The sequence below is a fragment of the Allobosea sp. NPDC055332 genome, from assembly GCF_053645455.1.
Genome location: NZ_JBSHMO010000002.1, coordinates 1 through 212,548 on the forward strand (window position 1 = coordinate 1; position 212,548 = coordinate 212,548).

General features: G+C 64.6%; 250 protein-coding genes and 3 tRNA genes (1 of these 253 cut by a window edge). 99 read left to right on the forward strand and 154 right to left on the reverse strand.

Annotation, left to right across the window (positions count from 1 at the left end; genetic code table 11):
• The 3 genes from ACWIGM_RS08365 to ACWIGM_RS08375 all read right to left on the reverse strand — a co-directional run.
• Positions 1-1,056: hypothetical protein (locus ACWIGM_RS08365; protein WP_454025475.1), on the reverse strand; the 1,056-nt coding region annotated here is incomplete at its 3' end.
• 129 nt (positions 1,057-1,185) lie between these two features.
• Positions 1,186-1,812, reverse strand: a complete 627-nt coding sequence (locus tag ACWIGM_RS08370; protein ID WP_454025476.1) for a transglutaminase-like cysteine peptidase — start codon at positions 1,810-1,812, stop codon at positions 1,186-1,188.
• 282 nt (positions 1,813-2,094) lie between these two features.
• Positions 2,095-2,559: an MgtC/SapB family protein gene (locus ACWIGM_RS08375; protein WP_454025477.1), complete on the reverse strand. Its 465-nt coding sequence runs from the start codon at positions 2,557-2,559 to the stop codon at positions 2,095-2,097.
• A gap of 111 nt (positions 2,560-2,670) precedes the next feature.
• On the opposite strand from ACWIGM_RS08375, the gene ACWIGM_RS08380 reads away from it, so the two are divergent.
• On the forward strand, positions 2,671-2,955 hold the full coding sequence (locus tag ACWIGM_RS08380; protein ID WP_454025478.1) for a hypothetical protein: 285 nt from the start codon (positions 2,671-2,673) through the stop codon (positions 2,953-2,955).
• 1,236 nt (positions 2,956-4,191) lie between these two features.
• Here ACWIGM_RS08380 and ACWIGM_RS08385 read toward each other — a convergent pair.
• From ACWIGM_RS08385 to ACWIGM_RS08405, 5 genes are all read right to left on the reverse strand, one after another.
• Positions 4,192-4,267 (reverse strand) — tRNA-Phe (locus ACWIGM_RS08385).
• Positions 4,268-4,830: 563 nt separating this feature from the next.
• On the reverse strand, positions 4,831-5,040 hold the full coding sequence (yacG, locus tag ACWIGM_RS08390; RefSeq protein WP_454025479.1) for a DNA gyrase inhibitor YacG: 210 nt from the start codon (positions 5,038-5,040) through the stop codon (positions 4,831-4,833).
• Positions 5,030-5,854, reverse strand: coding sequence for an SDR family NAD(P)-dependent oxidoreductase (locus ACWIGM_RS08395; protein WP_454025480.1), 825 nt, complete (start codon positions 5,852-5,854; stop codon positions 5,030-5,032). Before ACWIGM_RS08395 ends, yacG begins: the two co-directional genes overlap by 11 nt.
• A gap of 128 nt (positions 5,855-5,982) precedes the next feature.
• Positions 5,983-7,410 (reverse strand): L-lactate permease, encoded by a 1,428-nt coding sequence (locus ACWIGM_RS08400; protein WP_454025481.1) that lies wholly within the window; start codon positions 7,408-7,410, stop codon positions 5,983-5,985.
• A 21-nt stretch (positions 7,411-7,431) separates the two neighbouring features.
• The gene (locus ACWIGM_RS08405) at positions 7,432-8,082 is read right to left on the reverse strand and encodes a Maf-like protein (protein WP_454025482.1); all 651 of its coding nucleotides are present in this window, start codon (positions 8,080-8,082) and stop codon (positions 7,432-7,434) included.
• 280 nt (positions 8,083-8,362) lie between these two features.
• On the opposite strand from ACWIGM_RS08405, the gene ACWIGM_RS08410 reads away from it, so the two are divergent.
• Positions 8,363-8,740, forward strand: a complete 378-nt coding sequence (locus ACWIGM_RS08410) for a hypothetical protein (protein WP_454025483.1) — start codon at positions 8,363-8,365, stop codon at positions 8,738-8,740.
• Here ACWIGM_RS08410 and ACWIGM_RS08415 read toward each other — a convergent pair.
• From ACWIGM_RS08415 to ACWIGM_RS08430, 4 genes are all read right to left on the reverse strand, one after another.
• The gene (locus tag ACWIGM_RS08415) at positions 8,737-9,594 is read right to left on the reverse strand and encodes a CDP-alcohol phosphatidyltransferase family protein (protein ID WP_454025484.1); all 858 of its coding nucleotides are present in this window, start codon (positions 9,592-9,594) and stop codon (positions 8,737-8,739) included. The genes ACWIGM_RS08410 and ACWIGM_RS08415 overlap by 4 nt on opposite strands.
• A gap of 62 nt (positions 9,595-9,656) precedes the next feature.
• The gene (locus tag ACWIGM_RS08420; protein WP_454025485.1) at positions 9,657-10,076 is read right to left on the reverse strand and encodes a DUF4279 domain-containing protein; all 420 of its coding nucleotides are present in this window, start codon (positions 10,074-10,076) and stop codon (positions 9,657-9,659) included.
• Between the two features lie 9 nt (positions 10,077-10,085).
• Positions 10,086-10,832 (reverse strand): phosphatidylserine decarboxylase, encoded by a 747-nt coding sequence (locus ACWIGM_RS08425; RefSeq protein ID WP_454026962.1) that lies wholly within the window; start codon positions 10,830-10,832, stop codon positions 10,086-10,088.
• A gap of 918 nt (positions 10,833-11,750) precedes the next feature.
• Positions 11,751-13,406: an FAD-binding dehydrogenase gene (locus tag ACWIGM_RS08430; RefSeq protein ID WP_454025486.1), complete on the reverse strand. Its 1,656-nt coding sequence runs from the start codon at positions 13,404-13,406 to the stop codon at positions 11,751-11,753.
• Between the two features lie 247 nt (positions 13,407-13,653).
• Here ACWIGM_RS08430 and ACWIGM_RS08435 point away from each other — a divergent pair, with 247 nt between their 5' ends.
• Positions 13,654-14,046 (forward strand): hypothetical protein, encoded by a 393-nt coding sequence (locus tag ACWIGM_RS08435; protein WP_454025487.1) that lies wholly within the window; start codon positions 13,654-13,656, stop codon positions 14,044-14,046.
• 58 nt (positions 14,047-14,104) lie between these two features.
• Here ACWIGM_RS08435 and ACWIGM_RS08440 read toward each other — a convergent pair whose 3' ends face one another.
• From ACWIGM_RS08440 to ACWIGM_RS08465, 6 genes are all read right to left on the reverse strand, one after another.
• Positions 14,105-14,608, reverse strand: coding sequence for a hypothetical protein (locus ACWIGM_RS08440; protein ID WP_454025488.1), 504 nt, complete (start codon positions 14,606-14,608; stop codon positions 14,105-14,107).
• Between the two features lie 81 nt (positions 14,609-14,689).
• A complete protein-coding gene (locus ACWIGM_RS08445) occupies positions 14,690-15,580 on the reverse strand; it encodes a DMT family transporter (protein WP_454025489.1) in 891 nt (296 codons plus the stop codon).
• Entirely contained in the window at positions 15,577-16,230 is a 654-nt protein-coding gene (locus ACWIGM_RS08450; protein ID WP_454025490.1) for a class I SAM-dependent methyltransferase, read from the reverse strand. Before ACWIGM_RS08450 ends, ACWIGM_RS08445 begins: the two co-directional genes overlap by 4 nt.
• Positions 16,227-17,075, reverse strand: coding sequence for an AraC family transcriptional regulator (locus tag ACWIGM_RS08455; RefSeq protein ID WP_454025491.1), 849 nt, complete (start codon positions 17,073-17,075; stop codon positions 16,227-16,229). The genes ACWIGM_RS08450 and ACWIGM_RS08455 overlap by 4 nt, the downstream gene beginning before the upstream one ends.
• Before the next feature lie 93 nt (positions 17,076-17,168).
• Positions 17,169-19,079 carry an ABCB family ABC transporter ATP-binding protein/permease gene (locus ACWIGM_RS08460; protein ID WP_454025492.1) on the reverse strand — a complete coding sequence of 637 codons (1,911 nt, stop codon included), beginning with the start codon at positions 19,077-19,079 and terminating at the stop codon, positions 17,169-17,171.
• Between the two features lie 91 nt (positions 19,080-19,170).
• The gene (locus ACWIGM_RS08465; RefSeq protein ID WP_454025493.1) at positions 19,171-19,797 is read right to left on the reverse strand and encodes a nucleoside triphosphate hydrolase; all 627 of its coding nucleotides are present in this window, start codon (positions 19,795-19,797) and stop codon (positions 19,171-19,173) included.
• 171 nt (positions 19,798-19,968) lie between these two features.
• Between ACWIGM_RS08465 and ACWIGM_RS08470 the strand changes: the two genes are divergently transcribed.
• Positions 19,969-20,301, forward strand: coding sequence for a hypothetical protein (locus ACWIGM_RS08470; RefSeq protein WP_454025494.1), 333 nt, complete (start codon positions 19,969-19,971; stop codon positions 20,299-20,301).
• A gap of 131 nt (positions 20,302-20,432) precedes the next feature.
• Here ACWIGM_RS08470 and cimA read toward each other — a convergent pair whose 3' ends face one another.
• Both cimA and cysS read right to left on the reverse strand, forming a co-directional pair.
• On the reverse strand, positions 20,433-22,088 hold the full coding sequence (gene cimA / locus ACWIGM_RS08475) for a citramalate synthase (protein ID WP_454025495.1): 1,656 nt from the start codon (positions 22,086-22,088) through the stop codon (positions 20,433-20,435).
• Positions 22,089-22,285: 197 nt separating this feature from the next.
• Positions 22,286-23,755 carry a cysteine--tRNA ligase gene (gene cysS, locus ACWIGM_RS08480; RefSeq protein WP_454025496.1) on the reverse strand — a complete coding sequence of 490 codons (1,470 nt, stop codon included), beginning with the start codon at positions 23,753-23,755 and terminating at the stop codon, positions 22,286-22,288.
• A gap of 381 nt (positions 23,756-24,136) precedes the next feature.
• On the opposite strand from cysS, the gene ACWIGM_RS08485 reads away from it, so the two are divergent.
• Both ACWIGM_RS08485 and ACWIGM_RS08490 read left to right on the forward strand, forming a co-directional pair.
• Positions 24,137-24,466: a hypothetical protein gene (locus ACWIGM_RS08485; protein ID WP_454025497.1), complete on the forward strand. Its 330-nt coding sequence runs from the start codon at positions 24,137-24,139 to the stop codon at positions 24,464-24,466.
• A gap of 90 nt (positions 24,467-24,556) precedes the next feature.
• A complete protein-coding gene (locus ACWIGM_RS08490) occupies positions 24,557-24,904 on the forward strand; it encodes a hypothetical protein (protein WP_454025498.1) in 348 nt (115 codons plus the stop codon).
• 19 nt (positions 24,905-24,923) lie between these two features.
• On the opposite strand, the gene ACWIGM_RS08495 is transcribed toward ACWIGM_RS08490, so the two are convergent.
• Complete coding sequence (locus ACWIGM_RS08495) at positions 24,924-25,439, reverse strand: CreA family protein (protein WP_454025499.1); 516 nt, start codon at positions 25,437-25,439, stop codon at positions 24,924-24,926.
• Between the two features lie 47 nt (positions 25,440-25,486).
• Here ACWIGM_RS08495 and ACWIGM_RS08500 point away from each other — a divergent pair, with 47 nt between their 5' ends.
• Positions 25,487-26,119 carry a GNAT family N-acetyltransferase gene (locus ACWIGM_RS08500; protein ID WP_454025500.1) on the forward strand — a complete coding sequence of 211 codons (633 nt, stop codon included), beginning with the start codon at positions 25,487-25,489 and terminating at the stop codon, positions 26,117-26,119.
• On the opposite strand, the gene ACWIGM_RS08505 is transcribed toward ACWIGM_RS08500, so the two are convergent.
• The 5 genes from ACWIGM_RS08505 to ACWIGM_RS08525 all read right to left on the reverse strand — a co-directional run bounded on the left by ACWIGM_RS08505 (position 26,089) and on the right by ACWIGM_RS08525 (position 30,585).
• Positions 26,089-26,622 carry a hypothetical protein gene (locus ACWIGM_RS08505; RefSeq protein ID WP_454025501.1) on the reverse strand — a complete coding sequence of 178 codons (534 nt, stop codon included), beginning with the start codon at positions 26,620-26,622 and terminating at the stop codon, positions 26,089-26,091. The two genes, ACWIGM_RS08500 and ACWIGM_RS08505, sit on opposite strands and share 31 nt — an antisense overlap.
• Positions 26,623-26,773: 151 nt before the next feature.
• Positions 26,774-26,995: a DUF2783 domain-containing protein gene (locus ACWIGM_RS08510; RefSeq protein WP_454025502.1), complete on the reverse strand. Its 222-nt coding sequence runs from the start codon at positions 26,993-26,995 to the stop codon at positions 26,774-26,776.
• Positions 26,992-28,560: an FAD-dependent oxidoreductase gene (locus ACWIGM_RS08515; protein ID WP_454025503.1), complete on the reverse strand. Its 1,569-nt coding sequence runs from the start codon at positions 28,558-28,560 to the stop codon at positions 26,992-26,994. The genes ACWIGM_RS08510 and ACWIGM_RS08515 overlap by 4 nt, the downstream gene beginning before the upstream one ends.
• 12 nt (positions 28,561-28,572) lie before the next feature.
• Positions 28,573-29,529: an MBL fold metallo-hydrolase gene (locus ACWIGM_RS08520; RefSeq protein WP_454025504.1), complete on the reverse strand. Its 957-nt coding sequence runs from the start codon at positions 29,527-29,529 to the stop codon at positions 28,573-28,575.
• Positions 29,530-29,571: 42 nt separating this feature from the next.
• A complete protein-coding gene (locus tag ACWIGM_RS08525) occupies positions 29,572-30,585 on the reverse strand; it encodes a fumarylacetoacetate hydrolase family protein (RefSeq protein WP_454025505.1) in 1,014 nt (337 codons plus the stop codon).
• A gap of 62 nt (positions 30,586-30,647) precedes the next feature.
• On the opposite strand from ACWIGM_RS08525, the gene ACWIGM_RS08530 reads away from it, so the two are divergent.
• Positions 30,648-31,733, forward strand: coding sequence for a TRAP transporter substrate-binding protein (locus ACWIGM_RS08530; protein WP_454025506.1), 1,086 nt, complete (start codon positions 30,648-30,650; stop codon positions 31,731-31,733).
• Positions 31,734-31,912: 179 nt separating this feature from the next.
• On the opposite strand, the gene hmgA is transcribed toward ACWIGM_RS08530, so the two are convergent.
• Positions 31,913-33,271 (reverse strand): homogentisate 1,2-dioxygenase, encoded by a 1,359-nt coding sequence (gene hmgA / locus ACWIGM_RS08535; RefSeq protein ID WP_454025507.1) that lies wholly within the window; start codon positions 33,269-33,271, stop codon positions 31,913-31,915.
• 123 nt (positions 33,272-33,394) lie between these two features.
• Here hmgA and ACWIGM_RS08540 point away from each other — a divergent pair, with 123 nt between their 5' ends.
• Together ACWIGM_RS08540 and ACWIGM_RS08545 are read left to right on the forward strand one after the other, a co-directional pair.
• Entirely contained in the window at positions 33,395-33,883 is a 489-nt protein-coding gene (locus ACWIGM_RS08540; RefSeq protein ID WP_454025508.1) for a MarR family winged helix-turn-helix transcriptional regulator, read from the forward strand.
• 206 nt (positions 33,884-34,089) lie between these two features.
• Positions 34,090-35,286 (forward strand): DUF2865 domain-containing protein, encoded by a 1,197-nt coding sequence (locus ACWIGM_RS08545; protein ID WP_454025509.1) that lies wholly within the window; start codon positions 34,090-34,092, stop codon positions 35,284-35,286.
• A 95-nt stretch (positions 35,287-35,381) separates the two neighbouring features.
• Here ACWIGM_RS08545 and ACWIGM_RS08550 read toward each other — a convergent pair whose 3' ends face one another.
• On the reverse strand, positions 35,382-36,011 hold the full coding sequence (locus tag ACWIGM_RS08550; protein ID WP_454025510.1) for an HAD-IA family hydrolase: 630 nt from the start codon (positions 36,009-36,011) through the stop codon (positions 35,382-35,384).
• A 281-nt stretch (positions 36,012-36,292) separates the two neighbouring features.
• On the opposite strand from ACWIGM_RS08550, the gene ACWIGM_RS08555 reads away from it, so the two are divergent.
• The 4 genes from ACWIGM_RS08555 (at position 36,293) to ACWIGM_RS08570 (ending at position 41,557) form a co-directional block, all read left to right on the forward strand.
• Positions 36,293-37,618 carry an MFS transporter gene (locus ACWIGM_RS08555; RefSeq protein ID WP_454025511.1) on the forward strand — a complete coding sequence of 442 codons (1,326 nt, stop codon included), beginning with the start codon at positions 36,293-36,295 and terminating at the stop codon, positions 37,616-37,618.
• Positions 37,619-37,810: 192 nt separating this feature from the next.
• Entirely contained in the window at positions 37,811-38,659 is an 849-nt protein-coding gene (locus ACWIGM_RS08560) for a DUF3313 domain-containing protein (protein WP_454025512.1), read from the forward strand.
• 57 nt (positions 38,660-38,716) lie between these two features.
• Positions 38,717-39,943 (forward strand): sensor domain-containing diguanylate cyclase, encoded by a 1,227-nt coding sequence (locus tag ACWIGM_RS08565; protein ID WP_454025513.1) that lies wholly within the window; start codon positions 38,717-38,719, stop codon positions 39,941-39,943.
• 180 nt (positions 39,944-40,123) lie between these two features.
• On the forward strand, positions 40,124-41,557 hold the full coding sequence (locus tag ACWIGM_RS08570) for an aldehyde dehydrogenase family protein (protein ID WP_454025514.1): 1,434 nt from the start codon (positions 40,124-40,126) through the stop codon (positions 41,555-41,557).
• A gap of 102 nt (positions 41,558-41,659) precedes the next feature.
• Here the strand turns inward: ACWIGM_RS08570 and ACWIGM_RS08575 are convergent, their stop codons facing one another.
• Positions 41,660-42,523 carry a LysR family transcriptional regulator gene (locus ACWIGM_RS08575; protein WP_454025515.1) on the reverse strand — a complete coding sequence of 288 codons (864 nt, stop codon included), beginning with the start codon at positions 42,521-42,523 and terminating at the stop codon, positions 41,660-41,662.
• Positions 42,524-42,642: 119 nt separating this feature from the next.
• Here ACWIGM_RS08575 and ACWIGM_RS08580 point away from each other — a divergent pair, with 119 nt between their 5' ends.
• Positions 42,643-43,005 carry an EthD domain-containing protein gene (locus ACWIGM_RS08580; protein ID WP_454025516.1) on the forward strand — a complete coding sequence of 121 codons (363 nt, stop codon included), beginning with the start codon at positions 42,643-42,645 and terminating at the stop codon, positions 43,003-43,005.
• A 236-nt stretch (positions 43,006-43,241) separates the two neighbouring features.
• Here ACWIGM_RS08580 and ACWIGM_RS08585 read toward each other — a convergent pair whose 3' ends face one another.
• Entirely contained in the window at positions 43,242-43,577 is a 336-nt protein-coding gene (locus ACWIGM_RS08585) for a hypothetical protein (protein WP_454025517.1), read from the reverse strand.
• A gap of 69 nt (positions 43,578-43,646) precedes the next feature.
• Entirely contained in the window at positions 43,647-44,987 is a 1,341-nt protein-coding gene (locus ACWIGM_RS08590; protein WP_454025518.1) for a glutamate--tRNA ligase, read from the reverse strand.
• A gap of 137 nt (positions 44,988-45,124) precedes the next feature.
• Here ACWIGM_RS08590 and ACWIGM_RS08595 point away from each other — a divergent pair, with 137 nt between their 5' ends.
• Positions 45,125-45,904, forward strand: a complete 780-nt coding sequence (locus ACWIGM_RS08595) for a hypothetical protein (protein WP_454025519.1) — start codon at positions 45,125-45,127, stop codon at positions 45,902-45,904.
• Here the strand turns inward: ACWIGM_RS08595 and ACWIGM_RS08600 are convergent.
• On the reverse strand, positions 45,901-47,640 hold the full coding sequence (locus ACWIGM_RS08600; protein WP_454025520.1) for an NAD+ synthase: 1,740 nt from the start codon (positions 47,638-47,640) through the stop codon (positions 45,901-45,903). The two genes, ACWIGM_RS08595 and ACWIGM_RS08600, sit on opposite strands and share 4 nt — an antisense overlap.
• Positions 47,641-47,717: 77 nt before the next feature.
• The gene (locus ACWIGM_RS08605; RefSeq protein ID WP_454025521.1) at positions 47,718-48,011 is read right to left on the reverse strand and encodes a Dabb family protein; all 294 of its coding nucleotides are present in this window, start codon (positions 48,009-48,011) and stop codon (positions 47,718-47,720) included.
• Between the two features lie 166 nt (positions 48,012-48,177).
• Here ACWIGM_RS08605 and ACWIGM_RS08610 point away from each other — a divergent pair, with 166 nt between their 5' ends.
• Positions 48,178-49,050: an outer membrane protein gene (locus tag ACWIGM_RS08610; RefSeq protein WP_454025522.1), complete on the forward strand. Its 873-nt coding sequence runs from the start codon at positions 48,178-48,180 to the stop codon at positions 49,048-49,050.
• Positions 49,051-49,065: 15 nt separating this feature from the next.
• On the opposite strand, the gene ACWIGM_RS08615 is transcribed toward ACWIGM_RS08610, so the two are convergent.
• Positions 49,066-49,902 carry a cycloisomerase gene (locus ACWIGM_RS08615; protein ID WP_454025523.1) on the reverse strand — a complete coding sequence of 279 codons (837 nt, stop codon included), beginning with the start codon at positions 49,900-49,902 and terminating at the stop codon, positions 49,066-49,068.
• Positions 49,903-50,014: 112 nt separating this feature from the next.
• Positions 50,015-51,400, reverse strand: a complete 1,386-nt coding sequence (locus ACWIGM_RS08620; protein WP_454025524.1) for a class II 3-deoxy-7-phosphoheptulonate synthase — start codon at positions 51,398-51,400, stop codon at positions 50,015-50,017.
• A 257-nt stretch (positions 51,401-51,657) separates the two neighbouring features.
• Between ACWIGM_RS08620 and ACWIGM_RS08625 the strand changes: the two genes are divergently transcribed.
• Both ACWIGM_RS08625 and ACWIGM_RS08630 read left to right on the forward strand, forming a co-directional pair.
• Positions 51,658-52,047 carry a RidA family protein gene (locus ACWIGM_RS08625; RefSeq protein ID WP_454025525.1) on the forward strand — a complete coding sequence of 130 codons (390 nt, stop codon included), beginning with the start codon at positions 51,658-51,660 and terminating at the stop codon, positions 52,045-52,047.
• A gap of 147 nt (positions 52,048-52,194) precedes the next feature.
• On the forward strand, positions 52,195-53,232 hold the full coding sequence (locus ACWIGM_RS08630; protein WP_454025526.1) for an alpha/beta hydrolase: 1,038 nt from the start codon (positions 52,195-52,197) through the stop codon (positions 53,230-53,232).
• On the opposite strand, the gene ACWIGM_RS08635 is transcribed toward ACWIGM_RS08630, so the two are convergent.
• On the reverse strand, positions 53,156-54,127 hold the full coding sequence (locus ACWIGM_RS08635; RefSeq protein ID WP_454025527.1) for a LysR family transcriptional regulator: 972 nt from the start codon (positions 54,125-54,127) through the stop codon (positions 53,156-53,158). The genes ACWIGM_RS08630 and ACWIGM_RS08635 overlap by 77 nt on opposite strands.
• 95 nt (positions 54,128-54,222) lie before the next feature.
• On the opposite strand from ACWIGM_RS08635, the gene ACWIGM_RS08640 reads away from it, so the two are divergent.
• A complete protein-coding gene (locus tag ACWIGM_RS08640) occupies positions 54,223-54,438 on the forward strand; it encodes a hypothetical protein (protein ID WP_454025528.1) in 216 nt (71 codons plus the stop codon).
• A 58-nt stretch (positions 54,439-54,496) separates the two neighbouring features.
• Here ACWIGM_RS08640 and ACWIGM_RS08645 read toward each other — a convergent pair whose 3' ends face one another.
• The 3 genes from ACWIGM_RS08645 to ACWIGM_RS08655 all read right to left on the reverse strand — a co-directional run bounded on the left by ACWIGM_RS08645 (position 54,497) and on the right by ACWIGM_RS08655 (position 58,244).
• Entirely contained in the window at positions 54,497-55,558 is a 1,062-nt protein-coding gene (locus ACWIGM_RS08645) for a methyltransferase (RefSeq protein WP_454025529.1), read from the reverse strand.
• Between the two features lie 144 nt (positions 55,559-55,702).
• Positions 55,703-57,076 (reverse strand): glutathione-disulfide reductase, encoded by a 1,374-nt coding sequence (gene gor / locus ACWIGM_RS08650; RefSeq protein ID WP_454025530.1) that lies wholly within the window; start codon positions 57,074-57,076, stop codon positions 55,703-55,705.
• A complete protein-coding gene (locus tag ACWIGM_RS08655; RefSeq protein WP_454025531.1) occupies positions 57,069-58,244 on the reverse strand; it encodes an O-antigen ligase family protein in 1,176 nt (391 codons plus the stop codon). The genes gor and ACWIGM_RS08655 overlap by 8 nt, the downstream gene beginning before the upstream one ends.
• A gap of 391 nt (positions 58,245-58,635) precedes the next feature.
• Between ACWIGM_RS08655 and ACWIGM_RS08660 the strand changes: the two genes are divergently transcribed.
• The 6 genes from ACWIGM_RS08660 to ACWIGM_RS08685 all read left to right on the forward strand — a co-directional run bounded on the left by ACWIGM_RS08660 (position 58,636) and on the right by ACWIGM_RS08685 (position 64,310).
• Complete coding sequence (locus tag ACWIGM_RS08660) at positions 58,636-59,598, forward strand: Bug family tripartite tricarboxylate transporter substrate binding protein (protein ID WP_454025532.1); 963 nt, start codon at positions 58,636-58,638, stop codon at positions 59,596-59,598.
• Positions 59,599-59,684: 86 nt separating this feature from the next.
• Positions 59,685-60,149 carry a tripartite tricarboxylate transporter TctB family protein gene (locus tag ACWIGM_RS08665; protein WP_454025533.1) on the forward strand — a complete coding sequence of 155 codons (465 nt, stop codon included), beginning with the start codon at positions 59,685-59,687 and terminating at the stop codon, positions 60,147-60,149.
• Between the two features lie 12 nt (positions 60,150-60,161).
• Complete coding sequence (locus ACWIGM_RS08670; RefSeq protein ID WP_454025534.1) at positions 60,162-61,661, forward strand: tripartite tricarboxylate transporter permease; 1,500 nt, start codon at positions 60,162-60,164, stop codon at positions 61,659-61,661.
• Between the two features lie 33 nt (positions 61,662-61,694).
• The gene (locus tag ACWIGM_RS08675; protein WP_454025535.1) at positions 61,695-61,832 is read left to right on the forward strand and encodes a hypothetical protein; all 138 of its coding nucleotides are present in this window, start codon (positions 61,695-61,697) and stop codon (positions 61,830-61,832) included.
• A complete protein-coding gene (locus ACWIGM_RS08680; protein ID WP_454025536.1) occupies positions 61,829-62,668 on the forward strand; it encodes an alpha/beta fold hydrolase in 840 nt (279 codons plus the stop codon). Before ACWIGM_RS08675 ends, ACWIGM_RS08680 begins: the two co-directional genes overlap by 4 nt.
• Before the next feature lie 214 nt (positions 62,669-62,882).
• Positions 62,883-64,310: an APC family permease gene (locus ACWIGM_RS08685; RefSeq protein ID WP_454025537.1), complete on the forward strand. Its 1,428-nt coding sequence runs from the start codon at positions 62,883-62,885 to the stop codon at positions 64,308-64,310.
• A 66-nt stretch (positions 64,311-64,376) separates the two neighbouring features.
• Here the strand turns inward: ACWIGM_RS08685 and ACWIGM_RS08690 are convergent, their stop codons facing one another.
• From ACWIGM_RS08690 to ACWIGM_RS08705, 4 genes are all read right to left on the reverse strand, one after another.
• Positions 64,377-64,871: a DUF2059 domain-containing protein gene (locus tag ACWIGM_RS08690; protein WP_454025538.1), complete on the reverse strand. Its 495-nt coding sequence runs from the start codon at positions 64,869-64,871 to the stop codon at positions 64,377-64,379.
• 155 nt (positions 64,872-65,026) lie between these two features.
• Positions 65,027-65,737, reverse strand: a complete 711-nt coding sequence (gene rpiA, locus ACWIGM_RS08695; RefSeq protein ID WP_454025539.1) for a ribose-5-phosphate isomerase RpiA — start codon at positions 65,735-65,737, stop codon at positions 65,027-65,029.
• Complete coding sequence (locus ACWIGM_RS08700) at positions 65,734-67,185, reverse strand: NAD-dependent succinate-semialdehyde dehydrogenase (RefSeq protein ID WP_454025540.1); 1,452 nt, start codon at positions 67,183-67,185, stop codon at positions 65,734-65,736. Before ACWIGM_RS08700 ends, rpiA begins: the two co-directional genes overlap by 4 nt.
• A gap of 133 nt (positions 67,186-67,318) precedes the next feature.
• Complete coding sequence (locus ACWIGM_RS08705; protein WP_454026963.1) at positions 67,319-67,663, reverse strand: hypothetical protein; 345 nt, start codon at positions 67,661-67,663, stop codon at positions 67,319-67,321.
• 209 nt (positions 67,664-67,872) lie between these two features.
• On the opposite strand from ACWIGM_RS08705, the gene ACWIGM_RS08710 reads away from it, so the two are divergent.
• Entirely contained in the window at positions 67,873-68,571 is a 699-nt protein-coding gene (locus ACWIGM_RS08710) for an HAD family hydrolase (protein ID WP_454025541.1), read from the forward strand.
• A gap of 36 nt (positions 68,572-68,607) precedes the next feature.
• Positions 68,608-68,682, forward strand: a tRNA-Val gene (locus tag ACWIGM_RS08715).
• A 318-nt stretch (positions 68,683-69,000) separates the two neighbouring features.
• Here the strand turns inward: ACWIGM_RS08715 and ACWIGM_RS08720 are convergent.
• From ACWIGM_RS08720 to ACWIGM_RS08970, 51 genes are all read right to left on the reverse strand, one after another.
• Complete coding sequence (locus ACWIGM_RS08720; RefSeq protein WP_454025542.1) at positions 69,001-69,330, reverse strand: hypothetical protein; 330 nt, start codon at positions 69,328-69,330, stop codon at positions 69,001-69,003.
• On the reverse strand, positions 69,327-69,587 hold the full coding sequence (locus ACWIGM_RS08725) for a hypothetical protein (RefSeq protein WP_454025543.1): 261 nt from the start codon (positions 69,585-69,587) through the stop codon (positions 69,327-69,329). The genes ACWIGM_RS08720 and ACWIGM_RS08725 overlap by 4 nt, the downstream gene beginning before the upstream one ends.
• Before the next feature lie 4 nt (positions 69,588-69,591).
• Positions 69,592-69,807, reverse strand: a complete 216-nt coding sequence (locus ACWIGM_RS08730) for a hypothetical protein (protein WP_454025544.1) — start codon at positions 69,805-69,807, stop codon at positions 69,592-69,594.
• 235 nt (positions 69,808-70,042) lie between these two features.
• Complete coding sequence (locus tag ACWIGM_RS08735; protein ID WP_454025545.1) at positions 70,043-70,474, reverse strand: hypothetical protein; 432 nt, start codon at positions 70,472-70,474, stop codon at positions 70,043-70,045.
• Complete coding sequence (locus tag ACWIGM_RS08740) at positions 70,462-70,737, reverse strand: hypothetical protein (RefSeq protein ID WP_454025546.1); 276 nt, start codon at positions 70,735-70,737, stop codon at positions 70,462-70,464. The genes ACWIGM_RS08735 and ACWIGM_RS08740 overlap by 13 nt, the downstream gene beginning before the upstream one ends.
• Positions 70,734-71,237 (reverse strand): hypothetical protein, encoded by a 504-nt coding sequence (locus ACWIGM_RS08745; protein WP_454025547.1) that lies wholly within the window; start codon positions 71,235-71,237, stop codon positions 70,734-70,736. The genes ACWIGM_RS08740 and ACWIGM_RS08745 overlap by 4 nt, the downstream gene beginning before the upstream one ends.
• Positions 71,238-71,287: 50 nt before the next feature.
• Positions 71,288-71,512 (reverse strand): hypothetical protein, encoded by a 225-nt coding sequence (locus tag ACWIGM_RS08750; protein ID WP_454025548.1) that lies wholly within the window; start codon positions 71,510-71,512, stop codon positions 71,288-71,290.
• A complete protein-coding gene (locus tag ACWIGM_RS08755; RefSeq protein ID WP_454025549.1) occupies positions 71,509-71,778 on the reverse strand; it encodes a hypothetical protein in 270 nt (89 codons plus the stop codon). The genes ACWIGM_RS08750 and ACWIGM_RS08755 overlap by 4 nt, the downstream gene beginning before the upstream one ends.
• Entirely contained in the window at positions 71,775-72,035 is a 261-nt protein-coding gene (locus ACWIGM_RS08760; RefSeq protein ID WP_454025550.1) for a hypothetical protein, read from the reverse strand. Before ACWIGM_RS08760 ends, ACWIGM_RS08755 begins: the two co-directional genes overlap by 4 nt.
• 136 nt (positions 72,036-72,171) lie before the next feature.
• Positions 72,172-72,513, reverse strand: a complete 342-nt coding sequence (locus ACWIGM_RS08765) for a hypothetical protein (protein ID WP_454025551.1) — start codon at positions 72,511-72,513, stop codon at positions 72,172-72,174.
• 115 nt (positions 72,514-72,628) lie between these two features.
• On the reverse strand, positions 72,629-73,057 hold the full coding sequence (locus ACWIGM_RS08770; protein ID WP_454025552.1) for a hypothetical protein: 429 nt from the start codon (positions 73,055-73,057) through the stop codon (positions 72,629-72,631).
• A complete protein-coding gene (locus ACWIGM_RS08775) occupies positions 73,054-73,590 on the reverse strand; it encodes an HD domain-containing protein (protein ID WP_454025553.1) in 537 nt (178 codons plus the stop codon). The genes ACWIGM_RS08770 and ACWIGM_RS08775 overlap by 4 nt, the downstream gene beginning before the upstream one ends.
• Positions 73,591-73,600: 10 nt before the next feature.
• Positions 73,601-73,822: a hypothetical protein gene (locus tag ACWIGM_RS08780; RefSeq protein ID WP_454025554.1), complete on the reverse strand. Its 222-nt coding sequence runs from the start codon at positions 73,820-73,822 to the stop codon at positions 73,601-73,603.
• 88 nt (positions 73,823-73,910) lie between these two features.
• Complete coding sequence (locus ACWIGM_RS08785; protein ID WP_454025555.1) at positions 73,911-74,291, reverse strand: hypothetical protein; 381 nt, start codon at positions 74,289-74,291, stop codon at positions 73,911-73,913.
• Positions 74,257-75,504 (reverse strand): hypothetical protein, encoded by a 1,248-nt coding sequence (locus ACWIGM_RS08790; protein ID WP_454025556.1) that lies wholly within the window; start codon positions 75,502-75,504, stop codon positions 74,257-74,259. The genes ACWIGM_RS08785 and ACWIGM_RS08790 overlap by 35 nt, the downstream gene beginning before the upstream one ends.
• Positions 75,501-75,764, reverse strand: a complete 264-nt coding sequence (locus ACWIGM_RS08795) for a hypothetical protein (protein WP_454025557.1) — start codon at positions 75,762-75,764, stop codon at positions 75,501-75,503. Before ACWIGM_RS08795 ends, ACWIGM_RS08790 begins: the two co-directional genes overlap by 4 nt.
• Positions 75,761-75,994 carry a hypothetical protein gene (locus tag ACWIGM_RS08800; RefSeq protein WP_454025558.1) on the reverse strand — a complete coding sequence of 78 codons (234 nt, stop codon included), beginning with the start codon at positions 75,992-75,994 and terminating at the stop codon, positions 75,761-75,763. Before ACWIGM_RS08800 ends, ACWIGM_RS08795 begins: the two co-directional genes overlap by 4 nt.
• Positions 75,994-76,380, reverse strand: a complete 387-nt coding sequence (locus tag ACWIGM_RS08805; RefSeq protein WP_454025559.1) for a hypothetical protein — start codon at positions 76,378-76,380, stop codon at positions 75,994-75,996. Before ACWIGM_RS08805 ends, ACWIGM_RS08800 begins: the two co-directional genes overlap by 1 nt.
• Positions 76,381-76,429: 49 nt before the next feature.
• On the reverse strand, positions 76,430-76,789 hold the full coding sequence (locus ACWIGM_RS08810) for a hypothetical protein (protein ID WP_454025560.1): 360 nt from the start codon (positions 76,787-76,789) through the stop codon (positions 76,430-76,432).
• Between the two features lie 66 nt (positions 76,790-76,855).
• A complete protein-coding gene (locus ACWIGM_RS08815) occupies positions 76,856-77,164 on the reverse strand; it encodes a hypothetical protein (RefSeq protein ID WP_454025561.1) in 309 nt (102 codons plus the stop codon).
• A gap of 201 nt (positions 77,165-77,365) precedes the next feature.
• On the reverse strand, positions 77,366-77,734 hold the full coding sequence (locus ACWIGM_RS08820) for a hypothetical protein (RefSeq protein ID WP_454025562.1): 369 nt from the start codon (positions 77,732-77,734) through the stop codon (positions 77,366-77,368).
• The gene (locus tag ACWIGM_RS08825; protein WP_454025563.1) at positions 77,734-78,237 is read right to left on the reverse strand and encodes a lysozyme; all 504 of its coding nucleotides are present in this window, start codon (positions 78,235-78,237) and stop codon (positions 77,734-77,736) included. The genes ACWIGM_RS08820 and ACWIGM_RS08825 overlap by 1 nt, the downstream gene beginning before the upstream one ends.
• A gap of 1 nt (position 78,238) precedes the next feature.
• The gene (locus ACWIGM_RS08830; protein WP_454025564.1) at positions 78,239-78,457 is read right to left on the reverse strand and encodes a DUF7940 domain-containing protein; all 219 of its coding nucleotides are present in this window, start codon (positions 78,455-78,457) and stop codon (positions 78,239-78,241) included.
• Positions 78,458-78,518: 61 nt separating this feature from the next.
• Complete coding sequence (locus ACWIGM_RS08835) at positions 78,519-80,822, reverse strand: fused MFS/spermidine synthase (protein ID WP_454025565.1); 2,304 nt, start codon at positions 80,820-80,822, stop codon at positions 78,519-78,521.
• 48 nt (positions 80,823-80,870) lie between these two features.
• On the reverse strand, positions 80,871-81,320 hold the full coding sequence (locus ACWIGM_RS08840; RefSeq protein ID WP_454025566.1) for a hypothetical protein: 450 nt from the start codon (positions 81,318-81,320) through the stop codon (positions 80,871-80,873).
• A 3-nt stretch (positions 81,321-81,323) separates the two neighbouring features.
• The gene (locus ACWIGM_RS08845; protein ID WP_454025567.1) at positions 81,324-82,877 is read right to left on the reverse strand and encodes a hypothetical protein; all 1,554 of its coding nucleotides are present in this window, start codon (positions 82,875-82,877) and stop codon (positions 81,324-81,326) included.
• A 21-nt stretch (positions 82,878-82,898) separates the two neighbouring features.
• Positions 82,899-83,561 carry a hypothetical protein gene (locus ACWIGM_RS08850; protein WP_454025568.1) on the reverse strand — a complete coding sequence of 221 codons (663 nt, stop codon included), beginning with the start codon at positions 83,559-83,561 and terminating at the stop codon, positions 82,899-82,901.
• 294 nt (positions 83,562-83,855) lie between these two features.
• On the reverse strand, positions 83,856-87,056 hold the full coding sequence (locus tag ACWIGM_RS08855) for a host specificity factor TipJ family phage tail protein (RefSeq protein ID WP_454025569.1): 3,201 nt from the start codon (positions 87,054-87,056) through the stop codon (positions 83,856-83,858).
• On the reverse strand, positions 87,057-87,317 hold the full coding sequence (locus ACWIGM_RS08860; protein ID WP_454025570.1) for a hypothetical protein: 261 nt from the start codon (positions 87,315-87,317) through the stop codon (positions 87,057-87,059).
• A 382-nt stretch (positions 87,318-87,699) separates the two neighbouring features.
• The gene (locus ACWIGM_RS08865; RefSeq protein ID WP_454025571.1) at positions 87,700-88,212 is read right to left on the reverse strand and encodes a DUF1833 family protein; all 513 of its coding nucleotides are present in this window, start codon (positions 88,210-88,212) and stop codon (positions 87,700-87,702) included.
• Positions 88,213-88,594: 382 nt separating this feature from the next.
• Positions 88,595-91,393 (reverse strand): tape measure protein, encoded by a 2,799-nt coding sequence (locus ACWIGM_RS08870; RefSeq protein ID WP_454025572.1) that lies wholly within the window; start codon positions 91,391-91,393, stop codon positions 88,595-88,597.
• Positions 91,394-91,815: 422 nt separating this feature from the next.
• On the reverse strand, positions 91,816-92,250 hold the full coding sequence (locus ACWIGM_RS08875; protein ID WP_454025573.1) for a gene transfer agent family protein: 435 nt from the start codon (positions 92,248-92,250) through the stop codon (positions 91,816-91,818).
• Positions 92,251-92,252: 2 nt separating this feature from the next.
• The gene (locus tag ACWIGM_RS08880) at positions 92,253-92,693 is read right to left on the reverse strand and encodes a phage tail tube protein (RefSeq protein ID WP_454025574.1); all 441 of its coding nucleotides are present in this window, start codon (positions 92,691-92,693) and stop codon (positions 92,253-92,255) included.
• Positions 92,694-92,705: 12 nt separating this feature from the next.
• Positions 92,706-93,113, reverse strand: a complete 408-nt coding sequence (locus tag ACWIGM_RS08885; RefSeq protein WP_454025575.1) for a DUF3168 domain-containing protein — start codon at positions 93,111-93,113, stop codon at positions 92,706-92,708.
• Between the two features lie 5 nt (positions 93,114-93,118).
• Positions 93,119-93,886: a hypothetical protein gene (locus ACWIGM_RS08890; RefSeq protein WP_454025576.1), complete on the reverse strand. Its 768-nt coding sequence runs from the start codon at positions 93,884-93,886 to the stop codon at positions 93,119-93,121.
• Entirely contained in the window at positions 93,883-94,386 is a 504-nt protein-coding gene (locus ACWIGM_RS08895; RefSeq protein WP_454025577.1) for an HK97 gp10 family phage protein, read from the reverse strand. Before ACWIGM_RS08895 ends, ACWIGM_RS08890 begins: the two co-directional genes overlap by 4 nt.
• 338 nt (positions 94,387-94,724) lie before the next feature.
• On the reverse strand, positions 94,725-95,078 hold the full coding sequence (locus ACWIGM_RS08900; RefSeq protein ID WP_454025578.1) for a head-tail adaptor protein: 354 nt from the start codon (positions 95,076-95,078) through the stop codon (positions 94,725-94,727).
• Positions 95,078-95,488: a hypothetical protein gene (locus tag ACWIGM_RS08905; protein WP_454025579.1), complete on the reverse strand. Its 411-nt coding sequence runs from the start codon at positions 95,486-95,488 to the stop codon at positions 95,078-95,080. Before ACWIGM_RS08905 ends, ACWIGM_RS08900 begins: the two co-directional genes overlap by 1 nt.
• Complete coding sequence (locus ACWIGM_RS08910; protein ID WP_454025580.1) at positions 95,488-96,030, reverse strand: head-tail connector protein; 543 nt, start codon at positions 96,028-96,030, stop codon at positions 95,488-95,490. The genes ACWIGM_RS08905 and ACWIGM_RS08910 overlap by 1 nt, the downstream gene beginning before the upstream one ends.
• Complete coding sequence (locus tag ACWIGM_RS08915; protein ID WP_454025581.1) at positions 95,990-96,235, reverse strand: hypothetical protein; 246 nt, start codon at positions 96,233-96,235, stop codon at positions 95,990-95,992. Before ACWIGM_RS08915 ends, ACWIGM_RS08910 begins: the two co-directional genes overlap by 41 nt.
• Positions 96,235-96,438 (reverse strand): hypothetical protein, encoded by a 204-nt coding sequence (locus ACWIGM_RS08920; protein WP_454025582.1) that lies wholly within the window; start codon positions 96,436-96,438, stop codon positions 96,235-96,237. Before ACWIGM_RS08920 ends, ACWIGM_RS08915 begins: the two co-directional genes overlap by 1 nt.
• Positions 96,439-96,484: 46 nt before the next feature.
• A complete protein-coding gene (locus tag ACWIGM_RS08925; RefSeq protein WP_454025583.1) occupies positions 96,485-97,762 on the reverse strand; it encodes a phage major capsid protein in 1,278 nt (425 codons plus the stop codon).
• An 83-nt stretch (positions 97,763-97,845) separates the two neighbouring features.
• Positions 97,846-98,475 carry an HK97 family phage prohead protease gene (locus tag ACWIGM_RS08930; RefSeq protein ID WP_454025584.1) on the reverse strand — a complete coding sequence of 210 codons (630 nt, stop codon included), beginning with the start codon at positions 98,473-98,475 and terminating at the stop codon, positions 97,846-97,848.
• Positions 98,472-99,656, reverse strand: a complete 1,185-nt coding sequence (locus ACWIGM_RS08935) for a phage portal protein (protein ID WP_454025585.1) — start codon at positions 99,654-99,656, stop codon at positions 98,472-98,474. Before ACWIGM_RS08935 ends, ACWIGM_RS08930 begins: the two co-directional genes overlap by 4 nt.
• 101 nt (positions 99,657-99,757) lie before the next feature.
• Positions 99,758-101,689: a terminase large subunit gene (locus ACWIGM_RS08940; protein WP_454025586.1), complete on the reverse strand. Its 1,932-nt coding sequence runs from the start codon at positions 101,687-101,689 to the stop codon at positions 99,758-99,760.
• Complete coding sequence (locus tag ACWIGM_RS08945; protein WP_454025587.1) at positions 101,649-102,038, reverse strand: hypothetical protein; 390 nt, start codon at positions 102,036-102,038, stop codon at positions 101,649-101,651. Before ACWIGM_RS08945 ends, ACWIGM_RS08940 begins: the two co-directional genes overlap by 41 nt.
• 162 nt (positions 102,039-102,200) lie before the next feature.
• Positions 102,201-102,494, reverse strand: coding sequence for an HNH endonuclease (locus ACWIGM_RS08950; RefSeq protein WP_454025588.1), 294 nt, complete (start codon positions 102,492-102,494; stop codon positions 102,201-102,203).
• The gene (locus tag ACWIGM_RS08955) at positions 102,487-102,648 is read right to left on the reverse strand and encodes a hypothetical protein (protein WP_454025589.1); all 162 of its coding nucleotides are present in this window, start codon (positions 102,646-102,648) and stop codon (positions 102,487-102,489) included. Before ACWIGM_RS08955 ends, ACWIGM_RS08950 begins: the two co-directional genes overlap by 8 nt.
• Positions 102,649-102,829: 181 nt before the next feature.
• A tRNA-Thr gene (locus ACWIGM_RS08960) sits at positions 102,830-102,905 on the reverse strand.
• Between the two features lie 877 nt (positions 102,906-103,782).
• Positions 103,783-104,724, reverse strand: a complete 942-nt coding sequence (locus tag ACWIGM_RS08965) for a DUF6456 domain-containing protein (protein ID WP_454025590.1) — start codon at positions 104,722-104,724, stop codon at positions 103,783-103,785.
• Between the two features lie 109 nt (positions 104,725-104,833).
• On the reverse strand, positions 104,834-105,274 hold the full coding sequence (locus tag ACWIGM_RS08970; RefSeq protein ID WP_454025591.1) for a VRR-NUC domain-containing protein: 441 nt from the start codon (positions 105,272-105,274) through the stop codon (positions 104,834-104,836).
• A 378-nt stretch (positions 105,275-105,652) separates the two neighbouring features.
• Here ACWIGM_RS08970 and ACWIGM_RS08975 point away from each other — a divergent pair, with 378 nt between their 5' ends.
• Entirely contained in the window at positions 105,653-105,856 is a 204-nt protein-coding gene (locus ACWIGM_RS08975) for a hypothetical protein (RefSeq protein WP_454025592.1), read from the forward strand.
• A 1-nt stretch (position 105,857) separates the two neighbouring features.
• On the opposite strand, the gene ACWIGM_RS08980 is transcribed toward ACWIGM_RS08975, so the two are convergent.
• From ACWIGM_RS08980 to ACWIGM_RS09025, 10 genes are all read right to left on the reverse strand, one after another.
• Positions 105,858-106,130, reverse strand: coding sequence for a hypothetical protein (locus tag ACWIGM_RS08980; protein ID WP_454025593.1), 273 nt, complete (start codon positions 106,128-106,130; stop codon positions 105,858-105,860).
• An 11-nt stretch (positions 106,131-106,141) separates the two neighbouring features.
• Positions 106,142-106,630: an RNA polymerase sigma factor gene (locus ACWIGM_RS08985; RefSeq protein WP_454025594.1), complete on the reverse strand. Its 489-nt coding sequence runs from the start codon at positions 106,628-106,630 to the stop codon at positions 106,142-106,144.
• Positions 106,631-106,805: 175 nt separating this feature from the next.
• Positions 106,806-107,933, reverse strand: a complete 1,128-nt coding sequence (locus tag ACWIGM_RS08990) for an RNA ligase (protein ID WP_454025595.1) — start codon at positions 107,931-107,933, stop codon at positions 106,806-106,808.
• Positions 107,930-108,883 carry a phosphatase domain-containing protein gene (locus ACWIGM_RS08995; RefSeq protein WP_454025596.1) on the reverse strand — a complete coding sequence of 318 codons (954 nt, stop codon included), beginning with the start codon at positions 108,881-108,883 and terminating at the stop codon, positions 107,930-107,932. Before ACWIGM_RS08995 ends, ACWIGM_RS08990 begins: the two co-directional genes overlap by 4 nt.
• Before the next feature lie 39 nt (positions 108,884-108,922).
• Positions 108,923-109,396 carry an RNA methyltransferase gene (locus ACWIGM_RS09000; RefSeq protein ID WP_454025597.1) on the reverse strand — a complete coding sequence of 158 codons (474 nt, stop codon included), beginning with the start codon at positions 109,394-109,396 and terminating at the stop codon, positions 108,923-108,925.
• A complete protein-coding gene (locus ACWIGM_RS09005; RefSeq protein ID WP_454025598.1) occupies positions 109,393-109,605 on the reverse strand; it encodes a hypothetical protein in 213 nt (70 codons plus the stop codon). Before ACWIGM_RS09005 ends, ACWIGM_RS09000 begins: the two co-directional genes overlap by 4 nt.
• Positions 109,605-109,769, reverse strand: coding sequence for a hypothetical protein (locus ACWIGM_RS09010; protein WP_454025599.1), 165 nt, complete (start codon positions 109,767-109,769; stop codon positions 109,605-109,607). Before ACWIGM_RS09010 ends, ACWIGM_RS09005 begins: the two co-directional genes overlap by 1 nt.
• Entirely contained in the window at positions 109,762-110,031 is a 270-nt protein-coding gene (locus ACWIGM_RS09015) for a hypothetical protein (protein ID WP_454025600.1), read from the reverse strand. Before ACWIGM_RS09015 ends, ACWIGM_RS09010 begins: the two co-directional genes overlap by 8 nt.
• Entirely contained in the window at positions 110,031-110,201 is a 171-nt protein-coding gene (locus ACWIGM_RS09020; protein ID WP_454025601.1) for a hypothetical protein, read from the reverse strand. The genes ACWIGM_RS09015 and ACWIGM_RS09020 overlap by 1 nt, the downstream gene beginning before the upstream one ends.
• Before the next feature lie 93 nt (positions 110,202-110,294).
• Positions 110,295-110,951 carry a LexA family transcriptional regulator gene (locus ACWIGM_RS09025; protein WP_454025602.1) on the reverse strand — a complete coding sequence of 219 codons (657 nt, stop codon included), beginning with the start codon at positions 110,949-110,951 and terminating at the stop codon, positions 110,295-110,297.
• A gap of 175 nt (positions 110,952-111,126) precedes the next feature.
• Here ACWIGM_RS09025 and ACWIGM_RS31620 point away from each other — a divergent pair, with 175 nt between their 5' ends.
• From ACWIGM_RS31620 to ACWIGM_RS09090, 14 genes are all read left to right on the forward strand, one after another.
• Entirely contained in the window at positions 111,127-111,342 is a 216-nt protein-coding gene (locus ACWIGM_RS31620) for a hypothetical protein (RefSeq protein ID WP_465247629.1), read from the forward strand.
• A gap of 447 nt (positions 111,343-111,789) precedes the next feature.
• Positions 111,790-112,017: a hypothetical protein gene (locus tag ACWIGM_RS09030; protein ID WP_454025603.1), complete on the forward strand. Its 228-nt coding sequence runs from the start codon at positions 111,790-111,792 to the stop codon at positions 112,015-112,017.
• 11 nt (positions 112,018-112,028) lie between these two features.
• Positions 112,029-112,889 carry a hypothetical protein gene (locus ACWIGM_RS09035; protein WP_454025604.1) on the forward strand — a complete coding sequence of 287 codons (861 nt, stop codon included), beginning with the start codon at positions 112,029-112,031 and terminating at the stop codon, positions 112,887-112,889.
• A 63-nt stretch (positions 112,890-112,952) separates the two neighbouring features.
• Entirely contained in the window at positions 112,953-113,735 is a 783-nt protein-coding gene (locus ACWIGM_RS09040) for an ATP-binding protein (protein WP_454025605.1), read from the forward strand.
• 263 nt (positions 113,736-113,998) lie between these two features.
• Entirely contained in the window at positions 113,999-114,490 is a 492-nt protein-coding gene (locus ACWIGM_RS09045; protein WP_454025606.1) for a DUF669 domain-containing protein, read from the forward strand.
• A gap of 81 nt (positions 114,491-114,571) precedes the next feature.
• Complete coding sequence (locus ACWIGM_RS09050) at positions 114,572-115,345, forward strand: hypothetical protein (protein ID WP_454025607.1); 774 nt, start codon at positions 114,572-114,574, stop codon at positions 115,343-115,345.
• Between the two features lie 2 nt (positions 115,346-115,347).
• Positions 115,348-115,779: a hypothetical protein gene (locus ACWIGM_RS09055; RefSeq protein WP_454025608.1), complete on the forward strand. Its 432-nt coding sequence runs from the start codon at positions 115,348-115,350 to the stop codon at positions 115,777-115,779.
• The gene (locus ACWIGM_RS09060) at positions 115,779-116,168 is read left to right on the forward strand and encodes a hypothetical protein (protein WP_454025609.1); all 390 of its coding nucleotides are present in this window, start codon (positions 115,779-115,781) and stop codon (positions 116,166-116,168) included. The genes ACWIGM_RS09055 and ACWIGM_RS09060 overlap by 1 nt, the downstream gene beginning before the upstream one ends.
• A 46-nt stretch (positions 116,169-116,214) precedes the next feature.
• Positions 116,215-117,294: a DNA polymerase III subunit beta gene (gene dnaN, locus ACWIGM_RS09065; RefSeq protein WP_454025610.1), complete on the forward strand. Its 1,080-nt coding sequence runs from the start codon at positions 116,215-116,217 to the stop codon at positions 117,292-117,294.
• The gene (locus ACWIGM_RS09070) at positions 117,294-117,539 is read left to right on the forward strand and encodes a hypothetical protein (RefSeq protein ID WP_454025611.1); all 246 of its coding nucleotides are present in this window, start codon (positions 117,294-117,296) and stop codon (positions 117,537-117,539) included. The genes dnaN and ACWIGM_RS09070 overlap by 1 nt, the downstream gene beginning before the upstream one ends.
• Positions 117,536-117,892 (forward strand): hypothetical protein, encoded by a 357-nt coding sequence (locus ACWIGM_RS09075; RefSeq protein ID WP_454025612.1) that lies wholly within the window; start codon positions 117,536-117,538, stop codon positions 117,890-117,892. The genes ACWIGM_RS09070 and ACWIGM_RS09075 overlap by 4 nt, the downstream gene beginning before the upstream one ends.
• Positions 117,893-118,149: 257 nt before the next feature.
• The gene (locus tag ACWIGM_RS09080) at positions 118,150-118,485 is read left to right on the forward strand and encodes a hypothetical protein (RefSeq protein WP_454025613.1); all 336 of its coding nucleotides are present in this window, start codon (positions 118,150-118,152) and stop codon (positions 118,483-118,485) included.
• 53 nt (positions 118,486-118,538) lie between these two features.
• A complete protein-coding gene (locus ACWIGM_RS09085; protein WP_454025614.1) occupies positions 118,539-119,480 on the forward strand; it encodes an oxidoreductase in 942 nt (313 codons plus the stop codon).
• Positions 119,477-119,740 (forward strand): hypothetical protein, encoded by a 264-nt coding sequence (locus tag ACWIGM_RS09090; protein ID WP_454025615.1) that lies wholly within the window; start codon positions 119,477-119,479, stop codon positions 119,738-119,740. Before ACWIGM_RS09085 ends, ACWIGM_RS09090 begins: the two co-directional genes overlap by 4 nt.
• 178 nt (positions 119,741-119,918) lie before the next feature.
• Here ACWIGM_RS09090 and ACWIGM_RS09095 read toward each other — a convergent pair whose 3' ends face one another.
• Both ACWIGM_RS09095 and ACWIGM_RS09100 read right to left on the reverse strand, forming a co-directional pair.
• Positions 119,919-120,113: a hypothetical protein gene (locus ACWIGM_RS09095; RefSeq protein WP_454025616.1), complete on the reverse strand. Its 195-nt coding sequence runs from the start codon at positions 120,111-120,113 to the stop codon at positions 119,919-119,921.
• 12 nt (positions 120,114-120,125) lie between these two features.
• Positions 120,126-120,341: a hypothetical protein gene (locus ACWIGM_RS09100; protein ID WP_454025617.1), complete on the reverse strand. Its 216-nt coding sequence runs from the start codon at positions 120,339-120,341 to the stop codon at positions 120,126-120,128.
• Positions 120,342-120,411: 70 nt separating this feature from the next.
• Here ACWIGM_RS09100 and ACWIGM_RS09105 point away from each other — a divergent pair, with 70 nt between their 5' ends.
• The 9 genes from ACWIGM_RS09105 to ACWIGM_RS09145 all read left to right on the forward strand — a co-directional run bounded on the left by ACWIGM_RS09105 (position 120,412) and on the right by ACWIGM_RS09145 (position 127,690).
• Positions 120,412-122,127 carry a DEAD/DEAH box helicase gene (locus ACWIGM_RS09105; RefSeq protein ID WP_454025618.1) on the forward strand — a complete coding sequence of 572 codons (1,716 nt, stop codon included), beginning with the start codon at positions 120,412-120,414 and terminating at the stop codon, positions 122,125-122,127.
• Between the two features lie 35 nt (positions 122,128-122,162).
• Positions 122,163-122,306, forward strand: a complete 144-nt coding sequence (locus ACWIGM_RS09110) for a hypothetical protein (RefSeq protein WP_454025619.1) — start codon at positions 122,163-122,165, stop codon at positions 122,304-122,306.
• The gene (locus tag ACWIGM_RS09115) at positions 122,296-122,865 is read left to right on the forward strand and encodes an MT-A70 family methyltransferase (RefSeq protein ID WP_454025620.1); all 570 of its coding nucleotides are present in this window, start codon (positions 122,296-122,298) and stop codon (positions 122,863-122,865) included. The genes ACWIGM_RS09110 and ACWIGM_RS09115 overlap by 11 nt, the downstream gene beginning before the upstream one ends.
• A complete protein-coding gene (locus ACWIGM_RS09120; RefSeq protein WP_454025621.1) occupies positions 122,855-123,193 on the forward strand; it encodes a TSCPD domain-containing protein in 339 nt (112 codons plus the stop codon). The genes ACWIGM_RS09115 and ACWIGM_RS09120 overlap by 11 nt, the downstream gene beginning before the upstream one ends.
• Positions 123,162-123,524, forward strand: coding sequence for a DUF6511 domain-containing protein (locus ACWIGM_RS09125; protein ID WP_454025622.1), 363 nt, complete (start codon positions 123,162-123,164; stop codon positions 123,522-123,524). The genes ACWIGM_RS09120 and ACWIGM_RS09125 overlap by 32 nt, the downstream gene beginning before the upstream one ends.
• Positions 123,524-123,913, forward strand: coding sequence for a DUF2493 domain-containing protein (locus ACWIGM_RS09130; RefSeq protein WP_454025623.1), 390 nt, complete (start codon positions 123,524-123,526; stop codon positions 123,911-123,913). The genes ACWIGM_RS09125 and ACWIGM_RS09130 overlap by 1 nt, the downstream gene beginning before the upstream one ends.
• Positions 123,903-126,191: a bifunctional DNA primase/polymerase gene (locus ACWIGM_RS09135; protein ID WP_454025624.1), complete on the forward strand. Its 2,289-nt coding sequence runs from the start codon at positions 123,903-123,905 to the stop codon at positions 126,189-126,191. Before ACWIGM_RS09130 ends, ACWIGM_RS09135 begins: the two co-directional genes overlap by 11 nt.
• A gap of 56 nt (positions 126,192-126,247) precedes the next feature.
• Positions 126,248-127,069, forward strand: a complete 822-nt coding sequence (locus ACWIGM_RS09140) for an HNH endonuclease (protein WP_454025625.1) — start codon at positions 126,248-126,250, stop codon at positions 127,067-127,069.
• A gap of 162 nt (positions 127,070-127,231) precedes the next feature.
• Positions 127,232-127,690 (forward strand): hypothetical protein, encoded by a 459-nt coding sequence (locus ACWIGM_RS09145; RefSeq protein WP_454025626.1) that lies wholly within the window; start codon positions 127,232-127,234, stop codon positions 127,688-127,690.
• Here ACWIGM_RS09145 and ACWIGM_RS09150 read toward each other — a convergent pair whose 3' ends face one another.
• Entirely contained in the window at positions 127,691-127,897 is a 207-nt protein-coding gene (locus ACWIGM_RS09150; protein ID WP_454025627.1) for a YlcI/YnfO family protein, read from the reverse strand.
• Positions 127,898-127,968: 71 nt separating this feature from the next.
• Between ACWIGM_RS09150 and ACWIGM_RS09155 the strand changes: the two genes are divergently transcribed.
• The 3 genes from ACWIGM_RS09155 to ACWIGM_RS09165 are packed head-to-tail and all read left to right on the forward strand — an operon-like array spanning position 127,969 to position 129,195.
• Positions 127,969-128,208, forward strand: coding sequence for a hypothetical protein (locus ACWIGM_RS09155; RefSeq protein ID WP_454025628.1), 240 nt, complete (start codon positions 127,969-127,971; stop codon positions 128,206-128,208).
• Positions 128,208-128,576 carry a hypothetical protein gene (locus ACWIGM_RS09160; protein WP_454025629.1) on the forward strand — a complete coding sequence of 123 codons (369 nt, stop codon included), beginning with the start codon at positions 128,208-128,210 and terminating at the stop codon, positions 128,574-128,576. Before ACWIGM_RS09155 ends, ACWIGM_RS09160 begins: the two co-directional genes overlap by 1 nt.
• Positions 128,569-129,195, forward strand: a complete 627-nt coding sequence (locus ACWIGM_RS09165) for a hypothetical protein (protein WP_454025630.1) — start codon at positions 128,569-128,571, stop codon at positions 129,193-129,195. The genes ACWIGM_RS09160 and ACWIGM_RS09165 overlap by 8 nt, the downstream gene beginning before the upstream one ends.
• Here the strand turns inward: ACWIGM_RS09165 and ACWIGM_RS09170 are convergent.
• Entirely contained in the window at positions 129,192-129,395 is a 204-nt protein-coding gene (locus tag ACWIGM_RS09170; protein WP_454025631.1) for a hypothetical protein, read from the reverse strand. The two genes, ACWIGM_RS09165 and ACWIGM_RS09170, sit on opposite strands and share 4 nt — an antisense overlap.
• An 83-nt stretch (positions 129,396-129,478) precedes the next feature.
• Here ACWIGM_RS09170 and ACWIGM_RS09175 point away from each other — a divergent pair, with 83 nt between their 5' ends.
• From ACWIGM_RS09175 to ACWIGM_RS09190, 4 genes are all read left to right on the forward strand, one after another.
• The gene (locus ACWIGM_RS09175) at positions 129,479-129,799 is read left to right on the forward strand and encodes a hypothetical protein (RefSeq protein WP_454025632.1); all 321 of its coding nucleotides are present in this window, start codon (positions 129,479-129,481) and stop codon (positions 129,797-129,799) included.
• A complete protein-coding gene (locus tag ACWIGM_RS09180; RefSeq protein ID WP_454025633.1) occupies positions 129,796-130,377 on the forward strand; it encodes a hypothetical protein in 582 nt (193 codons plus the stop codon). The genes ACWIGM_RS09175 and ACWIGM_RS09180 overlap by 4 nt, the downstream gene beginning before the upstream one ends.
• A gap of 180 nt (positions 130,378-130,557) precedes the next feature.
• Positions 130,558-130,698: a hypothetical protein gene (locus tag ACWIGM_RS09185; RefSeq protein ID WP_454025634.1), complete on the forward strand. Its 141-nt coding sequence runs from the start codon at positions 130,558-130,560 to the stop codon at positions 130,696-130,698.
• A 195-nt stretch (positions 130,699-130,893) separates the two neighbouring features.
• Positions 130,894-132,054, forward strand: coding sequence for a tyrosine-type recombinase/integrase (locus ACWIGM_RS09190; RefSeq protein WP_454025635.1), 1,161 nt, complete (start codon positions 130,894-130,896; stop codon positions 132,052-132,054).
• A 468-nt stretch (positions 132,055-132,522) separates the two neighbouring features.
• Here the strand turns inward: ACWIGM_RS09190 and ACWIGM_RS09195 are convergent, their stop codons facing one another.
• Complete coding sequence (locus ACWIGM_RS09195) at positions 132,523-133,575, reverse strand: ABC transporter substrate-binding protein (protein WP_454025636.1); 1,053 nt, start codon at positions 133,573-133,575, stop codon at positions 132,523-132,525.
• Positions 133,576-134,038: 463 nt separating this feature from the next.
• Here ACWIGM_RS09195 and ACWIGM_RS09200 point away from each other — a divergent pair, with 463 nt between their 5' ends.
• The 3 genes from ACWIGM_RS09200 to ACWIGM_RS09210 all read left to right on the forward strand — a co-directional run bounded on the left by ACWIGM_RS09200 (position 134,039) and on the right by ACWIGM_RS09210 (position 137,089).
• The gene (locus ACWIGM_RS09200) at positions 134,039-135,436 is read left to right on the forward strand and encodes a patatin-like phospholipase family protein (protein WP_454025637.1); all 1,398 of its coding nucleotides are present in this window, start codon (positions 134,039-134,041) and stop codon (positions 135,434-135,436) included.
• A gap of 135 nt (positions 135,437-135,571) precedes the next feature.
• Positions 135,572-136,321 carry an alpha/beta hydrolase gene (locus tag ACWIGM_RS09205; RefSeq protein WP_454025638.1) on the forward strand — a complete coding sequence of 250 codons (750 nt, stop codon included), beginning with the start codon at positions 135,572-135,574 and terminating at the stop codon, positions 136,319-136,321.
• Between the two features lie 81 nt (positions 136,322-136,402).
• Complete coding sequence (locus ACWIGM_RS09210; protein ID WP_454025639.1) at positions 136,403-137,089, forward strand: lysophospholipid acyltransferase family protein; 687 nt, start codon at positions 136,403-136,405, stop codon at positions 137,087-137,089.
• A 28-nt stretch (positions 137,090-137,117) separates the two neighbouring features.
• Here ACWIGM_RS09210 and ACWIGM_RS09215 read toward each other — a convergent pair whose 3' ends face one another.
• Positions 137,118-137,786 (reverse strand): EipA family protein, encoded by a 669-nt coding sequence (locus tag ACWIGM_RS09215; RefSeq protein WP_454025640.1) that lies wholly within the window; start codon positions 137,784-137,786, stop codon positions 137,118-137,120.
• A gap of 213 nt (positions 137,787-137,999) precedes the next feature.
• On the opposite strand from ACWIGM_RS09215, the gene ACWIGM_RS09220 reads away from it, so the two are divergent.
• The gene (locus ACWIGM_RS09220) at positions 138,000-139,340 is read left to right on the forward strand and encodes a sensor histidine kinase (RefSeq protein WP_454025641.1); all 1,341 of its coding nucleotides are present in this window, start codon (positions 138,000-138,002) and stop codon (positions 139,338-139,340) included.
• 7 nt (positions 139,341-139,347) lie between these two features.
• Here ACWIGM_RS09220 and ACWIGM_RS09225 read toward each other — a convergent pair whose 3' ends face one another.
• The 3 genes from ACWIGM_RS09225 to ACWIGM_RS09235 form a co-directional block, all read right to left on the reverse strand.
• A complete protein-coding gene (locus tag ACWIGM_RS09225) occupies positions 139,348-140,031 on the reverse strand; it encodes a response regulator transcription factor (RefSeq protein WP_454025642.1) in 684 nt (227 codons plus the stop codon).
• 148 nt (positions 140,032-140,179) lie between these two features.
• Positions 140,180-140,815 carry an outer membrane protein gene (locus ACWIGM_RS09230; protein ID WP_454025643.1) on the reverse strand — a complete coding sequence of 212 codons (636 nt, stop codon included), beginning with the start codon at positions 140,813-140,815 and terminating at the stop codon, positions 140,180-140,182.
• 199 nt (positions 140,816-141,014) lie between these two features.
• The gene (locus tag ACWIGM_RS09235; protein ID WP_454025644.1) at positions 141,015-141,293 is read right to left on the reverse strand and encodes a hypothetical protein; all 279 of its coding nucleotides are present in this window, start codon (positions 141,291-141,293) and stop codon (positions 141,015-141,017) included.
• A 460-nt stretch (positions 141,294-141,753) separates the two neighbouring features.
• Here ACWIGM_RS09235 and ACWIGM_RS09240 point away from each other — a divergent pair, with 460 nt between their 5' ends.
• Positions 141,754-142,332, forward strand: a complete 579-nt coding sequence (locus tag ACWIGM_RS09240) for a L,D-transpeptidase (RefSeq protein WP_454025645.1) — start codon at positions 141,754-141,756, stop codon at positions 142,330-142,332.
• A 367-nt stretch (positions 142,333-142,699) separates the two neighbouring features.
• Here the strand turns inward: ACWIGM_RS09240 and ACWIGM_RS09245 are convergent, their stop codons facing one another.
• The gene (locus ACWIGM_RS09245; protein ID WP_454025646.1) at positions 142,700-143,620 is read right to left on the reverse strand and encodes a dihydrodipicolinate synthase family protein; all 921 of its coding nucleotides are present in this window, start codon (positions 143,618-143,620) and stop codon (positions 142,700-142,702) included.
• A gap of 497 nt (positions 143,621-144,117) precedes the next feature.
• Here ACWIGM_RS09245 and ACWIGM_RS09250 point away from each other — a divergent pair, with 497 nt between their 5' ends.
• The gene (locus ACWIGM_RS09250) at positions 144,118-145,965 is read left to right on the forward strand and encodes an ABC transporter ATP-binding protein (RefSeq protein ID WP_454025647.1); all 1,848 of its coding nucleotides are present in this window, start codon (positions 144,118-144,120) and stop codon (positions 145,963-145,965) included.
• Positions 145,966-146,036: 71 nt separating this feature from the next.
• Here ACWIGM_RS09250 and ACWIGM_RS09255 read toward each other — a convergent pair whose 3' ends face one another.
• Positions 146,037-146,405, reverse strand: a complete 369-nt coding sequence (locus tag ACWIGM_RS09255) for a gamma-butyrobetaine hydroxylase family protein (RefSeq protein ID WP_454025648.1) — start codon at positions 146,403-146,405, stop codon at positions 146,037-146,039.
• Positions 146,406-146,573: 168 nt separating this feature from the next.
• Here ACWIGM_RS09255 and moaA point away from each other — a divergent pair, with 168 nt between their 5' ends.
• A complete protein-coding gene (moaA, locus tag ACWIGM_RS09260; RefSeq protein ID WP_454025649.1) occupies positions 146,574-147,575 on the forward strand; it encodes a GTP 3',8-cyclase MoaA in 1,002 nt (333 codons plus the stop codon).
• Here the strand turns inward: moaA and ACWIGM_RS09265 are convergent.
• From ACWIGM_RS09265 to ACWIGM_RS09285, 5 genes are all read right to left on the reverse strand, one after another.
• Positions 147,572-148,519 (reverse strand): tetratricopeptide repeat protein, encoded by a 948-nt coding sequence (locus ACWIGM_RS09265; protein WP_454025650.1) that lies wholly within the window; start codon positions 148,517-148,519, stop codon positions 147,572-147,574. The genes moaA and ACWIGM_RS09265 overlap by 4 nt on opposite strands.
• Positions 148,520-148,632: 113 nt before the next feature.
• Entirely contained in the window at positions 148,633-149,274 is a 642-nt protein-coding gene (locus ACWIGM_RS09270) for a CDP-alcohol phosphatidyltransferase family protein (RefSeq protein WP_454025651.1), read from the reverse strand.
• The gene (locus ACWIGM_RS09275) at positions 149,261-149,644 is read right to left on the reverse strand and encodes a hypothetical protein (protein ID WP_454026964.1); all 384 of its coding nucleotides are present in this window, start codon (positions 149,642-149,644) and stop codon (positions 149,261-149,263) included. Before ACWIGM_RS09275 ends, ACWIGM_RS09270 begins: the two co-directional genes overlap by 14 nt.
• Before the next feature lie 20 nt (positions 149,645-149,664).
• Positions 149,665-150,615, reverse strand: a complete 951-nt coding sequence (locus ACWIGM_RS09280) for a phosphatidate cytidylyltransferase (protein ID WP_454025652.1) — start codon at positions 150,613-150,615, stop codon at positions 149,665-149,667.
• Positions 150,612-151,250 (reverse strand): lysophospholipid acyltransferase family protein, encoded by a 639-nt coding sequence (locus tag ACWIGM_RS09285; RefSeq protein WP_454025653.1) that lies wholly within the window; start codon positions 151,248-151,250, stop codon positions 150,612-150,614. The genes ACWIGM_RS09280 and ACWIGM_RS09285 overlap by 4 nt, the downstream gene beginning before the upstream one ends.
• Before the next feature lie 308 nt (positions 151,251-151,558).
• Here ACWIGM_RS09285 and ACWIGM_RS09290 point away from each other — a divergent pair, with 308 nt between their 5' ends.
• A complete protein-coding gene (locus tag ACWIGM_RS09290; RefSeq protein WP_454025654.1) occupies positions 151,559-151,879 on the forward strand; it encodes a Crp/Fnr family transcriptional regulator in 321 nt (106 codons plus the stop codon).
• 9 nt (positions 151,880-151,888) lie between these two features.
• Here ACWIGM_RS09290 and ACWIGM_RS09295 read toward each other — a convergent pair whose 3' ends face one another.
• Complete coding sequence (locus ACWIGM_RS09295; RefSeq protein WP_454025655.1) at positions 151,889-155,551, reverse strand: autotransporter domain-containing protein; 3,663 nt, start codon at positions 155,549-155,551, stop codon at positions 151,889-151,891.
• A 281-nt stretch (positions 155,552-155,832) separates the two neighbouring features.
• Between ACWIGM_RS09295 and ACWIGM_RS09300 the strand changes: the two genes are divergently transcribed.
• The 3 genes from ACWIGM_RS09300 to ACWIGM_RS09310 are packed head-to-tail and all read left to right on the forward strand — an operon-like array spanning position 155,833 to position 159,039.
• Positions 155,833-157,014: an ABC transporter substrate-binding protein gene (locus ACWIGM_RS09300; protein ID WP_454025656.1), complete on the forward strand. Its 1,182-nt coding sequence runs from the start codon at positions 155,833-155,835 to the stop codon at positions 157,012-157,014.
• Position 157,015: 1 nt separating this feature from the next.
• Positions 157,016-158,038 (forward strand): Gfo/Idh/MocA family protein, encoded by a 1,023-nt coding sequence (locus ACWIGM_RS09305; RefSeq protein WP_454025657.1) that lies wholly within the window; start codon positions 157,016-157,018, stop codon positions 158,036-158,038.
• Positions 158,035-159,039 (forward strand): Gfo/Idh/MocA family protein, encoded by a 1,005-nt coding sequence (locus ACWIGM_RS09310; RefSeq protein WP_454025658.1) that lies wholly within the window; start codon positions 158,035-158,037, stop codon positions 159,037-159,039. The genes ACWIGM_RS09305 and ACWIGM_RS09310 overlap by 4 nt, the downstream gene beginning before the upstream one ends.
• On the opposite strand, the gene ACWIGM_RS09315 is transcribed toward ACWIGM_RS09310, so the two are convergent.
• A complete protein-coding gene (locus tag ACWIGM_RS09315; protein WP_454025659.1) occupies positions 159,040-160,803 on the reverse strand; it encodes a methyl-accepting chemotaxis protein in 1,764 nt (587 codons plus the stop codon).
• Between the two features lie 228 nt (positions 160,804-161,031).
• Here ACWIGM_RS09315 and solA point away from each other — a divergent pair, with 228 nt between their 5' ends.
• The 5 genes from solA (at position 161,032) to ACWIGM_RS09340 (ending at position 166,850) form a co-directional block, all read left to right on the forward strand.
• Entirely contained in the window at positions 161,032-162,171 is a 1,140-nt protein-coding gene (gene solA, locus ACWIGM_RS09320; RefSeq protein ID WP_454025660.1) for an N-methyl-L-tryptophan oxidase, read from the forward strand.
• A gap of 81 nt (positions 162,172-162,252) precedes the next feature.
• A complete protein-coding gene (locus tag ACWIGM_RS09325; protein ID WP_454025661.1) occupies positions 162,253-163,155 on the forward strand; it encodes a DMT family transporter in 903 nt (300 codons plus the stop codon).
• Positions 163,152-164,327, forward strand: a complete 1,176-nt coding sequence (locus ACWIGM_RS09330) for a multidrug effflux MFS transporter (RefSeq protein ID WP_454025662.1) — start codon at positions 163,152-163,154, stop codon at positions 164,325-164,327. Before ACWIGM_RS09325 ends, ACWIGM_RS09330 begins: the two co-directional genes overlap by 4 nt.
• A 109-nt stretch (positions 164,328-164,436) precedes the next feature.
• The gene (locus ACWIGM_RS09335) at positions 164,437-165,036 is read left to right on the forward strand and encodes a TRAP transporter small permease subunit (RefSeq protein WP_454025663.1); all 600 of its coding nucleotides are present in this window, start codon (positions 164,437-164,439) and stop codon (positions 165,034-165,036) included.
• A 149-nt stretch (positions 165,037-165,185) separates the two neighbouring features.
• Positions 165,186-166,850 (forward strand): TRAP transporter large permease, encoded by a 1,665-nt coding sequence (locus ACWIGM_RS09340; RefSeq protein WP_454026965.1) that lies wholly within the window; start codon positions 165,186-165,188, stop codon positions 166,848-166,850.
• 76 nt (positions 166,851-166,926) lie between these two features.
• Here the strand turns inward: ACWIGM_RS09340 and ACWIGM_RS09345 are convergent, their stop codons facing one another.
• Together ACWIGM_RS09345 and ACWIGM_RS09350 are read right to left on the reverse strand one after the other, a co-directional pair.
• Positions 166,927-167,316, reverse strand: a complete 390-nt coding sequence (locus ACWIGM_RS09345) for a hypothetical protein (protein WP_454025664.1) — start codon at positions 167,314-167,316, stop codon at positions 166,927-166,929.
• Positions 167,317-167,381: 65 nt separating this feature from the next.
• Complete coding sequence (locus ACWIGM_RS09350; RefSeq protein WP_454025665.1) at positions 167,382-167,828, reverse strand: Lrp/AsnC family transcriptional regulator; 447 nt, start codon at positions 167,826-167,828, stop codon at positions 167,382-167,384.
• Between the two features lie 114 nt (positions 167,829-167,942).
• Between ACWIGM_RS09350 and ACWIGM_RS09355 the strand changes: the two genes are divergently transcribed.
• Positions 167,943-168,254 carry a cupin domain-containing protein gene (locus ACWIGM_RS09355; protein WP_454025666.1) on the forward strand — a complete coding sequence of 104 codons (312 nt, stop codon included), beginning with the start codon at positions 167,943-167,945 and terminating at the stop codon, positions 168,252-168,254.
• Positions 168,255-168,323: 69 nt separating this feature from the next.
• Here the strand turns inward: ACWIGM_RS09355 and ACWIGM_RS09360 are convergent, their stop codons facing one another.
• Entirely contained in the window at positions 168,324-169,418 is a 1,095-nt protein-coding gene (locus tag ACWIGM_RS09360; RefSeq protein ID WP_454025667.1) for a TRAP transporter substrate-binding protein, read from the reverse strand.
• A gap of 247 nt (positions 169,419-169,665) precedes the next feature.
• On the reverse strand, positions 169,666-170,754 hold the full coding sequence (locus ACWIGM_RS09365) for a TRAP transporter substrate-binding protein (protein WP_454025668.1): 1,089 nt from the start codon (positions 170,752-170,754) through the stop codon (positions 169,666-169,668).
• A gap of 312 nt (positions 170,755-171,066) precedes the next feature.
• Here ACWIGM_RS09365 and ACWIGM_RS09370 point away from each other — a divergent pair, with 312 nt between their 5' ends.
• From ACWIGM_RS09370 to ACWIGM_RS09385, 4 genes are read left to right on the forward strand one after another with little or no spacing between them, the layout of a single operon-like run.
• The gene (locus tag ACWIGM_RS09370) at positions 171,067-171,486 is read left to right on the forward strand and encodes a thiol-disulfide oxidoreductase DCC family protein (protein ID WP_454025669.1); all 420 of its coding nucleotides are present in this window, start codon (positions 171,067-171,069) and stop codon (positions 171,484-171,486) included.
• The gene (locus tag ACWIGM_RS09375; RefSeq protein WP_454025670.1) at positions 171,483-173,165 is read left to right on the forward strand and encodes a DUF4166 domain-containing protein; all 1,683 of its coding nucleotides are present in this window, start codon (positions 171,483-171,485) and stop codon (positions 173,163-173,165) included. Before ACWIGM_RS09370 ends, ACWIGM_RS09375 begins: the two co-directional genes overlap by 4 nt.
• Positions 173,152-174,204 carry an agmatinase gene (gene speB / locus ACWIGM_RS09380; RefSeq protein WP_454025671.1) on the forward strand — a complete coding sequence of 351 codons (1,053 nt, stop codon included), beginning with the start codon at positions 173,152-173,154 and terminating at the stop codon, positions 174,202-174,204. The genes ACWIGM_RS09375 and speB overlap by 14 nt, the downstream gene beginning before the upstream one ends.
• Positions 174,201-174,686: an Lrp/AsnC family transcriptional regulator gene (locus ACWIGM_RS09385; RefSeq protein WP_454025672.1), complete on the forward strand. Its 486-nt coding sequence runs from the start codon at positions 174,201-174,203 to the stop codon at positions 174,684-174,686. The genes speB and ACWIGM_RS09385 overlap by 4 nt, the downstream gene beginning before the upstream one ends.
• A 15-nt stretch (positions 174,687-174,701) precedes the next feature.
• Here ACWIGM_RS09385 and ACWIGM_RS09390 read toward each other — a convergent pair whose 3' ends face one another.
• Complete coding sequence (locus ACWIGM_RS09390) at positions 174,702-175,325, reverse strand: TetR/AcrR family transcriptional regulator (protein WP_454025673.1); 624 nt, start codon at positions 175,323-175,325, stop codon at positions 174,702-174,704.
• Positions 175,326-175,400: 75 nt separating this feature from the next.
• On the opposite strand from ACWIGM_RS09390, the gene ACWIGM_RS09395 reads away from it, so the two are divergent.
• The gene (locus ACWIGM_RS09395; protein WP_454025674.1) at positions 175,401-175,985 is read left to right on the forward strand and encodes an isochorismatase family protein; all 585 of its coding nucleotides are present in this window, start codon (positions 175,401-175,403) and stop codon (positions 175,983-175,985) included.
• A gap of 16 nt (positions 175,986-176,001) precedes the next feature.
• Here the strand turns inward: ACWIGM_RS09395 and ACWIGM_RS09400 are convergent, their stop codons facing one another.
• Positions 176,002-176,463, reverse strand: coding sequence for an Lrp/AsnC family transcriptional regulator (locus tag ACWIGM_RS09400; RefSeq protein ID WP_454025675.1), 462 nt, complete (start codon positions 176,461-176,463; stop codon positions 176,002-176,004).
• Between the two features lie 141 nt (positions 176,464-176,604).
• Between ACWIGM_RS09400 and ACWIGM_RS09405 the strand changes: the two genes are divergently transcribed.
• Positions 176,605-177,597, forward strand: coding sequence for an ornithine cyclodeaminase family protein (locus ACWIGM_RS09405; RefSeq protein ID WP_454025676.1), 993 nt, complete (start codon positions 176,605-176,607; stop codon positions 177,595-177,597).
• Positions 177,598-177,762: 165 nt separating this feature from the next.
• On the forward strand, positions 177,763-178,992 hold the full coding sequence (locus ACWIGM_RS09410) for an MFS transporter (protein WP_454025677.1): 1,230 nt from the start codon (positions 177,763-177,765) through the stop codon (positions 178,990-178,992).
• Between the two features lie 2 nt (positions 178,993-178,994).
• Here the strand turns inward: ACWIGM_RS09410 and ACWIGM_RS09415 are convergent, their stop codons facing one another.
• On the reverse strand, positions 178,995-179,588 hold the full coding sequence (locus ACWIGM_RS09415) for a TetR/AcrR family transcriptional regulator (protein WP_454025678.1): 594 nt from the start codon (positions 179,586-179,588) through the stop codon (positions 178,995-178,997).
• 158 nt (positions 179,589-179,746) lie between these two features.
• Between ACWIGM_RS09415 and ACWIGM_RS09420 the strand changes: the two genes are divergently transcribed.
• The 6 genes from ACWIGM_RS09420 (at position 179,747) to ACWIGM_RS09445 (ending at position 184,556) form a co-directional block, all read left to right on the forward strand.
• The gene (locus ACWIGM_RS09420) at positions 179,747-180,007 is read left to right on the forward strand and encodes a hypothetical protein (protein WP_454025679.1); all 261 of its coding nucleotides are present in this window, start codon (positions 179,747-179,749) and stop codon (positions 180,005-180,007) included.
• Positions 180,007-180,708: a hypothetical protein gene (locus ACWIGM_RS09425; RefSeq protein WP_454025680.1), complete on the forward strand. Its 702-nt coding sequence runs from the start codon at positions 180,007-180,009 to the stop codon at positions 180,706-180,708. The genes ACWIGM_RS09420 and ACWIGM_RS09425 overlap by 1 nt, the downstream gene beginning before the upstream one ends.
• A 141-nt stretch (positions 180,709-180,849) precedes the next feature.
• On the forward strand, positions 180,850-182,049 hold the full coding sequence (gene rocD, locus ACWIGM_RS09430; protein ID WP_454025681.1) for an ornithine--oxo-acid transaminase: 1,200 nt from the start codon (positions 180,850-180,852) through the stop codon (positions 182,047-182,049).
• Positions 182,050-182,283: 234 nt separating this feature from the next.
• Entirely contained in the window at positions 182,284-183,057 is a 774-nt protein-coding gene (locus ACWIGM_RS09435) for a transporter substrate-binding domain-containing protein (RefSeq protein WP_454025682.1), read from the forward strand.
• A gap of 75 nt (positions 183,058-183,132) precedes the next feature.
• Complete coding sequence (locus ACWIGM_RS09440; protein ID WP_454025683.1) at positions 183,133-183,843, forward strand: ABC transporter permease; 711 nt, start codon at positions 183,133-183,135, stop codon at positions 183,841-183,843.
• Positions 183,840-184,556 (forward strand): ABC transporter permease, encoded by a 717-nt coding sequence (locus ACWIGM_RS09445; RefSeq protein ID WP_454025684.1) that lies wholly within the window; start codon positions 183,840-183,842, stop codon positions 184,554-184,556. Before ACWIGM_RS09440 ends, ACWIGM_RS09445 begins: the two co-directional genes overlap by 4 nt.
• Positions 184,557-184,568: 12 nt before the next feature.
• On the opposite strand, the gene map is transcribed toward ACWIGM_RS09445, so the two are convergent.
• Positions 184,569-185,321, reverse strand: a complete 753-nt coding sequence (gene map / locus ACWIGM_RS09450) for a type I methionyl aminopeptidase (protein WP_454025685.1) — start codon at positions 185,319-185,321, stop codon at positions 184,569-184,571.
• Between the two features lie 168 nt (positions 185,322-185,489).
• Here map and ACWIGM_RS09455 point away from each other — a divergent pair, with 168 nt between their 5' ends.
• Positions 185,490-186,356 carry an NAD(P)-dependent oxidoreductase gene (locus tag ACWIGM_RS09455; protein ID WP_454025686.1) on the forward strand — a complete coding sequence of 289 codons (867 nt, stop codon included), beginning with the start codon at positions 185,490-185,492 and terminating at the stop codon, positions 186,354-186,356.
• A 4-nt stretch (positions 186,357-186,360) separates the two neighbouring features.
• On the opposite strand, the gene ACWIGM_RS09460 is transcribed toward ACWIGM_RS09455, so the two are convergent.
• From ACWIGM_RS09460 to ACWIGM_RS09480, 5 genes are read right to left on the reverse strand one after another with little or no spacing between them, the layout of a single operon-like run.
• The gene (locus ACWIGM_RS09460) at positions 186,361-187,002 is read right to left on the reverse strand and encodes a uracil-DNA glycosylase family protein (protein ID WP_454025687.1); all 642 of its coding nucleotides are present in this window, start codon (positions 187,000-187,002) and stop codon (positions 186,361-186,363) included.
• Positions 186,999-187,466: a hypothetical protein gene (locus ACWIGM_RS09465; RefSeq protein ID WP_454025688.1), complete on the reverse strand. Its 468-nt coding sequence runs from the start codon at positions 187,464-187,466 to the stop codon at positions 186,999-187,001. Before ACWIGM_RS09465 ends, ACWIGM_RS09460 begins: the two co-directional genes overlap by 4 nt.
• Positions 187,463-187,918, reverse strand: a complete 456-nt coding sequence (locus ACWIGM_RS09470; protein ID WP_454025689.1) for a hypothetical protein — start codon at positions 187,916-187,918, stop codon at positions 187,463-187,465. The genes ACWIGM_RS09465 and ACWIGM_RS09470 overlap by 4 nt, the downstream gene beginning before the upstream one ends.
• A gap of 14 nt (positions 187,919-187,932) precedes the next feature.
• Complete coding sequence (locus tag ACWIGM_RS09475) at positions 187,933-188,394, reverse strand: hypothetical protein (protein WP_454025690.1); 462 nt, start codon at positions 188,392-188,394, stop codon at positions 187,933-187,935.
• Positions 188,395-188,396: 2 nt separating this feature from the next.
• Positions 188,397-189,008, reverse strand: coding sequence for a glutathione S-transferase family protein (locus ACWIGM_RS09480; RefSeq protein WP_454025691.1), 612 nt, complete (start codon positions 189,006-189,008; stop codon positions 188,397-188,399).
• A 163-nt stretch (positions 189,009-189,171) separates the two neighbouring features.
• Between ACWIGM_RS09480 and ACWIGM_RS09485 the strand changes: the two genes are divergently transcribed.
• On the forward strand, positions 189,172-189,339 hold the full coding sequence (locus tag ACWIGM_RS09485; RefSeq protein WP_454025692.1) for a hypothetical protein: 168 nt from the start codon (positions 189,172-189,174) through the stop codon (positions 189,337-189,339).
• Positions 189,340-189,343: 4 nt separating this feature from the next.
• Here the strand turns inward: ACWIGM_RS09485 and ACWIGM_RS09490 are convergent, their stop codons facing one another.
• Positions 189,344-190,264 carry an AEC family transporter gene (locus ACWIGM_RS09490; RefSeq protein WP_454025693.1) on the reverse strand — a complete coding sequence of 307 codons (921 nt, stop codon included), beginning with the start codon at positions 190,262-190,264 and terminating at the stop codon, positions 189,344-189,346.
• Positions 190,265-190,424: 160 nt separating this feature from the next.
• Positions 190,425-190,976: a thermonuclease family protein gene (locus ACWIGM_RS09495; RefSeq protein ID WP_454025694.1), complete on the reverse strand. Its 552-nt coding sequence runs from the start codon at positions 190,974-190,976 to the stop codon at positions 190,425-190,427.
• A gap of 85 nt (positions 190,977-191,061) precedes the next feature.
• Here ACWIGM_RS09495 and ACWIGM_RS09500 point away from each other — a divergent pair, with 85 nt between their 5' ends.
• The gene (locus tag ACWIGM_RS09500; RefSeq protein WP_454025695.1) at positions 191,062-192,582 is read left to right on the forward strand and encodes a sensor histidine kinase; all 1,521 of its coding nucleotides are present in this window, start codon (positions 191,062-191,064) and stop codon (positions 192,580-192,582) included.
• A 3-nt stretch (positions 192,583-192,585) separates the two neighbouring features.
• Here the strand turns inward: ACWIGM_RS09500 and ACWIGM_RS09505 are convergent, their stop codons facing one another.
• Entirely contained in the window at positions 192,586-193,050 is a 465-nt protein-coding gene (locus tag ACWIGM_RS09505; protein ID WP_454025696.1) for a GNAT family N-acetyltransferase, read from the reverse strand.
• A gap of 34 nt (positions 193,051-193,084) precedes the next feature.
• Positions 193,085-193,432 carry a winged helix-turn-helix transcriptional regulator gene (locus tag ACWIGM_RS09510; RefSeq protein WP_454025697.1) on the reverse strand — a complete coding sequence of 116 codons (348 nt, stop codon included), beginning with the start codon at positions 193,430-193,432 and terminating at the stop codon, positions 193,085-193,087.
• 107 nt (positions 193,433-193,539) lie between these two features.
• Between ACWIGM_RS09510 and ACWIGM_RS09515 the strand changes: the two genes are divergently transcribed.
• The 3 genes from ACWIGM_RS09515 to ACWIGM_RS09525 all read left to right on the forward strand — a co-directional run bounded on the left by ACWIGM_RS09515 (position 193,540) and on the right by ACWIGM_RS09525 (position 194,985).
• Complete coding sequence (locus tag ACWIGM_RS09515) at positions 193,540-194,244, forward strand: glutathione S-transferase family protein (RefSeq protein ID WP_454025698.1); 705 nt, start codon at positions 193,540-193,542, stop codon at positions 194,242-194,244.
• Between the two features lie 103 nt (positions 194,245-194,347).
• Entirely contained in the window at positions 194,348-194,584 is a 237-nt protein-coding gene (locus ACWIGM_RS09520) for an AbrB/MazE/SpoVT family DNA-binding domain-containing protein (protein WP_454025699.1), read from the forward strand.
• Complete coding sequence (locus tag ACWIGM_RS09525; protein WP_454025700.1) at positions 194,581-194,985, forward strand: PIN domain-containing protein; 405 nt, start codon at positions 194,581-194,583, stop codon at positions 194,983-194,985. Before ACWIGM_RS09520 ends, ACWIGM_RS09525 begins: the two co-directional genes overlap by 4 nt.
• A 7-nt stretch (positions 194,986-194,992) precedes the next feature.
• On the opposite strand, the gene cobT is transcribed toward ACWIGM_RS09525, so the two are convergent.
• Complete coding sequence (gene cobT / locus ACWIGM_RS09530; protein ID WP_454025701.1) at positions 194,993-196,024, reverse strand: nicotinate-nucleotide--dimethylbenzimidazole phosphoribosyltransferase; 1,032 nt, start codon at positions 196,022-196,024, stop codon at positions 194,993-194,995.
• A 107-nt stretch (positions 196,025-196,131) separates the two neighbouring features.
• Between cobT and ACWIGM_RS09535 the strand changes: the two genes are divergently transcribed.
• Entirely contained in the window at positions 196,132-196,980 is an 849-nt protein-coding gene (locus ACWIGM_RS09535) for an adenosylcobinamide-GDP ribazoletransferase (RefSeq protein ID WP_454025702.1), read from the forward strand.
• A complete protein-coding gene (locus ACWIGM_RS09540; RefSeq protein WP_454025703.1) occupies positions 196,977-197,177 on the forward strand; it encodes a DUF1289 domain-containing protein in 201 nt (66 codons plus the stop codon). The genes ACWIGM_RS09535 and ACWIGM_RS09540 overlap by 4 nt, the downstream gene beginning before the upstream one ends.
• Here ACWIGM_RS09540 and ACWIGM_RS09545 read toward each other — a convergent pair.
• From ACWIGM_RS09545 to dusA, 8 genes are all read right to left on the reverse strand, one after another.
• Positions 197,134-197,601, reverse strand: a complete 468-nt coding sequence (locus tag ACWIGM_RS09545) for a GNAT family N-acetyltransferase (protein WP_454025704.1) — start codon at positions 197,599-197,601, stop codon at positions 197,134-197,136. The genes ACWIGM_RS09540 and ACWIGM_RS09545 overlap by 44 nt on opposite strands.
• A gap of 10 nt (positions 197,602-197,611) precedes the next feature.
• Positions 197,612-198,445, reverse strand: a complete 834-nt coding sequence (locus ACWIGM_RS09550; protein WP_427364032.1) for a sulfite exporter TauE/SafE family protein — start codon at positions 198,443-198,445, stop codon at positions 197,612-197,614.
• 166 nt (positions 198,446-198,611) lie between these two features.
• Complete coding sequence (locus ACWIGM_RS09555; protein ID WP_454025705.1) at positions 198,612-199,118, reverse strand: DsrE family protein; 507 nt, start codon at positions 199,116-199,118, stop codon at positions 198,612-198,614.
• A 24-nt stretch (positions 199,119-199,142) separates the two neighbouring features.
• Entirely contained in the window at positions 199,143-199,760 is a 618-nt protein-coding gene (locus tag ACWIGM_RS09560; RefSeq protein ID WP_454025706.1) for a hypothetical protein, read from the reverse strand.
• A gap of 8 nt (positions 199,761-199,768) precedes the next feature.
• A complete protein-coding gene (locus tag ACWIGM_RS09565) occupies positions 199,769-200,803 on the reverse strand; it encodes a TAXI family TRAP transporter solute-binding subunit (RefSeq protein ID WP_454025707.1) in 1,035 nt (344 codons plus the stop codon).
• Between the two features lie 59 nt (positions 200,804-200,862).
• Complete coding sequence (locus tag ACWIGM_RS09570) at positions 200,863-202,773, reverse strand: coiled-coil domain-containing protein (protein ID WP_454025708.1); 1,911 nt, start codon at positions 202,771-202,773, stop codon at positions 200,863-200,865.
• Between the two features lie 230 nt (positions 202,774-203,003).
• On the reverse strand, positions 203,004-203,447 hold the full coding sequence (locus ACWIGM_RS09575; protein WP_454025709.1) for a PaaI family thioesterase: 444 nt from the start codon (positions 203,445-203,447) through the stop codon (positions 203,004-203,006).
• A 15-nt stretch (positions 203,448-203,462) separates the two neighbouring features.
• The gene (dusA, locus tag ACWIGM_RS09580) at positions 203,463-204,464 is read right to left on the reverse strand and encodes a tRNA dihydrouridine(20/20a) synthase DusA (RefSeq protein WP_454025710.1); all 1,002 of its coding nucleotides are present in this window, start codon (positions 204,462-204,464) and stop codon (positions 203,463-203,465) included.
• 113 nt (positions 204,465-204,577) lie between these two features.
• On the opposite strand from dusA, the gene ACWIGM_RS09585 reads away from it, so the two are divergent.
• A complete protein-coding gene (locus ACWIGM_RS09585; RefSeq protein WP_454025711.1) occupies positions 204,578-205,639 on the forward strand; it encodes a site-specific integrase in 1,062 nt (353 codons plus the stop codon).
• A gap of 375 nt (positions 205,640-206,014) precedes the next feature.
• Positions 206,015-206,782: a helix-turn-helix domain-containing protein gene (locus ACWIGM_RS09590; RefSeq protein ID WP_454025712.1), complete on the forward strand. Its 768-nt coding sequence runs from the start codon at positions 206,015-206,017 to the stop codon at positions 206,780-206,782.
• 33 nt (positions 206,783-206,815) lie between these two features.
• Here the strand turns inward: ACWIGM_RS09590 and ACWIGM_RS09595 are convergent, their stop codons facing one another.
• From ACWIGM_RS09595 to ACWIGM_RS09620, 6 genes are all read right to left on the reverse strand, one after another.
• The gene (locus ACWIGM_RS09595) at positions 206,816-208,612 is read right to left on the reverse strand and encodes an ABC-three component system protein (RefSeq protein ID WP_454025713.1); all 1,797 of its coding nucleotides are present in this window, start codon (positions 208,610-208,612) and stop codon (positions 206,816-206,818) included.
• Entirely contained in the window at positions 208,609-208,857 is a 249-nt protein-coding gene (locus ACWIGM_RS09600) for an ABC-three component system middle component 6 (RefSeq protein ID WP_441513497.1), read from the reverse strand. Before ACWIGM_RS09600 ends, ACWIGM_RS09595 begins: the two co-directional genes overlap by 4 nt.
• Positions 208,854-209,795 (reverse strand): hypothetical protein, encoded by a 942-nt coding sequence (locus ACWIGM_RS09605; protein WP_454025714.1) that lies wholly within the window; start codon positions 209,793-209,795, stop codon positions 208,854-208,856. Before ACWIGM_RS09605 ends, ACWIGM_RS09600 begins: the two co-directional genes overlap by 4 nt.
• 212 nt (positions 209,796-210,007) lie before the next feature.
• Positions 210,008-210,721, reverse strand: coding sequence for a DUF2971 domain-containing protein (locus ACWIGM_RS09610; protein ID WP_454025715.1), 714 nt, complete (start codon positions 210,719-210,721; stop codon positions 210,008-210,010).
• Between the two features lie 221 nt (positions 210,722-210,942).
• Positions 210,943-212,181 carry a class I SAM-dependent methyltransferase gene (locus tag ACWIGM_RS09615; protein ID WP_454025716.1) on the reverse strand — a complete coding sequence of 413 codons (1,239 nt, stop codon included), beginning with the start codon at positions 212,179-212,181 and terminating at the stop codon, positions 210,943-210,945.
• Positions 212,178-212,548 carry the final stretch of a DUF1365 domain-containing protein gene (locus ACWIGM_RS09620; protein WP_454025717.1) on the reverse strand. 433 nt of this gene lie beyond the right edge of the window, so 371 of the gene's 804 nt are visible here — the last part of the coding sequence; its start codon lies off the right edge, out of view; the stop codon is at positions 212,178-212,180. Before ACWIGM_RS09620 ends, ACWIGM_RS09615 begins: the two co-directional genes overlap by 4 nt.

Here is a 212,548-nt window from a genome sequence, read left to right on the forward strand (position 1 = left end):
GGCGGTAGCGGCGGCGGCGGCGGTGGCAGTGGCGGCGGCAGCGGCGGCAGCGGCGGCGGCAGCGGCGGCAGCGGCGGCGGCAGTGGCGGTAGCGGCGGCGGCAGCGGTGGTAGCGGCGGCGGCAGTGGCGGTAGCGGCGGCGGCAGCGGTGGTAGCGGCGGCGGCAGCGGTGGCAGCGGCGGCGGCAGTGGCGGCGGCAGTGGCGGTAGCGGCGGCGGCAGCGGTGGCAGCGGCGGTGGCAGTGGCGGTAGCGGTGGCAGTGGCGGCGGCGGCAGCGGCGGCGGTAGTGGCGGTAGCGGCGGCGGCGGCAGCGGTGGCGGCGGCAGCGGCGGCGGTGGCCACGGTGGTGGTGGCGGTCATGGCGGCGGCGGTAACGGTGGCGGCCACGGTGGTGGCGGTCATGGCGGCGGCGGTAACGGCGGCGGTCATGGCGGCGGTGGCGGCCATGGTGGTGGCGGTGGCCACGGCGGTGGTGGCGGTCATGGCGGCGGCGGTGGCCATGGCGGCGGTGGCGGTCATGGCGGCGGCGGTGGCCATGGCGGCGGTGGCGGCCATGGTGGTGGCGGCGGTCACGGCGGTGGTGGCGGTCATGGCGGCGGCGGCAACGGTGGTGGCCATGGCGGCGGCGGTGGCCATGGGGGCGGCGGTCATGGTGGCGGTGGCGGCCATGGCGGTGGCGGCCATGGTGGTGGCGGCGGTCACGGGGGCGGTAACGGCTCCAATGGCGGCGGCGGCGGCGGAGGTAACGGCGGCGGCGGCCATGGTGGTGGCGGTGGCCACGGTGGCGGTGGCCACGGTGGCGGCGGCGGCGGCGGCGGTGGCCACGGTGGCGGCGGTCACGGCGGCGGCGGGGGCGGTAACGGCTCCAATGGCGGCGGTGGCGGCGGAGGTAACGGCGGCGGCGGTCATGGCGGTGGCGGCGGCGGAGGCAATGGCGGCGGCGGCCACGGCGGCGGTGGTGGTGGTGGCGGCAATGGCGGCGGCGGTGGCGGCAATGGCGGTGGAGGCCACGGCGGCGGCGGTGGTGGTGGCGGCAATGGCGGCGGCAATGGCCACGGCCGTTGAGGCAACGACGCTATCCGGCCAGGCTGCGCGTCAGCCTGGCCGGATCACGCGCGTTTCAAGGTGGACGGGTCCTCCGATGCCCCGGCTTCGCGGACGAGGCCTTCCCGGCGACCGGGCCGCTCAGCGCCGATCCGGACGCCGGGTCGCGGCGGTCACGACGACGGTGCCGCCATCGATCGCTTCCCAGGCGCGTGGATTGGCCTGCGACATGCGGGTGAAGAACAGGTACCCGGTTTGCGTCCAGGGCAGGAGGCGGGAGGTCTTGTTGTCGAGGACGAGATCGCCTTCCGAGGTCGCGGCCATCAGCACCGCATGCCCCTCGCCGGCGGGCGTGCCGACCACCGCGATCAGCAGGGCCGAGGACGGCCAGCCGCGCTCGATCAATTGCTTGCGCTTCAGCAGCGCGAAATCCTCGCAATCGCCCTGGCCGTCGGTCGGGATGCTCCAGACATCCTCGCGGCCATGATGCGCCTGGTCGGAAATCTCGGAGATGGCGGAGTTCACCCGCGCATTGACCTCCTGCAGGTCGCGCTGGCGCTCCGGGGTCAGGACGACCTGCCGCGTCAGGGCGCCGGAGCGGCGGCACTCCGCCGGGTTCTTGGCGCAGAAACTCAGGAATGCCGGCGGCGGCGAGGCCGATCCGCGGGTTCTGGCGGCGAGCTGCTCGGCCTGGGCGGAGCCCGGCAGAGCTCCGGACAGCAGCGCGATACCGAGCGCCCGAATGGCGATGGAGGCAGGCCTCGTCATGGTCGAAACCACATCGTCATGGTCCGCCTTGCAGGGGGAGATCGCGGGAACGGCCGGTCGAAGGATGGGCGCCTTTGCTTAAGAAAGAAGGCAATTCTGTGATGAGAAATGACGGGAGATTCGGGCGGCCGAGGCAAGGCTGAAAGCGCCCCGTCAACAGGATCCGCAGGGTGCGCCATCGCGCGCCAGGTGAGATTTTTGCCTCAATGCACTGGTTTCACCCGAGAAAGCGGCCGCTCCTCAGACCAGGATTCAACCAGCGGCGCGGCGAATTTCGGCGGGTCAAGCGGTTCCGTCGCTGCCATCCTGCGGTCGCTCCGGCCTGCCGGCCCAGCGCTCGATCGAGTGATCGACGGCGAGCAGCGCCATGGCGAGCACGGTCGCCGACAGCACGATCGCATGGTCGCCGAGCCCGGCGGCGCAGCCGAGCGCCGCGGTGACCCAGATCGCCGCCGCCGTGGTCAGGCCTTGCGGCGTCGCATGGCCCTTGCGCAGCACGATGACGCCGGCGCCGAGAAAGCCGATGCCGGTGACCAGCCCCTGCACGACGCGGCTGGCGGCGTCGATCTCATGCGGCTCGCTGAAGATGGTCGCGGCGGCGGCGGTGCCGAGGCCGACGAGTCCGAAGGTGCGGATGCCGGCGGCGCGCTGCCTATGGGTGCGCTCCCAGCCGACGACGATCCCGGCGGCCATCCCCGCCAGCAGCCGCAGCAGCAGATCGATCTCGCCCCAGACATCGAAGTTCATCTCGCCCTCCCCGCCGCGATTGCCCGTGGGGCGTGAACGCGCGAGGAGGCGAGGTGTTGCCGTGCGTGGTCGCGGCGATCCAGATTGCCGGTTCAAAGCAAGGTTCGACAGATGCCCTATACCGACCCGCTCGAGCCGCTGCTCCAACGCGAGGAAGAGCTGCGCCATGAGATCGCCAGGCGCCTCGTCGAGGAAGCCGGCGCCCCGCCGCCACCCGCTCTCTCAGCCGAAGACCTCGCCGCCGCCGACGCGGCGATCGCCAACTGGGAAGAGCAGGGCGAGGAAGAGCAGGACCAGCGCGCGTTCCGGGCCATGGGGCCGCTGCAGGCGTTGCTGGCCGAGCATCAGGGGATCATGGAGCGGATTGTTGATGAGCGGGATCGGCGACTCTCCTAACGGCGAGCGAGCCGGTGCCAGCGAGGTCACCAACGGGATACCGCGTGCTCTAGCCTGCCCACCAACGCACCGCTATCGCGTAATCATGGTCGCCTTGCTGACGTTGAACAGCCAAATTCGATGGCCGCTCTAAAAACAGAGCTGATAATCGCTTTTGCACGAAGCACGATCGATTCAAAACGCAGTGTCAGTACCTTCTGGCCCGCCACGCCATTGGCTATGCGTCGAAATCGACGGGGCGTAACCTTTCCGGCGGACGGAGATCTCTGAATTGGGAACGCAATGCGTGCTGAAGAAGCCTCCTTAGTGATTCCAACCTTTTTCTCCAGTTGTTATTCGCGTTATATCTGACGTTTGTACAATGTTTAATCGATCCCCAACCCTAAATACGGCATGATGAGAAAGCATCATGATTATCTGCGCATCTTTGTAAATTACTTCCGTTTCATTTTTTGATTTAATTGCTATTTCGCCAAAAGGTCCTTTATCAGTTCTAACACTCAATCCCTTCCATACGCCTAGAATTGAACTCAATAATAAAAATGAAAAAGCTACAGGTATTGCCAACTTTGGTGGGAAGAACCCGATTTCCTTTTTAATAGAAATAAGCCTTGAGACACCAAAAAGGCTAACTACAAACGCAACGGCACAGGTTAATAATGTAATTTGTTTTATAATTATAATTTCATCTCCGAGATTATGTCATGATAATTTTTAATAATATAATAAGTAACGAACAACGACATCAAAATAGATACTATAAATATAGATCTAAGGTTCTTTCTGAAAAATAATTCCAATATCTCTCCCGCAATAGGAAGAATAAATCCCAAAACTGCAATAATAACTGCAGACCCGATTATAGAAAATTTCAACAAATCAGCATACTCTACTATCCAAATAAGGCCAGGACTGAAAGCTGATAGATATCCAGCTAAAAATGCTACAGATACTGCTGTGCCAAATATTGTTACAGAGGCAGAAATTGTTAAAAAATGTTTAGTAATGTATTCCATTATTGCGCTCCCTTCAAAATACATGAAGAAAAACTTCGATTACATCTCCTCCCCCATCTGTCGGCCGGCGAGAGGTAGCGTGGCCAACAAATGCGTTGGCTGTCAATGAAAGTATTTGGAACTAGAAGACTCAAAAAGCGAATAGAGGTCCATTCTTGGCAATCTAAACTGCCAAACCCGAGCAACGCGAAGAGGCTTATAGAAGCACTTGAAAAGAGAATGGTGCCCAGGGCTGGAATCGAACCAGCGACACTGCGATTTTCAGTCGCATGCTCTACCAACTGAGCTACCTGGGCATCCCCGCGAAGCGCGCTGCGCTCCGGTTGGTGCGAGGCGATATAGAGGCATGGGCGCGGGCTGTCCAGCCGACAAACGATCCTGCCGGTGGGAAAATTTCGGTCCTGCCCGCCAAGGCTCGAAAACCGCGCTCGGCACGGCCCTTTCGCCGCGCCCGGCGCAAATGCAGCGCCGGCCCGACACCGACATGCCGCGAGCGCGGCTCGCAGCGCAGATGCTGACACGTCCTGGAACCAAAGCGCGGTAGTCGGGTTGATGCGGCGGCGCCAGCGATGGCGCCGTGCCTGCCGCCGATCTGGAGCAAGCCGCGGATGTACCGGCAGTTCGATCGCGCGGGAGGCGGAATTCGGGCGATGCGCCCTCCGGATAGTCCTGACCCGTCGCGCGGCCGGTCAGCGAACGGCCCGGCGTCCTTCCCGAGAGGGAAACGCCGGGCCTTTCCATGTCTAGGCTCCCATCGTCATTGCGAGCGTAAGCGAAGCAATCCAGGGGCGGCAGAGCTCTACGTCCCCCTGGATTGCTTCGTCGCTTTGCTCCTCGCAATGACGGTTCTTGATCGGCCTCAGACGTCCTCGTCGCGCCGCATCGGCGCTTCCTCGGTCTCCTCCAGCGGCTCGCCCGGAATCACGTAATTGCCCTTGAGCCAGCGGCCGAGGTCGATGTCGGCGCAGCGGGACGAGCAGAACGGCTTGAAGCGCTGCACGGCCGGCTTGCCGCAGATCGGACAGGGCCGCGCAGGCGGGGCAGGATTCTCGGGTTGCTCAGGCGCCATATTGCAAGGTCACTCCGCCATCGACTGGAAGCTCGATGCCGGTGACATAGCGCGCCTCGTCGCTCGCAAGGAAGAGCGCCGCCCAGGCGACGTCCCAAGCCTCGCCCATATGCCCCATCGGCACCTGCGAGTCACGCTTGGCCCACATCGCCGCGACGTCGCCCTTGCCATAGGTCTGGGCCAGCCCGGCCGAATGCTCGACCATCGGCGTCTTCATCAGCCCGGGCAGCACGGCGTTCACGCGGATCTTCTGCGGGGCGTATTGCGCCGCCGTGGTGCGGGTGAGCTGGTTCATCGCCGCCTTGCTGGCGCCATAGCTGGCATAGGGCACGCCGGTGTGGCGGATCGAGGCGATCGAGGAGATGTTGATGATCGAGCCGCCCTGCCCGCTCTCGGCGAACTGGCGCTGCATCACCGGGATGACGTGCTTCATCGCCAGGAAGCAGCCGGTGAGGTTGACCCTGAAGACGCGCTCCCAGGTCTCCAGCGGCAGGTCGACGACGCTGCCGACCTCGGCGATGCCGACATTGTTGTCGAGCACGTCGATGCGGCCGTAAGCCTTGAGCGTCGCCTCGACGAGCGCGCGCAAATCGTCTTCGCTGGTGACGTCGGTGCGGATCGCGAAGGCCTCGCCGCCCTCGCTGGCGATGATGTTCGCGGTCTCCTGCGCGGCCTCGAGATTGCGGTCGGCGCAGACGACTTTGGCGCCTTCGCGGGCGAACACGGTCGCGGTCGCCTTGCCATTGCCCCAGCCCGGGCCGATCGAGCCCGCGCCCGCGACGATCGCGACCTTGCCTTCCAGACGTCCCGCCATTCCGATGTTCCCTGCCCTGCGCGCCATCTGGTGTCGGCGCTCTCGTGATGGCGCCAGCATCGGCACTCGCGGCGCCCTGGGCAAGCGCATGGCATGCAAGCCGGCATGCGCGGCCGGGCCCGGCCTTCTCAGGCGAGCTGAGCGGCGGCGAGAGCAATCGCGGTGGTGAGGCCGACGACCAGCGCGAACCAGGGCCAGAGCGCGCGCAATGCCTGCCCGGTCTCGGCGGTCGTCGCCTTGATCAGCACCTGGCCCATGGTGACGCGGACCGGGCTGACCGCGGTCAGCAGGCTGCCGGCGACGACCGCCGCGGCGATGACCAGAAGCCGCGCCTCACCGGCCGGAACCAGAGCCGTGGCAAGCGGCATCGAGACGGCGCCGGCGCCGGTGTTCGAGCCGGTGAGATAGCCGCCGAGCGCACCGGCGACCGGCACGATCCCGGCCGACCAGGAGCCGAGCACGCCGCTGACGCTAAGACCGATGCCGCCGGCCAGGCCCGAACCGACCATGATCCAGGCCATGCCGACGAGCAGGAAGGTCAGGAGCGCCGCGCGCCCGGCGCGCTGCAGCGTCAGCTTCATCAGGGCCGTGGTCTGCCTGGCCCCGCCCCGGCGGATAGCGACGACGAGCGCGATCACGATCAGCGGCAGCGCCGGCGAGAGCAGCGGCGCGAAGGCCGAAGCGTCGGCGAAGGGCTTGAAGGACGGATGCTCCAGCCGGTCATGGATCGAAGGCACCAGCCGCATCAGCGCCAGCGCGATGACCAGCGCGATATAGGGCGCAAGCCGCGCCAGCAGCGTCCGGTCGAGCCCCGCAAAGCCCTTCACCCGCAGGAAGCGCAGCAGCATCACCGGCGCCAGCGCCGCGATCGCGGCAAGCTCCAGCGGCAGCGTAAGGTTGGCGGCGACGAGCAGGGCCATCAGCAGCGCGATCAGGCCGGCCCATTCGAGGCGGTCGGCGAGCGCGGGCGCTAGCCCGGCCTGCCGCGACAGGCGCCAGAATAAAGGCAGCAGCACAGCGCCGAGCAGCGCCGTCACCAGCGCGACCCGCCAGATCAGCGCCGCGAGCGAGACGCCGGCGATGTCGGCGCTGATCCTGGTGCCGATGCCGAGCGCGCCCCAGGGCACCAGGATCTGGCTGAAGGTGGCGAGCGCCAGCGCCGGCGCCTTGTCGACGCCGAGCCGGCGGGCGCCGGAGACGGCGACGACATAGCCGACGCCGAAGCCGGTCGAGGTTTCGAGAAAGGGGCCGCGCAACAGGCAGGCCTCGGCGAGCGAGCCATGCTCCGGCTTGCCTGTGTCGGCTTCGTCTTTCGCCCGCTCCAGGCTGAGCGAGAAGGCGAGTCCGGCGACGATGACCAGCACCGCCGGCAGGCCGATCCAGGCGCCGGCGGCGAAATGCCTGATGATCGCAGCGGCGTCCGGATGCGCCGGCCCGGCGAACCAGGCGACGAATGCCGCGCAGATCGTGCCCACCAGACCGGCGGTGAGCGCCGAGCGGCCCGACAGGATCAGCCCGAGGAAGAGGATCAGAGGCGAGAGCCAGATCAGGATCATGGCTGTCCAGCGCCGCTCGACTCAGCCGACATTCAGCCAGCCGAGGCGGACCGGGAAGCCCTCGCCGCCGAGCAGGTTGACCGTCTCGTAGAGCGGCAGGCCGACCACGCCGGTATAGGAACCGACGAGCTTGACCACGAAGGAGCCGGCGATGCCCTGGATGGCATAGGCACCGGCCTTGCCGCGCCATTCGCCCGAGGCGAGGTAGTTCTCGAGGTCCTCGCCGGAGAGCCGCTTGAAGCGCAGGCGCGTCTCGACGATGCGCTCGCGGATCGTGCCTGAGGGCGTCGCCAGGGCGACGCCGGTATAGACGCGGTGCGCCCGGCCGGAGAGCAGGCGCAGGCAGGCGGCGGCCTCGTCGACGATCTCGGCCTTGGGCAGGATGCGCCGGCCGACGGCGACGACCGTGTCGGCAGCGAGGATATAGGCGCCTTCGAGATCGGGCCGCCCTTTAAGCCCGGCCAGGCCCGCCTCGGCCTTGGCGCGGGCGAGCCGGCGGGCGAGATCGCGCGGGCGCTCGCCCTTGAGCGGGCTCTCGTCGAGATCGGAGGGCAGCAGCGCGTCGGGCTTGAGGCCGGCCTGTTCGAGCAGGGCAAGTCGCCGCGGCGAGGCCGAGGCCAGGACCAGCTTGGGCCGCCAGCCGGGCGGCTTCTGGGAGCTGAAGAGATTCAAGTGTCGGCTCGCTGCGCGTCCGGGACGATTTCCCGCAAGGCTTTAGAGCCTGTTGGGGAATATCCCAAGCCCTCTCCTGAGATCGGGCCGTGCCGCGCGCCCTCCCCGCATGGCATGGTTCCTCGCATCTCCTGTGCAAGGCCCAGAATTTGGGCACCGCCATGCATGGTTCCGGATTGCACTAAGCCGTTTAGCTTGCCACATCGGACAGGCGGGCGTGGCGGCGACCCGCAAGGCTTGGCCCATGCGGCCCCCTTCTCGTCACCGGAGAGCTTTCGCCATGGCGTCACGGACTGGATCTGCCTCGACTGTCGCATTGGCGGCGGATGCGCAAAGCGTTCTCGCCGAGATGGTCGCGATGCAGGTCGATGCCGGCCTCACCATCGCCATGCGACTGCCGATCCTGGCCAAGGGCGCGCTCGGCGATGCCAGGGGCCAGCGCGAGGCCAGCAAGGCCGTGGTCGAGAAGGCCGCCGCGATGGCAGAGAGCAGCTTCGCCATCGGCCATGCCGCAACGCTGTTCTGGTGGAGCCTAGCGTTCAACCCGCTGACCCCGAACGGGTTCGGCGAAGCGACGGCCAAGGCGGTCCACAGCACGCTGGAGCCATTCTCGCGGCGCACCCGCGCCAATGCCAGCCGGCTGGCGAAGCGGCGCTAGGCTTTCGGTTCGGAACCCGACTCGATCACGGGTTCGGCGACGGTCGGCAATGCAGCCGCCGCCGCATGCTCGCGCTCCAGCTTGCGATAGCGCGCGACGCTGACCGGAATCAGCGCGAGATAGGCCACGACGATCAGCGCCAGCATCTCGAAGGGATAGGCGAAGAGCAGGCCTGCCGCGACGACGACAGCGACGAAGATCGGCAGCACCTGGTCGCGCGGGATGCGGGTGCCGAGGGTCTTGCCGGCATAGCAGGGGATGCGCGAGATCGTCAGGAAGGCGATGAACAGGATGTAGAGGCCGACGAAGGGCGCGCCATAGTCCTGCACGGGAACGCCGATGAAGTGCAGATAGAGCGGCAGCATCGCGGTGATCGCGCCGGCCGGGGCCGGCATCCCGACGAAGAAGTTCTTCTGCCATTCCGGCCGGTCGGGATCGTCGATCATCACGTTGAAGCGCGCGAGTCGCAGCGCCATGGCGCAGGCCAGCGTCAGCACGATGATCCAGCCGAAAGACCTGAGGTCGTGCAGGACGAAAACCCAGAGCACATAGCCGGTGGCGACGCCGAAATTGACGAAATCCGAGAGCGAATCGAGCTCGGCGCCGAAACGCGAGGTGCCCTTGAGCAGGCGCGCGAGACGGCCGTCGACGCCGTCCAGCCCCGCCGCCACCAGGATGCAGATCGTCGCGGTCTCGAGCTTGCCCTCGACGACGAGGCGCATCGCGGTCAGCCCGAGGCAGAGCGCCAATAGCGTGATGACGTTGGGCGCGATCAGCCGGAACGGGATCGGCTTGAAGCGCGCGCGCTTGGTTTCGACGCGCTCGGGCTCGAAAGGCGGAAAGAGGTCGCTCATATCAGCGGGAATACGCGGTTTTAAGATGGGAGGCTAGCGGGAGAGGCCGATGAGCGTCTCGCTCAATCCCCGTCGTCCATTATCCCATAGAGATCCATGTCGAGCCCCAGACCACGCGAACCAAGAGCGAGCATCGTCTGAGGCTGCAATCCAATCCCCTCGTTTGCACTCTCAAGGAACAACCCGGAGAAGATCACCCCGCCGAAGCGGCGAGAAAGATCATTCCAGACCGCAAGATCTTGGCTGAGCGGAGCCAGTAACTCAGCGACCTGCCTATCGAGGTTGCCCGGCCGAACCCGCTCAGCACTGAGCATCCAGAGACCGCTACCGCAGAGAATTTCTTGCCCGTCTGGCCGCAACCGACGCTCTCCTTTGCGGTAGCAGAGTGTCGGAACAGCGCCCAGCAGGCGCGAGATTTCGGTAGGGTCGAGATCGTCTCCACCGAAACGCAGTGATGCAGCGGTCTCGGAGAGTTCGGCCATCTCGCCTGATTAAATCCCGCGGAACACCCGGGCCGTATCGTTGCCCGAGAAATCTGCCAGCACGGTCTCGCCGGCGATCGCGGTCTGGCCTTCGCCGACCAGCGGGGTGACGCCCTGCGGCAGGTAGACGTCGACACGCGAGCCGAAGCGGATCAGGCCGAAGCGCTCGCCCTGCCCGAGCGGATCGCCCTCCTTGACGAAGGGCACGATGCGGCGCGCGATCAGTCCGGCGATCTGGACGACCGCGATGGTGCCGGCCGGTGTCTCGATCGCCAGAGCATTGCGCTCATTGTCCTCGCTCGCCTTGTCGAGCTCGGCATTGAGGAAGAGGCCCGGCGTATAGGCCATCTTGGTGAGGCGCCCGGCGACCGGGCTGCGGTTCACATGGCAGTCGAAGACGTTCATGAACACCGAGATGCGCGTCATCGGCTCGGCCGGCAGCTCGAGCTCCGGCGGCGGCACGGCAGTGGCGATCTGGCTGATGCGGCCGTCGGCAGGCGAGATCACCAGCCCCTCGCGCTGCGGCACGATGCGGACGGGATCGCGGAAGAAATAGCAGATCCACAGCGTGATCAGCGTGCCGATCCAGCCGAAGGGTCCCCAGAGCTGGCCGAGCACCAGCGTCGCCACCACGCCGATGGCGATGAAGACATAGCCTTCCTTGTGGATCGGCACGATCGTCCGGCGGACGGAATCGACGAGAGACATGGGCGTTAGTCCTGTTGCTCTTGTTGGCGCGGCGCGCGCATCTGGCAGTGCCTTCGCGGCGGGGTTGAGGCCGCAAGACGGCCAAGCTGTTTAGAGGCTGCTAGTGGCCTTGGGCAAGGCTTGGGTGAGGTCAAACCGTCCGAATGCCAGGAGCATTGCGCCGCCGATACTGCGGTATCGGCAAGCGATGCGACGCCGCAGTCGGCCGGTTTCACCTCACCGCGTAAGCGGCGTGGCGCTTTTGCCCGATTGCGGCGTCGCTCGCCACGGCCAAGCCGCAAGGCTTGGCCGCACCAAGCTCCTGGCACTCGGACAAAATCGCCGACGCCCAAGCCCTGCCAAAGGCCACTAGCAGCCTCTAAGCTTTTGCGGGCTTTTGCGAAAGAGGCGCGGGGATGGCGCGACAATCAATCCCCGCGGATCAGAACCGTTGTATTCTCACCCCGTCCCGTCCGACCAAGGGGGCTGTCGCGAGGCATCGTGCGGCCGGGCGGGAGAGCGGTGTCCGCTTTGAACAGCCGTCGCGGGCTGGAATGGCGGAGGGGCTTCGTCGTCCGGGCCTGAGCCCGGTCCTGCCGGACCTGAAAGCACGGCGAGGCACCTTGAAGAAAACCGCGCGCGGGGTTCGGGAGCGGCAAGCATCGCTGCTTCGACATCTCGACATCGACATTCGACACAGCGGCGGAACGCTGCCGCATCCGGACCCCGCGCACCCCTTGGGCTGGCGGTATACTTCAAACCCTCGCGGCGAGAGCCGGCGGGGCTTTTGGCGCAGGCTCTTCCTTCTCCCACCCATCTCGGGCCTGCCCGAGATGGGCAACTCAAAGTACCAATGTCGGCAACAGCCGACATTGGTGGGGAGAAGGTGGCAGCGCGAAGCGCTGACGGATGAGGGAGGAACGGTCACCCAGTCAAAGCGCTCTCATCCCCCTGCCGGGACCTTCTCCCCCGAGGGGAGAAGGAGGCCTACCCCACCGCCTTTGCCGTCGCCCTGCCCGCGACCCGCCCCGAGAAGATGCAGCCGCCGAGGAAGGTGCCCTCCAGCGCGCGATAGCCGTGCAGGCCGCCGCCGCCGAAGCCGGCTGCCTCGCCGACTGCGTAGAGCCCCGGCACCGGCTCGCCGTCCGAGCCCAGCACGCGCGCCGAAAGATCGGTCATCAGCCCGCCGAGCGACTTGCGCGTCAGGATGTTGAGCTTGACCGCGACCAGCGGGCCATGGACCGGGTCGAGGATGCGATGCGGCTTCGCGGTGCGGATCAGCCTGTCGCCGAGATAGGCGCGCGCGCCGCGCAGCGCCGTGACCTGCAGATCCTTGCCATAGGGATTGTCGGCGTCGCGGTCGCGCGCCTCGATCTGCCCGCGCAAATGCGCCTCGTCGATCAGCCCGGCACCGCCGAGCGCGTTCATCCGGGAGACCAGCCGCGAAAAATCGGTCTCGACAATGAAATCCTCGCCTTTGTCGAGGAAGGCCTGGACCGGCGCCGGCATGCCGGCCCGGGCGCGCTGGATCACCTGGCGCCAGCTCTTGCCGGTGAGGTCGGGGTTCTGCTCCGAGCCCGAGAGCGCGAACTCCTTGGCGACGATGCTGCGGCTGGTGACGAACCAGGAATGGTCGAAACCGGTCCTGCGCAGATGCTCCAGCGTGCCGAGCGTGTCGAAGCCCGGAAAGAGCGGCACCGGCAGGCGGTTGCCGCGCGCGTCGAACCAGAGCGAGGACGGGCCAGGCAGGATGCGGATCGCATGCTTTGGCCAGATCGGCGCCCAGTTGGCGATGCCTTCGACATAGTGCCACATCCGGTCGCCATTGATCAGCCGGCCGCCGGCCGCCTCGGCGACACCGAGCATGGCGCCGTCGACATGGGCCGGCACGCCCGAGAGCATGCGCCTGGGCGGCTCGCCGAGGCGCTGCGGCCAGTTGCGCCGGACCAGCTCGTGATTGCCGCCGATGCCGCCGGAGGCGACGATCACGCCCTGCGCCTTGAGCGCGAAGCTGCCGGTCACGGTGCGCGAGCTCGCCTGTCCGCGCTCGATCGCACTGTCCTCCAGAACCTCGCCCTCGACGCCGTCGACGATGCCGCCGCTGCGCGTCAGGCCGGTGACGCGATGGCGAAAGCGCAATTCGATCAGCCCCTTCTTCTCCGCCTCCGCGACGCGGCGCAGGAAGGGTTCGAGCACGCCGGGGCCCGTCCCCCAGGTGACGTGGAAGCGCGGCACGGAATTGCCGTGGCCGGTGGCGAGATAGCCGCCGCGCTCGGCCCAGCCGACGACCGGGAACCAGCGCATGCCCTGCTGGTGCAGCCAGCCGCGCTTCTCGCCGGCGGCGAAATCGAGATAGGCCTCCGCCCAGGCCCTGGGCCAATGGTCCTCCTGCCGGTCGAAGCCGGCCGAGCCGAACCAGTCCTGGCGGGCGAGAGCGAGCGAATCCCTGATGCGCAGACGGCGCTGCTCGGGCGAAGCGATCAGGAAGAGCCCGCCGAAGGACCAGTGCGCCTGGCCGCCCAGCGAACCCCGCGGCTCCTGCTCGACGATGATCACCTTGCGGCCGGCATCGGCCAGCTCGGCGGCCGCGACAAGGCCGGCAAGGCCGGCTCCGACGATGACCACATCCGCATCGAGCGCCATGCACCCTCCCAGCCGCCGGATTCCCGTTGCGGTTGAGCTTGCCGAGAAATCGGCGGACCGCAAGGGCGCAGATCCGGCCCGCCTCTCAGATGCCTGCGAAACGGCCCGCCCCGTTTCGAGAAGACCTCGCCCTGAGGCGCTGGCCGCATTAAACATTTGCCGCAAAATGGTCACGAAAGACTTCGGAACGCATCCTCGTCGCAGCGGTTGAATCCCCAGGACACATCATCAACCCCGGAGGATGAGGATGAGACCTCTGAAGATTGGTTTGGTCGCCGGCGCGCTGGCGCTGACCCCGGTCGCGGCCATGGCGCAAGGCGTCGACCTGCGACCGGAGAACAGCATCCCGAAATATGAGCGCGGGCCGACCAGCAACGACAACGCGCCCTATCGCGGCGGCACCTACAAGCCGGACGATGTCCGCCGCGGCTATGACCGGGGCGGCTATGACGGCGCGCGCTACGATACGATCTCGCAGCGTGAGGCGATCAGGATCGCGCGGCGCAACGGCGTCGCCGAGGTCGACCAGGCTCGCTGGAGCGGCAATACCTGGGTGATCGACGGCGCCGACAGGCGCGGCGAAGAGCTCCGCGTCGAGATCAACTGGCGCGGCGAGATCGTCGACGTCGACCGCAACTGAGGCGGAAGCAGAAGACCAACATGGCGAGAAACTGGGCGGCCTCCGGGCCGCCCCTTTTTCATGCCGGCCGGGCGAGGTTCACCCCATTGCCGAAGCGCCTTGCCGCCAGCACGGTCAGCGCCAGGAAGATGGCGAGCGCGATGCCCTGGGCGATGGCGAAGGGCGGCTCGCTCTGCGTCGGCGCCATGTCGCGCAAGACGTTCACCTTGAGGAAAAGCTGCGCGATCAGCACGAAGATCAGCAGGTAGAAGGAGAGCACCGCGGTGATCGCGTAGATCCGCCGCCAGGCGCCGCGCAGGCCGAAAGCGTAGAGCCCCAAGCCGGCGACGACGATCAGCACCAGCGAAATCCCGCCGACGATATGCGAGGGCAACACGCCGCTGAAGGGAAAGGCGTAGCCGGTCGCACTGGTTGCGAAGGCGGTCGACAGGAAGATGCCGTTCCAGCGTTGGCTGAGATGGCCCTTCAGCAGCGCCGCCGTCATCGGGATGCCGGCGACGATGGCGATGATGCTGAGCCAAGTATGGAAACCGACCAAAGTGGTCGGATCGAGCACGAACATGATGAAGCCCCCCGCTTCAAATGCAGTGCGCCATACTGGCAAATCCGGGGCCATCCTGGCGAGGGCTTTGTGGAAGCTTTCTCAACTGGACGGCTCGACGACCGACGCTGCGCCCTCCGAGCGCTCTGGCCGCCGGGCCGTGGAGAAATAGGAGCCGGCGACGATCAGCGCGAAGCCCACCAGCAGAGCGAGAGAGAACGGCTCGCCCAGCACCGTGACCCCGAGCAGAACCGCTACGGCCGGATTGAGATAGGCGATCACCGTCGCGCGCGACGCGCCGACCTCGGCAATCAGCGCAAACAGCAGCTGGAAGGCCAGAGCCGTGCAGAAGACGGCCAGGGCGATCACGGCGAGGGATGCATCCAGCGGGAAACGCGCCGGCCAATAAGCGGGGACGAAGGGCAGATAGATCACGGACGCGACGATGAGCGAGGCGACGACCACGGCACCATCGTCGGCGTCGGCGAGCTTGCGCGCCACGATGATCGGACCGAGCGCATAGCCGAGCGCGCTTGCGCCCAGGGCCAACGCCGGCCAGAGCCCGGCCGGCTGCTCGTCGAAGCCGAGCAGCGCGACGACGCCGGCAAGGCCGAGCCCGAGACCGATGAGCCGGCCTGTCCCGAGCCGCTCCTGCGACAGCACGACGCCCAGGATCGCGGCGAGGATCGGCGTCAGCGCGATGATCAGGCCGGCGAGCGAGCTGGTGACCCGCGTCTCGGCAAAACCGATCAGGAACCAGGGCCCGCTGATCTCGACGAGCGTGAACAGGATCAGCCAGCCCGGCTTGCGGAAGCCGGCCATGATGCCCTTGCCGCGCCAGGCAAACGGCAGCAGCACCAGGGCGCCGATCGCGGCGCGGCCGAAGGCGACGATGATCGGGTGGTAGTCGACGACGGCGATCCGGATCAGCAGATAGGGCACGCCCCAGATCACGCCGAGGGCGAGGAAGAGCAGCAAGGCTTTCCGGCTCATGCGGGCAGGCCTTTTCTGAACAAGGCGGTCAGCCAGCGGCCTTCGCGACCATCGAACGAGTAGGACCAGTGCAGAGCGAGGCCGAGCGCGGCCAGAGCGGCAATGATCTCGGAGCGCGGCCAGAGGGCGACATAGTACTCGTTCCCCTTCGAGCCGATCTCGGCGGTCTCGCCCTGCCCTTCCCGGAGCGCGAGCAGGAAGGCGCCGCCATCGCGAATCGCCTCTGCGATCCTGGCGAAGACCGAAGGCAGGATTTCGCGCTCGACATGCTGGAGCACATGGAGCGCGACGATCCCGTCATAGGGGCCGCCCAGCGGATCGCCGGTCGCATCGAGGCGCTCGGCCTGGCGGCCGCGCCCCGCCTGGAAGTCCACGAAGGAGTCCGCGCCGTCGGTACGCCTGACGACGAGCCCCCTCTCCTCGAGCCAGTCGGCGTCCCAGCCGGGGCCGGAACCGATCTCGAGCAGGCGGCTTCCGGGCGGGACGATCTTGAGCAGCTCGATCAGCGCCGGCTGGTCATCCGCCTCCGGCTTGGGCGCGGTCGTTTCGGCATACTCGTCGGCGCAGCCTTCATAGCCGGCGAGGGTCGACGCGTTGGAGGCCGAACGGCTCGCCTCTATCGCCTCCTTGGACGTTTCCGCTGCACTCATCTCCCACCTCCCTCGCGCTCCAGCGGGATCCAGATCGTCAGGCCGCCGAGCCCGGTCCCCGGGTCGAAGTCGTCATTGTGGAATTCGAGGACGGGACCGTTCGCCGCGTTGAGCCCGGCGGCCGGCAGCGCCTCGTTCCAGATCGCCGTGTAGGTATCGAAGATCGTCGAGATGTGGTCGCGATGCTCGAAGACCGCATAGTTCCCCGGTTCGATCTCCAGGGCAGCGAGCGGCTTGCGCGGCGAGACGGCCGAGCTGACCTCGGCGGCGCACATGTATTCGAAGCAGCCATCCTCATCCGGCGCGCGGCAGACGCCGATCGGTATCCCGGGTGCCTTGTCGGCGATGTCGGCATAGTGGTCACACATGAACGTCTGCCATTGCGCCGGTATCCCGATCGCCGATTCGTAGGAGCATGGGGCCGACAAGCCGACGAGGCGCAGCCGACCCAGTGTTCGCAATGTCGGGATCGGCGTCCTGGCGCAGCCATTCGTCAATCGCAGCGGCGCGACGAGCGCGAGCCTGTCAGTGCGACCGGCGTTGCGGACCTCCTCGGGCGTGATCCCGAACTGATCGCGGAAAGCGCGGGTGAAGGCCTCGTGCGAGCCGTAGCCGAATTCCAGCGCGACGGAGAGGATGTCGGGCGCACCGGCGGCGAGGCGCTTGGCAGCCTCGCTCAGCCGCCTCGCCCTCAAATAGGCCATCACCGGCCAGCCGCTGGCGGTTCCGAAGGCATTGGCCAGATGCGAGCGCGACACTTTGCAGGCCGCCGCGATCGAACCAAGCGACAGCTCCTGGCTCGAATTGCGCTCCATGATCCAAAGCGCCGTATCCGCGACCGACATGGCAGGCTCTCTCCCTCCGAGAGACCCGTGACTATCATCCCGAATAATGGCCCGCTTGATCGATCGTCCACAACCGACAGCGTAGCGGTAAGGTCACTGCGTCAGGCTGACCCTGACGCTCTCGCCCTCTTCCTGGGTCGCGCGCTGCAGCGTCGCCTTGGCCTCGTCGACCTGGCGCTGGCGGTTCCAGAGCGCGGCGTAGACGCCGTCGGCCGCCAGCAATTCGCGATGATGGCCGCGCTCGACGATCAGTCCCTTGTCGAGCACGATGATCTCGTCGGCGTTGACCACGGTCGAGAGCCGGTGGGCGATCACCAAGGTGGTGCGGCCCTCGCTGACCCGGTCGAGCGCGTCCTGGATCTCCTTCTCGGTGAAGGAATCGAGCGCCGAGGTCGCCTCGTCCAGCACCAGCACCGGCGGGCCCTTCAGGATGGTGCGGGCAATGGCAACGCGCTGCTTCTCGCCGCCGGAGAGCTTGAGACCGCGCTCGCCGACCGAGGTCTGGTAGCCTTCCGGCAGCGACTTGATGAAGCGGTCGATCTGGGCGAGCCGCGCGGCGTCCTCGATCTCTCCTTGAGTCGCCTCGGGCCGGCCATAGCGCAGATTGTATTCGATGGTGTCGTTGAACAGCACGGTGTCCTGCGGAACCATGCCGATCGCCGAGCGCAGCGAGACCTGCTTGACCTCGGCAATGTCCTGGCCATCGATCAGGATGCGCCCGGTCTGCGGCTCGTAGAAGCGGAAGAGCAGGCGCGAGATCGTCGACTTGCCGGCGCCCGAAGGGCCGACGATCGCGACCGTCCTGCCGGCCGGTACCTCGAAGGAGATGCCACGCAGGATCGGCCGCTCCGGCACATAGGCGAAGTGGACATCCTCGAAGGTTACGGTGCCGGCGCGGACGTCGAGCGCGGGAGCGCCCGGCTCGTCCTGGATCTCCGGATCGCGGCCGATCAGCGAGAACATCTGCTCGATGTCGAGCGTCGCCTGCTTGATCTCGCGATAGACGGTGCCCATGAAATTCAGCGGGATGTAGAGCTGGATCAGCATGGCGTTGATCAACACGAAATCGCCGACAGTGTTGGTGCCGGCCTGGAAGCCGCGCACGCACATCACCATCGAGACGGTAAGGCCGATCGCGAAGATCGCGGCCTGGCCGAAGTTCAGCCAGGCGAGCGAGGTATAGGCCTTGATCGAGTTGCGCTCATAGCGCGCCATCGAGAGGTCGTAGCGGGCCGTCTCGCGCGCCTCGGCGCCAAAATACTTCACCGTCTCGTAGTTGAGCAGCGAGTCGATCGCCTTGGCGTTGGCGTCGGTGTCGGACTCGTTCATCTGGGCGCGGATGGCGATGCGCCATTCGGTGGCCTTGATGGTGTAGGCCATGTAGCCGACCACCATCGTCACCAGCACCACGACATAGCGCCAGTCGAACAGCCAGAGCAGCACGGTGATGATCAGGGTGACCTCGATGATCACCGGCACGAGCTGATTGAGGCCGAGGCGGACCATCTCCTCGATACCGTTGCGGCCGCGCTCGAGCACACGCGTCAAACCGCCGGTCTTGCGCTCGAGATGGAAGCGTAGCGAGAGATGGTGGAGATGGCCGAAGGTCTGCAGCGCCAGCGTGCGGACCGCGTGCATGAAGACCGGCGCGAAGATCGCATCGCGCAATTGCACGAAAGCGGCCGAGCCGACACGGGCGAAGCCGTAGATCACGGTCAGCGCCAGCGGCGCGCCAACCAGCCACGGCAGCCAGTTCGACAGCGAGGTCGGGTTGTTGGCGAGCGCGTCCGTCGCCCATTTGAAGGTGAAGGGCACGCCCATCAGCACGAGCCGGCCGATCACCAGCAGCACGAAGGCAGCGACGACGCGCTGGCGCAGATCGGCCCGCTCCGGCGGCCAGAGATAGGGCCAGAGCGCCTGGAAGGTGGCGATGAAGCCGGAGCCGGGCTGGAGCACGGCCGAGCGCGCGAGGGGCGCCGGAGCCGGCGTGGCAGGCGAGGACATTGAAATGCTTCCAAATGGAACCGCCGATATAGGCGGATTCTCCGGGGAATGCAGGGGGCGGGAGGAGAAATTGCGCCCCGAGCTCGTTTCGTCAGAGCGCAGCGCCGTTCCGCCAGAGAATATCAGCCCGCCGGCTGCCTGCGATCACCAATCGCGCATTGGGCAGGTCGTTGCCGTCAACCCAGCTACGCGCGGCCTCCTCGCTGCGGCCAAGATCGCGCCAGCGGGCCAGCAATCGGCGCTCCAGCTCGGCGAGCGGCACGTCGATGAAGATGGTGAGGTCGAAGAGCGGTGCGAGTTCGGACCAGGGCGCCTGGTCGAGCAAGAGATAATTGCCCTCGACCAGCACGAATCGGGCATCGGTGGGGATGATCGCCGCGCCGGCACGGGCAAGATCGGACTCGCGATCGAAAAGCGGCACCGCGACATCCCCTACGCCCGACCGGATACGCCGCAGCGTCGCCGCGAGCCCGGCGCAGTCGAAGGTCTCGGGCGCCCCCTTGCGCTGGCGCAGCCCCAGGGCATCGAGCACGGCATTGTCGAAATGGAAGCCGTCCATCGGTACCAGCGCCGCCTCGCCTTCCGGCAGCGCCGCGAGCAGGCGGCCGCTCAAGGTCGACTTGCCGGCGCCCGGAGGTCCGGCGAGCGCGACGATGACACGGCGCTGATCACCGGCCCGCTCGACGATCCGGGCAGCGATGTCTTGGGCAGTCTGCATGGTCAAAGGCCCGGAAACTCCATTTTCCTACTGCAGGATCGGCGAGGTTCATGGCGCCTGCAACCGAACGCTTCCGCCATGAACCGGCACCAATCGGGCCTTGTTCTCGTCGCAAGAGCGATGTCAGACTAGTCTAAAGCCTTTAAAGGCTGAGGCCTGGAGAAGACGCCCATGACGCTTCGACGCATCCTTCCCGCCGCTTGCGCCCTCGCGCTGCTGCCGATCGTACCGGCGCTCGCGCAATCGCGCCCACCGGCGCAGATCAAGATCACCAATGCCCGTACCGTACCGCTCGAGTCGCTGGAGATCACGACCACCGGCGAACAGGCCCGGCTTGTCGGCAAGCTCGCCAAGCCGCTGGCGCCCGGCAAGAGCATCATGATCAAACTCAACAAGCCGGCTGGCTGCAGCTACTATCTGCTCGGCAAGTTCAGCGACGAGAGCGAAAGCGACAATGACGGCATCGACCTCTGCAAGGAGAAGTCGTTGCGCCTGACGGAGTAAGCTCTCTCCCTTCTCCCCTCGGGGGAGAAGGTGGCAGCGCGAAGCGCTGACGGATGAGGGAAGGACGGCACACCTGGTTGAACCGCCCTCATCCCCTGCCGGACCTTCTCCCCCGAGGGGAGAAGGATGCCCTACGCCGTCGCGCCCTCGCGCATCAGCTTGTAGGTGATCGAGTCGACCAGCGCCTGGAATGAGGCGTCGATGATGTTGGCGCTGACTCCGACCGTGGTCCAGCGCTCGCCGGTCTCGTCGGCGGATTCGATCAGCACGCGGGTGACCGCGTCGGTACCGCCCTGGAAGACGCGGACCTTGTAGTCGACCAGCCTCAAGCCCCCGATCAGCGACTGGTAGCGGCCGAGATCCTTGCGCAGCGCCAGATCGAGCGCATTGACCGGCCCGAGCACGCTCTCGGCGACCGAGATCAGCGTCTCCTCGCCGACCTGCACCTTGACGATCGCCTCCGAGAAGGTGACGAGCTCGCCCAGCGCATTGTAGCGGCGCTCGACATTGGCGGTGAAGCGCTCGATCTCGAAATAGGCGGGCAACTCGCCGAGGATGCGCTTGGCGAGCAGGTAGAACGAGGCGTCGGCGCCTTCGAAGGCGTAGCCTTGAGCCTCTTTCTCCTTCAGCTCCTCCAGCACGCGCGACAGGCGCGGATCGTCGCGGCCGAGCGTGACGCCGATGCGCTCCAGCTCGGCGACGAGGTTCGACTTGCCGCCCTGGTCGGAGACCAGCACTTTCCGGACATTGCCCACCAGATCGGGCGCGACATGCTCGTAAGTCCGCGGGTCCTTCAGCACGGCGGAGGCATGGATGCCGGCCTTGGTGGCGAAGGCGGAGGCGCCGACGAAGGGCGCGTGACGGTTGGGCGCACGGTTCAGCATCTCGTCGAGCGCGCGCGAGACATGGGTGAGCTCTCCGAGCTCGGCCTCGCCGACGCCGAGGCTGAAGCGGCGATTGTAACGGTCCTTGAGCTTCAGCGCGCCGATCAGCGTGACGAGATTGGCATTGCCGCAGCGCTCGCCGAGGCCGTTGAGTGTGCCCTGGATCTGGCGCACGCCGGCCTCGACTGCGGCCAGCGAATTGGCGACGGCACAGCCGCAATCGTCATGGGCGTGGATGCCGAGATTGTCGCCGGGAACGACCTTGGCGACCTCGGCGACGATCCGACCGATCTCGTCCGGCAGCGTGCCGCCATTGGTATCGCAGAGCACGACCCAGCGGGCGCCGGCCTCATAGGCGGCGCGGGCGCAGGCAAGCGAATAATCGGGATTGGCCTTGTAGCCGTCGAAAAAATGCTCGCAATCGAGCATCACCTCGCGGCCGGCGGCCTTGGCGGTGGCGACGCTGTCGCGGATGCCGTCGAGGTTGTCCTCGAGCGAGATCTCGAGCGCGACATGGACATGATAGTCCCAGCTCTTGGCGACGAAGACGATGGCGTCGGCCTTGGCATCGAGCAGCGCGGCGATGCCGGGATCGTTCGAGGCCGAGCGCCCTGCCCGCTTGGTCATGCCGAAGGCGGCGAATTTCGCCCGCTGCGTCGGCTTGCTCGCGAAGAAGGCGGTGTCGAGCGGGTTGGCGCCGGGATAACCGCCCTCGACATAGTCGATGCCGAGCTTGTCGAGCAGGGCTGCGACCGCGCGCTTGTCGTCGAGCGAGAAATCGACGCCCGTGGTCTGGGCGCCGTCGCGCAGCGTCGTATCGAAGAGATGGATGCGAGCGACCGCCGCCTCGCCGGCCTTGCGCGGCGCGGCTTCAGCAAGAGTGCTGAGGGCTTCGGTGCTCATAGCCTGGACCGCAGCCGGTAGCGCAGCACCTTCGGCATCACCATGGCGAGCATGACGAGCTTCATCGCGATCGAGAGCGAACCACGCTTGCGGATCTTCGGGGTCTGAGTGGTCATTGTTCTTGGTCTTCTTTCAACGGAATGAGGCAACGCCGCAGCGCGGCAGGAAGTTCACGGGAAGGATTGTCGCTGGGAGGGTCACCGCTTCACCTCCCAGCTCGTAATCAGCTCGCCGGTGGCCGGGTCCTTGCCGTCCATCAGCACGATGCCCATCGCGACGAGCTCGTCGCGGAGGCGATCGGATTCGGCGAAATTCTTCGCCTTGCGGGCAGCGAGACGGGCGGCGATCGAGGCCTCGACCTTCGCCCGCAGGGCATCATCGATCTCGGCCACAGCCACCTCCGGGAGGGCGATGCCGAGCAGAGCAAGGCTCGCCTTCAGGCTGGCATGATCGCCGGCCTTGCGCAGAGCGTGCAGCTCGGCGAGCACCTGCGAGGTGTTGAGATCGTCCGCAAGCGCTTCGATCACGCCAGCTGGGACCTGCCCGGCCTCAACCTCTCCTGCAGCCGCGGCCCAATCTGCCAGCGTCTTCTCCGCCTCCTCAAGCGCCTTCACCGTCCAGTCGATCGGCTGGCGGTAATGGGTTTTGAGCATGGCGAGGCGCAGCACCTCGCCGGGCCATGTCCGCCCGCCGAAAGTGTCGGTCGCCAGCAGCTCGTTGATGGTGACGAAGTTGCCGAGGGATTTCGACATCTTCTCGCCTTCGACCTGCAGGAAGCCGTTGTGCATCCAGTAGTTCGCCATGCGCGCAGCACCGCCGGCTGCGCCGAAGGCGCAGCAGCTCTGGGTCAGCTCGTTCTCATGGTGCGGGAAGACGAGATCGATGCCGCCGCCATGGATGTCGAAGACGTTCCGGGCGGGATCGTCGCATTGCAGGCCGCCGCCGAAGGGCTCGAGCAGCGTCTTCATCGACATCGCCGAGCATTCGATGTGCCAGCCGGGGCGACCGGGCGTGGCGATGCCGGCAGGCGACGGCCAGCCCGGATCGATGCCGGCGCGGCTCGGCTTCCACAGCACGAAGTCCATCGGGTCGCGCTTATAGGGCGCGACGTCGACACGGGCGCCAGCGACCATCTCGTCGAGCGAACGACGGGCGAGCGAGCCGTATTTCGGCGCGTCCTTCAGGCCAGCGACGGCCGGCACGTGGAAGAGCACGTGCTCCTCGGCGACATAGGCGATGCCGCGGGCGATCAGGCGCTCGATGATCGCCTTCATCTCCTCGATATGGCCGGTGGCGCGCGGCTCGTCGTCGGGTCGCAGGTTACCGAGCGCATCGACATCGGCATGGAACTGCGCCGTTGTCGTCTGCGTGACCTTCGCGATCGCCTCGTTCAGCGGCAGGCCGGGATAGTCGCGCGCGGCGCGGGCGTTGATCTTGTCGTCGACGTCGGTGAGGTTGCGGGCGTAGCGGACGTGAGCCTCGCCATGGACGTGTCGCAGCAGCCGGTAGAGCACGTCGAAGACGATGACCGGCCGGGCATTGCCGATATGGGCGTAGTCGTAGACCGTCGGGCCGCAGACATACATGCGCACGTTCTGGGGATCGACGGGGGTGAAGACCTCCTTCGTCCGCGTCAGCGTGTTGTAGAGCCTGAGGGTCGGCTGCATCGAAGCGGTATCCTGACGAGAAGGCGACAAAAACGGCTTATCCTGGCCGCTGGCCGGGGCGCTGTCTGTCTTTTCGTTGGGACGAGGACGTGAGCAGCCGGCCAGCGAAAGCTAGCGGCAAATAATGCAAATAATGGCGAGGGCTCGCGTCATCCTGCCGTGATGCCTGTCATGTGCGCTTACGTCAAGTGGCAGCTGCGCAACGCTCTCGCGCCATCGCCCTGCCCTCCTGCGATTTCAGCTCTCGCCGCCGCAATGCCGCCACAAGCGCCCGGCGGTTTGCGCGCAACCAAGATTGCCGTGGTTCACGCAGTCTTAACCATTTGGAACCAGTTTGACATGTCGAAGGTTCAGCCCCGGTCGGGTCTCAGGGACATCATCATGCGCCGCGCCGTCGCTCTGGTCGGGCTCTTCGGAATCATCGGCGCCGGCATGTCGCTCGCCATGCTGCCCGCCACCGGGACTGTCGCCGCCCCCAAGGCCGAGCGCACCTATCTGATCCCGGCCGGCGACGGCTACGGCGTCGCCGACTGCATCGCCAGCAAGTCGGAATGCGGCCAGATCGTCGCCGACGCCTGGTGCGAGTCGCAAGGGCATCGCACCGCCACCGCCTATGGCGTCGCTGCCCCCGAGGACATCACCGGCTCGACGCCGCGCCCCGCCAATGTGGCACAGACCGAACAGCCGCTGACCATCACCTGCGGGGGCTAATCCCGACGGGCGAGATTTCGCCCAACTGACGCAGGCCGTATCGTCGGGCCGCCGTGGAGTTTCCCCGGCTGCATCGGGGATCGCCGGCCCATGATCCGAACAGCGCTCGTCGCCGTCTTCGCCTTGGCGACACTCCCGCCGGCCGAAGCCTTCGAGGGCCGCTATCGCACGCTCGGCGGCAGCATGACGATCCGCCCGGCCGGCGCCGGCATGCTCAAGGTCGATGCCGAGATCGGGAGCAGGAGCTGCGTCGGCGTGATTTCGGCGCGCGGCCGGGCCCAGGGCGACCGGCTCGTGGCCGAAGCCACGGAGTATGGTGAGATCTGCCGTCTCGACATTCGCCGCAAGGGCCGCGTTCTCACGGTGACGGAGAGCGGCGCCTGCACACCGTTCCACGGCGCGAACTGCAACTACACCGGCAGCTATACGCTCCGTTGAGAAGTGGTCCGAACGCGCCTCACCTCACCCATTCCGAGCATTTCGCCACGTCACCGCTGCTGCCCCAGGGCATGATCGGCACGCTCGAGGTCGAGTTCTGCGGCGAGCCGTCGATCAGCTTGTCAGTGTAGACCATGTAGATCAGCACGTTGCGCTTGGCGTCGCAGCCGCGCACGATCTGCATCTTCTTCCAGATCAGCGAGCGGCGCTCGCGGAAGACGACGTCGCCCTGCGAGGCCTTCTCCTTGAAGCGGATCGGGCCGATCTGCCGGCAGGCCAGCGAAACGTCGGAGACCTCCTCGGCGACGCCGAACATGCCGGAGACGCCGCCCTTCTCGGGCACGGTGTAGTGGCAGGCGACGCCCTCGACGACAGGATCATCGACGCCATAGACGGCGAGCTTGTCGTCCGGGGTCAGCATCTTCCAGACCGTCGACTTCTTGAAGATCAGGTCCTCCTGCGCCGCGGCCGGCGCGGCGACGCCAGCAAGCGCGAACAGCGCCGAGGCGGCGAGAAGACAACGACGAAAGCTCATTCAGATTCTCCCAGAGCGTTCCCGAGGGACAGCCGGCAGGATATGGGATGGCCCGCGGGCCCGCACCAGTGCAGGCGCGAGCAATCCTCGAACGATACGACAAGGCGACGACCATGCTGCCGGAGCTGGAAACCGAGCGTTTGCTTTTGAAGCCGCGGACCGTGACCGATCTCGACTTCGTCGCCGGGCTCAACACCGATCCGGAGGTGATGCGCTATATCGCGGCTGTCGGCGACCCGGCGATGGGTCGCGAGGGCGTCGCGGCGCGCAGCTTCCTCCATGTCGAACGCGGGCTCGGCTACTGGACGGTGTTCGCCCGCATGAACGAGGCCGAGGCGCTCGGCTATGTCGGGCTCATTCCCGACGGCGACGACCCGGAGCAGGCCCAGATCAGCTATCGCTTCGCCGCTCGTCATTGGGGACAGGGCTTCGCCCGAGTGGCGGTGAGCCGGCTGCTGCGTTACGGCTTCGAGAGGCTCGACCTGCCGGAAATCCTCATCGTCACGCATCCGCAGAACGCAGCATCATTGCAGCTGGCAACGCGGCTCGGCTTCGAGCCTGACACGACGCGGGATGCGCCGACGATCGGCGATCCGCCGGTACCGGCCGCCTGCTTCCGCCAGACCGGTGCTGCCTGGCGCGAATACGGTCAGGCTACGACGGGCTTGAACGCCAGGTAATAGGCCGCGATCGCGCCGACGAAGCCAAGCCCGGAGAGGACGAGCTTCAGCCGGGTGAAGCCGCTGGCGAAGGCGACCGTTCCTTGATCGACCGTGGGATAGCGATCGAGCAGGCGCGCGATGGCGAGGTTCTCGGCGACATCGCAGAGCCCGCCGAAGAGCCAGCCGCCGCCGCAGAGCGCCGCCACCCACCAGGGATAGCCGCGCATGGAGAGGCCGGCGACGATCAGCGCCCCGACGACGGCGTAGACCAGCGCGAAAGCGAGATCGGCCGGCAGCAGCTTGTTGCGGTAGATCGCCCGGCGCTCAGGGCCGTAGAGCGAGAAGAGCTTCTCGACATCGTCCTTGCTGAAGCCGTCGAGATCGCTCTCCAGCGCCCGGTCGACCTTGAGGCTGCGCGCCCAGAGCCAGGAGAGCAGCAGCGTCAACACCACCAGCGCCGGCCCCCAGAAGAAAAAGCGAAGCGGGATCAGGGTGGAATAGAAGGTCGGCAGCTCTTCCATCGGGCTCACGGCTCCAAGAGCACAGTCATGATTTTGGATCGACCTGATCCAAAATCATGACTGTGATCAGCTCCAAAGTTTGGAGCGGGATCATAGCGAAAAACCGGTTCCCACTTTTTCGCATCCCGCTCCAGGCGTCGTGAGCCGGAGCCTAGCTTGCCTCGCGCGCCAGCGCCACGGCCTCGCGCAGAACCTGTTCGTCGCCGATGTGATTGGCGAGGATCAGGACGAGGCGGGCATTGAACGCGGCGCTCTCGCGCTCATCCAGATTGCGATGTGCCTGCGCCAGCAGGCGGAAGGCGGCGTCGGGATCGGCGAAGCGCGATTCGCGCGCGAGGCCGCCTGCGGGAGCCATGGTGGCCGCGGCATTCATCCCCTGCCCTCCATCCGCTCGATCGCAGCCTCGATCGCAACGCGCTGCGGCTGCCGGAACCGGGCAGCGACATGCCCGTCCGGCCGCAACAGCACGGCTGCCCCACGCTCCAGCGCATAGCGCTGGCGCAAGGAGCCGTCACCGACGGCCGGCTCGATCGCGAGGACGCCTGCAGGTGCGAGCGCTGCCGCACCTTCGCCAAGCAGAATCGCCTGCCCGGCCGAGAAGGCTTCGCTCAGCCAGGCGCATGGAGCGCCGGCGAGCGGCGCATCGAGGAAGGGCGCGCCCGGCGGCAGGCCGCCGGCCCGGCTGTCGCCCTCGCTCGACAGTGGCGAACCGGCATAGGCGCTGGCTACCGAAAGCCGTCCGGAATTGACGAAGCGCTTGGCGAAGCCCGTGAGCGGCGCCAGCGACAGCGCCGCCTCGCGCAGCAGCCGCTCGCCCGGCGAGCGCGGTGCGATGAAATCGGTCGCACGGGTCGAATTCAGGATGTTCTCATCGGCGGCGGCGACGCGCTCGCTGTCATAGCTGGCGAGCAGCGAGGCCGGACTCCTGCCCTGCACAACCAATGCAAGCTTCCAGCCGAGATTGTCGGCGTCCTGGATGCCGGAATTGGCGCCGCGCGCGCCGAAGGGCGAGACCTGATGGGCGGCGTCGCCCGCGAAGATGATGCGGCCATGCAGGAACTGGTCGAGCCGGCGACACTGGAAGCGATAGACCGAGACCCATTCGAGCGCGAAATCGGCATGGCCGAGCATACGCTCGATCCGGGGCCGCACGATCTCAGGCTGCTTCTCATGCTCGGGATCGGCATCGGGGCCGAGCTGGAGATCGATGCGCCAGATATCGTCCGGCTGCTTGTGCAGCAGCGCCGATTGGCCGGAATGGAACGGCGGATCGAACCAGAACCAGCGCTCGGTGGGGAACGGCGCGGTCATCTTCACATCGGCGATGAGGAAGCGGTCCTCGAAGGCTTCACCGCGGAACTCCAGGCCGAGCAGGCCGCGCGTTGGCGAGCGGGCGCCGTCGCAGGCGATGAGCCAGTCGGCTTCGAGAGAATAGTCCCCATCCGGCGTGGCGATGGTGAGCTCTGCTCCATCCTCGCGGTTGTCGACCCCGGCCAGGCGATTGCTCCAGCGCAGATCGATAAGCGGCTCGGCCAGCACGGCCTCGACCAGTGCCGCCTCGACATAGAATTGCTGGAGATTGATGAAGGCCGGCTGCTTGTGGCCGCCCTCGGGCAGGAGGTCGAACGCGTAGAGTTCGGCATCGCCACGGAAAACCCTGCCCTTCTGCCAGGTGACGCCCTTCTCGACCATCGCCTGCGCAAGCCCGAGCCGGTCGAAGATCTCGAGCGTGCGCTTGGCGAAGCAGATGGCGCGCGAGCCCTCGCCGATCCGGTCGGCATCGTCGATCAGCACGACCGGGACCTGCCGGCGCGCCAGATCAAGCGCCAGCGTCAGCCCGACAGGGCCGGCGCCGACGATGACGACGGGGTGCCGGGCCGGCGTGGCCGCGTCCTGATCAGGGCTGCGTTGGTAGGCGAACTGGCGGAAAGGTTGCACGGGGCGATGCCTTCAGCCGCGCAGGTCCAGCCACATCTGGCGGTCGCGCTCATCGGTCCAGATGCGCGGATGGTCGAGGCCGCCGGCCTCGTCATAGGCGCGGGTGACGTTGAAGGGGAGGCAATGCTCGAAGATCACCCAGTCGCCATAGGACGGCTTCAGCGTCTCATGGACGCGCTCGAAGGTCTCGCGCAACGAGCGGCCGGCGGCGACATGGCCCTTCACCGCCTCGAACAGGTCGGAGAGGAAGGCGCGCGTGCCCTTGATGCCGTCGGCGACCATGCCGCGATTGGTCAGCGCCGCGCCGCGGCCCGGCACCATAGCAGCCGGTGCGAAGGCGGCGAGCGCATCGAGCGTCGCCGGCCAGTCGGTGAAATGGGCGTCGCCGCAATAGGGCGTCGCGCCGTATTCGACGAGGTCGCCGGCGAAGATCACATTGGTATCGGGCATCCAGGCGACGATGTCGCCGGCGGTGTGGCCGCGGCCGAGCCTCATCAGCCGGACCTCGCGGCTGCCGAGCCAGATCGAGGCGTTGTGCGAGAAGGTCGTGGTCGGCCAGGTCAGGCCCGGGCGGATCGAGTCCGCGCCTTGAAAGAGCCGCGGGAAGCGGCCGATCTCGCTCGCCTTGTCCTCCTCGCCGCGCTCGACGATCATCGCCCGCGCCGCATCCGATGAGACGATCTCCTTCGCGCCATAGGCCGGCGCGCCGAGCACGCGCACGGCATGATAATGCGAGAGCACGACATGGCTGACCGGCTTGTCGGTGACCTCGCGCACCCTGGCGATGACGCGCTCGGCCATGGTCGGCGTCGCCTGCGCATCGAAGACGAGCACGCTATCGTCGCCGACGACGATGCCGCTATTGGGGTCGCCCTCGGCGGTATAGGCGTAGACGCCCTTGCCGATCTCGTCGAAGGAGACGGTCTTCTCGCCGAGATCGGCGGTGGAGGCGAAAGCGGGCGAAGACATCGTCAGGACCTCATTCTTGTTTGACGGCAGGCGCGGCGAGGGTCACCCCGCATGCGGCAGGATGTCCTGCTCGATCGCGCCGAAGATCGAATGGCCGGCGGCGTCCTTCATCTCGATGCGGACGCTGTCGCCGAAGCGCAGGAACGGGGTCTTGGGCGTGCCGTGCCGGATGGTCTCGACCATGCGCTGCTCGGCGATGCAGGCATAACCGAGCCCGCCTTCCGAAACCGGCTTGCCCGGCCCGCCATCGGCGTCGCGGTTCGAGACCGTGCCGGAGCCGACGATCGTGCCGGCGACGAGCGGGCGGGTCTTCGCCGCATGGGCGATCAGCACGCCGAAATCGAAGGTCATGTCGACGCCGGCCTGCGGCTTGCCGAAGGGCTTGCCGTTGACCTGGGCGAGCAGCGGCAGGCTGAGCTTGCCATCCTTCCAGGCCGAGCCGAGCTCGTCCGGTGTCACCGCCACCGGCGAGAAGGCCGAAGACGGCTTTGATTGAAGGAAACCAAAGCCTTTGCCCAATTCGTTGGGAATCAGATTCCGCAAGCTCACGTCATTCACGAGCATGACGAGCCGGATCAGCCCCCTCGCCTCCTCGGGGCTGACGCCCATCGGCACGTCGCCGGTGACGACCGCGATCTCGGCCTCAAGGTCGATGCCGTAATCCTCGCTGGCGAGCTTCACCGCCTGGCGCGGGCCGAGAAAGGAATCGGAGCCGCCCTGGTACATCAGCGGGTCGGTCCAGAAGCTCTCGGGCATCTCGGCGCCCCTTGCCTTCCGGACCAGCTCGACATGGTTCACATAGGCCGAGCCGTCGACCCATTGATAGGCGCGCGGCAAAGGCGAGGCGCAGTCATGCTCGTGGAAGCGGAAGGACGGCACCGAGCCGTGCTCCAGGCTCTCGGCGAGATCGGCGAGGCGCGGCGCGCAGCGGCTCCAGTCGTCGAGCGCGCCCTGCAGCGTCGCGACCACCGGGAAGGCGTCGGTCGCGCGGGTCAGGTCGTTCGAGACGACGACGAGGCGGCCATCCCGGCCATGCATGAGGGATGCGACTTTCATCTCTTTTCAATCCTCGCCGAACAGTGATGATGGCAGCAAATCCGTCCCCGGGAGGAAAGTCCATGCAACGCCGTACGTTTTTGAAGACGGGTGCGCTCGCCGCGGCCGCCGCGCCGATCGCGATGCCCGCGATCGCGCAGTCGATGCCGGAAGTGAAATGGCGCCTGACCTCGAGTTTCCCCAAGCAGCTCGACACGATCTACGGCACCGCCCAGCAGTTCGCGAAGTTCATGTCGGACGCCACCGACGGCAGGTTCCAGATCCAGACCTTCTCGGCCGGCGAGATCGTGCCCGGCCTGCAGGCGCTCGACGCGGTCACCTCCGGCACGGTCGAATGCGCGCATACGCCGACCTATTTCTATGTCGGCAAGGAGCCGGCGCTCGGGCTCGGCACCGGCATTCCCTTCGGGCTCAACGCCCGCCAGCAGCACAGCTGGTGGTATTTCGGCGGCGGCGAGCAGATCGTCAACGCAGCGCTCGCCAAGTTCAACGCCTACTCTATCCCCTGCGGCAATTCCGGCTGCCAGATGGGCGGCTTCTTCCGCAAGGAGCTCAAGACCGTCGACGACCTCAAGGGCCTGAAGTTCCGCATCGGCGGCATGGGCGGCGCCGTGCTGGCCAAGCTCGGCGTGGTGCCGACGCAGATCGCTGCGGGCGACGTCTATCCGGCACTGGAGCGCGGCACGATCGACGCGGCCGAGTTCGTCGGCCCCTATGACGACGAGAAGCTCGGCTTCGTGAAGGTCGCGCCCTATTACTACTATCCCGGCTGGTGGGAGGGCGGCGCCATGCTGCACCTCGTGATCAACCAGGAGCAGTGGAACAAGCTGCCCAAGCACTACCAGGCGATCGTGCAGAACGCCTGCGAGGCGGCGAACAACTGGATGCTGGCGAAGTACGACTTCGTCAATCCGGGCGGCCTGCGCAAGCTGATCGCCCAGGGCGCGCAACTCAAGGCCTTCCCGCAGCCGATCATGGAAGCCTCGCTCAAGGCGGCCGAAGAGTACTACGCAGAGACCTCCGCCAAGAGCGAAGCCTTCAAGAAGGGCTATGAGTCGATGGTCGCCTTCCGCGGCGAGAACCTGCTCTGGTGGCAGGTCGCGGAACTCTCCTACGACGCCTTCATGAACCGGCTGCGCAGCCGATAGGCCACGACGCCGCTCCAGTTCGTCATGCTCGCCCTTGTGGCGAGCATCCACGTCTTGAACACTGCATTGCAGGAAGGAAGGCGTGGATGGTCGGGACAAGCCCGGCCATGACGGAAAGGGCATTGCCAGGAACTCTGGCATCTTGGCTTTGCGAAGCCTCGAGGTAACAGCCCAGTTCCTCACCACGCCTCGGGCTTGTTCGGGTCGAAGCGCTTCTTCAGCTCGCTCCAGCAATCGCTGTAGTTGTCCTGCAGCTCGGGCAGGCCGGCGGCATAGCCGGTGACGCGCTGGGCGAATCTCGTCTCGAACATGAACGCCATGGTGCCGGTGAGCTTGACCGGCTTCAGCTCGACCGTGCTGGCATGCTCGAAGGCCTGCGCATCCGGCCCGTGCGGCAGCATCATGTTGTGCAGGCTGAAGCCACCGGGGGTGAAGCCCTCGGGTTTGGCGTCGTAGACGCCGTAGATCAGCCCCATGAACTCCGACATGATGTTGCGGTGGTACCAGGGCGGGCGGAAGGTGTTCTCCGCCACCATCCAGCGCTCCGGGAAGATGACGAAGTCGATATTGGCGGTGCCGGGCGTCTCGGAGGGCGCGGTCAGCACGGTGAAGATCGACGGGTCGGGGTGGTCGAAGGAGATCGCGCCGACCGGCGAATAGTGACGCAGGTCGTATTTGTAGGGCGCGTAATTGCCGTGCCAGGCGACGACGTCGAGCGGCGACTGGCCGACTTCCGTCGAGAACAGTTCCCCGCCCCATTTGGCGTAGAGGGTCGAGGGCTCCTCGATGTCCTCATAGGCGGCGACGGGCGTGAGGAAGTCCCTGGGATTGGCGAGGCAGTTGGCGCCGATCGGTCCGCGATCGGGCAAGGTGAAGCCGCCGCCATAGTTCTCGCAGACATAGGCGCGCGCCGGCCCGCCCATCAATTCGACGCGGAACATCACGCCGCGCGGGATGATGCAGATCTCGCCCGGCTCGATCTCGATGATGCCGAACTCGGTGAAGAAGCGCAGGTTTCCCTCCTGCGCGACGACGAGATACTCGCCATCGGCATTGAAGACGTACTCCTTCTCCATCGAGGCGGTGACGAAGAGCATGTGCGCTGCCATCCCGGCCTGGCTGTCGGCGTCGCCGGCGGTGGTCAGGGTGCGCAGGCCGGTGAGGAAGGTGAGCTTCTCCTGCGGCAGCGGAATCGGGCTCCAGCGCAATTGCCCGAGCGAGGGCGGCGTCTCGTCGCGGCAGGGCGCGGTGCGCATCAGCCCCTTGTCGACCAGCTTCCAGCGGCCGCCATGCTTCACGCTCGGGCGGATGCGGTAGAGCCAGGAGCGCTCGTTCGTGGAACGCGGCGCGGTAAAGGGCGAGCCGGAGAGTTGCTCGGCATAGAGGCCGTAAGCCGCCTTCTGCGGCGAGTTGCGGCCGACCGGCAGCGCGCCCGGCAGGCTCTCGGTCTCGAAGGAATTGCCGAAGCCCGACATGTAGCGGCGTCCGCCCCGGACCTGCTCGCCGAAGCTCGACTGAACCGTGGTCTGCACGTTCATGGCTGGGCCTCCTCCCGATGCGTTCCCGATCTTCGCCGCTTTGACAGACGCTGCCGTTCGGTAATGATCTAGCTGCAGCCGCCGGCGGCCTTCTGTCACTCCAATTAGTTACATGTGCAACTAATGTCAACGAAACAAAAGCCTGAAGACCGCTCCCTGCATCTCGAGCAGTTCCTGCCCTACCGGCTCAACGTGGTCGGCTTCTTCGCCAGCCGGGCGCTCGGCCGTGTCTACGGCACGCGCTTCGGCATCGGCATCCCGGAATGGCGGGTGATCGCGCAGCTCGGCGAGTTCGGGCAATTGACCTCGCGCGACATCGGCGAACTCTCGCAGATGCACAAGACCAAGGTCTCGCGCGCCGTCTCCGAGCTCGACAAGCGCGGGCTGGTGACGCGAGCCGAGAACCGGGCCGACCGGCGCGAGGCCTTCGTCGCCCTCACCGCCGCCGGCCAACGCATCTACGCCCAGATCGTGCCGCTGGCGCTCGCCTTCGAGGAGCGCTGGATCGAGGGGATCTCGGCCGAAGAGCTGCGCGTCTTCGAACGCGTGCTGGCGGTGCTGACCGAACGCGGCCGCCATCTCGCCGGGGCCTACCAGACTGAGGAAGCCTGATCGCGCAAGCGTGATCCGGCCCCGCATTTGCTGCCGCTGGCGCGATATGCGATGCGCTGGCGGACATGAAAGCTGCGTCGAATCGCCATGTCCGAGCGGCTGACGCGTGCCTCCTTAGTTCCGTCGCGTTTGTAGCATGTGCTTTGCCGGTGCAGGCGGCCGACGCCGGCATGGGACGAGTCACAGGGATAGCAACTCTGCCTTCGATGATTTTCGCTTCGCTCCGACGCGCACTCGCTCCGGCGCTGGCTTTCGCCGCGCTCTCGGGAGCCGCATTGGCGCAGTCGCCGGCTTGCGACAACTGGCGCGCCGAACTCTCCAGCCTGCAGGGCCAGCGTGGCGGCGATGCCCGCGCCGCCCAGTCGGCGCAGCGTGTCGCCGGCCAGCTGGCGCAGCTCTCCAGCCAGTACCGGTCGATGGGCTGCGATCGCGGCGGCTTCCTGTTCTTCGGCGAGCAACCGCCGCCGCAATGCGGCAACATCCGCGCCCAGCTCGGGGCGCTGCAATCGCAATACGCCCAGCTCCAGCAGCAGGCCCAGGGTGGCGGCGTCGAACAGCGGCGCGCCCAGCTCGCCGCATTGATCAGCAACAATTGCCGGGCCCAGCCGCGCGGTTTCTTCGAGACGATCTTCGGGATCGAGCCGCGCCGCGGCGAGATCGACTCGACCCTGCCCGAGCTCGACCCCGACGAGCCACGCGAGCCGACGGAGGGCGGAGCACGCCAGGGCGGCCCCTATTCGGTCTGCGTGCGCAGCTGCGACGGCTATTTCTTCCCGCTCGCCAACAGCCCCGGTGGACGCGAGAGCCAGGACGAGATGTGCCAGTCGCTCTGCCCCGGCAGCGAGACACTCGCCTACGGCATGAGCAGTGGCGGCGACATCCAGAACGCGGTGGCGCGCAGCAGCGGGCAGCCCTACTCGTCCCTGCCGAACGCACTGAAATACACCCGCAGCTTCGACGCGGCCTGCACCTGCCGCGCGCCCGGCCAGAGCTGGGCCCAGGCGCTGCAGAATGCCGAGCAGATGCTCGACCAGCGCAAGGGCGACATCATCGTCACCGAGCAGCGTTCGCAGGAAATGTCGCGGCCGAAACCCGAGCAGCCGCAGCGCGGCAAGAAGGGCGCCGCCAACACGGCCGCAGCCGAGGCCAAGCCCCCTGGCCCCGCTCCGACCACGCTCCAGGCCGCCCCCGGCGACGAGCCGACGCCGGATGTCAACGTACCGACCGCCAGCACCGAATCGGCCGGCGTCGGCCCGCAGCGGATCGACGGCGAGAAGACGCTGCAGCAAGGCGACGGGCTCAAGCGCGAGAGCAAGAGCGTCACCGGCGAGCGGCGCACCGTGCGGATCGTCGCACCGAACCTCGCCCCCAATCTCGGCACAGGCGCGACCGCGCGGCCGTGAGCCGGCCGAGACAGCGAACAACACCGATCACTGCCCCTGCGGCCCGTGCAGGGGTCAGCCACAACCGGAGCCCGGCCCCTGGCCGAAGCTTCGGCTCAGGCCGTCAGCTTCGCCAGCAGCTGCTCATAGTCGTCGAAGACCATATCGGGCTCTCGCGCTCGCAGGGACGCGCCGGTGTTGTAGCCGAACGTCACTGCGCCGGACGCGATGCCAGCGCGCCGCGCCGCATCGATGTCGCGGATCTCATCTCCGATTGCGATCACCCGCTGCCGGTCAACTCCGGCCTGCCGGATGACAGCCTTGAACTTGGCGCTCTTGCCCCAAAGCGACGCGCCGCAGCTGAAATGACTCACATGGGCCGAAGCCCGGCCGAGCGTCCGGCGAATGACCGCTTCGCTGTTCGAGCTCACGATCGCGATCGTGACATCGCTCGCGGCCAGGCGCGCGAGCATCGACCCGGCCCCCGGAAAGAGCGCCACCGCATCCCCGGCCTCGGCGCTCAGCTTGCGCATATGCATCGCGATTGCCGGCATCCTCCACAAGGGTACGCCGAGGCGGGCAATGATCTGGCGTGAATCGAGCCCGCGAAGCTCGTCGGCCTCGCCTTCCGCGACCTCACGGAAGCCAAATCGCCGTGCGGTCTGGTTGAGCACCGAGCAAAACCACGGAAAGCTGTCGGCCAGCGTTCCGTCGTAATCGAAGATCGCAAGAGAATAGGCAGGCATAGCGGAGACCGATCATATGGGCTCGGGTGGTTGCCGCAGGCTCATGCACGCGTCAATACCAGCCTCCATCGACGCCCATTGATCTGTGCTCGCCGCAGGCCATCCCTCACTCCCGACATCTGGATGCCTGTGACCATAAAGTTCCCGCGCACGCCATGCGCCAGAAGCAACTCAGACCAAATCTCTCCTCGCTGACTGGCGCAGGGCGCAAGGCGTAGACCAAACATATTGCTGCCGGCGCCCGCTGCTGCTCGCGCCACCTTTCAAACGCGGAGCGAGCCATGTCCGACCCAGCAGTCGCCACCCCCGCCCCTCATGGCATGGACGTCGCCGATACGGCGCGACGGCTGAAGGCGATCTTCATCGGCTCGGTCGGCAATCTGGTCGAGTGGTACGATTTCTACGCCTACACCGCCTTTGCGCTCTATTTCGCACCGAAATTCTTCCCCTCGCATGATCCGGTGGTGCAGCAGCTCAATGCCGCGACGCTGTTCGCCGCCGGCTTCATCGTGCGGCCAATCGGCGGCTGGCTCTTCGGCCACATCGCCGACCGCTATGGGCGGCGGCTGTCGCTGACGGTCTCCGTGCTGATGATGTGCTTCGGCTCGCTGATCATCGCGCTGACGCCGACCTACGAGACGATCGGCTTTGCCGCACCGGTGCTGCTGGCGCTGGCCCGGATCATCGAGGGCCTCAGCCTCGGCGGCGAATATGGGGCGAGCGCGACCTATCTCACCGAGATCGCACATCCCGACCATCGCGGCTTCTATTCGAGCTTCCAGTACGTGACGCTGATCGGCGGGCAGCTCACCGCGATCCTGGTGCTGCTCCTGCTGCAGAACGTCTTCCTGACGCATGAGCAGCTGGTCGACTGGGGCTGGCGCATCCCGTTCGTCATCGGCGCCATGCTCGCCGTTACTGCCATGTTCATGCGCCGGCACATGCACGAGACCGAGGCCTTCACCGAGGCCAACAAGACCAAGAAGAAGGAGAGCTCGCTGCGCGGCCTGCTGAAATATCCGCGCGAGGTCGCGATCGTGGTCGGGCTGACCGCCGGCGGCACCGCCGCCTTCTACACCTTCACCACGTATATGCAGACCTTCGTGAAGCAGACGGTCGGCCTCTCCGACATCACCACCACCTATGTCATCGCAGGATCGCTGATCTTCGCCTCGCTCCTGCAGCCGATCTACGGCCTGATCTCCGACCGGATCGGCCGCAAGCCGCTGCTGATCTTCTTCGGCATCGCCGGGACGCTGCTGACCGTGCCGATCCTGACGACTCTGGCCCAGACAAAATCGCCCTGGGTCGCGTTCCTGCTGATCTCCGGCGCCTGGATCTTCGTCGCCGGCTACACCTCGATCAATGCAGTGGTGAAGGCCGAATTGTTCCCGACCTCGATCCGCGCCACCGGCGTCGCCGTGCCCTATGCGCTGACCGTCTCGATCTTCGGTGGCACCGCGCCGGCGATCGCGCTGTTCTTCAAGCAGCAGGGCCACGAGCAGTGGTTCTATTACTACCTCTCGGCCGTGATCTTCATCTCGCTGCTGGTCTATTCGACCATGCGCGACACCAAGCACGAATCGGCGATGCACCGGCACGAGTGAGATCAATGGCGGGGCTTTGCCACCAGGCTCGCCTCGCCGCCAGCACCGCAATTCTCCGGCAACCTCGCATCGCCAACCTCGCCCGTAGAGATATCGGCAGCGAGGTCGACGACCGTGATGAGCTATTGGCCGGCTGTCATACTGCCCCGTGCAACATGGTGCTCAGCGATCCTCGGCCATAGGGGGCCGTGCGTGTCCCTGTCGCTGGCGCTCGCTGCGGCCGGTTGCACGACCGTGCCTCCCAGGCAGGCCGGCACATTGTCGACCTACCGGAAACTCGGCGAGGAAAAGGGCAAGTTCTCGAAGTCCCGGACCTATGTCGACGGCCAGGCCCTGGTCGCTGCGAAGACAGCCAGGATCGTTCCAACGAGCTTTGCGACCAACGCCAGCGCGCTCGTGACGGCGCAAGCCGACCGCGCTCTGGTCACCAATGCGCTCGACCGCGAGCTCTGCATTGCGCTCAGCGACAAATACGAGATGGTGACACCGACGCAGCCCGCCGACCTGACCGTGCGGGCGGTGATCACCGACATCGTGCCGACCGACAAGACGATGGCGGGAGTGTCGACGGCGGTGACCCTCGGGAGCAGCGTGGCGCTCCCTATCGGCATACCCCGCTTGCCGGTCGGGCTGGGCGGACTTTCGGTGGAGGCCGAAGCGCTCGACCGCAGTGGAGCACAGCGCGCCGCGATGGTCTGGGGGCGCGGCGCCAATTCGATCCAGAACACACCCCAGGCATCCGAGGTCTCGGACGCCTATGGCCTCGCCTCGACATTCGCCGGCGAGTTCTCGCGCATTCTGGTGACCGGCGAAGAGCCGCAAGGGCTGGATATTGCCCTGCCGTCCCGGCAGCGCGTGCGCTCCTGGCTCGGCGGCTCGCACAAATACGCGACCTGCGAAGCCTATGGCAGGTCGCCCGGCATCGCCGGCGCGATCGCACGCAAGTTCGGCGCACCGCCCGAGCTGGCCGACAAGCAGGACAAGACGCCCCTTGATCCCTCGGAAAGCCGAAGCCGACAGCAGCCAGCGCCGGCGCATTAACGGCCTCTTTACCCGCGCTTGCTGATCTGGCCGTCCAATTCTGCGCGAGGCCGGGACATGGATGCGTCCACACCCGAAGTGATGCGCGAGCGGGACAGGCTCGAAGCGCTCGCACGCTACGACGTCCTCGACACGCCCAGCGAGGAAGCCTTCGACCGGATCACGCGGCTCGTCTGCCGGATCATGAAGGTGCCGATGGCGACGGTGACCTTCCTCGACGGGCACCGGCAATGGTTCAAGGCGCGCGAAGGCGTGGCGAATTGCGAGGATGAGCGCCGCATCGCATTCTGCGACATGACGATCCGCGAGAACGCCCCGTTGATCGTGACCGACGCCAGCACCGACCCGCGCTTCGCCAGCAACCCGCTGGTGACCGGCGCACCGCATTTGCGCTTCTATGCCGGCATCCCGCTGCGGACCTCCGAAGGCCAGAACATTGGCACGCTCTGCGCCTTGGGCACGACGCCACGCGCAATCGACCCCAGCGAGATCGCGATCCTCTCCGATCTCGCCTCGATCGTGATGAACGAGCTCGAGCTGCGTCTCCTCGCCTCGACCGACGGGCTGACCGGCGCCCTCGCCCGCCGCGCCTTCCGCGACGAGGCCACCCGTGCCCTGGCCCTGGCGCAGCGCCACCGGCATGAGGTGAGCTGCATCGCCTTCGATCTCGATCACTTCAAGACCATCAACGACACGCATGGCCATGCCGTGGGTGACGCCGTGCTGGCCGGCAGTGCCGCGACATGCCGGAGCCTGCTGCGCCAGAGCGACCTGTTCGGGCGTGTCGGCGGCGAGGAATTCGCGGTGCTGCTGCCGCATACCGGACGCCAGGCGGCACTCGGCGTCGCGGAAAAGCTGCGCGAGGGCATCGCCGCGCAACGCTTTGACGGAGCCGAGGGGCCGTTCGCGGTCTCCGCCAGCTTCGGCATCGCGGCCGCCGCGCCCAGCGGTGATGTCGACGCCCTGCTGCGCGCCGCGGACGAGGCGCTCTACGCCGCGAAGGCGACCGGCCGCAATCGCTGCGTCGTCAACCAGGCCGGCCTCTCCGCCGGCTCGATAGTGGGGCGACGTGTCCTGAAGGCCGGGAACATCGTCTTCAACGGCGGCAAGTCGGTGATCGACTGCACGGTGCGACGCCTGTCCGACGATGGCGCGAGCCTCGCGGTCATCAGCACCGCTGGAGTACCGGACCGCTTCAAGCTGGCGATCGAGGCCGACGCTTTCTCCCGGGCCTGCCAGGTCGCGCGCAAGGCCGGAACCGAGATCGACGTGCAGTTCGCTTGAGGCCTCTGCCGGCCCGCGCCATCGCCACGCCCGCATCCCCCCTATTCGCCGGCTGCGCGGTGACATCCGTCATCCGGGGCTGCTACGCTATATCTCTCTCGACATAGCGATCGCTGCACGGCGGGTCGGTGACCGCCCGCGCGTGAAGTGGTCGTCCGCAGCCCAGCAAGGAGCCGGTCAATGTCTCACGCTCTCCAATTTTATATCGATGGCGCCTGGGTCGATCCCGCCGGCGGGCTGAAGACGCTGGACGTGATCGATCCCTCGACCGAGGAAGCCTTCGCCCAGATCGCGCTCGGCAGCCAGGCGGATGTCGACCGGGCAGTCGCCGCAGCGCGCGCCGCCTTCCCCGACTTCGCCGCGACCTCGAAGCAGGAGCGTCTCGCGCTGATGCGCCGCCTGCTCGAGGCCTACAAGGCCCGCTACGCCGAAGTCGCCGACACCTTGTCGCGCGAAATGGGCGCACCGAAGGAGCTGGCCCACCGGGCGCAGGCCGGGATGGGCACCGCCCATCTCTCCAAGATGATCGAGACGCTCGAGAACTTCGAGTTCGAGGAGCTGCGCGGCTCGACCCTGATCTCGAAGGAGGCGATCGGCGTCGTCGGCATGATCACGCCGTGGAACTGGCCGATCAACCAGATCATGTGCAAGGTCGCGCCCGCACTGGCCGCCGGCTGCACCATGGTGCTGAAGCCCTCCGAGATCGCGCCGCTCAACGCCCTCATCTTCGCCGAGGCGATGCACGAGGCCGGCGTGCCCAAGGGCGTGTTCAACCTCGTCAACGGCGATGGGCCCACGGTCGGCGAGGCGATCGCCCGGCACCCCGAGGTCGACATGGTCTCCTTCACCGGCTCGACCCGCGCCGGCATCCTCGTCGCCAAGGCGGCGGCAGACACCGTCAAGCGCGTGCATCAGGAGCTCGGCGGCAAGTCGGCCAACATCCTGCTCGATGACGTCGACCTGAAGCGGGCGGTGAAGCTCGGCGTCGAGAGCGTGATGCGCAATTCAGGCCAGTCCTGCAATGCGCCGACGCGGATGTTCGTGCCGGCCCAGCTGCACGAGGATGCGCTCGCCATCGCCAGGGAGACGGCCGAGCCGCTCAAGGTCGGTGCGCCGTCGGCCGAGAGCGTCTTCCTCGGCCCGGTCGTCAGCGAGATCCAGTACGACAAGATCCAGCGCCTGATCGAGAGTGGCATCAAGGAAGGCGCGACGCTGGTGACGGGCGGCCCCGGCCGGCCGGAAGACCTCAACCGCGGCTATTATGTCCGCCCGACGGTGTTCGGCGGCGTGACCGACGAGATGACGATCGCCAGGGAAGAGATCTTCGGCCCCGTGCTCTCGATTCTGCCCTATGAGAGCGAGGCGGAAGTGATCGCGCGGGCAAACGACACGCCCTATGGGCTGGCTTCCTACATCCAGTCCGGCTCGCTTGAGCGGGCGCGCAAGGTCGCGGCGCAGATGCGCTCCGGCAACGTCTACATCAACTACCCGGCCTGGGACGCCGGCGCGCCCTTCGGCGGCTACAAGCAGTCCGGCAATGGCCGCGAATACGCCGATTTCGGGCTGGAGGAGTTCCTCGAGATCAAGGGCACGGTCGGCTACGCCGCCGCCTGAGCCCGCCGCTTAAAGCGCGCCGCCGGTCATTCCGGCGGCGCGTTTTTCTTTGAGAGCTACGCTCCTTCGCCGATATGCCAGCTGAAGGAGGGACAAACCGATTCAGGCTAAAGCCGGCGAGCTCACGGCCTGCTGGATCGCATCCCGCAATACTGTCAGCGCATCCGGATCGGTATGCGGCCGCCAACGCAGTCCGATCGTGCGTTCAAGGCGCAAATCCGAGATCGGCAGAGACACTGTTTCGGCGATGGCGAGGCTTCGCGGCGCCACGACGAGCCCGCAACCGGCGGCAGCGAGTTGAAGCGCGAGGGCATCGCGTTCTGCCCGCGCCGCAATCGGCAGCCGAATACCGGCTGCCTGAAGCTCGCTCGCCCGCAGCTCGCAGCTACTGCGCAGGACAAGACGCTCGCCATGGAGATCGCGGACCGTCATATGCTCGCGCTTCGCCAAGCGATGATCGCGGCCCGCAAGGACCACGATGGGCTCGCGCCAAAGCACGAGGGATTCGGCGAAATCCGCGTCGAGCACCGTCCAGGCGATGTCGATGCGCCCCTGGCGCAGCCAGCGCAGAAGCTGCGGCGCGCTGCCCTCCCGCCATTTCCAAAGCGGCGCGGTCGCGGGCTGGAGCTGCCGATGCACGGCTGCGACCGTGGCGGCGGAAATCGTCGGCAGAACGCCGATCCGCCAGGTCGCGAGCGAGGTCTCGCCGCCTCGAAAAGCGACGAACGCGGCGTCGCAGCGCTGCAGGATATCGACCGCATCGTGCAGGAAGCGATGCGCCTTTGCAGTCGGCCGCATGCGATGACGTCCGCCGGAGCGGTCGAACAGCGCAGCCCCGAGTTCATCCTCAAGCGCCTTCAGGCCGGCGGAGACAGCGGGCTGCGATATATGGAGCTGTTGTGCCGCGCCGCTGACACTGCCGGTTTCGACGACGGCGACGAAGAAGCGCAGATGACGGATCTTCATAGAGTAAACCTATATGGCAGCATCCAATCAATCGATTATGCTTATTCAGCCTGTCATCCTATCCAGTCTGTCCGCCAACCGCAGCTACCCGCACTGGCGCGACAACCTGAGAGGCGAGGATGAAGGTGATCTATTGTCTGAGGCGGCTTGCGTCGCTCAGCCACGAGGAATTCCTGCGCTATTGGTTCGAGACCCATGGCCCGCTGGTACGCAGCCATCAGCGCGAGCTCAGGATCGCGCGCTACGTCCAGGTCCACACCGAATACGGACCGTTCCAAGAAAAGCTTCGCGCCTTCCGTGGCTCGGCCGAGCCATATGATGGCGTCGCGGAGATCTGGTACGACAGCAGAGAGGCGCTCGAAACGCTGGGTCAAGATCCTGCGGGGCGCGCCGCGAGCCGATTGCTGTACGAGGATGAGCAACGCTTCGTCGATTCAGCCCGTTCGCCGATCTGGATCGGCCGGGAGCACGACATCATCTGAAGCGGGATAGGCTTCCTCTCCGAGTTCGGCATTGAAGCGCATCATCTTGGCGTGAACCGACGCTCATGTCGCTCAGTCCCGGTTTGCTGGAGCGGGCGCGCAAGGTCGCGGCGTAGACTTCTTCTTCTCAACAACGCGCGCCGCGGTCGTGCCGGCGGCACGCGCCTTCATCCTCAGTGAGCAGATTGCCCGCGATCACTGGTAGGTCGGTTCAACGCACCGCGCTCTGGAAAATCTCACTGAAGCTCGAGACGTTCGCTGCCTGCGGTCAAGATCATGCTCTGGCAACGCAGCAGCGAACAATCGCTCTCTGGCAAAACAATCTCGTAGCTCACGCGGTCATGTTGTTCTGCACGAACATCGACGACCTGGAGCCGCATTTGCCAGATATACAGATCGACCGCAGTGAGAGCGCTGAACTGGCGGATTTTCAGAACCACGAGGCCGGTGCCGCGTAGCCTGACTTTTCCGTCGTAGGCATAGCCCGACCTCATCCAGGTGAACGACTCGATCTCGGTATGAGTGAACAGCAGCTCGTTTACGCGCTCGATCACCACTTTGCTTGCCGCCATGATGCCTTCCTCGAACCGACGACATCCAAAGTTGCGGCGCGCATACTTGGCAGAACTATGCGTCCAGCCTCACGCCGCTTCGCCAGCCAATCGCTTCAGCGCCTTCTCGCGCCCGATCAGCGGCAGCAGCGCCGCCAGTTCCGGCCCGTGGTCGAGCCCGGTAAGGGCCTGGCGCAGCGGCATGAACAGCGCCTTGCCCTTGGTACCGGTCTGCGCACCGACTGCCTGCGTCCAGCTCTTCCAGGTGCTGTGATCGAACGGCTCGGCCGGCAGCAGCGAAGCCGCGGACGCAGCGAATGCCGTGTCGGCGATATGCGGCTCGATCGGCCCTTCGACCACCTGCCACCAATCCTTCGCGCCCGACAGCCGGGTGAGATTGCCGCGCACGGCCAGCCAGAATGGCTCGCTCACGGGAATGCCGAGCTTTCTCAACCGCTCCTCGACCGTGACGAAGTCGAGCTGGTGCAGGGTGCGGGCCGAGAGCGTCTCCAGCTCGTGCTCGTCGAACTTGGCCGGCGCCCGCGAGACATGGGCGAGGTCGACCAGCCCGGCGAGCTCGTCGAGGCTCGACACCGGCCGGACCGCATCGGACGAGCCGGTGAGCACCGCCAGCGACGCCACCGCCAGCGACTCGATGCCGGATTCGCGCAAGCCCCGCAGCGAGAGATGGCCGAGGCGCTTCGACAGCCCCTCGCCGCTCGCGGTGGTCAGCAGGTTGTGGTGGCCGAAGGCCGGCAGCGCCCCGCCCAATGCCTGCATGATCTGGATCTGCACGGCGGTGTTGGTGACGTGATCTTCGCCGCGGATGACATGGGTGATCCCGACGTCGAGATCATCGACGACGGAAGGCAGCGTGTAGGGATAGGTGCCGTCCTCGCGCACCAGCACCGGGTCGGAGAGCGAGGCGCAGTCGACATGGGACGGGCCGCGCACCAGATCGTCCCAGCCGATCTCCTCCCAGTCGAGCAGGAAGCGCCAATGGGCTTTCCGGCCCTCGGCTTCGAGTTTTCCACGCTCCTCGGCACTCAGCTTGAGGCCGGCGCGGTCATAGACCGGCGGCAAGCCACGGGCGAGCTGGCGCTTGCGCTTGCGGTCGAGCTCGTCGGCACTCTCATAGCAGGGGTAGAGCCGGCCCGCGGCACGCAGCTTCTCTGCCGCTGAATCGTAGAGCGCGATCCGCTCCGACTGCTTGATGCTCGCATCCGGAACGACGCCGAGCCAGGCCAGGTCCTCGCCGATCGCGTCGGTGAATTCCGGCTTCGAGCGCGCCTGATCGGTGTCGTCATAGCGCAGCAGGAAGCGCCCGCCATGCCGCATGGCGAAGAGCCAGTTGAACATCAGCGAACGGGCATTGCCGATATGGAGATAGCCGGTCGGCGACGGGGCGGTGCGGACGAAGGGAGTGGTCATGACCGGCCGCTTGTCGCGCGGGAACGGCGCGAGGGCAAGGGCATGGTGCAGCCCTGTCGAAAGGAGATCGACAACCGGTCTGATTGACGCAAGGTTAGACGGGACGGGGATGTCGATCTCTGCGCTGGGAGGCGAGGATGAGCATCACGGCTTCAGTCGGGCTCGGCGGCAAGAACACGGCTCCGGATACGCGCCTGATCCAGGCGATGATCAATCCACATACGACGGCGCTCGGCATCGACCTGCTCGAGGTCGACGGCGATTGCGGGCCGCTGACCAGAGGCGGGATCAAGCGCTACCAGCAGGTCTTCCTGAAGATGCCGAGCCCGGATTCGCGGGTCGACCCGGGTGGCAAGACCTTCCAGCACATGGCCAACAACCCGGCACCGGCCGGTGTGGTCGTGAGCTGCGTGCGTGCGCCCGAAAAGCTCAAGGTCGGCGATTTCGTGCAATTGCCGGTGGTGATGGACCCGGCCGACGGCACAGTGCAGGACGCCTACACCGCCTTCCGCTTCGACATGCCGGACCGCGGAGCCCGCATGGTCGGCACCGACTACGCCATGGGCGTGCCCAATTTCATCTTCGTCGACCCCGATGCCAAGGTGCGGATCGGCGCAACATTGACCCCTGCCCTGCTGGCGCATGAGCAGTTCCACTACGATGTCGGCTTCGTCGTCTGCCGGACATTGGCGCACCAGATCACCATCGCCCGTGCCCCGACGCTGGCCGGGCTGATCGCGAAGCTGAACGGCCTCGTCGACCTGCACATCAGGCGCCGCGTCGCCCTGATCCAGCGGCGCTACGACATCGACACCCAGCACGGGCTCAACGCCAAATACCAGCGCATCTGGCTCGACCGGATGACCGCCTGCCTCGCCAATCCGAACGCCAACCAGATCGGCGGCTTCTGGCTCTAGAAATCGAAGCTCTCGCCGCCGGCCTTGCCGACGCCCTTGACCAGCGAGCGGTCCGGCTCGTGCGCCGGCTCGCCGGAATCGCGGAAGCGGTTGACGATCGGATAGCGCCGGTCGCGGCCGAAATTCTTGCGGGTGACCTTGACGCCCGGCGCCGCCTGCCGGCGCTTGTATTCGGCGAGATAGAGCAGCCGCTCGACCTTCTGCACCGTCTCCAGATCGTGGCCGCGGGCGACGATGTCGGCGAGGCGCATCTCGTGCTCGATCAGGCAGGCGAGGATGTCGTCGAGCACCTCATAGGGCGGCAGCGAGTCCTGATCCTTCTGGTTCTCGCGCAATTCCGCCGAAGGTGGCTTGACGATGATGTTCTCAGGGATCACCTCGCCATCCGGCCCGAGCGCGCCCGCCGGCTTCCAGCGGTTGCGCAGGGCCGAGAGCCTGAAGACCTCGGTCTTGTAGAGGTCCTTGATCGGATTGTAGCCGCCGTTCATGTCGCCATAGAGCGTGGCGTAGCCGCAGGACATCTCCGACTTGTTGCCGGTCGTCACCACCATCGGCCCGAACTTGTTCGAGATCGACATCAGCAGCGTGCCGCGCACGCGGCTCTGCAGGTTCTCCTCGGTGATACCGCGATTGGTGCCGGCGAAGAGCTCGGCCAATGCCGCCTCGAAGCCCTCGACCGGATCGGCGATCGGCACGATCTCGTAGCGCACACCGAGCGCATCGGCGCATGTCTTCGCGTCGTCGAGGCTCTCCTGCGAGGTGAAGCGATAGGGCATCATCACGCAGCGGACGCGCTCGGCGCCCAGCGCATCGACCGCCATGGCGGCGCAGATGGCGGAATCGATGCCGCCGGAAAGGCCGAGTACGACGCCGGGAAAGCGGTTCTTCTCGACATAGTCGCGTAAGCCCAGCACGCAGGCGGCATAGTCCGCCTCGTCGCCGCTCTCGATCGGAGCGACCTCGCCCGGCAGGCAGCGCCAGCCATCGGGCCCGCGCTCCCAGTGCGTGATCGCGATCGCCTCGCGGAAGGCCGGCAATTGATGGGCGAAGCTGCGGTCGGCGTTGAGGACGAAGGAAGCGCCCTCGAAGACGAGTTCGTCCTGGCCACCGAGCTGGTTGAGATAGACCATCGGCAGGCCACTCTCGACGACGCGGGCGACGGCGACGTTGAGCCGCTCCTCGATGACGCCGCGGCGGAAGGGCGAGCCGTTCGGGACCAGCAGAATCTCGCCGCCGGTCTCGGCGATGCACTCGACGACCTCCTCGCCCCAGATGTCCTCGCAGACCGGCACGCCCAGGCGGACATGGTTGCGGAAGACGACCGGGCCGGGCAGCGGCCCTGGCTCGAACACGCGCTTCTCGTCGAAGACACCGTAATTGGGCAGATCGACCTTGAAGCGCACCGACTGGATCAGGCCGCCGTCGAGCAGGGCATAGGCGTTGTAGAGCTTGCCATCCTCGAGCCAGGGCAGGCCGACGAGCACGGCCGGGCCGCCATCGGCGGTCTCGCGGGCGAGATCCTCGCAGGCCTTGCGGCAGGCATCCTGGAAGGCCGGCTTCAGCACCAGGTCCTCAGGCGGATAGGCCGAGAGGAAGAGCTCCGGGAACATGACGAGCTCGGCGCCACCGGCCGCCGCTTCGCGGCGGGCGGCGCGCACCTTCTCGGCATTGCCGGCGACGTCGCCGACGATCGGGTTGAGCTGGGCAAGCGCCAGGCGGAGCGAAGTCGCGGTCATGATCCGGATGTAGCTTGCGACCGGTGCGTCAGCAACGGGCCGGCGTCCTGCCCGCCCCTGCGTTTTCGCAAGACCAGTCAGGCAAGCGCCGAACGGAAATCGGCCGAATAGCGCAATTCGCGCAACGGCCGCACCGCCTGCGTCGTCTCGTCATAGATCGGATGCGCCTTCCAGGCGGCGAGCGCGGCCTCGTCGGCGAACTCGCCATAGACGACGATGTCGATCTCGTTGCCGATCGGATCGATCCTGGCGTTGGCGGCGACCTCGAAGGCGAGCGCATGCGGGATGTCGCCGAGCCGGCCGAGCAGGCGCCGGATCCTGTCGAGATCCTCGGCCCGCCTGGCCGTGAAGAACACGATGTGCCGGATCATCCGCCCTCTCCTCACAGCCGGGAATCGCATGGACCGACCGCGGGCGGATGTCTGAGCGAGGATGATCGGATCGGCAATCCATTAACCCGACATTAGGGTTAACTGCGCATGAATCATCTCCGGGCCGGCGTAACCATGCGTCCGCCCCTGCCCGGAGAGACACGCGATGCGTGCTGCATCTATCGCCGCCCTCGCCCCAGTCGTTGCGATGGCCTGCACGCTGGCGCTGCCACAGGCGGCGCAAGGTGCCGATTACCTGCGCGGATCGCAGATCGAGCAGCCGGTCGAGCCGCCGCCGATGTTCGGCGGTGGACGCTTCGACTGGTCCGGCTTCTATATCGGCGGTGGCGCCGGCATCAACGAAACCAAGTTCAAACCGGGCGAAGGCTTGCGCGATCTGGCGAATTCCGCCTTCCGCAACACCGACCTGGCGGCCGAACGCGACATGGGCTCGTTCATCAACGACCTGCCGGACAAGCGCGATAGCGGCACGCAGTTCTTCGGCATCGTCGGCTACAACTACCTGTTCGACGATGTCGTGCTCGGCGTGGAGGCGGACTACACCCGTTCAGGCCACAATTACCGCATCACCGACTACATCGCCCGCCGCAGCCCGCTGTCGAACGGCAATGTCTACGACTGGTCGATGACGACCAACCAGGCAGCCAAGCTCGACGATTACGCGACCCTGCGCCTGCGCATGGGCTGGGCCTACGGCCGGATCATGCCCTTCGGCACGATCGGCGCGGCGCTCGGCCGCTTCAACACGACCTCGACGATCGATGCCGATGCATTGATCGTCACCAATGCCGGCCAGCCCACGGAAACCCGCAGGCAAGCGAACGGCTACCCGCTCCAGGTCGGCACGGTGCGCAAGAACACCTACGCCTTCGGCCTCAGCGCCGGCGTCGGCGTCGACTGGGCCCTGACCGACAATCTCTTCCTGCGCGCCGAATACCAGATCATCCGCTTCGCGGAGATCGAAGGCACGACGACGACGATCAACACCGGCCGTGTCGCCGCTGCGCTGAAGTTCTGATCTGCCTCCTATCGGTCAGCGCTCGAAGCGCTGGCCGATCAGCTCCGATTTTGCCCGGCTGATCATCCACAGCGTGTCCGCACCGCCGCTGCGATCCCAGGCGATACCCTGGCCTTCGCCCTCGATCGGATAGGTCGCGACCAGCTCCAGCACCGAGCCCATCTTCGGCAGGCGCAGGGCATAGACCTCCTTGTGATCGTGACCGGTGGCGTAGAGCAGGCCATCCTTGCCCCAGCTGCCGCCAGACATGCTCATCGGCTCGGCCCGCTTGATCACGGCGGCGGGAAAGGTCCAGCCCTGCACCGGCTTCCAGGCCTCGTCGAACTTGACCAGCGTCGTCCAGTAGGAATTGCCATAGGGCTGCTGGCTCTGGCCGAAGACGCGGCTGTAATTGGCGAAGACGCCCCACCAGGCGCCGTCATGCCTGTCGAGCCAGGTCAGCGAGCCCAGCAGGATGCCGAAGCTGTGCGAGCCGACATGCTCGAGCGTCTGGGCATCCCAGATCTCGACCGAGCTGGTCATCGGCGAGGCCGGGTAGTTGGAATGGGCGGCGTAGAGCTTGCCATCGACCACCGCACCGCTGTCGAGATGGATGATCGGGCCGTCCTCGGCCCCCTTCCACTCCTTCACCAGCGCACCGGTCGCCTTGTCGTGCTTGGCGATGGCGCGGTCTGTGATCGCGTAGACATGGGCAGCATCCACCGCCGCGGCCTGGCGAGCGGAGGGAGCCTTGAAGCGCGCGATCTCGACGAAGCGCCCGCTCGGGGCCGCCGGCTTCTTGGCGGCGTCCTGCGCCAACGCCGGAGCCGCGACCAGACAGGCGGCCAGAACGGCTGCAAATTTGAGTTTCATCACCGTATACCCGCCTTCGTCGGCTTCAGCCGTTCTCGGCATCGACCATGGGAGGCGGGGGGTTAGGTGGTCAAGGTGACGGGCCGATGAAGCCGGCCCGCCACTGTAACGGTTACTCGGCCGCTTCGACCTCAGGCCGGGCGCGGCCGGAGCGCTCGCGCTTGACCAGCTCGGCGACGAGGAAGGCGAGCTCCAGCGCCTGCTCGGCGTTGAGGCGCGGATCGCAGACCGTATGGTAGCGGTCGTTGAGATCGGCATCGGTCATGCCGCGGGCGCCGCCGGTGCACTCGGTGACGTTCTTGCCGGTCATCTCGAGATGCAGGCCGCCTGCATGCGTGCCTTCGGCCTGATGCACGGCGAAGAAGTTCTTCACCTCGGTCAGGATCAGGTCGAACGGCCGGGTCTTGTAGCCGCTCGCCGCCTTGACGGTATTGCCGTGCATCGGATCGCACGACCAGACGACGTTACGCCCTTCCCGCTTGGTGGCGCGCACCAGCGCCGGCAGGTGGTCGAAGACCTTGTCGGCGCCGAAGCGGCCGATCAGGACGAGCCGGCCGGCCTGGTTCTGCGGATCGAGCGCATCGATCAGCTTGAGCAGCTCGTCCGGCTTCAGGGACGGACCGCATTTCAGGCCGATCGGGTTCTTGATGCCGCGGAAATACTCGACATGGGCATGGTCGAGCTGGCGGGTCCGGTCACCGATCCAGACCATATGGCCGGAGGTGGCGTACCAGTCGCCGGTGGTCGAGTCGGTGCGCGTCATCGCCTGCTCGTAGCCGAGCAGCAGCGCCTCGTGGCTGGTGTAGAAATCCGTCGTACGCATCTCGGGATGCGTCTCGGGATCGACGCCGATGGCCCGCATGAAGTCGAGCGACTCGGTGATGCGGTCGCCCAGCTCCTGGTAGCGATGCGACTGCGGGCTGTCCTTGACGAAGCCGAGCATCCAGCGATGCGCGTTGTCGAGATTGGCGTAACCGCCGGTCGCGAAGGCACGGATCAGGTTGAGCGTCGCCGCCGACTGCCTGTAGGCCTCGAGCTGCCGGCGCGGGTCCGGAATCCGCGACTCCGCCGTGAACTCGTTATCGTTGATGATGTCGCCCTTGTAGCTCGGCAATTCGACATCGCCGATCTTCTCGTTCGGCGCCGAGCGCGGCTTGGCGAACTGGCCGGCGATACGGCCGACCTTCACCACCGGCGAGCCGCCGGCGAAGGTCAGCACCACCGCCATCTGCAGGAACAGCCGGAAGAAGTCGCGGATATTGTCGGCCGAATGCTCGGCGAAGCTCTCCGCGCAGTCACCACCCTGAAGCAGGAAGGCCTCGCCGGCCGCGACCTTGCCCAACGCCCGTTTGAGCTTGCGCGCCTCGCCTGCAAAAACCAGCGGCGGAAAGCCGGCGAGCTGCTGCTCAACCGCCTTCAAGGCTGCCTGATCCGGATATTCCGGCATCTGCTGGACGGGCTTTGCCCTCCAGCTGTCGGGCGTCCACCGCTCGGACATGGGTCTTGCTCCTGATTTCACGCATCGCGCCTGCGTTAACCTCATCTTGGCGCGAAGGGGGGCCTATACACCCGCAGATGGCTGCTGGCCACCGTTACGGCAAGGGCAGCATGCCGCGCCTCCTGCCGAGACAGGAAAGCTTGAATCAAATCAGGTGGTTGGCGTGCTCCCCTGCCTCTCCGATTCAGGCGCCTGAGAGACCGATTCAACAGGTTCGGATCCTGATTCAACCAGATCCGCCGGAACAGGACGACCTCATGCCCAAGCGCAGCGTTTCCTCCGATCGCGTCTACAAGAGCCGGCTGCCCTTCGCCCAGGCGACGATCGCCGGCGACTTCATGTTCGTCTGCTGCGTCGGCGCCGACCTGCAGGGGAAATATGCGATCGGCGATGCGAAGCGGCAGACCCAGCAATGCATCGACAACATCAGGGCGCTGCTCGAGGAGGCCGGGGCAAGCCTGACGGATATCGTCAAGTGCACGGTCTACGTCACCGACCGGGCCTATTGGGAGCCGATGAACGAGGTCTATTTCGCCAATTTCGCGCAGGAGCCGCCGCACCGGGTCTCCTGCATCGTCAACGGGCTGGGCTCGCCCGATTGCCTCGTCGAGATCGACGCGACCGCCTATCTCGGCAAGGCGGGTTGAGGCAGAGCGCAGTTTGATACGCTGCTTGCATCAATCGCTCCGGCATTTGCATTTCACACCTGCCGGCAAAGACCATTGTCTCCCCCGTGCGACGCGGCCGAAGATGGCCGTGTATCGATAACGCCCATCGCGGCGACGGGAGGAACCATGAGACGTCACGTTCTGGCGGCCGCTTTCGGCATCGCCTGCAGCTTTGGTGCGGCGCAGGCCCAGCAGGCGCAGGAACCGATCTCCTTGCGTGGGATGGGCTCCTTCCATGTCGGCGGCAAGCTGGTCGAGATCTCGGGCCGGCCGGTGAAGGAGGTGGTGTTCACCCCTGGTGGCACGCCCGCCCGCGTCGACCCGAACGGCACCTACCAGACCGGGCAGATGTACGTTCAGTATTTCCTGCCGCAGAGCGAGCGCGGCTCCGTCCCGCTGCTGCTCTGGCATGGCGGCGGCATGACCGGCGTCAATTACGAGACGACGCCGGACGGACGCCAGGGCTGGCTCGAATTCTTCCTGCGCAAGGGCTGGTCAGTCTATAATTCCGATGCGGTCGAGCGCGGGCGCTCGGGCTGGGCGATGTATCCCGACGTCATCCCCGGCGAGCCGCTGTTCCTGACCACCGCGAACCCGTTCGAGCGCTTCCGCATCGGCGCGAGCGGCGGCTATGACGGCGACCCGACCAAGCGCAAATACCTGCCGGGCAGCGAGTTCCCGGCCGAGGGCTACGACAACTTCGTCAAGCAGATCGTGCCGCGCTGGACCTCGACCGACCAGATGATCATCGACGCCTATATCGCCGAGGTCGACAAGGTCTGCCCCTGCGTGATCTCGTTCCACAGCCAGTCAGGCCAGTTCGGCTTCAAGGTGGCTCAGGCGCGGCCCGACAAGGTCAAGGCGCTGATCGCGGTCGAGCCGGCCGGCATCGGCGACCCGGCCAAGGCGGCGGCGCTGAAGGACATCCCCGTCCTGATGGTGTTCGGCGACTATATCGAGCAGGACGCGCGCTGGCCGACGATCCGCAAGACCGCGACCGATTTCGGCGACAAGATCACCGCCGCCGGCGGCTCGGTCGACGTCGTCAACCTGCCCGCCGTCGGGATCAAGGGCAATTCGCACATGATCATGCTGGACAAGAATAATCTGGCCGTCGCTCAGCTGATCCAGGACTGGCTGGCGAAGAAGGGTCTGACGAAATAGGTGCGGGCTCGCGCGCCTGCTCCAGCAGCCAGTCGCGGAACAGGCTGATCTTGCGCGCGGTCCGGCGCCGCACCGGGTAGGTCAGCCAGTAATCGTTGCCGCCCCCGAGCATCAGGTCGAAGGGCTGGATCAGCAGCCCTTCATTGAGCTCGCGCCGAAAGAAGATCGGCGAGCACATGGCCGCGCCGTTGCTGGCGAGCGCGGCCGTGACTTCGAGCTGCTGCACGGCGAGGTCGAAGCGTGGCTCCACCGGCGTGGCTTCGGAATTGACCCCGGCGGCGGCGAACCAGCGATCCCAGGCTTCGGTCTTGCCGATGCGGTTCACACGCAGCAGGTCGGCAGGCTGCGGCCGGCGGCCGAGATCGCGGAACAGGTTCGGGCCGCACAGCGGCGTGAACTCGCTCTTCATCAGCCAATGCGCCTCCAGCCCCGGCCATTGCCCGCCGCCACGGTGGATGGCGACATCGCAATCGTCGCGCTGCGGATCGTGCGGGCCGACCTGCGTGACCATCCGCACCGCCAGCCCCGGATTCTCGCACTGGAACAGGCCGAGACGCGGCACCAGCCAGTTCGAGGCGATGGTCGGCAGCGCCTGGATCGAGAGCACGCCCTCGGCCGTCTGCGTCACCGCGGCGAAGGCGGCGCGCAACCCGTCGAAGGAATCCATCACCGACGACGCCAGGCGCTCGCCCGCCTCGGTCAGGATGACGCGGCGCGCCTGGCGCTGGAACAATGGCAAGCCGAGCCGCTCCTCCAGCAGCTTGATCTGATAGCTGACCGCCGCCTGCGTCATGCCGAGTTCGGCCGCAGCCCGGGTGAAGCTGCCATGCCGCGCCGCCGCCTCGAAGGCACGGACCGCGCTCAGCGGTGGCAGGCCTGTCGCCAGGTCACTCATCAGCTGGCCTTATATAAGAGGCGTGGAATCCAGTTTGTCCGCAGCCCGGTTCATCGGCATCTCTGAGCGCAACCAAACCGCTCGGGAGCCGCATCATGTCGGCCGAAATCTGCACAAGCAATAGATATGTCAGCCTTATGCCAATACTGAAAACAGCACTGGCTCGCATCCGCCGATTCCAGCGCAACCGCCTGGTCGCGCTCGACGACCGGCTCGACCAGGAGGGACTGACTCCTCACATGGCGCGCGATGTCGGGCTCAACGATGCAAGCCTGATCTATGACAGCCGCCGCGCGGACCGCGAGCCCTGACGCCTGCCGGAGCGCAGCGTTCCGATGGCGATGGCCGATCGCGGCAAGGCCCCTCTGCTCATGCTCCCGGCACCGCTTCGACGATGCTCACATCGGAGTTGGTGGGGATCACCCGCGTCAGGCGGAAGCCGGCCTTGGCGAGGAGCAGGCGATATTCCTCCTCCGTCCGCTCCTGGCCGCCGGGGAGCGCCAGCATCACCATGTCGAGCACCTTGCCGGGATGGGGCGTGTCGCCGGCGGGCAGCACCATCTCCACCAGCAGGAGCCGCCCGTCCGGTCGCATGGCCTTGCGGACATGGCCGAGGATCGTAAGACACTGCTCCTCGCTCCAGTCATGGATGACGTGCGACAGCACATAGGCGTCGCCGCCGGGGGGAACCGTCTCGAAGAAGTCGCCGGCCTCGATCGCCACGCGCGCCTCGACGCGCCGTGCCGCCAGCAGGGCCGGTGCGTCGGCCACCACATGAGGCCGGTCGAACAGGATGCCGCGCGGCCCCTCATGCCGCGCCAGGATCGCCGCAAGCAGGTTGCCGGTGGCGCCGCCCACGTCCACGACGGTGCCGAGAGCCGAGAAATCATAGGCCTCCGCGACAGCCGGTGGCTCCTGGCCATGGAAACCGACCATCATCTCGCTGAACAGCGAAGCCGCGTCCGGATGCCGGCCGAGATAATCGAAGACCGGCATGCCGTGCATCTTCTCGAACGCCGTCTCGCCGGTCTGCAGCGAATAGATGATTTCGTCGAGGGCTCCCGCGAACCAGGGGCTGCCGGCAGTGAGGATGGTGGCTCGCGCCGAACCGGGCGCGCCCGTCTTCAGCGCCTCCCCCAGCGCGGTCAGGGCAAAGCGCTGCCCGGCCTGCTCGGCGAGGAGACCCAGGCTGGCGAGGCAGCGCATGAAGCGGTGGAGCGAGAGCGCATGGAGCCCAAGCGGACCGGCCAGCTCGGCGGCGCTGCGAGGGCCGGCGGCAAGGTGATCGGCCAGCCCCAGCCTCGCCGCCGCACAAATCAGGCGCGAGACCCAGGCGGCGGTCGCTATCTGGATGAGGGCCACATGCGGGGGAGGCTCCTGGGCAGTCGCGGGCGGCGCGAGGGTCGAAGCAGCGCGGGACCTGTCGTCCATGGCACTCTCCAGAGTAGCCGGCGATGGACTGGAACGTCTCCGCATGGATAGCACGGCCGGGACTCGGCCGGCACCGCGTCGATAAGTCGAAGCACACCCTAGAAGAGGTAATCCGCCCGGCTTCCTTCAGGACCGCCCGAGGCGCTACTGCGCGCTCTTGCGCGGCATGCGCATGGTGACGAGTTCCTCGGCCGCGCTCGGATGCAGGGCGATGGTGCGGTCGAAATCGGCCTTGGTCGCTCCCATGGTGACGGCGATGGCGACCGACTGAATGATCTCGCCGGCGTCATGGCCGAGGATGTGGACGCCGATCACCCGATCGGTTTCGGCATCGACGATCAGCTTCATGTAGATGCGCTCGTCCCGGCCCGAGATCGTCGCCTTCATCGGCCGGAAACCGGTCTCGAAGATGCGCAGCGGCCGGCCGGTCGCGAGCGCCTGCTGCTCGGTGAGACCGACGGTGCCGAGTTCCGGCGTGGTGAACACGGCGGAGGCGACGAGCGTGTGGTCGACCGTCCACGACTTGCCGCCGAAAGCCGAGTCGGCGAAGGCGTGGCCCTCGCGGATCGCGACGGGAGTCAGGTTGACGCGATCGGTGACGTCGCCGACCGCGGCGATCGACGGGACATTGGAGAGCGAGCCGGCATCGACCAGGACCTGGCCGGCCGGGCCGAGCTTGACGCCGGCCGTCTCGAGGCCGAGCCCAGCGGTATTCGGGCGGCGGCCTGTCGCGACGAGAACGACGTCGGCATCGATCGGCGCGCCTTGGGCGCAATGGGCCCGGCGCGTGCCGTCCGGCAAGAGTTCGATGCGATCGACCGTGCAGCCGAGACGCAAGGTGATGCCGGCATGGCCGAGCGCATCACGCAGGCGGGTACGCAAATCCTCGTCGAAGCCGCGCAGGACGTTGTCACCACGGTGCAGCAGCGTGACGGCGACGCCGAGGCGGGCGAAGACGCTGGCGAATTCGAGCGCGATATAGCCGCCGCCAACGACGAGCATGCGCTTCGGCAGGCTCGGCAGATGGAAAACCTCGTTGGAGGAGATGCCGAGCTCGCCGCCGGGGATCGGCGGCTCGAAGGCAGGATGGCCGCCGGTCGCGACCAGGATGTGGCGGGCGCGGATCGTCTGCCCGCTCTTCTGCAGCTTGACCTCATGCGGCCCGGTGACGACCGCGCGCTCCTCGCGGATGTCGACGCCGGCGCCGTCGAGGCCCTTGCGATAGAGGCCGGAGAGACGCGTCACCTCCTTTGCCACGGCATCGCGCAAGGTCGGCCAGTCGAACTCCGGCTTGCCGATATTCCAGCCGAAGCCGGCGGCATCCTCGAACTCGTCGGCGAAGCGGCTGGCATAGACGAAGAGCTTCTTCGGCACGCAGCCGCGGATGACGCAGGTGCCGCCGATGCGGTCCTCCTCGGCGATCATCACCCTGGCGCCGTGGCCGGCGGCGATGCGGGCGGCGCGCGTGCCGCCCGATCCGGCACCGATGACGAAGAGATCGACGTCGAACTCAGCCATGGCTGTCTCCCTGCCGCGAGGCGGCATCTGTCCCGAACCAGAGAATGGCGGCACCGAGGCCGGCGATCCACCAGCCCTGCCAGGCACCGTGCCCAACCGTGGCGATGGAGAAGGCGGCGGCGAACAAAGCGAGGCGCGGCGCCAGCTCCGCAGCCGGCAGGTGCCGCAGCCGCGAAAGCAGCAGCAACCCGGCGAGCGTCAGCAGACCGGCGCCGATCGCGCCGGTCTCGGCCCAGGCCTGCAGCGGCATGTCATGCGGATGGCCCACGCCCAGCAGCGTCCTGTGCTCCGTCGAAACCTCGGCAGCCACCGCATGCTCATGCATCGCCGCAGAGGTGCCGAAGCCAGCGCCGGCGACCGGCCGGGCCCGTGCCACCTCACCGAAGCTGTCCCAGATATCGATCCGCGCCTGGGCGCTCATGACATCGAGGCGGTTGAGCACGAAGGATGGCACCAGCTTTTCAGCCATCGGACCAAGCAGCGGCGCGATCGCCATGGTCAGGACGAAGGCGAGTGCGGTCGCCGCGAGCGCGATGCGCGGCGCGAGAGCCGCCAGGGCCCAGCATGGGACCAGAATCAGGACGCCGAGCTTGGCTGCCTCGCTCTCCGAGCGAAACACGAAGACGATGACGACAGCCGCCAGCAAGGCGGCCAGGACGCGGTCAAACCAGCCTGCAGGGCGGGACCAGAGTGCGTGGACGGCCGGCACGGCGAGCAGCAGCAGGACGATGGCCGGGCGATTGAAGACGAAAGCCATCATCTTTCCGGTGCCGAGCGCGGCGCGCTGCGACAGCCCCGAGGCGAGCTCGATCATCACCAGCACGGCTGCGACGATGATCGCCGCGGCCAGCGCGCGCAGCAGAATCGGGCTCCGCTGCCATTGCCCGGATGCTGCGATGGCGAGCGCAAATGCGATCGGCAGGACCAGCTCGGCCCACGCCTGCAGGGACATGGACGGCCTGTGGCTCCAGCCGATCGAGACCAGCGCCCAGGCCAGAAAGGCAATGATTGCCAGTGCCACTGGCGCCGTCAGCAGCCGGCGCAGGCGCGCGATGCTCGCCCCCGCCGGCTCGGACAGAAGCGCCGCGCCGAGGAAGGCGGCCGCAGCGAGGCCGAGCATCAGGGGGGCGGAGCGGTTCGCCAGCCACGTGGCGAGCGGCAGCAGCACGAGACAGACGCCCCCGGCGACGCGAAGGGCTCGGCTTGCCGCCGGCTCCGCATATGACGGCGAAGCATCCGAATGGGCTGACGGAGAGGTCTGACTCATGCGCTGGGGCTTACGCGATGGGACATGCCGCGCCTAGAGCATGTTCCGCAGATGTGAGCCCGCTCCTGCGCGGAGACCGGAACCAGCCAAACGGCATGCGCGGGAGCGGTCTACGACCTTTGACGATGTTCGCGGCGGTCATCTGTCGAATTTTCGTGCGCTCTCTGGCCACTCAAGCGAAACATCTTGACTTGTGATTATGCAATCAGGCGCAATTGATCCGCGGTCCGATGCGGTGCCACAGGCGAGCGTCGACAATCGGCGCGTCAAACGCGCCATTTGGGAGGTAACTATGCTCACGTCCTTCTTCAAGCGCGGGGCCGTGGCCGCCGTCGCCCTCGCCGGCCTGACCACGGCCGCCTTCGCCCAGATGGAACTCAAGATCATGGCTCCGGCAGCGCCGGGTGGCGGCTGGGATGGCACGGCGCGCTCGATGCAGCAGGCGCTGACGGCTGCCGGCATCGCCAAGAGCGTCCAGGTGACCAACGTCACCGGCGCCGGCGGCACGATCGGGCTCGCCCAGCTGATCGGCGCCAAGGGCGACGGTCACCAGCTGATGGTCAACGGCTTCGTCATGGTCGGCGCCATCCTGCTCAACAAGTCGCCGGTGAACCTGACGCAGGTCACGCCGATCGCCCGGCTGACCGCCGAGGCGCTGGTCATCGTCGTGCCGACGGATTCGCCGATCAAGAATGCCAAGGACCTCGCCGACCGCGTCAAGGCCGACCCGGCCAAGGTGACCTGGGCCGGCGGCTCGGCCGGCGGCGCCGACCACATCCTTGCCGCCCTCTTCGCGGAAGCCGCCGGCGGCGACCCGAAGAAGATCAACTACATCCCGTTCTCGGGCGGCGGCGAAGCACTCGCGGCCATGCTCGGCGGCCGCGTCACCGCCGGCATCTCCGGCTATGGCGAGTTCGAGGGCCAGATCAAGGCCGGCAAGCTGCGCGTGATCGGCGTCAGCGCCAGCAAGCGCCTGGAGAACGCTCCGGATGCTCCGACCCTGAAGGAAGGCGGCGTCAATCTCGAGCTCCTGAACTGGCGCTCGGTCGTCGCTCCTCCGGGCCTCAGCGACGCGCAGAAGAAGGATCTCTCCGGCGCGGTCGAAAAGCTGGTCAAGTCGAAGGAGTGGACCGAGATCCTCAAGGCCCGCGGCTGGGACGACGCCTATCTCGGCGCGGCCGAGTTCGACAGCTTCCTGAAGACCGAGACGGCCCGCGTCAGCAAGGTGATGACGGATGTCGGCCTGGTGAAGTAAGGCCCTCCTGATACCTCAATTGAGGGCGGGCAGCCGCGAGGCCGCCCGCCCTTCGTCACCTTCGCTCCAGACAGACGGTCGCGCCCATGTCCCGCACCATCGACCGCCCGGCCCTTATCGTCGGGCTCCTGTTGCTAGCCGCAGCGGCGATCGTCGCCTTCGATGCCTCGCGCCAGACCATCACCTCCAATTACGGGGTCGGGCCGACCGCGATGCCGTATGTCGTCTGCGCCGGGCTCGCCGTGCTCGGGCTGGCGCATTTCATCGTCGCGCTCAAGGACGGCCTGCCGAAGCCGGAAGAGGCCGACAGCAAGGCGCTGCTCTGGATCATCGGCGGCCTTGTCGGGCTCGTCGCCTGCATCGCGCTGGGCGGCGGCTTCATCATCGCCACCGCGATCATCTTCGCCTGCACGGCGCGCGGCTTCGGACGCGATGCGCTGATCATCGACCTCATCATCGGGGCGGTGCTCGGCACCGTGATCTACATCGTCTTCCTCAAGCTCCTGACCCTGTCGCTACCGACCGGGCCGCTCGAAGCGCTGCTGAGCTGAGGAGGCGCACAGATGGAAACCCTTCTCTCGCTCGCCAATGGCTTCTCCGTCGCCATCGAGCCCTCCAAGCTGCTGTTCTGCCTGATCGGCGTCTTTCTCGGCACCGCCGTCGGCGTGCTGCCCGGTATCGGCCCGGCGCTGACCGTGGCACTGCTGCTGCCGGTGACCTTCAAGCTCGACCCGGCCGGCTCGCTGATCATGTTCGCCGGCATCTATTATGGCGGCATGTATGGCGGCTCGACCACCGCCATCCTGCTCAACGCTCCGGGCGAAAGCGCCTCGCTCGCGACCGCGCTCGAAGGCTCGAAGATGGCCAAGGCCGGCCGTGGCGGGCCGGCGCTGGCGACGGCGGCGATCGGCTCCTTCGTCGCCGGCCTGATCGCCACGATCGGCCTCGCCTTCCTGGCGCCCTGGCTGGTCGAGCTCGCGGTCAAGTTCGGGCCGTGGGACTATTTCGCGCTGATGATCGTCGCCTTCGTCACGGTGTCGGCGACCTTCGGCGATTCCCCCCTGCGCGGCCTGACCAGCCTGTTCCTCGGCATGCTGCTCGGCCTGATCGGCATCGACAAGCTGACCGGCCAGGCGCGCCTGACCTTCGGCGTGCCCGAGCTGCTCAACGGCGTCGAGGTGACGACATTGGCGGTCGGCCTCTTTGCCGTAGGCGAGGCACTCTACGTCGCCTCCAAGCGCTGGCGCGAACCGGAGGAGATCATCCCGATCAAGGGCTCGCTCTGGATGAACAAGCAGGACTGGAAGCGCTCCTGGGCGCCCTGGCTGCGTGGCACGGCGTTCGGCTTCCCGATCGGCGCGCTGCCGGCGGGCGGCGCCGAGGTGCCGACCTTCCTGAGCTACTCGACCGAGAAGAAGCTCTGCAAATATCCCGAAGAGTTCGGCAAGGGCGCGATCGAAGGCGTCGCCGGACCTGAGGCGGCCAACAATGCCTCGGCTGCCGGCACGCTGGTGCCGCTGCTGACGCTCGGCCTGCCGACCTCGGCGACCGCCGCGATCATGCTCGCCGGCTTCCAGCAATACGGGCTCAACCCCGGCCCGCTGCTGTTCGCCGAAAAGCCGGACCTGGTCTGGGGCCTGATCGCCTCGCTCTTCATCGCCAACGTCATGCTGGTGATCCTGAACCTGCCGCTGATCGGGCTCTGGGTGCGATTGCTGGCGATCCCGCAGCCCTGGCTCTATGCCGGCATCCTGGTCTTCGCGACCATGGGCACGCTCGCGGTCAACCCCTCCCCGGTCGAACTCGGCATGCTGTTCGGCTTCGGCTATCTCGGCTATCTGATGCGGCGCTACGATTACCCGGTCGCACCCATGGTCGTCGGCTTGATCCTCGGACCGATGGCAGAAGCGCAGCTGCGGCGCGCCCTGCAGATCAGCCTCGGCGACCCGATGATCCTGCTCGAGAACCCGATCTCCGCGACCTTGCTCGGCATCGCCTTCATCGCGCTGGTCGCTCCCTTCGCGATGAGCGGGCTGAACAAGTTCAAGGCCGCGGAGGACTAGGCTCAGACTCATGATCGCGACCAGAGGCCGCGCTTGTGGCGCCCGGCACTCGGCCGGCCCGATCCGGCGACGCGTGCGCTGCGCCATGGCGTTGCCCGGCTGCTCGACAGCCCGTCCTCCACCGCCTACGTCCCGCGTGGCATCGGCGGTGAGCTCGGAGTTCAGCCATGACCCAATGGTCGACGGACCACGCGACCTCGCGCGCCGGCACCATTATCGGCTATCGGCAGATCGGGGCCGGCCCCGGCCTCGTTCTGCTGCCCGGCGCCATGCAGAGCAGCCGCAATTTCACGCGGCTCGCCGAGCTGTTGGCCGACTGCTTCACGCTTTATTTGCCGGACCGACGCGGGCGTGGCCTCAGCGGCCCGCCGGGAGCGGACTACGGCATCGATACCGAGGTCGATGACCTTTCGGCGGTCCTGGCGCAGACCGGCGCGCGCGACGTATTCGCGCTGAGCTCAGGCGCCATCGCCACGCTGTGGACGGTGCTGCGCCATCCGCAGATTTTCGATAGAGTTGCGCTCTATGAGCCGCCGGTGCCGGTGGGGTCGCCATCGCCGCTCGACTTCGCGCAGCGCTACGAGGCCGATCTTGCGGCCGGCGACATCGCAGCCGCCATGGTCTCGGCGATGAAGGGGACCGGCGACCAACGCGACTGGTTTACCAACCTGCCCCGGCCACTGCTCACGCTGATGATGCGGATGGCCCTACGTGGTACTGGCGAGGAGGCGGCCGCCATCCGCGAGTTGGTGCCGACCGTTCATTACGACATACTGCTCGTCGCCGCCACGGCGGGTCAGGTGCAGCGCTTCAGCGCCATCGGCCTGCCGGTGCTGCTAATGGGCGGCGACAATTCCAATCCCTATCTGCCTATGGCGCTCGACGCGCTGCAGCGCGCATTACCGCAGGCGGAGCGGGTCGAGCTCAAGGGCATCGGCCACATCGCGGCCGACAATGTCGGCAAGCCAAAGTTGGTCGCCAGCGAGCTGCGGCGGTTCTTCGCTTAGCTTGTCGAGGGTCTGACCTGGATTGATGTTTTGATCTGGTCGCCGATCGTGCGTGCGACAGGCATGCGTGCCGCACGCGACGTCTGTGTCAGGCGCTCCAGCTGACTACGCGACGCGCAACCGGGAGCGCACGCTCCGGTTGCGCGTGAACAAATATGGCGTGACTGTGTTCTCCTCTTCACCGGGCCTGCGGCCCGTCGAGCGAGGATGAACCATGAGCGACGCTACGCTATCCCCTTCCGCCGCACCGCAAGCCGAAGCCGCCGAGCCGAGTCTCCATCGCGTGATGGGGCCCTGGCTGTTGCTGCTCTTCATCGTCGGCGACATTCTCGGCACCGGCATCTACGCGCTCACCGGCCAGGTGGCGAAGCAGGTCGGCGGCGTCGTTTGGCTGCCCTTCCTGGTCGCCTTCGTCGTCGCGATGATCACGGCGTTCAGCTATCTCGAACTGGTCACCAAGTATCCGCGCGCAGCCGGCGCGGCGCTCTATGCGCACAAGGCCTTCGGCGTCCATTTCATCACCTTCATCGTCGCCTTCGCGGTGATGTGCTCAGGGATAACCTCGGCCTCGACGGCATCGCGCGCCTTCGCCGCCAACATGTCGCACGCCTTCGGGCTGAACCTCACCGGCGGCATCGGCATCACCCTCCTCGGCCTCGCCTTCATGGCGATCGTCGCTGCGGTGAACTTCCGCGGCGTTGGGGAGAGCGTGAAGGCCAATGTCGTGCTGACCTGCGTCGAGCTGACCGGCCTCCTGATCGTGATCTTCGTCGGCCTGTGGGCGATCGCCGCCGGCCAGGGCGACGTCTCGCGCATCACCCAGTTCAAGCCGGCCGGCGATGGCGGCATGTTCTGGCCGGTGATCGCAGCCACCACGCTCGCCTTCTTCGCCATGGTCGGCTTCGAGGACTCGGTCAACATGGCCGAGGAGACCAAGGACCCGACGCGGATCTTCCCGAAGATCCTGCTCGCCGGCCTCGTCATCACCGGCGTGATCTATGTGCTGGTCTCGATCTCGGCGATCACGCTGGTCTCGCCCGAGCAGCTCGGCGAGGGCGAGACGCCGCTGCTCAAGGTGGTCGCGGCCGGCGCGCCGAACTTCCCGATCTGGATCTTCGGCTTCATCACCATGTTCGCCGTCGCCAACAGCGCGCTGATCAACATGCTGATGGCGAGCCGACTGGTCTACGGCATGAGCCGCGAGCATGTGCTGCCGCCGGCGCTCGGCAAGGTGCACGCCACCAGGCGCACACCCTATATCGCGATCGGCTTCACCACCCTGCTCGCCTTCGCGCTGATCACCTTCGTCGGCGAGGTGCCGGCGCTGGGCGGCACGACGGCGCTTCTGCTGCTCTGCGTGTTCACCGTGGTCAACATCGCCGTGCTGATGCTGCGCAAGGACACGGTCGACCATGAGCATTTCCGTACGCCGACGATCCTGCCGATCGCCGGGGCGATCTTCTGTGCCTTCTTCGCCGGTCCCTGGACCGGGCGCGACCCGGTCCAGTACAAGATCGCCGGCGTTCTGATCGGCATCGGCGTCGTGCTCTGGTTCGTCACCGTGATGGTCAACCGCGCCAGCGGCGTGCGGCCGAGCGATCCGACGATGGAGGATATCGGCGGGGCCGGCCCGGTGAACTGAGGTTCAGGGCAAACAAAAAAAGCCGCCGGTCCTGCCGGCGGCCTTTTTGAATGGGGGCTTTGCAGCTCAGATCTGGTGGCCGCGCTTGCGCATCTCGGCCTGGAAGAGATCGAAGAGCCGGTTGCTGGTCGCGGTGCTCCAGGGCTGCAGCAGCGCGAAGATCTCGTCGATCACCTGCGGGCGATAGGAGTTGTAGCGCTGGCCGACCGGCGAGTTGAAGAAGGCGGCGACGTCCTTGAGGTCGGCCTCGGTCATCTTGCTGGCAAAAACCCGCGCCGAGGAATCGACGATCTCTTCACGGCGCAGATCCGCCTCGGCCTTAAGCGCGGTGAGGACCTCGTCCATATCCTTCTTCAGCTCGGGCCGGGTCGAGCCGATGTTCTGGCGGACGCCAGTGGTGAACTCGACATAGATCGAGTCGAAGGATTGCGACAGGCCGGAGGAGATCACGACCTCACGGGCGGCCTTGAGGTGCTCCGGCGTCGGCGCCTGCTGCGCCAGAGCGGGCACGGCGAACAACGCCAGCGATAGAAACGCGCCTGCCAGGCTGTGACGGATCATGCGGTTACCCCTTCGTCGATCGTCCGGAATGCGGCGATTCCATTGTTATGGTGCGGCAACGTCCCTGACCGGGCGCAGCCGCCGGCCGCTCTTAGAACATGTCCAGCCAAAGTGGAAACCACTTTTGCGGCCGAAGTACGTGGTTCGGCGAGCGCTCAGCGACGCTCCACAGCCGGGTCACCGAGAACCCGCACGCCGTCACTGCCAGCCAGGAAAGCTGCCGTCGCCAGGCCAAGGAAGAGGCCGTGCTCGACGACGCCGGGCACCTGGTTGAGCGCCAATCCCAGCACCTCGGGGAGCTCGATCCGGCCGAGATGCGCGTCGAGGATGTAGTGGCCGCCATCGGTCAGCAAGGTCGAACCGTCAGGACGCTTGCGCAGCTTGAGCTCGCCATGCGCACCCGACGAAGCCACGGCAGCAGCGACCGCCCGGCGCGTCGCCTCGAGCCCGAAGGGCACGACCTCGATCGGCAGCGGGAAGCGGCCGAGCGTCTCGACCTGCTTGCCGGTGTCGGCGATCACGATCATGCGCTTCGAGGCGGCAGCGACGATCTTCTCGCGCAGCAATGCGGCGCCGCCGCCCTTGATCAGCCGCAAGGCGCTGTCGAGTTCGTCTGCACCGTCGATGGTGAGGTCGAGTTCAGGCGTCTCGTCGAGCGTCGACATGGGGATCGACAGGCCGATGGCCTGGGCCTGCGTCACTTCCGACGTGGCAACGCAGATCACCTGGAGCCCGGCTGCGACCTTGGTGCCGAGGCCGTCGACGAAGTGCTTGGCCGTCGAGCCGGTGCCGAGGCCGAGACGCATGCCCGGCCGCACCAGCTCCAGCGCCGCCAGCGCGGCGGCCTTCTTCAGATCTTCACTCACGCGCCGAGCCCACCCATCAGCATGTACTTGATCTCGACGAACTCCTCGATGCCGTGGAGGGAGCCCTCGCGGCCGAGGCCGGATTCCTTGACGCCGCCGAAGGGCGCGACCTCGGTGCCGAGAATGGCCGAGTTGATGCCGACCATGCCGTATTCGAGCTCCTCGGCGACGCGGAAGGCCCGGCCGAGATCCCTGGTGTAGAAGTACGCAGCAAGACCGAAGGGCGTGTCGTTCGCCATGGCGACGACCTCGTCCTCGCTCGTGAAGCGGTAGATCGGCGCGATCGGACCGAAGGTCTCCTCGGTGGTGACCAGCATCTTCGTGGTCACGCCGGAGATCACGGTCGGCTCGTAGAAGGTGCGACCGAGCGCGTGACGGCGGCCGCCGACCATCACCCTGGCGCCATTGGCGACCGCATCGGCGACATGGCGCTCGACCTTCTCGACCGCGCGCTCGTTGATCAGCGGCCCCTGCACGACGCCGACCTCGACGCCGTTGCCGACCTTCATCTTCGCGACCTCGCCGGCGAACTTCGCGACGAAGTCGTCATGGATGCCGTCCTGGACGAAGAGCCGGTTGGTGCAGACGCAGGTCTGACCCATGTTGCGGAACTTCGCGATGATCGCACCCTCGACCGCCTTGTCGAGATCGGCATCGTCGAAGACGATGAAGGGCGCATTGCCACCGAGCTCGAGCCCGACCTTCTTCACCGTCGTGGCCGCCTGCTGCATCAGGAGCTTGCCGACGGGGGTCGAACCGGTGAAGCCGATGAAGCGCACCGCCGGATGGCTGGTCATCACGCCGCCGATCGCGACCGCGTCGCCGGTGACGATGTTGATCACGCCCTTGGGGAAGCCGGCGCGCTCGGCGAGCTCGACCAGGGCGAGCGCCGTCAGCGGGGTGTCCGGCGCCGGCTTGACCACGAAGGTGCAGCCCGCCGCCAGGCCCGGTGCGCATTTGCGGGTGATCATCGCCGCCGGGAAGTTCCAGGGCGTGATCGCGGCGCAGACGCCGACCGGCTGCTTGGCGACGATGATGCGCGAATTCGGGAAGGGCGAGGGAATGGTCTCGCCATAGATGCGCTTGGCTTCCTCGGCATAGAACTCGACGAAGGAGGCGGCATAGGCGACCTCACCGCGGGCCTCGGCCAGCGGCTTGCCCTGCTCGGCCGTCATGATCTGCGCCAGATCCTCCTGGTTCGCCATGATCAGCTCGAACCATTTGCGCAGGATGACCGAGCGCTCCTTGGCCGATTTCTTCGCCCAGGGCTTGAAGGCGCGCGAGGCGGCCTCGACCGCGGCGGTGGTCTCGTCAGCGCCGAAGCGCGGCACCTTGGCCAGCACCTCGCCAGTCGCGGGATTGTCGACCGGATCGACGCCCGCGCCGATCCAGGCGCCGTCGACATAGCACTGCGAGCGCAGCAGCGAGGGATCCTTGAGCGCGAGCATACGAGCCTCCGGCGTCATGAACGGGTCGCCGGGGCTCTAGCATGCAGCGGGAGCGCTTGCCGATAGCAAAACGCCGCATGCAGGCGGTGCGCAGCTTGCAGTTACCGTTCGGCCACCGGCCCGCCGGCAGCCGCTACTTCGCCATCGGCGTGCAGACGACCTTGTCGTCGAAGACGTAGCAGACGCTGAGCTCGCCGGTGCGGACATTGGCGCGGAAGATGCCGCCCTCGCGCTCATGCCGGGAGGGTACGAGCACGTAATCGCTCGGCGCCTGCGGACCGGCCCCCTCCCCCGCGGGGAAGCAGACGGTGACGCCGACGCCACCCTCCTTGAGCTGGAACTGGCAGGCGCCGACCTCGCCAGTCGCCTTGTCGATGCGGTAGACGCGGTTGAGATCGGTCTGCGGCGCCGGCGCGAACTCGAAGGGCGCGGCGAGCGCCGCACCGAGTGCCGGCAAGACGAACAGGCCGACGCCCAGCGCCCGGCCGAGGGAGCTTCTGGAACAGCTCGACAGTTTCGACACCGCTGCGACCCCTTTCGACGATTCGTCCGCACCCTATCATGCCGGCCGAGCGGTATCATCGCGATTGCGGCAAGGTGACGACGACATGGCGGCTCTCCCGTCTTGAGCCTTGCCAAGCCGTGCCGGCCAGCCTTTATGCACAGGGCCACGTCACAGGATCGCCCATGTCGCTTCCCCCGATCGTCGTCTTCGATCTCGACGGCACGCTCGCCGAGACCGCTCCCGACATCATGCGCACGCTGAACGTCATCCTCGAACAGGAGGGGCTGGCGGCGCTGCCGCTCGAGCGGGCGCGCGAGCTGGTCGGCGCCGGCGCGCGGGCGCTGATCGAGCGCGGCTTCAAGGTCAGCGGCCAGCCGCTCGATCCCGAGAAGCTGGAGCAGCTGTTCCAGGAATTCCTGACGATCTATGCCGGCGCAATCGCACAGGACAGCTATGTTCATGACGGTGTCGTCGCCGCGCTCGATACGCTGGCTGCAGACGGCTTCGTCTTCGCCGTCTGCACCAACAAGCCGATCCTGCACACCAAGCTCTTCCTCGATGCGGTCGGCCTGACCGACCGCTTCGCCGCCATCGCCGGGCGCGACAGCTTCGCCTTCTTCAAGCCCGACCCGCGCCATCTGACGCAGACGATCACGCAGGCCGGGGCCGATCCGGCCCGCGCGGTGATGATCGGCGATTCGCGCACCGATGTGGACACGGCGCGCGCCGCGGGAATCCCGGTGGTCTGCGTGCCGTTCGGCTATACCGACGTGCCGGTCGAGGCGCTCGCTCCGGATCTGGTGATCCAGCACTTCAGCGAACTACCCCAGGCGGTCCGCAACCTGACAAATGGCCAGCCGGCGCTCGCTACTCATTCTTGACGGCGCAGGCCGACCCCACTAGGAACAGCGCGGTCCGGGCGGCTAGCTCAGCGGTAGAGCACTCCCTTCACACGGGAGGGGTCACAGGTTCGATCCCTGTGCCGCCCACCATTTAACTTATTGATTTTGCTACGATATTTTTACTGGCGGGCTACGGCCCGCCTGCGCGAAAGCGCGAGATGCACGAGAACAAAACGTGAAACGCGTGCACGACTCGTGCAAAAGCCGTGCAGAGGCGTTTTTGCTTTGTTCACGGATGTTCGGCTGTGGGATAAATGTTACATCGTCTGCCAACCGCCTAACCCGCGGCTAGGCTCCGGCGTTTTGATAGGTCGAAGATCCGAATGCCGGAGCCGACCAACACACGGGCGCAATAAAAAACCCCGCACTGGGCGGGGTTGGTGGGCGGAGACTGAAGCGCTGGGCGCATCAGCGCTTGACGCGGACTCTTTGGAACATGGTTGGCGGCACCTCGGAAATGTCTTCAACCTCGATCACGCGAGCCCACGCGGGCAACTCTTCAACATGAATTTTTTCGGCCCGTATTGAGCCCTCAACGATCTTGTCGCGCACCTCGGGCGGCATTGCGTTGAGCGCGTCCAGCGGGTCGTAACCATCACGCACGGCAACGCCGGCAGGCTTACCGGATTCGTCATAGACAACTATCCAATCGCCGCCGAACTCGGAGCGAAGCCGGCGCGCCTGCTCCTGCGGATCCGTGACGACTTCGCCGGCCTCGTTGTAGACGGTGATGGTCATGTCCGCGGCTCCGGTGGCTTGTTGTCTACCTTAGACCAGCAGTCATCGTAAAACGCCTGAGCCGCAGCCAGGTCGCCGCCCTCGTGAAGAACGACTTCATGAGGCACCGGGCGAACTCCGCGCATATCGAAGCTGTCAATAGGCGACTGGTACACAACGTCCTGCAGCCCAATCGTATGGGCAATCACACTATAAACTGCCACGCCTTCAGCTTCGCTCTCTCGGAATTCATAGAAGCCCATCCGGTACACAGCCATCGCCCTACTCCGTCGTCACATACGAAGGGTACTGATACTGCCAGCCGTCGGCGTGCGGCACGGGCGCCATGATAGCGTCCTCCGGCACTGTGTCGGAGGGCCACCATGACAGGTAAAGACCAAGCGAGTTAAGCGCGGCGACATAGCGCCGGTTCCAGTTTTCGTCCGTGGGGCCGGCAAGTTCGCTGGCGCGATTCAGTTTGTCGATGATGTCGGTCATGCAGCCTCCTGCAGCCCAAAGGCATCGAGCCAGGATTTCCACGCTCGTGCCAGCGCGCGCTTTGCGGACGGCACGTCTTTAGATTCGCCCTCACCCTTCGCAATCCATTTCATGTGCACGGCGGTAACTTGCCAGGCTACGTCGCCCGGCTCTCGCGCGACTACAAAGCCGACGTACCTATCACCGCATTTTGCGTGAAGTCCTCGGACGCTCTCTTCCCAAGTCAGCATCACCCTCACTCCTTCGGCTGCGCCATAGGCGGCAGCACATAAAACACGAGCTCGCCCTCGTTCTGGTCTGCGCCGGTTCCCGAGCGACCACGAACCGGCAAGCCTTTCTCCAAGGCCGCCTGCGCGGATCCAGCCTGCTTACGGGCCTCCTCCGTGGCGGGGACGGCGTGGAGGCGCGCGCCGTCGGGCGTGGCGATCAGCAGCAGCACCATACCCCTGGCCTCGTCCACGCTGGCGTGCACCACGTCGAACTCGCCAACGGGCGCGCTAGCCACGGCATAACCCAGCAGGCTCGAGCCGTAGGCGTAGAAGGCCAGCGGCAGGGCGACCAAGAATGGTACGGCGACAAAGAGCCACCTACGCCGCGATGTCTCCACCAACAACCACGCCAGCGGCGCCAGAACGGCCAGCGTGGCGGCTACGGTTAGGGCCAGCATGGGCGAAGCTCCGGTGGTGTGTAGGGCGCCCAGAACTGCGGGGCGTGGATGCCGTCGAGCTTGTCTTGCGAGACACTGCTATTAACGTATGACCACCAGCCGACCTTTTCGGCCTTTGATCCAAAGCCCTGCTCCTGCCAAAGGTCGTGCTCGTCGTCGTCCCAGTAGGCGACGTGAACGATGATGACTGAGGCAAGGTCGTAGGCAACGAGGACGTCAGAGCCGTCCTTCGGCGCCGTGCTGATATCCTTCCAGTCGATCACTTCCCCACCATCTTAGTTTGCGCCTCATACGGTTCGGCCGACCCATCGGCCCGCACGGTCATTGCCGCCAGCGTCCGCTCCTGGCCCTGCATGTCGAAGGTGACGGCGCGCTCGCTGACGACGGAATATGGATTGAGCTTGATAACCCGCAGTTTGACGTTGACCGGGGACGCGAGCCGGTAGGCGTGCGCCCCGAAGTAATAAGACCCGGGCTCAATCGCCCGAACCGTCACGATCTCTCTGCGATCCACCACCGAGCCGTTGCCGCTCCCGGTGTTGTCCTGGTCAAGGAACATAATCTCCGTCCGGCGCGAGCCGAAAAACACTACCTTCCCATCCGGTCCGCGCCCGTACAGGTCGACGTCGCTGGCGCTGCCGTCATCCCATGTGAGCTCAATTAAGAACTCAGCCTTCGGCGTCAGGACGCCGGCTTGCGGCGGGCGCGGCGTGTCGAACGTGGCCAGCACGAACAGCGCCACGAACACCATCAGCACCGACATAGCAAAATCGAAAAATGGAGCTGGAAGGTCGGGGGATGAGGCTCGGGCAGTCATGACTGAATTGCCTTGGCTTTGGCAATCCAGTCATCGGCCTCGTCGCGAGAGTAAAAATGCGCTTCGCTAGTAAGCGGCAACCCACGCCTATAAATGAAGAAAGCTTTACGCGGCGGGCTCCCGAAAATTCGTTCTTCGATCAGATATGGATTGTTTATTAGATCGGCGACAACAGCGACAATGACCGTCAAAAAGGCAACGAGAAAAAGTATCCCGCTCACGGCTTTTCCTCCAAAGCAGCGCTGATGATTGCGGCAAAGACAGTCGGCGCATCAATCTCCATCCAATCTGACGGGTACCCGCACTCCTCATACGTCGCTTGGCTGAGAGCTTCGCTCATCCCCTCGGTCGGCTCACGCATCTCGGCGATAGCGGCGCGGGCTGCAGCCACACGAACCTGTGCCAGGTTCGCAGTGGTGATAGGTTCAGGCCATTCGTCCCACGCTCGCTTATTGGCGGCGACGACCCGCTCAATCATCGTGCTCACCACAAATCCTCCGAAAACAATTGCGACGGCGGGTCCGTCTTGCGGATTAGCTGGCGCGCCTCAGTCGCGATGCCCACGGCTTCCTCCCGCCCGACGAACCGGCCTATGTCGGTGGTGAAGCCCTGCGTGCACGGATCAGCGTGGTTGCCCTGAAACGCGGCCAATGCGAACAGATTGCAATGACGATTGGGCTTAGGCAGGCTCCAAAGCTCGCCTTCGGCAGTGAGCAACGCCACGCCTGTGATGCGCTCTGTCATTGCACCACCTTGCACTCAACGCGATCGATCGGGAGAAATTCAGCTTTCGGGCCCAAGTTGTAGGTTGCGAAAGCAACCGCAACCATGGCCATGAACGCCACCCACGTGACCACCCAAGTGCGCTGCGTAGCGTCCATCACGACCGCACCTCGCGAGCCGCTAGCATGGCGTCGGCATAGAGGTAACGCAGTTTCGCTTGCGTGCGCGCCGTTAGCGCCAAAAGCCCCGCAAAGTCTGATTCATCGGGAGCTTCTGCACCAACGAAGGCGGCGGCCGCCCTCCAACTCGGAAACTGGATTCCGTCAACATCGGCATGGATCGCCGCGTAATCCCGCAGCGACATGCCGCCGCTGTGACTGAGAAGTTCGCGCGCGTCGTACAGCCCGAGCCCAAGGTCGTCACGGACCCGCCTAACGTCGGCAGCAAGCGGGCTCGTCTTGCCGGGAAACGCCGGCCCACCATCTTGTTTGGCGTTCATCACAGGCGCCCCATGCCAGAGGGAGCAACTACGTAGACGCACCAGGCAACAACCCCGATGGCGACCAATCCCAAACCAGCAAAAAAATATCCGATAGCTTTCAGCGCCACTTTCATCACCTAGCCTCCAAAATCTGAACCTGTTTTTCCAGGCATAGGAACCCGACCAGTCCCACGATCGAAGTAAGAAACTTCGTCGCCACAGCGCGGATGAATTCGGCCTTGAACGTCGGCGGGATTGAGCCGTCTGCCGGAAGGTTAGCCATGACCTGAAAAGCAAGGTACAGACCAATGAACGTGCCTAGGATCCCGATGTATGACATGTCCTTTGCGATGTGCCGGACGAAGCCGTAGTCAGCGTCGCCGCTCCAGACCTTCCACCCCAGCCAAGCAGTGCTGGCGGCGTAGAGCGTCAGGACGACGAACCCGAGGCCGGTGGCGTCCTGCTTGGCCAGTACTGCGAAGAAGCCCAGCAGCCAGGCCACAGCCGCGCCGACGGCGGTAAGGCAGACCCAGAGCCACCAGCGGAGATGAGCGCGGTTCATGACGCGTCTCCCGTCAATTCCCGATACCGGGCCAAGAACTCAGCCTTGGCGAGTGTGGGCGACCAGAACTGCAGCCGCACGCCCAGCGGCTCGGCAGCGGTCGCCCATTCAACTGGACAGTGCGCCATGTTCTGCTGCGCCTCGTCCGTGAGGATGCGCTTGTCCGCGTCCTTGACCTCGGCGGGTACGGGTAGGGTGAGTCCGAAATGCGCCGCAACGGCACGCTCAATTCCGGCTTCCGCCTCCTTATAACCTGGCAGGAACGCCTTGATCGGGCGCGGCATGTCTACGAGATAGCCCTCAGTCGCGTCGTGCATGAGAGCCCAAAGCGCATGCTCACGCGCCACGACGTACGACAGCAAAACCGAGTGTTCGGCCACGCTGTAAAAGCGCAGGCAATGCCCGCCGAATCTGCAAAGCATCGAAAGAGCGTGGGCGATATCGTTGATGTCGATCTCTTCGGGCTGTGGATCCATAGGCCAGAACTGGCCGCCGGTTGCCGTCTGTATCCAGTCGCCAGTTCGCGCGCTCACGGGCGCCCTCCTATTTCAGGATCGAATTATCAGCCAATTGCTCCGCAACCTCGCGCAACAGATAGACAAGCCTCGCGGGCGGCAGGTGGAAGTCGTGAACCTTGCCGTCGGCCGTGACGCTAAGGACGGATTGCTGGCCGCGCCTCCAGAGCGTGACGAGCTCTGCTGTTGCGGGAGCGGGGTAGCGGGCCGCGAGAGTGGCAAAGGTGTCTTCGGTGGGGTGCGCGGTCATTCCCCACCTGTCGAAGCGTCAAACCAGAAAACTGCAAAGCCGAGCAGGAGCATCGACAGCGCGCCTGCGGCGAAAGCGGCGACGGGGTTCATGGGCGCCGCCAATAGTAGTCATTGACCGCGCTATAGCGCTCGTCACGAACAACTAGGCCGGCGGCTTGCAGGTACTTTAGTCGCGCCAGAACCCATGCCCTGTTGCGAATTAGGCCAAGCTTTCTGGCGATATAGGCGGTACGACTGCCGCCTCCGACTGCCGTCAGCAACTGCTCATCGGTTGGTTTAGACTCGTTCACGCCACAGCCCGCCGAATAAACCTCCAGAATCCCCGCGTCAGCCAAATCAAGCCAAGCGACATCAGTGAGAACGCGGCGACAAGCGTCCAGAACAACAGTGGTTCGTCTTGAGAGACGTAAAGCAGAATTGCTAGCCAGGTTGTCATACTGCTGCCCTCCCCAGTTCGGCATTGTCATTTGCCGCAGCATCCAAGATCGCGACGCGAACGCGCGAAATCTCGCCGTACTTCGCGTGATACGTGATTGTTTGAACCGATCGGCCCGATAGGAACCCAGCGCCGAAATGCCAGGCATCCTGCGGAATGGGCGCCTGATGCGATTCCATGATCACGCCGCCGCCTTCCGTCTGAAACTTGCTGGCGTGATGGATGTGAAAACCGTGCACGTACCGGAACTTGGTCGCGCCCCAGTCTTCAGCCCGACGGTGCGCCATAATCGACGCCATGTCCTTGAGCTTGACCGTGTGGCCGTGCGTGGCGCCCAGCAGTACCGCGCCATGGCGGAACCACCAGAACAGCGAGGCATCGACGTCGACGGTCACCCGCGGCTCGTCGCGGTACCAGGCGAGCAGGAAATAGCCGATCGCCACCGACGTGTGTTCGTCGTGGTTGCCCTTGAGCACGCGCACCACGACGCGACGGTTCTTGCGCAACGCGGCGTCGATGGTCCGCACCATCAACCGGCCCGCAGTCTCGAGCCCCTTCTGGTGCCGGCTGTCGGTGTCCAGCACGTTGTTGGAGCGCGCTGTACGGGCTTCGTTGTTGTCAGCGTGCAGAAGGTCGCCGCCAGCCAGCACGACGGCAGTACCCGCCGATGGCGAGCGAGCAATGGCGTCGTCAATGCCCTGCCCAATGACGCGCTCCGAATTGGCAAGATCCCAGTTCTGGCCAGTCTCGCGCTCCCATGTGAGCAGGTTCACGTGCCAGTCGTTGCATGGCACGAGCGTGAGTAGGTCCAAGTCTGACGCCGCAGGCGCCGGTATCGGTTCGGCCGCGCGGTAGTCTGAGAACGCGGTCTTGAGAATTTCGGCGATGTCAGCCGGTGCGTACTCGTTGCGGGTCTTCACCCACTTGATAATCTCGCGGCCGTCTTCGTCGAGCAGCGCGGAAATGCCTTTGACCGAATGTCCGGCCGGTACTTCAAACGCCTCGCCACGCTCCGGCTTTTGCTGGATAAAGTCGCCGTGCGGGGTCGTCGTGACCTGGCTGATCCGGTACCCAGGCAACACTGGCTCCGTGCCCAGCATTCCCCGCTCAGCAGCGCGATTCAGATGCAACTGCACTGTGCTGCGCGCCAGCCCCAAGGAAAGCGCGGCAGCCCGTTGGCTGCGGTCGTTCGCCTCATAAGCGGCGACGGTGCGGGCTAGGGTCTCGTTGTCGATTTGGGTCAAGCCTGTGGTCCTTGGATAGCTTCGACGATAAGTTCGCCAACAATGTCTGGCGTCATCCCAAACAGCAGGGCGGCCTCAGCCCGCGCCAACTCCACGCAACGCTGGCGCTCAGCGAGGATGGCCGTGGCAATGATTGTGGTTGCGTGCGAGTCATCCATAGCGCCCGCGCGAATACGATCGGCGCTGGCGCGGTCCATTTGCGGAGCGGCTGTAATGAACGCCTCCCGCGCCGCCCGCACGATGTCGTCGGGGAAGGTCATAACCGTTCCCTCATGAGCTTGAGCGCGACTCCGCAGATTGCATCGACCGCCCCGACTTGCTTGGACGAGAACGAGATGTACGCCCTGTCCTTGCGGGATACGCCGATGCGCGCCGTCCACATGCCATCGAAACTGCTGTAGTCGAGATTGAGACTCGCGCTCGCCTCGGTGATCTTCCGCATAGCAACGTCAAGCGGTGGCTCAGTCTTCGGCGGGAAGAGCCGCAGCATCACGCCGCCCCCACTTCCGCCTCGTACAAGGCGTTCGCCCACTCCAGCACCTGAACCGCATCAGGCTTCACGCCGTTCGCGATCTGCGCGGAGATGTTGATTGCGAGCTCTTCCTGAAGAGCGGTGCGCGCGTCAAAGTAAGCGCGTGGCGTCAGGTTGTCGTTGGCGGGTGACTGTCCTTCCCAACTTGCGACGCGATAAGCGCTAAACCGCGTCTTGAAAACGCCGTCCGGCAATTCCTCCATGATGGTGCTGGTGGTAATCCACGCGCCGTCATGGAACCGCCCCTTCGTGTCGTTGTAGACCTGACCCGCAAGGCACGGCGCGCGCGGATCTTCCCCCTTCGGCACGCGACGCGCATTCCTCAGAACACCAACGATTTCCATGCATTCCTCCAAAAAAATAGCCCGCCACCCTCACGGGCAGCGGGCGAAATCAGACGACGCGACCGAACGCTGCCTGCTCAAGCAAAGCGGCTGCCTTCAGCGAAAGAACCATGCGATGGCAAATGCGGTCATCTTCGATGAAAAGCAGCATTGCTGCTCGGTCACCGGAGACCATGATAATCCCGTCAGGTTTGAAGCCTTCCGGTGGCGGAGATTCGGCGGACAGCACTTCGACGATCTTGGCTGTAGCTTCACGCCCGTAGGTTTTAACCACCAATCCAGCGGGCTTAGCGGACTCGATCTGTTCAAGAAAGTGCTCAGCGCTAGCGCACTGCTGCGCCATAACAGGCGACGCCGCGCAGGAGGCCATCACCGCGCAAAGCGCGGCCGACATAATCAGCTTTCGCATGGGATTCGCCTGAATGGTGCGTCACCGTTAACGCATCATCTTTATACCGATGGTTACCAATGGTTGTCAACCATTTATGCGCACCGTAGCTGCCCTACCCTCAAGCACACGGTCAAGTCGGTCGCCTAGACGGTTGATCGCATCTACAACGCGCTCTTCAAGCTTGGCCATCGTCTCGACAGTGACAAAGCGCTGCGCGGCCTCGAGCCGGAAGTTGGACAGCTCGTCAGCCTGGCGCCCCACCTTATCCTCAAGGCTCTGCAGGCGCTTTTCGTGCTGTGTGGCCTGATACTTGACCACGCCCCAGCTTGCCGCGAGCGTCAGACCCGCGGTGCCTAGAGACAGCGCCAGCGCGGCCGGAATAGTGATTTCCATCACTTGGCCCCGCCGACAATTGCACCGACCGCAGCACCGTGCCGGGCCGCGCACGTGACGAGCTCGCGCCGGTCTTTGCCCCATAGGTTCGTGACGTCTTGCTCGGTCAACTTTCGGCGCGGAATCGCAACGGGCCGGCTACACGGACGCCGCATGTCCTCCGTCAACACGGGCGTCGCGATCTCGGTTCGGACCACCGGCTTATCGGATACTGTCGAGCAGGCCGCCGCGCTCAGCGCTAAGGCCACACTCAGGATTAACGGGCAAAGCCGCATTCTTCTTCTCCAACTCGTCATATGCGGCTTTTGCATCGGCTTCAGCGCGGGCCTGCTTCGCGGCAGCATTGGCCACCAAGATAGCCTGCGTGGCTCGAGCGTTTGCTACTTCAGCGTTTGACTTGGCGATCTCAGCGCGCCAATGCGCGTCGCGTCCTTCGACGGCCACCGCAACAGCTCGTCTCTGAGCCGAATCGATCGCAGCCATACCGCGCCAGAACCCGAGGCCCGCCAAGGCGAGCAGCAGAGCGACGGCCAACGCGATAATCGCGGGCTTACTCAAACTCCACGGCATCACAGGCCCGCCTTACAAAGCTCGAGCTCGCCCATGCGCTCGGCGTCACCATTGGTCCGGCGCCTGACTAGCCCAGTCACGACCTGACCACCGGCCCGGTTAAAGCGCGTGAACGCTTCGCAGCTCTCCGCGTACTTACCCTGCCGCGCCAGTGCCGCGGCGGTGGACTTGCAGGTGGCGACTGTGCCGACGTTGTAGGCAACCGAAATTGCGGTCGCGCGCCAACTTAGGGGCTTGTCGTCGAAGTCGGCGATACACTTGGTGAGAGGGATATAGAAATCGCGGTGAACGCGGTTGTCCAGCATCTCATTGCATTCGGCCTTGGTCTTGACCATGCCGGCCGTAATGCCTTTGGTCTCGCCATAGCAGATATCCCAAATCTTGGCATAGCGGTCCCAGTGGGACTTTAAAACCAACCCTTCCCACGGCTGAATCAGGGCCGTGGTGGCAAGTGCAATCGCGCCGACCGCGCCCGCAAGCGCGGCCTTCGCCCGTTTACTCATTCTATTCTCCGGAAATTGGTGTCTGCGCGACCACGCGCGCTACGGCTGCGGCTAGGCTCACGGCAGCGGCCAATGCCGCGAAGACGCCGCGGCTGATAGGCGGGTCTGAGATGAAGACCTCAACCGCCACCTCAGCAGCGCCCAGCACTGCAGACAGCAGCGCAAGACGGAGGCTCCAGGCGTGCCGGATTACGGCCCGCCAGTTTGATGCGAGTTTCATGATGACCTGAAAGAAAAAGCCGCCCGAGAGGCGGCTAGATATGTCTTCTATTTTTCGCTGATCAGGGTTCGAACCGAACCTCCGACCGCTTCATTGGCAGTCTACTGACTTGCGATGCGAGGAAGACCCTATCCGTCAATGGGCCGCGCATCTGGCGAAGCCATGAGTATTCCAGAACCGGCCTGTCATCCGTGCTGCGCGGCACATCAGGGAACTGGCTGGCCGAAAGCCTCACGTAGTTAAGGCTGCCGCGCTCCTCCTGCTTGGCGCCGCCCTGACCGGGCACCAGCGAAAGGAACGGCTGCCGAATCTCGCTCGGGACCGCGATTGGGTCAGGCGTTCGAACATCCTTGTCCGTGAAGTAGGCGTGGACGTGCTCCTGTGCCCAGAAGCCAGTCCTGAAGACCGAAAGCGCGGTGACGATGTGGCTCGTCATCTCGCGGATCGAGAGATAGCCGCCTGGGTTGAGGATCGCTTTGACCGCCTGAAAGAATTCGACGCTGAATAGGTTGCTAGAGCCGGCGCGCCAGGGTTCGTTGATCCGGTCCTCGACCAGATCGAAGCGCTCGCCGCGGTTATAGGCCTTCTGGATGTATCGCCGGCCATCCTCAAGCACGATCTCAACGCGGGGGTCGTTGAAGATCCGCGCAATGTCAGGCGTCGAGTATTTCCTGGCCGAATCCAGAATCTCCTTCGAAATCTCGACGACGACGACCTTCTCGACGAACTCGTAATCGAGCATGGCGCGAATGCCGTAGGCGTGCCCGAGGCCAAGGACCAGAACGCGCTTCGGCCGGAATGTCGGATCGATCGCCATGGCCTCCGCCATGTTGATCCGCCATGCCTGATAGTTGTCGCTTGGCTCCGGGTATCGGTGCATCGCCAATCCCGATTCCGTGCGGAACATCGCAGCCAGCGTGAAGAAGCGGCTTGTCGGTACGATCGAGACGACGCCGTTATGGCCTTCGACGACCTCCGAAATGTTGAAGCGATCGAAAGAGAAGCGCTTGTAGTAGTCATGCGGCATGACGAGCGCCGCGGCGATGCATATAGCAGCCAGCGTACCGGCCAACCTGAGCGACAGCTGTGCGCCCGTCGCATGTGCGACGAGCAAGATCGCCACCGCAATCGCGACCAGAGCCACCACGAACGTGTTGATCGTCCCGAGCGCCCCAACAAGCCAGAGGCCAGTGACAAAGGCGCCGAAGACGTTCCCGAGCGTGGTGACGGCCAGGATTTCCGCAAAGCGGCCACCGGCAAGCCCAACCTTTTCAGTCGCGATCTTCGTCAGCATCGGGAAGAACGCCGTGAAGGCGATGAGCGAAGCCATGAACAGCGTGGCGAAGATCAGCGAGAGAGCCGGGTTCGGATCACCCACCAGAGCGCCCGTCCGGTCGAGGAAGACCGCAAAGGACGGCGAGACGACCAACCCGCCGATGCCAAGAAAAGCTGTTGGCGGGATCAGGAAAGTAGCCGTCAACAATGCCGCGCCTGCGACGAACAGCCAGACGAAGGGCTTAGCGCTCACCCCGAAACGATCGATCGTCCGGCCGCCAACCACCTGACCGATCGCCATCAGTACAAGATAGGCGGTCAGGATGATGGGGAACGTGATGGAGGCCATGGTCGAGTAGTTGGCCAGCACCCGGAAAAACAGCATCTGCATGGTCAGCGTGGCGAACCCGAACAGGAAGCCGGCTGCAATCAATGGCCAGCGACGCGCGACCCCCGCGCGCTCTTCGATCTCCTCCAGCCCCCGCGCCTCATCTCCGCGGGCGAACATGACCACTGTCACGGCAAGCGCCAGGTTCACCGTCGCAGCAAGCCACGTGCTGCCAATCAGCCCGAGCAATTCGATGAAGATCAGCCCCGTTCCGAGCGCGCCGATTGCCGCCCCGAGGATGTTCAAGCCGTAGTAGCGCCCCGTCGTCTTACCAAGGTCGCTCAGCGAACTTTTCATCAACTGCACGATGATGGGCGTCGTTGCCCCCATCAGGAAGGTTGGCAGGAACAGCAGGCCCAGGTTGATCAGAAAGTCGATGCTGAGCGTCGCGTTGATGTTCGCTGCCGTGGCCGCGCCGTTCACCTCGCGAAGCAAGGGCACCGAGAGGGCGCCGTAAACGCCGATCACCAGTTCGATAGCCGCGTAGCTCAGAGCCAACGTGCGGGCTTTTGCACCCCGCAGCAGTGGCGCTGAGGCGAGAGCCCCGAGGCCAAGCCCGAAAAGGAAGATCGCAACGATAAAGGCAACCGACAGAGAGTCGACGCCGATGATCTGGGTGAGCACCCGCTGCCAGATCACTTGGTAAATTAGAGACGAGAACCCCGAGAGGAGGAAGACAATCGAAATGATGAGCGGGTTCATCTAGGGGCTCCGGTAACCGCCCCTTCTACCCTCGGTTGCCCCCCGGCGCTAGCGCGCCGCAGCAGCCCGCCACAGGTCGTCGATCTCGGCTTGGTTATAGCCGAATATGGCGCCAATCTGGTCGACGATCGGATGCTGCCGATCATAGGTGACAGCGCCACGGAGGAGCATGCGAGCCGCGAACCTGGCTTCAGTCGGCAGTGTGCCAATTGCGCTTTCCATGACAGCCGGGAGATCGCCGCGCGCCGCCCAGTCAAGCGCCTCCTCCTCCGTAATCGTCCCACGCACCGCAAGTTCGTGGGCGAACTGCCTGTCTGTGATCGGAACGATTGGCGGGGGCGACGGAACGAACTCGGTCGGGACAATCCCGCTCGCTTCGAACTCGGACCAAAGCACCGGGCGGTCGTCTTGCGAAATGAGGACAGCACCGAAATCATCGGTCTGGGCCACTACGGAAGAGTGATCTTCATTCGCATAGCAGGCGGAGAGAAACACCATGGCTCAGCCCTTGATCTCGATTGCGAATAGGATCGTCCGGGCGACGCCGCCAAGAACCGAGCCGCTCTGCGGTGTGTTCAGATTCATGTTACCACTATTGGCGCCGACGCGCATCCGATAGGTCACTGAGCTGGTTGTGGACGGCGAATCCTCATAAGCAAAAAGGAACACCTTTGAGTCGGTAACGCTGGCGTAACTGGAAGCCGTAGCAGCAAGAGCATTGGTAACCGCGTCACGGAACAGCGCTGCGAGGATGATGCTCCCGGCGGTGACGGTTGACCCCCAACCAAGACCAATAACAAGTACCTTAGAACTCGTCGCGGATGGCGTGATTGAAGCCGTAACGATCTCCGTTCCCTCGGAAATCTGAGGAATGGTGTTGTCGTAGGGGATGGTCGACGCGAGAAGCGAATTTGAGCTTGAAGACCCGTAGGCATATTTGACTGGGGCGCCTGTTGCCAAAACAGAGAGTAGTGTCGCCCAGGTCGCATCCGCCAACAGCAACTTCTTCGCCGCACCATCGCCCGAGGCCGGGGCTGGTACTAGTCCCTTCGTCCCGCCCGAACCGGAATCGCCAACCAGCGCGTTGAGAATGGCCGTTGCCTGCGCGGGCGTCAGTTCCTCCGGATCGCCGCTGCTCGCCGTTGTGCGGCCGACAAAGCGCGACGTGGCAATGTTCTGCATCTTGGCGAAGGTGATGACGTCATTGTCAACGGTCCAAGTCGAACCGCTACTGCTAACTGTAACGTCGCCCTTATCGCCATCCGTGACCGACCCAGACGGACCTTGCGCGCCGCGGATGTCGATCGCGTCGCCAACTGCGGCGACAAGACCGGTCGGACCGATGTAGCTGCCGGTTGCGGGCTTCGTCCCTTCGCCACCGGTCCAATCGGCAATCTGCAGGACGCGGCGCACTCCGTCGATGACATTGGCGAGGATGGGCGACCATCCCTTATTGCCGGTAGCTCCCGTAGCACCGGTCGCGCCGGTAGCTCCTGTGGCACCGGTCGCGCCGGTAGCTCCTGTATTACCCTTCGGCAGTCCAAGGTTGAGCACCTGATTGGGCGCAGTTCCCGTCACCGAAGCAGTTGCGGGTACTCCCGTCTCCAGCGTCGTGACGTCTCCGATAGAAATGCTGTTCGCCGGCCCCGGTGGTCCCACACCGCCAATGGCAGTTACGACAGCCTGGTTGCCACCCCAGTTTACAGTGGCCTGGTTGCCCTTAACTCCGTAAACAAGCCGGCCTGGATTGTCATATACAAACCGAACCGCCATGAGACGCGTGAAAGACCCGCCTGTCTCATCAATCAAATCGGCTTCGTACTCTCCCTTGGCCCAACTGCTCATACTGCCTTTGGCATATAAGACAGTAAGATTTCCGGTACCTACCAGAGTGAGATTTGCGGGCGACGCCAGTGCTACCTTTAAGGTATTGGACCCACGCTCACGAACATTAACCTTTAGCGTACGTCCGGAAAGATTGATACCGCTAAAGTCTAACTGAAAGCGCAAGTCTTCTTCAGTCGAGATCTGAAAGACCGCGATCGTATTAGTCATTCAATTTTCCGAAAACGTAAATCAGGAATAATCAGTAACGTCGATGGGCATATATAGCCCTTCGTTCGCGAACTCACCGACAGTCGACGAGTTTATGTCTTGGTTTGAACTTAAGATACTCTCACCTGAGACACGCAGCGCTCTGGTAGAGTGCCTATAAGCTGACCCTGTGAACTCCGCTCGAATGGGATTAATCACAATCAGCGGGGCATAAATTCTACCCGAAGTGCCTGTAAAATTTGAATTGCAGGGTCGAGGGTCGCCGCCGGACGGCACCTTCATGGTCTGCATGTCAGAGTGGAAAACCCGTTGGCCTGAGCCGTTGAAGACCTCAAGGCCAACGTTCGAGAAGACATTCTCATAGGGCACGTCAAAGACGTAAAACTGAACCGTTTCGGTGTAGGTGCCACTTACGAATGGTGGATAAAACAGCCAGTTGTAGGTCCAATATCCGCCGCTCAGATAACTGTGCAGCATCACCGGTTTGAGTACTTCGGCTCGACAGGCTACAAGCGCTGCTTCACCGGGTACTACGAGCTGATATGGAGCAGTGTCCGTCGGTCCACCAGTAACGGGGCCAGCACTTAGCGATACTGGAATGCGTTGCCGGAAGCCAAAATTCTTCCAATTCTCGTCAATTTGGACAGTGCCGACATCATTAATGATCTGCAGACCAGCCGTCATTAATATACCCAAAGCATGAGGCGATGATCAGCATTCGTAACACCCCAGTACACTGTACCAGATGAGACAATTATCTCGGGGGGATAGAGGTTATTCCCAGGCCAGCTTGCCGCAGCACCACTAACCATTGTTGCAAAGACGACCGGCGTTCCTGTCAGAAGCCCCTCGCGAAAGGCGCTTCCGGAGACGCCGGCCGAAACAAAAATGATATCAACCAACCTCAAAAGCCGATTTGATATATCGATCTTCAAACTACCAAACTGGTTGAAGACCTGAAGGCCTTGTGGCATTTAATTACCAAATACCCATGCGTACACGTAGAGTGTTACTGCTGTCATAAACAGAAACTAAGCTATTCGTGATGACCAATCGAGCGCCGCTAGTCGCGTTATTTATGGTGACGGTTCCATTTGCAGCAACCTGAAATCTATTATTAATATTCAAGCTGCCGGCGAGAATGTCGCCCAAATCGGCACTGATTGCAGAAAGATAATCAACGTCGATTGCGCTAGCTTTTACCGCACCAGCCTGGATCGCAGCTGCCGTAATGGTATTCGCAACGTAGTCTTCTGCCGCAAGCTTATTCCATGCGGTTCCGTCGTCAGACAGTCGATACAGAGTCGGCTTGTCCGCTCCGGGCTCTCTAATGGTGACAAATTTAGGACCGTCGTAACCAAATAGATCCGGCAGCACTTCAACAATCGCAACCGGCTCCATGCCATCAAGAAACGCTTTATACTGTAGCGTTTTCGGCGAAGCGTTGCTTAGATCGAAAAGGGCCGGAGCTAGGCTAAACGCCGATTCTACCTCGACACCAAGCAGTCCCGTTGCACTGATCCCGCGAGCCCTAATCCGAATAGTTCCTTCGAACTCGCGGAGGGGATGCGTTCCTGAGGACTCAGGTCCACGGAATACGTCTTCCGACGTCGTCCAGTTGTCGTAACTGATGCGAACCGCATAAAGTGCAGCACCAGTGCTGCGTCCAACAGCCCAGTCCATATACATGGCGCCGTTTTTTTGAACGGCTTTGCCACGCACCCACGCGACTCGCACGGACGCATCATTCTCGAGCCCGCTTGATGGAGGCGGAGGCGGCACAACAATCGGAACGCCTAACGCATCCCAGACTTGAGGAGCGTCATAGACCGCCTCAATTCCGACCTGCGTGTCGCCGCTGAAGCTAATGGCCCTGACTAACCAGGCGTCCTGAACTTCAGTTAGTGTCCCAGCTACGACCGTCGTAAAGGCTTGCGTCTGCTTGTTGATGACGTTTGAAAGCGAGATCCCAGACAGAGCTTCGGCTTGCGTGACGTCGGCGGGATTGAGCGTCAGCCGGTTTCCTACTTGAGTGACACCTACCGGGCCCCACTCCTTACCGTCCCTCGCCCGAAGGATGACATATGGACTTGGCGGCAACGCCATTTCGGCGTCAACCGTCAGGACCAAATTGTCACGGTCGACGACGCCTGCAGCCTGGTATGCGTCAAAATACCAGTTATCGATCAGCGCTGAATCGTTTGGCAGAAACAGTCGACCGGACATCTCTGTCGTCAGGCTTCTGCGCTCGCGCCGAAAATATGCGCTTGCCGCTGCCCAAGTCGCGATATGAATCGCGTGCGCACTGTCCGTGACGCCGGTTGCCGCCATCCTCTTTGGATTGAGTGTCTGCGTTCCGAACGTAACGCGCTTTTCGCGCCTACGCTTAGGATCGCCATCAACGTTCCATTCAACGATGACGTCGGCGGATCCGTCGCTAAGGTCAAGATTGAACGTCTGCCCGCTACTATCCTTCAGGATCTGTCGTCTAGAAATGACATGCTTTCGAACGGCCTTCGGCTCGTCGCGGACCATGGTCCAGATGCTACCAAGCCGAAGCGGCGAAGCACGCATGACGCCAAGGACCGTGCTAGCCGCGTCGTGAACGGACACAGGGCCGCGGATAACCGCACTGAACCGGTCAAACTCGTCGACGTTTTCGGCGTAGAACTTGAACCTATCAAGATCGATCTGGCTGTATGGAACGCTCGCGCCATAATCGGCATTGTGAAGAGCGTCTACAGAGGCCCAAACGGCCTTGTCAGTCTCTTCTTCAACCCAGCCAGTTGCCCCGCCATAATAGACCGGCAAAATACGACTAGCTTCAACTTCGACGTCGCCATACGAGGTAACACCAAGAGCCTTCCCTGAGCGAATGCGCATAGCGAGCTCGGTCACACCAGGGCGCGTTATCGTCTCTGCATGATGCGACCGCAGCCCCTCCCAAACGACGATGTTTGTGACGTCAGCATTGAACTCGCCCGAAGAGTGGGCGACGTGATCGGGGTCGCCAATATTCCTAGCGCGAACAGCGTAGCGACCGGATGATACGTTTACGAATCGCGTATATCTAATCGGCCTTGTCGAAAGTGTAGACTGCGTTTCTGTGTAGAGCGTCGACCACGCCCCAATAATTACTCCGTCGACATCACACGGCGCATACTCAAAAAGAACGCCCCAATTCGCCGAATACTGCTTGCCTTGGAACTTACCCGCGTCGGGAACGGCGTAGCAGCCCGAAGGTACGGAGAAGTCTAACTGGATCTTGGTCTGAAGCGGCGCATCAGTACCGAAATCAAAAGGCCCCGCCCAGTTTGGGAAATCCGCCACCTTCGGCAGCTGGTTGTTACTAACCGCTGCGACGCTGACAACCGACCCGGGGACCAGTGATGATGTTCCGCCCGGAGCAATAGGCTCGATAGCGGCCGTCGAGAAAGGAGGTGTTAGGCCACCGTCCGACGTCCACATGGTGATGCCGGAAACGCGTATCGATTTGATTGAATACTTGCCGCAGCCGATCGTCAGCCGCTTGTAAAGAACCTGGTCGTCGCCGTCATAGGTGGTGTAGTCAGGCTGACTAAGGTCTGGCGAATTCCAGCAACGCCCGTAAATGACCGGGATACGATCGCCCGAGCGCGGCAGATTACCGCCGCCAGCAACGCCGTAGGTCGGGCGATCTTCGGTCTTGTCAGCCTTAGCCTGCGTGGCTTTGTTTAGGAGATACGCCCCGCCTGCCAGAAGCGCAGTCGTTCCCGCTGCCCAGATGGTCGACCCGACTGCGCTGGTTGCGCCCAGTCCGAGCGCGCCGTTCAGCGCGGCAATGCCCCAGAACTGACCAACGGCCGCAAGCGCAATGGCAGCCACGACGAGGCCGATCGCCAAGCCTTTACTGCGACCGCCCCCACCGCCTGCCGCCGCCCCACCGCCGCCCTGCGGGAGATACACGATGACAACCGTGTCGTGCTTGCTAAGTCGAGTGCGCGACCAATCACGGCGGAGGCGAACCGACATGTCGCTAACCGCAAGCGGATGTTTGCGCCTACAAACAGAAACGATGTGCGGGCGGCTACGATCGGCGTGCTTCTTCACCACTACTGACAGCAGCGGGCGCCCTTTAGGCAGCACAACGGGAGCGCCGGCCTCGAGGCCATCGCACCGACGAAACAGTACTTGGGTCATTTAATCCGGCAGGTAAAAGCTCAACCCCGCCCAACCGCGCGCCTTGAGCTCTGAAAAGGATTCGAACACCACGCCGTGCGGGTCGTCCGTATGCAGGATCCCGCCGCCGTCCAGCGCGAGATAGACACCGGCATGGATCGCGGAGCGTTCGGGGCCATGCCCCGCGCGCGTCATAAAGACAACGGCGCCGTGTTTAGGAGATTCGGCGCGTTGCCAGCCTGGGTGCTTGTCCCGGTGCCGCATAAGGCGCGCTATGCCCATGGCGGAGCCGGGAACGGTGATAACGGTAGGCAGTTCGCGGCCGAAAACCTCAGACTGGCACCGCCTGGTTAGTTCCCAGCAGTGCAGGCCGGTTTTTTCGTATGGATGGCCGACGTGTGAGACGACGAAGGCGACTGGACTACGTGAGGAAACGTGCACGCAAAGCGCCGTCGTTATCGTAAATTGCCATACCCCACGGGCCAGAATGAAGAGTCCTTCCAGCTTCCGTGGTTACAACCCGATGCGGCGTTCTATTCTCAACGACAGCTTCTAGGCGACGGAGTGTGTCGCAAGCCGAAGCTGCCGTAAGAGCCGCGGAGTTTGCCATGAACTGATTGGTGAGCGTCATTGAGATGAAAGGCATAATCATGAGATTATACACTCACTGGCCATATAGTGCCGGGTACAGATCGAGCGAATATGCCCGCTTGGGGAACGCCTGAAGTTCAACCTCTTCGTAATATAGATCGCCTTCAGCGCTCAGAGCATTGACAGTTACACTGCTCATACGCAGGCCAGTGTATTCTTCGGGGTGATTGACGTCATTCGTCGAGTAACAGCGGTACGTCACGGAAAACGCCTCATCAGCTGATATCGCGTCACGCAATGCCTGCTGAAGAACGCGAGACACGTTGTCGACGCGAATGCGCGCCTTGGACGTACCACCCTCGTCCTGGCCGGGGCGCTGAAACCCAAAGTCAACAACGGTGAATTCCGCAGACGGGTTACCCGGAACCGGAAGCGTAACAGTCTCGTACTCACCGGGGATTCGGACGCCGCGCACAAATCGCAACGGCGCCACTAGCGTCGGATGATCGAATTCAAGCGTGTCGTAAAGATCACCGCTTACATCAACCGCCGCATACGCCTCTTCAAGCGCTGCGCTTAATGCCATTAATCACCAATTGAAGACTATCAATGTAAAGGACACTCGAATTCGAGGCGCCTTACTAAAATCAGACGTCCACGCGCCACTTTTTATCTTACAAGTGCGCTCGACATAGCACCCATTTGGACGCCATACTGGCATGGTAAACGGCAGCGTGCCGTCTTGTAGGTCGTATCGCGTGAACTGCTCGAACGCCTCCCACTGACTCAACGTCAGCCAGCCAGATTGCCACTGGATCTCAGTAGAGCGCGGACCAGGACGAGGCCTATCGATCGGAGGCCCGCCCTCGGTCTCGCTCGAGACCGGAGGGCTATAGGTCTGTACAGGCGTGCGGCCGTCCACGGGCGACCGATACGGCACCAGCGACGGCCAAGTTGCGATGGCCATTTTACCTCAGATGTCGATTGGTTCGCAGGGCGTTGTTGGCCGCAGACATCGGGCCACGACCGCGCAGCATGTTGTCGGCAATCCGCGCCTCAACCGCGCTGATTAGCACGGTGATGTCACCGTTGCTGTCCTGTTTAGCGTTCGCTTGGACGTTGTCGGACTGCGTATTGTTGACAATGATCTTCGCGGGGCCGGAAGAAGCCGCGGCAATGCCGGTAGGCACACTTGGCGTCGACATCGCGCCGACGAAGCCTCCAGTCGCAAACTTCGGCATACGATCATTGTTGATAGCATTCAGCAATGGCGCGTATTTCTTCGCGGAACGTGCGTTGGTGACGTGCTCGCCGTCAGACAACCACGACAGAATGCTGTCGCTTTTCCCAGTTCCGGGGCCGCTGATCCACCCGCCGTCAGCCTTCCCGCCGATGGCACCGAACAGCATGCCGAACAGGCCGCCTACACCACCGTTTGCCCCGGTCGTGCCGAACAGACCGGCTAGCGGGCCCGACCCCATTAGCGCCGCCTGAAGCGCCGCTTTTGCCAATGTCGCAACAAGGCGCTTTAAAATGTCCTCTGCTTTACCGCCGTTAATAATGAGATCTTCAAGCGCGTCTGTCGCGGCATCACCAAAGAACTTTGATGCGTCGTTATAGGCCTTTTGGGCGTCCTCAAGCTCCTTCTTTTTAGTACGAAGCTGCTCAGAAAGGGTAATTTCCTTGTTAAGTTTCGCCAGCACTTCTTCGCGTGTTTGCGCGTCGAGGCGATTAAGGTCTACACCTGCCTTGGCCAGTTCAACAGCAGCGCGTTTCTGTGCGTTCGACTTGCCGAAGTTATCAATTTCAGCCTGAAGAACGAGATTTTGCCGCGCCAGGCTGTCGATGTAACGGTTGATGCGATCTTCGGCCTTATCCTCATCGGACTTTGGGCCTTTTCCGCCACCGCCCTTTTGCGCGGCCTCGGCAGCAAGGATTTGCTTAGCGGCGGCTTCCGCCTGTTTTAAAGTAACGCCGCCACCCTGCCCCAGCGCCGCGTCGTAGAGCTCCTTGGTCTTGTCCTGAAGCGCCTTCTTATCCTTGTCCATCTGGGCAAGGCGGACTTCGCGCTGAAGACGCAACCCGGCAAGAACCGGGTCACTCTGTGCGTCGAATGCTGGTCCAACCGGGACAAACCCCGACTTAACTAGGGCGGACTGTTCATCGCGGCTCTTTTTGGCGGAACCCTCTGACGCCTGTGTCGCTTCAACGCCCGCAAGCGCGGCCTTCGTCGCAACAGCAGCCTGTCGCACAGCGGCGAGCTGCGTGAGCATCGCCGCGATAGAACCAAAGGCGCTGGCGAAGCTGATATTGGTTTCGCCAAGCTTGCGCAGCTCATCGGCGGCGGCCAACGCCTGAGCGGCGTTGCCTTCCATACCTTTCTGGACAAGGTCCAAGCCGCGCTTTTTGTCATCCGCCTTCAGACCGGCTGAGCCGAACTGCTCGAGGCCCTGCGTGGCGCTGCGGATTGTCGTCTCAAGGTCGCGAGCCGCACGCGCATCTTCCTGAAGCTTGCGATTGTAACCGTCGGTAACGGCCCTGTTCATCCTGTCGGAGGTTTCGGCGACCTGATCGCCCACCCCCTTGATCGCGGCCTTCGCGTCATCAGCGGGCGGCCGTAGCGCCTTTAACGCTTCGGCATAGCGGTCGGTCGTTTCTTTGCCCTTGCTAGCCTCGGTGGCCAAGTAGGCAACAACCGCGGCCGTCCCGAGGATGGCAGCGCCAACCGGGCCGCCGACAAGCGCGAGCGCGGCGCGGAGGGCAGCAACCGACGTCGCTGCAAGCTGCGCACGCACGCCGATGGCAGTAATGCCGGCAGACGCCGCAGCGGACGCTGTAACAGTTGCTCCAATCTGCGCAACCATGGGCGCGAGCCCCTGCGCGATCAACCGGCTTGCGATTACCGCGCCGACAGCGGCGGCGGCAGTGGCGACTCCGTCGATATTCTTCGCCAGGAATTGGATGGACGACGACGCCGCAGCCGCGGCAATGCCCATTTGCTGGCTATTGCCAACAAACTTCAGCGCTGCGGTCTGCAGCATCGTGAAGCTGTCGGAAATCGACGCGCTGGTTTTGGCAAACGCGGCGCCCACCTCCGGCGCGGCGTTGACGATAGCGCGGAACACGCGGTCGCTGGTCAGCTTGCCTTCGGCGCCCAAATCCTTCAGCTGCCCAATGGCGACGCCGAATTCCTTGGCGATGGCCTGCGCCACCACCGGTGCGTTCTCTAGCAATGAGCGAAGCTCGTCGCCCTGTAGACGGCCCGAACCCAACGCCTGGCCTAACTGGACAAGCGTCGACTGCGTTTCAGCGGCAGACGCCCCGGAGACCTTCAGGGCCTTGGAGACGGTCTCAGTCGCAAGGGCTATCTCGCCCTGCGTAGCGCCAAAATCCTTACCCGTGCGCGTCAAGCGGGCGTAAAGGTCGGCAACCTCCGTAAAACCAGTTCGGCTTCGCGACGCAATATCAGCGATCTCATTTGAGACCGCGCCGGCCATCGCCTCACCAACGCCGGCAGACTTGATCTTGTTGGTTGCTTCCTGCCAGGTGTCCGCGAGCTTCTTTAGCTCGTTCAATACCGCAGCGCCGCCAACGATCTTAGCTAATTTGTCGAAGGAAGCGCCGACGGCGTCTTCCATCGCTGTCGCTCGATCTTCAATTTGCTTGCTAATTCTGTTGAACTGTGCACTCTGACGCTTGATGGCGTTTTCGAACCGTTGGGCTGTCACGTCCAAAACGAGCGAAAGACGCTCAATATCGTCGGCCATTAGGTGTCCAAATGCTCAAAATAATTGCGGCTGCTGCGGCGCTCTGTGCCACTACTCAGGCAGGAGCCAGCTGCCTTCTGACTAAAGAAAAAGTAGATGCGCTGTATAACGGCGCTGACATGGCCAGTGTTGAATTCCACACCGGCTGTGAGCCGTCGCTTGTATCGAAGCACGGCTTTGGTCCGTCGGCGGTTATGCTGTTTCAAGTCGTTGACCCGCGCGGATCAATCCTTGTTATAACCGCCAACGGCAATGAGCGTATGACAGGATATTCCGTCACATTGGCGCGCTAAGCAGCGCTCCGAGCTCGTCTTCCTCGACTGCGGATATTCCGCTGTCCTTGTCGTTGGTCTTTGACCGAACGAACCCCTCAACCGTCTCCGAAAACTGCCACCACGTCATGGCGCGCATATCGGAAATCGCTATTCCGGCTGCTCCTGCTGCCCCATAAAGCTCGCCGAAGACAAGGCGTCCGTCTGGAAGTTCGAACCCTCCGTCTCGGCCTCCGGCGCGTCGCCTTTTCCCGGCTCTTCCTCCGGCGCACCAACTAGGGCAGCGCTTACGATCGCCTGGGCTAGCATAGCGTTGTTCATCCAGTCGGAACGCTGCTCGACATAGCGGCGAACGAGATTAAGAGCCGCAACCGGCTCTTTTCCACCGCCAATGAGCCCTAAACGGATCGTCTGCGTGACGTCTTCAATGCGCCACTCATTGACCAGAAGACGCTTGAGCAGCACGTACGGGCCCACCCCCGTCTTTTCCTGCAGCTCCTCAAGCTCGCCAATAGCGAGACGGAACCCGTAGGTTCCGTCCGCGAAATCAAGCTCGATCCGGCCGTTGCGGTTTTCGAAGGCCATGCTTACGCCGCGGTGTAGGCAACCACGCCGTCGGACTGCATAGAAACGGTCACCTGAACGCGCTCGCCCTTGGTGCCGCTGGTCTCGAAGCTTTCAAGTGCGAAAGCGCCCTGCCAGTGGCCAACTTTCACACCTTCACGCCACAGCTCGACGCGGGCGTTAAAGCTAACGGTGGTGTTTAGCAGCCCAAGCCAGATCGGCAGCGCGGTCGCCTCGAGGACGCCTGTGCCGTTGATCGTGGCGGACATGCTAGTAACGTCACGCTCAAGCCAGGACGGCGCGTCCTCGTCAGCGCAATCAGGGGTATTGGTCTCAGAGAGCTCGCGGTTGAATGAAATAGAGCGCTCGGTGAAGCCGCACGGGGCGGCGAAAACCTCGGGATCCGCACCGTCGCCGAGCAGGACGCGGTAGCCAGAAAAACGAAAAGTCTGGGCAAGAGCCATGTAAAAATATTCCTATGCGTCGCTGTCAGCCAGCGCTTGAAAGTTGACAACGGCGCGCGTCGTGGTGCCGTCCGGTTCTGGGAAGTATTGAGTACTGCGGTAGAGAATTTCTGTTTCCGACCAGCCCGCAGTTGCTGGTTTTAGACGGTGCAGCGCAGCTTTGACCGAGCCTGCAATTCTCGCGGCCTCCGGCCTGCCTGGCTGCGTAGAGAATGCCTGGACATCGAAAAACACCTCGCTTGCGTCCATGCAGTCCGTGCCGTCTTCGATTTCTTGCCAGCCCGACAGACAAGCGTAAGGCGCAGCCGTCCCGGCGGGCACGCGGTCAAAAACCTTGGCGCCGACGATCGCCGTAAGAGGTGCGTACGCCTTCAGCGCCGCGATGATCGCGGCCTGTAAAGGCAGTGTTGCTTCTGACATTGTGCCTAGATGAGGTGGGTGATGCTGTCGCTCTTGGCGAAATTATCCTTCTCCCAAAGTGGTCGAAGGTTGTGCAGGCCCCAGCACGCTTTGAACTCTGGGTCGTTGTCGTTATCGAATTTAAACGACGCTTTGGGGACGATATGGTCGATATGCCAACAGCCGGCGCCGCGACCCCAGTTGTCCCAGGTCATACCTTTTGCGAACTGCCGCTCAAGATGTTCCGCCAGTTCGTCAACGGTGTAGCCGACAACATCTTCCCACCTGCGACCGGCCTTCTTTTCGGCAAGGGCATGATAGATGTTTGCACCCATGCGAACGTTCAGCCGAAGTTGGTTGTCGTTGGCTACTTTATTGCGAAGCCTATCAGCCGCCACCTTGCGCCGTTCTGGCGTGCGACGCTGCTCATTTAGACGCGCGCGGTTTGCCTTAACGTAGTGCCTATTCTTTTCCCTAAGCGCCTCTGGGTTTTCAGCTTTTGACCGATGATACGCGGCTTTGGCTTCTTCATTCAACCTATCGCGATTTTCGTCGCGATATTTTACGTGGTACTGGAGTTTATACTTCTTACAGCACTCCGATGATCCACACACGACCTGACGGCTACTTTCGCGCTTAAACTCGGATTCGCAAATGGCGCATTTCGGCAGAGATGGGTTTTTACGCATCTCCGCCTTTGCCAGTTTTTGGCAGTCCTCAGAGCAGTACTTTCTCGCAATTCGGCCCGTTTTTTGAAACACGACAGAGCAGTGTGCGCAAACCAATTCCGTCAAGACTGACCTATCTGCTTAATGGCCTTTGTCACAGCCCGACTGACCCTGCTGCGCGCACGCCGTCGCAGTCTGCGGTATGTAGGATAGAAGAATGGCTGGGCTCTTGTCCCGGGATGCTCTGTTCCAGCAAAAAGGCCGCCGTTTATATGAGGAGCACTGCCAAATTCCACGATATGCGAATATCGAACTTTGCTATTGCCCGCCGATATGCGGACACTAAGATCCGGATCCCCGGCCTCACCAGTCAGGCCCGCCAGACTCGAATACCGAACCTTACCCCCACCCCACGTTTGGGCGACCGACTTCTTGAGCTCGCCCGTCGCGCCGCGAGGCGCCGCTGTGCGGATCGCCTCCGTGATCTCGTCAGCGCTTTGTGCGAGCGCCTGTTTTGCGGCGCTGCGGACTGCTGGCGGTATCGCGGCTAGTTTGCGGAGTGCTTTCTCGCGGTTCTGCAATTTTGCCAAGTCGGCGCGCCTCCGCGGCGCAGGGTGTGGTAACAAGGCCGGACCAGCCGGCTTTATATGACTGCATCCACCGGCCCTTGAGCTCAGGCGGATACCAGTCGAACGACTGCGCGAAGGTTACGCGTGGCAAAGGGGCGTTCCCGCCAGTTCCGCGCGCAACCCCGCACACATCACGTGGAGCTCGGACGTGACTTGCGCCGACAACGTGGGAATAAGCACCGCCGCCTCCTCCAACTCGCCAGCTAACCGGGCGAGCCAGGGGTTGCCCCGTGGCCCGGACATTCGCGCCATGGTGATGGCGTCCTGCGTCCGATAATCACCAACCGTCGCCACCTCAATTTGTCGGATGAGGCCAGCCAATTGCTCAAGCGCCGTCACGTCGCCACGCCTTCCTGAACCAACATTTCCAGCCAGCCATTCCGCTCATCAGCGTTGGCGACGGTTCGAATATTGTACTCGGCACAGCTTCGCGCGTTCACAGCCCGCCAGGCAGGCGTTACGGCTCTGGTGCGGGCCGAACTGCGGACGACCAGCAAAAACGGCTGTACGCCCGTCAGGCGCGCGGCAAGCACCGGCTCGCTGCCAAGCTTTGGCTGCAGGCGGGCCGGCTCTGTAAACTGCGTGTTCCAGCCACCGGCTACAGGATTGCCGTAGCCGTCGTCTTGTTCGTCACGCTTCTGAAAATGGACGCGCTCGGTGAGCGCTCCGGCTCCCGAGCGCTTGACCATCAGAGCGCAACGCCCGGGTACTGGATATTGACGGCCAGAATCGACGTAGACTTAGCCAAACCGAGTAGGCAAACGTACTCACCCGAGCCGACGTCGGCGAGCGGGCAGATGCCGCCAGGCGTGTCGGAGAGGTAATAGGCCGTGCCGGCCGTCAATGTCGCGCCGATCGTGATGTCACCGCCCTTCAGCACCGTAATTGGCTGATTGAGCGACGCGCCGTTCAGGGCGATGGCAGTGGCCTTGCGGGCCTCCGCGGTCGCGCTGTTGGAATCGGCCAGCATCCACTTCTTTGTGGTGCTGGAAAAATACACCGCCTTGCCGGCAGCAACCGTCTCGCCGGCCGTGCCGCTTTCGCGCGCTGCGTCGGCGCCCGCGATGACACTCGCGGCGGTAATCGTAAGGTCGGCCACTAAGGCGCTCCGTAAAATCTATGGTTTGTAAGCAAATTGTCGAACGTCGAAACGTCGGTGTCCGGCACGGACTCGCGGCGCTCGTAGAGGTCGCCGATCTTTAGCTTCATGGCCTGCAGAACGGGTGCGGGAACCTCGTCGCCGACGGTCGCGGCTACTTTCACGCGCGAACCAAAAAGGACTGCTGGCCAACTCTGCCCGGACTTGGTTACAAAGCGTGAGGCGTCAGCTTGAAATTCGTAGACCGTATTACTGACCTCAGCGGATACGCCGCCAGTATCAGTATAACTCACCTCGTCGATCGACTTGACCGGAGTGACGGGAAAATATGCAAGGTCGCAGAAGCTGTCTGCGTAAATTTCAATGGCACGCTCAGCCCAATATGCCGCGCAATACGCCTCACAAGCTTGGCGCGCGACGGAAATCAGCGATGTAATATATTCATCGTCATCTTCATGAAACACGCGAAGATGAGTCTTGGCCTGCTCTAGCGTAATCGGCTCACTGGCCGCCGCTGCCGTCTCCGTCGGCGGATACCACATTTTCTTGTTTCCTATGGCGTCCGCGGCGCTTTTCAACGCCAGTCAGATCAACTGTAGCAGTTTCAAGTACGGCGACAGGCGCAACCACGACTGCGAACCCGGCATCGACGAGGCGCGAAGCCTCGTCGTCCGGAAAGTGGAACTCATCGCCGGGATCCAGCGTGTAGAATGGCCCGGAAATGCCCACCAGCATCCGCAAAAGCATCAGCCTGCGCTGATCGTCAGAACGCCGCTGTTGCTATAAAGGGCGCCAGCAACGTTCGGGTTGGCAGTCGGGAGGCCGGTCACGATGACCTGGCCGGCAGCGTTTGCGGTAAAGATCGCGTTGCCGACCTTCAGCGAACCGCCCGGAGCAACAGTCTGGCGATTTCCGCCCTGCTCCTTGTAAACCTTGGATTCGTAGCTCAAAGCCACCTCCGCTTAGGAGGGGCGGCCTTTCGACCGCCCCTATTGGTTACGCCTGGATGAGGTGCTTGACCGCGGCGGTATCGCCGAGCTCGCCGTCAAAGTAGATCAGGCCAGCGATGCCGAGATCCGGCCAAAAGCGCTCGCGCAGGACGCCGATGAGCGGCGAGCCGACCTTGCGGACGAAGTACTTGCCGAAATCACCAAACAGCATCGTCTTGTTACCGGTGGCAATGTTCGCCATAGCCTGGTTGATGCTATAATTGTAGCCGAGGAGAACGTTCGGGACGCCCTGCTGGACGTTGCCCATTGTCCAGATATAGCGGCCCTCACCGTCCTTCAGCTTGCGGATAGCCGCCAGCGTCAAGTCGTTGAACATGAACCGAACCTTCGGCGACTGGCGGTGAGCCGGGTCAATCGAATGGATCAGATCAATGATCTCGTCGTAGGTGATGGCAGCAGCTGCAGCAGCGGTCTTGCCAAGCGCCGAAGCGGTGACGATGCCGTTCGGGTCGCCAGTGCCGTCGCCGACAGTCAGCTCCTGATTGGCAATACGACCAAGACGCTCGCCCAGCAAGCCGCCAATCAGCGACTCCATGTTGAAGATAGAATCACGGGCGAGCTCGAGCGAGAACTTCACGAACTCGGTGTCGTAGCCATACGAGTCCAGCGACTTCTGGCCGAAGGTGACGTCCTTGCCGCCGTCGTCCGTCAGCGCGGTGCCTTCGGTGTGCTTCTCAGCGGTGACTGCAGTGTCGTCGACAGTCGGAACCTTAATCGGGTTGCCGGTCGCGGTATTCAGGGTCGTGCAGATGTCATCATCGTACATCGGCCCCCAAGCCTTCATAGACTTAATGATCTGATCGGCGAGTTCGGTTGGGACGGTGAAGCCGCCAGCCGTGGTTGTGCCGACGGTCTGCATGCGCTTTTCGGCATCCGGCTCAACATGACCGGCACGCAGAATCTTGCGCTCTTCCGGCTCAAGCTCGCCAAGATCGGCACCGCTAGCGATAAACTTGTAGAATACCTTGCGGTACTCGAGCTTTTCGCCCTGGTCCTGGCCGCGGGCTTCGTCATCGCCGCCGGTCGGGCGCTTACGGGCGCGCTCCTCAGCGGCGCGCTCGGCCAGACGAGACTCGACGGCTGCCTGGCGCTCCTCGCGCTCAATCTGCTTCTCAACCTTGTCGAAGTCCGCCATGATGGCGTCGTGACGGGCGTCAAGCTCAGCGGCGCGGGCGTCGTCGGTATTCTTGGTAATCTCGTTCAGAGCATCGCGGGCCTGCGTAACAAGGCGACCGCGCTTTTCCTGCAGTTCGGTAAGGGTCATTCAAATTTCCAAATGAAAAGGCCCGCTCGTTGGCGGGCATTCAAAAATGGCAGGACTACCTGCCCTCCGGATTTGCCGGGTGACTACGAAGCGTCCTGCCGGATGCCTCGAAACTTCTGTTCCATCGCCGCGCGCTTTCCCGCGACCCTGCGCGCGGCAGCGGCGGCATTGTCTTTCTTGCGCGCTTCATCTGATGTCAGCTTTGCCGCCTCCGCGCGGGCCGATTCTAGATCACGCTTGCCAATCGACGTGTCATCGTAGGCTGGGAAGGCGACCGCGGAGACCTCAAAGAGCTCCACCGCACGGATGGTACGAACTGGAATGTCCCCGCTCTCGTCCCACTCCTGCTTGGTAACGCGGAAGCCAAACGACATGCCGCTGATGTCGCCTCGCTCAACGAGCTCCCAAAGGTCGTTTCCGTCCGTGGTGTTGGGAACGTCGAACTCAACTTTAAGGCCGCGCTCATCCTCAACCAGTCGAAGCGTACCGGACTTTGTGCGCCCAACAATGCGGCCCCAATCATGGTCGACGAGCGCACGAACATCGCCGCCGACCGTGTCCTTGAATGCGCCTGGCGCGATCCGCTCTACGAAATAATCACCTATCGGCGTATCGCTGTTGAAGACAGCAGCGTATCCGCTGAGGGTGCGCTTTTCATCGGCCGCACGCTTTTCAACGCCAAGGTGGCCGCCGCGCTTTTCAATGTCCTTCATGCGGCCTCGGCCCCATCATCACTTTCATCAGTGTTGTCGTTTGCAGGCGGAGGCGGCTCACTACCGCCATCCGCAACCTGCGTTCCAAGAGCTACCGTGGCACCCTGCACAAGCAGGTTGTCCGCATCCGGGTTCTCATGCTTCGGCCGGTTTTCGAGCGCCCTAGCCTCATTCGGCGTCATCTGCGCCGTCTGAATAGCCCGGGCCAGACCCTCCATGCGGGTCTTGAAGTCGCCGCGAAGAAGCCCGTCTAGATTGTGCTCGACATAGCGACCACCACCGCCGCGGCCGAACAGTTTGAGGTTCATCTCGCCCTCAAGCGCCTCGGCCCATTGTCCAATGAGGTGCTTGACCAAATGCAGATCCTGCTGCTCGGCGTTCGAAAACGTCGCGCGAGACAAGTCCTGCAAAAAGACTGGTGGAAGCTGGTACGCCCGGGCGATTTCCTCAACCTGGAACCGCCTGGCCTCGACCATCTGTCCCTTGGCGGGGTCGATACCTACCGGCGTCAGCTTGTACCCGGCCGGAATGGGAAAAACCGGCTCGTTTGCATGCTTGGCCGCGTCGACCGACCGCTTGATATCGGCCTGAGCGCGCTTGATCGCTGCATCACCAGCCGGGAGTGGTCCTTCAAGCGCCAGCGGGGGAACGCCGCCGCCCGCAAAGAAGTTGGCGCCGTAGTCATTCATCGCCAACGCAAGCTGAATCGCCTTCGACGCCTGTGCAATCGGACCGTAGTGTTTTAGGCCGTCAGCCTTGAGCATGAACGGCACGTCGATGACGTCAGCGGCGGCGTAGGACTTGCCGTCAAACTGATAGGAGGTTCGCCCACCGCGACGCTGAATAGTCGTCTTGGTCGGATCCATGATCCAGAACGATTCGACGCCCTGCGGCGCTCGCTCTATATAGGCTAGGCCGCGTCCGCCCGTGAAGACCTGCTGCCAGAAGTACTGCCAGAACTTAAAGCGATCCATCTCGTCGTTTGGAGCGTCATGAACGACGGTCTCCAAACGGCCTGTAGCCCTAACGGGGCCATCTTTGGTCTTGCGGTAAGCGTGTAAGGGCAGCGCAGCTAGCGTTCTTGAAAGAAACGCAACAGCCGCCCATACCGCAGGTACCTTCAAGGCGGTATCCACGGTGACGTACGGCAGATTTTGCGACTGAACACCGAAGAATGCCAAGAAGTTCTCGGAACTAACCGGAACAGTGGGGCTTTCGATTGTATTTCGCGTTTCTACCGACTTATCCGCGCTTTTGCGCGAAAATAAGTCAAAAATGCCCATTATGCCGCCATTAGACTGAAATTTGGGTCATCCCACGGACTCGCGGGCGCCTTATGCACAACAACCCCATCAACCGCCGCGCCCACGGCCATCGCCGCTGCAACTGCCGGGTCAATGCGAACCGTGCTCTTTTTCTTTGAGAACCACTGATTTCCCATCAGCGGGTCCGTCTCGATCGCCACGCCCATAAGGGCGCCGAGCAAGACCGGGCTGGAACGCAGCCTGATACGCTCTTCCAAAATCAGAGCCTCGAGCGCCGACACACTGCCAGGCATCCACAAACCAAGCGGCGGCTCCAAGCCGGCCGCTTTTGCCGCCTCAACCTTGGCCTCGTCGGGTTTGGCTCGCTTCTTGCCGCCCTGCGGATGCGCTAAGGTTTTGATTTCCGCGCCGTATTCGTTGAGCTCGTCTTCGAACTTGTCGAACGCGTACCGATCAAACGCCAAAACTTCGATACCATGCTCAGTATTGAGTCGCGCAAACAAAGCCGCCACATGATCGTAGCGAATGCGAGCACCTTCAGGAGCGTTAACATATCCCTGGTCGAACCATAGTCGATACGGGACATGATCGGTCTTCGACCTCTCATCCATCGTATCGCGCGGCGTGAATGCCTCTATCCACAGATCGTAGGTCGGGAGCTCTACTTCCTCCCCGTCCTCGCGCTTAACGGATTTGGTTCCCGTTTCCACGACAAAGGCGGCCGCCGTCAGATCTTTCGCGCCAGACAGGTCCAGGCCCGCCGCCTTGATACGCTTGCCCTTGTGCTCCTCGTAGGGGTCGAAGTCGACCATAACCTTCTCGAGGATGGGACGCGGTATCCAGGCGGTATCCGCCTCGGTCCAAACGCAAAAGTGCAGGCGCAAAATGCCGTTACGCTTTGACGGGATATCCTTGGCCTGAGCGACAACACCGGCCAGATAGTCGTGCTTCAGCGTCACGCCGAAAAGCGGGTTGGCCTTCTGCCAACACGTCGGATCCGTGAACGGGTCGTCGTCCTTATCGAGCGCACAAACGTAGCTGAACGTCGTGTCGTCGATGACCTCGCCGACATAGGTGAAATCGACATCCGGCGTTTGCGTTCCGGCTGCAACCTTCACCGCGTGTTGGTGCTCGTCCCAGCAAATGCTGTTCCGATCGCTGCCGCTGTTCGTGATCATGAACAGCAGCGGCTGGCGCCGGAACTTGAATCCGCGCTCGAGCATTTCGATGACCTTGCCATCGGGGTGCTCGTGAATTTCGTCGCAGAGCGCGATGTAAGGGCGCGGGCCAGAGTGCGCGCCCTCGCGCGAAATTGGACGGAAGAACGACCGCTTTTTGAGGTACGACAGGTTCCAAATCGGGTTGCCGCCCGACGGCGTCAGCTTCGACTTGAGGGCCGGCGACTGCTCGTACATCGCAACCGCGTCGCGGAACAGAACGAAAGCCTGATCCTTGTTAGCCGCCGCCGCATAGATCTCCGCCGCCGCTTCACCGTCCGCAGTCAGACAATAGTGCCCGATGCCGGCCGCTAGCGGAGACTTGCCGTTACCCTTCCCCTCTTCGATATAGGCGCGCCGGAACCGGCGCAGAATTGCACCGTCGGACTCGACACGCTTCCAACCAAAAAGGGAGCCAATCTTGAATGCCTGGCTTGGCGCCGGATGAAACGGGCGCCCCTCGAACTGGCCGCCGTTCAGACGCAAAACAGCCGGGAAGAACCGCAGAACGCGGCCCGCCGCCTCCGGATCCCAATGAATACCACGCGCCGGGCCGTTCTTGCGGTCGTCGCGATGACGCCGGCAGGCGTTTCGCACGTGCGGACCAGCTACAATCTCGCCGGCAATCACTGCCTCAGCATATGCATCTACCGGCCCGGTGGGGTACTTGGGATTAAAGTGGGCCGGCAGGTCAGTCGAAGAACTCGTCCGCGGGGTCTTTGCTTTCGCCATCAGGTTTCGCGCCAGCCTTGCTGGCATCAGCAGGCGTCGCGCCCATTTGTCCGTAGCACTGCCTAAGCAGGTTCAAGGCCTGAACGCCGACGTCGATATCCTTGGGGTCCATCATTCGGCCGCGGATGCGTGCCGCGATGGCCAGGAAGCCGCGGTGGCTACTGTTGAGCCATGGCACCTCAGCCTTGATGTCTCGCCAGGCGCGCTTTGCGAAATCGTTCAGCCATTCAAAAGGCTCGCCAACATCGTCAACAATGTCCGGCTCATTGCGCCCATCGAACTTGGTTTTCTGCTTGTCGGCGTGGCCGGTAAGCTTAGCTTTGGCCTTCGGCGTTCTCGGCCTGGCCATTCGTTGACCTCAACATTTCAATCGAAAAAATGTGCGCGTTGGTCCCACGCCGTTCCGCCAGGATGGGTTCAAACAGGGATTTTGCCACCCCCTACCCTCCCCACGAATCCGATCTTATATGGTTATCAACGACTTGTGCCGTTATCGCTTACTGTGACCTAATCACAGAGGCCAGCCATCAGCGCCATATCGAACGACCGTCTTGCCAGTCTCTTCGTTCTGCTTGTGCTTCGAATGGCACTGGCCGCATAGGCTCTGCAGTTCGCCGTACCAGAACAGTTCAGGGTCGCCGCGGTGCGGATTGACGTGGTCAGCTGTGTTGGCCTCTGTCACGATCTCTTGCTCGAGGCACATGCGACACAGGGGCTCGGTGGCTAATTGATGAGCGCGCCTGTCCAGCCAGCGCTTCAGCTTATACCAGCCGAGCCATGGCCGCGGTGTGCTGTACTTACTCATCCCGCCTCTTGAACGGGACTACAGTCGACTGCTCCTCAAAGACCACGTCCTTGAGCGGCACATGCACCACCGCAACCATCTCTCCCTGATGGTTGGTCGTGATGGCGATCACCCTAGAGCCAAGCGCGTAATGTCCAGCAACGGCCAGGTTCATGTCGCCTTCGTGGTTACGTACGATGCTGACGTTGGGCATTAGGTCAGGTCACCCATTGGCTACTCCTTTTAAATTTGGTGCCGTCTCTCCGGCTGTCACGCATCACTTTCATCCCGGCCTGCCCACGCCGCGCGTCCACGGTAAAGACTTCCGGAGGGAGGATATCGTTCGAACCCCAACATGGAGCCGGCGGCAGGACTTGAGCCCGCACGCGAAACGCTTACAGGGCGCCTGCACTACCGTTGTGCTACGCCGGCTTGAATTCTGCGCCGCTTGCCAGCTAGCGGCGTTGCTCTTACGCGGCAACGGCTCCCCGACAGCGCGGGCAAGGAGAAAGGACGCGGTATCAATCACGCCTCAAACCGGGAGCGCCCTTGCCATGCGCTTGGATCCCGGCGGGGATAAGTAACCAGCCAGGGTGCGCTATGAGGAAGCGTGGCCGGTGTTATTGAAAGAAGGCAATGGAACGGTCCTGCAGAACCTTTTCAGCGCTCACGTCCCCGCGCTACTGCCAAAGCCAACCACGTTGCCCATTCGGGCGAAACTCCCCGACGCAGAAACTAGCCATATCGCCTCAATCGGCTGCGGCAATCTCTGCATCGGGATGGGTCTCATTGGTCGCAAGCGGCCTCACCCATGCTCACAAACTCAGGCCGCGGGGAGCCGGCCAATCGGCCCGCGCTGCACCAGCAGCGTGCTCAACCCGCGGCTTCACGGAATGACGAGAGAAAGGAGGAAATCTCGTCACCCGGAATATTGGGCCGAAGCCCCATTCTTATATTCGCCCAGCAATTGGCTGGGCAGGCGATCTGCAGCTCGGCGGACCCTTGCGCTAAAAGCGTTCGTTACTTCGCGGTCCCGGCAGTTGCCTATTCGTGCGCGCCCGTGGTGGAGGCGCAATTCTCAGTCTTGAATAAATAATAGCACATAGAGCCGGATAGAGCCGGGTCTACTTTCTGTCCCGTTCGACACACGCGAAATGAGCTTTGTGGTATGCGCCGCTTGTTGCTTGAACTATCTCCCTTCCAGCCCGCGCGCATGCTGTCTTACTGTCGAACTCCAGCTTGTCGTACGTAGCTGCTCCGCCTTGATAAGCTCCGGAGAAAAGCACGAACAGCACATATACCGTCGCCATCAAGCCGCCCTCCTCATAACTACGATTCCGTAATGCACAGCCAAGCAGCGCAATCCTGTATTCAGCCGCTCCTTTGCGGCGGCGGCAGCCGTGTCAGTTCCGCGGTATCCGCAGTGCCGCCTACCCGCAGCCTCGAGCGTCAGCCCATGCAAAACGACCGCGTCGACGACCTCGGCATATCGCGCACCCATGGCCGCCCTTGCCTGCCGAACGCGATCGCGAGCCGACTGCTGGCGTTCTGAAACAGGTAATCGGTCGGTTCCGCCGTCCACAATCGGCCGCGAATAATCCGGCGAGCCGTACTGCCCCGACCACGCCACAGCGCTATCTGTCTCATAGCGCAAGCCTGCGGCGAACAAGGTCGCTGCAACCTCGTCGTCCTCGTCGATCTGGCCACGGACGAGCAAGCGCTCGAAATTATCCCTAGCGCGTGTGCCCTCCACGTCGCCCTGCGCCTTACGCTCAGGCGTCGGAGTGTTGTCGTTTGCTGCCGTAGCCGCGAGAGTTACGCCATTACTGGCCGTGGTGCGCAGCGCCTCCCTTCCCCACCAGTGCTGCGCGACCTGCCGCAGCCCCTCCGCTAAAACCGTAGGCGACCTGGGATACTCCGGCTCGCGCGCCACAAGAGCTCTGGTGAGCTCGCGCCGACGCTCATTGTTTCCGGCCGCTTCGCGAGCCTGTTCATAGCGATCGACAACGAGCCGCTTAGGCTCGAACAGCGTCGACCAGACGCCATTGGCATAGCGCCACGGGAATGACACGGTAGACGCTGGCGTGGCATCGCTAAGGGCATGCTGGCCTAAGCGCCGGAATATCTCACCCGCGTCGCGTTGGGCGGCGCCGATGTCGCCGTTATCCAGAAGCGTGTCGAGATAGTCCAGCGGATTGGCCGGCCCCTCGTTGTCGTTGTCAGCTTCCGGAGCGTCTGCCAAGTCAGTCATTCTGATGTCCTGATGAGGAGCGTCGGGCGGCGCTGCAGCGTTACCTCTCGGTCGGGACAAACCCCAACCCCTCGGAACCGCCCGACTCTCAGAACTATGACTGTGGTTACTATCGGTTGTCAACCATCTTAGGCGGCGTCCACGCAGGGATTGGCAAACCTAGCCGGGAGGAGACAGCCTGCATGAGTTGGTCAGCGGCATCGTCCGGATCGTCGGACCTGATCACAATCAGGTCGTGCCCCAATGCTGTGAATTCAGCGTGGGCTTCAACCTGCTCATCGCTCAATCGCCCCTTACCCGTCTTGTTCTCCGCCATCAGCAGTTTGCCCATAGGCAGGAATACGCGAAGATCGGCCGCGCCCGGGTTAATGCCAGTGGCTGCGGCAATGCCCGCTTCCTTGAGCGTCCGCCTGCCGGAGTTCATGTCGCCTTCCACCCGGATGGGCCAGCCAGCTTGCTGCGCGCGCCGGAGGGCTTTGACCTGAGCGGCCTGCAGATGCCACTCAAGAACGGGCTTTGCGACGCTTGCACGCGTAAGAGACTTCCCCATAAAAACAGACCTCCATTTAGACTCTTACAAATTTTACAAATGATATATATACGTATATAGAGGCTATATATATCAATGGGTTAGCGGCCATTCTCCCTTGTACAAATCGCTTGCAAAAAATTCGACTTTTGCAAGGATTGGCTGGCTACTTTGTAAACGTCGGGTTCGTTGCAAATGCCGTTTGCAAGCGCCGCCGCGCTTCCTTCCGATCACGCATTGACCACCCGTTCGGGCCATGTCGGGCACGTCATCGGGTAGCTGATTGCGTCCGCAACATGGGTCGCTGGCGGCGCGTACTCAGTCCAAAAGCCCGGCTCTTCGTCAGGCCGCTTGACTCGCCCGGCCGCTTCGTTCTCTTTCTGTTCCATGGAGGCACCTATGGGCAACAAGATCGGCAGCGACTGGGAAGTCATCAGCATCACGCCGGAGGGTGAGCGCGAATGGATAGCAGGCGCGGTCAACGTCAGTGTGGCCAAGGCCGCCTATGAAGAGGCACTGAAGCACCGCCCCGGGCGCGAGGTGTGGTTTGTCCATGGGGCGCTGATTCTGAGGAAAGAGGTGGGGCCGCCGAAACCACGCTGAACTAGCGTTCAGCCAGCATGGCCTCGACCAATACCTTGACCTTTTCCGCAGCAAGCGCGCCGATGGTTTGCTCTAGGTCTTCCATGGCCCGCCATGACGCTGGCAACCCACGCCAACGCTCCGTTTCTTCGGCCTTCTCCGCGTACTCTTCCGCCGCTTCGTTATGGCCTCGCCACCACGCCCCTATCCAGTCCTCTGACCAGTAGGTTTCGGGCGGCGCTGTTCGGCCCTGGTCGAAGTCCTTGCGACCGCGCTTGTATGCTTCTGTCGACATGGCCCCGTCCCCTAAGCCGCCAGATATTTTACGGAAGCCCGGACTGTGGCTCGTCTCAACGCAGAGCGTCCTGAAGCCAGCCTGAAGCGTGCCGCTTTGTGGGATATGCCCGACATTGCAGCGGCCTCCGTTACATCATGGCCGGTCGCCACTAGAGCTATGAGATCTCGACTATCATCCGGCACTAGTGCGATCGCCTGCAAACACGAAACATATTCTTCCTGTGTCGGCGGGGAAGCGATGCGCGCCAAGGCCGCGTCGTTTGTGGGCAACGGCAACGGTGCCCGAGCCGCGTTCATCACGTAACCCACCAGCCAGGGCATCATGGAAGTGCCTTGTCGGTAGGACCGCCAGTTCCGGCACGCGCTTTCCATCGCGGTTTGGGCCAAGTCATCGGCGTCGTGGCTCCGGTAGCGGGTCGCGTAGTTTCTGACGCGCGGGTAAAGGCGCGTAAGCATCGCATCGAAACTAGCGGGACGATTGTCGTTGGCGGGGGTCATGCGAAAGCCCAGTGCGTTGGAGTGTAGTAGACGTACATACTTCCGTCAGGCACCCACCAAAGGTTGCCGCTCCGACGGAGTTTCTGCACGTTGCGTTCGCCGTGGCCGTCGTCGATTTTGGTGAGAACCAAGACGCCTTCGGGGGCGGTGATGGCGGGTTTCCAATTCTGTGCCATCAGGCCACCTGTTCGGTCGGAAGGTTGTCGTTGTCGGCGCGGAAGTGCGCGCCAAAGAGCGGACGGGCCAAATCAACGCCGCTCGCGGATCCGCACTGCTTCAGGATAGTCGAAACGACAGCGTCTCTAGCGGGCGCTCCTGCGCGCACCTTGAAGGCGAGTGAGCGGAGCTCTGCTGGCATTGCCGGAACGGCGCTGACAGCGAACTCTTTTTGTGTGAGGGCGGCGCCCTGCCCTACGAGATAGTCAAGGCGCGTGACCGTCTCCGACACGCCGCGCAAGACACCGTCTCGGTAGGTCTCCACGGCTTGCCTGTCGCACGGCTCGAGCAGCGGTAACACGTCGTCGAGCTCACTGCGCAGAACGAGCGCCAGGACATTCTTTTCCTGCAGCACAGACTCCTTGGCCTTGTGCTTGAGGACATAGTCTTCGCCCTTCGCCTTGACCCATAGGCCGCTGGCAAAGCGGACGACGAAGCCTTCCATGCCGCGGACAGCGCGTGCATGAGCCAGGAAGTCGGGCCCGGATTGGTGGAGGGTGACCGCGGGCACGCCAAGTTGAAGGGCGATGCCTTCTAGGTCGTAGCGAGCAAGGTAGTGCCCCGACACGATCTCACGCACGGCAAGCAGCGTCAGCCTGGAGTCCGCATACGGAACGACGATGCGGTTATCCGGCGCTGTCCATTCAAAGATCGGCGTCAGGTCCTGATTGGCGTGGCACCACTCGCGAATGTCGTCGGTAAGATGCCGCTCAGCCTTGGCGGCATGGTCGGTACACCCCATGCGTGTCATGAGCCGCAATTGGCCGTCAATGATGGCCGGATGGATCATAGACCCGTCCATTTTCTCCATGACGACGTGCGGTTGGTCGAAATCGAGCAGGTGCGGCTGCGTGTCTGGCTTTTCGCCGACATTGAAGAACTTGTGCAGCGGCCTGGCGATAATCCGCCCGTCGGGGCCGAATTTGAGGCCACGGCACTCGAATTTAGCCGGATGGTCAAAGGTGGCGGGGGCGGCGAACTGGTAGTCAATAACCGTGTAGCCGGACCGCTGGGCTACTACGAATTCCGGGTTGTCCTTTAGGTGCGGCAAGACGTCGTCAATGTGTCTGATATGGAAGTGGGTCATGCGGCCACCTGTTGCGGCTCAGCGCTGTTGCGCGCATCCAACACGGTCACGTTCGGCAGGTTGTCGCCGGCCATGATGTCCTTGAGTTGCGACCGGAAGCGCTGATCATGCGCCTCGATCAGCGAAACGTCGCCGATACGGACATCCGCGCGCCAGCCGGCGGTCGCAAGCTTCAGCGGCAACGACCGATCGCAAACGACGTAGCGCACCTGAGCACTGGCGGGTGCCAGCACCGCACACGCCAACCGGTCCTTGCGGCGGAGGTTGGTCGCGTCGATCGTCACTGGCAGGCCGCAGTCAAGTCTGGACTTTGCAACCTTATGGAGTGCGTAGAAGACGTCCTCGTTGCGGGACTGGTCTTCGACCGTTCCGGTATAGGCAATGCGCAAGCCGTCGCTCGAAAGAACCTGATCGGCGGGCGCGTGGAACTTGACCCATGTCGATTTACCGCCGCACGACGGCCCGACCATGATGGTGAGAAGTGGGCTGGCGACCGGCGCAATCTGCCGCGCATCGTCTTCCCAGTTCGCCGCGACCTGGAAACAGGCGACGCCCTCTTCCCGCCACATATCCACGACGCGCTGGCGATCATCGTACACGACGTCTGGGCGCTCGGTCTCGTGGAGTTGCATCAGCCAATGGCGCTTGAGCACGACGTCGGGCGTGTTGTCGCCTTTGGCTCGCATATGGACCAGGCGGCGCGGGTCAATGCCTTGGCGCCAAAGCCAAGCCTCCGTTTCAAGGCGAACGACGTCGCTGCGCGCCGACCATATTTCGACGCGATCACCGGCAAAGATGTGGGCACGCAGGGCGTTGACCACGGGAATGTTGGGCACTTCGTCGACGCACTCGGCGAAGAACGATTCCCAATTAGGGCGAGCGCTGCGGACGTGGTGGACACGGTGGCGAATGTCCGCGAGCGTGCCGTCAAGGTCGAAGACTACGAACATGATGCTGTCCTCAAAATTGGAAGGGTGTGCGCTCAGGCGCTAGGCCGCCAAACTCCGGTACGAGATCCCCCGCGCGCTCCGCTCGGCTTTCGCTAGGCGGTCGTAGAGGATGACGTTCACTGTGGCGGCGAGATTCATGCAGGTGCGCGTTGGCACCATCACGCGCTTGGGGCACCAATCGAGAGTGCTGGCGCCTAGCGTTCCGTCCTCGGGTCCGAAGACATAGAAGGCGCGTTGCGGGTGCTGGAAGGCCGGCAGTGACGCCGCGTCGTCCACAAGGTCGACAGCCACGGGCACCGCGTCATAAGGAATGAAGCTGCGCAGATCCTCACCGCGCAATACGGGAATATGGCGCCAGGCCTGCGGGGTGTCAGCAGCCTCGCGCACCTTCGTGCGGTCACCTTGAATGGCGACCATGGCTACGTCATAGCAGAATGCAGCCCGCATGACGGCGCCGACATTGCCGATGTTCTTGGGGCGAACAAGCCCGATCGCTGCAAAGCCCCTGGTCATGCTGACCTCACGATATGTGCCCGAACCCAGTTCATGACGCGGAGGACTGTGGCCGCGACATATCTGCCCAACTTATTGGCTTGCTTGAGCGCCAGCCGCAGCGCAGCGAGGGCTCGGTATGGCGCATCGGCCATGAGCCAGATTTGGGCAGCGCGGATAGCGGAGTTGAAGCTACGCTGCTCACAGGAGATGTCGACGGTGCTGTCCATCACGCATCCTCCAGCGGCGTCTTCGGGAAAGCCCAGACCTCGCCGCGCCAGCGATAGCGATGGTACTCAAACGACCCGTCGTAGACGGTGTGTTCGTACCTGCCGAACATGCGCGCCATGAACAGCGTGGCACATGTGGCGACGGTGCAGCGGAGCTTACGCATCGATGCGACCCTCCGCTTTGGCTATGGCGGTGCGAATGCGGCGCCAGTCAGAGAGCGTCACGGTAATTTCCGCGACCTCATCCTCTTCGACGGCGTCAGGATCGGGGAAATTTGGAAGCCTGTCGCCTATCCTGCGAAGCGCCACGTACATATCCGGCGCGGCATTGTGCAGCCGAAGGTGCGCGTCGAACTTGGCGATGTCGTCATTAGGCGCCCCGCTATGCCCCGCATAGCCCGGCGCTGTGTTGGTAATGGAGGGCATTAGAGCGCTCCCGCAAGGAAACGCTCAGCAGCGGCGCGGTGAGCATCCTTGCCAGCGAGGCGCTGGATGACCCTGCCGGCCTGAGAGGCCGAGGTGAACGGCGAAGAACGGAAGCCGGTGGCTTCGTTGACTGCGCGGAAGAAGTAGCCGTCGCGGATAATCTGGAACATTTCCGTCCCTCCTCCAGGCGGCCCATGAAAAACGGCCGCATCGGTTTCGAAGCAGCCGTTATAGATCAGAGAATCAATGGTTGTCAACCATAGTTATAAACCGGGTAGCAGAATCCTATGAACGGACGTGATATCGCCCTTCTGCATGGTGGTTTCCTGAGGAGGGTTGAACTGACTCACAACGATATCGCCCTTACGCGGGTCACTTCGAACATACCGACGCGCAATCCGAGAGCCATCCGCCAGGGCAACCACAACAAAGTCACCCTCAGTGTACGGCCTGCCTGGGTGAACTGATATCCGCTCGCCCACGAAAAAACGGGGCTCCATTGCGTTATCAGGAGCAAAAATCATATACCCTCCGCGCACGTTCTGTAGTTCGGGCGGCGTCGGCGCCCAATCAACGGGCTCGTCTCCGGTAGCCATTACCGGGCTTAGGTCGGGCGTGGTTGTCCGCGCATCGCTAGCTCCGGACACGCGGCCGATAAACGACCCATCTGCCCGCTGAATAAGCTTTACGCTTTTCGCTACACCCCCCGCCGGAGAGATGGTGGGCATAGACGCTAGAAACTCTTCGTGCGGGATTCCCATAAAATCCGCAATCGCTCGCCAATTCGACGTCGATTTGGCTTTTCCGGACTCAAGCTTGGCGTACATAGCAAGGCTGATGCCCGCAGCGCTTGCGATATCTTCGCGCTTGGCACCGGTCTTTTTCCGATATTCTTTCAAAAGAGAAGATAGAGAAATCAAGGGGATACTCCCAACAACTACCTATGGTAAGCAACCGATATAGCGATTCCTAATTACCATTGTAAGGCACCAATGGTTGACAACCATATGTAACCAGCCGCATATAGCCACTCATAGTTAACCGGAATCGGAGATCGGCATGCACCTGACGCTTTCGGATATGGCCCAATCGGGTATGTCGAGCCGAGAGATTTCGCGTCGCACCGGCCTTGCTCCGCTTACTGTTCGCAGGCGAATCCGCAAAGAAGAGCCCTACGCGTTTATGCGTAGGCCAGAATTTGCTCCAGCAAGCGGCGCCGTCGCCCGCGTCATGCCGCATCAGATCGGATGGAGTACCGACCCTGTCAGCCATCACGCGGTAAGCCTCCCCCGCCTTGCGTGTCTCTCCTGACTCCTTCTGACATAGGACTGTGGTCCTATGTAGAGGAAATGATACGGATACGAACCCATCCGCCTTCGCCAAATTCTGCCCCGGCGTCACGAAGCGCGCGCTCAATCGCAGCGTTGGACGAGCGCCTGATGATATCCCCAGCTTCAGCTCGGGTGATTGTGGTGGTTGAAAGGCTTGTCATTTCCGCGAGTTCGCGGACGCCAATTTCAAGCCCGGCGCGGGCCATTCTGATCTGTGCCGGGAGTAGCAAGCTGTGACACCGTGTTAATATCTTGACAGCGTCGCAGCTTCGGGCCACCAACGCTAACAAGGGTAGCAGTACGGCCGAATAAGACAACCTTTTGGTGCGCGTCGAGCGCACCAATCGCCTACGCCTACCCCACTTCCAACAACCGAATTTTCAACGTGGTTTCGGCCGCGAAGCGAAGCTTTTGCCTGGAGGGAAGAATGCAGGAATTCATGATCGGCGATCAGGTTGCAACCTTCATTGAAGGCGAGATTGTTGGTGACCGGATCGACGAGCGCGGCCAGATGTTCAAGGTCGCGTACGAGCTGCCCGGCGGAGAGATCCGCGCGCGCTGGCTCTACCCGGAAGAGCTGTACTTGGATGAGGAATGTGACGGCGGGTGTTGCGAGGCGGACTATGTGGCCGCCGGTAATGCTGCGCTGAACTGATGGAGGGGAAAATGAGCAAGTTTAAGGTTGGTGATCGGGTGCGTTGCGTCGAGGATTACCCTTACCAGTTCACCAAGGGAAATGAGTACGTTGTTCGCTACTATGACGCAGACGGTGACCGCCTAGGCGTCGTCTCGGACGACGAAGGCGACGAGAACGGGCTTGGCGCCAAATACTTCGAACCTGTTTTCACCATCCAGGCGGGCCGCTACTACAAGACGCGCGACGGTCGGAAGGTGAAGGTTACGAAGCACGATGAGTCCGACACGACCTATCCGTTCTGCCACGACTCCAGCGACGGTCGTGAACATTGGCTGACGCTCGATGGCAAGTCTTGCATCGGCCTCAGCGACGACGACCTCATCGCCGAATGGGTGGACGAGCCCGTTGCCGTTGCCCCGGCAACCGCAACGTTCAAGGCGGGCGATAGGGTTCGGTTGAACTGCAGTGAGTTTAGCAGCGCCGAAGCCAAGTACGGCACAGGCACAATCACAGGTCCGGCATATAATCGCCGGGGCAAATTGGACGTCGCCATTGATAATTATGGTGGCAATCTTTCTTACAACGACGACGAGCTCACTCTGATCGCCGACGCCGTCGAAGAGCCAGCCACCATCAAGGTTGGTGATTGGGTCCGTACCGACGACGGCGATATCGCGATCGTGCTGTACGATGATGGTAGCGACATGCTGCAGTTCAAGGTCGGCTTTGTCGGCGACAATGAAGAAAATTGGGACTGGCGCTCGGATCTGCAGCTAACCATCGTCCCCCCAGGCACGACCAAGGCAGCGAACGACAACGCGCCCATTCTCGCCGAGATTGACGAACTCGAGCAGCGCCTGAGTGAACTCCGCGCCAAGCTTGCCGCCTGATCACACGCCCAACTTCCACAAGCTACGGCACGTATGGCGCCGTAGCCTTAGCAAGGAGCAAAAATGGCACTTGACTGGGCCGCCGGACTTAAAAAGGCGAACGACGTATATCCGCCGATGGTGCTGATTTACGCTGGCGCCAAGTCCGGCAAGACGACTTTGGCCGGGGAGTTTCCCGCACCGTACTATTGCCGAACCGGAGAGGGCGAGCGCGCTCCGGCTGGCGTTGAAATGATGTCTTTTGGTGTGTCGGAGAGTTATTCCGACGTCATCGACCAGATGGACTGGATGCTGGAGGGCGACCACGACCGCAAGACGTTCGTTCTGGACGCTGGGGACGGGCTTGAGATCCACATTCGCAACGAGGCGTGTGCCCGTAACGGGTGGAAGGACATCGAGGAGCCTGGCTTTGGCAAGGGCTACGCTGCCGAGTCCACCATTTGGCGCGAGTTCGTCAGTAAAGCGTTGAAGCTGAAACTGGCCGGCTATTACGTGGTGATTATCTGCCACGTGAAGGCCAAGACCGTGCCGGGTGTCACGACCGACTCCTACCCGCGTTATATGCCGAACCTGCGCGACGAAGCCGTCGGCCTGATTGTCGATGCCAGTGACATCATCGGCTTTCTGCACCAGCGCGTTTCCATCGTGAAGGAAGACGCCGGCTTCAAGAAAACTAATAAGCGCGGCGCGGGAGGCGGGGACATCGTCATTGCAGTGCAGGAGCGGCCTGGCTTCATCGCCGGCAACCGTTACGACATCGACGAGCCGACTATCCCGTTCAAACGCGGTGAGGGCTTCACGGCAATCGCTAAGTATCTGCCGAAGGAGTTGCAAGAGGCCGCTTAAGTTCGGCGAGATTCCGTAACGTCAACTTGGCTGTTGCGGTGTCCATTCATTACGAAAATTGACTGGATAACGAACGTTTGTGCGGGAATTGTATGCAAGTTGCAAAAAATCACTTGCTCGTGTGCAAACGTTTTGTAACGATTAAAAAATGGGCGGCAACGACTGCCTTAAGAAGAAAAGCGGCGGCCTTGGGGGCCTAACTGAACTGTCAATCGGGGATAAACAATACCGCTGCGGCGGTAAACGATGGAGTGTTGCCCAAAATGGCGAGTATTGCAGGTTCGTATAATCCGGATGCCGAGCCGAGTTCTGGCTTTTCGTTGCTGCCTGACGACACCTATACCTTGGAGATCGTCGAAAGCAGCTATGACGCCAATCAGGACGGCGACGGCATGTCGCTGTCGCTTAAGGCTCAGGTTGTCGGTGGCGAGTACGATCAGCGCATCTATTACATCTGGATGGATCTTGAGCACGATGACGATAAGCGCCAGGAGCGCGGTCAGAGCGACTTCGCGGCTCTTCGCCGGGCGGTCGGTGTCCTCAATCCGCAGGACACCGAGGAACTTCACTTCAAGCCGTTTCAGGTGAAAATCGGCCAGTACACCAGCAGGAAGACCGGCAAAACCAACAACACGGTCAAGGAGTATATCTTTGACCGCGGCGCCGCGGCTCCGGCTCAGCGTCAGCCCAGCAACGACAATCGCCAAGCCGCAGCTGCGGCTCCGGCCAAGGCAAAACCCTGGTCTAAGAAGTAACGACCACGGGCGGTGGCACCAGTCCTGGCAGATAGCTGCCACCGCCCGTATCCCCCTTACCGTAGCAAAGGAGCGCGCTATATGGCGCAGGTCGACAACGCGCACAACCCCCGTGCGGTTCCGGGGAATAATGAACCGCCGACAACGAAGGACAATGCGTGGTCAACTTACCGGGAAGTCTCTGGTTTCCTTGCGGAAACACCGGTTATCGGAAACGAAGACTCGGCACGAGACGCGAAACTCTTTTGGGACAGGGCTAAGATTGCCTTGGACGAAATGGAGGATGACCGCGACAGTCAGGTCCGCCCGCTGAACGAGCAAGTCAAGGGTATCAACGCCGGCTTCAAGGAAGTTCGGGATCCTTTGACGAAGCTGAAAGACGAACTGCAGTCCCGCATGGCGGCATTCGCCCTGGCGGAGGAACGGCGCAAGGCTGCGGAAGCCGAGGCGCTACGTGTTGCGGCGCGTGAGGCGGAGCGTGTAGCTCGCGAGGCTGAAGCCAAAGAGCAGGAAGCCATTGCCAACGCGAAGGAAGGCGAGTTCACCGACGTCGGTGACGCGATCGGCGAGGCCGACGACGCGTTTCGTGACTATCAGGTAGTCAGCCTGGCAGCCGCTCGGGCTGAACGCGACGTCAAGGCGCGTATCGGCGGCGGGTTGGGGCGTGCGTTCACCCTGCGCACCAGCGAGGTCTTGGAGGTGGTCGACGCGCCGTTGGTGCTTGGCGACTTGATTGCGCTGGGGGGCTCGGTGCCGGCCAAGGTCGCTGACGCCCTGCTAAGCGCGGCGCGCGACTATCGCAAGCTCAAAGGCAATCTGCCCCGCGGCATCAAAGTCACGAATGAGCGGGGGTGAAGATGGAGAACTATGCTGCACAGCTGTTCGACGCTGGCGCTCGCGTAGAAAGTATCATCTGGATCCCCGGTGCCGTCGCAGACCAAGAGGGTTTGCCACAGGCATTCGAGGATTTCGTTGACGACGACTTTCCGGACGAGGCCACCGACCCGCTGATTAAGGCACTTCCGTGCCTTAAGAGGTTCGTCGGCGAAGGCTCGGATCCTTCTGAAGTGGCCGAAGCGTTGTGTCGGACGAACGGCTTTCTTGTGCAGGCCGCCGCGCCATGCCGTCGCTACGTTGCCGACAATGTCTTCTATAGCGGCTGGGGTTCCTACTACACGGCCTGGCTCTACGCGAAAGACGAGGGCCAGATTACGGAAGTCGTAGTCGCTTGGGCGGAAGCCAAGGCGACTGCTGACGAGGCCGATTATAAAGCGAAGGAGGCCGCGTGATGGGCGTTTCAAGCGACGGCCTGCTTGTCTACGGCATCGATCTTGGAGACGAAAAGCCAGAATTTCTTGGCTCTCACGATGACATGGACGAGTTCCTTGACGAACAGAGTGGCCTGCCAACTTGGGGCGAAGATGGCCACTCTTTCAACGCTCAAAGTGATTACCGGGATAAGTGCCCCGCCGATCTGACCAGATACTGCAGCTACGACTATCCGATGCATATTTTGGCGGTTCGTGGCACGGAGAGCCGGGTATCTCGCGGATACGTGACGGAAATCGAGACGCTGTCGGTGGATCCAGAGAAGGTAGAAGCCTTCAAGGCGTGGTGCGCCGACCACGGCATCGAAGACGCAGAGCCCAAGTGGTTGCTCTGTAGCATGTACGGCTAAGCGGCGCTTCGGCGCCGTCCTCACCCACTTTTCCAAGGAACACCCAATGCGCGCGTCTTTCGAGCGCAGCGAACTGCTGCGCCTATTGGGCCCGGTCACGAAGGTGGTCGAGTCACGCAACACGATCCCCGTTCTGGGTAATGTTTTGCTCAATGTTGCCCCATCCGCTGACGGCGTCACTGACGGCACGGTCAGCGTCACGGGCACGGATCTTGATATCCGGATTACGAACCGCGGCGCGGCTAAGGTTGCTGAAGGCGGAGTCGTTACGGTGTCCGCAAGCAAGCTAGGCGACATCGTTCGCAAGCTTCCTACCGGCTCCGACATCTCGGTGAGTGTCGAGCCGAACAACCTGATAGTGAAATCGGGCCGTAGCCGGTTCAAGCTCCCGACGCTACCTGCGGAAGATTTCCCCGACATCACCGTTGGCGAGTTCACGACCGCGTTCACAACCGATCTAGCTGCGCTGTTCAAGCCGGTTTCGTTCGCCATCTCGACGGAAGAGACCCGCTTCTATCTGAACGGGATCTACTTGCACGCCGTTGACGGCAAACTTCGGGCCGTGGCGACGGATGGGCATCGCCTGGCGCAGCATGACGGTAACGAGGTTTCGGATTTTGCCGGCGTCATCGTCCCACGCAAAGTCGTTGGCCTAGTACCGCCCGGCGAGATCGACGTCAGCATTTCCAGCACGAAAGTTCGCTTTGTGTCGGACGCGCTTGAGGTTGTGTCTAAGGTCATTGACGCGACCTACCCAGATTATCAGCGCGTCATTCCCCGCGATAACGCCAAGGTAGCGTCAGTCGATCGCGCCGCCTTGTTTGCCGCAGCCGATCGCGTGTCGACGATCTCGAGCGAGCGCGGCCGGTCCGTGAAGCTCTCGTTTGCGGACGGCGCCTTGTCCCTTTCCGTAAAAAGCGACGAAGGCTCAGCCGAAGACGAGCTCGCCGTAGGCTACGACGCAGAGCCTTTGGAGATTGGGTTCAACGCCTCGTACCTACGCGACGTGCTGGGTACGTTCAGTGATGAAAGCGTGCTGCTGCGGCTGAACGAGCCGGGGAGTCCGGCCGTGATTGATGCGTGCGGGCCCCTGCTCTGCGTCCTGATGCCGATGCGGGTGATCTGATGGCCTACAGCACAGTCTATGTCCAGGCGAGTGTCGATGTTCGTGAGGTCTTCAAAGAATGCGACGACGACGACTTTGAAGACGAACTCAAGCTCCGCGGCATTATGCCAGACGAAGACCTGCACGAGGCGCTGCGTAGCGCGCCAGTGCAGGATTATCCGACGATCGTTGAGCGCATGACGCGACCTAAATGGTCGAGCTCGGTGGCGTGCCTGCGGGAATACAACAAGGAGATGGGCCGATGACCTTTGAATTTGCGCACAACTTCCTTCGCAAATTGATGAATGTCGAATGGGAACAACTGCCGTTCCTGAATGATAAGCAGAAGGATGGCTTTTTCGCCAATCCGCACACGTTCTTTATCCGCGCCGACGACGAAACCGCTCGCAAGATTTGGGACGTGCTTTATCCCAAGCCGCCTCAGGCGCGCGGTGGGGTTGTGATTGACTGGGAAGAAGTGCGACGGCGTGCCATCGGCGACGGCAAGGTTGTTCCGTTAAAGCAGCAGTGGTCGCCTGAGGTTAGCGTGGGCGGCTTGCCGGTAATCCAGAACGGCGCGGCGGATACCTTCCCGCCTCTGACCTTCGCGTCTGCTTGATGTCAGCCCTCGCTCACATCATCTCAGAGCGCAATGCGGCCAATGACAACGCTCCGCGGATGTACGGAGCCCAGCCGCTGCGTGTCGAAGAGACCGCCGTTCGGTCGTACCTGCGGCTGGTTCGTAAGGGCTGCGCCTCCCTGGCCGACAACGAGTCCATGACCGCGTCGTTCTGCGGCGCGGCTGGGTTGGTTTCGATCAGAGGCAAGCTCGCTGAACTAACGCCTGAAGGACGCGCCATAATCTGAGGTGAGACGATGCCGCACTACGAATACAGCGCCGGGCATGACGAAATTGACCACGGCGAGTTCTGCCGCTTCGACTTTCCGGATGACCAGAAGCTCTATGGAGAGGATTGGGTCCTGGTCGCCGACGAACTAGCCGAAGACTACCACGGCAATCACGACGGCTGGGAAGCTAGTTGGCCGCTTGAACTGCGCATCTACAAAGATGGCAGTGAGGTCGCCCGGTTCAACGTACATCAAGAGCACCAGCCAGTGTTTTACGCCTACGGGATCGATGTTCCGCAGATGGAGGCGTCAGCAAAGCCCGCTGGCATCGGCGGTGCTTGGACGCCGGGGTACTACGACTAATCCATTGCTGCGCGTAGCCGCAGCAATCATTCCCTCCATTCTACAGGCGCGCCTTGGCCACCCTCCCCGCCACCACCACGATTAGCCCGACCGTCCTGGCTATCTATGCTGCTTACGAAGCGGCCAATGAGCAATGGGACTCGCTCGGCATATCGGTCGGGGAGATCGGCAATCCGTGTGACCGCGCGCTCTACTACAACCTGCGCTGGGCTTCGGCACCGGAAGACATCGAAGGCCGTAAGGTCAGCATCTTCCGCACTGGCGACATGTGGGAAGAGCGCATGGTGGCGGATCTTGAGGCCATCGGCGTCGAGGTGTGGGGGCAGCAAGAGCGTATCCGGCTCGCATCGGGACACGTCCGCGGCAAGATCGACGGTCGGGCGCTCGGCATCGTTGAGGCGCCCAAGACCGAGCATCTGATGGAGTTCAAGAGTTCCAACACCAAGGCGTTCGCCAAGATCAAGAAGGACGGCTGCCGCAAGGCAAAGCCGCTCCACTTCGCGCAGTGCCAGGTTGGTATGCACGCGCTGGGGCTCAGCCGGGCCGGGTACATGGTCACGAATAAGGACGACGACGAGCGTTACTTTGAACGTGTCGAGTACGACGCCGACTACTGCTTGCGTGCCCTGGCGCGAGCCGAGCGCATCATCTTCAACGACGAGCCGCCCGCGCGGCTGCACGAAGACCCGAACCACAAAATGGCGTTCGAGTGCGGTTGGTGCCGGCATCGAGGCGTTTGCCATGAGGGCGCGATGCCACGGGTGACGTGCCGATCGTGCTTGTTCGCCTCGCCAGAGCGGCACGGCGATGGGGCTTGGTCCTGCGCCCGCTGGCAGAAGCCGCTGGGTCTGGATGAGCAGAGGGAAGGCTGTCCGACGCATCTGTTCGTGCCCGGAATGGTTGCGGGGGAGCAGGTCGACTTCGACGAGGCCGAAGACACCGTCACTTACCGCCTTGCGGACGGCAGTATTTGGATTGATGGGGCGAGCGCGTGAAAGCTGACAACGACAATACGCTTTACTTCCTTTCCGTCTGCGCCGGCATTGAGGCCGCGTCGCTTGCCTGGCACAACCTCGGCTGGCACGCGTGCCTTCTGTCGGAAATCGAGAAGTTCCCACGCCGCGTACTTGCTCACCACTACCCCGACACCCGCCTGTGGGGCGACTTCACCGCGCTGCGCGTTCGCCATCTGCGTCGCATGGGCCTGCCACTGCCCGCCGCCAACGACAACGCAAAAGCCCGCCATGCAGCTTAACGCTCTTCGGGATGGCGCTCTAGAATCCCAATGGCCCACTCGACCCAGTCGGGAATTTCGCGGTCACCGGCCTTCCAGCGCCGAACGGTTCGCGCGTCAACATGAACTCGCCGCGCCAGCGGAGACTGCCAATCCGGCCCGTACAGCGCGGCGGCGCGGCGTTCAAGGTCGGCGGACGTCACAGGGACGCAGCGTATTCACGCCAAACCTGCCGCCCCTCCTCGGTGACGTTGGCTCGCCTGATGGCTGCAGCGGCCATGGCCTTGCGCGAGACAAGGCTCGTGCCTTGACGTTCCATCATGGCGATTCCTGCGCGGACCTGATCGGCCGTCATCGGAATTCCGGCGCGAGCTTGGGCGTTGGTACGTTCCATGGCCTCGGTTCCTCACAAAGCGAATTCGCCAGTAGCCATCTTCACCTTGAAGCGGTCGCTGCGGGCATAGATGCACTTGTTTTCACGGATAGCCGACACGATCCGCGAAGCAATGCGGTTTGCGCCTGAAAGGTCCTTCCAGCCAGCCACGAACTGCCGAGCTTCAGCAACCGTCTGGTGGATGGCCAGAACCCGGTCTTCAGCGGTCAGCGTGAAATAAAGCGTCATGGCCGTTCTCCTTGTGTGACTCCTTTATAGGGCCAATGGCCCTATATGTCAACAGCCTTGAAGGACAATCATGCCCATCCGCTACTACCAGCGCGAAGCCGTAGACAGCATCTTTGACTATTGGAAAGAAGCCGACGGCAACCCGCTGGTCGACATGGCGACTGGCGTGGGTAAGTCCATCACGCTTGGAACGCTGTTCGAGGAGCTTATTCGGGACTATCCCGATCTGCGCCTGCTCAACGTCGTGCATGTGATTGAGCTGGTCCTTGGCAACTACGCCGAGTTCCTTGGCCTGTGCCCGTTCGCACCTGCCGGTGTCGCCGCCGCAGGCGCGAACCGTCGCGATTACAAGGCGCAGGTTCTCTTCGGGCAAATCCAGTCGATCTACAACAAAGCCGCGGAAATCGGCCACGTCGATGTGCTGGCGATCGACGAAGTGCACCTAGTGCCCAACAAAGAGAACGCAATCTACCGGCAGTTCATCGATGGCCTGCGCGAGATCAACCCTGACCTGAAAATCGTTGGCCTGTCCGCCACGGTCTATCGCCTTGACTCCGGCCGCTTGGACGAAGGCGACGACAAGCTTTTTGACAGAGTAGTCTACACCTATTCCATCCGCCAGGGCGTGGACGACGGCTACCTTACCCCGCTCTCGAGCAAGCCGCTCAGCACCAACTACGATGTTGCTGGCGTCAGCAAGTCGATGGGCGACTACAAGTTCAGCGACTACCGCGAGGCAGTGGACACCGACGACCTGAACCAGCGCGTCGTGCAGGAAGTGCTGGACGTTGAAGGCGCGCGCAGGAAGTCGCTGATCTTCACTCGTGGCGTCGAGCACGCCAAGCGCATGCGCGACGCCTTCCAACTGGCCGGGCGCGCCGTTGAGGTGGTGCACGGCGGCACGCCAGCGGGCGAGCGCCGTAAGCTCATCGAGGCGTTGAAGTCAGGCGAACTGTGGGGTCTGGTCAACGATAATGTGCTCTCCACCGGCACGAACATCGTCGGCGTCGACCTTATCGTCGATTGCTACCGCACCATGTCGGCGGCCAGGTACGTTCAGCGCGCCGGCCGCGGCACACGTGTCGTTTACCCGCCCGGCTTCAACCCCGAGGCCGTGGATGCGGCGGCGCGCCGTGCCGCGATCGCGGGGCACATCAAGCCAAACTGCCGCTACATGGACTTCGCTGGCAACATCAAAGAGCACGGGCCGGTTGATATGATCGAGCCGCGCCGCCCCGGTAAGGGCCAAGGCGAGGCGCCGATCAAAGTTTGCCCTAGTTGCTTCGAAATCAACCATGCATCGGTACGGCGGTGCTCCTGCTGTGGGCATGAGTTCGACATCGAGGAGAAGCCGCGGTTTGAGGCCCGGTCGGACACTGCGCCGATCTTGAGCGTGACGACGTCGGAGTGGATCCCTGTCCGCCGCAGGCAGTTCAAGTATCACGAAAAGCTTGGTGGCCTTCCCAGCGTGCGCGCCGAATTCACGTCTGGGCTGACGCTCTACAAGACCTGGCTTTGCCCGCAACACACGGGGTTCGCAAAGAGCAAGGCGGACAGGTGGTGGAAAAGCCACGGAGGTGCCGTGCCGTTCCCTGCCTCAGTGGATGAGTGGCTAAGCCGCGCCGGAGAGCTTCGCGATACGGCTGAGATAAGCATAAAGCCGAAGCCGGGAAGTAAGTTCTGGGACATCGTCGACTGTAAGCCCGCCGCGAACGACAACATACCCGTAGCGAGCAACGACAATGCGCCATGGGCTGAAGTTTTAGACGACGACATTCCGTTCTAGTTGCGCGGCGCGCAACCGGAACAACAGGAGTAAATATGACACCAGCAGACGTAATCTTGAGATTTCTGGTCAATAACCCTCAACCGTTGGGGTTGCCCCACCTGGCTGCGGCGATCGTGATGGTGCTGCAGCACGCCGGTTTTGAGATTAAGCAAAAGGAGCCGGTGCATGCGGAGTGAGCCGCTACCGGCTGGAAAGTTCGGCGCGATATTAGCCGATCCACCGTGGTCGTTCCGGACCTACGCCAACGACAACGTCGCGCCAGCACGCGGAGCGCAGCCGTATAGCGTGATGTCCCTATCGGACATCACGGCGCTGCCAGTTACGGACGTGGCCGCAAAAGACTGTCTGCTGTTCATGTGGACTGTTTCGCATCTTCAGCGCGAGGCATTCGACGTCGCGGAGGCTTGGGGCTTCAAGCCGGTCTCCGTCGCCTTCGTATGGGACAAAGGCCGCATGGGCATGGGTTATTGGACCCGGCAGGAAGTCGAGATTTGCCACCTGTTCAAACGAGGCAAACCGCGCCGACAGAGTAAGGGAGTCCGTTCTAAGATCACCGCGCAGCGTCGCGAGCACAGCCGCAAACCCGACGAGCAATACGAGCGCATCGAGGCTCTTTGCTCCGGTCCTTACCTCGAGCTGTTCGCTCGTCAGTCTTGGCCGGGTTGGACCGCTTGGGGAAATCAGACGAATAAATTCGCCAACGACAACACCAAGGACCAATCTCTTGCCGCGTGAACGCCTCTCCAATCGCCGCGAGTCTGAGAACATCACCTTCTGGCACGCCGGGCGCGAGTACATTGCCAGGGTCAGCCACTACCCAGACGGTCGCCTTGCCGAGGTCTTTTTGGACAACGGCAAGGTCGGCTCGGATGCGCAGGTAAACTGCCGTGACGCGGCGGTCGCCATGTCGCTGTTACTGCAGCACGGCTGTAGCGCTGACGATGTTCGCCGATCCCTTAGTCGTACGGAACGCGGCGAAGCCGAGTCAGCGATCGGCGCGCTGTTGGACCTTTTGGCGGCGGAGGCCGCCAATGACAACAAACTGGCGCGCCATGCCTCCTAGGCCGCACGTCAATGACCCCGCCGATTGCTTCGTCTGCAAGCGGCGCGCGGTCGGAGTCGGCGCTGGCAATCCTGGCGGCAATCCACGCTGGGTTTGCGCTGATTGTATCCCTTACCTCGCGGAGATCCGGACGGTGCGAAAGTTTGACCCCTACGAGCTCACGGCGCGGGCCGATGCCGGCGAAAAGGCGGGCGAGTACTTGGACCAGATCGGCAAGACGGACTTGGCGGACCTGACTGAAGAGCAATGGCTGACGTTCCTGAAAACCGTCATCGGCGAGTTTGGCGATAGCTTGCGCCGGCAGGTTGCTGAATTGAGGGCGCCGTTCTGATGCGCATTTTGGTCTGTGGCGGCAGGAATTACGCGGATCGTGCTGCGCTCTACGCGACGTTGGACAAGATCGTCCCGCGCACGCCAGAAGATGAATACGGCAATTGGCTGCCTGCGGGTGTCACCATTATTCATGGCGCGTGCCCTACTGGAGCGGACCACATGGCGGATGAATATGCCGTCGTGAACTGGTGCGCCTTCGAAGAGTACCCAGCCGACTGGCGCAAGCACGGGCGCGCAGCAGGACCAATCCGCAATCAGCAAATGCTCGACGAAGGCAAGCCAGACGTCGTTGTCGCGGCGCCCGGCGGCAAGGGCACCGCAGACATGGTGCGCCGTGCGAACGCGGCCAACATCCCGGTTATCGAGGTTCCTGCGCATGTTCACTAAGCCCCCCGCCGACTCTCCTTATGCGCTCTATGGCGAACCTCTCGTCGAGCAGGGGTATCACGCCATCCCCTGCCGCCCTGGCTCAAAGCGGCCTGGCGCTATCATAGGAGGACAGTGGTTCGGCCGTAATGACTGGCAGCAGTATTGCGACCGCAAGCCGACCGACTATGAGCTCAGGACTTGGACTCGCTGGCCCGACGCTGGCATTTGCGTCGCGCTCGGCAACGGTGTGGTTGCTGTTGATGTCGACACGGACGCAGACGAGCTGCGCTCCGCGCTCGCGTCGGTACTGCCGCTGTCCTATGTCCAAAAGCGCGGCGACAAAGGCTTTACCGCGTTCTACCGCGGCTCGCCGGCTATCCGCAGTGCTGCCTTCAACATCAACAATCAGCGCGTGCTGGACCTGCTGGCGCACGGCAAGCAGACCGTTGTGCCGCCGACGATCCATCCGGACACGGGACGCCCCTACGTCTGGCTTACCGACGAGACGCTGTTGAATACGGCGCCGGAAGATTTGCCTTTGCTGCCTGACGACATCGCGGAGCAGATCGCCGCCGTGTTGGCGCCGCATGGTTATGCGCCGCAACACGCGGTCGCGCCGTCTGTGGAAGGCTACGGCCATAGCATTTGGCGCGAGGTCAACGACCGGGCACTTGCCGACCTAGACAAGTGGGTTCCTTTTCTGGACCTTCCTAAGCTCAAGCGTACGCCGAAGGGCTTTGTAGCCGTTCCGTTCTGGCGTCCGTCGAACCGTGGCCGACCTCTTCACGAGCGCGCTCCGAACCTGAAAATCACGACAACCGGAATCATGGATTTCCATGACGGGGACCGCGGCTACACGCCGCTGGACGTCGTGATGAAGGCTTTGGGCTGCGGCTTGGACTATGCCGACGACTGGCTGCGTGCTCGCATTGGGTACAACGAGCCTGCGCTGTACGGGCTAGAGCCTTGGTTCCCGAAGGTGGCAGCGGAGAAGGACAAGGAGGCAGCTTCCGCAGCGCCGCCGCCGCCGGCCCAGCCGCAAGAAGTGGGCGCCCCCCGCAGCACGGTCGACCCGTTTCCGCCGCGCTCGGCGGGCGGGCTTATCGAGGCCGTAGCGCGCTGGACGCTCGAAACGGGGCGGCGGCCCGTCCCTGAGTTCGCCATGATGACGGCGGTGGCATTCGCCGCGGGGCTGTACGGTCGGAGGTTCGTTGGTCCGACCGGTGTTGGGTTGAACGTGTACCTTGTCGGTCTGGGCGCGTCGGCTCTCGGCAAGGGGCATCCGCTCAAGGCGCTCCGAACGATAGCGAACGACTGCAATATGCTGCACATGGTTGCCGCAGGTGTGCCGACGTCCGACTCCGCGATTGAACGGATGCTGCGAAAGCTTCCTAGCCAGGTCCTGCCGCTGGACGAGTTCGGCTTGCTGATGCAGTCGGTGAACGGACGCAATAGCTCGAGCTGGTCGCAGACCGTGCGCCGAGCTCTGCTTGAGGTCTATTCGCTATCCACTGACATGTGGATGGGTAAGCAATTCTCCGACCCTAAGCGGCCCGACCCGGAGCCGCTTCACTGCCCGACGCTGACGCTAATGTCGGTGACGACGCCTACGACGTTCTATGACGGACTTACGGAAGCCAACCTTAGCGACGGCTTCCTGAACCGCATGACTGTTATCCATGCGACCGAGATGCCGGACAGGCAAGAGGCGGAACCGATCATGACCGCGCCACCGTCATTGGTTGCGGCCGTCAAGCAGGCCGAAGAGGGCGCGCGTCCATCGGGTTTTGCTGGCGCAGCGTACCGCGACCCTAACCAGCGCCCTAAGATGGCGGCGGTGCCGTGGGCGACGGAAGAGGCCAAGCAGCGCTGGCTTTGGATTGAGGACTGGCAGATTGCTCAGATCGAAGAGCGTAGCGGCCATGAAGGCATCGTTGGCCGTGCCGCTGAACAGACGCAGAAATTTGCGACGCTACGAGCGCTTTCTCGCGATGGTAAGGCGGCGCGCGTGACGTTGGACGACGTCGAGTGGGGCTATGCAATCGTCCAGCGCTCCATCGACTGCCTTGACCGCGGCATCGCCGAGTTCATGTCGGGTTCTGAGTTCGAAGCTGTGATGAAGTCGATCCTGGCAGCCCTCAGGCGCGCCAAGGGGGGCGTTCTGGCCAGGTCTGTCCTGTTGCGGCAGCGAGGCGTGTCTAAGGTTGATACGCGAACGGTAAATGGCGCGCTGGACCGGCTCGTTGAGACGGGCGAGGTGACGCGAACCGGCCAGAGCGTGAAACTTTGCGCATAATGGTTGACAACCATATGTAACCAACCTATATCTTGGTTCCAATTGGAGTTTGGACCGTGCGCAAAAACCGCCAGACAAGAGCATTGCCTAGCGTATCAACCATTCTGGAACACGTGTCATATGACCCTTCGTCCGGGATTTTTCGATACAAGAAGAACCGTATTGGTCGGTATCTTAAAAAGAAGGGCGAAGTAGCCGGCGGCATTTCAAATGGTTACGTACTGATCTCCATTTCGGGTGCGGTTTTTGGTGCGCACAGATTGGCCTGGAAGATTATAACCGGGTCCGATCCGGTCGGTGTTATCGATCATAAGGACGGGTGTAAAAGCAATAATTCGTGGTCAAATTTGAGAGACGCTAGCTTTTCTCAAAACTCTAGAAACAGAAGAACTGGCAAAAACAATAAAACCGGTCGAAAGGGCGTAATATACCGCTCTTCTATCAATAAATACACTGCTGACATTCGCATAGGAACGTTCGACAAGGTGGAAGACGCGTCGGCGGCGTATGATAGAGCGGCTTTACTTCTGCACGGCGAGTTCGCGCGAATTAACGCATCCAACGATAACTTTCATCCGGAGACTCGTGGCATGGGCAAGGTTTCTGAAAAATACGACGTCGCAGCGTATGTGTCGCTGAAGAAGAGCGGTGCGGAGGCCATGCTTGGCTCAGATGGCATGTCCGCGCGTGTCGGTAGTGACATCGCCGGCTTGATGGCAAAGCGCGCGCATGAGCGCCATTTGATCGCAATCAATCACTGTGCCGCTTGTGCTTTGCGCCTGCTGGACATCGATGGTGCATTGCTTGCTGCTCGCTGGCGGCGGCGGTTCTTGGTCTATCCGCTTGGCGTGGCTGCGGCCTTGAAGGTGGCCGCGTGATGGTCGCGACAGAACAGGGAATAATCGTCGCTTTTGCAATCGGGTTCTTGGCGGGCGGAGCCGCTGTCTGGGTGGCGAAGGCAATCGGGCGGGCTTGGGACCGTTGGCGCGATACTTCGGATCCGCTCGACGATCCGCGCAACTGGCATTGAGGGCTGTAGCATGACCAACGCCCCCACCCCCAGCGCCGACGAACTCCGGACACTCGCAGCGTACAACGGCGCTGGCGCGAATGACACGATCCGCGAGGGGCTTCGCAAAGCCGCCACCCTCATCGAATCCCAGCGCGCCACCATCGAGAGGGTCACAGCGGATCGCGACCGAGCGGAAGACAAGCTCGCCAGGATGACGCACGACCGCGATGAACGGTGGGCTCGTCAGCAAGCGGCAGAAGCCCGCGTCACCGCCATCGAAGCGGAGAAGGCGGAACGCGAGGAAGTGGTGCTTGCTGGCCTGACTTCGGACATCGCCCGCGAGATCGAGGCGCACGACGCTTTCGATTGCCCGGATGGCTGGACCTATGTCCGAGCCGCCAACGACATCGCTCAGCGATTGGTCGAGCGGTTCGGCCGTGTCCAAGCCCTCTCCCGCTCCAGCACGGTGGCCGGCGATGGCGCGTGATCAGGTCTTGGGCTTGTCGCGCTCGCGTTTGCGCAGCTCTGCCTCCACCGCGACCCGGATGAAGTCGGATCGCTTCTCCCTTTCGGCTAGCGCGGAATCGATCCGTTGCAGCGTCCCGAGCGGGAAGCGTGCTGGGGTCTGCTCATCGTTGATCTTCGTGCGTCCCACACGCTTGGCGATATCCGCCGCCGGGTCTGCCGTCAACATTTTCTGATATCACCTATTGACCGTTTATCTGATATCACCTATTTAGATGATATCAGATTGGAGGACAAGAGATGAACGCGATTTCGAAGACGGTCCGCACCGGATATGCCCTGAACCGCTATTATGTGAGGGCCATCAAGCGCGGCGGTAGGGTCGCTGGATATGGCGTCTACGACAGCGTGGGCGGCATGGAAGTGGAGCATGAACGCTTCCCGATCGCTGACGATGCGGCCGACCGTGACGGAGCTGCATTGGCCACGCTTCATCTCGCCAACCTCCTTCGCGACGACCTGAACGCGGAGATTCGATGATGGCCAAAGAGTTCGCCTACACGGTTCGCGGCCACTGGCCTTTCCCGACTGACATGCTTCGACATGATGGATCGCGGGCGGCCACGTCTGATGATCAGGCTGTAATCGATCGGCTCAGCGGAGAATTCGCTCCAGATCGCGGCGCGTTCGAAGATGCCGAGGTCAAACTGATCGGCTCCTGGAAGCCGAATACAGCGCGCTGGGAGAGTTTCGGCTGGTCGGTGCCGGCTGATGTTGAACATCAGATATGGAAGGGCTGGCACCAGAAAGAGAACGAACGCCGCGCCCTGATTGAAACCGCGCTGGCCAAGCTGACGCCCGACGAGAAGGCGGCACTCAATCTCCCGAAAGGTCCCGCCAATGGCTGATGTGGTGGAGAGCGGCATCGACGCCGCAGCCGAAGCGTTCAAGCGGATGCACGGAAACGTCTGCTACCCGAGCGCTTCCGATGGTGAAGCGAAGTGGGCTGCCGAGGAGATCGTCAAAGCCTACCTCGGAAGCGCCCGCCTCTCGCAGGCCGGTGCGGGCGGTGTGGTGGTCACGACCGACATGGTCAACGCGGCTTGGAACGAGGCCAAGACCCGCCGCATGACAGGGCTCCCGACGGATTTTCGCGCTGTTCTCGAAGCCGCCCTTACGGCCAGCCCGAGCGCGGGGGAGCCGGTGGCATATGCCAGCACCGGTCAAATCGCCGCATTGGAAGACAGGCCCGCTGATGAAGGCGGCGTGTACATCCCGCTCCGCAAGACCCCGGTCGGTCTGTTCCAGATGCCCCTCTACGCTACCCCTCCCGCGACGCCCGTCCAGACCGCGAGCGTGGAGGCGGTGCTGTCCGCCTACGAACAGCAAACGGAGGAACTCCCGCTTGGCGCCTCTGGCCCCGAGAGAGGGAACAGCACCTACAATTGGCGCAAGCTCATCATCAAGGAGCTTCGAGAACTCGCCGCCTCCCTCACCCCGGCCCCGGCGCAAGAGGATGGGGACTAGCCTTTGGCTTTCTCTCGCTCGCGGCGCTTCAGCTCGCGCTCGATAGCCTCGCGGATGAGGTCGAGGCGCACTTCGTCCTGACGCAAAGCGGCGTCGATCCGCTCCGTCGTTCCTTCTGCCATCGGCAGGGTGATTCGTTCCGTCCAGAGCTTCTTGCGACCCACGCGAGGCGGAATTGCATGCATATGAAATTCGGTCAAGGCGCACCTTTTTCGTATCTATGATATTGACGTTATCATAAGTACGATATAGGTTCAATCGTAGATACGATTGGAGATCAAAAATGGACGCCAACCCAACCAAGCCAGGCATCTATTGGGCCGCGCTCGATAATGGCGACGAGGTCGTTGAAGTCGTGCTTCTCCGTCTCGTCCCTTACCCCAACGCACCCATCGAGGACGGCATCATCGCCGAGTTCTTCGACGGCACCGGCCGCTATGCCGAGATGAAGGATTTCGGCCAGAAGGTCATCCAGCCTCACCGGCGCGTCGTGACCTTCTTCGTGGAGAACATGCAGAGGGGCGAAGACACTCGCATCACGTGGCTGGGCAAAGCGAAGCCACCGCGCGGGTCCGTTAAGCCCGGCCAGAGGATCGCCCCATGACCAAGCCCACCCCCTCTCCATCGCCCGTGTCTGCTCCATCGCCCGTGTCTGCTCCATCGCCTGCGGGCGGGGTAAGGGAGGCGTTGGAGAAGATCGACGAAGCTCGCAAGTCAGTCTGGAGTAGCTATCGGCATCTGGCAGCCCGCGAAGTCGCGCTCATGAACGACGCGCATGATGCCGTCGCCGCCCTGTCCTCTCCCGAGCCCGTATCTGCTCCCGCGAATGGGGAGGTGGAGGGCCGGGATAAGCTGGCCCGCAAGCTGTATGCGACGTATCTGCACGAGACGAACAGAGGCACCAGCCGCGTCAACCTTGCCGGCGTCGACATGGACGAATGGTTCGATACCAACGCCTCGATGCCGCTCAGCGGGCCGCCATTCGTCGCGCTTTGGAGCGCAATGGCAGAAGCCGCCCTCAACCCCGCCCCCGGCCATGGGGAGGGGGTGCCTGTGGCGTGGCGCCGACACGAGGCGTTCGACAACGAAACGGCTGGCTGGGAATTCTACCTGCATCAAGTTGAAGGGGCCGAGCCCCTCTACGCCCACCCCGCCACAGGCGAGAAGGAGGTCGGGTCGTGAGTCGGTTCCCCGAGTACGAGCCGGGTGCGCAATTCCGGTGCAGCATGGGTTGCGGCACCTTTCGGCGCGACCGATGCAACACCTTTCGAGGTTCGCTCTGCTGCCCGCGCTGCGGCTGGCGCTGGACGCTAACCTACGTTCCCGGCCGCCAAGCCCTGCGCACCAGCGACGGAGGCAAGGATGCGTGAGAATTTAGTGAGCGCTTGTTGGGTGTTGGTTCTGGCGCTTTGCATTGCCGGCATTTTTCTCGGCGTAGCCCCTTATCCAGCCAACCCCGCCGGCATAGCCGCCCTCAAGGAGGCCAGCAGCCATGCCGACTGACATGAAGGCGGCTGTACCAGCCAACGACAACTGGCCTCTAGGCGCTGTCTACACGCTCGAGGAAGCCGCGGCGCAGATGCGCGCCAGCAAGAGCGCGGTTGCCCGTACCGCCCGCAAGCACGGGCTTTGTTCTATTTTCGGACGCGAGCTACGCTTTAGCGATAGTGATGTCCTGGCTATTTGGGATGCGATGCGATGCCCCTCAAACTCGTCCAGCGTAAGGGCAGTGACAACTGGTACATCCGGGGCACCGTCCGCGGACAAAGCCTTTTCGAGTCTGCGGGCACGAGCGACCGCCGAAAGGCTGAAGAAGTCCGAGCAAAAACGGAAGCGCGCCTCCTAGACGAGACAATTCACGGGAAGAAGCATACTGCCACATTTGCCGAGGCGGCAGATGGTTTCATTGCGGCTGGCGGCGCGAAACGGTTTCTGTACGAGCAGAAACCGAACGGCGACGAGACCGGCGTCGCCGTGCACCTTGGCGAGTACAAACTTGCCGAGATCACTCAAGAGATATTGGATCGCCTGGCCGCAAAGCTCTACCCAGACGCCCAGCTGGAGACCCGACTGCGTCAGTTTTACACGCCGTTCCGAGCCGTCTGGAACTTTGCCGCGACCGAGGGCTGGGCAGACGTCCGCAAATGGCGCCTGCCGAAAAAGCCCAAGGGAACAAACGTCGTCCGGATCAAGAAGGAGAGATCCGGCTCGGCGCCGACATCCTATGAGCACGCAGCCAAGTTTGTTGCCGCCATGTCACCGGCTCCAGCCATGGTGATGACAGCGCTGTTCTTCACGGGCATGAGACCGATTGAACTTTTCGCGCTTCAGGCTGATGACGTGAACGTTAAGAACCGCTGGCTTGTCGTCCGCAAGAGCAAGACCGGCGAGCCCCGCGGCGTGCCGATGCACGAGTTCCTTGTGCCGCTATTCGAGTCGCTGCTCAAGCGAAACAGCTTGGCAGAAGACGGACGAATATTCAGGGCACCGCGAGGCGAGCCCTACCCGATTAAGGAGAACGAGGGCGGTCAGCTTAAGACCGCAATCAACGGCGCGCGCCGACGGTCCAAGATCAAGGACGTGTCGCCCTACACGGGTCGTCATACCGTCTCGACGCAGCTCGTCGTCAACGGCGTGCACCCGTACATCAAGGATCAGATACTAGGCCACGCCGCCGACGATATGTCGAGGCACTACACCAATATCCCGCAGCAGCCGCTTATCGACGCTATCAACACGATCGTCGTGACGCCTGGCTGGAAGAAGCTCGAGTGGCTTGAAGACCCGCTGGGCTGGTCTGCAAAGCTCGCCGGCTGCCAGGGCAAGCGGACAGACTTGGAAAAGAGGAAGAAGTCGTGAGACGGGAGACGTTCCGAATCTTTTTTGAACTGGACGGCAAAGACTACGCCTACCGGACATGGATAGGCGTTCCGCGTTTAGGCGAGAGGGTAATGTTTCAGTTAGCCGACGGCCCGCAATCTCTCTTTGTGGATGACGTTCTTTGGGGCACCGCCATCGACGACGACATACAAGACGGCCCGACAGTCAATATCCGACTCGTGAGATCGAAGCCGGAACCTCAGCCTAAACCACAAGGACCGGCCTAGTCGCCGGTCCTTTTTCGTTCTATAGATGTCCCGCGGCCAAGAAACGCAGCCAGTGCATTTTCAGTACACAGTGCACAGAGCACCCGCTAACTCTAGAAATAGCGTCGCTTTTTACTTCTATCCACTCCCTTCACACGGGAGGGGTCACAGGTTCGATCCCTGTGCCGCCCACCATTTCTCCAAAAATTTGCAACGGACCCGAGGCGAGAACCTCGCATCGTCACTTCGCGCGAGCGAGCGTGCGGATACGCTCGGCATCCGGCGGCAGGAACGAGCGGTCGAACACCTCGCGGACCGACGGCTTGCGCGGCAGCTTCTTGGCCTCGACGATGAGATCGATCAGCCGGCCGAGGCGTCCGTCATCCATGTCGCCGATGCCGATGCGTGCGCCCTCGGGATGCGCCATCTCGGCGGCGAAGGTGCCGACCAGCCGCGTGCGGTTCACCTCCGGTGCGATCGAAACCTTGCGCTTCGACAGCGTCTCGATGGCGACGTCCGGATTGGCGATGGCGTCCGCCAGCGCGCGGTTGAAGGCGCGCACCATCCCGGCCAGCGCCGCCTTATCGGCGTAGAGCTCGCGCGTGACGAACAGGCCGTTGCCGTACATGTCGGGCAGATGCTCGGCATAGGTCAGGAAACGCAGCTCCTTGCGCCCGTCGATGCCGAGCGGGGCCACCGAGGCGATGATGGTGTTGACGAAGCCGAAGGCGCCATCCATGCCGCTGCCCTTCAGCATCTCCGAGACCTGGCTGGCCATCGGCTTGTCCGTCGGCACGACCTTGACCCTGGATTGATCGATCCCGGTCGACTTGCAGAACATGTCGAAGGTCACCAGCGCCGCGTCATGCGTGTCGCCGATGATGGAGCGTCCCTCCAGATCCTTCGGCGTATGGATCGGACCGCTCGCCGGCACCGCGATGGTGAAGGGCACGGAGTTGAAGGTCGTCCAGATCGCCACCGGCCCCTCATTGGGCGGCGACATGGCGATGCGCTGGATCAGCGCGCTGATGTCGCCATAGCCGGCATCATAGGCGGGCGCCCGCACCTTCGGCACGACGGCAGCGGCGCCGTCGCCCGGCGAGAACTCGACGTTGAGGCCGGCCTCGCCGAGATAGCCCTTGTCCGCGGCCAGCAGCAGGAAGGAGACCGGGCCGCTATAGGAGGTGTTGAGCAGCAGCTTGATCGTCCTGGCCTGAGCCGTGGCCATGGCCGGAGCCAGCACGGCAGCCGATGCGGCGGCGAGCGAGAAGGCGCGGCGTGTCATCTTTGGCATGGTCTTTCTCCCCTCGGTTGATTTTTGTTGGTGAGGCGGTGACGGGGGCGATGGCCGCCGCAGCCGCATCTGTCCGGGACGGCAGCTCGGTCATTCTGCTCGATCGAGAATGAGAGAGGCCTGGAACGCGGCCGATGGCATGAGCCGCTCCCGAACCGCTGGATCCGGTTCGCCGCCCCAATGTCCTTGCCGCCCGCTTGCGCGCCATAGCGACAGCCCCTGATGCACTGAATGTGCATACAATATGAGTATGCAATCTTGCGCAAGGCTGGTCGCCACGATCACTGAGCCGCGTCGTCGCCGGCTAATGCGCAGCCGGGGAGCGACTTGGCTGGATTGGCGGCTGCGACGCCTCGATCGCCACTGCCGGCAGCGGCAATGCTCGGACAATGAGCATTGACGAGACAACCTGCGCTCGCAGGGCGCCAGGCGAATCGGCGTCGCGCGGCGGAAAGCGCGCGACATGGCGGTTGCCCCGACGCACAGGACCGGCCCGGCCCGTTCGCCATATCGGCAAGCGGCTGCGACATTCTTCGTGCTCGTGCTGCTGGCCACCAGCCTCGTCGCCTGCGCCAGCCCGGCGAACAGGCCCTCGAACCTGCGCCGGACACTGACGACGCCGGCTGCCCGGTCGTTTGCCTCGGCGAGCGAAACCGGCTCGACCGCAATCATACTCGCCCTCTCGGGCGGCGGAGCGCGATCGGCCGCTTTCGGATATGGCGTGCTGTCGGAACTGGCGGAGCAGCAAGCGCCCGGCCATGCCGGCCGCTCGCTGGCCGACGAGGTCATCGCAGTCGCGGGCGTCTCCGGCGGCGGCATCCTCGCCGCGCATTTTGCCCTGCATGGTCCGCAGGGTCTGCCGGCCTTCCGGCGCGACTTCCTCGACCAGGATCCGGAAGGCGCACTGCGCACCAGCTTCACACCGGAGAACCTGCTGCGCGGTTATCGCGGCGGCATCAACGACCTTTCGGGCCTCTCCGATTGGCTCGACACGCAGCTCTATCACGGCGCAACGCTCGGCGACCTCGACCAGCCCGGGCGGCCAAGGCTCCTCCTGCACGCGACGGAGCTCTATAATCGCACCCCCTTCCCCTTCGACCGCGACAGTTTCCAGGCGATCTGCAGCGACTACGACGCGTTTCCGCTCGCCCATGCCGTCGCAGCCTCATCGGCCGTGCCGGTGCTGTTCGCGCCGGTCGTGCTCGAGAACTTCAATCCGACCTGCCCCGCCTCGGACGGCGGCAGCGTGCCAGCTGCCGGTCGCTCCACCTTCGCCCGACATGTCGAGGCTTCCCAGGCGCGCTATGGGAGCGAGGCGGAGCTGCACTATCTCAAGCTGCTCGATGGCGGCCTCGTCGACAATCTCGCGGTGCGCAACCTCATCCGGGCCATGAACCGGCCGGCACCGGCGCTCGTATCGGCGACGGCCGCACAGCGGCTGCGCCGCGTCGTCGTCATCGTCGCCGACGCGTCGATGCGGGTCGGCGGCGAGATGTCCCAGGCGATCGACGGGCCGAATGCACCGGAGACGATCACCGCCTCGCTCGACGCCATGATCGACAATGCGAGCCGGGCCAGCCTCGATGCGCTGGATCGCGAGGCTGCGAGCTGGCGAGATCGGCTGGTCCGTTGGCGCTGCGCCCTCGTAGCCTCGAAGCCGGGCTGCAGACAGCTGCAGCTCACGATCGTGCGCCTGTCCCTAGCCGATCTCCAGTCGCCCACGGAAAGAAGCCGAATCCTGCAACTGCACAATAAGCTGACGCTGAGGGCCGAGGAGGTCGACTTCCTCGCCGGTCTCGGCCGCCGGGTCCTGTCGGGCAACCCTGACTACCGCCGGACGATCGAAGCTCCACTCCCCTGACGAATGGCTATGAAACCGGCTGCACATCTCGTGCAATGTAGCCACAGAATCCTAGGCGGCAGGCGCAGGCGCGACACGGTGACGGTGGCGCGCGCAGTTCTGCGACGCTTTCAGGTGAATGGGTGACTTAACAACATGATCGGATATCAGCAGCGTTTCCTGCGCGCCCTCGGCGTGCTGGCGGTCCTATCGTCGTTCGCCATCCCGTCATCGGGCCGGGCGGAGACGCCGATCACGGTCAAGGGCGGCGAGACCGTCACGATCGCCGGCGTCCGCAGCATCCTCATCCGCGCCGCGCATTCCAAGGGCAGCGTGATCCTGCTCACCGGCGGTGATGGCCGCCTCGAGGTCGGCAGCGGCGCGCGCTTCGGCAAGGCTGGCGACAATGTCCTGATCCGCAATCGGGACGCCTTCGTCGCGCAGGGCTACAATGTGCTGCTCGCCGAACTCGGGACGAGCCTCTCAGCCGCAGTCGACCATATGGCAGCGATCAAGCGCCCGGTGATCGTGGTCGCCACCAGCATGGGCACGCAGCGTGCCGCCCAGGGAATTGTGGAGGGCGCCATGCCGGACAGGCTGGTGCTGACCTCGGGCCTCCTCAGCAAGGCGTCAGGCCCCGGCGAGACTAGCGTCCAGAGCATACTGGGGACACCGAACCGGCTGCCGCGCACGCTCGCCCTGCATCATCGCGAGGATCGCTGCCGCTTGACGCTGCCCGCCGGCGTCGCCCCTTTTCAGGCTTGGGCGGGGGGGCGCGTCCAGGTCGAGTGGATGAGCGGCGGGCAGGCCGATGAGGCCAATCCCTGCCGCTTCAGTGCACATCACGGCTTTGCCGGGCAGGATGAGGAGCTCGTCGCCCGCATCGTCAAGTTCATGATGCGCTGAAGAGGCGGCCGCAGGGCCGCGCAATGTTGGAGCAAGCCGACGCGCCGATCCCTCCATCGGAATCACCGTGGAGATCGGATCATGCGATTCGGCAATGGGCAATCTGCGGCGTTCGCCGGCCGCGCCTTGCACGTCTACCTCGACTTCGTCCAGCGCACGACCCGGTTCAAGCCGGCGATCCCGGGCGCGAGACCGTGGGAGCGCAGCCGCGAGCCCTTCATCGCCCTGACCTGGCACGGCCAGCAGATGCTCAGCCTCGCCGCACTCGACGGCGCCTCGCAGGTGGCGATCCTGACCTCGCTGCATTTCGACGGGGCGGTGGTCGCCTCGGTGGTCGAGCGGGCGGGCTTTCGCGTCATTCGTGGCTCGGGCACGCAGAGCCGCCCGAAGATCAAGGTCAAGCGCGCCGTTCCCGCCTTCTTCGAGATGCGCGAGGCGCTCCGTGAAGGCACCAGTCTCGTCCTGACCGCCGATGTCCCGAAGATCGCCCGCGTCGCCGGCAAGGGCGCCGTCCAGCTCGCGCGCGCCACCGGCCGGCCGATCTATCTCTTCGCCGCGGTGACCAGCGCCCGCGTCGACCTCGACAACTGGGACAGGGCCAGCATCGCCCTGCCCTTCGGGCGCGGCTGCGTGCTCTGGTCGGAGCCGCTTTATGTGCGCCGGACGGCCGATGAGCGCGAAATAGGCCTGATCGCGCTGGAGATTTCGAGCCAGCTCGACGAGCTGCATGCCACGGCGCACCGCCTGCTCGACAGCCGCCGCCGCTAGGAGGCAAGCCCTGGCTTCACAGAATCCGTCAGCGGCCCGGCGGCGCGCAATCGGCCGGCGTGGCGCAGATCCGGCCCGGCGGACGCAGCTGCTCGGGTGCCCCCGCCGGCTCGATGACAATGCGGCTGAGATCCCCGGAAAAGCGCAGGCCGAGGCCGGAGGAGATCAGAACGATCCGCGCCCGGGCGGAGGCCAGGATGGTGGCGTTGGCGCCGGCGAGGAAATGGGCGCTGCCGCCGAGGCTGGCATAGGTGCCGAATACGTCCTCGTAGCGATCCAGCCCGTAGACCAGCATGATCACCCGGCCATAGTCGGCGCCGAGGCCGATGCCGACCGAGAGCGCCGACCAGGTCACCGGAATCGGGATGCCGTCGGAGAAGCGCAGCTCACCGCTGCCATGGCGCCCACCGACCACAAAGGAGCCGCTGAGCTCACCGCCGACGATATAGGCGTTCGGCTCGCCGAAGAGCGCGAGCGAGCGTTCGATCGGGAGGCTGACCGTCTTGGTGGTGGTGTCGAAAACGCCCTCGACGAAGCGGAAGATGTCCTGCCGCGAGGTCGTCGGCAGCTGGCCGGCCCGAACCTCACCCTTCGTCACGGCTCCTTGCGCGAGCACGAGGCTCGGCACGAGGGCCAGCAACGTAGCCAACATGACGCGCAGCGAAGGCCAACTCCAGATGACGCGCAACGCAGACATCAGGCCGGCAGCTCCGGAAGAGAGTTGAACGGCAATGGCGATACGGTCCATGCAGAGACTGGAAGGGGCGAACGCCCCACTCCGCAACCCATACCCCGATCGAGGTTCCGTGACGACCCGTGACGCCGCATCGATCCCCGCCCGGCCGCACCCGGCAGGTCTGCTCCTGCAAGCGGACCGCTTTGCCATGCGGCATGATGGTGGGGACCGGCCATGACGTCGCTGTCGCGCGCCCTCACCCTGCGCCTGTCGCTGCTCGGCATCGTCCTGTTCACCGCCTTCATCGGCGCCGTCATCGCCTTCGCCCTGATCACCGAGGATCCAGGCGTCCTGCGCAATGACGTCACCTCCCAGATCATCCAGCAAAGCGTGCGCCAGCCCTCAGGCAACGCCTTGCAAGTCGAGAAGACCGCCGGCCTATCCCGGATCGAGCGTACCAGCCCCTCGCTTTGGTACCTCGTCTCCGATGGACGTTCCGTCGTCGAGTATGCGCCAGAATTGCGGCCGGGCCTGCCGATCGACATCCGGCTCGACGGTCCGACCATTGCCGCGCAGATGCGGGTCGGCGGCGACAATGCGCTCGCCTTCGACGTGATCGAGAAGGACGGCAACCGCGTCATCGTGGCGACCGGTGGCGGCTTGCCCGGCTGGGACCTGATTCTCAGCTACTACCTGCGGGCGATGGCCGGCTCGGCGCTGGCGATCTCGGTGGTCTTCGGGCTGCTGATCGCCGGCGCGATCGCGATGTCGGTGTCCTATATCGGCGAGCGGCTGCGCAGCGCCGCGGAGGCCGCAGCGAAGATCGATCCGAGAGCGCCGCGTGGCCTGCTGCCGACCGAGGAGACCCCGATCGAGCTGATGCCGCTGACCACGGCGCTCAATGCGGCGCTCGACCAGATCGCCGGGAACATGGAGGTGCAGCGGCGCTTCATGAACAATGTCGCGCACGAGCTGCGCACCCCGCTCACCGTGATGCGCGGCCGGATCGACGCGCTGCCGAACGACCAGATGCGGCTCGCGCTCACCACCGACGTCAGCCGGCTGACCACGATCGTCTCGTCGATGCTGCAGCTCGCCCGGCTGCACAGCACCGAATTGCCGTTCGAGCCGCTGCAGCTCAACCGGATCGCCCGCGCGGTCCTGGCCGATCTCGCGCCCATGATCCTGAACAACGATGCCGACGTCGCCCTGGAGGAGGAAGGTGAGCGCCAGTCGCTGATCGAGGCCAACGAACCGACGGTACGGGCCGCCATCGCCAACCTGGTCGACAACGCGCTGCGCCATGCCCAGGCGAAATCGACGATCCTGGTGAAGGTGATCGACGGCGCCGTGGTCGAGGTTGCCGATGACGGGGTGGGAATCGAGGTTGCCGATCGCCCGCAGGTGACCGAGCCCTTCAACCGGATGTCACCGAACTCCACCGGCGCCGGGCTCGGCCTGACGATCGTGCGCGACATCATGGCCGCCCATGGTGGGACGCTCACCATCCTCGGCCGGCCGGGCGGCGGCACCAAGGTGCGCCTCGTCTTCCCGCCGCGCGAGACCGGCGGCTGAGTTTGCGCTACTGCGCCAGCTCCGATGTCCGCATCATGTAGCCGATGCCGCGCAGCGAGGTGATCTCGACCCGGGCGCCGGCTTCCTTGAGCTTACGCCGCAGCCGCGAGATCTGCGCTTCGAGCGTGTTGGACTCGATCAGATCGTCGAAGCCGTAGACCGCCTCGATCAGGACGTCGCGGGTGACGACGCGGCCGACGCGCTGGACCAGTGCCTCGAGGATCAGCGCCTCGCGTCGGCGCAGGTCGAGCATTTCGGAATCGACGGAGGCGCTGCGCCCCTCGAGATCGAGCGAGAGATTGCCGGCGGTGATCACCAGCGAGCGCTTGGGGTTGCGCCGGCGCAGGATGACCCGCAGGCGGGCCAGCAGCTCCTCCGGCTCGAAGGGCTTGATCAGATAATCGTCCGCGCCGGTGTTCAGGCCCTCGATCACGTCGGCCTTGGCGTCACGGGCAGTCAGGACCAGGAAGGCGGGCCGCGTCTCGGCGGTGCTCAGTGCCTTGACGATCGAGAGGCCGTCGCCATCGGGCAGGCGCCGGTCGACGATGGCGATGTCGAAAGGGGTCGAGCGCAGGGCGGCCAGCGCCGCATCGATCGTGGTCGTGCGATCGGCGATGAGCCCGGCATTGGTGAGGAGCGAGGACAGGAAAGCCATCAATTGTGGCTCGTCCTCGACGATCAAAGCGCGCATGGACAGGTCAAATCAGGGTGCACGGATGGAACGTGATGCCGGAATAGGGGCGAAATATCCAGACGCATCACGCTCCATCCATGCCTGGGCGCGGCCATTAAGGCCACAGGGCAGACCGGGGCGGTCTCCCGCCCCGGAGTTTCGAGGATCAGAACCGGTAGTTCAGGCCGGCCTTGACCAGGTGCTCGTTGACGCCGACGCGGGCACGGCCGGTGGTGAACTGGAAGTTCTGCTTGCCGAGCGAAACGTAGTTGTATTCGAGCTTGGCGGAGAGGTTGTCGGTGATGCCGTATTCGGCACCGGCGCCGACGACATAGCCGACCTTGCTCTTCTCCTTCGAGACCAGGCCGTCGCTCGCCTTCAGGCTGCCATAGGCGACACCGCCGAGACCGTAGACCAGGAAGCGATCGAAGGCGAAGCCGGCTCTAGCCTTCAGGGTGCTGACATAGCGCATGTCGGCGCTGGTGCCGCCCGTGCGCTTGGCGCCCTTGCCGAGACCGTTCATCGAGATGTCGGCCTCGAGACCGGTGACGAGACCACCCAGCTGCAGGTTGTAGCCCATCTGGCCGCCGAGCAGGATTTCGTTGCGGCTCTTCTTGGCAGTCCCCTCGAAACGGTCGAATGAGGCACCGGCATGCACACCGGCATAGACGCCGTTCCAGTTATAGGCGCGCGGCTGCGAATAGACCGGCTGGTATTGCTGCACCGGCACGCGACGATCGGCTGCCATGGCCGGTGCTGCGAGCAGGGCCAGCAGGCCAACCATCGGGATGGAACGCTTCATCAAAGACTCCTTGCGGCGGCCTAGGTCGCCGCCGACGCATCAGGCTTGCGACCGCAGGTCCGCGCATCGGACCGGGTCAGCACGGCGCAGATTGCGTGCGAAGATTACGGCAACGTTGCCCGCCATGCGGGCAACGGCTCAGGGACAGATAGATCGGAGGCTTGCAGCCGGACGTCGGACGAGAGCGTCGGCAGGCTGCTCAGTTCCGGGCGCTGCGCCCGGAAGGCTGCTGGAAGTCCCTCGCGCCGTTCGCCCATTCGGCCAGCGGCGCGGTCGCCATGAACTGCTCGATCGCGAGCAAGGTGATGTCGCCGGAATGGCCGGACCGGCGCAGGCCAAGAATCAGGCGCGCGAGCCATTCGCGATGCGGATTCTCGAACGGCCCATAGATCGGCCCGACGTGCCGCCAGGCCTCGTGAAAGGCCGTTCCCAGGGCATCGAGCTCTTCCGGCCCGGCATTGAATTGGCAGGCAGGCATGGCGAACCTCCCGGCGTTTCGCAGAACCGGACCAGAGCCGGCCCGGCTTTGCAATCGGAAGTTGCCCCTTGTTCGAAGATTAGGGGAACGGGCGGTTAACGACAATCCGAAAAGCCGCAGCAGGCAGCGCACGATCTCGTGCGGCGCCAGAGGCAGATCGGCGCCTGTGGCGGCCCCGACCGAATCAATCCGCCGCATCGTGAAGCAGGCTCACGCGGAAAAGGCACCTGGTCCGCCTTGGTTCTGTCCGAAAAGCGCCCAAATCGGACCAAGCGACGCACAGACGCCCACGCCTGTTGCAGCCCCGCAACGGGCGCCTCGAAAGCTCGAAAGGTCGCGTCGATGTGAACGCCGGTCGATTGAACGCCAGCCCTGGCTCTGCCAGAGATTTGGGGAATTGTTGACGTTTTTCCGTCACCTTTCCCTGCGCCCGCCACCCTCCAATCCGCCCGAGGCCGAAATGCTCCGCTTCCTCCGTTTGGCCCTGATCGCCGGCACGGCCTTCGCGGCTACCGCGACCGCTGCCGTCGCCGAAATCGACCCGCTCACTCGCCAGCCGCTCGTCACCTATGTCGATCCCGCCAAGGCGCAGGCGACTGCGATTCCGCGCGAGGTCGTCTCCTTCAGCGGCACCTATCGCCCCGGCACGATCGTGATCAACACGAGCGAGCGCCGTCTCTATTTCGTGCTGCCCGACGGCAAGGCCGTCCGCTACGGCGTCGGCGTCGGTCGCCCTGGCTTCGAGTGGGGCGGCAGCCAGACCATCACCCGCAAGGCCGAGTGGCCGGGCTGGACCCCGCCGTCGCAGATGCTGAAGCGCCGTCCCGACCTGCCGCGCTTCATGCCCGGCGGCCCGGAGAACCCGCTCGGCGCCCGCGCCATGTATCTCGGCTCGACCCTCTACCGCATCCACGGCTCGAACGAGCCGGAGACGATCGGCCAGGCGGTCTCCTCGGGCTGCATCCGCATGCTGAACGAGGACGTGATCGACCTCTACGAGCGTGCCAAGGTCGGCACCCGCGTCGTCGTCGCCCGCTGAGCGGCGGACGTATCGGAGTTTTGCGAAAGGCCGGCCTCGTGCCGGCCTTTTTTCTTTGCGCCCATCGCGCGGCGGCGATCAGAGTGGCGCCGTGGCGTAGATTCGAATGGCCAGCACGGCGCCCATCAGGAGCAGAAGGACAGCGACTGCAGCAGGTCCCTGGCGATCTCGCCGGACTGCTCGTTGCGCGGCCCGGTTCGGGAAGCCGCCTCGCGCCGCCGTCTCGTAAACGCTTCACAAGTGGCCATGCCGACCTCCATCACCTGTCGGAGGATGATCGGCCAAGCCTGCATCAGCTCGCGATGTCGGCCATGGGCTGGCAGCATCAGGCCCGCATAAGGAGACGCGGCACGCGCCTGGACAAATCCTAGGCAGCCGAACGATGGCCGCTCGCATGGCCGCTGATCGGCCGCGGCAGATCGTCGAGCGCGTATTTGAGCTCTTCGCCAAGCGCGGGCTGCGCTGCGACCAAAGGCAGCCTGCAGACCGGGCTGACGCCCGGATGCTGAAACGACAAGGCCAGCTTGACCGCGACCGGATCCGGCTCCCGGGACAGCAGCTCGTACAGAGGGATCAGCCGCCTCTGCAGGGTCTGCGCCTGTTCGAAGGCGCCGACGCGGCTGGCCTCCCTGATGCGACGCAGCAGGCGCGGCGCGAGATTGCCGATGCTGGTGATCGCACCGCAGCCACCCGCGGCGACATAGGACGGGATGGCATCGCCGGCCCCGGTGAAGCGCATGAAGTGCCGGCTGCAGCGGCGCATGATGCGATCGCAGCGGGCGAGGTCGCCGCGCCGTTCGAGGATGCCGACGATCGCCGGATGTGCCGCCATCTCGGCCAGAGCCTCGGGCGTGAGGTCGATGGCGCAGCGATCGGGATCATTGTCGATGATCACGGGCAGCGAGGCGGCTTCCGCCACCGACAGGACATGCCGGACGAGGCCGGCCTGCGTCGGCCTGCTGTAATAGGGCAGCCTCAGCAGGATGGCACTCGCACCCGCCGCCGCTGCCTCCCTGACCTCCGCGACGCTGCCGGCGGTCGAATACGAGCCTGCGGCAGCCAGGATCGGATAGCCGGGCCCGGCCGCCGCGCGCGCCAACCTGACGAGCCGGATGCGCTCATTGCCGGTCAGTGTCGAATATTCGCCGCTCGCGGAGCCGAGCACGATGCCGTCGGCTCCCTCCTGGACCTGCCAATCGACCAGACGCAGCAGGCTCGGCTCATCCAGGGCGCCGGCGCTGAAGGGCGTGACGAGAGCAGTGAACATCCCATGAAGCCAGTGATCCATGTCGACCTCGGCAGAGCGGAGTGATGGTAGAGGCACGGCGGAGCGGGGCGCTCCGCCGTGCCATGGCCGAGCTCGGAACGCTTCGCGAAACGGGGATCAAAGCCCATCGCCCCCGCGGGGCGGCCGGGGTCGACGGCCCCCGTTTCGAAAGCGAGCGAGCCCGACGCTCCGCAGACGCTAAGGCGACCCGGCATAAGGGTTCGATTGGGATCGGCGCGGATACCGTGAAGCCGGTATTAGGGGCGCGGGCTATGGATCTCGGCTCGATGACTCCCTCGAATGGGCCAGACGATCGGCCAGACGACCTTCTCGGGCTGCATCCGCATGCTGAACAAGGACGTCATCGGCCGATACGAGCCTGCCGAGGTCGGCACCCAAGTCATCGTCGCCCGCTGATCCGCTCTATCGACCGCTGCGCTCGAGGCCGGCCTCGTGCCGGCCTTTTTCGTTCGCATAAGTTGTGGACCGCCATGGCGCGCCCGCTGCAATAAGGTGCGATGTTCAGGTTCTTCGATTCGATTGTCGACCCGACCGCATCACCGCCGGGCCAGCCTCCCAGCGGACTCCTATCGTTCTATTGGCATTTCGTCCGCCAGGCGAAGGGCCTGTTCGCTGCGCTGTTCCTGATCGGCTTCACGCTCGCCGTGATCGAGGCGGTGGTGCCCTATCTGATCGGCCGGCTCGTCTCCGTCCTGTCATCGGTTTCGCGCGAGCGCGTTTTCGACGCCGCCGGCCAGCTGCTTCTGATCATGGCGGCGATCGTGCTGGTGGTCCGACCGCTCGGCGCCATCCTGTTCCGCCTGCTCGTGAATCACTCGATTGCGGTCTCCTTCACGACGCTGATCCACTGGCAGAACTACTGGCATGTCATCCGCCAGCCGCTCGCCTTCTTCCAGGACGACTTCGCCGGCCGGCTCGCCAACCGGGTGATGCAAACGGCTCGGCCGCTGCGGGAGAGCATCGTCGCCTTCGTTCGAGCGGTCTGGCAGATTCTCGTCTTCGGCGGGACCGCGATCGGCCTTCTCGGCACGCAGGATCTTCGCCTGGCGGCGCCGATGATGATCTGGTTTCTGTTCTATGGCGGGCTCCTCGCCTACACCTTGCCGAAGGTGCAGAACCGCTCCCGCGAGACCTCGGAGACGCGCTCAGCCATCTCCGGGAAGATCGTCGACACGTTCACCAACATGATGACGGTCAAGCTGTTCGGGCGCCGGACCGATGACGACGCCTATATCCGCGACGGCTTCCTTCGCTTCCAAGCCGCCTTCGCCCACCAGCAGCAGCTCAACACCGTCTACGTGTTTTGCCTGATCTGCCTCAACGCGGTTCTGCTGGTCACGACCGGCGGTATCGGCGTCTGGCTTTTCTCCGAAGGGCGCGTCGACGCGGGGACGCTGACGACCGCTCTTCTCCTCACTACCCAGATCATCGCCATGTCGGGCTGGGTGGCATTCGAGATCGCAGGGATTTTCGAGAACATCGGCATCGTGCAGGAGGGCATGAAAACCATCGCGCAGCCGCTCAGCCAGCTCGACAAGCCCGACGCACGTCCGCTCGAGGCCCGGGATGGCGAGATCCGGTTCGAGAATCTGCATTTCCACTACAGCCAGCCGCACCGCGTGGTGGACGAGTTGTCCCTGGCCATCGGCGCCGGTGAAAAAGTCGGTCTCGTCGGGCGCTCGGGCGCGGGCAAGTCGACGCTCATCAATCTGCTGCTGCGCTTCTATGAGCCGCAATCGGGCCGCATCCTGATCGACGGGCAAGACATCGCCCGTGTCACCGAGGAATCTCTGCGCGCCCGGATCGCGGTGGTGGCCCAGGACTCGTCGCTTTTGCATCGCTCCATCGGCGAGAACATCCTCTACGCTCGTCAGGAGGCCGACGAAGGCATGATGCGCGAAGCCGCCCGAAAGGCGCAGGCTGATGCCTTCATCGACAAGCTCGTGGACGGCAAGGGGCGCCAGGGCTTCGAAGCCTTTGTCGGCGAGCGCGGTGTCAAGCTCTCCGGTGGGCAGCGCCAGCGCATCGCCATCGCCCGGGTGATCCTGAAGGACGCCCCGATCCTCCTGCTCGACGAGGCGACGTCATCCCTCGACTCGCAGGTCGAGGCCGCGATCCAGGAAGCGCTCGCGGAGCTGATGCGTGGCAGGACGGTCATCGCCATCGCGCATCGGCTCTCGACGCTTCAGCTCATGGACCGCCTGGTGGTGATGGACGCCGGGCGCATCGTCGAACAGGGCACCCATGCGGACCTGCTCGCCGCCGGCGGGCTCTATGCCGACCTCTGGGCGCATCAATCCGGCGGTTTTATCGTGCCGCAGCGCCCTCAACGCGCGGGACGATAAGCAGAGCCTGCGCGACGAATGAGAGCGGATGGCGCGGAGCAGCGAGCGCAAGACCGCTTTCGGAGATACGCTCAGGCCCGCCTGACCCGCTCTCGCGACAGCCCCTTGGCGGCGAGGTCGTCGAGATAGGCCTGCAGCTTCGCCTCGCCATTCCGGCCGAGCTCGCGCAGATAGTCCCAGCCATAGATGCCGGTGTCGTGCATGTCGTCGAAGGTCAGGCGGACGGCGTAGTGGCCGACCGGCTCCACTTTCAGGATCTCGACATCGCGCTTGCCCGGCACGGTCTGCTTCTGCGTCGGACTGTGGCCCTGAACCTCGGCCGAGGGGCTCTCGACCCGCAGCAATTCGGCGGGAAGCGCATGGCTCTCGCCGCTCTCGAAGGTGATGTGGAGCGTGCGGCGGTCCTTCGACAGACGGATCTCGCTCGGCCAATCTGACATCTTCGTGTTTCCTCAGAGCCACTTGCGACCATCAGCCCGCTTGACCGCGGGCTTGTCGCCGACAATGCTCGCTTCCTATATCAGAGCAACGGCAGGCGCACTGCGCCGCAAGACCGCGATCGCCCGAGGATTTCAGCCGTCGTGCTGCACGACCCCGTCAGACCCTTGATGCGTGCGCCGCTGACCGACCCGTTCGGCCGCGACATCTCCTATCTGCGCATCTCGGTGACGGATCGCTGCGATTTCCGCTGCGTCTACTGCATGTCCGAGGACATGGCCTTCCTGCCGAAGCGCGATTTGCTGACGCTGGAAGAGATCGACCGCGTCGCCACCGCCTTCGTCTCGCGCGGCACCCGCAAATTGCGCATCACCGGCGGCGAGCCGCTGGTCAGGCGCGACATCATGAACCTGTTCCGCTCGCTCTCGCGCCATCTCGCCTCGGGCGCGCTCGACGAGCTCACCGTGACCACCAACGGCTCGCAGCTTTCCCGCTATGCGCAGGAGCTGGCCGATTGCGGCGTGCGCCGCGTCAACGTCTCGATGGATACGCTCGATCCCGAGAAATTCCGCAAGATCACGCGCTGGGGCGATCTGTCGAAGGTGCTCGGCGGCATCGAGGCGGCGCGCAAGGCCGGCCTGCGCGTCAAGATCAATGCGGTGGCACTCAAGGGCGTCAACGAGGACGAGATCGAGAGCCTGATGCACTGGGCCCATGGCCTCGGCATGGACCTCACCCTGATCGAGGTGATGCCGCTCGGCGAGATCGAGCCGGCGCGGCTCGACCAGTTCCTGCCGCTCTCGATGGTGCGGGCGGGGCTGATGGACCGCTACACGCTCGACGACGATCCCTACCGGACCGGCGGGCCGGCGCGCTATGTCCGGGTGCGCGAGACCGGCGGGCTGATCGGCTTCATCACGCCGATGACGCATAATTTCTGCGAGAGCTGCAACCGGGTGCGCCTGACCTGCACCGGCACGCTCTATATGTGCCTCGGCCAGGAGGACGCCGCCGACCTGCGCGCGCCGATCCGCGCCTCGAGCGACGACGCCCTGCTCTACCGGGCGATGGAAGAGGCGATCTCGCGCAAGCCCAAGGGCCACGACTTCGTCATCGACCGGCGCCAGCCCCGCGCCGCGGTCGGCCGGCACATGAGCGTGACCGGGGGCTAGTCACTTTCCTCGTCTGGAGCCCGCCACCAGACATGGCCATCGGCGGGGGCTGGAACCGGAAAGGTGCGGGTCTCGATGGCATTGACGAAGCGCTGCCCGTCACCCGCCTGCCACTCTGCCAAAATCTTCTCGACCGAATGGCGGCTCTGGGCAGCGATGCCAATGTATCTGCTCGGCTTCCAATCTGCCGGACCCGGCTCGTCGTCATGGCGATGAGGCAAGCCATAGCTGCACTTCAGGCAGACATAGGCGAGCGATCCCGTCCAGTCTTCGAGGTAGGCGACACCGGGCGCCCGAGATTTCAGCAGCGGCGCGAGGTTATCCTGATCCGAGCAGGTCACGAAGGCTGTGAATGTCTGGAAGAGTGAGGGTTCCCAGCGCTCCAATGCGTTGAAGACGGGGACGACCCCGCCTTGAAGATTGCGCTGCCCCGTCGCGGCTCCGTCATGCAGCACGATGTCGTCGAAACAATAGCCGCTTTCCGGAAGAGGAATGTTCAGGAGCCGAGCGCGCACCGGGTCGATACGCGTCGCAAACAGCGTCTCGCCATCACCCCAAGCGTTCAGACGAATGCTGACGACGCCGAAGTCCGCCTGGATCGGCCCCTCTTCGCCAGGCAACGCGATACCACATCTGGCCCATTGGTCGCGCGCGACGTTCCAGTCCCTGATCGCGGTCGCCGCGATCCCCGCATTCCAGGCGGAGGCTTCGTCGAACTCGTCCTGCAGCGATTGGGACATGAGGTTGTGGCGCAGAGAGTCAGGCCATTGCCGGCGGTATTTCTGTGCGAGCCCGCGCATGTAGTGAAGGCTCGCGATTTCCGGATATCGCCGGCTCAACTCGTCGAAATACAGCAGAGCCCGGTCGAGCTCGCCCTGGTCGACGGCTTCGTAGGCAAGTTTGTCGAGATCCAACGTCTCGATAGCCCCGACGTCCTCATCCATTTCGATGACGCTCTCTCGCCTGCCTGCGCCCGACCACCGCCGACTAGTAGCTGAACGCCGTCAATTTTCTATCCTGGCGCGCAGACAAAAGCGCCCCACGGCCTTCGGCGCAGTCAGCGGCCGCGCAACCCGCGCACGATGTTCGCCGCCCGCCTGAGCGCGGTCACGGCAGCGCCCACCGCGCTCAGCCAGAGCGCGATGAGCAGCACCTCGTTCTGGCCTCGCCAGAGCGGCTCCAGCAGGGACATCAGCGCCGCGGCCGTGATCGTCGCCATGCGGTGCTGCTTGGCCATCGGGCCGGAGAAATCGGCCGGCAATCCGCAATTGCGCCCGAGCTCGCGGGTATAGGCGGTCAGCACGGCAAAAGCGGCCGCCGCCCAGCCCAAAGCCGGCGCGCCGATCCCGTAACCGACGCCGGTCAGGATGAGGATATCGGCGATCCGGTCGGGGAACTCGTTCCAGAACGGGCCGTCGGCAGCCTGCTTGCCGCCTTCGATCGCGACCATGCCGTCGAAGAGATTGCAGAGCAGCCTGAGCTGGCAGAACAGCGCCGCGGCAAGGAGCAACGCGATGCGCGAGCCGGAATTGGCGGAGCCCGCGAGCCAGAAGGCGGCGCCGGCAATGGTCGCCATCGCCATGCTCGCCATCGAGATCTGGTTCGGCGTGATGCCGCTCGCGCTCAGCCGGCGCGCGATGCCACGGGCCCAGCCGGTTTCGCGGCTCGCGAGCGGGCGTCGATCGCTATCCTGCGCCATGGTTCATCGCCTTCCTGCTGCGCCACAGCGAAAAATTGTAGAGCGCCGCATAGCTGGTCGCGACGGTCAGCGGGACGGCTATCGTCCGGGCGATCTCGGGCGTGCCGCCGATCGTATGGATGAGCGTCAGCACGCTCGCGGAGACGAATCCTGCGATCACCGGCGGCGCCAGCAGCGCGGCCAGGCCGGAGAAACGACTGGCGAGATACTCGATACCCCGCTTCAGCAGCAGGGTGATGATCGCCGAGAGCGTCCCCTGGATCAGTCCGGCGAGGAGCGGCGCCGGCATCGGATGGACGCGGTTGGCGAACACCGCCCAGCTGCCCATGGCGAGGAAGGCGAAGCCGACATGGACGACGCTGCTTCGCATCAGGCGCGCGAGCGGCGGGCTCACGTGGTCGACCAGCCATAGCGGACGAGATGGAAGAAGATCGGGGCGGAGAACACCACCGAATCGAGCCGGTCGAGGAAGCCGCCATGGCCGGCGATCAGGTGGCCCCAGTCCTTGATGCCGCGATCGCGCTTGATCGCCGACATGACCAGCCCGCCGAAGAAGCCCATCAGCACGATGACCAGCGCCAGGAACGCTGCCTGCAGCGGGGTGAACGGCGTCATCCAGGACAAGGCAGCCCCGACCGCCGTCGCGCTGAGCGCGCCGCCGACGAAGCCCTCGACCGTCTTGGACGGCGACAGCCTGGGCGCGATCTTGGTGCGGCCGAGCAGCTTGCCCCAGACATATTGCAGCACGTCGCTCATCTGCACGACGATGACGAGGAAGGCGATCAGCAGGACATTCCGACCCTGATAGCCGGGGATGTCGAGGCTGAGCAGCGCCGGCACATGCGAGATGCAGAAGACGCAGATCATCAGCGCCCACTGCACCTCGGCGATGCGCACGAGGAAATGCTCGGTGTCGCCGCGCAGGGACGCGATGATCGGCATGAGCAGGAAGGCGTAGACGGGGATGAAGATCGAGTAGAGGCCGTACCACTCGGTCCAGATCAGATAAAACTGCACCGGCAGCACGATGAAGAAGCCGGCGGCGAGTGCCCAATGATCGGCGCGGCGCGTGTCGGTCAGCGTGATGAACTCGCGCAGGGCCGCGAAGGAGCAGAAGGCGAAGAGCAGCGTCACGCCGGTCTTGCCGCCGATCAGCGCCAGGCCCATCAGCACGATCATGATCCACCAGGCGCGGATGCGATCGTTAAGGTTCTCGACCACGGCGTTCGAGCCATCGGGCGACAGCCGGCGCTGCAGCACGAAGCCGATGGTGGACGCCACGATCAGGACGCCGAGCAGGCAGGCCAGCACGGCGAGGAGATCAGGATGCGGCATCGTCATGGCGTATTCGCCTTCGGTGACAGGGCGAGCAGCGCCGCTTCAGCCCTCGCCAGGAAATCCTGCTTGGTCTCGGCCTCGGCGAGGACGAGAGCGGCGCCGAAGGTGACGGTGCAGACCAGCGGCACCGGCACGAACTCGCCCTTCGGCATGACGCGGTTGAGATTGTCGATCCAGACCGGCACGAGCGCCACATTCGGACGCGCCTGCGCCAGATGGAACAGCCCGCTCTTGAACGGCAGCAGCGGCGCATCGGTCGTATTGCGCGTCCCTTCCGGGAAGACGATGAGGGATGAACCGGCGTCGAGCGCCTCGCTCATCTGGACGATCGGGTCAGCCGTTCGCGTCGCGGGGTCGCGATCGATCAGGACAGCGTTGAAGACATCGCGGCCGATGAAGCGCCGCAGGCTGCTCTTCAGCCAGTAGTCGCTGCCGGCGACCGGCCGGGTCGCGAACCGCATGCGCCTTGGCAACACGGTCCAGATCAGGACGAAATCGCCGTGGCTGGCATGATTGGCGAAGTAGATTCGCTGTTCGTCGGTCGGTGCGACGCCGTCCCAGCGCCCGCGCACCGCCGTGATGAAGCGGGCGAAGAACAGGATGAGCGCGCCAGCGAGGCCTGCTCCGATATCGCGCATTCCCCCCACCCGGCTGTCGCCCTTCCGATGACGTCGCGTTCACCGCGAACGCCGCCGATATTGCAGGGGTCTGGGGCAAATTCGAAAGCCGGTCGCAGGCGTCCGTTCACCGCCTTTTGGGGGAGCCCCCCAAAGACCTCGTATTCACCGGCCGCGGCCGGCTGGATCAATTGGAGCGCCCCGGTTCCTGCGCTACAGTGAGCCGCCACCGATCAGAGAGCGAGTTCGAGCGATGAACGAGCATTCCGCCGCGGCTAGGCCTGCCCCTGTGCCCATGGATTTCCGCCAGCTCGCGCGGTCTGGGAACGGTGATCACCTATTCCGCCGGGGATGTCGTCTTTCGCGAAGGCGACGAACCCGCCCATGCCTATATCGTCCTCACCGGCCGTATCGAAGTCAGCAGCCGTGGGAAGCTCATCGAGCAGGTCGATGCAGGGCGCGCCTTCGGCATCATCTCGCTGATCGACAAGAAACCGCGATCCGCCACGGCCAAGGCGATAGCACCATCCGAAGTTGCTCTGGTCGATGCAAAGCAATTCCGGTTCATGGTCGAAACGACGCCGAATTTTGTCTGGTACGTACTGGCGGAAGTCGTCGACCGGCTGCGGGCGACGAACTCTGCCTTGTGACGGCTCCCCTCAGAACCTGACGGCGAGATTGGCCTTGAAGGCGTGGTCCTGGGCGCTTTCGGCGAGCTGGCCGGTATAGGAGGCTCCGAGGGTGACGCCGGCGCCGAGCGCAAGGTCGAGCCCAGCTTCGACGAGGGCGGCGTCGCGGGCGATCGGCAGGCCGCCAATGGTGAACCTGTTACCTTCGGCGAAGGCGAGCGTCAGCTTGGGATCGACATCGCCGAAGGCATGGCGCCAGCCGAGGCCGCCGCGCAGGGTCAGGTCCATGCCGGACAGGCGGGTCGTCGTCGCGGCGCGCAGGCCGAGCGTGGCATAGCCGAGGCTGGTGTCGCCGCTAGCGCTGGAGAGCGCCGCCGCCCCGCCCCGCTCGGTGAAGCCGTCGCTGCGCAGATTGACATAGGCCAGGCCGACGAAAGGCTCGAACGCGATCTGTCCGATCTCGATGCGATAGCCGAACTCGCCGAAGGCCTGCACGGTCCCGGCATCGTAATCGGCCCGCAAGAGATCGCCGAGCCCAGCCGAGACGACACTGCGCCGGGTCGAGAGATCATGCCAAGTGTAGCTCAGGCCGGTGCGCAGGCTGAGCGCGCCGAACTGCCCGCCGCCATAAAGGCCGAGATGGTAGTTGTCGCTCTCACCGGAGGAGAGCCGGCCGTTCACCTCGAAGCTGCTGCGGCTATAGCCGGCGACGACACCGAGGCGCAGATTCTCGAAGACGGCGGCATCGGCGCCGACCAGCAGGCCGCCGGTCGAGCGCGAGATGCTCGAAGCATTGCCGTCGCTGCTGGTGCGGCCCCAGGCGCCATAGCCCTGGCCCCAGACGGCGAAGCGCTCGGCCGAGGGCGGCCTCGGCATCGGCCCCTTGACCGCGGGGGCGAGATCGGCGGTGAAACCGTAATTCAGCGTCGCCATCGGGGCGGCGCCGACCGCGCCGAAGGCGGAGCGCAGGCGATCGTTGACCGCGGCCCGCAGGAGCCAGCTCTCATCGACCAGCACGGTGCGGGCCGAGGCATGGATCTCGCCGGCGAGCTGGCCGAGCGCGTCGCGCGCCGCATCCACCGTCGGCTTGTTCGTCACCTCGGTCTGCACGGGATTGCCGGCCGGCATGCTGTCGACCGCCTGGCCGACCTGCTGCTCATTGCCGGTATTGCCGATGCTGCCGACCGAGCGGGTCTGGACCACGCTGATATAGGCGTTGGTGGCGTCGGTGCCGTTGCGCAGGCTGAGGAAGGGGCTCACCGCGATGTCGGTGTTGCCGTAAGTGCCGGTCAGCCCAGTCGAGGTCAGGATGGTGTAGCGCTGGCCGGCGACAAAGGTTCCGCCGGTGGTGTTCGTGACCGCGATCGTCGCGCCATTGGCCAGCGTCGCCGTGCCCTTCACCTCGATGCGATCGGAGGTGACGCTGCGCGGATCGATCTCGACCTCGTAGACCGCCCCGGCATTCTGGACATAGGCGCCGTTGACGGTGAGCGTGCCGATCGAGTTGCCGGGGGTGATCCGCCCGCCCGCGGCGACCGTCGTAGCCCCGACCGTGCCCGAGCCGCCGAGCCGCGCGCCGGAGGCAACCGTCACCGCCGAGCCGGAGAGCGAGCCGTTCACCAGCAGGGTTCCCTCGGCGATCGTCGTCGCGCCGGTAAAGCCCGAGCTGTCGCCGGTCAGGTTCAGCGCAGCGCCGCCGGTCTTGGTGAACGTGCCGGTGCCGCTGAGCGCATTGGCGAGGGTCGCATCGCTCGACTGCGCGATGATCAGCGCGCCATTATTGGTGATCTTGCCGGAGCCGAAGCTCGCAGCCGAGCCGGTCAGCCTGCCGGCGGTGATCTCCGTGCCGCCGCCATAGCTGTTGGCGCCGGTCAGAGTGAGCGACGCCGTGCCGAGCTTGCGCACGCCGCCGCTGCCCGAGATCGCACCGGCGAAGGTGACGTCGTCCGAGCGGTTGAAGGCGAGCGTGCCGTTGTTGGTGACGTCGCCCACGATCGACCCCGTCGTCCCGCCATTGCCGAGCTGCAAGGTGCCGCCGCTGATCGTGGTGCCGCCGGTATAGCTGTTGCTCGCGGTCAGCGTCAGCGTGCCGCCGCCGGTCTGCTGCAGCGAGCCGCTGCCAGAGACGGTGCCGGCGAAGGTGACGGCGTCCGAGCGATTGAAGGCGAGCGAGCCGCTGTTGACGACATCGCCGGCGATCGACCCGGTCGTGCCGCCATTGCCGAGCTGCAAGGTGCCCGCCGCGATCGTCGTGCCGCCGGCATAGCTGTTGCCGCCGGTCAGCACCAGCGTGCCATTGCCGGTCTTGTTCAGCGCGCCGGCGCCGCTGATCGTGCCCGACCAGGAGAGGTCCGCATCGGTCTGAAAGGTGCCGCCCGCCGCATTGATCACGGCGTCGCGGGCCGAGGCGATGTTCGCCGTGGTCCGCAGCGTGCCGCCGTCGAAGGTGAGCGCACCGCTCGTCGCGCCGAGGCTGCCGTCGCTGGCGATCGACAAGGTGCCGTCGACCAGCCGCCACGGCGTCACCGCGGTGGTCGCCCCCGTCAGCGTCCAGGTACTGCTGCCGGTCTTCTCGAAGCGGTCGAAACCCTGATACTGCGCCGTCGCGCCGATCGACGAGGCGTCGAAGCTGGAATCCGTCGTACCACCAAGGCGCAGAACGTCGTTGGTTCCTGCAGAGCTGGCGTGCACGTTGCCGATGATCTGCGAACCGGCCTGCAGCTCGAGGCTGAGATTAACCCCGGCTGCCTGGTTGGACATGGAAATCGCGGTAGCCGAGCCGGCGCCGGCCCGGATCGTGCCGCTGTTGATGATCGAGATCGTCGATGGAAAATTGCTGTTCGTGATGGCGGCAGCGCCATTGCCACCTTCGATGACGCCGGTGCCGAGATTATAGATCGTCGCCGGTGTAGCGGAGGCGCCGCGGGCCACGATTGCCGCCTCGCCCGGGCCTGCGACGGCCGACCCACCGCGGATCGTGCCGTAATTGGTGATGGTCGCCGCCTTGTTGGTCGTGCTCACGTACACGCCTGCGCCGGTATGCCCGCCTGCTGTGCTGTTGCCGCCCTGAATGACGCCGCTGGCGTTATTGATCAGGGTCGCGCCGGTGTTGAGGATGTTGACGGCGGAGCCATTGTTGCCGACGCCCGAGCCCGTCCCCGTGCCGCCGCTGACCGTGCCGTTGTTGACGAAGGTCACGACGTTGATGAGCGAGACACCGAGGCCTCCGGAAGCGGCTGCCCCGCCACTGATCGAGCCATTGTTGACGACCTGCCCGGTGCTGGCGCCGGCCGTCGTGATGCCGCTGTTGAAGACCAGTCCGGAGCTCCCCGTCCCGCCGACGAAGGTGCCGGAAATCGTCAGCGAACCGCTCGGAAAACTGCCGTTGAAAAAGATGGAGCTGGCTCCGGCGCCCGAAAGTGTGAACCCTTGCGTGTCGATCGTCAGCGCCTTGGTGGGCGTCGCCAGGTTGGGCGCGGTGGTGACCGTGAAGCTCTGGGTGAAGACGATCGTCGAGCTGGCATCGGGGCTCGCATTCGCCGCGGCGATGGCGTTGCGCAACTCCGTTTCGTTGCTGACGAGATAGGTCGCGGCGAGTGCCTGCGATCCCGTTCCGCAGCCGAGCGCCAAGACTATCAGGCTGGCCGTGCGAAGGAACTTTCCTGCTACGAAACCCTTCGAGCCAGCCCGCATATGCCCCTCCGGTAGCCAGCGCCGCGCGAAGCGAATCGAGCAGCGTGCAACCATGACTAGAGTCGGCTCGCTAAGGGAATGTTAAGACCTGAGGCAGGAACCGCATCGGGGGGCTGCGTCCGGCGCAGGCGAGGCAACGGCGCGGGTCAACTTCGGAGCGCCAGGCTCCGCCCGGCCCTCACGCAGCCTCCCCCTGCTTTCGTCGCATCTTGCCGGCGACGTCTTGTGTACTAGTATACATGGCAAGGCCGCAGCAAAGCAGGCCAGCACAGGGAGGTACCATGACCAATCCGACACGGCGCGGCGTGATCGCCGGCGCCTCCAGCCTCGCCGCGCTTTCCGCCGGCGGCGCCTTCGCCCAGAGCGCGCCAGCCAGCCCGGTGATGCTCAACATCATCGACGTCGCCGGCAATCTCCAGCTGACGCAGGCCTCGATCGAGAAGTTCGCCAAGGACAATCCGAAGCTGATCTCGCGCCTGAACTTCTCGCGCGCGCCCTCACCCGAATTGCCCGCCAAGCTCAAGGCGCAGCAGGACGCCAATCGCGTCGACATCGACATGGTGCTGACCGGGCCGGGCGCGATGTCTGATGGCATCCAGCAGGGCTTGTGGGTCGACGTCTGGAAGTCGCATACCGCGGGCCTGCCCAAGGCCGAGGAGATCTATCACGAGCAGGCGCTGATGATGCAGCGCAATTTCGGCCAGAACGAAGGCGTCGCCGTCGTCTATTCGCCGTCCGGGCCGCTGTTCGAATACATGGCCGACAAGATCAAGACCGTGCCGAAGACGGCCGAGGAGTTCCTCGCTTTTGTGAAGCAGAACCCCAACCGCTTCACCTATGCCCGCCCGCTCAATTCCGGCCCCGGCTGGACCTTCCTGCAGGGCTTGCCCTACATCCTCGGCGACAGCGATCCGACCGACCCGATGAACGGCTGGGCCAAGAGCTGGGCCTATCTCAAGGAGCTCGGCACGGCGATCGACTACTACCCGACCGGCACCGCCGCGACGATGAAGGAGCTCGGCGACGGCACGCGCGACTGCATCGTCTCGACGCTGGGCTGGGACATCAACCCGCGGGCGCTCGGCATCGTGCCGAAGGAGGCCAAGGTCTTCACCATCGCCAACACGCACTGGATTCCCGACACCCAGTTCATGTGCATCCCGAAGGGCGTGGCGGCGGACAAGATCCCGGTGATCCTGGCGCTGATGTCGCATCTGCTGAAGCCGGAATCGCAGGCGGCAACCTATGACAAGGGCTATTTCTACCCCGGGCCGGCGATCAAGGGCGTGACCTTGGCGATGGCGCCGCAGGAGAGCCAGGGCGTGCTCAAGGAGTTCGGCCGACCCGAATATGACGGGCTGATCTCAAGCCTGCCGACCCGCCCGCCCTTGACGCCCGCGCGCCTGGTCGCCGCCTTCCGGCGCTGGGACCAGGAGATCGGCGTCGGCCACGCGCCGAAGTAAGATGCGCTTCGCAGCCATCGGCCTCGACCACCGCCATATCTACCATATGGTCGGTGGCCTGCTGGAGGCCGGCGCGGATTGCGCCGGCTTCGACCCTGCGACCAGCGATCCGCGCGTGCTCGTCGGCTTCCGCGAGCGCTTCCCGCAACTGCGGGAGGCGCCGGCTGAGGCGCTGCTCGACGATCCCACGATCGACCTCATCGTCTGCGCCGGCATCCCCTCGGAGCGAGCCGACCTCGCCGTCAGGGCGATGCGGGCCGGCAAGGACGTGATGGTCGACAAGCCGGGCGTCACGACGTTCGAGCAGCTGGCCGAGGTCGAGCGGGTTGTCGCGGAGACCGGGCGAATCTTCTCGGTCTGCTTCTCCGAGCGCTTCGTCGTCCCCGCCACGATCATCGCCGGCAAGCTGATCGCCGACGGCGCGATCGGAGGCGTGATCCAGACGGTGGGCCTGGGGCCGCACCGGCTCAACCGGGCGATCCGGCCGGACTGGTTCTTCGACAAGCGCTATTTCGGCGGCATCCTCACCGACATCGCCTCGCACCAGATCGACCAGTTCCTGCACTTCACCGGCTCGCAGGACGCCGAGATCGCAACCTCCGGGATCGGTCATTTCGGCGTTCCGGACCTGACCGATTTCGAGGATTTCGGCGAGATCCTGCTGCGCAGCGACCGGGCGGGCGGCTATATCCGCGTCGACTGGTTCACCGCCGACGGGCTGCCGACCTGGGGTGACGGGCGGCTCACCATCCTCGGCACCGAGGGCACGATCGAGCTGCGCAAATATGTCGACATCGCCGGCCGGCCCGGCACCGACCATCTCTTCCTCGTCGACAAGGCCGGCACCCGCCATATCGACGCCTCGCGCGAGCCACTGACCTATTTCCGCGCCCTGATCGCCGACATCGCCGACCGCAGCGAAACGGCGGCGACGCAGCGCCACATGTTCACCGTCTGCCGGCTTGCTCTGCATGCGCAGGACCGGGCCGTACGCCTGCCGATCAGAGGAACGGACGCAAAGTGACACGCAAGATCGGCATCGCCGTCATCGGCCTCGGCCCGGCCGCCCTGCCCCATTCGCGCAGCCTGGTCGACCTCGCGGAGCGGGTCGATGTCCGGCACGTCGTCAGCCGCTCGCAGGAGCGGCTCGACGCCTATCGCGCCCAGTTCCCCTTCCCCGGCAGCACCGATATCGACGCGGTGCTCGCCGACAAGAGCGTCGAGGCGGTGATCGTGCTCACTCCGCCATCGAGCCATCGCGATGTCGGGGCACGCTGCCTCGCCGCCGGCAAGCATGTGCTGGTCGAAAAACCGCTGGAATTGACTGTGGCACGCGGCGAGGAGCTGGTCGCGGCGGCGCGAGCCTCGGGCAAGGCCTTCGGCGTCGTGCTGCAGCACCGCTTCCGGCCCGCAAGCCTCAGGCTCAAGGCGGCGCTCGACAACGGCGAGCTCGGCAGCGTCGAGGCGGGCCTGCTGCAGGTGCCATGGTGGCGGCCGCAGAGCTACTATGACGAGCCCGGCCGCGGCACGATGGCGCGCGACGGCGGCGGCGTGCTGCTGACGCAGGCGATCCACTCCTTCGACCTGTTCCGCTCGCTGGTCGGCATCTCCAGGGTCGTCGCGGCTCAGGTACGGACGACCTCGCTGCACAGGATGGAGACCGAGGACTATGTCGGCGCCCTGCTGGAGGCCGGCAATGGCGCCCCAGTGACGCTGGTCACCACCACCGCCGCCCATCCCGGCCACCCCGAGCGGATCGAGATCATCGGTTCGAAGGGCCACGCCGCATTGGTCGGCGGACGCCTGCAGCTCTCCTTCCTCGACGGCCGCTCCGAGGTGGTCGAGGCCGAGGGCAACACCGGCAGCGGCGCCAACATCATGGATTTCCCGCACGATGCCCACCGCGCCGTGATCGCCGATTTCCTCGACGCGATCGAAGCGCGGCGCGATCCGGTGGTGAGCGGCGAGGAAGCCCTGACCTCGCAGCGCTGGATCGACGCGATCCTGGCGGCGGGCCGCGGCTGATCAGGCCATGCGATAGGCCATGCGCACGCCGCCCCAATGGCGGCCGGCGACGCGCAGCGGCGCGTCGACCTCGCGCATCAGCTGGACGCCGGCGCTGCCCATGTCACGCTGATAGGACTGGATGATGAAGGGGCGTGCCGAGCGCGCGGCCGTGATGCCGGCGCGGTCGTCGAAGATGCGGCGGTCGCGGCTATAGGCTGGGTTCCAATCCGGATCGGCGGGCCGCTGCGGCCGCGAATACTCGGGGTGATGTACCGGGACATAGCCGTTGCGGTCGATCGGCAAGGTGAAGACGAGGCGCGGATCGCTCGCCTTGGCCTGCTCCATCACGGATGGCAGGATCGCCTGCAGCACCGACAGCGCCCGGTTGGCGAACTGGCGCGGATTGGAGTCCGGCACCGGCACATAATCGGTGTCGAACAGATCATCTTCGGTGAGGCGACCGGTGCGCAACGCCGCTTCGAACAGGGCGGCGACGCGATGTGCGAATTCCTGCGCCTGCTCGATCAGCGGGCGGTAGCCGTGTTCGATCTCGGCGAGGCGCTGGTGCAGCGCCGCATGCGCGGCCTCGTCGCCCCGCTCGAATGCGATGTGGAGGCCAAGGTCGCTGCGCGCCATCACCCGGCACGGCAATGGCGGCAGGTTCTCGATCGTGATCGTACCGCGCGCCCGCGGCTTCAGCTCGCCATCGTCGACCGACAACAAGGCGCCGCCGAAGCCGAGATCGATCGTCTGCCCGGTGACGGTGCGTCCGCCGAATGCGAGCCTGACCGGGCACTCGGCCGGGAAACGGTCATGCTGGCGCCGGTCGGCGAAGACGGTGTGGCGCAGCGTCGGCACGAAGCGCTCGAGCAGCCCCTCCGCCTGGCGCGCGCCTTCGGCGAGGGCACGCCTGGCGTCGACATTCTCCTGCGCCGCGGAGAGCGCGACCCTATCGACCTCGGTGACGCGGTCGCGCACGGTCTCGATGAAGCGGGCGGTCGCCTCGGCGCTGCGCGACAGTTCCGCGGCGGCCGCCGCCTGCTCCTGCGAGGCCTCGCCGACAGTCGCCATGACCGGATTGACCTCGCCGACAAGGCGGAAAGCGTCGCTGACCACGGCGGCCGAGCCCTGCGCCGCCTGGTTCAACCGGTCGACCTGATTGCGGATATGATCGGCCGCCTCGCGCACGCCGAGCGAGAGCGACTTCACTTCCTGCGCGACGACGCCGAAGCCCTTGCCGGCCTCGCCGGCACGCGCCGCCTCGATCGTGGCGTTGAGAGCGAGCAGATTGGTCTGGCGGGCGATCTCGGCGATGGCGTCGACGATCGAGCGGATCTCGCTGGTCGCGGCCGCGAGCCCGTTGATCATCGCCGTGGCCTCCGCGGCGCGCTCGGCGGCGTTATCGAGCATGTCGCGGGCGCCGGACATGGCGGCTCCGACGCGCTCGGCCGCCTCCGACACCTGCAGGGTCGCCGTCGCCAGTGCCGACGAATTATCGCTCGCCTGCAAAGCAGCGTCACGCAGCTCCGCCATGCCGCCACGAATCTCGCGCGAGCGGATTTCGGAACGCTCGGAGCAATCCTCCGCCTGGTCGAGCCCGTCATTGAGACGGCGCATCGCGGCGACGACGTCGCTCTCCAGCTCGTTGATCGCCTCGCTGATCGACGTCTCGGCAGGGGCAGGCTGCGGCGCTCGAGATGTCTCCGCCACGGCTTGCGGCGCAACCGTCGCGGCAGCGGGGCCGGCGCGGCCCAACAGGCGCCAGACGGAGCGAGCAAGCATAGGCATTCCCGAAGGGACGAGGCAGGTGGATGAACCATGCGCCGACAGGGTTAACAAAAGCCTGAGCCTCCCGCCTGAAAGCGTGTTTCCGCCCGCAGCCGGTCCACCGTCCCTGCCTGCCGCGCAACTGCGTTCATCCACCAGGCGGGATGGACCCACCGCACCCGCCCGCCTAGATTGCAGGCAAATCCGACCGGCAAGCGAAGCCGGTTCCGCCAGGGACGTTCGATGAGCTCATCGCACTACGACGTGATCGTCGCCGGCGTCGGTGCGATGGGGTCCGCTGCATGCTGGCACCTGGCGAAGCGCGGCCTCAAGGTGCTCGGCCTCGAGCGCTTCGACCTCGGCCACACCATGGGCTCCTCGCATGGGCTGACCCGGATCATCCGCCTCGCCTATTTCGAGGGCTCGCACTATGTGCCGATCGTCAAGCGCGCCCATCAGCTTTGGCAGGAGACCGGTGATGCGGCCGGGCTGAAGCTGCTGCACGTCACCGGCTCGCTCGATCTTGCTCCCGAGGGGCTCGGCCCGGTCGAGTCCTCGCTGCAATCCTGCCTCGACCATGGGCTCGAGCACGAAATGCTCGGCGGTGACGAGATCATGCGTCGCTTCCCCGGCTTCCATCTGCCGGATGGTTATCTCGGCCTCTGGCAGCCGGGCGGCGGCTTCGTCGCCTCGGAGAAGGCGATCTACGCCCATGTCGGGCTGGCTCAATCCAAAGGTGCCGATATCCGCACCGGCGAGCCGATGCTCGACTGGCAGCCGACCGCCGATGGCGGCGTCACCGTCCGGACCGAGCGAACCACCTATTCGGCCGGACGGCTGGTGATCACCTCCGGCGGCTGGATCACCGATGCTGTGCCGCAGCTCGCACGCTCGATGACGACAGTGCGCCAGGCGATCGGCTGGTTCACCACACGCCGCCCGGAACTGTTCCGCGAAGGCGCCTTCCCGGTCTTCATCCTCAGCGCAGAGGAAGGCACCTTCTACGGCTTTCCGCTCTATGAACATCCCGGCTTCAAGCTCGGCGGGCCGCATTTTGCCCGCGAGCCGATGGACCCGCGCCAGCCGGACCGGACGCCAAGCCCCAATCAGGTCAAGCTGATCCGCGAATGCCTGGCGCGCTATCTGCCTGACGCCAATGGCGACCCGCTGACGGTGAAGGGCTGCGTCTATACGGTCTCGCCCGACGAGGACTTCGTCATCGACGCCGTGCCCGGCGTGCCGCAGGCGGTATTCGCCTCGGCCTGCTCCGGCCATGGCTTCAAATTCGCCAGTGCGATCGGCGAGATCCTTGCCGACCTCGCCACCACCGGCCGCACCGCCTTCGACCTCTCGCCCTTCTCCCTCTCCCGCTTCGACGCCTGAACCGTCGATCCGCCGCAACGCCTTGCCGCTCGGCCTGTCTGAGGCCCGGCGGGCGGCGCGCGAAGCTTGACAGGAAACGCTTTGGCCACCGCCGCCCAGAACCGCCGCGGAATCATCGCCATGATGGCGGCGATGACGCTCTTCTGCTGCAACGACGCGCTGATGAAGCTCGCCCGCGAGGTCTTCCCGGCCGGCCAGGCGCTGGCGCTGCGCACCGTCTTCGCCGTCATGGCGAGCCTGGCGCTGGTCGTGTTCATGAGCGACTGGCGCAAGCTTCCGCTCGGGCTGAGGCCGCTGGTGCTGGTGCGTGCGGGCGTCGAAGCGCTGTGCGCACTGACCTTCATCTGGGCCTTGGGATTGCTGCCGCTCGCCAACATCACGGCGATCGTGATGGCCTCGCCTTTGCTCATCGTCCTGTTGGCGGTGCTGCTGCGGATCGAATCTGTCGGCTGGCGCCGGGCCCTGGCGTTGGCGGTCGGCTTCATTGGCGTGCTGATCGTGATGCGCCCAAGCGCGGACGGCTTCAGCTCAGCCGCGCTGGTCGCGCTCGCCGGCGCTGGCCTCGTCGCCATCCGCGATCTGACGACCCGTTTCATCAGCAGCGACGTGCCATCAACCGTGGTGTCGCTGACCGCGACGGTGATCGTCGGGCTGCTGGGCGTCGGCATGAGCGGACTCGAAACCTGGCAGTCGCCCTGGCGGATCGAGCTCGCCTATCTCGCAGGCGCCGCGATCCTGGTCACCGGGGGCGGCCTCAGCATCATCAGCGCCTTCCGCAACACCGATGTCGGCGTCGTCGCGGGCTATCGTTACTCCGTCGTCCCGATCGCGGTGCTGATCGGCTGGCTGGTCTGGGGCGAGTCTCCGGACAAGATCGCCTTCGCCGGCATCGCACTGATCGTCGGCAGCGGCCTCTACACCCTGCACCGCCAGCGCGTCCGTCATGATTCGCAGCTGAAGCCCGAGGGCGAGAAGCCGCTATGAAGGGCAAACCCACTCTCACCGTGCTCGTCGCGATCTCGACGCTGCAACCGATCGCGCTCAACATGCTCGCTCCGGCGACGCCGGCGCTCGCCCGCAACTTCGCCACCAGCTATGCGACGATCCAGCTGACGCTGACCCTGTTCCTGGTCGCGGTCGCGCTGACGCAGCTCGTGGTCGGCCCGCTCTCCGACCGCTTCGGGCGCCGCCCCTGCGTGATTGCCGGCACCGCCGTCTTCATGATCGGCTCGGTGCTCGGCGCTGTCGCGGACAGCGCCGGAACGCTGCTGTTCGCGCGCGTGCTCGAAGGCGCCGGCTCCGGTACGACCTTCGCCCTGGCGCGCGCCATCATCCGCGACACCGCCGGCCGCGACCAGGCGGCACGGCAGATCGCGACGGTGACCATGGTCATGGTCGTCGCACCGATGATCACGCCCTATCTCGGCGGCCATATCGAGACCAGCTTCGGCTGGCGCGTGATCTTCTGGTCGATGGCGGCCGCAGCCGCGATCGTGCTGGTGCTGGTCCAGCTGCGGCTGCCCGAGACGGCACCGAATGTCGGCGTACGAACCTCGCTCACTGGCATCTTCCGCGCTTTTCCGGATCTGGCGCGCGACCGCGGCTTCATCCGCAACGTGATCGCGCTGGCGATGACCTCGGCCGCATTTTTCGCCTTCATCGCGGCGGCGCCGTTCATCGTGGTCGAGACGATGGGGCGCGGCTCCGACACCTATGGCGCCTACTTCATGCTCAACGCCTTCGGCTACATGGTGGGCAATTTCGCCATGTCCCGATTGGTGCTCCGGCACGGCACGGCGAAGATGGCCTGGATCGGCCTCGTCATCTCGTTCGTGGCGGCGACGGTCGCCCTCGCGATCGCGCTGACCCCTTATTGGACGCCACTGACCCTGTTCCTGCCGCTCGCGGTCAGCGCGATCGGCAACGGCTTGACCCTGCCGGGTGCGACGGCTGCAGCGCTGTCGGCCCGGCCGGAGCTCGCGGGGTCGGCGGCCGGCCTGGCAGGAGCGATCCAGCTCGGCTCAGGGGCGCTCGCAGCCGCGCTGATCAGCTCGCTGGTGGCGCACTGGCCTCCGGCGCTGATGGCGATGATGTGGCTGATGCTGCTCGTCGCATTGCTTGCGTTGCGCAAGGAGCCGCGTAGGCGAAAGGACTGATCCACAGCGCCTTGCGCCGCGCAATGTTGTGCGGCATGTAGCTTTCGTATAACCGCCCTTCGCAAACCGCATGATGCGGCCGCAATCCACGAGGTCAGGGAGGACTGAGGTGGACGCACCCCTCGCTTTGAGTCGCGCGATCGACACTCTCAACCGCAAGATCGGGCAATGGGTCGCCTGGCTGATCCTGCTTGCGGTCATCGTTTCGACCGTGAACGCGATCATCCGCAAGCTGTTCAACGTCTCGTCGAACTCCTGGCTCGAACTGCAATGGGTGCTGTTCGGTGCGGTCTTCCTGCTCTGCGCGTCCTGGACGCTGCAGCTCAAGGAGCACATCCGCATCGACATCGTGAACAACCTGCTGCCCAAGCGCGTGCAGCAATGGATCGACCTGATCGGCCATCTCCTGTTCCTGCTGCCGTTCTGCGCGCTGATGGTCTACCACTCCGGCCCGTTCTTCCTGCGCTCCTACCAGGTCAACGAGCAGTCGCTCTCGGCCGGCGGCCTGCCGCAATGGCCGGCCAAGGGGCTCGTCATCATCGGCTTCTTCCTGCTGCTGCTGCAGGGCATCTCCGAAGTGATCAAGCAGATCGCGATCATGCGCGGCAAGCTTGAGGACGACGAGACATTGCGCGGCCATGCCGCTGCCGCCGAGGCTGAGGCCCAGCGCCTGCTCGAGCAGGCCAGGGCCGAAGGCCTCGCCCCGTGAGCCAAGCTGTTTCCCGGACCCGCTCGATGATCCCTGCCCGCTCCGCCCGCGCCGCCGCGCTGCTGCTCGCGCTCACGCTCGCCGCCTTTCTCAGCCTGCATACCGGCGACGCGCACGCCGCCGGGATCGGTGACTTCCTGCGCGTCAACATGGCGCCGGTGATGTTCGCCGCGCTCGTGCTGTTCCTGCTGCTCGGCTATCCCGTCGCTTTCGCGCTCGCCGCCAACGGGCTGTTCTTCGCCCTGGTCGGCATCGAGCTCGGCATGTTCCAGGAGAACTTCCTGCAGGCGCTGCCGGAACGCATCTACGGCACGATGAACAACGACGTGCTGCTGGCGATCCCGTTCTTCACCTTCATGGGCCTGGTGCTGGAGCGCTCGGGCATGGCCGAGGACCTGCTCGACACGATCGGCCAGCTCTTCGGGCCGATCCGCGGCGGCCTCGCCTATGCGGTCATCTTCGTCGGCGCGCTGCTCGCGGCCACCACCGGCGTCGTCGCCGCCTCGGTGATCTCGATGGGCCTGATCTCGCTGCCGATCATGCTGCGCTACGGCTATGACCGGAGGCTCGCCTCCGGCGTGATCGCGGCATCTGGCACGCTGGCGCAGATCATCCCGCCCTCGCTGGTGCTGATCGTGCTCGCCGACCAGCTCGGCCGCTCGGTCGGCGACATGTATGAGGGCGCCTTCATCCCGGGCCTGGTACTGGCAGGGCTATACGCCGGCTATGTCTTCCTGACCACGATCTTCCGGCCCGAGCGCGCTCCCGGCCTGCCGCCGGAAGCGCAGACGCTGCGCGACGCCGACGGCAAGACCCGCCGCTTCTCGCTGCTGGTGGTGACGATCATCGCCTTCGGTGTCGCCATCGCCTACATGAAGTTCTTCACCAAGGTCGGAGGCGGCGCGGATTTCGTCATCCTGACGATGTCGATCGCGGTCGCGGTCTCCTTCGTGATCGCGCTGGTCAACAAGTTCCTGAAGCTCAACCTGCTCTCGCGCATGACCGAACAGGTCGTGTTCGTGATGGTGCCGCCGCTGGCGCTGATCTTCCTCGTGCTCGGCACGATCTTCATCGGCGTCGCAACGCCGACCGAGGGCGGCGCCATGGGCGCAGCCGGCGCGATCCTGCTCGCCTGGGGCAAAAGGCGGATGACCTTCGACCTGCTCCGGCAGGCGACGGAATCGACCGCCAAACTCTCGGCCTTCGTGCTGTTCATCCTGGTCGGCGCGCGCGTGTTCTCGCTGACCTTCTACGGCGTCAACGGCCATGTCTGGGTCGAGCACCTGCTCGTCGGGCTGCCCGGCGGTGCGACGGGCTTCCTGATCGTCGTCAACGTGATGGTCTTCCTGCTCGCCTTCTTCCTCGACTTCTTCGAGCTCGCCTTCATCGTCGTGCCGCTGCTCGGCCCGGCGGCGGAGAAGCTCGGGATCGACCTGATCTGGTTCGGCGTCATCCTCGGCGTGAACATGCAGACCTCGTTCATGCACCCGCCCTTCGGCTTCGCCCTGTTCTTCCTGCGCTCGGTCGCGCCGAAGGTCGCCTACAAGGACAAGATCACCGGCAAGATGATGGAGCCGGTGACGACCGGACAGATCTACTGGGGCGCGGTGCCCTTCGTGGTGATCCAGTGCATCATGGTCGCACTCGTCGTGCTCTTCCCGTCGATGGTGATGCACTACAAGAGCTCGGGCATTCAGCTCGACCAGCAGCAGATCAACAAGCAGCTCGACAGCATCAGCATTCCGGGGCTCGGCGGCTCCGGCGGCCTGCCGGGGCTCGACCTCAACGCCCCGCCGACGCTGAACCTGAAATAGGACGGGAAGCCAGAACGACGAAGCCCCGGATCAGCGATCCGGGGCTTTCGCTTTCAAGGGAGGCGCGGGCGTCAGTTCACCAGCGCTGCCAACCGTCATTCAGGTTGTTGTCGAGCCGGCCGCGGCCACTGATCACGGCGCGGACCTCGCCGACCGAGGTCGCGCCCCGCGCCTCGCCATAGACCATCGCCTCCGCGCCGGAGCCGTAGCGGCGGCTGCTGGAACTCTTGCCGAACTCGGCACGGACGCCGCCGCCGACGCGCACGCAGGCGGAGGAGCCTTCGACGCGAACGAAGCCGGGCCCGTACTCCGGACAGGGGCGCGTTGCCTGGGCCGCCCCAGGACGTGCCGCGGCCGGCTTGGTCTTGACGGCTCCGCGACCGGGAATGGGCTCGCCGATCGACTGGGCGGCGGCGAGCGCCGGCAAGCCCAGGGTCGCGAGGATGATGGCGAGTGGCAGCTTCATGATCGCCCCGATTTGCGATGGTCGACAGATTAACCTCTCGAACGCGGTCGGGCTAGGGCAAGTCTTCAACTGCCCTTGCCGCTCTCGGCCAGGATCGGCGCCGTCTCGATCTCACCGACGCCGGGCACGGCGCTCAGCCGGTCGACCAGTCGCGACAGAGCCGGCGCGTCGTTCGTCTCGACGATCAGCATGGCGTCGACGGGTCCTGCAAGCGAATAGCAGGCGACGATCTCCGGCCAGGCCCTGAAGCGATCGAGTACCGCGGCGCAGGGACGCGTCCGGATGCGCAGCGAGAGCATCGCACGGGTCGCCGGCGCCTTCGGCTGCTCGGCCAGCCGGACCGTGTAGCCGAGGATGACCCCGTCACGCTCGAGCCTGGCCATCCGCTCCTGGATCGCAGTGCGCGAGAGCCCGGCAGCGCGCGCCAGCGCCGTGAACGATGCACGCGCATCGGCCTTGAGCAATGTGAGCAGCTTCCGGTCGATGGCGTCGAGCTCACCGTCGTTTCGCAAGCGAGATCCCTCCAGAATCCGCCGATCGCAGGTGCTGCCGGCGTCTTGCCTATGGCATGGGCGCCGCCGCCGGTGAAGATTCAGGGTCCCTTCCGCCAATCGGAGACATCGGCAATGAGGACGATCAAGCCGCAGGATTTCACCGGCAGCCGCGCCTGGGAGGCGCTCGACATCGAGCGGATCGATGACGCCACGATCCGGCTGCACTGGACCGACCAGCCCTATAAATGGCACGTCAACGATGGCCCGGAGGTCTTCGTCGTCCTCGATGGCGAGGTCGACATGCACACCCGTACCGGCGGCGTCGAAAGCGTGCAGCGGCTCGTGCGCGGCGACATCTTCCATGCGCAGGACGGCGACGCCCATGTCGCCCATCCGCTCGGCCCGGCGCGCGTGCTGGTGATCGAGCGCGCCGGCAGCGTATGAAGCAAAAATCCCCGGCCTCACGGCCGGGGATCCCAAAGTTGGCCGGCGAACCGGCGATCGCTCTCGTCTTCAGAGCAGGTTGCCCGCACGGGCGCGGATCAGGAAGTTGTCGAAGGTGTACTCGGCGATCTGGAACCAGAGATACTCATCGCCACGGAAGGCCGACATCGCCTCGTAGATCTTCTTGAAATCCGGGTTCTTGGCGTTGGTCTCGGCATAGACCTCCTTGGACGCCTTGAGGCAGGCTTCCATGATCTCCTGCGAGAACGGCCGCAATTGCGCGCCGCCGCCGACCAGACGCTTCAGCGCCGCCGGATTACGCGCATCGTACTTGGCCTGCATGTCGACATTGGCGAGGGCCGCGGCCGTGGTCAGGATCGACTTGTAGATCTTCGGCAACGCGTCCCACTTGGCCGTGTTCATGAAGAAGTGCAGCGAGGCGCCGCCCTCCCACCAGCCGGGATAGTAGTAATAGGGCGCAACCTTGTTGAAGCCGAGCTTCTCGTCATCGGCAGGGCCGACCCATTCGGCCGCGTCGATCGTGCCCTTCTCCAGCGCCGGGTAGATGTCGCCGCCGCCGATCTGCTGCGGCACGACGCCGAGCTTGCTGACCACCTGGCCGGCAAAGCCGCCGATGCGCATCTTCAGGCCCTGCAGGTCGGCGACCGTCTTGATCTCCTTGCGGAACCAGCCGCCCATCTGGCAGCCGGTGTTGCCGCCGGGCAGCGCATAGATGTTGTACTTCTTGTAGAACTCGTTGAGCAGGTCCATGCCGCCGCCATGGTAGAACCAAGCGTTCTGCTGGCGGGCGTTGAGCCCGAACGGAACAGCGGTACCGAAGGCGAAGGTCGGGTCCTTGCCGACATAATAGTAGGAGGCGGTGTGGCACATCTCGACCGTGCCGTTGGTCACCGCATCGGCCGCCTGCAGGGCCGGCACGATCTCGCCGGCGGCGAAGACCTGGATCTGGAACTTGCCGTCAGTCGCCTCGGAGACCGCCTTCGCGAGCGTCTCGGACGCGCCGTAGATCGTGTCCAGCGATTTCGGGAAGGACGAGGTGACGCGCCATTTCACCTCGGGCATGGATTGCGCAATGGCCGGCGCCGCGACGGCACTGGCTGCGGCACCGGCACCGGCGACCTTCAGAAACTGACGACGCTTCATGTAGAGGGCTCCTCCCAGAGCATTGGAGGCGCGCCGGTATTTTCCGGTTCGCGCGCAAGAGCGTCAGAAAAGGCGATCTGCGCGGCAAGCGCAAGCGAAACACATGACGCCCATGCGGTTTCCGCATAGGCATTTTGTCTAACTCAGCTTGGCATCAGCGCACCGGCAGGCACCGCTGATCGCGCCAAATGAAAAAGCCCGGCCTTACGGCCGGGCTTCACGTCACGTCGCGGCCTGGCGGCGCTCGTTACTTCGTGGCGCGGTTGCGCACCTGGAAGATGTCGAAGGTCAGCTCCGCCACCTGCCACCAGAGATACTGATCGCCGCGGAAGGCGACCATGGCGTCGATCGCCTTCTTGAAGTCGGCGTTCTTGCCCGAGATCTCGGCATAGAGCTCGTTGGAGGCCTTGAGCGAGGCTTCCATCACGTCCTGCGGGAACGGACGCAGCTGCGTGCCGGCGCCGACGAGACGCTTCAGAGCCGCCGGGTTCTGCACGTCGTACTTCGCCGCCATCTGGGTGTTGGCATAGGTGCAGGCGGCCGTCAGCGCAGCCTGATAGGCCTTCGGCAGCGCATTCCACTTCTCCAGGTTGATGAAGGCGTGGACGCAGGGGCCGCCTTCCCAGAAGCCTGGATAATAGTAATACGGCGCGACCTTGGCGAAGCCGAGCTTCTCGTCGTCATAGGGGCCGACCCACTCGGCGCCGTCGATCGTGCCCTTCTCCAGCGCCGGATAGATGTCGCCGCCGCCGATCTGCTGCGGCACGAGGCCGAGCTTCTGCAGGACCGAGCCGGCGATGCCGCCGATGCGCATCTTCAGGCCGTTGATGTCGGCGACGCTCTTGATCTCCTTGCGGAACCAGCCGCCCATCTGGGCGCCGGTGTTGCCGCACGGCAGACCGTAAATGTTGAACTTCTTGTAGAATTCGTTGAACAGCTCGTTGCCGCCGCCCTGGAACAGCCAGGCATTCTGCTGGCGGGCATTGAGGCCGAACGGCACGGACGCCGCGATCGCGAAGGTCGGATCCTTGCCGACATAGTAATACGAGACGGTGTGAGCCATCTCGACGGTGTTGTTGCTGACCGCGTCCATGGCCTGCAGGGCCGGCACGATCTCGCCGGCGGCGAAGACCTGGATCTGGAACTTGCCGTCGGTCAGCTCGGAGACCATCTTCGCCATGACTTCGGCGCCGCCATAGATGGTGTCGAGCGATTTCGGGAAGCTCGACGCGAGGCGCCACTTCACCTCGGGATTGGACTGCGCGACCGCCGGCATGGCGACAGCGGATGCGGCCGCACCGGCACCGGCGACCTGCAGGAACTGACGACGCTTCATATGGGACATCTCCTCGTTTCGACGTTCATCGCCGCGTTCCGGCAGCAATAGCACCGAAGCGGGCGACATTTATAGGACGACCTTGGTGTGATGCAGCGATGATCGGAGGCGGCGGCCCGGGTTGACCCACGGTTAGTCGGCTCGCCTCGAATCTATACTTGCACAAGATTTGCGCAGCATTCCCCCCAATCGTTGCAAGATCGTCAACCGTCGCAGGTCACTCGACAATTGCACGCAGAGCATGGCACGGCTGCGCAGGAAGCGCATGGAACTTTTTCCCCGCCCGGTCAACCTCTTGCCGAATGAGGCCCGATGCCCAGCGTCACCGCCCCGATCTGGCTCTATGACGGCGTCTGCGTGCTCTGCTCCGGCGGCGTGCACTACACGCTGCGGCATGAGCGCGACCACGCCATCCGCTTCGTCGCGATCCAGTCGCGCGAGGGCCGCGAGCTGGCGCTGGCGCATGGCATCGACCCCGAGGAGCCTGACAGCTTCCTGTTCATCGAAAACGGCCAGGCGCTGGCGAAGTCCGATGGCGTGCTGGCGCTGACCCGCCATCTGAACGGGCTCGCGCGCCTGCTGCTACTCGGCCGGGCGCTGCCGAAAGCCTGGCGCGACTTTCTCTACGACCGCGTCGCCCGCAATCGCTACCGGCTCTTCGGCCGGAAGGCATCCTGCGAGATGCCAGACCCGGCGACGCGCCATCGCTTCACCCTGCCGGAGAGCCCATGAAGCGCGTCGTCCTGATCGGCGCGACCGGCGTCTTCGGCCGGCGGCTGGCGCGCCATCTCGCGCGCATGGAGGGGCTCGATCTGGTGCTGACCTCGCGCAGCGCCGACAAGGCCGAGGCCTTGGCGAAGGAGCTGGCGACAGAAGCGAGCGTGCCGGTCAGCGGCGCTGGGCTCGATCGCGACAGGGAACTCGTCGCAACGCTCGCTGCGCTACAGCCCTGGCTGGTGATCGACGCCTCCGGGCCGTTCCAGCAGCAAAGCTATGAGGTGCCGACCGCGGCGCTGCTGCTCGGCGCCCATGTCGTCGATCTCGCCGATGCGCGCGGCTATCTCGCCAGCTACGGAGCGCAGCTCGACGCGCTCGCAAAGCAGCGCAGCCTCACCGCACTCGCCGGCGCGAGCTCGACCCCGGCGCTCTCGGCCGCCGCAGCGCGTGAGCTGAGCGAAGGCTGGGAGCGGCTCGACAGCATCGACATCGCAATCACGCCGGGCGGGCGCAGCGAGGTCGGCCCCTCGGTCATCGCCGCGATCCTGAGCTATGCCGGCAAGCCGGTGCCGGTCTGGCGGGAGGGCGAATTGCAGGCGACTTCGGGCTGGGGAGCTGGCGAGATCGTCGAGATGCCCGGCCTCGGCCCGCGGCGGGTCGCGCCGGTCGAGACCGTCGATGCCGAGGCGCTCGGCCCAGCCCTCTCCGTCCAATCCCGCGTCACTTTCTCAGCCGGGCTGGAGGCCGCTATCGAACAATGGGGACTGGCGCTGCTCGCCTGGCTCCGCCGCCGTGGCTGGATCGCCGATCTTGCGCCACTCGTGCCCTATCTCGTCAAGGCGCGGAGGATCACGCGCCTCTGGACCTCGGATCGCGGTGGCATGCGCGTCGCGATCAGCGGTATCGACGCGAAAGGACGGCCGCGCCGGGCCTATTGGTCACTGCTTGCCGAGAACGATGACGGCCCGCAAGTTCCGACGCTGGCGGCAGCTGCGGCAGTGCGTGCCCTGCTCGCTGACGAGATCGGGCCCGGCGCGCGCTCTGCCGCCGACGCACTCGATCTCGCTGCGATCGAGGCCGAGATGGCGCCCTATGCGATCAGCACCAGCCAGGACGAGCGCGCCGGCGGCCCTGCCCTGTTCGAGACCGTGCTCGGAGCGCAGGCCTTCGCGATGCTGCCGATAGCGATCCGGGCCTTCCATGCCAACGATGCCGCGCCGGTCTGGCAAGGCGAGGCCGAGGTCATGCGCGGACATGGGCAGGCGATCGGCCTGCTCTGCCGGCTCTTCGGGCTCCCGGCAGCCGGAGCCGAGTTGCCGGTGACGGTCAGCGTCACCAGAGGCGATTCGTTCGATGACGACTGCGAGGTCTGGACCCGCAACTTCGCGGGCCAGCGCTTCCAGTCGCGCCTGAGCCTCGACCGCAACGGCGATCTGCGCGAGGCCTTCGGCCCGTTCTCCTTCACGCTTGCGGCGGAAGGAAACCCTGAGGGGCTTGCGCTGCCGATCGCCGCCTGGCGCGTCTTCGGCCTGCGCCTGCCACGCGTTCTCATGCCATCCGCCGAGGCGTATGAGACGGTTGACGCCGATGGCCGCTTCCGTTTCGACGTGAAGCTGATTTTACCCTTCTTCGGCCTGCTCGCGCATTATCGCGGCTGGCTCAAACCTCGGGGACCGAGCGATGGATCAGGATAAACTGGCGAAACTCAGGGCGCGCTATGCCGGGGCGAGCGGCGCCGATATCCATGATCCCCGCTTCGCCAAGGTCGCGGCCGGCCAGTTCCAGGGCGACCGGCGCAAATGGCCGTTCTCCGATGTCGCGACCTTCATCAATGCCCCTTACCGGCCGGAGGCCCTGAGCCAGCCCGATCTCGGCGGGCTCGACGTCGCGATCATCGGCCTGCCGATGGATCTCGGCGTCACCAACCGGGCCGGCACGCGCCTCGGCCCGCGCGCGGTACGTGCCGTCGAGCGCATGGGACCGATGGACCATGTCAACGGCACCGCGCCGTTCAACCTGATCAAGGCGGCCGATATCGGCGACGTGCCGTTCCGCTCGCGCTATTCGCTGGAGAGCTGCCATGAGGACATCGAGGCGACCTTCAAGCAAATCGTGAAGGCCGGCGTCTCGACGCTCGGCGTCGGCGGCGACCATTCGATCACCTATCCGATCCTGAAGGCCGTCGGCGAGAAGCGCCCGGTCGGCATGGTCCATATCGACGCCCATTGCGACACGTCCGGGCCTTATGAAGGCTCGAAGTTCCACCATGGCGGGCCGTTCCGGCAGGCCGTGCTCGACGGCGTGCTCGATCCCGAGCGCGTCATCCAGATCGGCATCCGCGGCGGCGCCGAATATCTCTGGGAGTTCTCCTACGAGTCCGGCATGACCGTGATCCATGCCGACGAGGTCGACCGCATGGGGCTCGATGCGGTGATTGCCAAGGCGCTCGCCGTGATCGGCGATGGGCCCACTTACGTCTCCTTCGACGTCGATTCGCTCGATCCCGCCTTCGCGCCCGGTACCGGCACGCCCGAGGTCGGCGGCCTCACCCCGCGCGAGGCGCTCGCCATCCTGCGCGGCCTCAAGGGCAAGAACATCGTCGCCGCCGACGTGGTCGAGGTCGCCCCGCAATACGATGCGACCAGCAACACGGCGCAATGCGCGGCACAGGTGCTGTTCCTCGAGCTCTGCCTGATCGCCGAAGCGAGAGCTGCCGGCAAGGGCAGGCCGTGAAGCGAAAGGCGCTCCAGCTCGACGCAATCGATCGCCAGATCATCGCGATCCTGCGGGCGGAGGGCCGGATCACCAATCAGGCGCTGTCGGAACGGGTCGGGCTCTCGGCCCGGCCCTGCCTGGAGCGGATGCGCCGGCTGGAGGCCTCCGGGCTGATCGCCGGCTATGGCGCGCGGCTTTCGCCCGAGCTTGCCGGCCACGCCATCATCGCCTTCGCGCAGATCTCGCTGCGCGACCATTCGGTCGGCCGGCGCGAGCGGATCGAGAAGGTGCTGCGCGCCTGCCCGGACGTGGTCGAGCTCCTGGTGATCAGCGGCGAGGCCGACTATCTCGCCCGCATCGTCGCGAGCTCGCTGGCGGCCTATGAGGAACTGACCGGTGCCTGGCTCGCCGACAACCAGCTCGGCATCGCCCGGATCGCGACCACCTTCGCGCTCAAGGCGCTGAAGGATTTCGAGGGCTACCCGCTGCTCGACGAATAGAGGCAGCCCTCTCTTTCAGTTTTCCCGCAGGGCGAGGTGGCCCTTCAGCATGGCGCGTAGCTCGGCGAGGGCCGGAGCGCGCACGCTCTCATCGTCATCGGCGCGCAACAGCGCCGCGACCCGGATCAAATGCAGGATCACGGCGGCGAGCGAAGCCATTCGCGCATTGGTCACCGGCGGCTCGACCGCCGCGAGCAGTGCCACAATGCGGCCGCGTAGCCGAGCGCGCGCCTCCTTCTTGACGGCAGGATCAAGCGTGCGCCGCTCGCTGACGGCGAGGAAGGCCGGATTCTCTTCGAGATAGGCGACGAAGCGGGCAAAGAGCGCATCGACCGCCGCCTCGATCGACTGCCCGCGCACCTCCCCAGCAAGCAAATCGAGCATGCCGGCAAGCGCGTCGAGATGGCGGGCATGCAGCGCCGCGGCGACATGCTCCTTGGTGGGGAAGAATTGGTAGAGCGAGCCGATCGAGGCACCGGCGCGCGCGGCGATCTGCGTCATCGTCGCCGCCTCATATCCGGCCTCGGCGAAGACCGCGCTGGCACCGTCAAGCAGCGCCGAGACGCGCTTCAGACCACGGCTGCGACTCGGTTCCTTGGCGGTCTTCTCCGCCGGGGGGCTTGAATTTTGTGAGGACATGCTCATAAATCTACAAACATGAGGATACCCTCATATAAAAGCCATCCCGGCCGCGCTCCCTGACGGAAATCCCCGATGACGCTCCAGCTCGACCCTCGCAAAACCGCCCTCGTCCTCATCGACATGCAGAAGGGAACGCTCGCCTTCCCGCTCGCACCCTATGACCGGACAACCCTCATCGCCAACACGGCCTCACTCGGCCAGGCCTTCGCCGCGGCCGGCGGCCTGATCGCGACGGTCAACGTCGCGTTTGCTCCGGATCGTTCCGACCTGCCGCCGCAAGCGATCGACCACCCGATGATGCTGCCGCCGGGCGGATTTCCGCAGGACTGGTCCGACCTCACCCCCGAGATTGCCGCGCTGCCGGCCGCCGTCTGCGTCACCAAACGTCACTGGAGCGCCTTCTACGGCACCGAACTCGACCTGCAATTGCGGCGGCGGCGGATCGAGACGGTGGTGATCGGTGGCATCGCCACCAATTTCGGCGTCGAATCGACGGCGCGCGACGCCTGGCAGCACGGCTATGAGGTAATCGTCGCTGAGGACGCCTCGAGCTCGGTCGGCGCGGAGCTGCACGCCTTCGCCATCACCTCGACCCTACCCCGCGTCTCGCGCGTACGACGCGTCGCCGAGATCGCCGCCGCGATGGGAACGGCCTGAGCGAAAGTAAGAGCTGTCAAAGCGGCAACAGCGCGTCCGGCTTCACATCGCCGATCGAGGCGTAGCTGTGCGTTTCCCGGACGCCCGGAAGCGGCAGGATGACGCGCTGCAGGAACTCCTGAAACGTCGCCATGTCGGCAATGCGCGCTTTGACCAGATAGTCGAACCCGCCGATCACCATGTGGCATTCGATGATCTCGGGTGCCTTCGCGACGGCCTCGGCGAAGCGGTCGAAGACATGCGGGGCCGTGTGGTCGAGCCTGACCTCGATGAAGACGAGCGTGCCGCGGCCGATCTTCGACGGCTCGAGCACCGCCCTGACGGCGCGGATGAAGCCTTCACTGAACAGGCGCTTGATCCGCTGCGACGCCCCGGTCGGCGACAATCCGACGCGCTGCGCGAGGTCGAGCACCGTCCGGCGGCCATCCTCTTGCAGCAACCTGAGCAGCTGCCGGTCGATACGGTCGAGATCGCTCATTCCGAAACTCACACTTTCAGAGGCCACTGCGCGTGACATTCACGCAAGAAGCTCGAAATGAGCATATTTTATCGCACCCACTCGCAGCAATACGGTTTGAAAGGCACTCGATGCCTGACCGTAGCGAAGGCGAGCAAGATCATGGATGGAACACAGCTGACTTCGAGCAATCACGCGAAGGGCGAGATCAGTATTCTCTCGCTGAGCGAAGCGGACATTCGAAACTGTATCGACCTGCGCAAGCTGCTCGATGCGCTGGCCGAGGGGTTCAAAGCGCTGTCCGACGGCCGCGTCGTCATTCCGGCCCGACCACAGCTCGATATTCCCGATGCGGGCTATTCGCTGGCGATGCCGGGCTGGATGAGCGGCATGCATCTGACCGTCAAGCTGGTCAACGTCTTCGAAGGCAATATCGCGAGGGGCATGCCGAGCCATCTCGCGACGATCCACCTGTTCGATGCGGAGACGGGGATGCCCGTCTGCATCATGGACGGGACTTATATCACGGCGGTCCGTACCTCCGGCTCGGCGGTGCTTTCGGTACGGGAACTCGCAAGGCGCGATGCCAGGATCGCCACTGTCGTCGGCGCTGGCGTCCAGGCGGACCAGCATCTCCATCTGCTGCTACTGGTTCGCGATTTCGCGGAGATCCGGGTGTTCTCGAAGAATTTCGCCGATGCCCAGGCGCTGGCTTCACGCCATCCGGGGGTCACTGCCGTGGCGGACCTCGAGGCCGCGGTGCGCTCGTCGGACGTGGTCTGCCTCGCGACGCACTCCTATGTCCCGGCGATATCCGCGGACTGGGTTCGACCGGGAACACATGTCTCCTCGGTCGGCGTCGCACCACCCGGCGGCGAACTGCCGGTCGAGCTGATCGCCCGCGGTGGCCTCTTCGTCGAGGCGCGGGAGGCCTTCGCACCGACACCCGTTGGTTGCTGCGAACTTGCCGGTATCGATCCCGAGGCCGGAACCGACCTTGGCGAGATGCTGCTGGGACGGCGGCCGGGACGGACATCGGACCGGCAGATCACGATCTACAAGGCGATGGGTGTCGCCATGGAGGACATGGTGGCAGCCGATCTCGCCTATCGCGAGGCCCGGCGGCAGGGTGTGGGCCGGACTGTCTTGCTCTAAAGCTCTTACGACTCGGCAAGAGCCATGCACCACCAGCATGGCTCTTCTGCTCGCATCGAGTTGAGCGCGCTGACACTTGCGATTCATGCATGATCTGGGTCATATGCTGCGGTGCAATGCGCCGCTGGGCGCAGCATCATAAAACAATCCGACCGGACCATCGTCATGAGCCTCTCGAGCACGGGAGACGCGTTCGCGCGCCCTGCCCGCTCCGCCGCCGCGCCGCGTGTCGGCCTCGTACTGTTCGCCCTGGCGATGGGCGGCTTCGCCATCGGCACGGCCGAGTTCGCGGTGATGAGCCTGCTGCCCTATTTCTCGGTGGGGCTGGGGATCGATGAGCCGACGGGCGGGCATGTGATCAGCATCTACGCCGCCGGCGTGGTCTTCGGTGCCCCGATCATCGCGGTGCTCGCGACGAAGCTGTCGCGCCGCACGCTCCTGATCGCGCTGATGGCAGCCTTCGCGCTCGGCAACGGCCTTTCGGCACTCGCTCCGAGCTATGGCTGGATGCTGCTGTTCCGCTTTCTCAGCGGGCTGCCGCACGGCGCCTATTTCGGTGTCGCGGCGCTGGTCGCAGCCTCGCTGGTGCCGGCCAACCGGCGCGCGCTCGCGGTGGCGCGGGTGATGCTCGGGCTGACGATCGCAACCATCCTCGGCGTACCACTGGCGAACTGGCTCGGCCAGGCGCTCGGCTGGCGCTGGGGTTTTGGCGTCGTCACCGCGCTGGCGCTGACGACGGTGATCCTGATCACGCTGTTCGCGCCGAAGGACAAACCGCAACCCGGCGCCAGCGCCTTGCGCGAGCTCGGCGCGCTGCGCCATCGCCAGGTCTGGCTGACACTGGCGATCGGCGCGGTCGGCTTCGGCGGCCTGTTCGCGGTCTACACCTACATCGCCTCGACGCTGGTCGAGGTGACGCAGGTCGCGCCGACGATGGTACCGGTGGTGCTGGCGATCTTCGGCCTCGGCCTGACCTTCGGCACCCTCGCCGCTGCCTGGCTGGCCGACCGGATGCCGATGGCTTCGATCGCGATCATCCTGCTCTGGACCGCCGGCTCGCTGGCGATCTACCCGTTCGCCGCCGGCAACATCTGGGCGATCAGCATCGTCGCCTTCATGATCGGCTGCGGCGGCGGGCTCGGCACGCCCCTCCAGACGAGGCTGATGGATGTCGCGCAGGATGCGCAGACGCTCGCCGCGGCGCTGAACCACAGCGCCTTCAACACCGCCAATGCGCTCGGCCCCTGGCTCGGCGGCATGGCGATCGCCGCCGGCTATGGCTGGACCTCGACAGGCTGGGTCGGCGCCGGCCTGGCGCTTGCGGGCCTCGCAATCTGGCTGGTGACGGCGTGGGATGCGAAGAGCCGCAGCGGAGCGGCAACTGCCAGCGCCTGATCTCAGCGTGGCGTCGGCGCCGCGATCAGGCGCATCGCGGTCGGAATCGAAGCCTGTCCGGCTTCGAGCTGGTCGGTCAGCACATAGAACCAGTTGAAGCCGATATAGAGAGAAAGCCTGGCCTCGACCTCCTCGGCCGGGATGTCGCCGCGCGCCGCTGCCGCTGCGAAGAGGCCGCGGACATCCTGCAGCCGCTCGGGCAGGAACTTCTCGCGTAGCGCCGCAAGCGCCTCGGGATCGCTCTGTGCTTCGGCGAGAAGCGCACGGAAGGTACGGCCCGACGGCGTGCCGCACCAGAAGCTCCAGAGCATTCTGGTGTGCTCGGTCAGGTCGCGAGCAAGGTCACCGCTCGGCACCACCCTGATGCCCGCCTTCTCGGCGGCATAAACCTCCATCAGCAGGTCGGCGCGGTTCTTCCACCAGCGATAGATTGTCGGCTTGCCGGCGCCGGCGCGGCGCGAGACCGCATCGATCGAGAAGCCGGCATAGCCCTCCTCCGCCAGCACAGCGCGGGCAGCGGCGAGGATCGCGGCCTGCGAGGCCGGGTTGCGCCGCGCGCCGATCGAAGCGCGGCGGACTGGAGTCGCGGCCTTCATGATCGCTTCCCTCCTTCTTCGCCTCTGCAACAGCTCGTTCGGCACGCGCTTGCAAGCACACCCTGTGCAAACACGATCTTGCAGCAGGCGCCTTGATATCGAAACGGATCGTATCTATCAATCACATCGAAACGGAACGTTTCGTTATGGAGACCACCATGCCCGCACCCGCCTCGATTCCCTTTCTCGCCCATCTGCGCTTCCTGGGGACGCTGATGCTTGGCGCCTATCTGTTGATCAACGCCCTGCTGCTGGCCCTGGCGCCGCTGACCAGGGGCTGGCCGGTTTGGTCCGTCACTGCCCTCGCCGTCCCGCCCATGGTGCTCGGCATGGTCTATCTGGTGATGCCGTTGGCGCGCCGCGCCCTCACCGCTCCCATGCGCCAGCCCGCGGTTTCCGGCGATCAGGTGCGCTCGTGATGGTCAGCCACTTCGCAAATCCATTGCTGGCTGGCGTGATCCTGCTCCTTGCCGGCCAACCCGCCGGCGCGGGCAACGGCGCCATTGCCTTCAACGGCTCGAAGACAGGAAAAGCCATGACCGCTGGGACTCTCGCAGCCGAGCCTGCCGCCACAACTGCCAATGCTTTCATGCCGACAGGCTATGCCGAGATCGCCCGGCGCCCCGTCGCGGTCGACGGCGAACGGGCCGAGCTTGTCCGCTATCGGCGGAGCGACGGTCGTAATGCCGCCCTCGGCGGCGAGCATTTCAGCACGGTCATCGCCGCGGACGGCCGCCTGAAAGGCTTTGCCCGCATGGACCTCGACCTTGTCGGCGGCGAGCTTCCTTCACGGAAAGAAACGCAAGCCATCGCCATGGACTTCCTGCGCGTGGCAGCTCCCGACCTGCTGCCGGTGCACGAGATCAGCTGGATCGAGCCGCACGACGAGCCTCTCCGCGTCACGCGCAGCCGGAAGACCGAGCAACTCACGCTCACCGGCATGAAGGTGAAGATGCGCAATACGGCCGATGGGCGCTGGATGTGGGTTATCGTCGGAGCCGACCGCAAGGTCATGGTGTTCGAGCGCGACATCGTCTGGGTGACGTTCCCCGGTCACCGCAAGACCGAAAAATGGCTGCACGACGCCTGGCTCACGGAGAACGGGGTAACCCTGCCCTAACCTGCCGCGAGCGACCGGAGCACCACTCATCGCCGCCCGAATCTGTCGCAAACTCGACAGATTCGGCTGCAGGAGCCGGCGCTTCCAGCCGGCTCCGTCGCTTGAGCGCGCCTACCCTCGCAGGAACGAGGGAGAACCGCCATGAATGCGATCGTGCTCGAACGCGAAGTCTGTGCCCAGAACTACGCGCCCTTGCCGATCATGCTCTCCCATGGCGAAGGGGTCTGGCTCACCGATGTCGCAGGCGTCAGGCGGCTCGACATGATGAGCGGCTATTCCGCCGTCAGCCTCGGCCACGGCCATCCGCGCATCCTCAAGGTGCTGAACGAGCAGGCCAGGCGCCTCGCCGTCACCAGCCGTGCCTTCCATACCGAGCCGCTCGGCCCCTTCCTGGCCAAGCTCTGCGCCGTTGCTGGCCAGGAGATGGCGCTGCCGATGAACACCGGCGCCGAAGCAGTCGAGACCGCGATCAAGGCCGCGCGGCGCTGGGGCCACAAGGTCAAGGGCATCGCCGACGGCAAGGCCGAGATCATCGTCGCCGACAACAACTTCCACGGCCGCACCACGACGATCATCGGCTTCTCCACCGATGAGAGCTATCGCGACGGCTTCGGCCCGTTCGCGCCGGGCTTCGTCAGCGTGCCCTTCGGCGACGCCGCCGCCATGGAAGCGGCGATCACGCCGAACACCGCAGCCATCCTGATCGAGCCGATCCAGGGCGAGGCCGGCATCGTGCTGCCGCCGGACGGCTATCTCCGGGCACTGCGGACGCTCTGCGACCGCAACAACGTTCTCCTGATCCTCGACGAGATCCAGTCCGGGCTTGGCCGCACCGGCCACTGGTTCGCGCATCAGCACGAGGGCGTGAAGCCCGACGGGCTGATCGTCGGCAAGGCGCTCGGTGGCGGGATCTATCCGGTCTCGGCCTTCCTGGCGTCGCGCGCGGTGATGCAATTGTTCGGGCCGGGCTCGCATGGCTCGACCTTCGGCGGCAATGCGCTTGCCGCCGCGATCGGCCATGAGGCGCTCGCGGTGATCGAGGACGAGAAGCTGGTCGAACACTCGGCCGAACTCGGAGCCTATATGAAAGGAAGGCTCGTCGCGATGACGCAAGGCCTCGCTAGCGAGGTGCGCGGACGCGGCCTCTGGGTCGGCGTCGAGATCGCACCCGGCGCCGGCGATGCCAAAAAGATCGTCGCCCGCCTCGCCGATGCCGGTGTGCTGACCAAGGAGACGCATGAGCGCACCATCCGCTTCGCGCCGCCGCTGACGATCAGCCGGCAAGAGCTGGATTGGGGGCTGGAGCACTGCGAAAGCGTCTTCGCCGAGCACGCGCGCTGAACCATGCAACAAAATCCGTGTGCGGCCGCCCGAGCCAGCGCACGGGAAAACCGCCGCTAAAATCCGATTCGACAACAAGAACAGCGCCTTGCCTTGCACCATCCTTGTGCGGGCACGCTCGGAAAAGCTGCAAGAGCCTACTTGCGGCCCGCCCCGATGATCGCACAAGCTGTCGCGCACAAGCCGATACGGGAACTCGAAACGCCCGGTCGGCCAGATCCAAGGGGAGGTCCCATGAAAGGTTTCGCAAAATTCGTCGCAGCCGCGGCGCTCACGGTCGCCGGCGCCACGGGCGCGCTCGCCCAGGCGAAGGAATGGAAAGAAGTCCGAATCGGCACGGAGGGCGCCTATCCGCCCTACAACAACCTCAACGCCAAGAAGGAGCTGGAAGGCTTCGAGATCGATTACGGCAACCTTCTCTGCGAGAAGATGAAGGTGAAGTGCAGCTGGGTGGTGCAGGACTGGGACGGCATCATCCCGGCGCTGCAGGCGAACAAGTACGACATCATCCTCGCCGGCATGAACGCCACCGAGGAACGCAAGAAGCAGGTCGACTTCAGCACGCCGTACAGCAAGACGCCGATCTGGATGATCGGCCCCAAGAGCACCGCTTCGAACGACATCTCGCCCGCCACCTTGAAGGGCAAGTCGATCGGCGCGCAGGGCTCGACCATCCACGCCAACTATGTCGAGAAGTTCTACAAGGACTCGACGGCGCGCCTCTATCCGACCCAGGAAGAGGCCAATCTCGACCTGCTCAACGGCCGCCTCGACTACATCGTGGCCGACGCGCTCGCCCTCGCCGACTTCCTGAAGGGCCAGGGCAAGGACTGCTGCAAGCGGATCGCCGAAGTGACCCGTGACGACGCGATCCATGGCGCCGGCGTCGCCGGCGCAATGCGCAAGGCCGACACCGCGCTGAAGGACCTGGTCAACAAGGCGATCGCCGAGACCGTCGCCGACGGCTCGCTGAAGAAGCTCGAGGACAAGTGGTTCAAGTACGAGTGAACCAGACCCGCTGACGCCTACCCGCCGGCCGCATAAGGGCCGGCGGGACTCATCTCCTCGCGCGCCGGCCCTCCCATGTTCGACAAACTCGCACTGCTCGGCTTCGGCCCCGGCGGCTGGGGCTGGGCCCTGCTGCAAGGCGCGGCCAACACCATTTCGGTCGCGCTCGCGACCCTGCCCTTCGGCCTGGCGCTCGGCCTGATCATCGCGCTGTGGAAGCGCTCCGACAGCGTGCTGCTGCGCTCGCTGGCGACGATCTACACCACCGTCTTCCGCGGCGTTCCCGAGCTGCTGACGCTCTACATCATCTATTTCGGCATCCAGGTGCTGGTGCAGAAGGTCTGGACCGGCTTCTCGATCCCGCCCTTCGTCGCCGGCATGGTCGCGCTCGGCATGGTGCTCGCCGCCTTCTCCAGCGAGGTCTGGGTCGGCGCACTGAATTCGATCCAGAAGGGCCAGCGCGAGGCCGCCTCGGCGCTCGGCCTGTCGAAGGCGCAGGCCTTCCGGCTCGTCGTCTTCCCGCAACTGATCCGCGTCGCCCTGCCCGGCCTCGGCAACAACTGGATGGTGCTGCTGAAGGAGACCTCGCTGATTTCGGTGATCACGCTGCAGGACATCATGTTCATCGCGACGCGCGCCAATGTCGTGACCAAGGAGCCGTTCCTGTTCTTCGGCACGGCGATGCTGCTCTATTTCTTCTTCTCGCTGGTCTCGGCCTGGGGCATCGGCAGGCTCGAGCAACGCACCAATCGCGGCTTCGCCGCCTTCGGCGGAGCGACCCGATGAACTGGTGCGAATATCCCGGCTACCTGATCGGCAGCGAGGTCCTGCAGAACTATGGCTGCCGCATGGCGAACGGCCTGTGGCTCACCTTCGAGCTGGTGGTGCTCTCGGTCGCCTTCGGCTTCGTCCTGGCGCTAGGCCTCGCCATCGCCAGGCTCTACGGGCCGCGCTGGGCGCAGATCGCGATCAACGGCTACACCACTTTCTTCCGCGGCACGCCGCTGCTCTGCCAGCTCTTCCTGGTCTATTACGGCTTCGGCCAGTTCCGGCTGTTCTGGCAGGATATCGGCCTGTGGTGGTTCTTCCGCGAGCCATTCTACTGCGCGCTCTTCACCTTCACCATCAACACCGCCGCCTATCAGGCCGAGATCCTGCGAGGCGCGATCCAGTCGATCCCGCGCGGCCAGTTCGAGGGCGCGCTGGCGCTCGGCCTGCATCGCTGGGCGACCTTGCGCCGGGTGATCCTGCCGCAGGCGATGATCCTGGCGCTGCGCCCGCTCGGTAACGAGTTGATCGTGATGATCAAGGCGAGTGCCATCGCCTCGCTGGTGACCCTGTTCGACCTGATGGGCGCGACCCGCCTCGCCTTCGCCCGCTCCTTCGACCTGTCGATCTATCTCTATGCCGCGCTGATCTATCTTGCGCTGACCGAGATCATCCGGCGGGTCTGGGACCGGCTGGAGCTCAGGCTGACGCGGCATATGGCGCTGAGGTGAGCAGCTGACCGCTCAGCCCGGCAAGGTCAGGACCAGCGGGCCGTTGGCGGTCGCGACCACGGTGTGCTCGTACTGGACCGTCGGCGCGCGCGGCTCGGAATAGAGCGTCCAGCGGTCGCCTTCGGCATGCTCGGCCCAGTCGGCGCCGAGCGACAGGAACGGCTCGACCGTGAAGACCAACCCCTTCTGCATGACACGGCGCTCGGAGCGCTCGGGCCAGGTGGCGATCTCCTTCGGCTCCTCGTGCAGCGAGCGGCCGATGCCGTGGCTGGCGAGGTTGCGCACCAGGGTGTAGCCGTTCTTCTGCGCGAAGCGGCCGACCGCCTCGCCGATTCCCGCGATGGGCTTGCCGGCGCCGACCTGACCGAGCCCGGCCCAGAGCGCGCGCTTGCCGTCGCGGCAGAGCTTCTCGATGCGGCGATCGACCGGCGGCACGGTGAAGGACGCTCCGGTATCAGAGAAATAGCCGGCCTTCTCGGCGGAGACGTCGATGTTCACCAGGTCGCCCGCCGCGATCCGGCGCTCGCCCGGAATGCCGTGCGCGACCTCCTCGTTGATGCTGATGCAGGTCGCGCCGGGAAAGCCGTAGACCGTCTCGGGGGCGGAGCCTGCGCCGTGCTTTTCGAGCATCTCGCGGCCGATCGCGTCGAGTTCGGCCGTGGTCATGCCCGGCTCGAGCGCCTTCCCCATCGCTGCAAGCGTATCGGCGACGATGCGGCCGATCTCGCGCAATGCCTGGAGCTCTTCGTCATTGGTGATGGTCATGCCGGGTTCCTGACCGATTTCGGCGAGAGCAGCAAGCCAGCGCGCCCGGCCGCCATGCATGATCTTTGCAGAATCGCGATCGCTGCTATCGCGCCTGCATCGCTTCCCTCGCCCTCCCGGGCGCGCTAAAGCCGCAATGACCTTTCGGACGATGCAGCGGAGCACCTCATGGCCAAAGTCGCTTTCCTCGGTCTCGGCGTGATGGGCTATCCCATGGCCGGCCATCTCAAGGCCAAGGGCCATGACGTCACCGTCTACAACCGCTCGCCGGAGAAGGCGCAGAAATGGGTGGCGCAGCATGGCGGCGTCTATGCGCCGACCCCGGCCCAGGCGGCCGAGGGCCAGGAGATCGTGTTCTGCTGCGTCGGCAATGACGACGACCTGCGCTCGGTGACGACGGGCGAGAACGGCGCCTTCGCCGCCATGGGCAAGGGCACGGTCTTCGTCGACCACACCACCGCTTCGGCCAATGTCGCGCGCGAGCTCGACGCCGCGGCGACCGCTGGCGGCTTCGGCTTCATCGACGCGCCGGTCTCCGGTGGCCAGGCCGGCGCCGAGAACGGCGTGCTGACCGTGATGTGCGGCGGCGACCCTGCAGTTTACGCGAAGGTCGAGCCGGTGATCGCGAGCTTCGCCCGGATGTGCAGGCTGATGGGCCCCGCCGGTTCCGGCCAGCTCACCAAGATGGTCAACCAGATCTGCATCGCCGGCCTGGTCCAGGGCCTGTCCGAGGGCGTTCATTTCGCCAAGCGCGCCGGGCTCGATGTCGAGGCGATGCTGGAGGTGATCTCGAAGGGCGCCGCCGGCTCCTGGCAGATGGAGAACCGCGGCAAGACGATGAACGTCGACAAGTTCGATTTCGGCTTCGCCGTCGACTGGATGCGCAAGGACCTCGGCATCGTGCTCGACGAAGCCCGGAACAACGGCGCCCGCCTGCCGGTGACCGCGCTGGTCGACCAATTCTACGCCGATGTGCAGAAACTCGGCGGCGGGCGCTGGGATACGTCGAGCCTGCTGAAGCGGCTGGAGCCGTAAGCGCTCAGCCCGCCAGCCGCGCCACCTCCGCCCGCAGCACCGGCACCAGCTCGGCCTCGAACCAGGGGTTCTTGCGGAGCCAGCCATTGTTGCGCCAGGACGGGTGCGGCAGTGGCAGGATGGGCGGCCGGCGCTCCCCAGCGAAGATGTTGCGCCAATCGGCGACGGTCGCCGTCAGGTCGGCCGCCGCCTTCGGCCCGAGATGCCAGGCTTGCGCATAACGGCCGATCACCAGCACGAGCTCGATATGTGGCAGGGCCGCGAGCACGCGCGTCCGCCAGGTTGGGGCACATTCGCGACGCGGCGGCAGGTCGCCGCCCTTGGCATCGAGTCCCGGAAAGCAATGGCCCATCGGCACGATCGCGACGCGCGAGGCGTCGTAGAAGCGGGCCTGGTCGAGGCCGAGCCAATCGCGCAGGCGATCGCCGGAGCGGTCGGTGAAGGGCCTGCCGCTGGCATGCACGCGGGTGCCCGGTGCCTGGCTCGCGATCAGCAGGCGGGCGCTCGCCTCCGCCTGGACCACGGGACGCGGCTGATGCGGCAGCGGCGGGCCGTAGAGCGGCGCATCGCGGCAGATCCGGCAGGCCCGCAATTCGGCGAGGACATCGTCGAGCGCCTCCGGCGAGCCCGTCCTATGCCCGCTCATCGTCCAGCCAACCGCTCCCGGCGCCGGCCTTGCGAGATCAAGCCGTCGCAATACCAGGCCGGAACCCTGCCGGCATGCTTCTGCGGATCGCCGGGCTGGACGGAGAAGAACCCGACGATGCTGCCGCTGACGACGCTGCGCGGGACGTAGAGCGTGCCGCTGCGCTCGACGGTGAAGCAATGGGTCTGGCGCGTCTCGACCGGGCCGTAATAATAGCAGATCGCATCCTGCGTCGTGGTCCAGCAGGCATCGCGGTTCGGCGTGTCCCGATCCCGGTTGTAGCCGCTCACCCGTCCATCCTCGTGATGGTACTCACTGAAGGTCTCGCCACTGCTGTAACGTCCGGTCACCGTGTTGCCCTCGACCAGCTGACGCATCTGCTCGCCGGTCAATCGCTCGACAGCGAGCGTCTTACTCCCCCAGGTCGAGAGCCCGAGAAGCAGCGCCAGCGCGAGGAGCCTCACCGCGAGGCGACCCGCGATGACATCGCCGGCGGCGGCGCGTTCGAGATCAGCCCGTCACAATGCCAAGCCGTTGCCTTGTCGGCGTGTTTCTCGGGATCGCCGGGCTGGACGGTGGCGATGCCATTGATGCGACCGGAGCGGTAGGTCTTCAGCACATAGAGCGAGCCGCTGCGCTCGACCCAGAAGCAATAGGTCCGGCGCGTCTGGTGCGGGCCGTAATAATAGCAGACGGCATCGTCTGTCGTCGTCCAGCAGGCGTCGGTGTTGGGTACATGCCGGTTATGGCCGGTCGCGCGGCCATCCTTGTGGTGGTACTCGCTGAACGGCGGTCCATTGCCGTAGCGGCCGGCGACGGTGTTGCCCTCGAAGAGCTGGCGGATCTCCTGGCCGGTCAGACGCTCGACCGCATCAGCGGTCGTCGCGCCAACGCAGAGGGCCAGCAGCGCCGCCATCGTCCCGAGCCGGATCACCGTGCCGCGACCCGCCGCGACATCGGAAGCTGCGGCCCGCGCGAGATCAGCCCATCGCAATACCAGGGCTTGCCGCCATCGGTATGGTTGCGCGGGTTGGCGAGCTCGACGGTCGCAATCGCATTGATCCGGCCATTCTCAAGGTTGCGCAGGATATAGAGCCGGTCGGTGAGCTCCACGGTGAAGCAATGCGTCGTCCGATCCTCCGGCGGGCCGTAATAGTAGCAGACGGCATCGCCCTTGGTGATCCAGCAGGCGTCGCGGTTCTCCTGCCAGCCATTATTGCCGAGCGCCCGCCCGTCGGGATCGTGATATTCGGTGAAGAAGCCACCGCCGGTATAGCGGCCGCTGACGGTGTTGCCGGTGAAGGCCCGGTTGATCTGCTCGCCCGTCAGCTTCTCGGCCGCCGTGGCCGCCAGCGGGAGCATCAGCGCGAGCAGAAGCGTCAGCAGACGCATGATCAGGCCTTCCAGCTCGGCCGGGCCGAGAGCTCGCCATGCCAGCGCCGGATGTTGGCGAAATCCTCCGGCAGCGGAATGCGCGAGGGCTTCATGAAGTCGATGGCGATGCCGGCGGTGATGTCGGCCACCGTCAGCTCGTCGCCACAAATGAAGCGATTGGCGCCGAGCTGCAGGTCGAGCAATACGAGGTGATCGTCGATCAGCTCGCGATTGGCCTCGGCCCATTCCGGCACCTGGTCCTCGAGTTCGGCCATGGCGGGATGGCTGTGGCGGAACACGGCCGAAACGGCCGTGAACAGCCCGAGCTCGATACGGCGGTTCCACATCTCGATCAGCGCCGCCTCCTTCGGCGCGGCGCCGAACAGGGCCGGCGCCGGGTTGAGGCTCTCGATATAGCGACAGATGGCGATGGTCTCGGCCAGCGCCGTGCCGTCCTCCAGCAGCAGCACCGGCAGGCGCTGCGACGGGTTGATGCGCGTGAACTCCGGCGTCCGATGCTCCTTCCTAGCCATGTCGATCGGCACCAGCTCGGGCAAGGGCACGCCCTTCTCGGCAAAGAAGATGCGGACCCGCCGCGGATTGGGCGCGCGCCCGCCATCATAGAGCTTCATGCCCTTAGCCTTTCGCCGTCTCGGGACATGGCGGTTTCACGGTGCCGCCGCGGCCCTGTCAAGAGTTCAGACCGCAAAGACGGCGGCAAGACGACGCGCCGACGACGGGGAGAGGAACAATGCAGCCCTTGCCACGATTGTGGTCCAGGAAGGGGCAACCGTCATGCCGCAGGATTGGAGCTTCCCGCAGAATTGGGGCTTCGTCGTCTGGATCGTCATCCTCGCCGTCCCGGTGGGGTTGATGCTCGCGACCTTCTGGTCGCGCTCGCGGGAATCCGGCGCAGCGCGGCTGGACGGCCCACGCGACGACGATCCGCGCGAGCCGTTGTGATCGCTCAGCCCGGCGCGAGCAGAATCAAGGCAAGCGGCACCGCGACTGCCGCGACGACGGTCTGCAGCGCGCAGATTCCGGCCATGAGCGGCGCATCGCCGCCAAGCTGGCGCGCCATCACATAAGAGGAAGAGGCCGTCGGCAGCGCCTGGAACAGGATGGCGAGCGTCGCCGCCTGGCCACCAAGGCCGAAGCCCCTCAGGGCCGCATAGGTCGCGAGCGGCATCAGCACGAACTTGGCGAATGAGGCGACCAGCGCCGGCTTCAGCCCGCGCCCGAGCGCGCCCCAGTCGAGCGCCGCGCCGACGCAGAGCAGGCCGATCGGCAGCGAGGCCTGGCCGAGCGCCTTGAGACAACCCTCGATGCCGGGCGGCAGGCCGAGGCCACTGAGCTGGATCGCGATGCCGAGCACGCAGGACATCAGCAGCGGATTGAGGGCAAGCCCCCGGAGAATGCCGCGCAAAGTCGGCTGGGCCGAGCCCCAGCGGGCAAAGACGAGGACGCAGAGCACATTCACCGTCGGCACGATCGCGGCATTGGCGACGGCAGCGAGCGGCAACGCCGACGCTCCGAGCATGCTACCGGCCGCGCTCAGACCGACATAGTTGTTGAAGCGGATGCCGCCCTGGAAGACCGAGGTGAAGGCGGCGTCGCTGTAACCGAGCCAGCGCTTCGCCAGCACGAGCACCGCCGCGACCGCGATGATCGCCGCCATCAGCGTCAATGCCAGTTCGGCGACAGGCAGCCCCCTGAGATCGGCCATCGCGAGAGCATGCGTGAAGAGGGCCGGCAGGAGGACATAATAGCTCAGCCGCTCGGCCTGCGGCCAGAACGCGTCCGGCAGGAAGCGCAGGCGGCGCATGGCATGCCCCAGCGCGATCAGCAGCGCGATCGGCGCGAGGGCGAGCAGAATGGCGCCGATCATGCCGGAAATTCCTGTCGGCTGGCGGATAGCGGCGTCATGCGGCAACGAATCCGGGGAGAGCACAAGAAGGAGATGATCCTTCTTTAGGTCGCGGCCGTCGAAGACAAAAATGCCAATGCAACCAGCCGCCTCGACGAAATTCGCATAGCCGGCACGGGCGTCAGCGCGGATGGCTGCGGCGCCATTCCTCCGGCCGCTCGAAGCTTAGCGCCCAGATGCCGCGCCCGGCTGCCTTCGCCTCGGCCTCCTCGGTTTGGTAGGCGCCATAGGAGACCGCGTTGCCCTGGCGCACCAGCGCCGCATTGATCTCGGCATCGCCTTGCTTGCAGCGCGCCAGGCCACGGCCATAACGATCGGCGCGCGAGATCGTGCAGCTGACATTGCCGAGCGCCAACATGGCAGCGAGCGCGCGCCTGGCCTGCCGGCCGCAGGCGACCTCGCCGCCATTGCGATCGCGGCAGCTCTGCCGGTATTCCGGCGCATCGATGCCCTCGAGGCGCAGCTCCTCGCCGAGGAGCCTCAGCGAATCACCATCGATCGCCTCGGCGGCTCCGGCGAGGCTGCGACCGGAGCCAAGCCGGTATTGCAAGACAGCGCCGCCAATCGCCAAAAGCACAAGGAATCCAAGGGCTACGACGAAGTCGACCGAACGGCCGACCCGCCGCCAGCCGAACAGGCCATAGTTACTTGTCCTGAATCCGAACCGCGCCATCAGGACAAGCTTAACGATTTCTCGCCAATCATGGCGAGCCGCGGCGCGCCAGTGTGCCGAGGCCTGGAGTCGTTTGCCTCGGACCATGGCGGAATTGACAGCCGAACAGGTGCAGCGCGGTCGCGGACCCGATCCGACCGTGCTGGCGCGCCGCAAGCTGATCAACCGCGAGGTCCGGTCGGCGCGCGAGAAGCTGACCTCCTCGACCGGTCTCCAGCGGGCTTTCGACTACGAACTCGTCCGCGTCTTCGCGCAATATCGGCTTAACGGCTCGGCCGGCACGCTGGTGCTCGCCTTCCTGGTGGCGGCGGCCGCCTGCGTCTGGGTGCCGTTCTACTCGGTCTCGGGCTGGCTCAGCCTGGTGGTGCTGACCACGGGCTTCACCGCCGTGCTGTGCCGGCGCTTCCTGGCCGAGCCGTCCGCAGCCGCCCGCATCGCCTTCTGGCGCAAGCTGCTGCCAGCCGCCGAATTGCTGCACGGCCTCTCCTGGGCCCTGCTGGCAAGCCTTTTCGTCGGTGTCGATGCGCCCGGTGCCCGCTTCTTCCTGATGACGGCGTTCCTGATCGTCAGCGCGCTCACCGTCACGCTCGCAGCGACGATCCCGATCGCGGTCTATTCCGGCCTCGTGCCGATCGTCGGCGCGATCGTGCTTTTCTTCACCGCTCGCACCGACATCGACAGCGTCACGATGCTGCTGATGGCCGCCTGCGCCCAGCTCTTCTTCGTCTTCCTGACCAACCGGCTCTATTCCGCCTCGGTCGAAACGATCGAGTTCCGCGCCGAGAAGGACGCGCTCATCGCCGAGCTCGAAACCGCCAAGGCCAACTCCGATGAAGCCAGACGCAAGGCGGAGGAAGCCAACCTCGCCAAGTCGCGCTTCCTGGCGACGATGAGCCACGAGCTGCGCACACCGCTCAACGCCATCCTCGGCTTCTCCGAGGTGATGAAGAACGAGGTGTTCGGCCCGCATGCCAACGCCTCCTACAAGGAGTATTCCGGCGACATCCACGCCTCGGGCCAGCATCTGCTCACCCTGATCAACGAGATCCTCGACCTCTCGCGCATCGAGGCCGGCAAATACGAGCTCAACGAGGAGGCGATCAGCCTCGCCGCCATCGTCGACGACGCAGCGCATATGCTCAACCTGCGCGCCAAGGCCAAGGGCCAGACGATCCGCCAGGCGACCGAGCCGGAGCTGCCGCGGATCTGGGCCGATGAGCGCGCCGTCCGCCAGGCGGTGCTCAACATTCTGGCGAACGGGATCAAGTTCACGCCGCAAGGCGGCGAGATCTCGATCAAGGTCGGCTGGACCGCCACCGGCGGGCAATATGTCAGCATCACCGATACCGGCCCCGGCATTCCCGAGGACGAGATCCCGGTGGTGATGCAGACCTTCGGGCGCGGCTCGCTGGCGATCAAGACGGCCGAGCAGGGTTCGGGTCTGGGGCTGCCGATCGTCAAGGGGCTGATCGACCTGCATGGCGGCGGCTTCCGCATCAAGTCGAGCCCGCGCGCCGGCACCGAGGTGACGATCACGCTGCCCGCCGAGCGCGTGATGGACACCCTGCCCGCCCTGCCGGAGCCCGGCGAGCGCTCGGCCGCCTGAAGCTCAGAGCGCCCGTCTGAAGACCGTATGCCCCGAACGGCTAGCGACCTTGTCGTAGAGTTCCGCCGCCGTCCGATTGTCGACCTGCATGTGCCAGTAGACCCGCAAGGCGCCCTCGGCACGGGCGAGATCGTAGAGCGCTTCCACCAGCCGCCGGCCGACCCCGCGCCGGCGTGCCGCTTCGGCGACGAAAAGGTCGTTGAGGAAACAGACGGGCCTGTCCGACGAGGTCACCGGATGGAAGACCGCGTGGACGATCCCGGCAAGCGCGCCATCATGAACGGCCACCAGAGCCCGCATCTGACCGGCAGCCAGAAAGCGTGCGAAGGTCGCGTCGGTCACGTCTGCAGGCGGCGGCGGGCCGCCGAACGGGCCATGCGCGTGATAGCCGATCCACAATATCTCCCAGCCGGAGCGATCGCCGGCTTCGAGTGACCGGATCGTCACATCGCTCCTGTCGTCTGTCATCCGTTCCGCTCGTCAATTCCAAGCCGGCGCATCGCTAGGCGACCTTCGGCAGGACCGTCGTCCTGCTGCGCTCGGCTTCGGCCTCTTCCCACCAGTCGCCGAGCGCATCGATCAGCGGCACGAGGCGCAGGCCCGCTTCCGTCAGCTCGTAATCGACCCGGCGCGGATAGCCGTCATGGTCGATCCGGCTGACGATGCCGGCCGCCTCGAGCTTGCGTAGCTCCAGCGCCAGCATGCGATGCGAGACGGTCGGGTTGTCGCGCCGGAGCTCGCTGAAGCGCTTGGTGCCGTCCTTCAGATAGTAGAGCAGCAGGGTCGGCCAGCGACCGCTCAGCACCCGCATGACGCCTTCGATCGAGCAGTCGGACACGACGTCCTTCATGGTTCGTTCCGCCTGGTTACAGAAATGTGCGTAATTTACATGGGGCGGCGGATGACTAGGTTCCACCCCGCTGCGCAGCGTTTCCCGACCCAAATGGAAAACGCAAGATGGAACCGATCCTCGTTTATGGCTACCCGGCCGGCACCTCGATGGGCCTGGTCGCGGCTCTGGAATGGCTTGGCCAGCCCTACAAGCTCAGCCGCGTCGACATGCTCGGCGAGATGCGCGAGCCGCCCTACAAGCGCATCAACCAGCGCGTCGAAACACCGGTGCTGATCACCGATCAGGGCCGCCCGCTCACCGAGACGATGGCGATCGCCGCCTATCTCGAGGCGCGCGACAAAGAGCGGCGGATCAGCTTCGATCCGCTCTCGGCCGAAGCCGACCGGATGCACCAGCTGATGGGCTTCCTCAACACCGGCTTCACCGGCGCCTTCACGCCGCTCTGGGTCGCGCTGGAGCTGCCCGAGCCCGATCCTGATTTCGAGGCGGCGCTGCGCCGTTTCGGGCGTGAGCGGGCAATCGAGCGCCATGACAGGCTGGAGGAGATGCTGACCGGCAGCCGCTGGCTGGCCGGCGACAAGCACTCCCTGGCCGACGGGCTTCTCGCCGGCGTCGCGCGCTGGCTCGAATACCATGAGGTCGCCGACCTCGCGCGCTGGCCGAAGCTGCAGGCGCTGCGCCAGCGGGTCGAAGCCGATCCGGCTGTCACCTTCGCGGCTGCGCTGGAAAACGGCGAGACACCGGCCGGCAACGGCGCCTTCAAGGGCCATGTGCCGCTGGCCGAGGTGATCGAGCGCTTCGGCGCCTGACAAGCGAAAGACGCGCCGGACCGAAATGTCCGGCGCGTCTTGTATGCTGGATCGCAGCTCCCATGATATACATGGCCCGTGTATATCAAGCAGGAGGCGATCCATGCAGGTCGCACGTTGGGGCAATAGCCTCGCTATCCGGATACCCACCGCCGTCAGTGAAGCGTTGGCCCTCAAGGAAGGCGACGATGTCGAGATCCGCATCGCGGACGACCGCACCTTCCTGATCGCCCGCGACGAGCGCAAGCCGCGCGCTCTCGCCCGGATCCGCAGCCTGCGCAAGCCGCTCCCGCCCGGCTGGCGTTTCGATCGCGACGAGGCCAATGAGCGCGCGCCGTGACCCGCGCCTTCCTCGACAGCAATGTGGTCGTCTACGCTTTCAGCGACGATCTGCGGAACGCCGTGGCGGAGGAGCTGCTCGGTCGCGGCTGCGAGATCAGCGCCCAGGTGCTGAACGAGTTCACCAATGTGGCGCGGCGCAAGCTCGGCTTTTCATGGACGGAGATCACCGATGCGGTCGAGGCAATCACAACGCTAAGCCGGAACGTCCATCCGCTTGACCTTGCCACGCACCTGGACGCGATCCGCCTAGCCGAGCGGCACGGATTCAGCTTCTACGACGCGCTGATCGTCGCCAGCGCACTGCGTGCGGACTGCGCGGTCCTCTACAGCGAAGACCTGCAGCACGGCCTTGTCGTCGAGGAACTGTTGCGGATCGAGAATCCGTTCCGGGCGGAATAGCCCGGCCCTACTCGCCCTTCTGCGAGACCTGCGCCTGGGCGAAGGTCGCCATGCCGGAATGCACGCCGGCCGCCGCCTTGACCAGGCCGGCGGCGAGGGCCGCGCCCGTCCCTTCGCCGAGCCGCATGTCGAGCGCCAGCAGCGGCTGCTTGCCGAGCTTGATCAGTGCCTGCGCATGCGCGCCCTCGGCCGAGAGATGGCCGGCGATGCAATGGTCGAGCGCGGAGGAATCGAGGGCGTGCAGGATCGCGGCGGCTGCAGTGACGACATAGCCGTCGAGGATTACCGGGATGCGCTGCAGGCGGGCGGCGAGGATCGCGCCGCAGATCGCCGCCATCTCGCGGCCGCCGAAGCGGCGCAGCACTTCGAGCGGATCGCCGAGATGGTTGGCGTGGCGCCTCAGCCCGGCCTCGACCGCGGCGATCTTGCGTTTCAGGCCGTCATCGTCGACGCCGGTGCCGCGGCCGCACCATTGGGCGGCACCGCCGCCATAGAGCGCGGTGAAGATCGCGGCGGCCGAGGTCGTGTTGCCGATGCCCATCTCGCCGAGCGCGAGCAGATCGGCGCCGCCGGCGAGCGCCTCCATGCCGAAGGCCATGGTGGCGACGCAGGCGCGCTCGTCGAGCGCGTCTTCTTGCGTGAAATCGCCGGTGGGCAGGTCGAGCGCGAGGTCGAAGACCTTGAAGCCGAGATCATAGGCGGCGCAGATCTGATTGATCGCGGCGCCGCCGGCAGCGAAGTTCTCCAGCATCTGGCGCGTCACGCTCTGCGGAAAGGCCGAGACGCCCTGGGCGACGACGCCGTGATTGCCGGCAAAGACGCAAACCAGCGGCCGGTCGACCCGCGGTGGCGCCTTGCCCTGCCAGGCGGCGAGCCATTCGGCGATCTCCTCCAGACGGCCGAGGCTGCCGGTAGGCTTGGTCAACTCCTTGTCGCGGGCGCGAACGGTGTTGGCCGCCGCCATATCGGGGCCAGGCATGTTGGCGATGAGGTTGCGGATATCGTCGAAAGGCAGGCCGGAGGCGGGCATCGCAGACATCTGAGGAAGCCGATCTTGAAAACCTGAGGAATCGGGCAGCGCGAGATCGCCGCCGCGCAGCCGCTGCTGCTATAGGCTGGAGCGGACGAAGACAATCCGAGGGCGGCGTGACGCAAACCGACAGCGATGATGCGACGCAGGTGACGCCGCCCGCCTGGCCGGGCTGGCTGATCGCGACCGCGACCTGCATCCGCTTCTACTCGCGCCTGCCGGTGCCGGCGCTGCCGGGCGAGAATGCGCATGGGCTGCCGGATTTCCGGCTGGTGCCGCGTGCCCTGCCCTTCGCCGCGCTGGTGATCGCGGCGCCTGCGGCACTGATCGTGCTGCTGGCTGGGCTTGCCGGCGTCAATGCACTGCTGACGGCGGCACTTGCCGTGACGGCGCTCGTCGTGACGACCGGTGCCTTCCACGAGGACGGTCTCGCCGACAGCGCCGACGGGCTGTTCGGCGGGCATACGCCGGAACGGCGATTGGAGATCATGAAGGACAGCCGCGTCGGCACCTTCGGAGCGCTGGCGCTCGGCCTGTCGCTGCTGCTGCGGGTGAGCGCACTCGCGGCGATCCTGCAGGGTGCGGGGGCGTGGGCTGTGGCGGCGGCCGTGCTCGTGGCGGCGCCCTGGTCGCGCGTCGAGGGCGTCCGCATCCTCGCGACAGGCGAGCCAAGCCGGAGCAGCGGCGCTTCTGCTTCGGTCGGGCAGCCCGAGCGGTCGGTGCTGCCGGTCGCCTATGGGCTATCAGGCGCCTTGGCTCTGCTCCTCATTGCCGTTGGCGCCCTCCCCCTTGCCGGCATCTTGCTGGGCCTCGCATTGTCGGCGCTGACGACCCTCTGGCTGTCGCGCACCGCCATCCGTCTGATCGGCGGGCAGACCGGCGACATCCTCGGCGCGGCGCAGCAGCTTGGCGAGATCGCGATCTATCTCGGCCTCGCTATTGTAATCGGCTGGGGCGGGCGATGAGCGCGATCTCAAGTCCCTGCATCAAGGTCTGCGTGATCGATCCGGTGAGCAAGCTCTGCCAAGGTTGCGGGCGGACCCTGCAGGAGATCGCACGATGGTCGCAGCTCTCGGAGGCCGAACGCCGCGCCATCATGGCGACCTTGGAGGCGCGCCTCAGCCCTCCGCGAGACGGGCAAGCCCCTCGCCGGTCAGCCTGAAGAAGACCTTCTCCGGCTGCGGCACCGCGCCTAAATTCTCGTAGAAGCGCAGCAGGCGCTCATTGTCGCGCGCCGCCGTCCAGTCGATCCGGCCGAGGCCGCGGGCGAGCGCGAGCCGCGCCAGTTCGGCGAGCAGCGCCTTGCCGGCGCCGAAGCCGCGCGCAGCTTCAGTTACGTAGATTTCCTTGAGGAAGCAGCCCGGCCTGAGGCCGGGCCCAGGATAGATCGCCGAAAAGGCAGCGAAGCCGACGATTGCGCCGTCATGCTCGGCGACGAGCAGTTCGGTCCCGGCCGGTCGGTTCGCCAGCCCGGCACGGATCTCGGCATCGGGCGGGCAAGCCACGCGGTAATGCGCCTGCATCTGCGCCATCACGCCGGCGAGCGCGGGATGATCGGCCTCCTCGCAGGGGCGGACGCGAACCATGGCCGTCTGCTCAGAAGATCAGCGACCAGAAGAAGCGGGCGCAGACCACCAGCAGGAAGATGCCGAAGGCGACTTCCAGCCGGCGCTTCGACAGGCGGTGCGCCAGGCGCGCGCCGATCGGCGCCGTCCAGATCGAGGTCGGGATGAAGAGCAGGAAGCCGATGAAGGAGACATAGCCGAGCGAGAGCGGCGGCAGGATGTCCATCTTCGGCCAGCCGGCATAGATATAACCCAGTGCACCGGGGATCGAGATCAGCACGCCGAGACCCGAGGAGGTCGCGACCGCCTGGTGGATCGGCCGGCCATAGAAGGTCATGAACAGGCTGGAGAGCTGGCCGCCGCCGATGCCCATCAGCGCCGAGAGCACGCCGATGATCAGGCCGTAGATCCGCATCAGGAACGGGCCGGGCATGTCGTCGCCGAGCTTCCAGCGGTCGGAGGCAAAGAGCAGGCGCATGGCGCTGGCGAAGGCGACCGCGACGAAGACCGCCTTGAACACGTCCGGCGGCGCATAACGCGCGATAAAGCTGCCGCCGAGCACACCGAGCACGACCGGCACAGCCCAGATCTTGATGATCGAGGTGTCGACCAGCCCCTTGGCGAGATGAGCCCGGTAGGAGCGGATCGAGGTCGGGATGATCACCGCGAGCGAGGTGCCGACGACGAGCGGCATGCGGACTTCCTCGGGCACGCCGATTACCCGGAAGACCTCGTAGAGCACCGGCACGATGACGGCGCCGCCGCCGACGCCGAACAGGCCGGCGAGCAAGCCGGTCACGGCGCCCGCCGCGATCAGCGACACCGCGAGGAAGATCAGGTCGTTCAGGGGAATTCCGGCGATCATCATGCACCCGAGCCAGGACAGGTCGGGCTGCTCTTAGGCTTTTGGCCGGAAAGGGCAAGGTTCAGGCGGCAAGGCAGGCATGCGCCGAGGCGGCTGCACTATTGGCGCAGCATCACGGCTGCATGAGCCTTAGAACGATCCCGACGCATCCCGCGACAGCGGCCTGTCACGGCTTGACGTAGGTCCAGCCCTTCTCCTGCAGCTCCATGACCCGGACGACGCCGGACTTCACCACCGTCGCCTCGGGGATCAAGGCGATCTCCTTGTTCTCGGCTTTGCTCATATTGCCCTGGGTGTTGCCGCAGGCCTTGAAGGAGATGGCCGGCGTGCTCAGAGCGATCGTTGAGATCCGCGCCTTCACCGGCGAGGTATCGTCGCGCAGCATGTGCAGGCCGGGACCGAAGGTGACGACCTCGATCTCCACCTTCTCACCGAGATCCTGATAGTACTGCGCGACATTGGTCGCGTTATTGAGCGCCAGATTCATCATCGCAGGATCGTTGGTGTTCACCTGCAGGATGAGCCGGTGTGCCTTCCTGTCGGGTACGGGCGGCTTCGGCGCCTGTACGGCACTCTGTTTCGTGGCCTGCGCCGTTGCAGCCGGGACCGCGGCAACGAAAGCCAGGCTGGTCAGCAAGACCGTGCCGAGAACATCTTTGAACCTGATCGTCATCGCATTTCCACCCATGGTTCGAGGTCATTCGCTACGTGGTCTGGCAATGGCGCGCGGCCATTTGCAGGCTGCGGCGACCCTGTCCCGCGCCACCTTCATTCCGGCGAGGCTGAAATACCCGTCATGGACGGCACCAGCGCGCGTGCTGAGGCGGATGGCGATGCCGCCCTCGTCGGGAAGCGACAGCAGCAGGCCGACGACGTCGCCCTTGAACGCGACGCCGGTTCCATAGGAGGGCCGGCCCGCCGCAACCGGAACGGGCTGGCTGTTGTCGAGGCGATAGGACAAGGCGTAGTCGGCGTTGCCTTCGGAGGCGGCCGGTCCGCCGAGGACCAACTCGGTCCGGCCGCCGCGGCAGTGAATGGAAAGCTGCTTCAGCGCGCCGTTGGCATCGCCTTCGGCGAAGGTGGTGGCGGTGACGATCGGCGTGTAGTCGACCGGAGATGTCGTCTCGCTGATGATCCAGCCGCCGGCCTCGCTGGGCGGACGCCGGGGCACCGTCACAGGCTGCGGCAGCTTGTTCAGGCAGGCAGGCCGCTCCGCCGGATCGAGCAGCGAGCAGGCGCGAAGCTGCGCCATCGGATCGGGTGCGCCCTGCGCGAAGGCGATCCGGCTCGCAATCTCGAACGCGACGGAGAGCATGATCAGCTTCATCGGCTCGCACGCTGCGTCTGTGCCTTGCGATCGAGCCAGTCCTGCGCAGCCGGGAAGCGGTCGAGGCCGGGAACGGTCGCGGCGAGATTGATCGACTTCCATTTGGCGTCGAAGCCCGGCGCCTGCAGCTTCTCGACACGGCTGAACAGGAGGTCGACGAAGCGCGCGACGCGCTCGTAGCGGTTGGTCTGCGGTGCCCAGTTGAACGCGACCAGGGCAGTCGGCACCGCGATCGTCGCAACCCGCTCGCCCGGCTTGATCAGCCCGGGATATTCGCCGGCCTCGAGCACCGCCGGCAGGTAGTAGTCCTCGAACTTGCTGTCATAGGCCACCGGAAGGAACTTGAAGCCGGGCTCGAAGCGTCCGCGGACGAAGGCGTCGACCGGCTTCGAGGTGATGAAGACGACAGCCGCCATCTCGCCCTTGCGCATCTGTTCGAGCGCGAGCTGGTGCGGGATGAAGGTGTTCTCGGCATTGATGCCGAGACGGCTGAAGATCAGCGGGCCCGAATAGGCGGCAGCGGTTCCGAGGGTGTTGAAGTTCACCTTCTTGCCGGCGAGGTCCTGCAGGCTCTGTATCTCGGGCCGCACGAAGACGTGCAGCTCCGAGGGGAAGAGATTGAGCACATAAGTGATCTTGCGCCGGATCTGCGGGAGCTGGGCCTTGTACTCCTCCAGCGCATCGGAGTTGATGATCGCCGTGTCGATGCCCCGCAGATAGAGCAGCGAGTTCAGGTTCTCGGTGGCGCCCCGGGTGACGATCGGCAGCACGTGCAGGTTCGGGCCGTCGTCGACGACGCGGGCCATCTCGGCTCCCAGGCGAAGAGGCGCCCCCTCCAGCAGCCCGGCTGCGAGGCCGACCGTCCAGGCGTTGACCTTGTCCTGTTCCGTCGGAGCAGGCCGGATCGTGCGTCGCGGCGAGCCGACGTTCGCCTGCGGTGTCTGCGCCTCCAGGCTGGGCGTCGCGAGCATCGGAACGAGCGCCGCCAACCCGGCCAGCAGGAGCAAGTACCGTCCAGAAGGCCTTTTCATCCCGAACTCTCCTCTAGAACGCGACCCTCAACCTCGGCGACCGAGCGCCATATCGAGCGCTACTGCGGCAGCGCGTCGACGCGCTCCTTCGCCTCCTGAATGCCCCCCAGTTGCGCCCGCGCATAAAGCTCGCGCGCCCTCGCAATCTCGCCGCGCGTGCCGTAGGTGCCCCAGGCGGACAGGATGCGGGGATCGTAGGTTTCCGCGAGCATGAAACTCGCCCGGGCGCTGCCCATTTCGGCCGCGCGCTCGAGCACGATCCGGGCAGAACCGATATCCCCCTGGCCAAGCAGCACGCCGGCCCGCGCGATCAGCCGGGCCGCCTCCGGGGTCCCCCCGCCCCCAGCGGCCGCTGGCGGCACCGCGGTGTTGGCAGCGACCAATTGCGGTGGCGGCTGGCCGGTTGCCGCCGCTTCGGCCCGGACCGGAGCCGCACTCGCAGTCCGCGCCGATGCAAGCTCCACGGCCAAAGCGGCGGAACGATCGCGCTCCTCCTGCAGCGCCTGGCGCAAATCCGCGATCCGGCTCTCCGTCGCCTGCCTGAACTGGTCCGTTTCGTCGCCTGCCTTGCGAAGTTGTGCCGCCTGCGCTGCGACCTCGCCGCGCGCCGTCGCGAGCTCGGCTGACAGCGCGGCCCGTTGAGCACGTTCCTGCTCGAGCGCCTGGCGATTACGCGCCGCTCCGGCGCTCAACTCTTCCCGGGTGGCCGCCAGCTGCGCGAGCGCCGACGTCTTCTGCCGCTCCTGCTCCTGTGCTCGCGCGGTCGTCGCGGCGTCCGCCTGCCGGAGCTGCCCCGCCTCGTCGTTCGTCTTGCGCAGCTGCGCCAGCTGAGACTCGAGCTCACGCCGCGCCGCCGCCAGCTCGGCCGATAGCGCCGAACGCTGGGCACGCTCCTCGTCGAGCGTCTGGCGATGCTGCGCCGCGTTTGCGCTCAGCGCCTGCCTTGCGGCGGCGGCCTGGGCCATCGCGGCGGTCTTTTGCCGCTCCTGCTCCTGGGATTGTGAGGCCTTGGCAGCATCAGCCTGCCTGAGTTGGCCCGCTTCCTCGCCCGCCTTTCGCAGCTGCGCGGCCTGGGCTGCGACCTCGCGCTGCGCGACCGCCAGCTCCTGCGCGAGAGAAGCCGCCTTTTGCCGCTCCTGCTCAAGGGCCTGCGCGGCCTTCACTGCTTCCGCCTGCCTGAGCTGGCCTGCCTCCTCGCCGGCCTTGTGCAGCTGTGCCGCCTGGACGGCGGCTTCGCGCTGAACGACCGACAATTCCAGCGCAAGGGCGGCGGCTTTCTGCCGCTCCTGCTCGATCGACTGCGAACTCATTGCTGTCGCGAGTTGCTTGAGCTGTTCGATGTCGTCGCCGGCGCTGCGCAGCTGCCCCGCCTGCGCCTGCAATTCGCGCTGCGAAGCCGCTAGCTGATCCGCCAGGGCGACGCGCTGCGCGCGCTCGCCATCGAGCGCCTGACGATGTTGTGCCGCGGCAGCCGCCAACTCCTGTCGTGCAACTGTGGCGTCCTGCGCCTGGGCAGCCGCCTTCTCCTGCTCCTGCCGCAAGGACTGTTCGTTCCTGCTGACCTCGGCCTGCAATTGCGCTTTCAGGGCAGCGGCGGCGCTACGGGCCTCGGCCAGATCCCGCGACATGGCGGCGGCGCTGGCGGTCTCACCCGTTGGCCGAGCGAGCGGCGCGGGCTCCCGCAACTGACCAGGTTCCGGTCGATTTGCATTCCGCGGGATGAGGAGGAGCAGGATTGCGGCCGCCACCCCGCATGCCAGGGGGATGAACCGGCGCCGCAGCGGCAGTTGGCTACGCCGATCGGGTTTTCCCGGCATGCCCTGCCGGTTGTCAGGAGCCTTGCTGCGCCCGGGCGCGGCAGGGGGCGCACTTGTCAGCGTCCAGTGAGCGCTGTCGATGGTCAGGCCCGCGTCGTTCCTGGCGACGACGGCCTTCCCATCTCCCGATGCGCTTTCGATCGCGTCGCGCATGTGGCTGACGCCTCTTGGTCGGCGGCATGGCCCTGGCGAACCGGGCGCGAGCAACTTCGTTCCGGCCGATACGAACCTCGGCGTCCATAGGGTGACGCCCGCGAGAGTGTCGACCGCGCCCTCGCTGCGATCGAGCTGACCTCAGATCGGATAGGTCCAGAAGACGGGCAAAGGGACAGGAATTTACCCGAACGGAGTACTCTGTAGCGAGCGCCCGCTCGCGCACCCGTTCAGTCGCTGACGCCCTCGCGCGCGACGATCGCCATCAGCGTCGCCGTCAGCATGGCACAGAGCTTCGGCTTGCCGTCGGTCAGCGCGAAAACCTCGGCCATGGCGAGGGTGAGCGTGCGCCCGGCCTTGACCACCCTGCCCTTGGCGAGGAGCTCGTCGCCGGTCGCCGGCGCCAGGAGATTGATCTTGAACTCGGCCGTGAGGATGCCGTTGCCGGCCGGCATGGTGGTGAGGCCGGCATAGCCGGCGGCGCTGTCGGCGATGGTCGCGACCGCGCCGGCGTGGACGAAGCCGTGCTGCTGGGAGAGATGCGCCGAAGCCGGCATGGCGATCTCGACCTCGCCCGGCGCGACGCGCACGAGCCGGGCACCGAGCGTCGCCATCATCGCCTGCTTGGCGAAGCTCGCCTCGATGCGAGCGATGAGGGCGGGATCAGTCGCCATGTCAGTCATCGGCCTTCACTCGGCAGCGATCGCGGACGGAGCCTCCCGCTCGACATGAGCGATCGCTGCGCGAAGGTCCGCAAGTCCGGCCCCGGCCGCCACGCAATGCTCGGCGAGATGGCGGCGGAACAGGCGCGAGCCACGCCGGCCCGGGAACAATCCGACAAGATGGCGGGTGAAGGCATGCAGCCGCCCACCTCGCTCGAGATGGTCGGCGATATAGGGCTCGAGCGCCTCGAGCATCGCAAAGGCATCCGCGACCGGCGCGTCCTCGCCGAAGAGCAGCGGGTCGACCGCGAGCAGCACCTCGGGATTCTGATAGGCCTCGCGGCCGAGCATGACGCCGTCGACATGCTCGAGATGCGGCAGCCATTCGCCCGGCTGGCGGATGCCACCATTGAGCGAAACGATCAGGTCGGGATTGGCGCGCTTCAGGCGATAGGCGCGCTCATAGTCAAGCGGCGGAATCTCGCGATTCTCCTTGGGCGAGAGCCCCTGCAGCCAGGCCTTGCGGGCGTGGACGACGAGGGCATCGACACCGGCTTCACGCACAGAGGCGGTCAGCGCGTCGAGCGCGACTTCCGGATCCTGGTCGTCGACACCGATCCGGCACTTGACCGTGACGGGGATGGACACCGCCGCCTTCATCGCCGCGACGCAGTCGCCGACCAGGGCCGGCTCGCGCATCAGGCAGGCGCCGAAAGCCCCGCCCTGGACGCGATCGGACGGGCAGCCGCAGTTCAGATTGATCTCGTCATAGCCGAAATCGGCGCCGATCCTCGCCGCCTGAGCCAGCAGCGCGGGATCATTGCCACCGAGCTGGAGCGCGACCGGATGCTCCATCGCATCGAAGCCGATCAGGCGCTGCCGGTCGCCGCGTACCACGGCCTGCGCCGTCACCATCTCGGTATAGAGCAGCGCGCGGCGCGACATCAGGCGGTGGACGATCCGGCAATGCCGGTCGGTCCAATCCATCATAGGCGCCACGGAAAATCTAAATACTTGATATTGCTGCATTTTTCGAGTAGTTTCAGATCGTTAGGTCGCGTCGTGTGCACTCGATTTTACGCCACGACACGCCCCAGTTTCCGGTTTTTCGATGCCTCAGTGCACACGGAGCGCACACGAAATTGGCCACCTTCACTAAACTAAAATCCGGCTCATGGAGAGCCCAGATCCGTCGCAAGGGGCAATACCTCAACGAGACGTTTCTGCGTCGCAAGGATGCCGAGGAGTGGGCGCTCGATATGGAGCGCCGCATCGATCGTCAAGAACCAGCGGTCACGCGCAAGTCGCGCGACGCAAAACTGTTCGGCGACCTCGTTGCGCTCCACCGACAGGACATGGAAGAGGTAGGGAGCAAGATCGGCCGGTCCAAGGACTTTTGCCTCGTCGCGCTCGACGAAACGCTCGGACATCTGAAGCTCGCCGAACTTGATCGCGAACGCCTGATCAAATTCGGCCGGGACCGCGCCAAGGAAGGCGCAGGACCTGTCACGCTTGGTATGGACTTCGGATACATCAAAACAGTCCTATCTCATGCTGCGGCGGTGCACGGCGTCACGACCTCAACCGAGCCTCTCGATCTCGCTCGCATCGCGCTCAAGCGGCTCGGTTTGATCGGAAAGGGCAACGAACGCGACCGCCGGCCAACACAGACCGAGATCGACCGCATTACAAAAGCGCTGGATGAGAACCCTCGGCAAAAGATTCCAGTCGGTAGGATTGTGCGCTTCGCCGTCGCGACGGCCATGCGGCAGGAGGAGATTTGCCGCGTCGAATGGCGCGACTTCGATCCCGAAAGGCGCATGCTTCTCATTCGTGACCGCAAGGATCCTCGCAAGAAGAACGGCAACAATCAGCGTATCCCTCTGCTCGAAGTATCGGGTTACGACGCATGCAAGATTATAGAGGAGCAAGGTCGCCTCTCGAGCAGTCGCGAGGGCCGTATTTTCCCCTATAACGGCCGCTCGGTTGGCACCGCCTTTCGTCGACAGTGCGCTGACCTCAAGATCGAGGATCTGCATTTCCATGATCTACGTCACGAAGGCACCAGCCGGCTGTTCGAAGCTGGCTTTACGATCGAGCAGGTCGCGCTTGTGACCGGTCACAAAGATTGGAAAATGCTGCGGCGCTATACGCACCTCAAGCCGGAAGTGCTTCACACGATCCGAGCAAGCAAAGCGGCCTGACATACATCGACGGTCAACAGCCAAACGCGCCCTCCACCAATCTCGAGATCGCCACCGCTGCTCAAGCGACTTCGCCTAGTGGAGTCCGGGTCAATTGGGGAGGGTCTGCACATTGAGTCTCACAGACGCTAGAGCAATTACGGTTCGTAGCTGACGTTCGCAATGTCTGGGCCTGGGCACTCGATTTCGCGACGGTCCGGCGCTGCTGGAGTTGGCCCATAGCTGACGCTGGCAATGTCCGCTTTCGGGCATGCCGATTGTTTACACCCTAGCGTAAATGATGGGGCTCGCCTGTTGAGAGCTGAAGGGTTTTCCGGCCTCTTTTAATCGAGCGAATGGCGTCACTCTCATAGTCGTCCAACGCAGGGAGTGGCCATGAACCCGAAAGAACTCATCGACCGTATCGTCTCAATGCCGCCGCCGGCTCAGGGCGTCGCCGCCACGCCACCCGCAGAGGTCGTCGCGATGGTCGTCCGCATGGCCCGCGGGCTAAGACAGTGGAAGCAAGACACGCTCGCCGACTTCGCATGCGTCAGCATGTCCACGGTCGAGCGCGTCGAGCGCGCTGAGCCGGTCAGTATCGAAAGCCTCGACCGAATCGCTCAGGCACTCGGTTACGAACCCGGCGCCTTCTCAGCGCCCCGCCTGCCAATCCCCAGGGAAGAGGCGGCCACGCAGATGGTCGATCAGCTCGGAAATCTCCAGCAGGTCGAGGTGCGCCCGTTCGAAACCCACCGCCAGATTAGAATGATCGCAGCCACCCAGGCCTGTTACATCCACCGCCCCGAGGTAGGGGCCGCCTACGACGAGCAGGTGGCGGGCCTGCGGGAGTGGCTAGACTTGGCGTCCTTCGCACTGGGGCCTGCCCCCGTCGACGGGGGCGAGCCGATCCGTCGGCGGGCACTCTGCGACGGCATCCTGGCCGCGGTTGCCGATCTGCGCCGCCGCGGCGTCACGGTTCTCGTCGGCATCGCCGACGCGCCAATCCCGGGATTCGCCGATTGGAAAGTGGCGATCATCTCGCTCACGCCCAAGCTCTCCGATCCCGGCGCGCCCAAGCGCCGCGCGATCTTCGTCGATAAGCGCTGCTTGCGTCACGGTCCCGGCTATCTGGAACACCTGTCCGACGAGGCGGACCTCTAGATAGAGATCGTTCGCGGGATGCTGCCGGCGCGATCAGTCGAATCGGAAGCCGAAGAGCCCGGTCGTCTCGTCCCGATCCGATAGCCTCGGTTCTATGATCGCGGCCTCACGGTCGATGCCGTCTTCGAGTTTCAGTGAATCGTAGATGTCGCTGTTCATCGTGACGATATACTGCCGCCCGTAATCTCTGGCGGCAGCGGCACCCAGACCTATGGCACGCGCAACCTGCCGGGGATCGACACCGTCGAAGAGGTGGCTGTCGTGGATAAGAAAGCCTGGTCCGTTCCCTCGCTTCGACCAGATGCAGAACAAGGCGTAGTCTAGGCAGAAGATCTCCATGCTTGAGATGCCCCCGCCACGGTCGCCCTGGATCGTGATCCGGAACTCTGGACCGTTCTCCGTGGCCTCGACCTCGAACTTGCCCTTCCTGTCCTCGTAGAGCTTTTTGATCGCCGCTCCGACGAGGAGGATGGCCTCGTTCAGCCGCTCGTGTCGGTTCTGGTGATCGAGCTGGAGCCGTTGCTTGATGCTCGCTCGCTCGATGGTGAGCTCCGTGCCCTCGCTGGCAAGGACCGTTGCCGACTGGAAGCGATCGCGCAGCGAGGCGGCCTCGGCCTCGGCGTCGGCCAGCCGCTTCTGCAAGCCGACGAAATCCTCAAGAGCCCCATGCCCTTCCAGCAGTTGCAGGATCTCGCTCCGCTCGGCGTCCAGGATCGCGAACCGGTCCTCGCCCTTCTTGATCTGCCGCTCGGTCTCGTCGACCTCCTCACTGAGATGGGTGCGCCTGTTATCGATCACGCTCTTGTGGAAGCGGGCAACATCGTCGAATCGCCGAATGGCCACGTCCGGTAATTCGATGCCCACGGCAGCGTACAGCCGGCCGACGTCGCTTCGCTCGGGAATGCGTTCCACCTCGATGGCGTTGCGTAGGTGCGCGACGGTCTCGCGAAGCGGCACCGCACGTCGCGAAATCGCCTGCATCTCCACCTTGGCCCTGGTGGCCTGGTCCATCATCTCGCGATAGGCTTCGTGGACCTGGAACCGGCCGAGTTCCTCCTTGAGCTTGATAGCCCTCGCCTCAGCCTCGGCGAGCGCCGATCGTAGCTCGCCGACGCTCCCGATCACCTGTCCGAACGCGCCGTCTTCAACCGCCTTCTTCAGCTCTTCGAGCTGCTTCTCGCGCTTCCGGATGGACTGGAGCGCCCTGGGAATGCGCCAGTCCAGGCCGAGCAGGTAGGAGAGGCTCACCTGCCAATCCGGGCGCTGCTGGGCCTCGGCCTGGCGCTCAACGTAGGAGTAGCCGCGCGAGCCCTGACGGCGGGCGAAGTAGCCGATCAGCGACCGGAAGCTTGGAGAGAAGCTCTCCTCGAACGCCGAGCCCTTCATCACGGACGGGAAGTCGAACATGTGATGGGCGAGGAAGTCCTTCCATTCCTCGTTGGATATCGACAGCCCGCCGATATTCGAGGCCGAGCCGACGCCCGCCTTGTCCTTCTTCGCCGTCAGCTTGAAGTGCTCGACGCTCGCCGCGTCGATGTAGATGCGGCTCGGCTTCGATCCGCTCCTCTCGACCTCGACGTCGCGGCCCGCCACGCGGAAGGTCCCGCGGAAGGTGTTCTCGATCAGGGCCTTGTGGCGCAGGAGGCTATCCGGATCTGCCTTGGCACCAAGCAGGAAGTGAATGATCTCGATGAGGCTCGACTTCCCAGCGCTGTTGCGCGTCTTGGCGTCGTCCTCCTTCGACGACTTATCAGACAGCAGGACGTTGAGCCCGCCATGGAAGCGCACGGGCTTGAACGTCTTCAGGTCGCTGTTGATCGAGATGATCATGCCGGCTCCGCCGGCCGCATCAGCCCGCCTGTCTCATCGATGGCCTTGATCGCATAAAGGAAGGTCAGAGCGAGGACGAACCAGTCGAACGAGATCGGGCTGGCCTCCTGAAGCGCCGCTCGTGACGCGCGCACGCGTTCCCAGAGCTCGGAAACGTCCCGGGGACGGTCGAGCTGGGCAAGGATCTCCGCGCCAACGCCGACGATGGCGCGATGCGGTGATAGATGTTTCCCGGGAAGGATCATGCGGCGGCCTTGGACGGATCATCCTTAAAGATATCGCAGGCCTCAAAGAGGTAGGCGAGAAGCGCCTGCGCGGCGACTTGCCGCTCCGGCGGGACGCTGCCGATCCCGGTGATGCCTTCGTAGAGCGCTGTCAGGATCGCGTGCGGAGGCAGGTTCTGGGCGTCGAGGTCGGCATAGCGTTGCGAGAATACCTTGGCTACCTGTTTCCCGAGTTCCGGATCGGGATGCTGGTCGACATAGGTCGCCACGACGGTCGCATTGCCACTCGCGCCGATCAAGGTCCGCCGCCAGTGTCCTTGGATCCGGTTGATCTCAAGCTTATTCACGGGCGGCTGGTTGGGTTTGGCATCGGCGAAGGGCGCCTCGTCCATGCCCTTGATGACGCCGGCCATCAGCGTCGCGACCTCCTCCACCTGCATGTTCATGCTGTCCTCGGCCGAGGCGACCGGGCCGAGAAGGTACACGATGTCGTTCTCTGACAGGCCGAGGACGCGGTCGCTGAACGCCGGCGGCCCGATCAGTCCAAAACGGTGCTTCGAGTACTGGCGGCCGAAAGCCTCGATCAACTCGATGACATCGACGGGTACGCCGTCGAACAGGTTATGGACGAAGTGCCATTCCTTCATGATTGATGGCAGCTTCGACGCCGCGGCGGAGTAGTCGTCCTTCATCTTCTTCGTCACTGTGGCGGCGCTCACCGGCGTGTCGTGGCGCTTGCCGTAACACTGGAAGACGAACCCCGAACCTCGCAGGTAGCCGTCGCAGCCCTTGTCACCGAGGCTGCCCATCGCTCTTGCCGGAACGAAGTCGGCGCCATGGAGCCGCTCCATCACTTCGGAAAAGAACTCCTGGAAGCCGTCTCCGTGAATTCGGCGCAGCTTGAGCTCAAGGGACATCTGCCATTGCAGACGCTGGTGTGGGGTCATCCAGTCGGACATGACCGCTCGCGATTGTTGGAGGGAACACTCACTAAAGGGCCAAGGCATCTCTCAGGCAACGTCCTAGCCCGCGTTATGCCCAAGCCGCGTCAATCCTGGTTAGACTACGATGTTTCGAGAAATTGCTCGCTTCCACGCCACCATCTCGTCAGGCCAGTGATCAAGGGTATTTCTAGCGTCGACGTCGGCAGGTTAATGGACCTCATTTCTGATCAGCGGCGCCGCATGCGAGCTTCAGTGTTGTCGAAGCTTAGTCGATAGCCATTGAGCTGCATCTCAGAGCAATCGATGTTTTGTTGCCGCGCCAGCCTTTCGATGGTGTGGCGGATGTCCGGGTCGATCCGATGACCGAAGTAGATCGTGCGGACAGTGGCTGGGTTGCGATAGCCGATCCGGCCCAGCCGCTGCGTGAACATGCGCCACTCACGCTCGTAACCCCACTTCTGGCTCTTCGAAGACAGCACTCTACGGACATCGGTTTCGAGATCGTTCTCTCCGAGATCAAGGTTCGGTGGGTTCTCGGTGTAGAAGAGCCGCGAGAACGCAGCGTTTCCCTCAAGGGAATCGCGCAGGTCTGAGAAATCGTATGCGATGCAAATGCCGCGGAACTCGTCGGCATAGTGCGCCCACATGAGCTCATTAGTTGGCGTCTCGCTGAAGCAGGCGATCCCGGTCCGCTGCTTGCCCTCGCGAATCGATTCGAGAATGGTCTGGAAGTAGAGATCGCCCGGACCGTGGCGGCGAGCGAAGAATGTGCCTTCCATCGGATCGTTCATCTGATGGTACGCCGAGGCCCAAATATACCCCTCCTGGATAGCCGCCAGTTCGCGGCGCTGAACCTCAACGGTATCGTCGTCGAAGCGTCGGAAGCTTCGATAGCGATAAAGCTGCGTAGGTGTGACGTAGTCGACTATGCGGCCCGGCATGCGATCCTCCCGCTATAAATGCTGGATACCAGCGACGTAGGACCACTGCGAGAACGACTTGAAAATGCGACCCATAGGCTTGATTGGGCGATGGACCGCCGTGTGCGAAGTGATTCCACGCTGGAAAGAGCAGCCCGCCGCACTCGGGCAGGAAAGTCCGTTTTTAGGCAAGTGGCCAGAGTCGGCTCCTGGCGCGAAGAAGAAGCTAAACCCCTCGAGATCTATCGGCGCCCGCCCAAAGTAATCAGACTGACGTCGATCGTGCCGGCTCGGAAACCGGCCTCGCAATAGCATAGATAGAATTCCCAGAGCCTGCGGAACGGTTCGTCGAAGCCTTGTGGAGCGATCTGCGGCCAGCGCTCGACGAAGCGCCGGCGCCACTCCTTCAAGGTCCAAGCATAGTGCGTGCCGAACCCAAGGCGCTCGATCTCGGTGAGACCCGCCGCTTTCGCCGCGCCGACCAGCGCGGGAACCGAAGGCAGACAGCCGCCAGGGAAGATGAAGCGCTGGATGAAGTCCGTGCCTTGCTGGTAGGGCTCGAACAGAGCGTCATCGATGGTGATTGCCTGCAGGACCGCGTGACCTCCGGGCGCAAGGCAGCTCCGCAGAGTGGCGAAGTATCCGGGCCAATAGCCGCGGCCCACCGCCTCAATCATCTCGATCGAGACGATGCGATCGAACTGGCCGACAATATCGCGATAATCCTGCAGGCGAAGGTCGACCCTGTCCGCCAGCCCGGCTTCGGCGATCCGCCTTTGCGCGTATTCAAGCTGAGCCGGGGAGAGCGTGATAGCGGTGACGTGGCAGCCCTCGCGGGCCAGGCGCTCCGCCAAGGCGCCCCAACCGCAGCCGATCTCTAGGATATGCTCGCCACCTGAGAGCGCGAGCATCTCGACGATCTTATCGAGTTTGCGGTCCTGGGCGGCCTCGAGCGTATCCGTCGACGCCTCGTAGAGCGCGGAGGAGTAGGTCATGCCCGCGTCGAGCCAGTGCCGGTAGAAGTCGTTGCCGAGGTCATAATGAGCCGTGATGTTGCGGCGACTGCCGGTTCGGCTATTGGCGTTGCGCCAGTGCCGCAGGCGATTGAGCAGACGCGCCGGCCAAGCGCCTGAGACGAGCTGGCGCAGCGTCGCGTCATTTCGCGCCCCTAGTTCGATCAGTGCCGTCAGGTCCGGCGTGGTGAAATCGCCGTCGCGATAGGCCTCGGCCAGGCCGATATCCCCGTCGAGCAGCAAGCGGCGCATGGCGCTCCAGTTCTTGAGGACGATCGCCGCCTGCGGTCCCGGCCCATTGGAGCCACTCCATAGCTGCTCGCCCTCGGGCGTGACGACGCTCAGCCGGCCGACGACGATCTGCGAGAGCAGCCGGCGCAGGAACCAGCGGGAAAGGCCGATACCGCCCGGCAGCGAGAGCGAGGATTCGGCCATCGGTGCCTGGCGTTCGGTGTCGGGAAGCCTCATAGCTGCGTCGATCCCTTCGGATGAGGAGCCGCCGCCCGGCCGGTGCTGAACCGATGCTGGGGCGGAGCAGGATGTGTCCACCAGTGGATGCGCTTCGCAATGAGACGAAGCGCGTGCCAATGGATGGCAGCGGTGACCTTCAAGGTCAGCAGGGGATGCGTCGCGAGCAGGCGCAGGAGTGCCCCATCGTCGAAGGCGCGGCGTTGGCCGCTCAGGGAGGCGGTGATCAGCCTGCCCTTGGAATCATGCCCGTCGATCACGATCGAGATGCGCTCGCCCGGCGGCTCGACATGAAAGGCGTAACGCATGGCCAGGCCCATGAAGGGCGAGACATGGAAGCGCTTCTCGGCCTCCTGGCGCACAGGAC

Excerpts from the sequence above, each read along its gene's own strand:
- ACWIGM_RS08710 (WP_454025541.1), top strand. The coding sequence starts at position 67,873 with ATGTCGCTTCCCCCGATCGTCGTCTTCGATCTCGACGGCACGCTCGCC.
- ACWIGM_RS08460 (WP_454025492.1), bottom strand. The coding sequence starts at position 19,079 with ATGTCCTCGCCTGCCACGCCGGCTCCGGCGCCCCTCGCGCGCTCGGCC.
- ACWIGM_RS08510 (WP_454025502.1), bottom strand. The coding sequence starts at position 26,995 with ATGAATGCCGCGGCCACCATGGCTCCCGCAGGCGGCCTCGCGCGCGAA.
- ACWIGM_RS08880 (WP_454025574.1), bottom strand. The coding sequence starts at position 92,693 with ATGGCTCTTGCCCAGACTTTTCGTTTTTCTGGCTACCGCGTCCTGCTC.
- ACWIGM_RS09605 (WP_454025714.1), bottom strand. The coding sequence starts at position 209,795 with ATGTCCGACTGGATGACCCCACACCAGCGTCTGCAATGGCAGATGTCC.
- ACWIGM_RS08980 (WP_454025593.1), bottom strand. The coding sequence starts at position 106,130 with ATGTCGACAGAAGCATACAAGCGCGGTCGCAAGGACTTCGACCAGGGC.
- cysS (WP_454025496.1), bottom strand. The coding sequence starts at position 23,755 with ATGCAGCCGACCCTCAGGCTCTACAACACGCTGACGCGGACGAAGGAG.
- ACWIGM_RS08945 (WP_454025587.1), bottom strand. The coding sequence starts at position 102,038 with ATGGCCAGGCCGAGAACGCCGAAGGCCAAAGCTAAGCTTACCGGCCAC.
- ACWIGM_RS09345 (WP_454025664.1), bottom strand. The coding sequence starts at position 167,316 with ATGAAGCTGCCACTCGCCATCATCCTCGCGACCCTGGGCTTGCCGGCG.
- solA (WP_454025660.1), top strand. The coding sequence starts at position 161,032 with ATGAGCTCATCGCACTACGACGTGATCGTCGCCGGCGTCGGTGCGATG.
- ACWIGM_RS08910 (WP_454025580.1), bottom strand. The coding sequence starts at position 96,030 with ATGTGGTATCCGCCGACGGAGACGGCAGCGGCGGCCAGTGAGCCGATT.
- ACWIGM_RS09125 (WP_454025622.1), top strand. The coding sequence starts at position 123,162 with ATGACAACAAACTGGCGCGCCATGCCTCCTAGGCCGCACGTCAATGAC.
- ACWIGM_RS09270 (WP_454025651.1), bottom strand. The coding sequence starts at position 149,274 with ATGGCGCAGGATAGCGATCGACGCCCGCTCGCGAGCCGCGAAACCGGC.
- ACWIGM_RS08580 (WP_454025516.1), top strand. The coding sequence starts at position 42,643 with ATGAAGGTGATCTATTGTCTGAGGCGGCTTGCGTCGCTCAGCCACGAG.
- ACWIGM_RS09245 (WP_454025646.1), bottom strand. The coding sequence starts at position 143,620 with ATGGATCACTGGCTTCATGGGATGTTCACTGCTCTCGTCACGCCCTTC.
- ACWIGM_RS08915 (WP_454025581.1), bottom strand. The coding sequence starts at position 96,235 with ATGCTTTTGCGGATGCTGGTGGGCATTTCCGGGCCATTCTACACGCTG.
- ACWIGM_RS09285 (WP_454025653.1), bottom strand. The coding sequence starts at position 151,250 with ATGCGCGATATCGGAGCAGGCCTCGCTGGCGCGCTCATCCTGTTCTTC.
- ACWIGM_RS09055 (WP_454025608.1), top strand. The coding sequence starts at position 115,348 with ATGGAGAACTATGCTGCACAGCTGTTCGACGCTGGCGCTCGCGTAGAA.
- ACWIGM_RS09150 (WP_454025627.1), bottom strand. The coding sequence starts at position 127,897 with ATGTTGACGGCAGACCCGGCGGCGGATATCGCCAAGCGTGTGGGACGC.
- ACWIGM_RS09395 (WP_454025674.1), top strand. The coding sequence starts at position 175,401 with ATGACGCTCCAGCTCGACCCTCGCAAAACCGCCCTCGTCCTCATCGAC.
- ACWIGM_RS08435 (WP_454025487.1), top strand. The coding sequence starts at position 13,654 with ATGAGACCTCTGAAGATTGGTTTGGTCGCCGGCGCGCTGGCGCTGACC.
- ACWIGM_RS09130 (WP_454025623.1), top strand. The coding sequence starts at position 123,524 with ATGCGCATTTTGGTCTGTGGCGGCAGGAATTACGCGGATCGTGCTGCG.
- ACWIGM_RS08930 (WP_454025584.1), bottom strand. The coding sequence starts at position 98,475 with ATGAAGGACATTGAAAAGCGCGGCGGCCACCTTGGCGTTGAAAAGCGT.
- ACWIGM_RS09415 (WP_454025678.1), bottom strand. The coding sequence starts at position 179,588 with ATGAAGGCCGCGACTCCAGTCCGCCGCGCTTCGATCGGCGCGCGGCGC.
- ACWIGM_RS08420 (WP_454025485.1), bottom strand. The coding sequence starts at position 10,076 with ATGGCCGAACTCTCCGAGACCGCTGCATCACTGCGTTTCGGTGGAGAC.
- ACWIGM_RS09560 (WP_454025706.1), bottom strand. The coding sequence starts at position 199,760 with ATGCTCTCCGTCGCGTTCGAGATTGCGAGCCGGATCGCCTTCGCGCAG.
- ACWIGM_RS09265 (WP_454025650.1), bottom strand. The coding sequence starts at position 148,519 with ATGGATGAGGACGTCGGGGCTATCGAGACGTTGGATCTCGACAAACTT.
- ACWIGM_RS08490 (WP_454025498.1), top strand. The coding sequence starts at position 24,557 with ATGATCCGAACAGCGCTCGTCGCCGTCTTCGCCTTGGCGACACTCCCG.
- ACWIGM_RS08870 (WP_454025572.1), bottom strand. The coding sequence starts at position 91,393 with ATGGCCGACGATATTGAGCGTCTTTCGCTCGTTTTGGACGTGACAGCC.
- ACWIGM_RS09550 (WP_427364032.1), bottom strand. The coding sequence starts at position 198,445 with ATGATCGCCGGAATTCCCCTGAACGACCTGATCTTCCTCGCGGTGTCG.
- ACWIGM_RS09155 (WP_454025628.1), top strand. The coding sequence starts at position 127,969 with ATGAACGCGATTTCGAAGACGGTCCGCACCGGATATGCCCTGAACCGC.
- ACWIGM_RS08955 (WP_454025589.1), bottom strand. The coding sequence starts at position 102,648 with ATGAACCTGGCCGTTGCTGGACATTACGCGCTTGGCTCTAGGGTGATC.
- ACWIGM_RS09300 (WP_454025656.1), top strand. The coding sequence starts at position 155,833 with ATGACCAATCCGACACGGCGCGGCGTGATCGCCGGCGCCTCCAGCCTC.
- ACWIGM_RS08765 (WP_454025551.1), bottom strand. The coding sequence starts at position 72,513 with ATGAACGCCAAACAAGATGGTGGGCCGGCGTTTCCCGGCAAGACGAGC.
- ACWIGM_RS09480 (WP_454025691.1), bottom strand. The coding sequence starts at position 189,008 with ATGAAGCTCTATGATGGCGGGCGCGCGCCCAATCCGCGGCGGGTCCGC.
- ACWIGM_RS08730 (WP_454025544.1), bottom strand. The coding sequence starts at position 69,807 with ATGACCGACATCATCGACAAACTGAATCGCGCCAGCGAACTTGCCGGC.
- ACWIGM_RS09070 (WP_454025611.1), top strand. The coding sequence starts at position 117,294 with ATGGCCTACAGCACAGTCTATGTCCAGGCGAGTGTCGATGTTCGTGAG.
- ACWIGM_RS08610 (WP_454025522.1), top strand. The coding sequence starts at position 48,178 with ATGCGTGCTGCATCTATCGCCGCCCTCGCCCCAGTCGTTGCGATGGCC.
- gor (WP_454025530.1), bottom strand. The coding sequence starts at position 57,076 with ATGGCTGAGTTCGACGTCGATCTCTTCGTCATCGGTGCCGGATCGGGC.
- ACWIGM_RS09005 (WP_454025598.1), bottom strand. The coding sequence starts at position 109,605 with ATGGACAGCACCGTCGACATCTCCTGTGAGCAGCGTAGCTTCAACTCC.
- ACWIGM_RS09010 (WP_454025599.1), bottom strand. The coding sequence starts at position 109,769 with ATGCGTAAGCTCCGCTGCACCGTCGCCACATGTGCCACGCTGTTCATG.
- ACWIGM_RS09080 (WP_454025613.1), top strand. The coding sequence starts at position 118,150 with ATGCCGCACTACGAATACAGCGCCGGGCATGACGAAATTGACCACGGC.
- ACWIGM_RS08760 (WP_454025550.1), bottom strand. The coding sequence starts at position 72,035 with ATGACAGAGCGCATCACAGGCGTGGCGTTGCTCACTGCCGAAGGCGAG.
- ACWIGM_RS09110 (WP_454025619.1), top strand. The coding sequence starts at position 122,163 with ATGACACCAGCAGACGTAATCTTGAGATTTCTGGTCAATAACCCTCAA.
- ACWIGM_RS08410 (WP_454025483.1), top strand. The coding sequence starts at position 8,363 with ATGGCGTCACGGACTGGATCTGCCTCGACTGTCGCATTGGCGGCGGAT.
- ACWIGM_RS09555 (WP_454025705.1), bottom strand. The coding sequence starts at position 199,118 with ATGACGATCAGGTTCAAAGATGTTCTCGGCACGGTCTTGCTGACCAGC.
- ACWIGM_RS08925 (WP_454025583.1), bottom strand. The coding sequence starts at position 97,762 with ATGACCCTTACCGAACTGCAGGAAAAGCGCGGTCGCCTTGTTACGCAG.
- ACWIGM_RS08745 (WP_454025547.1), bottom strand. The coding sequence starts at position 71,237 with ATGTCGGTGCTGATGGTGTTCGTGGCGCTGTTCGTGCTGGCCACGTTC.
- ACWIGM_RS08940 (WP_454025586.1), bottom strand. The coding sequence starts at position 101,689 with ATGGCGAAAGCAAAGACCCCGCGGACGAGTTCTTCGACTGACCTGCCG.
- ACWIGM_RS09490 (WP_454025693.1), bottom strand. The coding sequence starts at position 190,264 with ATGATCGGCGCCATTCTGCTCGCCCTCGCGCCGATCGCGCTGCTGATC.
- ACWIGM_RS09225 (WP_454025642.1), bottom strand. The coding sequence starts at position 140,031 with ATGCGCGCTTTGATCGTCGAGGACGAGCCACAATTGATGGCTTTCCTG.
- ACWIGM_RS08810 (WP_454025560.1), bottom strand. The coding sequence starts at position 76,789 with ATGCGAAAGCTGATTATGTCGGCCGCGCTTTGCGCGGTGATGGCCTCC.
- ACWIGM_RS08615 (WP_454025523.1), bottom strand. The coding sequence starts at position 49,902 with ATGAAACTCAAATTTGCAGCCGTTCTGGCCGCCTGTCTGGTCGCGGCT.
- ACWIGM_RS08780 (WP_454025554.1), bottom strand. The coding sequence starts at position 73,822 with ATGACCGCGCACCCCACCGAAGACACCTTTGCCACTCTCGCGGCCCGC.
- ACWIGM_RS09250 (WP_454025647.1), top strand. The coding sequence starts at position 144,118 with ATGTTCAGGTTCTTCGATTCGATTGTCGACCCGACCGCATCACCGCCG.
- ACWIGM_RS08965 (WP_454025590.1), bottom strand. The coding sequence starts at position 104,724 with ATGACTGACTTGGCAGACGCTCCGGAAGCTGACAACGACAACGAGGGG.
- ACWIGM_RS09410 (WP_454025677.1), top strand. The coding sequence starts at position 177,763 with ATGAGCCTCTCGAGCACGGGAGACGCGTTCGCGCGCCCTGCCCGCTCC.
- ACWIGM_RS09455 (WP_454025686.1), top strand. The coding sequence starts at position 185,490 with ATGGCCAAAGTCGCTTTCCTCGGTCTCGGCGTGATGGGCTATCCCATG.
- ACWIGM_RS08670 (WP_454025534.1), top strand. The coding sequence starts at position 60,162 with ATGGAAACCCTTCTCTCGCTCGCCAATGGCTTCTCCGTCGCCATCGAG.
- ACWIGM_RS08440 (WP_454025488.1), bottom strand. The coding sequence starts at position 14,608 with ATGTTCGTGCTCGATCCGACCACTTTGGTCGGTTTCCATACTTGGCTC.
- ACWIGM_RS08830 (WP_454025564.1), bottom strand. The coding sequence starts at position 78,457 with ATGAAACTCGCATCAAACTGGCGGGCCGTAATCCGGCACGCCTGGAGC.
- ACWIGM_RS08680 (WP_454025536.1), top strand. The coding sequence starts at position 61,829 with ATGACCCAATGGTCGACGGACCACGCGACCTCGCGCGCCGGCACCATT.
- ACWIGM_RS08825 (WP_454025563.1), bottom strand. The coding sequence starts at position 78,237 with ATGAGTAAACGGGCGAAGGCCGCGCTTGCGGGCGCGGTCGGCGCGATT.
- ACWIGM_RS08805 (WP_454025559.1), bottom strand. The coding sequence starts at position 76,380 with ATGGAAATCGTTGGTGTTCTGAGGAATGCGCGTCGCGTGCCGAAGGGG.
- ACWIGM_RS08645 (WP_454025529.1), bottom strand. The coding sequence starts at position 55,558 with ATGGACGACAGGTCCCGCGCTGCTTCGACCCTCGCGCCGCCCGCGACT.
- ACWIGM_RS08495 (WP_454025499.1), bottom strand. The coding sequence starts at position 25,439 with ATGAGCTTTCGTCGTTGTCTTCTCGCCGCCTCGGCGCTGTTCGCGCTT.
- ACWIGM_RS08885 (WP_454025575.1), bottom strand. The coding sequence starts at position 93,113 with ATGTCAGAAGCAACACTGCCTTTACAGGCCGCGATCATCGCGGCGCTG.
- ACWIGM_RS08455 (WP_454025491.1), bottom strand. The coding sequence starts at position 17,075 with ATGTCGGTCGCGGATACGGCGCTTTGGATCATGGAGCGCAATTCGAGC.
- ACWIGM_RS09330 (WP_454025662.1), top strand. The coding sequence starts at position 163,152 with ATGAAGGGCAAACCCACTCTCACCGTGCTCGTCGCGATCTCGACGCTG.
- cobT (WP_454025701.1), bottom strand. The coding sequence starts at position 196,024 with ATGTCTGCGATGCCCGCCTCCGGCCTGCCTTTCGACGATATCCGCAAC.
- ACWIGM_RS08850 (WP_454025568.1), bottom strand. The coding sequence starts at position 83,561 with ATGACGGCTGGTCTGCAGATCATTAATGATGTCGGCACTGTCCAAATT.
- ACWIGM_RS08630 (WP_454025526.1), top strand. The coding sequence starts at position 52,195 with ATGAGACGTCACGTTCTGGCGGCCGCTTTCGGCATCGCCTGCAGCTTT.
- ACWIGM_RS09485 (WP_454025692.1), top strand. The coding sequence starts at position 189,172 with ATGCCGCAGGATTGGAGCTTCCCGCAGAATTGGGGCTTCGTCGTCTGG.
- ACWIGM_RS09015 (WP_454025600.1), bottom strand. The coding sequence starts at position 110,031 with ATGCCCTCCATTACCAACACAGCGCCGGGCTATGCGGGGCATAGCGGG.
- ACWIGM_RS09305 (WP_454025657.1), top strand. The coding sequence starts at position 157,016 with ATGCGCTTCGCAGCCATCGGCCTCGACCACCGCCATATCTACCATATG.
- hmgA (WP_454025507.1), bottom strand. The coding sequence starts at position 33,271 with ATGAACGTGCAGACCACGGTTCAGTCGAGCTTCGGCGAGCAGGTCCGG.
- ACWIGM_RS09510 (WP_454025697.1), bottom strand. The coding sequence starts at position 193,432 with ATGAAGGACGTCGTGTCCGACTGCTCGATCGAAGGCGTCATGCGGGTG.
- ACWIGM_RS08900 (WP_454025578.1), bottom strand. The coding sequence starts at position 95,078 with ATGGTCAAGCGCTCGGGAGCCGGAGCGCTCACCGAGCGCGTCCATTTT.
- ACWIGM_RS09600 (WP_441513497.1), bottom strand. The coding sequence starts at position 208,857 with ATGATCCTTCCCGGGAAACATCTATCACCGCATCGCGCCATCGTCGGC.
- ACWIGM_RS08785 (WP_454025555.1), bottom strand. The coding sequence starts at position 74,291 with ATGACAATGCCGAACTGGGGAGGGCAGCAGTATGACAACCTGGCTAGC.
- ACWIGM_RS09210 (WP_454025639.1), top strand. The coding sequence starts at position 136,403 with ATGCGATTCGGCAATGGGCAATCTGCGGCGTTCGCCGGCCGCGCCTTG.
- ACWIGM_RS08835 (WP_454025565.1), bottom strand. The coding sequence starts at position 80,822 with ATGAACCCGCTCATCATTTCGATTGTCTTCCTCCTCTCGGGGTTCTCG.
- ACWIGM_RS08520 (WP_454025504.1), bottom strand. The coding sequence starts at position 29,529 with ATGTCTTCGCCCGCTTTCGCCTCCACCGCCGATCTCGGCGAGAAGACC.
- ACWIGM_RS08565 (WP_454025513.1), top strand. The coding sequence starts at position 38,717 with ATGGATGCGTCCACACCCGAAGTGATGCGCGAGCGGGACAGGCTCGAA.
- ACWIGM_RS08970 (WP_454025591.1), bottom strand. The coding sequence starts at position 105,274 with ATGGGGAAGTCTCTTACGCGTGCAAGCGTCGCAAAGCCCGTTCTTGAG.
- ACWIGM_RS08735 (WP_454025545.1), bottom strand. The coding sequence starts at position 70,474 with ATGCTGGCCCTAACCGTAGCCGCCACGCTGGCCGTTCTGGCGCCGCTG.
- ACWIGM_RS09440 (WP_454025683.1), top strand. The coding sequence starts at position 183,133 with ATGTTCGACAAACTCGCACTGCTCGGCTTCGGCCCCGGCGGCTGGGGC.
- ACWIGM_RS08995 (WP_454025596.1), bottom strand. The coding sequence starts at position 108,883 with ATGTTCGTAGTCTTCGACCTTGACGGCACGCTCGCGGACATTCGCCAC.
- ACWIGM_RS08660 (WP_454025532.1), top strand. The coding sequence starts at position 58,636 with ATGCTCACGTCCTTCTTCAAGCGCGGGGCCGTGGCCGCCGTCGCCCTC.
- dusA (WP_454025710.1), bottom strand. The coding sequence starts at position 204,464 with ATGCAGCAATATCAAGTATTTAGATTTTCCGTGGCGCCTATGATGGAT.
- ACWIGM_RS09240 (WP_454025645.1), top strand. The coding sequence starts at position 141,754 with ATGCTCCGCTTCCTCCGTTTGGCCCTGATCGCCGGCACGGCCTTCGCG.
- ACWIGM_RS08975 (WP_454025592.1), top strand. The coding sequence starts at position 105,653 with ATGGGCAACAAGATCGGCAGCGACTGGGAAGTCATCAGCATCACGCCG.
- ACWIGM_RS09160 (WP_454025629.1), top strand. The coding sequence starts at position 128,208 with ATGGCCAAAGAGTTCGCCTACACGGTTCGCGGCCACTGGCCTTTCCCG.
- ACWIGM_RS09400 (WP_454025675.1), bottom strand. The coding sequence starts at position 176,463 with ATGAGCGATCTCGACCGTATCGACCGGCAGCTGCTCAGGTTGCTGCAA.
- ACWIGM_RS09445 (WP_454025684.1), top strand. The coding sequence starts at position 183,840 with ATGAACTGGTGCGAATATCCCGGCTACCTGATCGGCAGCGAGGTCCTG.
- ACWIGM_RS09460 (WP_454025687.1), bottom strand. The coding sequence starts at position 187,002 with ATGAGCGGGCATAGGACGGGCTCGCCGGAGGCGCTCGACGATGTCCTC.
- ACWIGM_RS08500 (WP_454025500.1), top strand. The coding sequence starts at position 25,487 with ATGGCCCGCGGGCCCGCACCAGTGCAGGCGCGAGCAATCCTCGAACGA.
- ACWIGM_RS09030 (WP_454025603.1), top strand. The coding sequence starts at position 111,790 with ATGCAGGAATTCATGATCGGCGATCAGGTTGCAACCTTCATTGAAGGC.
- ACWIGM_RS08865 (WP_454025571.1), bottom strand. The coding sequence starts at position 88,212 with ATGGCATTAAGCGCAGCGCTTGAAGAGGCGTATGCGGCGGTTGATGTA.
- ACWIGM_RS09340 (WP_454026965.1), top strand. The coding sequence starts at position 165,186 with ATGGCGCCGGTGATGTTCGCCGCGCTCGTGCTGTTCCTGCTGCTCGGC.
- ACWIGM_RS08530 (WP_454025506.1), top strand. The coding sequence starts at position 30,648 with ATGCAACGCCGTACGTTTTTGAAGACGGGTGCGCTCGCCGCGGCCGCC.
- ACWIGM_RS09190 (WP_454025635.1), top strand. The coding sequence starts at position 130,894 with ATGCCCCTCAAACTCGTCCAGCGTAAGGGCAGTGACAACTGGTACATC.
- ACWIGM_RS09135 (WP_454025624.1), top strand. The coding sequence starts at position 123,903 with ATGTTCACTAAGCCCCCCGCCGACTCTCCTTATGCGCTCTATGGCGAA.
- ACWIGM_RS09200 (WP_454025637.1), top strand. The coding sequence starts at position 134,039 with ATGGCGGTTGCCCCGACGCACAGGACCGGCCCGGCCCGTTCGCCATAT.
- ACWIGM_RS08875 (WP_454025573.1), bottom strand. The coding sequence starts at position 92,250 with ATGGCCTTCGAAAACCGCAACGGCCGGATCGAGCTTGATTTCGCGGAC.
- ACWIGM_RS09230 (WP_454025643.1), bottom strand. The coding sequence starts at position 140,815 with ATGAAGCGTTCCATCCCGATGGTTGGCCTGCTGGCCCTGCTCGCAGCA.
- ACWIGM_RS08470 (WP_454025494.1), top strand. The coding sequence starts at position 19,969 with ATGACGCTTCGACGCATCCTTCCCGCCGCTTGCGCCCTCGCGCTGCTG.
- ACWIGM_RS09185 (WP_454025634.1), top strand. The coding sequence starts at position 130,558 with ATGCGTGAGAATTTAGTGAGCGCTTGTTGGGTGTTGGTTCTGGCGCTT.
- ACWIGM_RS09360 (WP_454025667.1), bottom strand. The coding sequence starts at position 169,418 with ATGAAGCGTCGTCAGTTTCTGAAGGTCGCCGGTGCCGGTGCCGCAGCC.
- ACWIGM_RS08840 (WP_454025566.1), bottom strand. The coding sequence starts at position 81,320 with ATGGTGTTTCTCTCCGCCTGCTATGCGAATGAAGATCACTCTTCCGTA.
- ACWIGM_RS08450 (WP_454025490.1), bottom strand. The coding sequence starts at position 16,230 with ATGAGTGCAGCGGAAACGTCCAAGGAGGCGATAGAGGCGAGCCGTTCG.
- ACWIGM_RS09295 (WP_454025655.1), bottom strand. The coding sequence starts at position 155,551 with ATGCGGGCTGGCTCGAAGGGTTTCGTAGCAGGAAAGTTCCTTCGCACG.
- ACWIGM_RS08690 (WP_454025538.1), bottom strand. The coding sequence starts at position 64,871 with ATGATCCGTCACAGCCTGGCAGGCGCGTTTCTATCGCTGGCGTTGTTC.
- ACWIGM_RS08855 (WP_454025569.1), bottom strand. The coding sequence starts at position 87,056 with ATGACCCAAGTACTGTTTCGTCGGTGCGATGGCCTCGAGGCCGGCGCT.
- ACWIGM_RS08505 (WP_454025501.1), bottom strand. The coding sequence starts at position 26,622 with ATGGAAGAGCTGCCGACCTTCTATTCCACCCTGATCCCGCTTCGCTTT.
- ACWIGM_RS08595 (WP_454025519.1), top strand. The coding sequence starts at position 45,125 with ATGAGCATCACGGCTTCAGTCGGGCTCGGCGGCAAGAACACGGCTCCG.
- ACWIGM_RS08375 (WP_454025477.1), bottom strand. The coding sequence starts at position 2,559 with ATGAACTTCGATGTCTGGGGCGAGATCGATCTGCTGCTGCGGCTGCTG.
- ACWIGM_RS09315 (WP_454025659.1), bottom strand. The coding sequence starts at position 160,803 with ATGCTTGCTCGCTCCGTCTGGCGCCTGTTGGGCCGCGCCGGCCCCGCT.
- ACWIGM_RS08985 (WP_454025594.1), bottom strand. The coding sequence starts at position 106,630 with ATGACCCCCGCCAACGACAATCGTCCCGCTAGTTTCGATGCGATGCTT.
- moaA (WP_454025649.1), top strand. The coding sequence starts at position 146,574 with ATGCGTGCGCCGCTGACCGACCCGTTCGGCCGCGACATCTCCTATCTG.
- ACWIGM_RS09205 (WP_454025638.1), top strand. The coding sequence starts at position 135,572 with ATGATCGGATATCAGCAGCGTTTCCTGCGCGCCCTCGGCGTGCTGGCG.
- ACWIGM_RS08600 (WP_454025520.1), bottom strand. The coding sequence starts at position 47,640 with ATGACCGCGACTTCGCTCCGCCTGGCGCTTGCCCAGCTCAACCCGATC.
- ACWIGM_RS09075 (WP_454025612.1), top strand. The coding sequence starts at position 117,536 with ATGACCTTTGAATTTGCGCACAACTTCCTTCGCAAATTGATGAATGTC.
- map (WP_454025685.1), bottom strand. The coding sequence starts at position 185,321 with ATGACCATCACCAATGACGAAGAGCTCCAGGCATTGCGCGAGATCGGC.
- ACWIGM_RS09520 (WP_454025699.1), top strand. The coding sequence starts at position 194,348 with ATGCAGGTCGCACGTTGGGGCAATAGCCTCGCTATCCGGATACCCACC.
- ACWIGM_RS09180 (WP_454025633.1), top strand. The coding sequence starts at position 129,796 with ATGACCAAGCCCACCCCCTCTCCATCGCCCGTGTCTGCTCCATCGCCC.
- ACWIGM_RS09425 (WP_454025680.1), top strand. The coding sequence starts at position 180,007 with ATGGTCAGCCACTTCGCAAATCCATTGCTGGCTGGCGTGATCCTGCTC.
- ACWIGM_RS09405 (WP_454025676.1), top strand. The coding sequence starts at position 176,605 with ATGGATGGAACACAGCTGACTTCGAGCAATCACGCGAAGGGCGAGATC.
- ACWIGM_RS08700 (WP_454025540.1), bottom strand. The coding sequence starts at position 67,185 with ATGCTCGCGCTCAAGGATCCCTCGCTGCTGCGCTCGCAGTGCTATGTC.
- ACWIGM_RS08665 (WP_454025533.1), top strand. The coding sequence starts at position 59,685 with ATGTCCCGCACCATCGACCGCCCGGCCCTTATCGTCGGGCTCCTGTTG.
- ACWIGM_RS08540 (WP_454025508.1), top strand. The coding sequence starts at position 33,395 with ATGTCAACGAAACAAAAGCCTGAAGACCGCTCCCTGCATCTCGAGCAG.
- ACWIGM_RS09095 (WP_454025616.1), bottom strand. The coding sequence starts at position 120,113 with ATGGAACGTACCAACGCCCAAGCTCGCGCCGGAATTCCGATGACGGCC.
- ACWIGM_RS08820 (WP_454025562.1), bottom strand. The coding sequence starts at position 77,734 with ATGCCGTGGAGTTTGAGTAAGCCCGCGATTATCGCGTTGGCCGTCGCT.
- ACWIGM_RS09590 (WP_454025712.1), top strand. The coding sequence starts at position 206,015 with ATGAACCCGAAAGAACTCATCGACCGTATCGTCTCAATGCCGCCGCCG.
- ACWIGM_RS08815 (WP_454025561.1), bottom strand. The coding sequence starts at position 77,164 with ATGGAAATCACTATTCCGGCCGCGCTGGCGCTGTCTCTAGGCACCGCG.
- ACWIGM_RS09540 (WP_454025703.1), top strand. The coding sequence starts at position 196,977 with ATGAGCGCGATCTCAAGTCCCTGCATCAAGGTCTGCGTGATCGATCCG.
- ACWIGM_RS08370 (WP_454025476.1), bottom strand. The coding sequence starts at position 1,812 with ATGACGAGGCCTGCCTCCATCGCCATTCGGGCGCTCGGTATCGCGCTG.
- ACWIGM_RS08845 (WP_454025567.1), bottom strand. The coding sequence starts at position 82,877 with ATGACTAATACGATCGCGGTCTTTCAGATCTCGACTGAAGAAGACTTG.
- ACWIGM_RS08800 (WP_454025558.1), bottom strand. The coding sequence starts at position 75,994 with ATGCTGCGGCTCTTCCCGCCGAAGACTGAGCCACCGCTTGACGTTGCT.
- ACWIGM_RS09420 (WP_454025679.1), top strand. The coding sequence starts at position 179,747 with ATGCCCGCACCCGCCTCGATTCCCTTTCTCGCCCATCTGCGCTTCCTG.
- ACWIGM_RS08380 (WP_454025478.1), top strand. The coding sequence starts at position 2,671 with ATGCCCTATACCGACCCGCTCGAGCCGCTGCTCCAACGCGAGGAAGAG.
- rocD (WP_454025681.1), top strand. The coding sequence starts at position 180,850 with ATGAATGCGATCGTGCTCGAACGCGAAGTCTGTGCCCAGAACTACGCG.
- ACWIGM_RS09375 (WP_454025670.1), top strand. The coding sequence starts at position 171,483 with ATGAAGCGCGTCGTCCTGATCGGCGCGACCGGCGTCTTCGGCCGGCGG.
- ACWIGM_RS09235 (WP_454025644.1), bottom strand. The coding sequence starts at position 141,293 with ATGCCTGCCTGCCAATTCAATGCCGGGCCGGAAGAGCTCGATGCCCTG.
- ACWIGM_RS08635 (WP_454025527.1), bottom strand. The coding sequence starts at position 54,127 with ATGAGTGACCTGGCGACAGGCCTGCCACCGCTGAGCGCGGTCCGTGCC.
- ACWIGM_RS09565 (WP_454025707.1), bottom strand. The coding sequence starts at position 200,803 with ATGAAAAGGCCTTCTGGACGGTACTTGCTCCTGCTGGCCGGGTTGGCG.
- ACWIGM_RS09595 (WP_454025713.1), bottom strand. The coding sequence starts at position 208,612 with ATGATCATCTCGATCAACAGCGACCTGAAGACGTTCAAGCCCGTGCGC.
- ACWIGM_RS09165 (WP_454025630.1), top strand. The coding sequence starts at position 128,569 with ATGGCTGATGTGGTGGAGAGCGGCATCGACGCCGCAGCCGAAGCGTTC.
- yacG (WP_454025479.1), bottom strand. The coding sequence starts at position 5,040 with ATGGCGCCTGAGCAACCCGAGAATCCTGCCCCGCCTGCGCGGCCCTGT.
- ACWIGM_RS09500 (WP_454025695.1), top strand. The coding sequence starts at position 191,062 with ATGGCGGAATTGACAGCCGAACAGGTGCAGCGCGGTCGCGGACCCGAT.
- ACWIGM_RS08445 (WP_454025489.1), bottom strand. The coding sequence starts at position 15,580 with ATGAGCCGGAAAGCCTTGCTGCTCTTCCTCGCCCTCGGCGTGATCTGG.
- ACWIGM_RS09050 (WP_454025607.1), top strand. The coding sequence starts at position 114,572 with ATGGCGCAGGTCGACAACGCGCACAACCCCCGTGCGGTTCCGGGGAAT.
- ACWIGM_RS09115 (WP_454025620.1), top strand. The coding sequence starts at position 122,296 with ATGCGGAGTGAGCCGCTACCGGCTGGAAAGTTCGGCGCGATATTAGCC.
- ACWIGM_RS09435 (WP_454025682.1), top strand. The coding sequence starts at position 182,284 with ATGAAAGGTTTCGCAAAATTCGTCGCAGCCGCGGCGCTCACGGTCGCC.
- ACWIGM_RS09215 (WP_454025640.1), bottom strand. The coding sequence starts at position 137,786 with ATGTCTGCGTTGCGCGTCATCTGGAGTTGGCCTTCGCTGCGCGTCATG.
- ACWIGM_RS09100 (WP_454025617.1), bottom strand. The coding sequence starts at position 120,341 with ATGACGCTTTATTTCACGCTGACCGCTGAAGACCGGGTTCTGGCCATC.
- ACWIGM_RS09515 (WP_454025698.1), top strand. The coding sequence starts at position 193,540 with ATGGAACCGATCCTCGTTTATGGCTACCCGGCCGGCACCTCGATGGGC.
- ACWIGM_RS09145 (WP_454025626.1), top strand. The coding sequence starts at position 127,232 with ATGACCAACGCCCCCACCCCCAGCGCCGACGAACTCCGGACACTCGCA.
- ACWIGM_RS09365 (WP_454025668.1), bottom strand. The coding sequence starts at position 170,754 with ATGAAGCGTCGTCAGTTCCTGCAGGTCGCCGGTGCCGGTGCGGCCGCA.
- ACWIGM_RS09195 (WP_454025636.1), bottom strand. The coding sequence starts at position 133,575 with ATGCCAAAGATGACACGCCGCGCCTTCTCGCTCGCCGCCGCATCGGCT.
- ACWIGM_RS08590 (WP_454025518.1), bottom strand. The coding sequence starts at position 44,987 with ATGACCACTCCCTTCGTCCGCACCGCCCCGTCGCCGACCGGCTATCTC.
- ACWIGM_RS09545 (WP_454025704.1), bottom strand. The coding sequence starts at position 197,601 with ATGGTTCGCGTCCGCCCCTGCGAGGAGGCCGATCATCCCGCGCTCGCC.
- ACWIGM_RS09040 (WP_454025605.1), top strand. The coding sequence starts at position 112,953 with ATGGCACTTGACTGGGCCGCCGGACTTAAAAAGGCGAACGACGTATAT.
- ACWIGM_RS09255 (WP_454025648.1), bottom strand. The coding sequence starts at position 146,405 with ATGTCAGATTGGCCGAGCGAGATCCGTCTGTCGAAGGACCGCCGCACG.
- ACWIGM_RS09475 (WP_454025690.1), bottom strand. The coding sequence starts at position 188,394 with ATGCGTCTGCTGACGCTTCTGCTCGCGCTGATGCTCCCGCTGGCGGCC.
- ACWIGM_RS09105 (WP_454025618.1), top strand. The coding sequence starts at position 120,412 with ATGCCCATCCGCTACTACCAGCGCGAAGCCGTAGACAGCATCTTTGAC.
- ACWIGM_RS09000 (WP_454025597.1), bottom strand. The coding sequence starts at position 109,396 with ATGACCAGGGGCTTTGCAGCGATCGGGCTTGTTCGCCCCAAGAACATC.
- ACWIGM_RS08545 (WP_454025509.1), top strand. The coding sequence starts at position 34,090 with ATGATTTTCGCTTCGCTCCGACGCGCACTCGCTCCGGCGCTGGCTTTC.
- ACWIGM_RS09275 (WP_454026964.1), bottom strand. The coding sequence starts at position 149,644 with ATGCGAAGCAGCGTCGTCCATGTCGGCTTCGCCTTCCTCGCCATGGGC.
- ACWIGM_RS09035 (WP_454025604.1), top strand. The coding sequence starts at position 112,029 with ATGAGCAAGTTTAAGGTTGGTGATCGGGTGCGTTGCGTCGAGGATTAC.
- ACWIGM_RS08620 (WP_454025524.1), bottom strand. The coding sequence starts at position 51,400 with ATGTCCGAGCGGTGGACGCCCGACAGCTGGAGGGCAAAGCCCGTCCAG.
- ACWIGM_RS09355 (WP_454025666.1), top strand. The coding sequence starts at position 167,943 with ATGAGGACGATCAAGCCGCAGGATTTCACCGGCAGCCGCGCCTGGGAG.
- ACWIGM_RS08860 (WP_454025570.1), bottom strand. The coding sequence starts at position 87,317 with ATGGGCATAGCGCGCCTTATGCGGCACCGGGACAAGCACCCAGGCTGG.
- ACWIGM_RS08415 (WP_454025484.1), bottom strand. The coding sequence starts at position 9,594 with ATGAGCGACCTCTTTCCGCCTTTCGAGCCCGAGCGCGTCGAAACCAAG.
- ACWIGM_RS08725 (WP_454025543.1), bottom strand. The coding sequence starts at position 69,587 with ATGGCTGTGTACCGGATGGGCTTCTATGAATTCCGAGAGAGCGAAGCT.
- ACWIGM_RS09505 (WP_454025696.1), bottom strand. The coding sequence starts at position 193,050 with ATGACAGACGACAGGAGCGATGTGACGATCCGGTCACTCGAAGCCGGC.
- ACWIGM_RS09020 (WP_454025601.1), bottom strand. The coding sequence starts at position 110,201 with ATGTTCCAGATTATCCGCGACGGCTACTTCTTCCGCGCAGTCAACGAA.
- ACWIGM_RS09575 (WP_454025709.1), bottom strand. The coding sequence starts at position 203,447 with ATGGCGACTGATCCCGCCCTCATCGCTCGCATCGAGGCGAGCTTCGCC.
- ACWIGM_RS09175 (WP_454025632.1), top strand. The coding sequence starts at position 129,479 with ATGGACGCCAACCCAACCAAGCCAGGCATCTATTGGGCCGCGCTCGAT.
- ACWIGM_RS09615 (WP_454025716.1), bottom strand. The coding sequence starts at position 212,181 with ATGAGGCTTCCCGACACCGAACGCCAGGCACCGATGGCCGAATCCTCG.
- ACWIGM_RS08485 (WP_454025497.1), top strand. The coding sequence starts at position 24,137 with ATGCGCCGCGCCGTCGCTCTGGTCGGGCTCTTCGGAATCATCGGCGCC.
- ACWIGM_RS31620 (WP_465247629.1), top strand. The coding sequence starts at position 111,127 with ATGTCGAGCCGAGAGATTTCGCGTCGCACCGGCCTTGCTCCGCTTACT.
- ACWIGM_RS08605 (WP_454025521.1), bottom strand. The coding sequence starts at position 48,011 with ATGATCCGGCACATCGTGTTCTTCACGGCCAGGCGGGCCGAGGATCTC.
- ACWIGM_RS08465 (WP_454025493.1), bottom strand. The coding sequence starts at position 19,797 with ATGCAGACTGCCCAAGACATCGCTGCCCGGATCGTCGAGCGGGCCGGT.
- ACWIGM_RS08625 (WP_454025525.1), top strand. The coding sequence starts at position 51,658 with ATGCCCAAGCGCAGCGTTTCCTCCGATCGCGTCTACAAGAGCCGGCTG.
- ACWIGM_RS08575 (WP_454025515.1), bottom strand. The coding sequence starts at position 42,523 with ATGAAGATCCGTCATCTGCGCTTCTTCGTCGCCGTCGTCGAAACCGGC.
- ACWIGM_RS09045 (WP_454025606.1), top strand. The coding sequence starts at position 113,999 with ATGGCGAGTATTGCAGGTTCGTATAATCCGGATGCCGAGCCGAGTTCT.
- ACWIGM_RS09220 (WP_454025641.1), top strand. The coding sequence starts at position 138,000 with ATGACGTCGCTGTCGCGCGCCCTCACCCTGCGCCTGTCGCTGCTCGGC.
- ACWIGM_RS09060 (WP_454025609.1), top strand. The coding sequence starts at position 115,779 with ATGGGCGTTTCAAGCGACGGCCTGCTTGTCTACGGCATCGATCTTGGA.
- ACWIGM_RS09495 (WP_454025694.1), bottom strand. The coding sequence starts at position 190,976 with ATGGCGCGGTTCGGATTCAGGACAAGTAACTATGGCCTGTTCGGCTGG.
- ACWIGM_RS08990 (WP_454025595.1), bottom strand. The coding sequence starts at position 107,933 with ATGACCCACTTCCATATCAGACACATTGACGACGTCTTGCCGCACCTA.
- cimA (WP_454025495.1), bottom strand. The coding sequence starts at position 22,088 with ATGAGCACCGAAGCCCTCAGCACTCTTGCTGAAGCCGCGCCGCGCAAG.
- ACWIGM_RS08640 (WP_454025528.1), top strand. The coding sequence starts at position 54,223 with ATGTCGGCCGAAATCTGCACAAGCAATAGATATGTCAGCCTTATGCCA.
- ACWIGM_RS09470 (WP_454025689.1), bottom strand. The coding sequence starts at position 187,918 with ATGGCGGCGCTGCTGGCCCTCTGCGTTGGCGCGACGACCGCTGATGCG.
- speB (WP_454025671.1), top strand. The coding sequence starts at position 173,152 with ATGGATCAGGATAAACTGGCGAAACTCAGGGCGCGCTATGCCGGGGCG.
- ACWIGM_RS08570 (WP_454025514.1), top strand. The coding sequence starts at position 40,124 with ATGTCTCACGCTCTCCAATTTTATATCGATGGCGCCTGGGTCGATCCC.
- ACWIGM_RS08795 (WP_454025557.1), bottom strand. The coding sequence starts at position 75,764 with ATGACCTTCCCCGACGACATCGTGCGGGCGGCGCGGGAGGCGTTCATT.
- ACWIGM_RS08395 (WP_454025480.1), bottom strand. The coding sequence starts at position 5,854 with ATGGCGGGACGTCTGGAAGGCAAGGTCGCGATCGTCGCGGGCGCGGGC.
- dnaN (WP_454025610.1), top strand. The coding sequence starts at position 116,215 with ATGCGCGCGTCTTTCGAGCGCAGCGAACTGCTGCGCCTATTGGGCCCG.
- ACWIGM_RS08950 (WP_454025588.1), bottom strand. The coding sequence starts at position 102,494 with ATGAGTAAGTACAGCACACCGCGGCCATGGCTCGGCTGGTATAAGCTG.
- ACWIGM_RS08770 (WP_454025552.1), bottom strand. The coding sequence starts at position 73,057 with ATGAACCGCGCTCATCTCCGCTGGTGGCTCTGGGTCTGCCTTACCGCC.
- ACWIGM_RS08555 (WP_454025511.1), top strand. The coding sequence starts at position 36,293 with ATGTCCGACCCAGCAGTCGCCACCCCCGCCCCTCATGGCATGGACGTC.
- ACWIGM_RS09610 (WP_454025715.1), bottom strand. The coding sequence starts at position 210,721 with ATGCCGGGCCGCATAGTCGACTACGTCACACCTACGCAGCTTTATCGC.
- ACWIGM_RS09280 (WP_454025652.1), bottom strand. The coding sequence starts at position 150,615 with ATGACGATGCCGCATCCTGATCTCCTCGCCGTGCTGGCCTGCCTGCTC.
- ACWIGM_RS09570 (WP_454025708.1), bottom strand. The coding sequence starts at position 202,773 with ATGCGCGACGCGATCGAAAGCGCATCGGGAGATGGGAAGGCCGTCGTC.
- ACWIGM_RS08720 (WP_454025542.1), bottom strand. The coding sequence starts at position 69,330 with ATGACCATCACCGTCTACAACGAGGCCGGCGAAGTCGTCACGGATCCG.
- ACWIGM_RS08685 (WP_454025537.1), top strand. The coding sequence starts at position 62,883 with ATGAGCGACGCTACGCTATCCCCTTCCGCCGCACCGCAAGCCGAAGCC.
- ACWIGM_RS08550 (WP_454025510.1), bottom strand. The coding sequence starts at position 36,011 with ATGCCTGCCTATTCTCTTGCGATCTTCGATTACGACGGAACGCTGGCC.
- ACWIGM_RS08430 (WP_454025486.1), bottom strand. The coding sequence starts at position 13,406 with ATGGCGCTCGATGCGGATGTGGTCATCGTCGGAGCCGGCCTTGCCGGC.
- ACWIGM_RS09370 (WP_454025669.1), top strand. The coding sequence starts at position 171,067 with ATGCCCAGCGTCACCGCCCCGATCTGGCTCTATGACGGCGTCTGCGTG.
- ACWIGM_RS08585 (WP_454025517.1), bottom strand. The coding sequence starts at position 43,577 with ATGGCGGCAAGCAAAGTGGTGATCGAGCGCGTAAACGAGCTGCTGTTC.
- ACWIGM_RS09390 (WP_454025673.1), bottom strand. The coding sequence starts at position 175,325 with ATGTCCTCACAAAATTCAAGCCCCCCGGCGGAGAAGACCGCCAAGGAA.
- ACWIGM_RS08525 (WP_454025505.1), bottom strand. The coding sequence starts at position 30,585 with ATGAAAGTCGCATCCCTCATGCATGGCCGGGATGGCCGCCTCGTCGTC.
- ACWIGM_RS08400 (WP_454025481.1), bottom strand. The coding sequence starts at position 7,410 with ATGATCCTGATCTGGCTCTCGCCTCTGATCCTCTTCCTCGGGCTGATC.